The sequence below is a fragment of the Erythrobacter sp. MTPC3 genome, assembly GCF_042854385.1.
GTDB lineage: Bacteria > Pseudomonadota > Alphaproteobacteria > Sphingomonadales > Sphingomonadaceae > Erythrobacter.
Window position 1 is genome coordinate 168265 of the sequence record NZ_BTGP01000003.1, and the last position, 207615, is coordinate 375879.

Consider the following 207615-nt stretch of genomic DNA (forward strand, 5'->3'; position numbering starts at 1 on the left):
GTTTCGCTCCAGGCCGGTCGAGGTAATAGTCGGGATACCCTTCGAGCAGCGCGACTCTCAGCGCGCCGGCATCCTCCAGAAACGCCAGCGCCTCTGGCGCGGTGTCTACGAAAGCCTCCAGCGTTTCATCGACCAGATCGCCGTGATCGAGGCTGCGAAAATAGGCCAGCGCCTCTTCGCGGCTGTCCGCCATTCCTGCGGCGCGTTGGCGCGGATTGCCCGCTGCCCAGATCACTCCGCCCGATACAGCGCCGGTGCCGCCAACCCGGTCAAATCGTTCGACAAGCGCAACTTTCGCGCCTGATTCATGAGCGGCCAATGCCGCGCTCATACCCGCCGGGCCGCAGCCCAGAATGATCACATCTGTTTCGTTCATGGCCTGCATAGAGGCGCGCATCGCCGCCGCCCGCAATCCCTCATTTTGGCAAGGTGCGCGGCCAGCGGCGGGACGCTAGGCAGGGACACAAAGGAGAAATGCGATGAAACTCGAAGGCAAGGTAGCGGCGATAACCGGCGGAACAGCGGGGCTGGGGCGCGGAATTGCGGAGGCCTATCTGGCCGAGGGCGCAAAAGTTGCCCTGTTCGCGCGCAATCCGGAGAAAGGCGCGAAAGTGGTCGAAGAGATGGGCGGGAGCAATCACGCCGCCTTTTTCGCAGGGGACGTGATGAACCAGTCCGACGTCGAAGGCTTCATTGACAAAACGATCGAGACCTTCGGAAAGCTCGACATCCTCGTCAACAATGCGGGCGGTGCGGGAGATTTGCAGCCGATGGTGCAATTGTCTGATGAGGCGTTTGACGAGGCGATGAAGTGGAACGTCTATTCGACATTCTGGGCGACCCGGCGCGCGCTCAAACCGATGCTCGATCAGAAAGAGGGCCGGGTCATCAATATCTCTTCCATGGAAGGGAAACACGGGAAACCGATCTTCACCGCCTACACCGCAGCAAAGCACGCGGTGAACGGCTTGACCAAATCACTGGCACGCGAAGTCGGGGAGCAGGGAATTACCGTGAATGCGATCTGCCCAGGCCTCGTGGTTACCGACATCATCAAGAACAATGGACCCGCCACGGCAAAGGCAATGGGGATGGAGTTTGATGACATGATCACGATGTTCGCGCAGGAATCGGCAATCAAACGCCCCAACACCGTCGAGGAAATCGCCGCTGTCGCACTGCTGCTGGCCAGCAGGGAAGGTGCAGGGATTACCGGCGCAATGATCAGCGTCGATGGGGGGACAGCGCAGTTCTGATGGAAGGCAGGACACCAAGAGGCGGGCTGTGACCCGCCGTTTTCAGTTTTCCGCCTGCGCCGCCATTGCCGCGCCAACGGCTGCCTCGATATCCTTGGCCTGCGGGTTGCCGCGCAGAGTGACACCGCCATTGGGCTGGATGTGCTGTCCCGTCAGGAACGCCGCATCGCTGCACAGCCACGCGCAGGCCTCGGCCACGTCATCCGATGTATTGAGCCTGCCAAGCGGGTATTTGGGCAGAAACGCATCGACCAGTCCCGGCACCTGAAAACTGTCGGCGGTCATCGGGCTTTCGGTGAAGGCGGGCGATACGGTGTTCGCCTTGATACCGAGATGGCCGAAATCGTTCGCGACGCATTCAATCAGCGCCTCGGTCGCGCGCTTTGTGCCGATATAGGCGGCGTGATTGTTGATGAGCGCCCGGGTGGTTGCAGATGACAGTGTGATCAGCGATCCGCCGCTTGGGTCCTGATCGCCCATCACCTTTACAAACGCCTGCAAGAAATGGTGCACCCCTTTGAATTGCAGGTCAGTGATCTGGTCGAGCTGTTCTTCGGTGGTTTCGAGCAGGTTCGACAGCAGGCCCCAGCCAGTGCAATTGATCGCTGCATCGACGCGGCCCATATCCGCTGCCGCCTTGTCCGCCAGCGCGTGGACCTGTGCATGGCTGGTGATGTCGCACAGGGCATAGTGCCCGCCAATTTCCTTGGCGAGATCGGATAGAACGCTTTCATGGCGTCCTGACACCATCACCGCCGCGCCTTCTTTGGCAAAGAGCCGCGCGATCGTCTGGCCGATATTGTCCTTCGATGCCGCGCCAAGAACGACTGCGGTTTTGCCCTGCAACTGACCCATCGGAACCTCTCCTGATTGTGTTCGCAGGGACGATAGGCGTTCAGACGCGCGCGCACCCTTCCCAAAAGTGCCCATTGCCCCGCACGTCCGCTCGGCGGCAAAGCGGCATTCATACTCTTGGGGAGAAAGCCATGTTTAAAGGGCCGATGGAAGATCGCCTCGCGATCCGCGAACTGCACGAGGTTTACGGCGACGGCGTGGTCCGCTTCGATGCAGAAACGTGGGGGTCGGTCTGGGCCGATGATGCCAACTGGGACTTCATGGGGATGCAGTTGAAAGGGCGCGATGCTATCGTTGAGACTTGGCTGGGCGCGATGTCGAATTTCGATGCCGTCAGTTTCAGCTGCGTGCCAGCCTCGATCGTGGTCGATGGTGACACCGCCACATCTCGGGTGCAGACGCAGGAAGTGCTCAAAGGCAAAGACGGCTCCACCCGCATGATCGGGGGCCTCTACACCGACGATCTGGAGAAGCGCGGCGGCGAGTGGGTTTATACCAGGCGAGCCTTTGAAATTATCGCTGAATACAATCCCGCCGAGGAGAACGCCTGATGGCCAAGATCGTCATAGCCGCCCAGATCGACCTGCCAGCGGACAAGCGGGAAGAGGCGCTGAAGACCGCGCAACCTTTTATTGATGGCGCGCTGTCGCAGCCCGGCTGCCTGCACTATGACTGGAGCGCGGACCTCAACAATCCCAAACGCGTCAATGTGTTTGAGGAATGGACCAGTGAAGAGGCGCTCGCCAGCCATTTTGCCGACAAGCATTACGCCGGAATGCTGGGTCATCTCGGATCGTTCGGAATCGAAAACGCCGTTAGCAAGAAATACCGCGTCGATGCCGAGGGGCCGGTTTACAACGCCGAAGGGCAAGCGACAGAGGCGTTCGACTGACCGATAACGCGCCCCTTCTCGGAGCCATTCTGGCTGGCGGCAAGGCGCGCCGGTTCGGCAGTGACAAGGCGCATGTCCGCTACAATGGCTGGCGTCTCATTGATCTGGTTTCCGACCGGTTGGCGGTGCAATGCGATGCGCTGGTCGTATGCGGCCGCACGGAGCCTGATTTCGAATGCCTGCCGGATTTGCCCGAAGCAGGGCTGGGACCGCTCGGCGGGCTTAATGCCGCGCTCCAATATGCCAATGACAACAGGTTCAGCCATGTGCTGAGCGCCGGCGTGGATGCGCCCAACCTGCCTGCCAATCTGGCCGAGACGCTCTCCGGCGAAGGCGCCGCAATCGTGCGTAGCCAGCCAGTCGTCGGGTTATGGCCCGTCGCCCTCGCCGATGATCTCGCCGCATTCATCGCAGACGGAGGACGAGCGTTATACCGCTTTGCCGACCATGTTTCCGCGCGCCAGATCGCGTTCGACCCGCCGCTGCTGAATGTGAACCGGCCCGAAGACCTTCCGTCTAAAGCTTGAGCATCTGTTTGCCGCGGTTCTTGCCGACGAACAGCCGCTGGAGAGTTTCAGGCGCGTTTTCAAAACCTTCCTGAATGTCCTCCTGATACTTTAGCCTGCCATCGGTCACGAATCCTTCGAGCCGTTTGCGGATCGCGGGAAATTCCGCCGCCCAGTCGAGCACTATGAAGCCCGCCATGCTCGCTCGGCGGAAAATCAGATTGAAATAATTGCCCGGACCGGTCGGCATTCCGCCCGATTCGTAACGGCTGATGCCGCCGCAAATGACGACGCGCGCACTCGTCGCGATATTGGCAAGCATATCGTCGAGGATCGTGCCGCCGACATTGTCGTAAATGACATCGACCCCGCCGGGGCAGTGCTGTTTGATCTGCTGTTTGACGTCGCCCGCCTTGTAATCGATCGCCGCATCATAGCCTGCCTCTTTGACCAGCCATTCGCACTTGTCCGGCCCGCCAGCGATGCCAACCGCGCGGCATCCGGCGATCTTTGCCAACTGGCCGACAACACTGCCGGTCGCTCCGGCTGCGCCTGAGACAAGCACGGTGTCGCCAGCCACGGGCTTGCCCACCTTGAACAGGCCGCAATAGGCGGTGAGACCAGTCGTACCGAGCACAGACAGCACTGCGGTGGGCGACAGTTCGGTTTCGACCTTGGTCAACCCCTCGCCGTTATGGACGAGATATTCGGTCCAGCCGGTTGTGCCGAAAACAAAATCACCGACAGCAAATTTCCCGCCATTGCTTTCAATCACTTCGCAAATGCCGCTGCCGCGCATCACGTCGCCGATATTCATGGGCGCGACGTAATCCGCGATATTTTCCATCCAGCCTTTCTGCGCCGGATCAAAGCCCAGATACCGGGTCGCGAGAACCATCTCGCCCTCGGCAGGGGTGGGAAGCTGTGTTTCGACCAGTTTGAAATCACCATCCTCGATGCCGCGTCCGCGCGGATGTCCATTGAGCAGCCATTGCCGGGAAGTCGTGGTCATCGGGATCTCCTGAAAGTTGCCTGCCCCTAATGCGGGGCGCAGCCGCTGCGCTCTACGGACAAAAGTATCAGTCGAAGCTCTCAGCCCGTGTGGTAGTTTACCACGTAAGGAGACATGCGATGGGTGCCCAAACACACAAGACGTTCTGCCGTTTCTGCCATGCCAATTGCGCGATGCTGGTCGATGTCGAGGACGGCAAGGTTATCGAGGTCCGCGGCGATCCCGATGACCCCGCCTATGGCGGGTACACCTGCATGAAAGGCCGCGAGCTGCCGGATTCGCACAATGCCGCCCACCGTCTCCACCACAGTCTGGTGCGCGATCAGAACGGCGCTTTTCACGAAACGCCGATGGCTGATGCGCTGTCGCATGTGTCTGACGAGATCAAGCGCGTCATCGACGAACACGGGCCAAATTCGGTCGCCGTATTTATGGGTTCGGGCGGATATCAGAACAGCGCCGCTATGGCCGCATCGCTCAGCTTTGCGCAAGCGATTGGAACTCGCAATTTCTACACGTCCGTTACGCTGGACCAGCCGGCCAAGGTTTTCACCACCATGCGGTATGGCAAGTGGATGGGCGGTTCGAACACATTCAGCGAAAGCGATGTGGCGCTGTTTATCGGCAACAATCCGATCGTATCGCACTATTCACCGCCCGGCGGCGTTCCTCCGTTCAGCCCCTCACGCCGCATCCGTGACCGTCAGGCGGAAGGGATGAAGGTCATCGTCGCCGACCCGCGCGAAAGCGACGTGGCGCGGCTCGCCGATATCTACCTGCCGGTAAAGCCGGGCGAGGATCCCGCCCTGCTCGCCGGGATGCTCAACGTCATCATCGAAGAAAAACTGTATGACCGCAATTTCGTGTCGGTCCATGTCGATGGCTTCGATGAACTGGCGGCGGCGGTAAAGCCAATGACGCCCGATGTCGCAGCGGAGCGTGCCGGGGTCGAGAAAGATCAGCTCATCGCCGCCGCCCGCATGTTTGCAGGCGGATCGAAAGGCTGCGCTGTTACCGGCACTGGCCCGGAAATGGCCGGTAATGGCACCCTCACTGAATATCTCGTCGTCTGCCTCAACACGATCTGCGCCCGGTTCAAACAGGAGGGCGAGAAAGCCGCCATCCCCGGCGTCTTCACCACTCCGCAGGGGCCGCGCCGCGCGCAGGTAGCCCCGCCCGTGCCGCTGTTTGGCGCGGAAGGCATGGCGAAATCGCGGTTTCGCGGGCTTGGCCAGCTGGGTTTCGAAATGCCGTGCAACGTGCTCGCTGATGAAATTCTCACGCCGGGTGACGGGCAGGTGCGCGTGCTGATTTCGGTCGGCGGCAATCCGGTTGTCGGCTTTCCCGATCAGGTGAAGATGGCGCGCGCGCTCGATGATCTCGACCTCTTCGTGCAGATTGATCCTTGGATGAGCGCCAGTGCAAAACGCGCCGACGTTGTGCTTGCCCCATCGCAATGCCTTGAGCGCGAGGACATCACCAATCTGTCAGAATGGTGGCACGAGGAAGCGTATGCCCGCTATGTCGAGGCTGCCGCGACCCCGCCGGGCGATGTCATCGACGAATACGAAATGTTCTGGACGCTGGCCCGCAACCTGGGCGTGACGATGAACCTTGCCGGCGGGGCGCTGCCGATGGACCGCACGCCGAGCAAGGAAGAATTCCTCGACCTGATGACCGCAGGTTGCCTCGTCCCGCCGAGTCAGGTGCGCAAGGACGCGCAGGCCAATGGCGGCGCGGCGGTGGTTTATACGGATAAACATCCCGAAGTCGGACCGATCGAGGAAAGCGAATTTCACCGGTTCGACCTTGCCGAAGGGGGGATGCCCGGCGAAATTCTGCGCTATGCGGATAATCCGGCGCAGCGCGCAGGCTTTGATTTCAAACTGATCAGCCGCAGGTCGAAAACGCGGTTCAACTCCATCGGTCATCCGCTTAAAAAATTGCAGGAAAAGACCACAACCAACCCGGCCTACATCCACCCAGAGGACATCGCCGACCTTGGCCTGGAGGAAGGCGGCATTGTCGAAATCACCTCGCCGCATGCGACGATCCACGGCGTTGTGAAGGCCAGTGACAAGGTGCGCCGGGGCCTCGTTTCAATGGCCCATGCTTACGGCGATGTGGACGCTACAAAAGAGGACGTTCGAACGCGCGGTTCATCGACCAACAGGCTGACCAGCGAAGTCGTCGATTTCGACCCCATCACCGGCCAGAGCCTGCAAAGCGCGATCCCTGTCAAACTGGTCGCCGCCTGAACCTGCTCCTCGCACAAAAAAGGAACTACCATGCCCGATAACAGGCGCTTCCTCCTCCAGCGTCGCCCCGATGGCGAGCCGGTCCGCGACGACTTTGAACTCGTGACGGTTCAGACGCCCGATTTGGTCGAGGGAGAGTTTTTGATCCGCAATCATTACGCTTCGCTCGACCCGGCGATGCGCGGCTGGATGGATGCAGGCGGCAATTACATGCCGCCGATCCCGCTCGGCGATCCGGTTCGCGCCAGCACAATCGGCGTGGTCGAGGAAAGCCGCGCAGACGGATTTGAAAAAGGCCAGTGGGTCATGGGTTTGAACGCGCTGGAGGATTATTCCATCGGGGTTGCTGGCGGGTTCACCCAGCCGATTGATCCTGCACTTGTGCCAAGTGTGACGAACTACCTCTCGATTTTCGGGGCGGTTGGCATGACCGCATACTTCGGCTTTCTCGAAGTGTGCGAGCCTGAAGAGGGCGACACCGTGCTGGTTTCCGGCGCGGCGGGTGCGGTCGGATCGCTCGTTGGGCAGCTGGCGAAAATCCACGGCTGCCGCGCGGTCGGGATTGCCGGCGGACCGGAGAAATGCGCCAAGCTTATCGACAAATACGGTTTTGATGCGGCGATTGATTACAAGGGCAAGGACGAAGCTGCGCTCACCGCCGCCATTGCCGAGGCCGCGCCTGACGGGGTCGATGTCATCTTTGAAAATGTCGGCGGAGAAATCCTCGATGCGGGGCTCATGAACCTGAACCTATATGCCCGCGTCGGGCTGTGCGGGCTGATCAGCGAATACAACACCGATCCGCGCGGCGCGCGCAATCTGTGGCGTCTGATCGTCAATCGCGCCTCGATCCGCGGTCTGCTGGTGGCCGATTACGTCGAACGCTTTGGCGAGGGCGCGGCCAAGATGGGCGAATGGGCCGCTGCCGGAAAACTCTATTCCGAAGAGCACATCGATGAAGGGCTGGAGCACGCCTTTGACAGTTTCATGCGCCTGTTCGCCGGATCGAACCAGGGCAAGATGATCCTGAAAATCGCCTGACATGCACGGCCTGCCCGTTCTGTCCGGCGGTCATGCGTACGAACCAGAGTATTTGCCGGAATGCTCGCCCTGCTGGGCATATCGGGCGACCCGCGCGGCAGCAATTTGGCCGCGCGGCGTAAATGCGTTCACCATCACAGCCGGAGAAAATCCGTGACACCCATCGAAACAATCACTGCCTTCATCGCCGCCTGGGACGAATTCGATCTGGAGAAAATCTATTCCTTCATGGCGGACGACATCGAATGGACTGACCTGCCACTATCGACCGTGAACGGCATCGATCAGGTTCGCGCAAAGATGGCCGCGTTTCCCGGTGTCGAGGCCTGCGGATTTGAAACGCATCATATTGCCGCGAACGGCAATGTCGTTTTGACAGAGCGCACCGACTGGTTCGAGATGAAGGGCCGCCGCCGCACCATCCGCGTAATGGGCACGTTCGAACTGAACGATAATGGCAAAATCGCGAAATGGCGCGATTATTTCGACAGCGCGGAGTTTGCGCGCGAATTTGGCGACCTCGCCGGATAGCAATCGAAACTCGCAAATTCGCTAAGTCATGCAACCCATGCCCTAACACATTCGCGCAGTGCGTGACGGGCCTGCTTGTGGCTAGGCTTCGCTTTGAATTTCAGAGGGACCGGAGCCTCCACCATGAACAAGCCTGCGGGTAACCTATTTGCCCCCGAAACGCTGACCGACCCGTTCGATTATTACCGCGCCATTCACGATGCCGGGATCGACATCGAACACGTGCCCGAAATGAATGCATTCGTGGTCTACAGTTACGACCTCTGCAACGAGGCCAACACCAAGCCTGAAATATTCTCGAACGATTTCACTGTCCTAATGGGCGCCGAGGATGAGGAAATACAGGAGATCCTGAAAGACGGCTGGGACAATCCGCCGACATTGCTGACCGCCGATCACCCGGTCCACACCCGCAACCGCAAGCTGGTAAACCTCGCTTTTTCCGCGCCGCGCGTAAACGCTATCGAAGCGGACATGCGGACGAAATCGATCCAGCTGATAGAGGGCATGGCGGACAAGGGGGAATGCGAATTCGTCGAGGCGTTTGCCATACCGCTTCCCGTGGCGATGATCGCGCAGCAGATCGGGCTGGATAACGATCCCAAGCAGGTAAAGGACTGGTCCGATGCCGCCGTCGACCGGTTCAGCCAGATGGTCTGCCGCGAACGCCAGCTGGAATGTGCACGGGCCTTTGTCGAATATCAGAAATTCATGAAAGCCAAGATCGAGGACCGCCGCGCAAACGGCGGGGACGATCTGCTCACCGATCTCGTCGAGGCCCGCGTCGAAGGTGAAACGCCGCTGACCGACGAGGAGATCATGTCGATCATGCAGCAATTCATGGTTGCCGGTAACGAAACGACGACATCCACCATTGCGGGCGGATTGCTCCAGTTAATCCGCAATCCAGACCAGATGGAAAAGGCGAAAGCCGCCGCCGGTGGCCGCGATCCGAAGCTGATCGGCAATCTGGTCGAGGAAAGCCTGCGCTATGAAACGCCCACCGCCGGGATGTGGCGCATCGTGAAAGCCGATACCGAGCTGGGCGGCGTTGATATGCCCGCCGGCAGCGTGGTTCAGCTGCGCTATGCTGCGGCGAACCGCGACCCGCGTAAATTCGATAATCCCGATACCTTTGATATCGAGCGCAAGAATGCGCGCGCCCATCTCGCCTTTGGCAAGGGACCGCATATGTGCGTGGGCAATATGCTCAGCCGCAAGGAAATGCTGGTCGCTTTCGATGAATTGCTGGAGCGGCTGGATGATTTCGCGGTCGCCGATGAAGCGGGCATCGCGGTCCTTCCCAATGTGCTGCTGCGCGGTGTCACGCGCCTGCCCATCACCTATTCAAAGGCGGGCGGAGGTCAACAAGCGTGAATTTCGACCTTAGCGAAGAGCAGGAAATGTTCTGTTCCAGCGTAGAGCGGTTCGCGGCGCCGATCGACGTCGAGGCGCGGCGAAAACTGCGCAAATCAGAGGGCGGTTATGACCGCGCGCGCTGGGAAAGTCTGGCGGAGCTGGGCCTGATCGCATTGGCCGCGAGTGAGGATGCAGGCGGCATGGGCGGATCGCCGGTCGATCTTGCGCTTGTGGCCGAAGCCATTGGTAAGGCCAATGCGCCCGATCCGCTGCTTGAACACGGAATTTTGCCTGCATTGCTGCTTGATCGCGGCGGCGCGAACGGCGTGCTGGAAACGGTCATCGGCGGCCAGACTATTGCGAGCCTCGCATGGGCTGAACGCGCCCAGCGTTACAGCCTGGTCGCGAAAGGCACCAAAGCGCATGAAAGCGGCGACAGCTTCACGCTGAGCGGCGAGAAAACCTTCGTCATCGGCGCGGGGATTGCCGACCTGTTCATCGTCACCGCTGAGCTGGACGGCGCGACGGCCTGTTTCCTGGTTCCGGCGAATGCGGACGGTCTGGAAGTGCGCAAATACCGTCTCGCCGATGGCAGCATTGCTGGCGAGCTTAAACTGACCCGCGCGGCGGCGAGCGCAAAACTCGATCTCGATCCCGGTGCGCTGGCCGCGGTCGTCAGCGACACGCGGCTATACGCGGCAGCGGAGATGGTGGGCCTGGGCCAGCGGTTGCTTGATGACACCATCGCGTATGTAAAGGAACGCGAACAATTCGGTGTTGCGATCGGCAGCTTTCAGGCGCTGCAGCACCGGCTTGTCGAGGCCTATGCGAAGATCGAACAGAGCCGCTCAATGCTGTACCGCGCCGCGCTGACCAGCCGCGAAGACACGGCCGCATGGCAGCACGCCGCAGCAGGTGCAAAGGCGTTTATTGGCGAGAATATTGACGCCGTCGCCCGCGAGGCCGTGCAGATGCATGGCGGCATGGGCATCACGGATGAACTGGCCATCGGCCACGCAATGAAGCGGGTCATGGTGCTGGCACGGCTGTTCGGCGACACTGACACCGCGCTATCCGAATATGCGCAGGCTGCCTGAGGGGATTGAGTATGGGCGCGAAAATCGATCCAAACCTGTGGAGCGACGATCCCCAGCCGCACCTGATGGGCGGCAGGCTGACTTCGGGCGAAATCGTATTCCCGATGCCGCAAGGCGACGCTGCAACCGATGTCGAGCCATACAAGCTTTCACGCACAGGCAGGCTATGGTCATGGACCACGCAAGGATTCCTGCCCAAAGAACCATATGAGGGCCCCGGCTCCAGCGAAGGGCCTGATGGCACGCCCAGCCCGCCCGATTTCCAGCCGTTCCTGCTCGGCTATGTCGAATTGCCGGGCGAGGTCATTGTCGAAAGCCGGATTGTCGGCGCGCAGCTTGAAGATCTGGAGCTCAACATGCCGGTCGAATTTTGCGTGGTGCCGTTCAATGCCACCCACGACACTTACGCTTTCCGTCCGCTTGGGACGCAGCAGGAGCAGGCGGCATGAGCGAGAATGTCTATATCATCGGCGCAGGCATCCACCCGTTTGGCCGCACAGAGGGCCGTTCGGGGCGCGAACAGGGCGTTTTCGCCGTGCGCGAGGCGATGGCGGACGCAGGCCTCGAATGGACCGATATCGAATGCGCGTATGGCGGATCGGCGGCGGCGGGCAATGCCGACATCATGGTCAACGAACTGGGCCTTACCTCGCTGCCGTTCACCAATGTTGCCAATGGCTGCGCGACCGGCGGCAGCGCGCTGGTATCGGCGCAGATGGCTATCGCGAGCGGCATGTATGACCTTGCGCTGGCGGTCGGTTTTGACAAGCATCCGCGCGGCGCATTCAATGCCAAACCTTCGGAATATGGTCTGCCCGAATGGTACGGCCAGACCGGCATGATGCTGACCACGCAGTTTTTCGCGCTCAAAATCCAGCGGTACATGCAACTGCATGGCATCAGCCGCGAAACCCTGGGCCGGGTCGCGGAAAAAGCGTTCATCAACGGCACCGTCACTCCGCACGCATGGCGGCGGAGCGAGATCGACCTTGAAACGATTATGAACGCGCCGATGATCAACGATCCGCTGACGAAATTCATGTTCTGCGCTCCGGCAGAGGGCGGCGTTGCGCTGATCCTTGCCAGCGAGAAAAAGGCGAAAGAGCTCGGGGCGCTCGATAACAACGGATCGGTCAAGATAGCGAAGGTTGCGGTGAAGACGCGTCCGCCGGACAGCTTTGAGGTGTTTCAGGCCGGCGTGAGCGTCAAGGAAGGCGGGAAGCCGACCGTTCTTGCCTCGCAGGCCGCTTATGAAGGGGCAGGCATCGGCCCCGAAGACATCGACGTGGCCCAGCTTCAGGACACCGAAAGCGGAGCGGAAGTGATGCACATGGCCGAAAACGGGTTTTGCAAGGATGGCGAGCAGGAAGAATGGCTCGCCAATGGCTGGTCGCGCCGCGATGGAAAGCTGCCGATCAACACCGATGGCGGCTGCATCGCTTGCGGGGAGCCGGTGGGCGCATCGGGCCTGCGGCAGGTCTACGAAAACGTCCAGCAATTGCGCGGACGCGGAGGCGAACGGCAGGTGGTAAAAGCTGACGGTACACCGCCCAAGACCGGCTATAGCCATGTTTACGGCGCGCCGGGCCTTTCGGCTGTCGCGATTCTGGAGCGGTAGATGGCCAGCGAAAACGGACGAATGACCGGAAAGGTAGCGCTGGTTACCGGCGGCGCGGAAGGCATCGGGGCGGCTGTGGGCCGCCGTATCGTGGCAGAAGGCGGCAAAGTGCTGCTGTGCGATGTGCAGATCGACAAGGCGCAGGCGCTTGCCAAGGAGCTGAGTGAGAATGCAGCCGCTTTCAATCTGGACGTGCGCGATCTGGATCAGTGGCACGCGGCGGTAAAGGCGGCGCAAGACCATTTCGGCAAGCTGACTGTATTGTGCAACATTGCCGGTATTTCCGAACCGGGCAATGTCGTCGACGTCGATCTTGATAGCTGGCGGCGCACAATCGACATCAATCTGGAGGGACCGTTTTATGGCTGCCGCGCTGCGATCCCCGCAATGGAGGCATCGGGAGAGCCATGTGCCATCGTGAATATCGGATCGATGATTGCAATCCGCGCGGCCGCATTCGTCGCCGCCTACAGTGCATCCAAAGCAGGTCTGCTGGGCCTCACCCGCTCCATCGCGCTCGACTGCGCGGAACGCGGCGTGCCGATCCGGGCAAATATGGTGCATCCTGGCGCGATCCGCACGCCGATGTATGATCGCTACAAATATTCCGGCGCCGACACGCCCGAGAATATTGAGACGAATTTCGCTGCCACACACCCGATGAACCGCATTGGAGAGCCCGAAGAGGTCGCAAAAGCAGTCGTCTTTCTCGCCAGCGACGATGCCAGTTTCACCACCGGCTGTGATTTCACCGTCGATGGCGGCGGGGCGATAAGGAGCTAAGTATATGGGCGCACAGCCAGCCACCCGGATCGACGCGCATTTTATCGCAGCGGGCAAATATCACGATATCGACTACCCCCGGCTTGAGATACTCAAACTGCTCGCGGAGCATCCGCATATCCGCACCACCGTTGCGGCGGACTATTCGGGTCTGGAACGGCTTGATCAATGCCGTTTCCTGATCACCTACACTTGCGATCTGATGCCAACCGAGGAGCAAGCCGCGCAGGTGCGTGCATGGGTTGAAGGCGGCGGAAAATGGCTGGCGCTGCATGGCACCAATTCGATCCTCGTCTTTACCGAGGACGGTCTCGTCGATGCGCCCGACACCCGCCCCGACGTGATGGAAATGCTGGGCACCCAGTTCAAAGCGCATCCCCCCATCGGTCAGTTCGAAGTTGAGGTCGTGAACAAGGAACACGAGCTGACGCGCGGGATCGACGATTTCGAAGTGGTGGATGAGCTTTACCTGTCCAAGACCACGGCTGATATCGACACGCTGATGCAGACCACATTCGATGGCGAGGCGACCGGCTTCGTGGATGACAAATGGGACAATGAAACCGTCCCGATCCTTTACACCCGCGATCTGGGCAAGGGCCGCATCGTCTACAACACGCTGGGCCATTGCCGCGGGCATTACGATTTGCCCGGAATGCAGGATTTCTACCCGCACAAGGAAATGTGCGCGTGGAATTACGACGTTTACTACGACATGCTCCGCCGCTCAATTGGCTGGGCGATGCGAGCCGAAACCGCAGGCGAATAGAGGGACAATCGCCATGGATATGACATTTGACGCTGATGATCTGGCTTTCCGTGAGGAAGTGCGCACGTTTCTGGCCGAGAAACTGCCCGACCGTTTGAAAGACGGCGCGCGGCGCACACCGGGCGTGTTCGTCGAACCGGATATCGGCATGGAATGGCACCGCATCCTGTTCGAACAGGGCTGGATCGCACCGCACTGGCCGGTGGAGGATGGCGGGACCGGATGGACCCCGACACAGAAATTCATATTTGAAAAAGAGTGCGCCCTTGCCGGCGCGCCCAGCCTCGCGATCCTGGGTCTGCGGCTGGTCGGGCCGGTCATCTGCGCATTCGGCACAGATGAACAAAAGGCGCGGTTCCTGCCGAGAATCCTCTCGGGCGAGGATTACTGGTGTCAGGGATATTCCGAACCCGGCAGCGGATCGGATCTCGCCTCGCTAAAGACGTCAGCCCGGCTCGAAAACGGCGAGTATATCGTCAACGGGTCGAAAATCTGGACCACCCACGCACACCACGCAAACTGGATTTTCGCGTTGGTTCGAACCGATGCGACTGTGAAGAAACAGGCAGGGATCACGTTCCTCCTGCTGCCGATGGATCAGGACGGCGTGGAAGTTACCCCGATCCATTCGATGTCCGGCGATCACGAAGTCAACGCGGTGTTCTTCACCGATGCAAAAACCTCCGCTGAAAACCGCATCGGCGAAGAGGGCGCGGGCTGGTCAATCGCCAAATTCCTGCTCGAAAATGAGCGCGGCGGATCGTGCTATGCCCCGCGCCTCTTGCAGTCCATTGACCGGCTGGAGACACTTTCTAAAACGCAGCCATCGGGCGTGAACGGAGCGATTGCCCACGACCCGCGATTCCGTGACCGGCTCGCCCGCGCCCGGCTCGAGGCGGAGGCGCTGGAAGTTACCGAACTGCGCATCCTTGCCGAACTGGCAAAGGGGCGCGCGCCCGGACCGCAGACCTCGCTCGTCAAACTGCTCGGTTCGAATATCGGGCAGGAAATCGACACGCTGCGGATCGAACTGCTTGGCACCGATGCGCTGCAATTGCCGATGGAGCGCCCGCTTTACGGCAATGAAGCGCCCGAACCGGTCGGCAGCGAGCTGGCGCAAACGGCGATGGGCAAATACCTCAACAACCGCGCCGCGACGATTTTCGGCGGATCGGACGAGGTGCAAAAGAACATCATAGCCAAGACCGTTCTCGGTCTTTGAGCACCCTTTAGGAGAGACACCCAATGGACCTATCAAAGCTCATGTTCCGCGATGGCCTGATGGATGGCGAACGGATTCTCGTCACCGGAGGCGGCACCGGACTGGGCCGCGAAATGACCGAGGGTTTCCTCAAACTGGGCGCGACCGTCTATATCTGCGGACGGCGGCAGAACAAACTGGATGAAACCGCTGCCGAATTGATGGCACAGCATGGCGGAAAGGTGGTCGCCCATGCCTGCGATATCCGTGATCCCGACGCGATCCATGCAATGGTCGACGCGATCTGGGCCGATGGCGGCGCGCTGACCGGAGTGGTCAACAATGCTGCGGGCAATTTCATCAGCCGCACCGAAGACCTGACCGTCAACGGGTTCAATGCGATTGCCGACATCGTCTTTCGCGGGACATTTTACGTGACACTCGACATTGGCAAACGCCTGATAGCGGAGGGCAATAAAGCGAGCTTCCTCTCCATCCTGACGACATGGGTGTGGACCGGCAGCGCGTTCGTTGTGCCCAGCGCCATGTCGAAAACCGCGATCAATTCGATGACACAAAGCCTTTCAACCGAATGGGGCCGGTACGGCCTGCGTTTCAACGCGATTGCCCCGGGCCTTTTCCCGACCAAGGGGATGAGCGCGCGGCTATCGCCCGGCGGACAGGGCGGCAATTCGAAGAATGACCTCAATCCCATGGGCCGCGCCGGAGAGATGCACGAACTTGCAAACCTCGCCGTGTTTTTGATGGGACCGGGCGCAGAATATGTGAACGGACAGACAATCGCCATCGACGGCGCCGGGGCAAAGGCCAATGGCGGCACGTTCTATCCAGTCTTGCAGGGCCTGGGCGATGCCGAATGGGATCAGATGCGGGCCATGATCAAAGGCACCAATGACAAGGATAAGGCTGACCGCAAATAGACCGCGCTATCCGGCGGAAGCATCCGCCAGCCGCTGCGCGGTCTTGTAATCGGGCTTTCCATTGTTGAGCCGCAGGGAGCTGTTAGTCACCACATAGGACCTCGGAATTTTATACCCGGCAAGACCGGCGCGGGCGTGGCTGTCCAGCGCCTCGGCAATATCCACTGCGCCGTCTTGCGGTTTCACCACCGCGACCACTTTGCGGCCAAAGCGCGGATCGGGCAGGCTGACGACGCGCACATCGTCCACCGCCGGATGATCCTGCAGCACGGCCTCGACCTCTTCGGGGAAGACTTTTTCGCCGCCTGTGTTGATGCACATATTGTCGCGGCCGATAAAATCGAGACTGCCATCGGCGGCCCAGCGGGCGCGGTCCCCGGTCATGAGCCAGCGTTTCCCGCCGATTTCGGGGAAAGTCTGCGCGTTCTTCTCATCCTCTCCCAAATAGCCGAGCGGCAGCGGACCTGTGCGCGCGACGATGCCGATGCCGTCGCTCCCGCGCTCAATCTCGTTAAGGTTCTCGTCGAACAGTTTCGTCTCGCGTCCCGGCAGTGCCGCAAACTTGCCGCCGCCGCTGGACCCAGCCGCAGTGGTGATGACAATCGCCGTGCCAGAACTTTCCGAGGAGCCGAGCGCATCAATGATCACTAGCGAGGGATTGTGCGCGATCAGGCGCTGCTTCACCGCTTCGGAAAACACCGCGCCGGAACTGGTAATCGTGCGCAGGCTGGCAATCGCCGATATCTCGCCATTTGCAGCGCGCGCCTCCAACCGGTCAGCGAGCGGTAAGGCAAACGCATCGCCAACGATGAACACGCCGCGCGCACCAATCCGCACGATCTCGTCCAAAGCAATGTCAGCATCGAATTTTTCGTGCGGCAGCAGGGCGAGCGTCCCCCCTTTCAGCAGGTGGATCACCCCTGTAAACTGCCCTGCACCGTGCATCAGCGGGCTGAGCAACAAAATCGGCGATGCACTGGCGGGATGGTCGGGGCCGATGCGGACCGCCTCGGCAATATGCTCCTCCAGTGACGCGGGTACGAAAGGCGGTTCACCGGGACCGCGCTGCCACACGGAAATGCTGAACGCCTGCCACGCCTCGGCAAACGGCCACATCACCGCTTTGGGCATACCGGTCGTCCCGCCGGTTGCGGTGAGAAACAGCGCCTGCGGATCATCATGGATCGCAAAATCATCGGGCAGCGTGAAATCGCGCATCACTGCCCATTCACCTGCGCCAACATCAATGGTCAGCCTTCCGTCAGGCATGGCGGCGCGCGCACCATCGGCAAAATCGCTTTCGGTGAAGACCGCCTTCAGGTCGAACCGGCTGAAAATGTCGGCCAGTTCGCGCTCTTTATAATGATAATTCACGTTCACCGGCGTGATCCCGGCCTTGATGCAGCCGAAATAGGCAAGGATGTAATCGGGCGTATTGCGCAGCATCTGGCCGGCAACGTCTCTGGGCTTTAACCCCTTGCTGCGCAGGGCCGCGGCGATGCTGTCTGTCTGACGGTCCAGATCGCCCCATTGGACCACCCGGTCGCCGTGGACAACCGCTGGCCTGCCCGGCTCAATTGCCCCTGCCAAAGCTTTCAAAGCGGCGCCAAAATTCTCACCCTGCCATACCATTGCCGGAATCTCCTTTAAGTTCGGACTACCAGCGCCAGCCCTTATTTCCCCTGCGTAAAGTATGAGGCGAATCGATCAAGATAAGGTAGAGTGTCCTTGGAGAGTTGAGGAGGAGAAACGGTAATGGCCGAGAACGTAGTCGAACTGCGCACACCGCAAGGGCGTGAGCATCTGGATCAGCTGCTGGAACAGGTGACAATCACCTGCCCGGAAGACATTCACGATGCGGCGGAAAACATGGCCCGCATCGCGCAGGAACGCGGCATGCAGATCGCGATGTGCGACGATATCTCCTCGAAAGAGCCGATGGTCGATGCTGATGGCACCATCCTGAATGCGGACGTGTTTCGTTGGCTGGATGATGGCGCGCGCTGGTGGGAAGACCACCGCCTTGCGCTGCATTCACCGCTTCCGCGTGCCTGCCGGTACGAAAGCGAGCCGTTCTGGGTGAACAGCCACGGGTTCAATACGCGCTGGCGCAATTCGTATCTTGAGGAACTGGACCTCGCCGATTTCGAGAAACGGTCACTGTGCAAGGCGGCGATCGTAATCCCGGTTCACCTGCCGTTCGGCCAGATTTCCGCCAACAGCTTTATCAGCATGGACCGCGACAAAGAGGATTTGAGCGAGGAATTCGCCAAATATGCCTCGCTGTTTTCACAGATCACGCGCCGCTTTGTCGCCGGATATGTTCAGGCACACCGCACAAAACGTCGCATCCCGTCTGACTGCGTCCTGTCGAAACGCGAGGTTGAATGCCTGCGCTGGGCCGCTATTGGCAAAACCGACAAGGAAATCAGCATGATCCTTGAACGATCGCACGCTACAATCCGGTATCACATTCACCGGGCGGGCGAGAAGCTGGATAGCGTGAACCGCGCCCAGACCATCTTCAAGGCAGGCCAGCTCGGCTATCTCGGCGCAAGCAGCTAGTCACCCTGCAAAAATTGATCGGGGCGGCGGTCAGCCCAGCTTTCTAAGCGGTTCGCTGCCGTCCCAATCCTCACCCGCCTTCTTGATCATGGCGAACAGGCCGGGACCGCCCTCACCCTGCTGCAGGATTTCGACGAGGCTGCCCGGCCCTTTGCCCGGATCGACATAAATCACGCGGCTACCGCCTAGCGCACCCTCAATCACAACCTCGGCACCGCGGTCGGCGCAAACGCGGTAGGCTTCGTCCATATCATCGACGAGGATGCAGACATGGTGCAGACCTTCGCCAACATCGGCATATTCGCCGGTGTAAATCGAGGGATGATCATCGCGCGGGCGGATCAGCTCGATCTGGATATCGCCCCAATAGGCCAGAGCGAGATCGAACACCGCATCGGTCGGCGCGCCTTTGTATTTCATGCTTTCCAGATGAATGCCCTCCATCAGGAAAAACGGTCCGACGCCCATAACTTGTGTCCAATGCGCGACCGCCGCGCCGAAATCGCGCGGGACAAAGGCCAGCTGCATGACCTCTCCCAATTCCGAAATGCCTTTGCTGCGCGCCATCAATCCTCTCCAATCCGATAGTGTGCCGAAAGGGCGAACCTGTGTGATATTGCCCTCCGCGAACACTGCACAAAGTGCGAGGAATTAGGGATCTAAAGAGGCCTCTCATGAACGAGATCAAGAAAGTCAGCGCCGAAGACCGTTGCCCCGGCATCAGCTATACCGAGATGCTGGAGGGCGATACGCGCACTCCGCCGGACTATCTTTTCGAAGAAACGGTCGCGGACATGCCGACCGATCCGCTCTCGGTTGATCCCTATATCAGCGAAGAATTTGCCGCGCTCGAACGCAAAAAGGTCTGGCCCAATGTCTGGCTGTTCGCAGCGCGCGAAGACGAGCTTCCCGATACAGGCGACACTGTGGTGTTCGAGATCGCCGGCAAAAGTTTCGTGCTGGTCCGGCAAAAGGATGGCGGCGTCAAAGCGTTCTACAATGCTTGCCTGCACCGCGGCCGCAAACTGCGCACCGAAGGGGGCAATTCGATCCAGCTGCGCTGCCCGTTCCACGGATTTACATGGCGCAATGACGGCACGCTGAAAGAAATTCCGTCCGAATGGGATTTCAAGCACCTCAAAGACAAGAACATGTGCCTGCCGGAGGCGCGGGTCGAACTGTGGCAGGGTTTTGTCATGCTCACCGAAAACCACGACCTGCCCGATTTCAAAACATGGCTTGGCCCGGCGGCGTCGCATTACGAGCGGTATGATTTCGAAAACCGCTACACCGGGATGTGGGTGCAAAAACGCATTCCTGCCAACTGGAAAGCGACGGCAGAGGCATTCATGGAAGCCTGGCATTCGATCACGACGCACCCGCAATTGCTGCCGTTCCTTGGTGATGCGAACACGCGCTATGACCACATCGGTGACCACTTTAACCGTGCGATCACACCCTCCGGCGTGCTCAGCCCCCATATGAAGGGCAAGAATTCCGACTACGTGCTGGAGAAAATGAACGAATTTTCGGGCGGCGCGGATGCCGACACCAACCGCCGTTTCACCGCCAGCAATGATCCGGCGGAAGGGTACGATTCGTCCGATCCGCTGGGCGCTCGCAAAGTGTTGGCCGAGGCGGGACGTCAGGGTTTTGCCGAGCAATACGGATATGATTATTCCGATGCCTCTGACAGCGAGATCCTCGATAATTTCACATACAATATCTTCCCCAATTTCGCGCCGTGGATCGGGTTTCTGCCGACGCTGGTCTATCGCTGGTTGCCCGACGAGACGCCCGATAGCTGCATCATGGAAATCCGCCTGCTCTTCCCGACACCCAAAGGCGAAGAGCGTCCCCGCGCAGTCGAGATGACCTACATCCCCGATGACGAGCCGTTTTCGTGGGCGAATGACATTATGGGCCCGCAGCTTGCCAATGTGTTTGATCAGGACATGTCCAACCTGCCGCATGTCCAGACCGGCATGAAAGCGATGCGGGACGGCATGATGGAGCTGGGCCAGTATCAGGACAGCCGGGTCCGCCATTTCCAGACCACGCTGAAAAAATATATCGACGGCGAGCTGCCAAAGACCGCATAGGCTTCGCCTGTGGCTCTTTCTGTTGATCTTTCGGGGCGCAATGCGCTGATTACCGGCGCGTCGTCTGGCCTTGGTTCGCATTTCGGGCGCATTCTGGCGGCCAATGGTGCCAATGTGGCGCTGGGCGCGCGGCGCAAGGACCGGCTGGAGGCGCTCGCCTCCGAGATCGGCCATCGCGCCAGTGCGGTAGCGATGGATGTGGGGAGCGAGGCGGAGATTATCGCCGGCTTCGATGCCGCTGAACGCGCTTTCGGAACAGTCGACACAGTCATCGCCAATGCCGGGATCGAGGGAGCCGGCATGATGAACGACATTTCAGAAGAAGAGATCGAACGCACGCTCTCCATCAATCTGAAAGGCGCGATCCTGACCGCGCGCGAAGGGGCGCGGCGGATGATGGCAGGCGGCGTTACAAAAGGGCGGATCGTGATGATCGCCTCGATCACGGCATTCGAACCCTCCCCCGGCCTTGTCGCCTATTCCGCCAGCAAGGCGGGCGTGGTGCAGGCTGCGCGCAGCATGGCACGGGAATGGGCGCGCGCCGGAATTTGCGTCAACACGGTCTCGCCCGGTTATATTCGCACGGCCATCAACGATGAATGGTTCGATACAGAACCAGGTAAAAAGCAGATCGCCCGTTTTCCCAAGCGACGGCTGATGGAACAATCAGGGCTCGATGGGCCGATCCTGTTCCTGTGTTCGGACGCAGCGGAGTTCGTGACCGGCGCGGATTTTGTGCTGGATGACGGGCAGACTCTTTAGTTTTGCGCACCCCATCCGGGGTGCGATTTCCTCGCGCCTTTGGCGCTGCGGGCGGGCGGTCGCCCTTGCGGCTGCTTCGCGCCGTTTGGTTTTGCGCACCCCATCCGGGGTGCGATTTCCTCGCGCCTTTGGCGCTGCGGGCGGGCGGTCGCCCTTGCGGCTGCTTCGCGCCGTTTGGGTTGCTGCTTGCGGTGGCGGTGGATGTAGGACGTGCATGACAGATCGGCCTTCGTGTCATCCGCGTCCTACAGCGTAACATATTGAAATTGCGTGATTGCTGCTTGTAGGAGATGGGTGACACTTCTCCTACTTTTGCGGGCTTATCCTGTTTTCAAAGAGCTGTGCCCCTGTGACAAAGACGCCGCGTGTAGGAAAGTCAGATCATCCCCTCCAGCCCGTCCATCCAGTCTTTCGACCGCGCCCATTCAAGGTGCGAGGTCGGCTCCATGCCCAGCAAGTCATGTGCGTTCTGCGGATCGACGAGCAGCGGCGATGTCGGCTGCGCATTGTAGAACGCGTAGAATTTGGCCATCCCGTCATAAATGCTGAGCGGCTGTACTTCGCGCGATCCGGTGACCAGCTCGCTCATGCGGGCGGCAAATTCCTCCGGCGCTAGGCTTTGGAAACGCACCGGTTTGCCGATCGCTTCGGTCAGGTTCGCGGCGACCTCATCGCCGGTCAGCGCATCGGGTCCGCCAATGGGCACGTGCATCCCGTCGGCGGCATCGGTTTGCAGCGCGCGGCGCATCGCCTGACCCACATCCTCCAGGCAGACCCAGTTGATCTTGAGCGTCGGCCCTGCCGGATAGGCGAAAACCCCGTCGCGCATGATCAGCGGGCGAGTCCAGATGCGGTACTGGTTGTCCATGAACACGGTTGGTTCGATGAACACGCACGGAATGCCGGTATCCTCCAGCGCGCGCTCGATATCGCGCCTGCCATCATGCGCCGACAGATCAAGGTCGCGGTCCGCAACATAGCAAGCGGTGTTGAAAACGATCTTCTTTAGCCCGGCTCGCTTTGCCCCTTCGGCAATTTGCTGCCCGAATTGCGCCGCCTTTTCGCGGTCAAATTCAAACGGAAGGTGAAACGCCGCCGCATCCTGCCCGGCAAACGCATGTGCCATGGCATCGGCATCGGTGATATCGGCACGGACCGTCGGCAGGTCGGGGAATGGCGTGCCCTCCATCGCGTTTTCGCGGCGGACGCCTGCTGTCACGTCAAAGCCTGCGCCAAGCAGTTCGGCGACCAGCGGCTGCCCCTGATCCGCCGGTGCGCCCAGCACGCACACTTTTTCGATTGTCATTACTCTGCCGCCTTCCGCGCCACTTCGTCAGCGTCGAAATAATGGATGCGCAGGCTTTTCATCAGGCCGTCTTCAAATTCACCCATTTCGCACACCGTCTGGCTGAAGGTATCTCCGCCGCCTTTCGGCGTCATGGTCAGCGTGAGGACAGTGACTGCATGAGTTTCGCCGCCGGTGATATCGTGAATAATGACCTTAGCCTCAGCCCATGTGCCATACATCGCCGCAGCGCAGCGTTGCAGCGCATCCTTGCCGCGCCACTCACCGGCAAACGGCAGGCATTCCGCTTCGTACAGGACGAAATCGGGATGCAGCAGCGATTCGACTGTCTCCCAATCGCGCGCGCCGGCGGCGGAATAGACGGCGGCCTGAATCTCGCGCGGACTGGTCATACTGTCACCCAATCGTACCGATCACATCGCCGACCTTGTATTTGGCACCCTCTTCGCCGGTGGGATGGATTGTGCCCGCAGCCTGAGCCTCTATCTCCACCGTCGTCTTGTCCGTCTCGGCGGTGTAGATAATGTCACCCTTGGCCACGCTTTCCCCCTCGCCGAACATCCATTCGGCAAGGGTCACTTCGGTTGCGCTCATGCCCAGTTTCGGGATGCGAATTTCTTCAGCCATCAGTCCTTGCCCACGCTCGCTTTGATTTGGTCTGCAATGTCACTTTTCTGCGGGATCCAGGCCTGTTCAAGATGCGTCGCAAACGGCACGGCGGAGAATGTGCCGCCAATCCGCCGGACCGGGCCCTTCAGTTTGTCCCAGCATTTTTCCTGAATGTTCGCGGCGATTTCCGCGCCCACGCCGAATGGGCGAACCGCCTCGTGCAGGGTCAGCGCGCGGCCTGTCTTGTTGACGCTGGCAAGCACGGTTTCCTCGTCATAAGGCGCGATGGTGCGCAGATCGATCACCTCGACGCTGACGCCTTCTTTCTCCATCTCGCCTGCAACCTCCATCGCATCCAGAACGGTGCGGCCATAGGTGATGAGGCTGATGTCGGTGCCCTCCTTTGCCACGGCCGCCTTGCCCAAGGGCACGCGGTAACCGGGGCCGGGATCCTCGCTGGTTAAGCCGTAACACAGGATGTTTTCGATGAAGATCACAGGATCGTTCGCATCGATGGCGGAGCGCATCAGCCCGCGCGCATCGGCGGCGTTGCTGGGCGTGACCACATGCATCCCGGCGACGTGAGCGAACCATGCCTCCAGCATGTCGGAATGCTGTCCGCCGAATCCGACACCCACTCCGGTGGTGGTGCGGATCACGATCGGGCACGGCGTCTGCCCGCCTGACATGAATCGCAATTTGGCCGCGTGATTGACGATCTGGTCCATGCACACGCCGACGAAATTCATCAGCATGATCTCTGCAATCGGGCGCTGTCCCGCGAGCGCCGCGCCCACAGCGGCACCGATAATCGCGGTTTCGGAAATGGGCGTCGCGCGGATGCGGTTTTCGCCGTATTTCTCGGTCAGACCCTGTGTCACCTTGAACACGCCGCCGCCCTGTTTGGCGGATACATCCTCACCCAGGCAGAACACGCCATCATCGTCCGCCATCGCCTCGTCAATCGCGAGGTTGAGCGCCTGCGTCATGGTGATCATGTTAGAGGACTCTGGCATTATGCTGTCTCCTCGAGCACGTCTTTGTAGATTTCATCGGTGTCCGGCAGCGGCGCATCGAGTGCGTGCTGCACCGCGCTGTCGATCTCCGCGTCGATATCGGCGACGATCTTGTCCAGCTCGTCTTCGGTGAACTGGCGCTCCAGCATCACCTTGCGCAGTTTGGGAAGTGGGTCCTCGGCCTGCATTTCGGCGATGTGTTCTTCGGGCATGTAGGAGAAGTCCGAACCGAAGAAGTGGCCCATCATCCGGTAACACATCGCCTCGACCAGCACCGGCCCTTTACCGCTGCGGGCGTGTTCGACCGCTTCTTCCATCGCGGGATAGACGGCGTTCACATCGTTGCCATCAACCTTGATCCCCTTCATGCCGTATCCGGCTGCGCGGCTGGAGATATCGGGGCTGTCGGTGTGATCGGCATAGGCGGTGTGTTCGCCGTAACGATTGTTCTGACACAGGAATATGACCGGCAGTTTATACAGCTGCGCCATATTCATCGCTTCGTGAAAGCCGCCGATATTCGCCGCGCCATCGCCGAAACTGCACAGGGTCACGCGCCCGTCACCATTGTTCTGGCTCGCCATGGCAAGCCCATTGGCAATCGGGATGCCCGATCCCACCACGCCGGTGGTCACCATGATGCCGGTGTCGGGATCGGTGATGTGCATCGTGCCGCCCTTGCCCTTGCACGTGCCGGTCGCCTTGCCCAGGCATTCCCCCCACCACTTTTCAATCGGAATACCCTTGGCCGTCTGTTCGCCCTGCCCGCGGTAAGTGCAGACGACATAATCGTCCTTCTCCAGCGCAGCCATGGCCGCGGCAGAGACCAGCTCCTGCCCGCGCACACAGTAATACATGACGGCGACCTTGCCCTGCATCAGCAGTTCGCGGAATTTCTCGTCCGTGCGGTTCACCTTCATGGTGCGGGTGTAGATATCTAGCAGTTTGTCGCGTTCTATTTCAGCCATCGGGTTGGGCCTTCCTCTTGCAGAATTGGTGGGGCGAAATCGCCGGGATTAGAACTGGACCCGCTGGGTAAAGCCGCCATCGACGACCACGTTCGCGCCGGTCATGTACGGGCAGGCCGGACTGGCGACGAAGACGACCGTTTTGGCCACCTCTTCCGGTTCGCCAAAACGGCCCATCGGCATTTTTGCCAACGTCCCTTCGTAAAGGGGCGGCATCGCGTCCTTGATCATTTCCCAGTTGCCGCCGGGATATTCGATTGCGCCGGGCGATACGCAGTTCACCTTGATACCCATCGGGGCGAGCGCCTGGGCAAGCTGCGATCCGTGGGTGATCAGCGCGGCTTTCAGCGCGTTGAAGGCTTGCGGGGCGACAAAGGTTTCCAGCGCGGCGGTGGACGACATCAGCACGATGGAACCGCTGTCAGATGCTTCGAGATGCGGGGTCAGAACTTCGATCGCGTTGACCGCGCCCATGATGTCCATGTCGAGACCGGCCTGCCAGTCGCCCGTGCCGCCCGTGCCCGATGAGCTCGCCATGTGGACGAAGATATCGCATCCGCCCAGCGCGTCTGCGGCATCCGCGATCCACTTTTTATAGGCGTCAGGCCCATCGGCCATGTCGAAGACCTCGCCGTGCACCTTACCGGGACCGGCAGCATCGATTGCTTTCTTGGCCGCCTCAATCTTGTCTTCCTTGCGGCTGAAGAAGGCGACGTCTGCCCCTTCGGCGGCAAAGTGACGAAGCGATGCGAGGCCCAGTCCGTGTGCGCCGCCATTCATGATGACTTTCTTGCCCTTAAGTCCCAGATCCATCGCTCGTTCTCCCATCGGATTAAATGATGGGAAGGGGATAGCGGAGCGAGGCGCACAAGCGCACTCGTCAAAAGTGTTGGGATTGGGGTGGTTGTGCGGGGGCGGTAGAGTGTTTGCGGGAGTTTTCGTTTGCGCGGGAGTTTTTTTTTGAGTTCGCACCCCATCCGGGGCGCGGTGTCCTCGCGCCTCCGGCGCTGCGGGCGCGCGGTCGCGCTTGCGGCGCTTCGCGCCGTGCTCCGCCACTATCATCCTATTGTCGTGCTGAAACGACGCCGCAGGCGTCGCAAGGGCGACCGCCCGCCGCGCCTTATGGCGCGAAAGCCAAGCGGGCCGGATGGCCCGCGCCCGGCGCTTGAGGGCGCCAAAAAACAAAAATGGTGCCACGAGAGAGAATTGAACTCTCGGCCTCGTCATTACCAATGACGCGCTCTACCACTGAGCTACCGCGGCCCTCTTTCGAGACGCGCGCCTATCGTTGGGGCAGCGCCTCTTGTCAAGCCATGCTTGATGTTCAGGCGCCTTAAGCGCAATGGATTTCGCATGAGTGAAGACACAAGCAAGAATCTGTCGCGCGAAGAGCGTATGGCAGCCAAACTGCGCGAAAACCTGCGCCGCCGCAAAGCGCAAAGCCGCGAAATGACGAGCGAATCGCGCGAAAGCGGGGTTTCCAAGGCGGACGACGATAGCTAGTGGAGTGGCATCATACGATATGATGGCCTAGCGACCTGAACAGCCATCCGGTTCTGCGGAGAAATACCATTCCCAAGCTCATCCTTGTCCGCCACGGCCAGAGCCAGTGGAACCTCGAAAATCGTTTTACCGGCTGGTGGGATGTCGACCTGACCGAAAAAGGCGTGGCCGAGGCGAAAGCAGCAGGCCTTCTGATGAAGGACAAGGGCGTACTGCCCAACGCGTGCTTCACCTCGCTTCAAACGCGCGCGATCAAGACGCTCAACCTCGCACTGGAAGAGGCGGGCCGGTTGTGGTTGCCGGTGATCAAGGACTGGCGCCTCAACGAACGCCATTATGGCGGCCTGACCGGGCTCAACAAACAGGAAACCCGCGACAAGCACGGCGATGAACAGGTGCATATCTGGCGGCGCAGTTTCGATGTGCCTCCGCCGCCAATGGAGCCGGGCAGCGAATACGATCCCGGCGCAGACCCGCGCTATGACGGGATCGATGTGCCCTATACCGAAAGCCTGAAACTGACGATTGAGCGGGTGCTACCCTATTGGGAAAGCGATATTCTGCCGGTACTTGCCAGCGGCGAAACGGTCATCATTTCCGCGCATGGCAATTCGCTGCGGGCGCTGGTCAAACATCTCTCAAATATCTCCGATGATGACATCACCGGGCTGGAGATTCCCACCGGCCAGCCGATAGTCTATGACTTCGATGACAACATGGTGCCGGGTGAACGGTACTATCTAAAAGACAGCTGAGGGGCGCGGGGGATGCCAAGGGACGGCAACGCAAAAGTTGCAATCGTGATGGGCAGCCAGTCTGACTGGCCGACCATGAAACTGGCCTGCGAGGTTCTGACCGAACTTGAGGTGGGGCATGAGGCGCGGATCGTCTCCGCCCACCGCACGCCCGACCGGATGAGCGCATTTGCCAAAGGCGCAGAGGGCGAAGGGTTCGATGTCATCATCGCCGGTGCTGGCGGCGCGGCGCATCTGCCCGGCATGATCGCGGCCATGACGCACCTGCCCGTTTTGGGCGTGCCCGTTCAGTCAAAGGCGCTGTCGGGATGGGACAGCCTGCTTTCCATCGCCCAGATGCCCGGCGGAATTCCGGTCGGCACGCTCGCCATCGGAGAGGCCGGCGCCAAAAACGCAGGGTTGATGGCGGCAGCGATCCTCGCCCTTTCCGATGAAGACCTGTCTCAGCGGCTTCAGGATTGGCGCGCCGCGCGCACCGCCGACGTTGCAGAGGCTCCGTCAGACTGATGGCGGGCGCACCCCTTACTCCCGGATCGACCATCGGCATTCTGGGCGGCGGCCAATTGGGCCGGATGCTCGCGGTGGCGGCAATCCAGCTTGGCTACCGTGTCATCGGGTATGGCCCGGCAGGAGACAATGTTGCAGCGTCATCCTGCGATGAATTCATCGAAAAAGGCTGGGGCGAGAAAGACGCGCTCGCCGATTTTGCCTCGCGCTGCGATGTGGTTACGTGGGAGTTTGAGAACGTACCGCTGACCGCGGTTGAAGCGATCCCGGAAATCATGCTCGCCCCGCATCCGCGGGCGCTCGCCATTGCGCAGGACCGTTTATCGGAAAAACGCTTTGTCGAAGACCTCGGCGCGCGCTGCGCACCTTACAGCCGGGTAGAAAGCGATGACGACTTTACCCGCGCGGTCGAATCGGTTGGCGCGCCCGGCATCCTGAAAACCGCGCGCGATGGTTATGACGGGAAAGGCCAGTGGCGCATCCCCACCTTGCATGAGGCGCAAGGCATACGGTTTCCCGGACGGCCGTGTATTTACGAAGGCATGGTCGGGTTCGAAACCGAATTTTCCGTCATCCTCGTGCGCGGAAAAGATGGCGAGGTCCGGTTCTGGGATTCCTCGGCCAACACGCATGATGGAGGGATGCTGGTCCATTCGGTCCTTCCCGCAGGCGATCTGGTCGAGAGCCAGGTGGACGAAGCGCGCAAAATCGCCGCGCAAACGGCAGAAAAGCTCAAATATGTCGGCGTGTTAACGCTGGAATTCTTTGCCACCAAACAGGGGCCGATCTTCAACGAAATGGCACCGCGCGTGCACAATTCGGGGCACTGGACCATCGAAGGGGCCGCAACGAGCCAGTTTGAAAACCACATCCGCGCCATTGCCGGACTGCCGCTGGGCGGAACAGCGACGCGGTTTGCCAGCGTCGATATGCGCAATATCGTGGGTAACGATGCGCTGAGCGCACACCGCATCCTTGGCGAAGCGGGCGAACCGCACCTTCATCTTTACGGCAAGCGTGAGGCGCATGAGGGGCGCAAGATGGGCCATGTCACACGGGTCAGCCATGATGTGGGCCGTGATCTGCCGTGAGCGGCGAGATTGTCCTGATCTATGCCCGCGCCAGCAACGGGGCCATCGGCCATGAAGGCACGCTGCCCTGGCGGCTGTCTGCCGACCTTAAACGGTTCAAGGCGCTAACCATGGGCAAGCCGATGATCATGGGGCGCAAGACATTTGAAAGCCTGCCAGGCATCTTACCTGGGCGGCGGCACATCGTGCTAAGCCGAAAAGATCACTGGGACAGCGACGGCGCTGAAGTCGCGCACAGCGTGGACGAGGCGCTCGCCCTTGCACGCCGCGATGACGAGGCCGGTGAAATCGCCGTGGTCGGAGGTTCGGCAATCTACGATGTGTTCCGCCCGCTGGCAGACCGCATCGAAGTGACCGAGATACACGCCGAATATCCCGGCGACACGTTCATGAAACCGCTCGGCCCGGAATGGGAAGTTGCCGCGCGCGAAGACTACGGGGCTGCGGGCGACATGCCCGCATATTCATTTGTCACCTATTGCCGCCGGGCCGATGCCTGATGCGCTGGCTGGATCATAGGGACGACATCACGCAGGCGCTGCGCGGCGCGGTGATTGCGCTCGGCAATTTTGACGGGTTTCACAGTGGTCATCAGGCTGTCGCGGGCGAGGCGATCCGCTGGGCGCATGAAGGGGGCCGCCCCTCGATCATCGCCACGTTCGATCCGCACCCCGTGCGCCATTTCCGGCCCGATGTGCCACCGTTTCGCCTGACCACTCTGGAGCAGCGGCAGGAGCTTTACCTCGCCGCAGGTGCAACCGCGATGCTGGTTTTCCACTTCGATACGGAGCTTGCGACCACCAGCGCGCAGGACTTTATCACCGATATCCTGATCGAACGGTTCGGCGCATTCGGCGTGGTCACGGGCGGCGATTTCACCTTTGGCCAAGGCGCAAAAGGCAATGTCGATCTGCTGCGTGAATTTGGCACAGCACGCGGCCTGAAAAGCCGGGTGGTCGAACCGGTTGAGGCACCTGACGCGCTGGGCGGCGCGGTTGTTTCATCCAGCCGCATTCGCGAAGCCTTGCGAGAGGGCGACCCGCAGCTCGCCGCACAATTGCTCACCCGCCCGTTCGCCATTCGCGGCATCGTCGAACATGGCGACAAGAACGGGCGAAAACTGGGCTATCCAACCGCCAACATCGCGATCGACACCTATCTGCGCCCCAAGTACGGCGTTTATGCGGTGACAGGCAAAATTCTGGCGACGGGCGAAACGCTGAAAGGTGCGGCCAATATCGGCATTCGCCCGCAATTCGAACCGCCCAAGGAATTGCTTGAGCCGTATTTCTTCGATTTTTCCGGCGATCTTTACGGTCAGGAAATTGAAGTCGCGTTCCACCACTTCCTGCGCGGCGAGGCGAAGTTCGACAGCCTCGATGCGCTGATGGAACAGATGGAGCGCGATTGTAGCGAGGCAAAGCGATTGCTTTCATGAAGAAATTTGCGCTGTGGGCAGGTATGGCGTTTGCCGTACTGTTCCTCGTCCTGACAATTCTCAACGCAAGCTGGCTCGCGCCCAATCCGGCAGGCGCGCCCAAACAGATCGCGCACCGCGCGCTCGCACCGGAACTCAAGCCGGGTGTCCATGAAACCTGCCCGCTGGCGACGATTGAGGAACCGTATAACCGCTATCTGCCAAATACGCGCGATAGCGTGCTGCGAGCCGACCGGATGGGCGGCTGGCTGATCGAAATCGACGCGCAAGTCAGCGCAGACGGTGTCGCTGTGCTGCATTCGCAAAACGCGCTGGGCTGCCTGACCGATGGCGAAGGTTTGGTGAGCGAAACAGTGCTGGAAGACCTTCAGACGCTGGACGCTGGCCACAATTATACGGTGGCAGGCACGCAGGAGGCTCCCTTTCGCGGACAGGGGATAACCATCCCCAGCCTCGAAAGCGTGTTAAAGGCGCTGCCGGTGCGTGGGCGGGTGATGGTTCACCTTGCCTCGCCCGATCCGAGGCTGCCCGAGGCGGTTGCCGCCGCGTTCGAGGCGAGCAAACGCGATCCGCAGGCGAAAGGCGATGCGTTCTACGGCTCTGCGCAAGCCGTTGCGCGCATTCGCGTGATCTATCCTGAAGTCTGGGCCTTCGATCCCGACGCTGCTCGCCAGTGCACCGCCACCTACATCGCGCAGGGGTGGAGCGGTTTCCTGCCGGAAAGCTGCAAAGGCCGCACCATGCTCATCGCGCTCGATCAACAGACGGTTCTATGGGGTTGGCCCAATCGCCTGATCGCGCGAATGGAAGCCCACGGCGGCGAAATCGTGATCGAGGGACCGCGTGAGCCGGTCGCAGGTGAGGTGAGCGGCATCACCCTGCCCGAACAACTCACCGAAATTCCCAGCACTTTCAACGGCTACGTCTGGACCGACGATGCATTCAACACGCTGCCCGCGCTCATCCCGCGCTTCGATAATCGCAGCCAGGCCGAAATCGACGCCGCGCAGGCCGCGCTCGAAAGGCGCCGCGCTTCAAACTAGGCCGTGCCAACAATACGTGGCGGAACATCGGGGCAGCGGGCCGGTTGATTAGGTAAAGGCGCGAACAGGCGCCATCACCCAATCGGAGAAGACCATGAACCGAAGCGAAATCGAAGCCGACCAGACAGCCTATCGCGCCACAGAGCCATCATTTTTGGGGCGCGGCATCGAACGGCTGACGAACCCGCTGGGCAGTGCCTTGGCAGGCGTGCTGCCAAAATCTGTCGTCGAACGCATCGTTAAGGGCCTGGACAAAGCGGCCGGCATGCCCGCGCTTGTGTCCTTTAATCATAACGTCGCCGATATGGACGCGGCGCGAAAGACTGCCTTCACCATCGAACGCACTGCACGCGCGATCAATGCATCTTCAGGCGCAGCGGCAGGTTTTGGAGGCGCAATTACAGCCGGTGCCGATATTCCCGCGACCATTGCGGTTGCGCTGCGCAATATCAGGGACACGGGCCGCGCGTACGGCTTTGTAGTGGAAGGCGAGCGCGAACAACTGTTCCGTTTGCAGATCCTCGAAATCGCCGCGCTTGATAATCACGCAGAAAAGATCGAACGGCTTGATGCACTGGAAGCCGATATCAACGATGACGGCAGTCTCAATCCGGTAGCGACGAAAAACGTCGAGCCACTGGTCGATCAAATTGTTGAGCGCATTTCGCGCGCACTGGCTTTTGCCACGTTCCGGCGCCGCGCCGGGATGCTGGTGCCGGTGATCGGATCGGCTGTCGGGGGATTCGTCAACGCGCAGTTTCAGCGCGATGTCAGCCGCGCGGCACGTTTTGCGTTTCAGGCACGGCGATTGCGCCAGGATGCCTAACGTCTAAATCCCTTTATCGCGGGCGCGGAATGTCCTAACGGGCCTCCCCTATGTCTGATCAAAACCGCGACCTTAAAGATACGGTCTTCCTGCCGAAGACCACGTTCCCGATGAAAGCCGGCCTTCCGCAGAAGGAGCCGGGTATCGAGGCGCGCTGGCGCGAGATTGATCTTTACGCAAAAATGCGTGGAAGCCGCGCGGGGCGCGAGAAGTTCATCCTGCACGATGGACCTCCTTACGCTAATGGCGACATGCATATCGGCCATGCACTCAACCACATCCTCAAAGATATGGTGTGCCGCACGCAGAACCTGCTGGGCAAAGACGCGCCGTATGTGCCGGGCTGGGACTGCCACGGTCTCCCGATCGAATGGAAGGTCGAGGAGAAATACCGCAAGAAAAAGCTGAACAAGGATGAGGTGCCGGCGGCTGAATTCCGCGCCGAATGCCGCGCCTATGCGCAGCACTGGGTCGATACCCAGCGCGAGCAGCTGAAGCGGCTCGGCATCATGGGCGATTGGGACAATCCCTACCTCACGATGGACCCGCAGGCCGAGGGCACGATTGTCGCAGAACTGATGAAGTTTGCGGAAAGCGGCAACCTCTATCGCGGGTCAAAGCCGGTGATGTGGTCGCCGGTCGAAAAGACCGCGCTGGCCGAAGCCGAGGTTGAATATGAAGACCTGACGGATTCGCCTCAGATCGACGTGGCATTTGAGATTGTCGAAAGTCCTATTGAGGAACTGGTCGGCGCTCATGCGGTGATCTGGACGACGACGCCTTGGACGATACCGGTGAATCAGGCTTTGGCCTATGGGCCGGATGTTGATTACGTCCTCATCGGCGAACTTGACAAAACGGCCGAACCAACAGGCAAACGTTTCCTCGTTGCGCGAGATCTCTACGAAGCATTTCGAGAGCGGGTTCGCTCCCAAGGCGATCCGCAACAGAATTATGAGAGCCTAGACTTCTTCTTTGGGCCTGCACTGGAAGGCACCAAAGTCCGCCACCCGATGCACCGTCTCGGCGGATTCTACGCGACCCCGCGCCCGATGCTCGCAGGCGATTTCGTCACCACCGATAGCGGCACCGGTCTCGTCCATATGTCACCCGATCACGGCGAGGACGATTTCGACCTTTGCAAGGCGAACGGGATCAACCCCGTTTTCGCGGTGATGGATGATGGGCGTTACCGCGATGATTGGGAGTGGCTGGGCGCAGGCGATGTGGATGCGGATGGCAAGGAACGCCGCCGCGCTGTCATCAACAAACCCTTCAACGCGCCAGACGGACCCATCTGCTCCGACCTGCGCGATGCTGGCGCTCTGCTTTCTGCCTCTGCCGATTACCAGCACTCCTACCCCCATTCATGGCGCTCAAAAGCCAAGGTCATCTATCGCTGCACGCCGCAATGGTTCGTGCCGATGGACAAGCCTTTGGATGAATTCACGCAGCCCGCCGATGTGCCCGCCGTCAAGCTGGACGGCGTCGGCTATGCAAAAGGCATCGCAGGCACGCTGCGCGAACGCGCCACTGCCGAGATTGAGCGGGTCGAGTTCATCCCTGAAAAAGGACAGAACCGCATCGGCTCCATGGTCGAAGGGCGGCCCGACTGGGTGCTCTCCCGCCAGCGCGCATGGGGCGTGCCGATCACTCTATTTGTGCGGCCCGACGGCACCTATCTGCAAGACGCGGAAGTCAACGCGCGGATCATTGCGGCAGTCACAGTCGAGGGCGTCGATGCGTGGGATGAGGCGCGCAAGGCCGAATTCCTTGGTCTCGATCACAACCCCGACGACTACGAGATGGTCACCGACATCCTCGATGTGTGGTTCGACAGCGGCTGCACCCACGCATTCGTGCTGGAAAGCGGCCGCTGGCCCGACCTGCAATGGCCCGCCAATCTCTACCTCGAAGGCAGCGATCAGCATCGTGGCTGGTTCCAGTCCTCGCTATTGCAAAGCTGCGCGACGCGGGGCCGCGCGCCGTATGATCAGGTTCTCACCCACGGTTTCACAATGGATGCCAAGGGTAAAAAGATGTCGAAATCGCTCGGCAACACGATCAGCCCGCTGAAAGTCATGGAGCAATACGGCGCGGATATCATCCGGCTGTGGGCGCTTAGCGTCGATTTCACCGAAGACCACCGGATCGGCGATGAAATCCTGAAAGGCGTGGGCGATCAATACCGCCGCCTGCGCAACACGTTCCGTTACCTGCTCGGCGCGCTTGACGGATTTATCGGCGATATGTCCGATGCGGGCGAAATTCCCGAGCTGGAAATCTACGTCCTCTCGCTGCTGTCCGAACTGGACGGCAAACTGCTCAAGGCGGCAGAGGAATACGATTTCAATACCTACACCCGCCTGCTGGTCGATTTCTGCAACGAGGACCTCAGCGCATTCTTCTTCGATATCCGTAAGGACACGCTGTATTGCGACGGGCCGGACAGCACCGCGCGCAACGCCTATCGCACCGTGCTCGACCTGCTGTTCCACGCGCTGGTCCGATACGCCGCGCCGGTGCTGGTCTTCACCGCAGAGGAAGTGTGGCAGACCCGCTATCCTGAAGACGACGAGCAGGAAGGCAGCGTCCACCTGCTCGAATGGCCGAGCGTGCCAGCGGTCCCTGCGGACGGGGACAAATGGGCGCGGCTTCGTGCCCTGCGCGAACGCGTGACCGAGGCGATTGAGCCGCTGCGCCGTGACAAGGTGATCCGCTCCAGCAACGAAGCGGTCGTGACTGTTCCAGCCGATGCGGTTCCTGCCGGCGTTACCGATGCGCAGCTCGCCGAATTGTTCATCACCGGGACAGTGACGCGCGGGCAGACGGACACGGTGACTGTCGCCAAATCCACCGACAACAAATGTGGGCGCTGCTGGCGCCTGCTGCCTGACGTGCCCGAAGACGGCGCGCTGTGCGGGCGCTGCGATGATGTCGTCGCCGCGATGGATGATGCCGGGGCGGCTGCCTGATGGGCGCTCTGTTCACTCGCAACCGGATCATCGGACTGGTCTTTGCCGCCATCATCGCGGCGGTGGATCAGGTGATCAAATGGTATGTGACGACGGTGCTGGGCATCAACCGGATCGGCGACAACATGGAATTGCTGCCGTTCTTTGACCTCACCTACACCGAAAATCGCGGCATATCGCTTGGCATGTTGCAGGCCACCAACATGGAAATGCGCTGGCTGCTGGTGCTGATGACCGCGGCCATCGCGCTGATCGTGCTGGTGTGGATGATGCGCGAGAAATTGCTGGGCGATATCCTCGGCCTCGGCCTGATCCTGGGCGGCGCGATCGGCAATATCTATGATCGTTATGCGTTCGGCTATGTCATCGATTTTGCCGACTTTCACATCGGGGATTTCCGCCCCTTCCTCATTTTCAACCTTGCCGATGCGGCTATCACCATCGGCGTCGTGATCATCCTTGCACGAAGCCTGTTCGTGCGCGAAAAGGACGAAAGCGAAACGGATGCTGCCAAAGATAACGGCACCATCCCATCGGAGAGCTGAATATGCGTACCCTGAAGACCGCCATCCTCCTGACCTCCGGCTGTGCCATGCTGGCCGCGTGCGGAGGCAATGGTATTTTCAATCGCGACCGCCCGGATGAATTCGCTGTGCAGCGTCAGGCTCCGCTAGTGGTTCCGCCCGATTTTACCCTGACCCCGCCGGCACCGGGCTCACCGCGTCCGGCAGAAGGCACCGCGCAGGAACAAGCACTGGACGCGCTGTTTGGCGGCCCTGCGCCGCGCAGCCAGGTTGAAACCAGCGCGCTCGACCGCGCCGGTGCAGCCGCTCCGGGTATCCGCAGCCAAGTCGGTGATCCGGCGACGAACACCGTCGCCAAAGGCCGCGTTACGCGCGACATTATTGCGGCACCACAGGGCGACGGACAGGCCGCGCAGGCCGTAATTCCGGGCTAAGCGCGCGAAACTTTATCACCGCGCGGAGCGGCGGCGCGGCAGATCAATTGTTCGCCGTGTCTTTCGATACGAGCATCTGGTCGATCCGGCGGTTGTCCATATCGACCACTTCAAACGTCCAGCCCTGATCGGAAAACGTCTCTCCCGCAACGGGCAGGCGTTTCATGACCGACAGCGCATAGCCTGCCGCTGTGCCAAATTCGCGGTCCTCGCCGTAATCGAGGCCCAGCCGGTCGGCGAGCGCATCGGCTGACAGCGCGCCCGATACCAGCAGCGATCCATCCTTGCGCTCGACGATCTGCGGCATGTCGCCCTGATCCAGATCGCTCGCAAAATTGCCCGCAATCGCTGTCAGCAAATCGACCGGCGTTACGATCCCTTCGAAATGGCCATATTCATCGTGGACCACCGCCATCGCGATGTCAGCCGATTGCAGCACCCGCAGCGCGTCCAGCGCGTCGAGCTGATCGGGCACGACCTCGGCCCGGTGCATCATGTCGCGGATGACAACAGCCTCTCCAGCGACCAGCGCGGCGAGCACTTCGCGCACTTTCACAATGCCCAGGATCGCATCGGGCGCACCCTCTGCCACGGGCAGCAGCGAATGCGGGCTGTCTTCGATCGCCCGCTTTATCTGGGCGCTGTCGGCATCCGCTTCGATCCAGTCGATTTCGGTGCGGGGCGTCATCAATTCGCGTACTGGACGTTCTGCCAGGCGCACAACGCCGGTCAGGATCTGGTGCTGCTCCGCCTCGATCACGCCGGACCGGGTGGCATCGGCAAAAATCATCTGCAATTCCTCGGCGGTCAGCGAATCCTGCCTGCCGCCGCGGATCCCGAACAGCCGGATGATGCCTGCCGAACTCGTGTCCAGCAGCCATACGAGCGGCGCGGCAATTCTCGCCAGCATCGCCATCGGTCGCGCCATGACGAGCGAGATCGGCACCGCAGCGCGCAAAGCCAGCTGTTTGGGCACCAGTTCGCCCACGACGACGCTGAAATAGGTCGTCAGCGCGATAACCGAGATAAACGCAACCTGCCGCGAGACGTCTTCAGGCACGCCCAGCAGCGCCAGCCGTTCCCCCAGGGGAGCTTCGAGACTGGCCCCGGAAAGCGCGCCGGTGATGATCGCGATGAGCGTAATGCCGATCTGCACGGTCGAAAGGAATTTGCCCGGATCGGCCGCCAGCGACAGCGCGATTTTCGCGCTGGCTGAGCCATCCTCTCGCTTTGCCTCAAGCGAGGCGGTTTTGGCCGACACGATCGCCAGCTCGGACATGGCAAAAACGCCATTCAGGACGATCAGCCCAGCGATGATCAGCAGGTCAGGCCATGGAAACGGTGTCACGCCTTACCCGCTAGCACAATTGCGCCCGCTTGCCAGCCAATCGTGACGCGCCTTGCTATGAATGTCTTCAGGCGACCGGCTATAACCGCGCGGCTGGCGGCCCTATTGCAGCGGACTCGCACTTTTGTTGGAACATGTTGCGTTTCAAACAATTGAGAAAGCACAGATAACAAAAGATTCCTGGAGGAATACCAATGAAAATCAATCGCATCCTCATGTCCGGCACCGCCGCTCTTGCACTTTTGGGCACCAGCGCGTGTGTGACCGATCCAAACACTGGCGAACAGAAAATCTCGCGCACCGGTATCGGCGCTGCAGTAGGCGGCACGCTCGGCTATCTGCTTGGCGGCGTGGTCGGCGGTGACACCGCACGGATCATCGGCGCGGGCATCGGCGGCAGCGCAGGTGCTGTTGTCGGCAAGCAGTTCGATGACCAGATCAAGGAACTGGACGAACAGACCGCAGGCAGCGGCGTCGACATCGAAGAAGTGGGCGATCAGGACGCAATCCTTGTCCGCCTGCCCGATGGCGTTACCTTTGCCAGCGGATCGGCTCGCATCAATCCGGGCTTCTACAATACGCTCGATACCGTGGCGAACAGCCTGATCCAGTACCCTAACAGCCTGATCGACATTTACGGGTTTACCGACACGACGGGTTCGAATGCGCTGAATCAGAATCTTTCTGAAGAACGTGCGCAAACAGTTGCCGATTACCTCGCAGCCAAGGGTGTTTCCCGTGCGCGGATGGAAACTCAGGGCTACGGCGAGCAATACGATTATCTTCGGGTGAAGACGGGTGATAACGTCAGCGAGCCTCTGAACCGGCGCGTCGAGATCAAGATCGTTCCTGTCAGCCAGGAAGACGTTGCGGCCGCTCGCGCCAACTGATCAGATCTGCAAGCTTTGGAAAGGGGGCTGGCCGGAAACGGCTGGCCCCTTTTTCATGCGCGCCTTAACCGCCGCGCAGTTGCTCCGCCCGCACCGCCAGCCGCGCTACCGCCTCTGCATGGATGCCGGGCGAGCAGACCAGCACGCCAAAATCCTGCGGCACATGTTTGTTATAGGCGAGCGGTTTGCCAAACGCATCGGACACCTCTGCCCCGGCCTCGCGCGCGATCAGAGTTGCGGCGGCCACATCCCATTCGAATCCCCAGCGCAAGGTTGCGACCAGATCGGCGCGGTCATCCGCCACCATGGCAATGCGAAGGGCAATTGAATTGGGCTTTTCCACCGCGACCAGATCCGAATCGCCCGCCGGCACTTGATCGACCGGCACCCGAGACCCGCTGAACTGTGTCCGCGTGCTGGCCGAAATCGGTTCATTGTTAAGCGTCGCGCCCTGCCCTGCGACCGCGCACCATTCCTCGCCCCGTGCAGGCGCGACCAAAATTCCGATCAGCGGCTTTCCCGCGCTCACCAAAGCGACCGAGACTGCCCAGCCGGGGCGGCCGCGCACAAAATCGCGTGTACCGTCAATCGGATCGACCAGCCACAACAGGTCGCTATCGGTGCGCGCCTTGTCATCGGCGGTCTCTTCGGACAGCCAACTGGCAGACGGCAGCAACGCGCCCAGTTCGCGGCGCAGGAACCGATCAACCTCCAGATCCGATTCGCTGACCGGATCGCCCGGTGTCTTTTCCCAGCTGTGCAGATCATGCCCATCGCCCGGCCAGCGGGCATGGGCGATGCGGCCCGCTTCGCGGACAATCTGCAAGAGTCGCTCTTTATTGATCACCGGCCCCTATTAATCATGAGAGGGATCGCGGTCGAGGCACTCTGCCCACTTTTCAAGACGCACGAACACCCTTAGGGCATGTCGCAACACCTCTCTCCCCAAGTGAACAGATTAAGGGATCACGCTGACATGAACGTCCACGAATATCAGGCCAAGGAACTGCTCAAGGAACACGGGCTGGCCATCCCCGCAGGCCACGCTGCCATGACCGTAGAAGAAGCGGTCGAAGGCGCGAAAAAACTGCCCGGTCCGCTTTATGTCGTGAAAGCGCAGATCCACGCCGGTGGCCGAGGAAAGGGCAAGTTTAAAGAGCTGGGCGAAGATGCGAAGGGCGGCGTACGCCTCGCATTTTCGCTGGATGAAGTGGAAAGCCACGCAAAAGAAATGCTCGGCAACACGCTCGTCACGATCCAGACCGGCGATGAAGGCAAGCAGGTGAACCGCCTGTATGTGACCGACGGCGTCGATATCGAAAGTGAATACTATCTCGCCATGCTGGTCGACCGTGCCAGCGGCCGCGTCGCGATGGTCGCATCGACCGAAGGCGGCATGGACATCGAAGACGTCGCGCACGAAACGCCAGAAAAAATCACCACGATCACGATTGATCCCGCACAGGGTTTTATGCCGCACCACGCTCGCGCTGTTGCGTACGCTCTGGAATTGTCAGGCGATGTGAACAAACAGTGCCAGAAACTGGCCAAGCAGCTTTATAACGCCTTTATGGCGAGCGATTGCGAGATGCTGGAGATCAACCCGCTGGTCGAAACGAAGCCCGATGCCGATGGCAAAGTGCACCTGCTGGTGCTCGACACCAAGATGAGCTTCGACGGCAATGCGCTTTACCGCCACCCGGCGATCGAGGAAATGCGCGACGAGACCGAGGAAGACCCAGCCGAAGTCGAAGCATCTCAGTACGACCTTGCCTATATCAAACTCGACGGAAACATCGGCTGCATGGTCAACGGCGCAGGCCTTGCCATGGCGACGATGGATATCATCAAGCTGAACGGCGCGTTCCCGGCCAACTTCCTCGACGTGGGCGGCGGCGCCACCACAGAGAAAGTGACGGCGGCGTTCAAAATCATCCTGAAAGACCCGGCAGTCGAAGGTATCCTCGTCAACATCTTTGGCGGGATCATGAAATGCGATGTCATCGCAGACGGCATCGTTCAGGCAGCAAAAGACGTGAACCTCTCGGTTCCGCTCGTCGTGCGTCTGGAAGGCACGAATGTCGCGAAGGGTAAGGAAATCCTCGAAAATTCGGGCTTGCCCATCGTGTCAGCCGACGATCTGGGCGACGCCGCGAAGAAGATCGTGGCCGAGGTCAAGCAGGCGGCGTGATAGCCGGCTAACGCTATCGACCTGTTTCTTCGGAGGGGTCCGCGCTCGGCAAGGGTGCGGGCCCCTCTTCATTTTGCGGCGCCCGTTCACGTAAGGATTTAAACCGGAACACCAGTTCCTGCGGCTCAGCCGTGTCGCCCTTCATCCGCACTGCTGCGACCAATCCGGCACCCGGCGCCTGCGGATCATCGCAGCGCAGTGTCAGCGCGTGGAAATAGGCGGCGCACGGCTCAATCGCGACCAGACGGAACGACAGCATACCGTCCTTTTCCTCCCAGCCGGTCAGGTCCGCATTGAAGTGTTTCAGGCGCAGGACCAGGCTTCCCGCCTCCTCCATCAGATACATGTGTTCGGTGAACATGATCGACCCGTCGGGCGTTTCCTGCACAAATGTGCCGACCATCACGCCGCCCGCCGGGGGCAGCCAGCTTTCCATTGCAGGCGCGCCGTTGATGCCTTCGCCCGACCATTGGCCGGTGAGCCAATCCATCTGATCTAGTGTGGCGGGAGGCGATTCGCCCCCATCTTCGCCAATTCGCGTTTCATATCGCTCGCCCTGCGCGGCTGACGGCGATGCTGTAATCGTAACCAGCGCGGCCAGACCCACCACGATTGCACGCATTGCAAACACCTCTCATCGCCCCCTGCACAAATGCAAGTGTAGCGTAAAAACTGCCAAAATGGCAGGCTTGACCTTGTCTCTTGCGCCAGCGAGGAACCATGTAGCCGCTCTCGCATAGGATAAGCATGAGTGGAGTCGCGTTGCTTGACGTTTACGTAAACGCAAGCTAGGCCGCGACCAGCAGTTTTAACGGTCAATGCGTCAACAGCAGGGCCGTATTTGGGAAAGGAAGCCTCATGAAAATCCTCGTCCCCGTAAAACGGGTGATCGATTACAACGTGAAACCGCGGGTTAAAGCAGACGGTTCAGGCGTTGATCTAGCCAATGTCAAAATGAGCATGAACCCGTTTGACGAGATCGCTGTCGAAGAAGCGATCCGTATCAAGGAAGCGGGTAACGCTGAAGAAATCATCGCCGTATCCATCGGCCCGGCAAAGGCGCAGGAAACGCTGCGCACCGCGCTCGCCATGGGTGCGGACCGCGCGATCCTCGTCGAAACCGACGAAGACGTCGAACCGCTGGCAGTTGCTAAGATTCTCAAAGCTGTTGCCGAAGAAGAGCAGCCGGGCCTCGTCCTGCTGGGCAAGCAGTCAATCAGCGATGACAGCAACCAGACAGGCCAGATGCTGGCCGCGCTGATGGACCGTCCGCAGGGCACTTTCGCCAACACGGTCGAAGTCGATGGCGATGCCGTTGTGGTCAAGCGCGAGATCGACGGCGGTCTGGAAACGGTTAAGCTGACAATGCCAGCGATCGTCACCACCGACCTTCGCCTGAATGAACCGCGCTATGCCTCGCTGCCGAATATCATGAAGGCCAAGAAAAAGCCGCTCGACAGCAAGACGCCAGCCGATTTCGGCGTCGACATCGCGCCGCGCCTCACCACCACCAACGTTGCCGAACCGCCCGTCCGTCAGGCCGGTGAAAAGGTCGAAGACGTCGCCGCCCTGGTCGAAAAGATCAAGGCGCTTGGCATCGCGTAAGCGGTACCGCGAGCAGGAAAGGAAAATACGGACATGAACACTCTGGTTCTGGTCGAACACGACAATAACAGCGTCAATGACGCCACCCTCGCAGTGGTCACCGCTGCATCGCAAATCGGCGAAGTGCACGCGCTCGTCGCCGGTCACGATTGCGGATCGGTTGCCGAGGCGGCCGCGCAGATTGCAGGCGTTGCCAAGGTACTGAAAGCTGACGATGCGGCTTACGGCGAATTCCTCGCCGAAAACGTCGCTCCGCTCGCCGCCGGACTGATGGCAAATTACGACGCGTTCCTCGCCCCGGCGACGACATCGGGCAAGAATATCGCCCCGCGTGTTGCCGCCCATCTCGACGTCATGCAGATATCGGACATTCTCTCGGTCGATGGCGACAAGACCTTCACCCGCCCGATCTATGCCGGCAACGCGATTGCCACCGTGCAATCGTCCGACCCGAAACTGGTGATCACCGTTCGCGGCACCGCTTTCGACAAGGCGGAAACCACTGGCGGTTCAGCCGCAATCGAAGATGTCAGCGGGCCGGGCGATGCAGGCATTTCCAGCTTCGTCAGCCGCGAAGTTGCCGATGGCGGCGATCGTCCCGAACTGGCAAGCGCAAAGATCATCGTATCGGGCGGTCGCGCACTGAAAGACAGCGAAACCTTCGATCAGATCATCAACCCGCTAGCAGATAAGCTGGGCGCTGCCATCGGCGCATCGCGCGCGGCAGTGGATGCAGGTTATGTCCCGAACGATTATCAGGTCGGCCAGACCGGCAAGATCGTCGCCCCGGACGTCTACATCGCAATCGGCATTTCGGGCGCGATCCAGCACCTTGCCGGGATGAAAGATTCCAAGGTCATCATCGCGATCAACAAGGACGAAGACGCGCCGATTTTCCAGGTTGCCGATATCGGTCTGGTTGCGGACCTTTATAACGCGGTGCCTGAACTGACGGGGGCGCTGTAGAGGCGCACCTTCTGTAAAACTGAAGATTGTCAAAGACCTCCGCTGCGCTAATCTGCGCGGCGGAGGTTTTTGGTTATGGGTCGTTTTATTTGCTCGCTCGCACTGGGTGCATTGGCAATATCTGTGCCCGCTGCACTGTCCGCCAAGGAGACTGTTCTAAAACAATCGTCCCCTTGGAACGTGGATTTCGCGCCGGAGAAATGCCGCCTCGCTGCGTTTTATGGCGAGGAGGACAATCGGCATCTGCTGTTTTTCGAACAGCATTTCCCAGGAGAAAAAGCGGGAATGTCGGTCGCCGGTCCGGCATTCAAGCGCTTCCAAAGCCGCAAAAATACCGCACTCCAGTTCTTCGCCGCGCAGAAGCCGCTGACGACCAAACCGTTCACCGGCGACATGGGCGAGCTGGGGCCAGCCGTTATCTATTCGTCAGTCAACCTAAGCACGGGGACCGAAACAAGGGAGGACAAAACCCCGACTTCACTGCCGCAGCTCGATACCGAATTTGCCAAACAGGTTGAATACGTTTCGCTGACGCAGAGGGGCACCGAAATCCGGCTCGAAACCGGGCCACTGGCCGAAGCGTTCAAGGTGCTGAATACGTGCACACAGGATATGGTCACATCGTGGGGCCTTGATCTCGACCAGCATCTTAGCGCGCAGGAAATGCCAAAATGGACCAATGAGAAGCAGGTCGCGCGCCGAATCGCGCGGACCTATCCCAGTCAGGCGCTCAATCGCGGCGAGCAGGCCATTCTGAGGATGCGCGTAATCGTAGATGAAACCGGCAAGGTTGCCGATTGCGTGATCGATGATGCCACTACGACAGAGCGACTCGAATCTCCGGCATGTCGGGAAATGCGAAACGCAAGATTCAACCCTGCCATCGGAGCGGATGGAAAGCCGTTCAAGTCATTTTACGCGACGTCGATTACATACCAGATCGGCCGGTAAGCGCGGCATTTCAGATTTCAGGGGGGTCTGCCGAATATGAAGTATCTTTTCACGGGCGCGCTTGTCGCCGCAGCAACTGTGGCAGCCGCGCCCGCCAGCGCCGCCACGCTTGAACTGGAGCCAAGCTCGGAATGGAAGCTGCGCGCCTACGACGACAAATGCAGGATGATCGGCAGTTTCGGCGAAGGCGATAACGCGGTGATGCTGTGGCTCGAGAAAGGGTCGCCAGGCCCCTTCTTGAATGTCAGTTTGATTGGCCGCCCTTTCCGCAGTCCCTTCGGCTCATGGATAGAGCTCGCGTTTCTGCCGGGAAAGCCGATCAATCGCGGCTACATAGGAACCACATCGAGCAAGGGGCGCCCGGTCATAACAATGTTTGGTGTGGCACCGATTTCGTTCGATCCGGATGACGGCAGCCAAACCTCTATGGCGGATGATAAAGAAGTGATCGACCTCTCCACGGAAGTGGAAAAAAACTTCGCATCTCCCGATATTCTGGCCGAGCGATATGAAGCGGTACAGGCATTCGAGCTGTCAGGCCCTCTGGTCCAGAAAGTATCGCTGAAAACCGGCGGGCTGGGCGCAGTAATGCAGCAACTGGACCGGTGCATCGAAGCAATGGCTCAGAAACGATCTATCGCCATGGGCACCGACGCAACCACACTTAATGTCGCGAGCTGGGCTATGCAGATACAACGGGATTATCCTTCATATTTGCTCCGTGACAAGGCCATAGGATCAGTCGGCGTGAGAGTGGAAATCAGCCCGGAAGGGCGCGCGACATTCTGCGAGGTCACCAAATATGAAGGCTCCGCCGGCTTCACTGATCCGGCCTGTCTTGGCATGTTGCGGTATTCACGCTTTAACCCCGCAACGGACATGGACGGAAATCCGGTTGCAGGCAATTACTCCACCCGGATCAGCTATCGCGTGAACTAACACGAAGGCGAGGGCCGAGGAAAAGGCGTTAGCGGCTTCGCTACAGAAAGCTGACAATGAAATGCAGCGTCATCCCGACGAGGCCGCCTACCAGCGTGCCGTTGATGCGGATGAACTGGAGGTCGCGGCCAACCGCGCTTTCAATGCGGCCGGTGATCGTCGTGGCGTCCCAGCGCTTGACCGTCTCCGATACGAGCGTGACGATTTCCGAGCCATATCGCGTCGCCACGCCAACCGCGGTGCGGCGGGCAAAACGGTTGATCTGCATCTGCAGCCGCTGATCCTGTTTGAGCGCGCCGCCCAGATCTGCCAGCCCTTTGCGCATTTCCATGCCCAGCCCGCTATCGGCTGAACGCGCGCGGCGGATCATCGATTGGCGAATGCGTTCCCATACGCCCATCCACCATTCGGCTACTGCGGGATTTTCGATGAGATCGCGCTTCATTTCCTCCACGCGTTCGCGGGTATCGGGATCGTGCTGAAGGTCCTGAGCGAGTTTTTCCAAGCCTTCCTCAACCTTGCTGCGCAGCGGGTGCTCGGGATCGACCAGCACTTCGGCCAGCAATTTATAAAGCCCGTCGAGGACGCTGGTTGAGATGCGTTCGTCCAGCCCAGTCCAGCGCAGCACCGCATTGGCGCGGCGGTGGATGATGTCCTTGACCGTCTCCTCATTGTCCTCAAGCGTGAGGCCGGCCCAGCGGACGAACCCGTCAATCAGCGGCTGATGGCGGCGATCCGTCATCGCGCTTTCAAGCATCCGCCCCGCCAGCGGCGACACGTCGATTTTCGCCAATTGGGCAGCCATCCCGGAACGCACCTGATTGCCGAGCCTGTCCGGATCGAGCGATTCGAGCACTTCAGCCAGCAGCTCTGCCGCGCCGCCGGTGATGCGGGCGCGGGCATCGTCGCCCGACCCTTCGGGACTGGCGACCAGGAAATCGCCCGCTGCACGCGCGACATTCATGCCGGACATTCGCCGGGCAACCACCGCCGGGGTGAGGAAGTTTTCGCGCAGGAACTGCGCCATCGTGTCTGCGATCCGGTCCTTGTTCTGCGGAATGATCGCGGTGTGCGGGATCGGCAGGCCAAGAGGGTGGCGGAACAGGGCAGTCACGGCGAACCAGTCCGCCAGACCGCCGACCATCGCGGCCTCCGCAAATGCGTTGACATAACCCCACGCCGGATGATCGCCCAGCAGGCCGTGCGTGGTGAAAAACAGCACGGCCATCGCGACCAGCATTCCGGTCGCGGTCCAGCGCATCCGCCGCGCGCGGTCGGCTGTTATTGGCTCACCGCCAAATTTCAGGGGAACGGAACGCGCCTCGGTCATGTCCGCGTCTCCTGCCTGAAAACGCAGGATAAAAACAAGGCTGGAATCAACGTGACGCGATTACTCCGCCGGTTCCGCTCCGGGCGGAATCCGTGTTGCGGGCGTAGCGGGCGTGCCGGGCATCGGCGTATCGGGGCTGTGATCGCCCCCGCCTGAGGCTGCGCCTGAACCTGCACCTGTGCCATACGGCTTTGTATCGTCGCCCGGCTTGTAGGTGAGCAGCCGTTCGCGCAGCCATGGCCCGGCGCGGCGCTCAAACCCGTCGGCCAGGCTGAACCCGGCAGGCACGATTACCAGCGTCAGCAATGTGGAGAGGATCAGGCCGCCAATCACCACAATACCCATCGGCTGGCGCCACGCGCCGTCGCCGCTGAGCGACAGAGCAACCGGCACCATGCCCGCCGTCATCGCGACGGTCGTCATTACGATTGGCTGCGCGCGTTTGTGGCCCGCTTCCATGATCGCTTCGAGTTTTTCGGTGCCGCGGTCCATTTCCTCGATCGCGAAATCGATGAGCAGGATGGAGTTTTTGGACACGATACCCAGCAGCAGCAGGATGCCGATATAGACCGGCATGCTCTGCGGCAGGCCCAGCAGCCAGACCAGCAGAATACCGCCCAATGGTGCGAGCGCGAGCGAGGTCATGTTGACCAGCGGGCTCATCAGGCGTTTGTAAAGCAGCACGAGGCAGGCAAATACCAGCAGCACACCGGAAATGATTGCGACGATCAGGTTCTGGATCAGCTCTGCCTGCCATTCATCCTCGCCCACGACATCGCGGATCACGCCGGTTGGCAGTTCCTGCAGCACCGGCAGGGCATCGATCTGCGCCTGCGCTTCGCCTTTCAGCACTCCGCCGGCAAGATCGGCACCGACCAGCACACGGCGGTTCTGGTTGTAACGCTGGATTGCTGTCGGGCCTGAACCGAATTCGATATCGGCGACACGTCCCAGCGGGACCGAGCCGCCACTGATGGTCTGGACCGGCAGGTTTTCGATGGTGGTAAGATCGGTGCGCGATTCTTCCGACAGCTTCACCCGAATCGGAATTTGCCGGTCAGACAGGGAGAAGCGAGCCGCGTTTTGTTCAATCTCACCCAGTGTCGCGATGCGGATCGTCTGGCTCAGCGCGAGCGTTGTAACGCCAAGTTCGGCAGCGATTTCATCGCGCGGGGTGATGATAATTTCCGGACGGTTAAGATCGGCGCTGATGCGCGGGGCGACTATACTGTCCAGATCTTTCATCTGCTCGACAAGCTGCGTCGCGGTCTGATCGAGCAGTTCGGGGTCAGACCCTGCCAGCATCACGGTGAGGTCGCGGCCCGAGCCAAAACCGCCGCTTTGCGAACGAAACCGGACGCGCGCGTCGGCTGTGTTCGCCAGTTGCGGTGCGAGTTCGCGCTCAAATTCAATCGATGATTGCGAGCGGTCGTCGCGCAGTTTCACAAAAATGGTCGAATTGCCGATGTGAATACGCTGGAACGTGCGCTCGACATCGGGCTGCTGTTTAAGGAAAGCGTCGACCTGATCGGAAATACGCTTCGTCCCCTCCAGCGTGGTGCCGGGCACCATTTCGATCTCGACGCGCGAATTTTCGCTGTCGATGCTTGGCTGGAATTGCGGCGGGATCTGGCCGAACAGCAGGATGGTGACGATCAGCGAGAACCAGCCGACACCCAGCATCCAGACCCGGTGATCATAAAACCGCGCGGCCATATAGCGCGAGCTTTCCCCGAAACGCCCGCCAAAACGCGAGGTGGATTCGATTGCCTTGAACGCGAGCAACCCAGCGCCGAACGAGAAGATCGAGGCAAACACGACCAGCACAACGTCGAACAGCTTCGATATAACGAGATACAGCGTGCTGTTCGTATCCGACGATACGGCACCCGCTGCGCTGGCGGGTATGTCCAAACCGCTGAGACCGCCCCAAAGCGGGGCTGATCCCAAACGTTGCGCAATGGCAGCTGTGACAGAACCACTGAAGATTTCGAACATGGCGGCCGCAGTGACGAGCAAAAGCAGGATCACTGTCCCCAACAGCGCAGCAACGTAAACGATCCGAGAGCGCGGGCTCTCCAGACCCTTGCGCCGGTCCCGCATTTTGCCGCGATCCAGCGTCCAGCCGAGCATACTCATATACCGGTCCATCAACGGGCCTTCGCCGTGATCGCCTTGGCCCTTTGCCGACAGGAAATAAGCCGCCATCAGCGGCGTGATCATGCGCGCGACGGCCAGTGACATCAGCACGGCAACCACCACGGTCAGACCGAAATTCTGGAAAAATTGCCCAGAAACGCCTGGCATCAGGCCCACGGGCAGGAACACCGCGACGATACAGAAACTGGTCGCAACTACCGGCAGGCCGATCTCGTCCGCCGCGTCGATACTGGCCTGATAGGCGGTTTTGCCCATGCGCATGTGCCGCACGATATTCTCGATCTCCACAATCGCATCATCGACCAGCACCCCGGCGACCAGAGCGAGCGCGAGCAGCGAGAGGAAATTGAGGTTGAACCCGAGCAGGTCCATGAAAAAGAATGTCGGGATCGCGGACAGCGGGATCGCGACCGCGCTGATAAAGGTCGCGCGCCAATCGCGCAGGAACAGGAACACCACGACAATCGCGAGCACTGCCCCTTCGATCAGGGCCTGCATGGAGCTTTTATACTGCCCCTCGGTATAAGTGGTGCTGGTGGAAAGCGGGACGAAGCTGATGCCTTCGTTTTCGCTCTCGATTGTCTCGATAGTTTTCAGCGCCTCTTCGTAAACGGTAAGGTCGGATGAACCGCGCGCGCGGTTCATGAAAAAGTTCACGACCTCTTTATCGTTCACCTCGCTGATAGACGTCCGCTCGCTGGTGCCGTCTTTGACGGTCGCCACATCGGCGAGCCGCACCGTGCGTCCGCCGCCAAGCTGGATCTGGCTCTGTGATAATTCAAACGCGGTATCGTCATTGCCCAGCACACGCAGCGACTGGCGCGTACCGCCAACCTCGGCAAGGCCGCCTGCCGCATCGATGTTGGTGGAGCGCAGGACGCTGTTAATCTGCGACGCTGTCACGCCCAGCGCCTGCATTTTCGCCGGTTCAAGGATAACTTCGATCTCGCGGTCGACGCCGCCGAACCGGACGACCTCTGCCATCCCTTCGATCTTGAGCAATTGTTTGGCGACGGTGTCATCGACAAACCAGCTCAGCTGTTCGATCGTCATATCGTCCGCTTCGACTGCGAAGAACCCGATGGGTTCGCCGACGATGTTGACCTTCTGCACACGTGGTTCGAGGATGCCGTCGGGCAGCGATCCGCGCACGCCGTCAATCGCGGTTTCGACCTCGTTGACCGCCTCGATTATGTCGACGCCGATCTCGAATTCGACGACTGTTTGCGAACTGCCCTCGCTCGCGGTGGACTGGATCGAGTTGACGCCATTGATGGATCGCACCGCGCTTTCGACGCGCTGGGTGATCTGGTTCTCGATCTCGGTCGGCGCGGCGCCGGGCTGCGAAATACCGACAATCACCGCCGGAAAATCGACGTCGGGATTGTTGGTGACGTCCATGCGCATGAAACTGACGATCCCTGCAAACAGCAGCGCCGTGAACAGGACGAGCGGGATCACAGGGTTGCGGATCGACCAGGCTGAAAGATTTCTGAAATTCATGTCGGTCCTGTCAGTCTTGCAGTTTCGCTTGCCTGTCCTTGCACCTTACCAGTTACGCGCGGCGCGTGTTCGGGGATGAACGCAGCCAAAGCGGGTCAGGCACCCTCACGGCGAGGCTTGATCGTTTCACCGGGATTGAGGAACCCGCCTGCAAGCAGCACGATCTGTTCCGTGCCGGTCAGCCCTTCGGTGATGGTGATACCCTTTGCCGTGACTATTCCGGTCGTAACCGCGCGCCGCTCAGCGGTGTTATTCTCCCCCACGACATAGACGAAACTGCCTTCCTCATCGGCCAGAACGGCGCTTTCGGGCAATACGGTTGCAGTGGTGGATCCGGAATTAATGCGCGCGGTCGCGAAACCGCCAGGGCGCAGTTCAGGCGCGTATGCAAGCGCAATTCGCGCCGTGCCCTGCCGGGTTTGCGGATCGATTACCGGGGAAAGCTGCCAGACCTGCCCTTCGAATGATTTTTCGGTGCCGGCCGGGATCACTTCGGCAACGACTCCCGTTGAAAGGCTGGCCAATTGCGTTTCGCCGACCTGGGCAAGGACTTCCATCTCGCCGCCGCGCGCAATGCGAAACAGCGCCGGGGTGCCGGCGCCGACTGTCTGACCGGGTTCGACATTGCGTTCAAGCACATAGCCGGCAGCGGGCGCCACGACATTGAGGCGGGCATTGCGGGCGCGCAGTTCAGCGAGCTGCGCCTGTGCCACCCGGACGCGCGCATTCGCGGCATCGCGGGTTGATGTGAGGCGGTCGACATCGGCTTTCGACACAAAGCCGCGTTCGACCAGCTGGAGCGCACGGTCAAGATTGGCCTGCGCCAGCTGGGCATCGGCGCGGGCGACTTCGATCTGGGCTGCCTGCGCTGCCGCCTGCTGCATCTGCACAGAGCGATCAATCACGGCGAGAACCTGTCCCTGACGCACCCAATCGCCGGCATCGACCGGCACGGACACCACGCGGCCCCCTTCGCCAACGACGCCGACGGGCAATTCGCGGCGGGCGGCGATGGTGCCGGGCACCTCGACTGTTCCATCGACAGTTGTCTGGCCTGGGACAATCACGGTTACGACAGGCGCCTGATCATTGTCATCGCCGGCCCCGGCAGGTTCTCCGCCACCGAGCGCAAAGTATGCGGCAATCGCCAGCAGGAGAGCGAAAATGATGGCACCGGCGATCAGGATACCGCGCATTCGGCCCGACATACGTCCGTCACGCAGCGCCGCAGTCTCAGCCGGAACCCCGTCTGCGACTTCACCTGTGATTTTTGTTTCGTAATTCATTGCCTGGGGCCTTTTGCAGAGCCGAAAGGAGCCGGCTCTATCAAGCGAAGTGTATTACCGGCATAAGTCACCGAGCGCAAGCTCTCTTAGCCATGCGCGTTTCCAACCGCAATGCGGGGTTCGACTGACGACTTGGAGGCTAGACGAAGGGCGAGCCGATTTGTTCCTGTTCGAGCGCCATTTGCGCACGAAAAAGGCGGCGCAGAACCATGCTGCACCGCCTTTTCGGTGTGTGTTTACGCGTGCTCGCCGGTAGGGGCGAAGAGCCGCTGCTTAGCGGACCCGTCCGCGCTGGATCAGGTTCACGATAGCAAGCAGGACAACCGCGCCGATGACGGCAACGACCAGACCGATGATCGAAAATTCCTGAACGCTGCCACTGATACCCAGCAGCGGGCCTGCAATCATGTTGCCGATGACAGAACCGACAATGCCGACAACAATGTTCCAGAAAATGCCCATTGAGGCATCGCGGTTCATCACGAGGCTAGCCAGCCACCCGGCAACACCGCCCACGATCAGTGCAATAATCCAACCCATATCCCATTCCTCCTGTTTTATTTCAAACGTTTGTTCCCACCTCGAACGGACAGGATGCAAACCAGTTCCCGCCAATTGAGCGGCGGGCCGGAGGGTTCTACGATGAAAAGCGGGGAATCACCAATTCGCGCGCGCAGCCGGGATGCTGCGCGGCGCAAACCGGCGGGGATGCGGGCCGATCAGTATTTCAGCTGACGCTCGTACAGGTCGCGGTAATGCTGGATGCGGGTCACGCGCAGCCCTGCCATGCCAGAACGATCGACGGCGCGCTGCCAGGATGCAAATTCTTCAAGCGTGAGGCCATAGCGTTCCAGCACCTCGTCAATGGTCAGCAAACCGCCATTGACCGCAGCGACAACTTCGGCCTTGCGGCGCACGACCCACCGTTTCGTGCTGGGCGAAGGCAGATCGTCGAGTGTCAACGGCTCCCCGAGCGGGCCGATCACTTGTGCTGGACGGATGTCTTGGTTTTCAATCATCTTCGGTCTCTCGAACGCCTTCCTGCGCATTCTCTTCGGGGGATTTGTTTATGGCGTCGGAAGCTTTGCAGGCATCTAAAGCGTTATGGTTAACATTTCGTTCGTGTTCGCCAATCGCGCTGAAATAGGTCGCGGCCGCATCGCCAAAACTGGCGGCGCTGGTGCCGATGTGATGGCGGGTGTCACGCTGGAGAACGCGGCGAAGATCGCGGGCTGCTTCGAGCTTGGCGGTCAATTCGCTCCATTCGACCGCGCGCAGGGCATCGCCGCCGCGCGCCTGACCAGCTGCGAATCCGCCAAAGCGCATGTCGGTGCCGATTTCATCGGTTCCGGCGAAGTGCCGCAGAGGGAGGGTTTTTTCGAACATGCGCCATTCTCTAGAGCCCGTTCGTCAAGATGTGGTAAAACCGCTGTTTACCGGACTTTAGGGAAACCCCGGGATTTCTGCGAAAGCCCCAACCGCCACCGGGCGCACGATACAATACTGGCGCGCGGCGCGATGTTTTCCTATATGGCCGCGGCATAAAGCGCATTTCATGACCATAGCATCGCCCACTCTCGCCAGTCCGACCTTCGGGCTTGATACCGCCGCCCTGTTCGATCTGCCGCGTCCGGCAGCCGAATGCCGTATCGTCGTCGCGATGAGCGGCGGGGTGGATTCTTCCGTGGTCGCCGCTCTAGCCGCCGACACCGGGGCCGAAGTAATCGGGATCACGCTGCAATTGTATGATTACGGCGCAGCGACCGGGCGCAAGGGCGCTTGCTGTGCAGGCGACGACATCAGCGATGCCCGTGCCGTTTGCGACAGGCTGGGCATCGCGCATTACGTTTTCGATCATGAAAGCGCCTTTCGCGAAGACGTGGTCGAACAGTTTGCTGATGAATATCTTGCCGGGCGCACGCCAGTGCCCTGCATCCGCTGTAATATGGGGCCGAAATTTACCGACCTGTTCCGCATGGCGCGCGAACTGGGCGCGGATTGCCTTGCGACCGGGCATTATGTCCGGCGAGTCGAAACCGAAACCGGCCCGCACCTTTACCGCGCGATCGATCCAGCGCGCGACCAGTCCTATTTTCTCTATGCCACGACGCAGGAGCAGCTCGATTACATCCGCTTCCCGCTTGGCGGTCTGCCCAAGACGCAGGTTCGCGAACTGGCCGAGGCTGCCGGACTGCGCAACGCGATGAAGCCCGACAGCCAGGACATCTGTTTCGTGCCCGATGGCAATTATGCAGGCATCGTCACGAAACTGCGGCCAGAAGGTGGCATTCCTGGCGATATCGTCCATGCCGAAACCGGCGACGTGCTCGGTCAGCACAAGGGGATCGTGCACTACACTGTCGGCCAGCGCAAAGGGCTGGATATCGGCGGACAGCCGGAACCACTTTATGTCATCGGACTGGATGCGGCGGCGCGGCAGGTCCGGGTCGGGCCAAAGCGTTTGCTGGGCGTTGAGAGTGCAACCGTCATCGAAACAAACCGGATCGGCGATCTGGACGGACAGCCCCTTACCGCCAAGGTCCGCAGCCTTGCCAAGCCGGTGCCGGTTACGATTGATGGCGCGGTTGGCGACGGGGCGAGTGTCACCTTGCGCTTTGCCTCGCCCGAATTCGGAGTAGCGCCCGGCCAGGCGGCGGTTATCTATGCCGGAGAGCGCGTGATCGGCGGCGGCTGGATCGACTCCACCCGCTCGGTTGCGCAAAGTGAAGCTGCGATCTAGAGCGCCCCCACTCCTTATCAGCGCGGCAAAAACTTTATGTATGATATCAATGGTAAGCGCATCTATGTCGCCGGGCATCGCGGCATGGTTGGCGGGGCGATCGCACGCCTGCTGACAGAGCGCGGGGCACAGGTCCTTACTGCTCCGCGTGATGTCGATCTGCGTGAACAGGCCATGGTGCGCGAATGGTTTGCCGCGAACCGCCCGGATGCCGTTGTTGTGGCCGCTGCCAAGGTCGGCGGCATCCTCGCCAATGACAGCTATCCTGCGGAATTTCTCTACGATAACCTCATGATCGAGGCGAACGTGATCGAGGCGACGCATCGGAACGATGTGAACCGGCTGCTGTTCCTTGGCTCATCGTGCATCTACCCGAAACTTGCCCCGCAGCCGATCAGCGAAGATGCTTTGCTGACCGGCCCGCTTGAGCCGACCAATGAATGGTATGCCATCGCCAAGATCGCCGGGATCAAGCTGTGCCAATCCTATCGCAGGCAATATGGCCGCGATTACATCAGCGCGATGCCCACTAACCTTTACGGCCCCGGCGACAATTTCGACCTTGCCTCCAGCCATGTCCTGCCCGCCCTAATCCGCAAGGCGCACGAGGCAAAGCAGGCCGGCGATGACAGCATCACGATCTGGGGCACCGGCACACCGCGCCGGGAATTTCTGCATGTCGACGATCTGGCGGCAGGCTGCGTGTTCCTGCTGGAGAACTATTCCGGTGAAGAACACGTCAATCTTGGCTCGGGCACGGACCTGACGATCAACGAACTGGCTGAAACGGTTTGCAAGGTCGTCGGATTTGAGGGCGAGATCATCCGCGACACTTCAAAGCCGGACGGCACCCCTCGCAAATTGATGGACGGGTCGAAAATAGCGGGGATGGGCTGGGCGCCGACAATCCCTCTCGAGGATGGTATCGGCCGCGCCTACCGGTGGTTTCTGGAAAACGTCGCCGAAAAGCCGCGCGAGGGAGCTTAGCCCTCCCACTTCTCCAGCACGCAGCCGTATCCTTCGCGGTACGTCGCCGTGCTGGATGTGACGAGAGGGAAGCGTGCGGTAACACTTTTCGCCTGCGGATCATCGACCAGCGTCACCAGCTCCATACCCGAAAGCTTGTCCTTGTTGCAGTCTTTCAGGCTGCGATCCGAGACAAACCGGCACGAACAGCCCACTCGTGCGGCATAGGCTGTGCCGACATCGGCATACCCGCCAATGGGCGCGCGATAGACATACGCCGCAGCAGCGATGGCCGCGCCAATCAGCAGCAACAACCATAGGAGGATGCGGGATTTTCCGGTGCGTTTCGTATTTGCCATTGCAACGGCGTTATCCTTGGGGAATTGAGAGCGCAATGACTCATCGCATTGCCTTATCGCGTTACCTTGGCCCGGCACTGCTGGCGCTTGCTCTCGCCGCATGTGGAGGCGCGCAGCCTGACGTTCCGCCGCCGCTAAGTGAAGAAGCGCTTGGCGCAGTGACGGACGATGCCGGCGCCCCGCGTGACCAGCTCGCCCGGCAGGTGGACGACCTGTTTACAGCGGAAGGTATCGGGGAAACCCGCGCCGTCGTTGTGATGGCGGACGGCAATCTGGCGGCGGAGCGGTACGGGGAAGGCTACGATGCAGACACCCGATTTATCAGCTGGTCGATGGCGAAAACCGTCACCGCCGTTCTGATCGGAATGCTGGTCGCCGATGGCAAGCTGACGGTCGGCGACCCCGCACCTGTGCCGATGTGGCAGCGTCCCGGCGACCCGCGGTCGGAGATCACTTTGCGCCACTTGCTGCAAATGCGCAGCGGGCTGCGGCATACCGAGGCGGGTGACCCTCCTTACGAATCGTCCGAGGTGCGGATGCTGTTCCTTGACGGACGGGACGATATGGCGCGCTGGGCAAAGGAGCAGCCGCTGGAGGCGGAGCCGGGCGATCGGTTCGAATATTCATCGAACACGACAGTCATTCTGGCCGACATTGCAGCGCGCGCCCTCACCAATAGCGAGGATCCCGAAATCCGCCGTGCGGCGGTTGATGACTTCCTTAAAGACCGGCTGTTCGAACCACTCGGCATGGCTTCGATGGTTGCAGAATACGATGCGTCAGGCACTTTGATCGGCGGCAGTTTGATGCATGCCAGCGCACGCGATTGGGCGAAGTTCGGCGAATTCATGCGGCGCGGCGGGCGCTCTCCTGCGGGCGAGCAGCTTGTCCCGAGCCGCTGGATCGAGGCGATGACCGCATCCAGTCCTGCAGCGGCACAATACGGCTTTCAAACGTGGCTGAACCAGCCTTTGGGAGAGCAAGGCGGCGAATACGGGCACCCGCTGTTTCCTGACCGCGCGCCGCAATCCCTTTTCGCCTTGATCGGGCATATGGGCCAATACGTTCTGGTCTCACCCGAGCAGCGCGTGACCGTGGTGCGGTTGGGCCATTCGGACAGTCAGGAGCGCCCGCCCATGCTTCAGGAAGCGGCGGATATCCTCGCCCTTTATCCCGCCAGGTAACCTCTACCCTTCGAGATAGAATACACCCTCGACCACGGTAACGCACGGCCCGCCCAGCCATGCGCGGTCCCCGTCAAGGCGGAGGGTGAGATCACCGCCGCGCTGGCTCGCCTGATGCGCAGTGAAGCTGTCACGTCCCAGCTTCGCGGCCCAGTACGGTGTCAAAACCGCATGAGCTGAGCCGGTGACGCTGTCTTCATCCACTCCGCCGCCGGGCACGAAGACCCGGCTGACAACGTCATGGTTGTCGCCCGGTGCGGTGCAGATGAACTGGTCATCACCCAGCGCCTCCAGCCCCCTGATATCGGGATCAAGTGCGCGCACGGCGGCTTCGTCCTCGAACAGGAAAACGTTGTAACCATCGGCATTGCGATGAAGCGAGAGTGGCGGTGCTCCCAGCAAAGCGGCTGCTTCGGGAAACTCGGCGGGCTGCGACGGGATGGCGGGGAGGCCCAACGCATAGATATCGCCATCACGCCGCACTTCCAGAATGCCCGCCTTGCGCGTGCGAAACGTCATGCGCTCGCCGCCATCACGGCCCAGCAGCACATGCCCGCTGGCAAGGGTCGCGTGACCGCATAGGGCGATCTCGACCGTGGGCGTGAACCAGCGCAGCTCCCAGTCGGCGGCGCCGGTTTTATCGCGCACCACAAAGGCTGTTTCAGCGAAGTTGTTCTCCTCGCCAATGGCCTGCAAAATCTCGTCCGGCAGCCATTCATCCAAGACCATGACCGCCGCCTGATTGCCCGCAAACGGAGCATTGGCAAAGGCGTCGACATGCCAATATGGTATTTTTGTCATATCAGCGTGAACCTTTATGGATAAAGCAGGGTGTCAGACCAGCCGAGCGCATCGGCAGCGCCCTCCAGCGTGAACAGCCGCCGGTCATGCAGGCGGTTGTCGCGGTCCATCCAGAATTCGATCCGTTCCGGTTTTAGCGTGAAGCCAGTCCAGTGCGGCGGCCTTGGCACCTCGCCTGCCTGCTCATGCTCGGCCCACAGCGCCTCCACCCGGTCGAGATAGTCCTGCCGGTTTTCCAGCGGCCGCGATTGGTCACTGGCGGCGGAACCGACCTGGCTTTTATACGGGCGGGAGTGGAAATACGCATCGGCTCGTTCCTTGCTGACCTCGGTCAGCGGGCCTTCGATACGGATCTGGCGGCGCAGGCTCTTCCAGTGGAACAGCAGGCTGGCCTGCATGTTGGCGCGAATCTCTCCGCCCTTGCGGCTGCCTGAATTGGTGAAGAAGGTAAATCCGCCCTCATCCGCGCCGTGCCCTTTCAGCAGCACCATCCGCACAGATGGCGCACCGCCCGGCGTAGCGGTTGCCAGCGCCATGGCATTGGGGTCGTTTGGTTCGCTGTCCTGCGCCAAGGCGAACCACTCATCAAACAGCGCAAACGGATCGGCATTTGCCGGGATGGCGCTGTCGGCCAGCTGGGTATCGTCAAGGGCGGCGGGCGTGGTCATTCGGGGGGCTCCTGTGGAGAGACATGGACCGCATGTTACACGGTCCTGGCAAGAGAAATCTTGGCCGGCATACAAGTTCCTCATCGCGTTCCCGTCTGTTGCCCGAAAATACGTCATCGGGGGGCGTTACAATCGCCAGCCGGCGTAGGAAAGTTTGTCTCGCAGCGATGCATAGCGCACTGCAGTCTTGCACCAAGAGACTGTCTCACCTAGCTAACACGGCATGGGCGATCCGTACAAAACTCTGGGGGTAACGCGCACTGCGTCCGAAAAGGACATCAAGAGCGCATATCGAACGCTCGCAAAACAGCTTCACCCGGACAAGAACAAAGACAATCCAAAGGCGGCGGAAAGGTTTTCCGACGCGACCAAGGCGTATGACCTGCTGTCCGACAAGGATAAGCGCGCGCAATTCGATCGCGGAGAAATAGACGCAGAAGGCAACCCGCTTAACCCCTTTGCCGGAATGGGCGGGGGTATGGGCGCCGGTATGGGCGGGCGACCCGGCGGCTATCGTCCTGGTGGTTTCGGCGGCAGGCCGGGCGGACCCCCTCCGGGCGGCATGAGCCCCGAGGACATGGATCTGGGCGACCTGTTCGAAGGACTGTTTGGCGCCGGACGCGCACGGCAGACCAACGGAAGGCGCGGCTTCGGGCAGCGCCCCCCGCCCCCGCCATCCTCTCCACCCCGAAAACGCGGCGCAGACATTCAATACCGGCTCGCCGTGCCGTTTGTGGATGCGGCGGCAGGGCGCGATCAGCGCATCACTCTCGCCGATGGCAAGGCGATCAGCCTGAAACTGCCCGGCGGTGTCGAAGACGGCACGCAAATGCGCCTGAAGGATAAAGGCCACGCCGGGCCGGGCGGTAGCGGTGACGGTATCGTCATTATCGAGATCGGCAGCCACCCGTTTTTCAAGCGTGACGGCGACAATATCCGCATGGACGTGCCGATAACGCTGGATGAGGCCATTCGCGGCGCGAAGGTGAAATGCCCGACCGTCGATGGTCCGGTCATGCTCACGATCAAGCCGGGGACCAATGGCGGCACTGTCATGCGGCTTGCCGGAAAAGGTTGGACGAAGAAAGTGTCGCGGGGCAGCGGCGGCAAACAGGAACGCGGCGATCAGCTCGTAACACTCGAAATTCAGCTTCCCGAAGACCTCAAAAAACTCGAAGAAAAGCTGGATGGCTGGGTAGATACGGCGCGCCCGCGAGAGAAATTCGGTCTATAGACCGCTGAATGGTCTCGCAATCGGCCCCTCACGAGCATTCCGAGCGCGCCGTTCGCTCGCTCTCTCCCGAAGCCCGCCGGACGCGCCGGCGCGTAGCGAGCGCGCAGCAATCTGACGCTGTCGCGCCGCTTGGCCTCGCCACAAGCCCTGTTGATGATCGCAAACTGCCAAGCTGGCGCGCCATGCTCGTCTCGCTCGCCGGGCCTTTGGCGCCGGGATCGCGGCCTTTCGAAGTTTTAAAGCGCACGGCATTCGGCACGTATCAGGACGGCTTCATCCACGCCGGAAATCTCGCCTATCTGTCAATGCTGGCAATTTTCCCGTTCTTCATCATCAGCGGGGCGCTGTTCCAGCTGATCGGAGAGGTTGAGGAACGCCGGATGATGATCGACGCGGTGCTGTTGTCGATGCCTCCCACGGTGGCGCGTGTCATCGGCCCGGTTGCCTCCGATGTGGTCGATGCAAGGTCAGGCTGGCTGTTATGGGTTGGCGTCGCCATCGCGCTTTGGACGGTGTCCAGCCTGATCGAAACGATCCGCGATATTCTGCGCCGCGCCTATGGGACGAAACCTGCGCATTCCTTTCTGAAATACCGGCTGCTTTCCGCTGGCCTGATATTGGGCGCCGTCGTGCTGCTGATGGTGTCGTTTTTCGCCACAGTCATGATCGGCGCGGCGCAGCAGATCATCGATGGCCGGTTCCCGCAATTGAACGAGGCGGTTTCCACCTTGCAGGTATCGCGGATTGTCCCGGCATTGGGCCTCGCAGGGTCGCTTTACCTGCTCTTCTACACCCTCACGCCGAGCGAATATCGCCCCAGGCGGTATCCCAAGTGGCCCGGCGCGCTGTTGACCGCCGTCTGGTGGCTGACCGTGACCAGCGCACTGCCATTGGTGCTGGGCCGGTTCTTCACCTACGATTACACCTATGGCAGCCTGGCGGGTATCATTGTTGCCCTGCTGTTTTTCTGGCTGGTGGGGCTGGGCCTTGTTATCGGGGCGGAATTGAACGCGGCGCTGGCCGAACCGGATGATATCGGCGAAAACGGCGAAGAAACGGGCGGCGCGGCTGCTAAACAGGAGGAAGCGTGATGAGCGGTTTGATGAGCGGAAAACGGGGGCTGATCATGGGCCTCGCCAACGACAAATCGCTGGCATGGGGCATTGCGAAACAGCTGGCCGAACAGGGCGCGCAGCTGGCGTTTTCCTATCAGGGCGAAGCGTTGGCGAAGCGGGTGAAGCCGCTTGCAGAGCAGGTTGGCAGTGATTTCACGTTCGAATGCGACGTGTCGGATATGGCCTCGCTCGATAGCGCGTTCGAAACGCTCAAAAGCCGCTGGGACACGCTCGATTTTGTCATTCACGCAATCGGCTTTTCGGACAAGAACGAGCTGCGCGGCAAGTATGTCGACACCAGTCTCGACAATTTCCTGATGACGATGAACATTTCCGCCTATTCGCTGGTGGCCGTGTCGCAGCGCGCAGCGGCGATGATGCCGGAAAGCGGCGGCAGCATCGTGACGCTGACGTATTACGGGGCGGAAAAAGTCATACCGCATTACAACGTGATGGGCGTGGCCAAAGCGGCGCTGGAAACCAGCGTAAAATACCTCGCCAACGATCTGGGGCCGCGCAATATCCGCGTGAATGCGATCAGCGCAGGCCCGGTGAAAACACTCGCGGCGAGCGGTATCGGCGATTTCCGCTACATCCTCAAATGGAACGAGCTGAACGCCCCCCTCCGGCGCAATATCACCATTGACGATGTCGGCGGGGCGGGCGTGTATCTGTGCTCCGATCTGTCATCCGGCGTCACCGGAGAGACGCATCATGTCGATGGCGGCTATCACGTGGTCGGGATGAAGCAGGAAGATGCGCCCGATATCGGCCTCGCCTAAGCGGGGCTGGTTGGCGCGGCTGTTGACAGATGCGGCGCGCCCGGCGGCGTTTAACTGCCGGTTATCGTGATCTGGCCAAGCTCCGTACGGAGCGTCTGCTGCCCGGTGAAGGCACGGGCATAGATCCCCAGCAGCATCTGCTCACATGCCGGCGCGCTTTCGAATGAGAGCGTATTTGCACCATCGCCAAGAGCTTGCACGAAAAACGGCTCGCTATCGCCGGGGCACCGCAGCTCGATGCGCACCGCGTCGGCCCGCGATGCCGTCTCGGCGGTTTGTGTCAATTCGATCGCAAAGGGCGCGGCGGGCACTGGCAGAATCCGCTGGGCAATGATGCCGCCCTGACCGGGCCGCGCGAACAATTCCAGCCGCGCTCCATCGCGGCTTTCCTGCGCACGAAAATCGCTTTCATTGGTGAACTGCCAGTCAAATGGCGGGAATTCAGCGGACCAGCTTAGCGCGCCTGTGACCGGACCTGTTCCGTTTGAACCCCCAACCACGGCAAAAACCTCTGCCGCCGTCTCGACTTCGCCAATTTTGATAAGGCCCGCAATCAGTGTGCGATCAAACTCGGCGTCGACCAGATCGCGGCGCAGGCGCAGCTGGGCCAGATTGGGGAGCAGGGGCTGCTGTTTGACAGCATAGGCGGTGAAGAAAAATTCATGCCATGGCGAAGTGCCGTCCAGCAGCGCCGAAAAGGTCGGCACCGTCCGGTCATCCAGCAGAGCTTCGCCGAGTATGGGGAAAAATTCACTGTGGTATGTGGGATGAACACGCAAAATCTCGTCGAGAGACGAAATGGACCTGTCCACCTCGTTGGCTGCCAGATGCGATTCTAACACCAGCCCCTGCAATGTAAGGTCGCGGCGATTGAGGCGGGAGGCAAGCGTAAGGACGTCCTCCTGCGGGCCCGCATCGCCGTCTGCCAAAGCCAGCAGAGCATGTGATTTAACGCTCGCCGGATCGCGTTTAAGCGCACTGAGAGACAATTCGCGCGCGCCCTGTGCTGCCTGTTTCAGCGACTGGCCTCTGGATGCGGCATCGGTAAATGCCTTAAACGCGGCGACTTCATAGGCTTCGCCATTGAGCGGAAATAGCGCCGTGGCCGTTTCGGGAGCAGATTTGGTCGACAGGGCGCTGAGCGCGTGGACACCCACTGCGGCGCTTACCATCAGCCCGATGGCGCCGCTGATTGCGAGCCTTCCGATGTGTCCGCCTGCTGTCACCGCCGGTCTGCCTTCACCATTGGCTTAAGCCATTTCTTCGTCGGCTTTGCTGCCATAGCCATAGCCGTAGCCATAACCATAGCCGTAACCATAGGCGGCATTTTTCTCGTCCAGTTTGGTCACGAGCCCGCCATAAACCTGCGCGCCGGTCGTTTCGAGGCGGGTCAGTGCCCGCTCGATTGCGCGCAGTTTGATGCGGTCAAATTCGATCGCATAGACGACCCCGTCGACAGACCGTGCCAGCTCAACCGCATCGGCCAAGGCCAACATTGGCGCGCTGTCGATGATGATCTGGTCATAATCCTGCTTGGCAAGCTCGATGATCTCACGCATGCGGCCACTCGCTAGCAATTCCACCGGATTTGGCGGCGTTCTGCCGTGCGAGAGGAAGTCGAACCCGTGACCATCAATGGTGACGGTTTCGGCTGCGATATTCGACGAAGCGCCGGTCAGCAGCGCCGTTAGTCCGCCTTTGTCATCCGCCATGTTGTCGACGAGAGAGGACATGCGTGAATTGCGCAAATCGGCATCGATCAGGAGCGTGCGCTTACCCAGCTGGGCAAAGCTGCTTGCCAAAGCAAATGACGAAATCGATTTGCCCTCGCCAGGCACAGACGATGTCAGCATCAGCGCCCTTGGCGCGCCTGCTGGCGTCAGGAACGAAAGGTTCGTGCGCACCGACTTGTACGCCTCGCTGAGCTCCGAAGAACGTTCGGCCAGGCTTTCCGCAATCGGGCCCGACGATGTTTTCGGGATCGCGCCAAGCAGCGGGAGGTCAAGCCTGCGCGTCACATCCTGCGGATCCTTCAGCGTCTGGCTCAACGCCACCCTGAGGTAGACCAGGATGATCACCAGGACGAGCGCCAAAAACAGCGCCGCAATCAGGTTCTGAAACAGCGACGGGGCATAGGGCCGAGAAGGCGCGACTGCGCGGTCGATCAGGGTGATGTTGTTCTGGCCAGCGCCAGATGCCTCAAGCCCCTTATAACGCTGCAGCAGTGCATCATAGAGTTCACGATTGGTTTCGACCTCACGCTTCAGGATACCGTAATTGATGCTTTGCCCCTGCTGGCTCAGGAAACGGTTCTTTGCCGCTTCAAACCGGCCGCGAAGATTGGCTTCCCGCATTTCCGCAGAGCGCAGAACGGAGGATGTCTCATTCTCGATCGCGGCTCTCAAAGTGGCCACTTCGGCCTCTTTTTCGAGCAACGCCGGATAGCGCGGGCCGAAATTCGCCCGCAATTGCGCCAGTTCGGTCTGCGCCGCGATCAATTGCGTGCGCAGCTCGTTGCGCGGATCTGACGCTGGAAAATCGCCAGACAATGCAGCGGAGCCGGCCGCAATGCGTGCCGACACCGCATCAGCCAGTTCCGCATTCAATACGGCAAGGTCGCTTGCGATCAAAGTTTGGCTGGCGCTTTCCGAACCCGCTTCACCATTGGGCCGTTCTAGGATGAGGATTTCGTTGGCGTTCGCGTATTCGATCAGCTCGGTTTCGGATTCGGCAAGCCTTTCACGCAGTTCCGCAATCTGATCGTTAAGATATTCGCGAGCCTGAATGTTGTCGCCGAACCGCTTCTCGTAATTCGCGGCGATGAATTCATCTGCCCAGCGATTGGCAAGGTTCGCGGACACCGTCGGCGAAGGGCTGGAAAACTGAATGTCGACAAGGTTCGATTGGGTGATAGGCGAGATACTGACATTGCCCAGCAGCAGGTTTTGCAACCGGCGATCGGTCAGGTTTGCCGCATCCTGAAGGTTGAACGCCTCAAGGAATTCCTCATCACGGGCCAGATTGGCCGCTTCGATCACGCGCGAAGCCATGAACCGCGATTCGAGCAATTCGTATTGAGTGTTGAGGTAATTCAGCTCATTTGCGCGTGAAACCCGCTCAAGCGGATCGACATTGGTGACATTCGCGCTTTCCCGCTGGATTTCGAGACGGGTGTCCGCACGGTACAACTCCGTCGAAAGCAGCGTCAGAACGATCCCTATCAAAACGCAAAGCGCAACGATGCCCGCGATCCAGTATTTCAGATTACGCGCTTCTGAAAGATACCGTTCGATATCGATGCTGAAGCGGTCGCCCTCCTGTTCCGGATAGCCTTCTTTGCCGTTGGGCTCGGAAAACACCGCCGGAGCCGATGAGATTGTCGTTGTCTCGTTCATGATCGACCTTATCGAGCCACTTGAGAAATGATGACAGCGGCCGTCGAAAGAAACGGTGCACCGATTGAAACAAGGCGATCCAGTCGGCGCCGTTCGGGCGAATCGCCAACCATTACGATGTCATCAGGATACAGCTGTGGATCGGCGTAATTGCCGCGCTGGATCGCTTGAATATTGTAGATCCCGATAAATCGCCGGCCCTCGACCGTGCGCATGACGAGCACTTCATCATAACGCGCATAGTCGCCCAGGCCGCCGGCCAGGTTGACCGCGCGCAGCAAGGACATGCTGCCTGATGCAGGATAGGAGCCAGGATTTTCCACCTCGCCCCCGATCGAAATCGTGTTAACAGGCAATTCTTGCGGGATCAGACGCACTTGGGGATTGCGCAAGTAATCACCGCGCAGTCCGTCTTCGATCATCCGCGATGCCTCCGAAGGGGACATGCCCGCAACCGGCAAGGTACCCAACAGCGGGTATTGCAGATTGCCCATGCGATCGGTGAGGAAGGTCCCGCTCAAAGTTTCAGCGCCGACTACCGCGATATCGACGCGTTCCTGCGGGCCGATCAGGTATGTTTGTGCCGCGCTGGGAACAGGCAGCGTTGTCAGATCGGCAATCTCGACATCGGGCGCTGCGCCCAGAGTCCGATCAGACCCGGCGCAACCGGCCAGCAAAATGGATGCCGCCGCAAGACCAGCAAACATACTCGGAAATTTCATATTGACCCTCATCAAACCAAGTAGTCGCCATACCTCATTCTGTCGCTTAGCCAACCGTTTTGCGATTGAAATCACTTCATTTCTTTCGCCGCTTTGGCAGTATTGTCTCGAACATCGAAAGCCAGGACCAGCGCCAGCCATACGCCAATTGTCTGAATAATCGGGGTTCTAAGCGGATAATCGAAAAGCGACGCAACCGTAAGCATGGCCGCGATTGTTACCCAAAATACACAGCGCCCCAGCGCAGCAAAGTTCTGCGCGTAAAGCGAACGGACTGCAAGATATGTCCATACACCTAGTGCGATGACAATCAGGACCGCCGGAATTCCGCCTTCGATCACGATCTGCGCCCAGTCATTGTGCGCCTGGTTGAGATAGGCTGAATTCAGCAGCTCCGTTGGCTCTTCGATCATATAGACTGCATCGAATGACCCGAACCCTATCCCGAAAACCCAATAGGCTGCCATCATCTCCTGCAAAATCGGAAGTATTCTCCAACGCAGGTCCTCGAACGCGCTTTGATCCATCGCGTCGATCAGGCCGGGTACGCGTTCGAACTGGAACAACGCAAAAAGGAGCGCCAAAAACGCCCCCAATCCCGCCAGCATGACCGTACGCGGGCGTTGCATCATTAAAGCCATGGGCTTTGGCGCTGAAATGCCCGGCTTTGGCTTTGCCAGCCATAGATACGCCAACACCGCCGTCGCAATGACGCCCACCAGACCGATGCCCAGCCCGGCGCGCGACCCGCTGACCAACAGGCTGATCAGGACAAGTATGTAAGCCGCCGCCAAGGCGATGAAATAGACTGGATTGACTCGCCTCTTGCGCGGCGAAAACCCGAGCCGCGCGATCACCACGAGCACCATTGCCGAAAAAACAGCGGAGTGGTTCTCGTTTGCGAAAATGCCGACCGGCGCGCCGCCATTGGTGTGCGTGTAGGTATACAGCGGACTGCCGGCCCCTGCCGTAATCTGCAACAGGCCGAGCGCCGCATCGGCGCAGCCCATTGCAGCGATTATTAGAAGGACCGACTGACCGCTGGGCCTCAGTGCGATTACAAGCAGGGCAGCCGCAATAGGGATGACCAGCGCCATCAGCGCATTCCATCCGCGCATCGGCACCCATGCGATCGGGCGCCAGGTGCCCTCAAGGCCGTGCATGGCATCAAGTTCGGCGAGAAGGCCGCGCCCCGGCAGCGCATGCCAGAGCGCGGGCGGCAGAGGGATCAGCTGGATAGCGGTCCAGACGGTGATGGCCGCCAATAAAAGCAGCGGGACCTTGGCGTCCTTCGCGCTGTCACGGCTCAAATAATAAAACGCCGGGATCAGGAATAGCGCGGCGAGCGGACGCAGCGCCGCGATCTGCACCGCATCAAACCGCGCGCTGCCGCCCAGCAACGCGACCAGCGCCGCAAAGAGGGACAGCCAGATCAACGCCTGCACATTGCCTACTGGTTTCGACTGAACAGCCGCATCCATCGCTGCGATATCCCTCCCGTCGCCCCGGTCAGTTTTCTACACTGACCGGGATATCATAGCCATTCTTGGCAAGAAATGCGTGGCGCTGCGCCTCTATAAGGTCGGCGGCAACCATTTCGTTGCACATTTCGCGCGCGGTAATCTCCGGCTCCCAGCCGAGCTTTTCGCGCGCTTTGGTCGGATCGCCCAGCAGCGTCTCGACCTCTGCGGGGCGGAAATAGCGCGGATCGATGCGCACAACCACATCGCCCACTTTGAGCGCAGGCGCCTTGTCCCCTTCAATCGCGGTGACGGTCGCTGTTTCTTCAAGGTCGGTGCCTTTGAATTCCAACGCTACGCCCAGTTCTTCCGCGCTCCAGCGGATAAATTCGCGCACCGAATATTGCTTGCCCGTGGCGATGATGAAATCGTCAGCGACATCCTGTTGCAGCATCATCCACTGCATCCGCACGTAATCGTGGGCATGGCCCCAATCGCGCAGCGCATCGATATTGCCCATGTAAAGGCAGTCTTCGAGACCCTGGGCGATATTTGCGAGGCCGCGCGTAATCTTGCGCGTGACAAACGTCTCGCCCCGGCGCGGGCTTTCGTGATTGAACAGGATGCCATTGCAGGCATACATCCCGTACGCCTCGCGGTAATTGACGGTAATCCAGTACGAATACAGCTTTGCCACCGCATAGGGAGAGCGCGGATAGAACGGCGTTGTCTCTTTCTGCGGGGTTTCCTGCACCAGCCCGTATAATTCCGAAGTCGACGCCTGATAGAACCGGGTGGTTTTTTCCAGTCCTGAAAACCGGATCGCCTCCAACATGCGCAAAGTGCCCATCCCGTCGACATCGGCGGTGTATTCGGGCGCTTCGAAGCTGACGGCGACATGGCTTTGCGCGGCGAGATTATAGACCTCGTCCGGGCGCACTTCGTTCATGATCCGCGTCAGGTTCGATGTGTCGGTCAGGTCGCCGTAGTGCAGCTTTAACCGCCGGCCCTGTTCGTGCGGGTCTTGGTAGATGTGGTCGATGCGCTGCGTGTTGAAAGACGATGCGCGCCGCTTGATCCCGTGCACCTCATAGCCTTTGGCCAACAGGAATTCCGCCAGATAGGACCCGTCCTGTCCCGTAATTCCTGTGATCAATGCAGTCTTCGTCATCGCTTTGTTTCTTCTTTCAAACCGTTCTTCGCATGGTTTTTTACGCGGAACTGGCCCAGCTTACTTGTATTCTTACGGACGAGGGCGCCAAAACCGCCCACGCCATTTTTGCGCAGGGCGCGCAAATCCTCGCGACTTTTGCGCAATATCCGTTCAATCGAGCGATTGCTTTCGCCGCCTACGCGCATTTTTACAAGCACTTCGGGCAGATACGACAGGGTTATTCGCCCTTTCGCCAGATATCGCAGCATCGCGTCATAGTCAGCGGCAATGTCGAAGCTGGTGTCGTAAAGGCCATGCGCGTCAAAGACTTCGCGCCGCAGGTATAGCGTGGGATGGGGCGGCATCCAGCCTTTCGCAAGCAGGTCCGGGGAATATTCCCGGGACCGCCAGTGCCGGATGACCCGGTCCAGATTGTCTGCGGCAACATATTGCAGATCGCCGTAGACACCGTCGACCGCAGGGTCTTCGAAGTGTGCAGCAACCTGTTCCAGCACCCGGTCATGCGCAAATGCATCATCGGAATGCATCAAGCCGATCACATCGCCGCTTGCCCGCGAGATACCGCGATTGATTGCATCATAAATGCCTTCGTCGCGCTCCGAAACGAGCTGGGTTGAGGAGGTAGCGAGTGCGCGTACGGTGTCGAGCGTGCCGTCGGATGATCCGCCGTCCTGCACGACATGCTCGACATTATCATAGGTCTGCGACTGAACACTGGTGATCGCAGCGCCCACCGTTTCGACCCTGTTGTAAACGGCGGTGACGACCGAAATTTTCACTGCATGCGTATCCCGGAGCATGCATCGTCAGAGGCGAAGTGCCGCCTCAGGACCGTCCGATGCTGCTGTATTCAAAGCCCTTAGCGCGCACGTCGTCCGGCGTATAGATATTGCGCAGATCAACCAGCACCGAAGCGTTTGCCGTCGCTTTCACCTTGTCGAAATCGAGTGCGCGGAACGCATCCCATTCGGTGACGATCACCGTGGCATCGGCGCCTTCAATGGCTTCGTAAGGGTCGTTGCACATGGTAACGTTTGGCATCAGAGGTTTCGCAAGCTCCATGCCTTCGGGATCGAAAGCGGAGACATGCACACCGGCATCGGTAAGCGTCTGCGCCACCGCAATCGCGGGCGAATCGCGCATATCATCGGTGTTCGGCTTGAATGTAAGCCCCAGCAAAGCCGCCTTTTTGCCGCGTGCCTTTTCCTGTCCGCCCAGCGCATCCAGGACTTTGCGGCCCATTGCGCGCTTGCGGCTCTCGTTGACGTTCACGACCGCTTCGATGATGCGCGTCGGGCTGTCGTAATCCTCTGCGGTCTTGAGCAGGGCGAGCGTGTCTTTCGGGAAGCACGATCCGCCATAGCCCGGCCCTGCGTGCAGGAATTTCGAACCGATGCGGCCGTCCATGCCGATACCGCGGCTGACATCCTGCACGTTCGCGCCGACTTTCTCGCACAGATCGGCCATTTCGTTGATGAATGTGATCTTGGTCGCGAGGAAGGCGTTGGCGGCGTATTTGATCAGCTCGCTGGTGCGGCGTGAGGTGAACAGAATGGGCGATTCGTTGAGGAACAGCGGGCGATACACCTCGTGCATCACTTCGCGGCCAAATTCATCTTCCGCGCCGATGACGATACGGTCCGGGCGCTTGAAATCGCCGATGGCCGCGCCTTCGCGCAGGAATTCGGGGTTGGAAACGACCGAGACTTTATGCGCGGTACCGGTGTCTGCAATGATCCGCTCAACCTCGTCGCCCGTGCCGACCGGAACGGTCGATTTGGTCACGACAACCGCATCATTGGAAAGGCTTTCGCCCACCTCCTTGGCCACGGCATAGACGAAGCTGAGATCGGCATGGCCATCGCCGCGGCGGCTGGGCGTGCCCACTGCGATGAAAATGGCGCTCGCACCCTTGATCCCTTCGGCAAGCGAAGTGGTGAAGGACAGGCGGCCGGCTTTCACATTGGTTTCAACCAGTGCATCGAGGCCCGGTTCGTAAATCGGCATGATACCATCGTGCAGACGGTCGATCTTGCTCTGATCCTTGTCGATGCAGACGACCTCGTGGCCAAAGTCAGCAAAACATGCGCCTGATACCAGCCCAACATAGCCGGATCCTACCATCGCAATCTTCATTATATCGGTTCCTTTCGGGTAACGCGTCTAGCGTCCCATAATCTCCGGCAGGCGTCGTTCAAAATACGCAATGGTATTGGTCAGGCCCTCTTTAAGCTCAATAGTAGGCGTCCAATCGAGTAGCTCTTTCGCTTTCGAGATGTCCGGGCGCCGCTGTTTCGGATCGTCCGCTGGCAAGTCCATGAATGTCAGCTTGGATTTCGATCCGGTCAATTCGATCACGGTCTCAGCCAGTTCAAGCATCGTAAACTCGCCCGGATTGCCCAGATTGACCGGCCCGGTGACATCGGTACCGGTCGCCATCAGACGCAAGAAACCCTCGATCAGATCGGAGGCAAAGCAGAATGAGCGGGTCTGCGAGCCATCGCCGTAAATCGTGATGTCCTGACCCTGCAATGCCTGCACGATAAAGTTCGACACAACCCGCCCGTCGGCATGGTGCATGCGCGGGCCATAGGTGTTGAAAATTCGCGCGACCTTGATCTCCAGCGCGTGCTGACGGTGATAATCGAAAAATAGCGTCTCGGCGCAGCGTTTACCCTCATCATAGCAAGAGCGCGGACCGATCGGATTGACGTTGCCCCAGTATTCTTCGGGTTGGGGGTGCACATTCGGATCACCGTAAACCTCGCTGGTCGAAGCCTGGAAAATCTTGCATTTCAACCGCTTGGCAAGGCCCAGCATGTTGATCGCGCCATGCACGCTGGTCTTGGTCGTCTGGACCGGATCGTGCTGGTAATGGATCGGGGAGGCAGGGCAGGCGAGGTTGTAAATCTCGTCCACCTCGACAACCAATGGCTGCGTGACGTCGTGGCGCATGAATTCAAAGCGCGGCTCGTCATGCAGGTGATCCACGTTGCGCTTCGTACCGGTAAACAGGTTGTCCACGCACAGCACTTCGTGACCTTGGTCGATCAGGCGATCGATCAGGTGCGAGCCGAGAAAACCGGCTCCACCAGTGACCAGAATACGTTTTCTGCTTTCGTAAAGGCGAGCCAATATCTTTTCCGGTTGAGGTTTGTTGGGGGCCGCTGCCATTCGTATTTAAGCGGCAGCGCTGCCTTTATCGCATTCGGGGCTGATTGCCAGCAGGCATCTTTTCCATCCATTGCCATGCAGTCTCAATCACATTGCGAATTTCTGAATGCCGGGGCGCAAACCCCAAAGCTTCGCGAGCGCGCGCGGCGTTCGCCACCAGGATAGGAGGATCTCCGGGCCTTCTTTCGCCCACTTCAACCGCAATTTTCCGGCCAGTGACTTCTTCTGCAGCATTGATGATTTCGCGCACGCTTGCCCCCGTGCCCGTGCCCAGATTGAAGTGTTCGGCCTGGCCCGGTGCACACCGTTCCAGCGCGGATACATGCGCGTCGGCCAAGTCGGTTACGTGGATGTAATCCCGCACACATGTGCCGTCGGGTGTATCGTAGTCATCGCCCAGAACCGTGATGGTTTTGTCACCGTCGGCGGCGGCCTCCAGCACCAGCGGTATCAGATGCGTTTCGGGATCGTGAAACTCACCGATATCCCCCGCGGCATCGGCCCCGGCCGCGTTAAAGTACCGAAGCGCGATCGAACCGATCCCGTGGGCTGTGGCATGATCGATCAATACCTGCTCGCACATGAGCTTGGAATGTCCGTATGGGTTGATTGGCGCTCTCTCGCTGTCCTCGGTAATCGGCAAGCTTTCAGGGATGCCGTAGGTCGCGCACGTGCTGGAGAAGATGATTCGGTCGACATCGCAGGAGACCATAGCATCGAGAACCGAGACGAGACCGCCGACATTCGCCGCGTAATAAAGGCCGGGCTGGCGAACCGATTCGCCGACATAAGCGAGCGCGGCAAAGTGCATGACGGCGTCGATATCATGCTCTTTGATCGCTTTACGGACCGCGTTTGTATCGCAAATATCGCCGTGGACCATCGGACCCCACTGGACGGCCCAGCGATGCCCGGTGCGAAGATTATCGAACACAACAGGGACATGCCCCGCCGATGCCAACGCCTTGCAGGCGTGACTACCAATATAGCCTGCGCCGCCTGTAACCAGAACCTTCATCAAAATATCTCCCGATCGCTCCATCTGCTTTGCGCCTGAAAGGGCGATGCCGCAGCGGAAGGTTTAAGCGCCTTCGTTCGCTATGCCTTTTGCGATAATTGCTGTCATGCCTTCGTATACGGCCAGCATGAATGCGTAGATGAACCCTGCGTGTCCATCGCGAAATCCCTGCTTTATCAGATATATGTAGAAAAACCTCGCGATGGGACGAAGTGTGAGCGGAAGACCGGCGGCGCGCACTTTGGCCCTGCGCCGCGCCAACGCTGGGTCGCTGCTTTTCGCAGCCGTCGCAGACTTTTCAAGCAGGGCATTCTTTCGAATATCCATTATCAGCCGTGCTTCGTCCTCGGCATAGCGAACATGTTTCTCAAGCCATCGGCGCATTCCGTGCGAAAACGAAAAATGCAGGTAAGGCACCTCGATCTGGCCCATCGCTGATGGGGGAAGGTCTTCGCGTTGACCGTGTCCGACCTGAATGAACCTGAGCCGGTCGCGATGGCCAAGCCGGGCCTGATAGGTCGGATACATCCCCGCATGTTTGAGCCACTGGCCCATCAACATCGTCTTTGAGGGGATGTAATACGCATCTATACCGTCTTCCGGCTCCATTGCCTCCAGCGTCTGGCGCAGGTGCGGAGTGACCTCTTCGTCCGCGTCAAGATGAAGCACCCACTCGTTCTCAAACTCGCCATGCTCCAGGCCGAAATTGCGCTGATTGGCGAAATTATCAAACGGGCGGTTGAGAATACGGGCCCCGTGATCACGGGCGATTTTCAGTGTGTCATCGGTGCTGTCCGAATCTAGCACGACGATGTCGTCACACCATGAAAGCGCGCTCAGACACCGGCTGATATTGATTTCTTCGTTATAGGTCAGAATCAGGCAGGAAAGTTTCACGTAATCTTGTCCGTTACTGTGTTCTTGATGGGCCGCGCCGGGTTCCCGCTATAGATTGCGCGCGGCTCGATATCCTTCATCGTCACCCCGCGCGCGCCCAATATCGCGCCCTCGCCAATAGTCACACCGGGACCGACAAAGGCATCGGCGCAGACCCATGCGTCCTCACCAATGACGAGCGACGATTTGACCAGCGGCATGGCCGGGTCGCGCCAGTCGTGCGTGCCAGCGCACAGATGCGCATATTGAGAGACGGTCGCCCGCGCGCCGATCCTGATAGGGCCAAGCGCGTAAAGGATGGCGTGGTCGCCTATTGCAGCATCTTTGCCGATTTGCAGGTTCCAGGGAATCGAGATGCGCACGGTCGGATAGACATGCACATTTGCGCCGATTGTCGCTCCAAAGGCGCGCAGCAGCATCCGCCGCCAGCCCCACAATATTCGCGGGCTGAACCGGAACAGCGGGGTAACACACGCCCATAGAACGCGCCCGACCTGCTCGGAAGCGGTCCATTTCTTTGTTGCGCGGTTGGTTTTGATGTCGGTAGCCATTGCGAATGCGGCTTTAGGCGAGCGCGCCGGTAACGCAAGGCGGTCGCTCGCAGCCGCCTGCCAGCCATTCATATACCGCAAGGTGCTGCCTCGCGACATGACTCCAGCTGAACCGCTCCTCCACCAGCGCGCGGCCCGCCTCGCCCATCGGGTGCAAGTCTTCATCGAGCAAAGCGGTTTTGAGCTTTCGCGAAAGAAGTTCAGGATCGGTGGTAATTTCCACCGCTGCCCCTGCGGCAAACCCTTCGGGAAGGTTGCACCGCGCCGTCATCAGGACCGGGAGGCGGTACGCCCACGCCTCTAACACGGACATCGGCAGCCCTTCCGAAAAGGACGGCAGCACGAAAGCGTCCGCTTCGCGAAGCAGCCGGTCTTTATCGGCGCCAAATGCCGGGCCGTGGACCGATACGCTGGTGCCAATGCCCAGATCGGCGATCTGCCGGAGCAAAGAATCCAGATGACCCCCATCATCCCACCCCGCGATCGTGATGGACCATTGGTCTGCCAGCGCGGGATCATCCGCCGCTGCCCGTGCCCACGCGGCGAGCAATTGTGACAGCCCTTTTTTGGGGTGGATACGCCCGAGGAACAGCAGCGTTTTCTTGCCATCATGCGCACGGCGGGGCGCGATCTCCGGCAGATCGGCCGCATTCGGGATCACCGCAATCGGCGACGTCAAACCGTATGCGCGCATCGACGCCGCTTCGAATGCGTTCAAAGCGTGCAGGCAGTCAGCTTCGCGCAGATTGCGATTTTCGAACAGCGCGCCGGCCAGCTTTTTCTTCCATGCCGAATTGCGCAGCGCCCATGGATCCAGCATGCCTCGCGGCGAAATCATTATCGGCCGCCCGGTCGCCAGCTTCCACCGCAGCACATCGCGGGAGAGAAATTGCCAAATGCCGTGCAGATGCAGCACGTCGTGATCTGCTGCGAGCAGAGCGTCCAACACTCCCTGACTTAGGCCCAAGGCTGCTGGCCCTTTGGTTGCAAACAATCGCGGGGTCAGCGGTGCCCAATCGCCAATATCCTTATCGCTGAATTCGTCACGCAGCGCATATACGCCGACATCAATTCCGGCCTGCGCAAGATGAAGCGCCGATTTTCTGACCGAATTGAACAATCCCCCAGCCTGCCGCGATGCCGAGCCGGTGACTATTCCGATCGAGCGGCGAGCTTGCCCGGTATGGCGGTCTGCGCCGCTCATACCAGCCCGTCCACTACAGCGGGTATCATCGTCTTACACCAGCTTTGCAGAGATAATCATCGCGCAAACTGCCGACGGCGCTGGCGCGAACGGCGCGTTTGATTTTTAGCGCGGGCACCGTAGTCAATTCTCAGACAGAGGGCGACAAATCCGAGCGCGACGATGAACATCGTGAATGCGACAAAGAAATATGCCGAATGGTGCGTGATGCCGTGAAGCAGCGGGACGAGACCGACTGCATACCAGATTTTGTCCCAGTAATTCCCCGCAAGCGCTCTGCGCCATAGGAAGCCCATGAAATAGGCGGGAATGAAAAAGAACAGCAACCCCAGAAAGGCGAGCTCCATATAGGCTGTGCCTATCCCCGTTTGCGTCGATCCGGGGTGCCCTTCGTATCGGACGGCGCGGTAAACGACCTCATCCGGCCAGGCATCGGTCATCAATTGTTGTTTGACATCGAAGCCGACGAGCTGGCCGGGCACGTATTGGAAGACGAACCGGTTCCAGGTGTATTGGCCGTAGGTGTAATCGCCGGTGATCTGCATCGTGTGGATCAGGTGCGCGGCGTTTTCGACCTCGGGCGAGGCCTGAGGATCGTAAATCGGGCTCAGGGCAAGGAAATCGATCTCGGCGATCTTTTCAAAGTCGGGCAGCTCCTCATCGACGGTGGTGGAGCGCAGCTCTGCGGTGGCAAACACCCCGATTGATGCGATCGCAAAACCTGCTGCCACGACGGCGCGCGGAATTGCAAAGTTCTTGATCAGCAGCATGGCGTAGGCAGCAATCAGGACCACTTCGACAAGGTGGCGCCGTTTGAACATGAACAGCACAAACGGGATGAACATCAGGATGTTCACTGCGAACAAAGCGAGGCTGAAAGGCGTGCGTTTTTTCAACAAGAGGATCAGCGACAGCGCGAAAGAAGCGGTCTTGAGGTTCAAGATGAAATAAAGGATCGTGGATTGTCCTGTCCAGACAAAGCCCACTTGCTGTTCTTCCGGTGCGAAACGTAACCCGACAAACGCGACAAGCGCGATCCCCGTCAGGATTAATGCCGCTTTTTCAAGATGCGTATCGCTGATCCGGGGCAGCGGGCCGCCCAGCGGATCGCTTTTCGCCCTGGTGGCCATGAACCAGCCCAGATACGTAACCAGCGACGCCAAAATTGTCATAAGCAGCAGCGTGTTGAGCGAATTGCCCGGCGCGCTTTGACGAAACACCAACCCCCAGATCTGCGGCAACATCCATCCGGCCATGACGGCAGCAAACAAGGTCGGCACCTGCAAGTAGCCGCCCCGCTTTAGCAGACCGGCAACCAGCATGGTCAGCGTAATGGCGATCAAAATCGCAAACAAGGCGCCGCTCAGACTTATCGAATTTCTCCCGATTTCAGCGGCCGACCTACATCAGGCGCGGCGTTAAGTGCCAATAAAAATCGCTATATCACTGTGTTTGGATCAATTTTTGTCGAAAATCGCGCGCACGAGGCGATCCGAATACCCGCCCCACGATATGCCGGCAATGCTCTGCCGCGCATTAGCCGCCATTCGATCTCGCAGTTCGCGGTCCTTCACCAGAGTTTCGATGGCCTGCGCAAGCGCCTGAGGGTCCGCACCGGGAACAATCAGGCCGTTTTCGCCGTGCTTTATGAGAGAGCCGGATTCGCGTGTGGTAATGACAGGGATGCCCGATGCCATCGCTTCATAGGTGACGCCGGCCGATCCCTCGGCGAGCGTTGGTAGGACAACGATATCGGCGGCTTGGTATTCCTGCACCATTTCCGGGCGTGCAATACGTCCGCGAAAATCGATCATGGCCGCTTCGGGATTGCTCCTCGTCTCCGTCGCGACATCACCGACGGCGCGGAATTCATAATCCGAACCGCCGCCCAGCAATTGCGCAGTGCGCGCAAAATGGTGGATGCCTTTGCGCAGATTGGCAGAACCGGGAAACAGGATGCGGCCAATTTGGGGGCGGTTTTCCAGCTCTAGCCATGACGGATGCACCGAGTAAGGCTCAACGCGCACCTTAGCTGGGTCTGCGCCCCAGTTTTCAATGAGGTCATCGGCTACATATTGCGAGGCGCAGAGGAAACGTGAGCCGATTTCGAGCATTTTCGGGTAGGCCGGATTGGGCCGCCCCATCGCGCCGAGATACGTATCGGGAGCATCGCCCCACCCCGGATTGGTTGCATATTGTTCCGTGATGACATGCTCCGCCGAAAGGGCGATGGTTACATCGACGACAACTTCTAACCCCGCTTCGCGTGCCTTTTGGAGAAAGCGTTCCCCTTCCAGGATCTGACCGCTCATCATTGTGTAGATGTGCGTCGCCTCACCAAATCCGCGTGCCAGCATTGCCTCGGACCATGCCGCGTTAAAGGCCTGCCGCGCCTTGATCCGCCCACGCATATCGGGCGCTTGTCGCGTCGCGATTTCGTAGCGAGCCGCCACGGCATCGAAAGTGTGCGTGCGAGCAGCGACTGCGGGCGGAGGCAGTCTTCCGGCAAGCCTGCCCAGCGGCTTTTTCAAATTCGCGGGCAGAGGTAGCCATTTGAGCGATGCGGCCACTCGGCCAAGACCGTTGGTGCCTGCAAGATCGGTATACAACGCCTCCAGCCGCCCTGCCGCCTCCAGAGCGGCGGGCACGGCATAGTTGTGCCGCGCGCCCGTCTGGACGACGATTGCCCGTTCAGCGGGGTCAGAATTTTGTGTAGCCGGCATTGTCTCAGTCCAGAATTTTTCGGTCGGCATCGACCAGCATGCGCGCGACAGCGGCGCCTTTGATTTTCGCAGTCCAGCCGAGCGATTGTGTTGCACGTTCCGGGTCGCCCACCAGGCTCACGGGTTCATTGGGGCGGATAAAGCGCGGGTCAATTTCGACATGGTCGCGCCAGTTCAAACCGGCATGCTCGAATGCGGCGCTCAGGAATTCCTGCAGCGACATTGCCTGGCCGGTGCAGATGATGAAATCCTCGGCACTTTCGGTTTGCAGCATCAGCCACATCGCCTCGACATATTCTGGCGCATAGCCCCAGTCGCGCCAGACATCGAGATTGCCCAAGGCCAATTTCTCGGTTCGCCCGGCTTCGAATTCTGCAACCGCGCGGCTGATCTTGCGCGTGACAAAGCTGGGGCTGCGCCGTTCGGATTCGTGGTTGTAGCAAATGGCCGTGCACGCAAACATGCCAAACGAATCGCGGTAGACCCGCGTGATATTGACCGCGAAACTTTTGGCCACGCCATAGGGCGATACGGGCCGCATCGGGGTGTCGATCGTCTGCGGTGCGATATCGGGGGCGCCGAATATCTCGCTGCTGCCGGTGGTCAGGAACCGCGGCACCTTTTCAAGGTCGCGCAGCACCTCAAGGATGCGCAGGGTTGCCATCGCGGTAAATTCACAAGTGGATTCCGGAATTTCGAAACTCACTCCGACATGGCTTTGCCCGGCGAGGTGATAGAATTCATCCGGCTCGATGTCTCGCAACAGGCGGCGCAGCGTCGTCGTATCGTCCAGGTCGCAATAATGCAGAAACAGGCGTTTGCCGTAAATTTCGGGATCGCGCGTCAGGTGGTCCAGACGCGGACGGTCAATCATGCTTGAACGGCGCAACACGCCGTGAACCTGATACCCTTTATCAAGAAGCAGTTCGGTCAGGTATGAACCGTCCTGACCGGTGATCCCGGTGATAAACGCGGTTTTCACGATTTATGCCCCTGAATGGTGTCCGGTAATTCAGAAAGCAGGAACCGTTCCCATTGGTCAACGAGCCGGTCGTAACTGAAATTGGCGGAATAATGATCCTGTAGCTTTTTTGTGTCAATCTCGCTGCGGCTGATACTGCTGGCAAGCTCTTCATAAAGCGGCAGAAATTCGCTGATATCGCCTGATGTGATCCGGCAATACGGATTGGCGTAATCGGGGATACCGCCAACTCCGTTAGCCACGAAAGGAATGCCGCATGCCATCGATTCCAGCAAGACCAGCGGCGCACCCTCCTTCCCCCATGTCGGCAGCAAAGTGAGATCATATTGCTGCAACAGCTCCACATATTCTTGCCCGCCGGGATATCGGCCCTTCAGCGTAACGGACTGCTCCAGCCCTGCAGCGGTGATGGCGCGGGCAAATTCATCCTGCGCCGAGCCGGTGCCCCAGATATCGAGGGTGTCAGCGTACTGGGCGAGGCGATCCCAGTTTTCAATCAGGAAGCCAGCCCCCTTGTAGCCGACCAGCCGGCTGAAAAACCCAAGGCGCAGCTTACCATCCGGCGATTGTGGCAGCGCAGGCGCGTCGGGGATGGAGCAGACGACTTCCAGCGGTTCTGGCAGGGCTGGAATGACCGTGCTGGGCCCATGCCAGCCAAATTCGCGAATGAATTTGCGCTCTACACCGCTGCCTTGCCCAACTATCGCATCAAAGCCAAAGCGTGACAAAAGTCGCGGATCGAAAAAGCCGCCGCGCTCTCCGCTCATTACTTCAAAGAAGACGCGTCGCCGTGCCCCTTTGATTGCAAGGGCCAGCATCATCGCTTTCCAACCCGTCCCCGCCACGATCACTGCGTCAGGCCGAGGCCGCGCCTTTCTTCCCAGCGCCGCAATATCGCGCAATGTGCGGTATTCGGCCACGTCGTATGGAGGATTTTCGGGCAGGCCGGGTGCATCGCCGTGCAGGGGTGCCGGTGTCAGTATTTCGACGCTGTGGCCGCGCTCTGTCAGCCCCTTTGCAAGCCAGTGGCTGTGGGTCTGGATGCCTCCGAGGTTATGCAGGTATCCGATCAGTATTATATGCATTTTTATCGGCTCATCGAATTGGGCGTGAGGGCGCGCGATAAGGCGAAGCGATCATTGCGTCCACCTTTGCGCGCGTTGGCCAATCCAGTCACGCCCCACAGCCATGTCGCGCCGCCAGTTGGTGTTGAACAGCCCTGACAATAGCGTGACCGCGCCAAACACAATCGTGACCAGCACGGACCGGCCAAAAGTCTCGATAAACGGATTTTGCGAGAAAGCAGGCATCGTCGCTGCAAGACCGAGCGCAAGCAGAAAGCCTGCGAGCGGGGGGGTCAGGTCCGCGAGCAAACGAAGGCTGGAGATTTTGGCAGTTCGCGCCGTAACAATCACCGTCGGGATTGCCAGCGCCCAAGACACCGCGGCAAGCGCCCACGCCACCCCGATACCGCCCCACGGCAACCCGGCGATGAAACCGGCCAAATATGCCGGTCCTGCCACAATGCTATATTTGAGCATTACGTCGCTCCGCCCAAGCGAGAGGAAGGCGAACCGCGCCAATTCCCACGTGATGCCGGGCAAGATAGACAGCGCCAGCACCGCGAATATCTCGCCGCTGACCTCCCAACCCGATCCAAGCGCGAGCGCGACGAGAAACGTAGCATTTACGTATAGCACAGCGGCAAGCAGCGCACTTAACGCAGCGACGATGCGTGCAGTGCGGGTGAACAGATGCTCCCAGCGTGCGACATTGTCCTGCATTCGGCTTAATGCAGGGATGACCGCAGATCCGATGGGGCCGCTGATGATAGCAAGCGGCATCAAAAGGATCGAATAGGCGCGCGCGTAGTAGCCCAGTTCGACACTTCCCCAGCGCCAGCCGATCAGGGCGTTATCGGATTGTTTCCAGACCCAGCCCAAAATGTTCGACATCATGATCTTAATGCCGAAATTGAATGCGGAGCGCGCGCCATTGCCGCGGCGGGGCATGGTCGGGCGCCAGCGCGAGGCGATCCAGAAATACACCACGTCGATAAACCCGGTGGTGAGCTGCCCTACGACGAGAGACCAGTAACCCAGATCTGTCTGCCATGCGGTCATGCAAGCGGCTGTCACTCCGCCGATGTTCGAAACCAGCTGCCCCAGATTGAGCTTCAGAAATTCCATGCGCCGGCTGACCAAGGCGAGATGCTGTGCCCGCAGCGCCAGCATCGGCATCGTCAGCGACAGGAACACGATCACCAACGGGACCCGGTCATCGCTGAAAATCATGCCGGCGACAGGGGCCGCCAGCCAGCACAGCAGCATCAACCCAAGGCCAACGATCAGATTGAGGAAAAACAGCGCGCTGATGAGATCCTGGTTGATCGTTCGGCGCTGGATCGTCGCGCTCGTTAGCCCCATATCCTGAAACAGACGGATGAAGCCGGTGATTGCCATCGCCATGCCCACGATTCCAAAATCGTCAGGGGTGAGCAACCGGCTGAGGATTACCAGCTGCACAATCTGTAATGTGACAAAAATTCCGTGCGAAAGCAGCGCGATAGTGCTGCCCCGTGCCGCAAGAGACCCCAGATTGTTCGGCGTGTCCGATACCCCTAGAGCGCGTTCGTTAAGAGCGCGTCGCGCATCGCTGGGCGGCTGAACCTCTAACGGGATGTCATCATTCTTAGCCATCCGCCGCCCGGCGCGCTCAGACCGTTTTTCGCGTTAGGAAAATCACGTTTTGTGGTCCGCCCCGGCCTTCGCTGATGACCAGTTCGCGCATGCTTTCCTCGACGCTTGCCAATTGCGGGAAAAGCGCAGGATCATGGTCCATATAAGTCACCAGACGGCAATCATGCGTGTCCTTGAACCGTCCTCGCAACAATTGCTCCACACCCGGTGCCGGGCGTTCGTGCAGTTCGATCACCATGTCGCATTCGCGCAGGATCGGGCAAAGATCGAGATCGAAGAGAACGGCTTCATAGCCTTCGCAGTCGGAAAAGATCAGTGAGTTGGGCGTGACATTGCGGTTGATCCAGGCGGGATCGCACATCGATTCCACGTCAACATTGTGCGTCTCGTTCAAATCGACGAGATTCTGCGTGGCCTGACGGGCCCATCGGTCAGTGTCAAAACCAATCACTCTGGTGTCGGGCATCAATCGCGCAAAACCGACCGCATAGAACCCGTCCGCCGTGCCGATATCCAGCAGCATGCCATAATCTGATGCAGCGATCTCCTCGATCCAGGGGTGAAGCTCGCTTTCATAACTGCCAGTCAGCCTGTGGATCAGGTTCCGCTCCTGCGCAGTTGCTTCTGGATAGACCATGCCGGCAAAGGGGCCGGCCAGCACTGTGCGCCCATGTTCCGCAACGAATTTCTGCGAAGCCGCCAGACGGCCGGTGCTTCTCTCACGCTCAATGATAAATTTTTGCGAACGGGCCGACAGCAATTCCAAAGTCAGCTTCGGTGCCACACGCATTCCGGTGTCTTTGATTACATTTTTCAGCGACTTAAGCATGGGTATATTCCAATTGAGCGATTTGAGCCGCATCATGAAGAGGGCGGCGTCACGAGGCTATAGGCTGGCGCAATTTCCGTTATGGATTATGTCAGCAGCACCGCGTGCACGAAACTGGGGCGCGCCTATCACGCAATGATAAAATTTAAAGCCCAAATTGGTTCTCGGTCGATTTTCAACGTCTTGTTTAAGAGCAGTATAGCTCATTTGAACGTGCGGGCGATGACAAAGCACGACCGATTGAAAATTATAGTGTTTTTCGAAAAGTGGATTACGCCCTCGCCTTTCTTGGTTATAGCGCAGCGACTAAAGCTATAAACTAGTCTGCCTATTCAGATGCCGGGTAAGGGCCGCCGGATCGCGGCCTCTATGACAGGGAAGGGAATATCGCGCACCATATCGGGTGACAGCTGCAGCTGGGCGCGAAATTGAGAATAGACGATGTATATCAATACAGTGTCAAAACCGCATCACACGACGAGGGGCGCGTTATCTGCGCGGGCCTTGCAATTGGCGCTATATCTGTCAGCTGGCCTCATTCCTCCGGCTATCTATTGGCTGATTGCCGGAAATGATTTGGGATCGGTGTTTTTCGTCAACACCGCCATCGCGCTGGGCATTGCTGCGTTTTTCAGCTGGCAAGCCCTCACCCGTCTTCGCGAATACGCAAAAGCGCGCCAGCTTTCCTATGTCATGCCGGTCAATCTCGCATGCTTTGGCGGTGTGCTTGCCGGAATTGCGATTTTGCGGGTGAATTACTCAATCCCCCTGTTTGCGATCGGTGCGTTCTTTGCGGTCACGACCAGCTATCTACTCACCAATTACAACCGCCGTCTCCAACGTCCCCATTTTATTGTCTCGGGCGGGCGCGTGGGAGAGGTGAGGATGGGCGACCATTACGTTCCAGCGCCCAGCCTGCTGGACCTTGAAGCTCTTGTGCAGGCGGGGCATCTTGATTGCGCACTCGTCGCCGATCTTCACCACGACCACCCGGATGACTGGGAACGGTTGTTTGCCAAAGCGGCGCTGGCCGGGGTGCCGGTCTACCATTACCGGCAGGTCGCAGAAATGCAGAGCGGGCAAGTCCGGATCAGCCACCTTTCGGAAAACGATCTTGGGTCGCTGATCCCCAATGTGCCGTACATGACGACCAAGCGGCTGATCGATATTGTCGGATCGCTGGCGCTGCTGCCGGTGTTTGCCATTCCGTTCCTGATCATCGCGATCCTTATCAAGATGGATACGCCCGGCGGCGCTTTCTACGTGCAGGAGCGCGTTGGCCACCGCGGCAACACGTTCCGCATGATCAAGTTTCGCACAATGCGCCAGCGCGGCTCGGTGGATGACGAAGATGCCGAACGGCGCGATGCGATGACGCAGGCCGATGATGACCGCATTACAAAGCTGGGGCATTTCCTGCGCCGCACGCGGATTGATGAATTGCCGCAGGTAATCAACGTCCTGCGCGGCGAGATGAGCTGGATCGGCCCCCGCCCCGAAGCGCAATCCCTGTCAAAATGGTACGAACAGGAATTGCCGTTCTACTCCTACCGCCACATTGTGCGGCCCGGGATAACCGGCTGGGCGCAGGTCAATCAGGGCCATGTCACCGATGTTGCCGATGTGAATTCAAAGCTGCGCTATGACTTCTATTATGTGAAGAACATCTCGCTTTGGTTAGACCTTTTGATCGTGCTCAAGACCTTCAGGGTTATATTGACAGGAGACGGCGCAAAGTGAGAAACTCCTTGCATTAGCGGCCACATTGGGGCGGCCCTAGACTCGGCCGGGAAATCAATCTTGCGGACAGTATTAATCACCGGTTCGGCCGGTTTTATCGGCTATCACCTTGCGCAGATCCTGCTCGCAGAGGGCTTTCGGGTCGTCGGGTATGACGGGTTGACCGACTATTACGAAGTCAGCCTGAAAGAGCGGCGGCACGAATTGCTGGCCGAGCACCCAAACTTCACAGCCAATGTCGGAATGCTCGAGGATTTCGACAAACTGCGCGCGCTTTGCATGGCCGAAAAGCCGGATGTGATCGTCCACCTCGCCGGGCAGGCGGGTGTGCGGTACAGCCTTGAAAACCCCCGCGCCTATCTCGAATCCAACCTCGTCGGCACGTTTAACGTGATGGAGTGCGCCCGTGAATTAGGCGTCGATCACCTGCTGATGGCGTCAACCAGCTCGGTCTATGGCGCAAATGATGAAATGCCGTTCGACGAGCGGCAGAAATGCGATACCCCGCTGACATTTTATGCAGCGACGAAGAAGGCAAATGAGGCGATGGGCCATTCCTATGCCCATTTGTGGAACCTGCCGACGACGATGTTCCGGTTTTTCACCGTCTATGGCCCTTGGGGCCGTCCGGACATGGCGTTGTTCAAGTTTACCAAGGGTATCCTCGAGGGGACGCCGATTGATATCTATAACAATGGCGATATGTTCCGCGACTTCACCTATGTCGAAGATCTGGTGCGCGGCATCCGCCTGCTGATCGACACTCCGCCTGTGCGCCCTGATACAAAGGCGCAAATCGCGGAGCACGACAGCCTGTCACCCGCAGCGCCTTATCGCGTCGTCAATATCGGCAACAACGACAAGGTGCGGCTGATGGATTTCATTACCGCGATCGAGGATTCGTGCGGTTTGAAAGCCAAGCAGAACATGATGCCCATGCAAAAAGGCGATGTGCCTGCGACATGGGCGGATGCAACGCTGCTAGGCGAGCTAACAGGTTATGCCCCGCAGACCGACGTGCGCGAGGGTGTCGCCAAATTTGTGGCCTGGTACCGCGACTATTACGGCGTGTAAGCGCGCTGCGCTCTAGCCCTCTGGCTCTTCGTTGACGACGGGGCCGGTGACGGACTGCGGCGGTACGGCAAGCGGATTGTCGGTTTGGACGGTCACATCAGCCGCCGGCTCTTCTCCGGGGAGCGGCTGGTTACGCTCCCGTTCGAGCCGCTCCAGATACGCACGCTCGATCTGTTCGACACGGCCCTGCTCGGCAGCAGCATCCTGATCAATGGTGGACAGGCGTTCTTGACGCGCCTGTTCGATAAGCTGGCTGAAACGCACTGCCTCGCCCTGCTCACGCTCGGCATAAGCTTTGTCGATGAATTGCTGGGTGCAGCCGGTAAATCCGCCCGCGCCCGCAGGTGAGCAGCTCATTGCGCCGGATTCGGTAATATACCGGATCGAGACGACTTCACCGGTGCGCGCGGTATTCTCGGGCGAACCGCTTTGGCGCAGGTTTGACGGGATGCGATAGCGTTCCGCCTCGACCAGAATTTCACAGATGACGATTTCATCGCCGACCGCTTCGGGACATTCGCTTTCGTCATAGGCGATGACCATATTGACCTTGTCGCCTGCTTTATCCTGAGCCGCCGCCGGAGCGCACAGCGCCGCGAGCGTGCCGGCAAAGGCCGCTGGAATCAGGTTGGCTTTGAACACACTGGTCATCAATTGTCGTCCTGTTTTGTCGAATGCGGCGCGGCGGATATACCACATCGCACTGAATTGTGGCTGAACCCGCGCGGAACCGGTCTTTAAACCCGCTCGCTCACCTTGATCGCAATCTTGCAGCCAAGCCGGATTGCACCGGACAGGAATGGATAGGCCGGCGCGTTTTCAGCGCCATTGGCTAGCGCCGCATCGCGGTGTTCGCGTTCTTCCTCGCGAAATTCCTCAATCATCGCAGCGAGTTCGGGCTCATCGCCGGTTTCAGCCAGTCGGTCGAGCTGTTCCGAATAATGCTTGTCGATCTCTTCCTCGACAGCTGCGGTGCAGGCCATCGCGGCTTCTGGGCCGAGCAAGGCCGTGCCTGCACCCAGCGCATATCCCGCCGCCGACCAAATCGGATGCAGCGCAGTCGGGCGCACGCCGCGTTCGGCAAGCACCTTGTCAAAGCGGGCGCGGTGGCCCTCTTCCTGTTCGGCCATGTGCCGGATCTCGGCCGAGTGCGGCCCGCGATCGCCCATTACGGCAAGCTGGCCTTCGTAAATGCGCGTTGCGCCAAATTCTCCGGCCTGGTCGACCCGGATCATGCGGTGGAGTTCATCGCGTTTCATAGTCATTTCTCGTTTCCTGCACCCTTAACGCTCAAGGCAAGGATCGCGATCCCGCCCAGCGTTGAAAAGAGGAAGTTCCAGCCTGCCAGCGATATGCCAAACAGGCTCCACGGAGCGACATCGCACCGCACCAGAGGCGCAGCGGAAGGGTTCATCACATCCACCGCACTGCCGATAGTGGCGCAGCCGGTAATGCCTTCCCACCAGTCATATTCGACACCTGCGTGGAAACCGCCAATCAGCCCGGATGTGAGGATCGCAAGACCGGCCAGCGCCGTCCAGACGCGTGCGGGCGCCAGAAACGCGGAGAAAATCCCGGCGGCCAGACCGGCGAAATGCGGATAGCGTTGCCACCAGCACATTTCACACGGAAACAGCCCGAAACCGTATTCGGAGATATACGCTCCGCCCAGCAATCCCGCAGGGATTGCAATGGCGAGCAGCCGTGCCTGCTTCACACCTGTCATGGCGCGTTATCTAGGGTGCTTAACGCCGCAGCGCCACCGAACTTTTCGTCGTTCGGCGCAACGTTTCCAGCGCGTAATGCAACTGGAAGTCTTCAATGCCCTGCTCTTCAAGCTGCTCCGAGGTCAATTTGAAGCGCGGATCGTCGATCTTGTCGACCTCCAGCTCTTCATCCTTGATACCCAGTTCGTTGATCAGATGACCGCGCAGATCGCTTTCGCGGGTCTGGTATTTCTCGCGCAGGGCCAGATCGGGATCGGACAGCTGAGGCACGGCGATATCAGGCTTGATCCCGCCTTCCTGCACCGAATTGCCTTTCGGTGTGAAGTAGCGAGCCGTCGTCAGTTTGAGTGCGGCATCGCGCCCCAGCGGCAGCAGCGATTGCACGCTGCCTTTGCCAAAGCTGCGTTCGCCCATCACCAGCGCGCGGCGATGATCCTGCAGCGCGCCTGCGACGATTTCGGATGCGGAGGCGGAGCCGGCATCAATCAGTACGATGACCGGCACACCTTCGGCCATGTCGCCGCGAAATACGGTTTCCGCATCATACAGCAATGTTTCACCGCGGGCACGCCCGCGCTGCGAGACGATCCGCCCTTCGTCGAGGAACAGATCGGACAGCGCCACCGCTTCATCAAGGCTGCCGCCCGGATTGGAGCGAAGGTCCAGCACAAGGCCGCTGACCCGGCCTGTCGCCTCTTCCCGGATCTCGTTCCATGCGCGATATACATCCGCGCCAACATCGGCGGAAAATTCATTGACGGTGATGATGCCGACATTGCCGGATGCAAGCTCATGCGTCACCGGCTCAAGCTCAATCACGCCGCGGGTCACGGTGACATCGAACGGCTCATCGCGGCCGGGGCGGAAAATGGTCAGGTCAATCGAAGTGCCCGCCTTGCCGCGCATCTGCGCCACAGCGTCGTCCAGATCGCCGCCATAGATCAGTTCGCCGTTGAGGTGCGTGATGAAATCGCCCGACTTGATCCCCTGCTTGTCTGCCGGGCTGCCGTTGAACGGCGAAATGACCTTCACCGCGCCATCTTCCATCACCACGGAAAGCCCAAGGCCGGAATAATTGCCGTCGATCATCGTTTCGAGGCGCTGCAGATCGCTGCCGTCGAGATAACCCGAATGCGGATCGAGTGCAGTCAGCATCCCGTCGATCATGCCGCGCGTCAGCACTTCGTCATCCACCGGCTCCACATAGCTGGTCTTGATCCGCTGATAGACCGCAAACACCTTCGAAAACTCAGGATCGCCGCGCGCATCGCCTTGGGCAACGACAGTGGTTGTTGTGGCGAGGACCGCGCCGGTGGCGATAAGTGCGGTGTTGCGCAGCAATGCAGCGAGTTTCATGGGCGTGTGGGCTCCTTTTCAGATAAAGGTGTATATCAGCCCCGTGCTGAATGCCAGATAACAGTCGCGGCTTTCGCAAAGCGTCCCGGCACGGGGCAAACCAAGCGGGAAATGTCACGACAAGGGTGCAGTGAACGCGCCCCGCTTTCAAATTAGCCGAGGAATTGTAAGGGGTTTACCGGATCGCCGTCCCGCCGCAACTCCAGCGTGACGGGCGCATCACCCGCTCCCGCAGCGCCCATCGGACTGCCGCCGATAACACTGTCGCCCACTGCAACCGTGATCCGTTCCATCCCGGTGACAAGGCTCGTCCAACCGCCTGCATGTTCGATAATGACGATTCGGCCATAACCCCGATAGGGTCCGGCAAACGCAATGCGGCCCGATGCCGGGGCGACAATTTGCGCGCCGCGTTCGGGCGCCAGCGTTAGGCCGCTGCTGCGCAATCCGCTCTCGCGCTCTTCGCCAAATCCGGCAATCGTGCGCCCCTGAACCGGAAGCTGGAAATCACGCGGGGGCGCAGCGGCCGCTGTAGGCGACGCTGCTGGCACCGGAGCGGGCGCGGGCTGCGCGCTTTCACTGAAATCGGCAGGACGCAGCACCGGGCCAGGCAGAGCCGCTAGTTCCCGCCGCAAGGACGCCGCGCGGTCGATCCGCCCCATCAGACCGTTGAGATCGCGGGCTTCTTCGGCCAGTGCGAGCGAGCGTTCCGCCTCCCGCCCGGCCGTGCTCCGCGCATTGCGAGAGGCCAGCCGCTGGCGCGTTTCAAGGCTTGTGAGTTCCTGACGGCGCGATTGCAGGACCGTTTCGTTTTCGCGCAGCGCAGCAAGCGCAGCAGATGCCGCCTCCTCCAGCCTGCGCACCTCTTGCAGTTCGCCTCGAAGGGCCGAAGTGCGCTCACGTATCTGGGGGATCGTGCTGTCCAGAACGGCGCGCACATAGACCAAATCTTTGAGCGATCCGGGTTGCAGCGCAGACAGCGCGAGGGGACGGCGGGCCGTTGTCTGGAGCGCGCCCGTCAATCGCACGAGTGGCTCCTGCCGCTCGGCAAGGCGGGATGCAATCGCCGCGCGGTCCGACCGGGCGAGGGAATAGCGCGCCTTCGTCACCGCGATTTCAGCTTCGGCCTGCTGGATTTTTGCCGCGATCGCCGCTGCTTCGCGCGCGGTTTTCTCGGCTGCCTCGCCGGCTGCCTCTGCCTCGCGGGAGAGTCGCTGGGCGCGTGCTTCTGCCAGCCGCCCTTGCCGCGTCGCACGCTCCAATTGTGCCTGCGCCTCGGCAGGATCGAGCATTCCGGGATCGCGCTGCGCGATTGTGTGCGGCGCAAAGGCAGCGATTGCCGCAAACGCGGCGGCAGCAGAGCACAAGAGAACAGCGGAGCTTTTCACAATGTCACCCTGCCCGATGATAGGGATGGCCTGCAAGAATGCTGGCCGCACGGTAAAGCTGCTCCATCAGCATTGCGCGCGCCAGCAGGTGCGGCCACGTCGCGCGGCCAAAGGCCAACAACAGGTCGGCAGCATCGCGCTCCGCTGAAGAATGGCCATCGGCAGCGCCCAGCACAAACCGGGTTTCGCGAATGCCGTCATCGCGCCAGTTCCCGAGAGTGCGGGCAAATTTCTCGGACGACAGCGTCTTGCCCCGCTCATCGAGCAGCACTGTCTTGAAAGGGGTTTGCGGGTCGGGGATGCGCCCGCCGGTTTCTGGCAGCTCGGTCAGTTTCACCGGCCAGGTCAGCCGTTTTTCATAGCGCGCAACCAGCTCCGCCTCGGGAGAGCGGGCAATTTTACCGCGGGCGATGACATGCAGGAGCATTACCAGTTGAGCCTTTTCTTTGCGCGCACCAATAGGATGCGCAAAGAAACTACGCCCGGCCCTGCTGCGCCTCGCCGCCTTCGAACGACCACATGCGCTCAAGATTGTAGAAGCTGCGCACTTCGGGACGGAACAGGTGCACGACGACATCGCCGGCATCGATCAAAACCCAGTCAGCCTGCGGCAAACCTTCGAGGCGAACGGGGCCGTGACCGGCCTGCTTCACCTTTTCGGCAAGTTTCTGCGCCATCGAGGCAACCTGACGCGTCGACCGGCCGCTCGCAATCACCATGTGATCCGCGATCGAGCTTTTGCCCTCGAGCGGGATTGAAACGATGTCCTGCGCCTGATCATCGTCAAGCTGCTGCATCACCAGTTCGTGCAGTTCGTGTTTGCTCATGTCAGCTGCAGCCATGGACTGCGCTGCCGAAGCGATTTTCGATGCGCCGCCAGTTGCGGACGCGGATTGTGCCTGTGTCATAGGCCAGTTCAAGTCTCCAATTTATTGGAATAAAATGGGCATCGACATGCCATTTGGCAAGGAAAGTCATAACAGCGCCGTAGCAGCGCCTCATGAATCCCCGCTTGGATGGATTTGGCGGAACGTTAAACGGTCCCGCATCCCGGCGCCCTCAAATCGAGAGGCCCAGTTCGCATCGCCGCGGCGGATTGCCGTGGCAGAGCGTGGATCGGGATCGAAACGCATGAACACCAGTGCCGGTGCGCTCCATTGCCCCTTAGAACGAAAGCTGGCGGCAGACACGGTATGACGCCTGAGCCAGGCCGTGGCGGGGCTCGCCACGGCATCTGCGTTATAGCCCGGCCGCGCGATCACCGCAATCGGCATTGTCCGGGCAATTCGCCGCCAGTCTTTCCAGCGGTGGAATTCAACGAGATTGTCCGACCCCATCAGCCACACAAATTCACGCTTGGGATATCGCCGTTTCAGCGCGGCGAGCGTATCCACGGTGTAGCGCGTGCCCAGCTGCTGCTCTATCACTGTCGGCACGATCGGCGCGCGTTTCGCCTGCTCACGCGCAGAGGCGAGCCGCGCGGCGAGCGGGGCCATGCCGGCTTTCGGCTTCAGCGGATTGCCGGGCGAGACAAGCCACCACGCCTCGTCCAGCCCCAATGCATCAATGGCAAAGCGCGTGATGCGGCGATGGCCGCCATGTGCGGGATTGAAGCTGCCGCCGAGAAGGCCGGTTCTTTTCAGGAAATCTCTCCGTATCAGGGACGGGTCTGGCCGGTGCCCCGCACAAGCCATTTGTACGTCGTCAGCCCTTCGAGTGCGACCGGCCCGCGCGCATGAAGCCGTCCGGTAGCGATCCCGATTTCCGCGCCAAGGCCGAATTCGCCTCCATCGGCAAATTGCGATGACGCGTTGTGCATCACGATGGCGCTGTCGACCCGGCTCAGAAATGCCTCGGCAATGGCATCGTCATCGGTCACGATCACATCGGTGTGGGATGAAGAATGGCGGGCAATATGGGCGAGCGCATCGTCCAGCCCGCCAACGATCGCCGCCGACACAACCGCATCGAGATATTCGGTATCCCAGTCATTGGCGCTGGCTGGCGTCACTCTGTCATCTAGCCTGGCGACAGCCGCGTCTCCGCGCACCGCGCAGCCTGCATCGATCAGCGCGGCAATCACAGCTTCTGGCCGAGGGAAAGCGGCATCGATCAGCAGTGTCTCCATCGCACCGCAAATACCCGGACGGCGCAATTTGGCGTTGATCGCGATATCGCGCGCCATTGCGGGGTTGGCGGCGCGATGCACATAGGTGTGATTGATCCCGTCAAGATGGGCGAGTACCGGCACGCGCGCATCCGTCTGTACCCGCTCCACGAGGCTCTTGCCGCCGCGCGGAACGATCATGTCGATCAGACCTGCCGCCGTCAGCATTGCACCAACAGCCGCGCGATCCTGCGTAGGCACGATTTGCACCGCATCGCCGGGCAATCCTCCCTGTTCAAGCCCGGCGCGAAAAGCCGAGAGGATCGCGTGATTGGAATGCACTGCTTCGCTGCCGCCGCGCAGCAGCGCCGCATTGCCCGCACGCACGCACAATGCGGCGGCATCGGCGGTCACGTTGGGGCGGCTTTCGTAGATAATCCCGATCAGCCCGATCGGCACGCGGACCCGCGACAGGGCAAGGCCATTGGGCCGTTCATCGCTGGAGATAATTTCGCCAACGGGATCGGGCAGGTTTGCAACCGCCTCTATCCCTGCTGCAACCCCCTCTAGGCGCGCTTCGTCCAGCATCAGACGGTCGATCAGTGCGCCGGAAAGGCCGCGTTCCCGGCCCGCCCCGACATCCTTCGCATTTGCTGCAAGAATTGCGGAGCTATCCGCGCGGAGCCGTTTTGCCGCGAGTATCAGCGCCGCCGCGCGCGCTTCGCTGCTCGTTTCACGCAGGATGCGCTGTGCCGCGCGGCCCGCTTTCGCAAGATCGGCAATCAGTTGGACCGGATTTTCGGCGCTGGAGGCGGCAAGTGCAGTCATTACACCATCCATGCGCCAGAATTGATCACGCGATCAACTCACTTTGCGCGATCTGGACCACTGCACCGCTGGAATCTCACGAATTGGCGGCCGCAAACGCCATATGAATGCCTTGGTTCCAACAATTTAATGTCCTTTTTCGCCGTCTTGAACGGCTCGCCGCGATTTCGCATCGGTTCGCCGTTCACGTTAACACTCTGATTCGACCGATGCCGAATCGGTTGGTAGCCCCACGGACGGATCGCAAAACAAAACCTTTACGGGGTCGCATTGTCAGATAAAAAAACTTCCCGGCAAATGGGGGAACGGCTTCGTGAGTGGTTTCCGGATCGCGAGTTCTTCATGCGCTCGCAGGGCCACGTTCGTTTCATCAAAATCTCATCTAAACTGCAGGTTGCAGGCGTCAGCGGCGTCGCCGCATTCGCGCTCGTCTGGGGCAGTTCGCTGGGCGTCATGGCCTGGAACAAGTATCAGGCCGAAGCCGACCTCGCCTCGTTTCAGGATGAAAAAGTCCGCGTTGCCGATTCGCAGGAGCGGCTGAAAGCGTATGGCGGCGACCTGGACCGCGTGGTCGAAGACCTCGGCAGCCGGCAGGAATTCCTCGAAGAAATGGCGCGCATGCTGCCCGAGGATATTCGCGACACCGACACAAACGTGACCGATTCGACCACAGAAGCGGCAGAAACCATCGAGAAAGTCGGTGAATTCATTCCGCAGGCGATGGGCCTTGCCCAGATCGAGGCCCGCCAGCTGGCGCTGGTAGAGCGCCTCACCCGGTTCGCCGATGCGCGGGCACTGCGCGCAGAGGCAGCGATGCGCAAGCTCGACCTCGATCCCAAGGCAATGGCCCGCAATGTAGAGCGTCAGGGCGGCATCGGTGGTCCGTTGGAAATGCTGGCGACGTCAGCTGACGGTTCGATTGACCCGCGTTTTGAACGGCTTGGCCTCAGCCTTGCGCGGATGAATGCGCTGGAGCGCGCACTTGACGGAATCCCGCAGGTTGTTCCGGCCAGCATCGAAAAGATCACCTCCAGTTTCGGATATCGCCGCGACCCCTTCACCAGCCGGGGCGCGATGCATAATGGCATCGATTTTAAGGGCGCGCACGGCTCTCCGATCTTCGCAGCAGCCAAAGGCGTGGTCACTTTTTCCGGTCGCAAGGGCGGCTACGGAAAAACAGTAGAGGTTCGCCATGAAAATGGCATGATGACCCGTTATGCCCATATGTCCCGGCTAGATGTTCAGCCGGGCAAAGTTGTGGATGCGGGCGACACGCTAGGCGGTCTGGGTAGCACTGGCCGTTCGACAGGGCCGCACCTGCACTTTGAAGTTCGTATCGATAACCGCGCAATTAACCCGCGCCCATTCCTGGAGACCGCACCCGATGTTCTCAAAGAAGTCCGCGGAACCGGTTCCGTCCGCCCCAACCCAACGACCAGCGAGTAAACCTATGGCATCCGGCAACAGCTCAACTTTCTCCGTAATTGGTCCCGATATTACGATCAAAGGCGATATTGGCGCGTCCGCTGATCTGCATGTCGATGGATCGATTGAAGGCGACATCAAATGTGCCTCGCTCGTCCAAGGGGAAAGCAGTCATGTCAGTGGCGGGATCACCGCTGAAACCGCGCGGCTTGCCGGTCACGTCACCGGATCAATCACCGCAAAAGAGCTGGTAATCCTGAAAAGCGCCAAGATCGAAGGCGACGTGCATTACGATGCACTGACCATCGAACAGGGTGCACAGGTCGATGGCCGCTTTGCCCCGAATGCGCGGCGTCAGGCAAAGAACGTGACATCCACGCCAAATGCAAAGGACGCCTCTGGCGATCAGGCCCAGCTGCACATCGCCACATAAGGCGCTGACACAGAAACAAAAAAGCCGCGGCCTCAAATTGGGATCGCGGCTTTTTTGTGCCTGCCGAAATGGCCGCAATCAGCGGGCGTGACTAAAGCACCTCGGCCCGCAACGCCTTGCGATCCAGCTTTCCAATGATCGTTTTGGGAAGGTCTTCGCGGATCACCACCTTGTCCACCCGCTCATGTTTTCCGACCCGGTCATTCAGCCAGCCCCTCAAGGCATCGGCACCGATATCCGCGTCTTCTTCCAGCACAACAAAAGCGCGCGGAGCCTCTCCGCGGTAATTATCGGGGACACCGATCACCAGAACTTCTTTGACCTGGCTGTGTTCAAGAATGACGTCCTCGACCTGGCTGGGGAACACTTTGAACCCGCCCACCGCGATCATGTCTTTGATCCGGTCAACGATTTCCAGAAACCCGTCTTCGTCCATTGTCGCGACATCGCCAGTGCGCAGATATTGCTTTCCATTGCGCGATACGAAAACTTCGGCCTGCGTTTCGGGGCGGTTCCAATAACCGCGCATGATTTGCGGCCCGTGGATCGCCAGTTCGCCGGGCTCTCCTTCCGGGGCAAGTTTGGTCGGGTCTTCCTTGTCCAGCAGCACGATTTCGGTACGAGCGACCAGCTGGCCAATCGTGCCTTTCTTACGCGTGCCTTCGTAAGGATTGACCGACACCACGCCTGAGCTTTCGGTAAGGCCGTATCCCTCGACCACGCGCACGCCGGTTACCTCTTCAAACCTTGTATGGACCGGCGCAGGCATAGGCGCGCCGCCGGAAATACAGACTTTCAGCGTCGATAGATCGGTCTTGGCGAGATCCGGGTGATCGAGCAACGCCTGAAACATGGTTGGAACGCCGGGAAAACCGGTCGCGCCGTATTTCTCGATGGTTTTCAGCACCTGCTTCGCTTCGAACCGCGGGACCATCGCAATAGACCCCCCGCTGGCGACCGCATGATTGAGCAGCGCGGTGTTGGCAAAGACATGGAAGAACGGCAGCGCGCCCATGAACACTTCATCGCGCGGATTCTCAAACGGATTGATCGCGGCAACCTGCTGCGCGTTCATGACCAGCTGGCTGTGGCCAAGCATTGCGCCTTTTGGCCGGCCGGTCGTGCCGCCGGTATATTGCAGCAGCGCGAGGTCTTCACTTGCGTCGATTGTGATCGAAGGCGGCGCCTTGTCCGGCGTGCAGTCTTTCCATGCAAGAACGCTGGTTGAATAATCGACATATGCGATCTGGCTGCGTTTCAGCAGTTTGAGCGCGGTGCCCTTTACCCATGGCAACATGTCCGAAAGCCGGCCAACGACCAGCGTTTCAAGGTCCGAGCTACCCAGCACTTTTGACGCTGTTTCATAAAGCTCCGGCACGTCGAGCGTGACGAGCGTGCGTGTGCCGCTGTCGGCGACCTGCCATGCCAGTTCCTCGACCGAATAGAGCGGCGAGAAGTTTACCACCACCGCGCCCGCCATCATCGCGCCGTAATAGGCCGAAGCATAGATCGGGACATTGGGGAGGAACAGGCCAACGCGGTCGCCTTTGGCAATACCCATGTCCGCCAGCCCGGCGGCAAAACGCTGCGCCTCTGCATGCATTTCGCCATAGCTGTAGGTGCGGCCGAGGAAATGCAGGAACGGTGCGGAGGGATCGAATTCGGTGGTGTGCGCCAGCATTTCGGGCAGGCTCATCAGCTCGAAATCGGCGTCCCATTTGCCGGGATGGTGGTAAGAGGCTTTGTTTACATTCATGTCAGCAGTCTTGGGAGATCAACTGCGCAACCGCAAGCAATACTGCTCCTTAGCGGCCTAAAATCGCAGATGAATTGCCGGGGTGGCCCGCTCACGAAAAAGGGGCGGTTTGCGCCGCCCCTTTTCCATTCAGTTTTATGCCTGCTGTTTGCGTCAGCCAGCGTTTTCGTCTGTCTCATCGTCCGTGGCAGGCTCTTCGGCCACTGCGCCATCGTCAATTTCGCTGGGAGCCGGAGTCGAAGCGGCAAATGCTTCGTTCGGTTCGACCGCAACGCCGTTCTCTTCGGCTTCACGCTTGGCCGCGAGCCATGCTTCGGCTTCGGCTTCCTGTGCGGCCTGCGCTGCGGCTTTGACGTTAGCTTCGCGTTCGGCCTGAAGCTCTTCGATCAGCTTGTCCTTGTCGGAACGCTGGTCTGCGCCTTCGACCGGTACAGCCTCTTCCTCGGTGATGCCTGCACGCTTTGCCGCTTTCGCCACGACCGCATCCAGCTCGCGCTGCGAACAAAGGCCGAGCGTTACGGGGTCTTTCGGCTGGATATTCTGGATGTTCCAGTGCGAGCGTTCGCGAATCGCGCCGATTGTGTTGCGCGTCGTGCCGATCAGCTTTGAAATCTGCGCATCAGAAACTTCCGGATGGCTGCGCAGGACCCACGCAATACCGTCCGGCTTGTCCTGACGTTTGGACACCGGTGTGTAACGCGGGCCTTTTGTCCGGGTCACTTCGACCGGAGCCTTGTGCATTTTGAGCGAGTATTCCTCGTCCGCCTGACCCTTCTCAATTTCTTCGAGCGTCAGTTCACCGGCATGGACGGGATCGCGCCCGGTGTATTTGCTGCCCGCCAGGTCATCCGCCATCGCCTGCACTTCCAGCAGGTGAAGGCCGCAGAATTCTGCGATCTGTTCAAACGAGAGACCGGTGTGATCGACCAGCCATGTGGCAGTCGCATGCGGCATCAGCGGAGTGGGCTGCGTTTTGGCCTGAGCCATGGTTTTCTCCGTAAAAATATAAAGGGCCGCCCCTTGCGGAGCGGCCGTTGCCCCATCGCAGATAGGCGATAGGCGGCGGTTCGGCAAGCGAAAGCCTCAGCCGCTTATATCACACCTTCGCAGATCGGGCTTGTAAAAGGCGTTTCGCCTCTACCGATCAGAATGCGGGCTGCGCCATCAGCGACTGGCATTCATCTTCGCGCAGGGCGACCAGCGCGGTGAGAAACTGGTCCGTTGCCGTCTGCCAGCTGTATCGCGCGGCATGGTCCACACAGTCTGCGCTGCTGCAATAGCGCGCTGCATCAATGGCGCGCGGGAGGTCGTGTGACATTGCCCCCACATCGTCCGAGAGGATATCGACAGGACCGGGCACCGGAAACGCGGCGACCGGCGTTCCGCAGGCGAGCGCCTCTATCATGACAAGGCCGAACGTGTCGGTTTTGCTGGGAAAGACAAACACATCTGCGCCAGCATAGCACCCAGCAAGGTTCGCGCCCGTTCGCTTGCCCATGAAAAGGGCTTCGGGGAATCGGGTGGCCAGCTCTGCGCGCGCAGGTCCGTCACCCACCACAACCTTTGTGCCGGGGTACTCGCAGCGCAGGAATGCCTCGATATTCTTCTCCACCGCGACCCGGCCGACATACAGCAGGATCGGCCCCTCAATCCCGGCATATTCGGCGGGCGGCGGAGCGGCAGGCGAAAAGCTCGCAAGATCGACGCCGCGGCCCCAATGACTGAGGTTGGTCAGGCCTTCGCCGCGCAATTGGTCACGGATCGTATCGGTCGCCACCATGATGCGCTGGGCGGGACGGTGGAACCAGCGGATATAAGGCCAGAAAACGCGTGCCGGAAGACGGGTGCGGCGGGCGAGGTAATCGGGAAACTGCGTGTGATAAGCGGTGGTGAAGGGCACGCCGCGCTTCAGGCAATAACGCCGCGCGGCAAGGCCCAGCGGACCTTCCGTGGCGATATGGATGGCGTCAGGCGCGATGCTGGCCAGCTTTCGTCCGACCGTACCCGGGAGCGTCAGGGCGAGGCGGATTTCGGGATAGCTCGGCGCGGGGATGGAACGGTATTGGTCGGGCGATAAGACCGTGACGTCGTGGCCCCGCCCGCGCAATATCCCGCAGGTGGTCGACAGGGTGCGCACCACGCCATTGGTTTGCGGGAACCACGCATCGGTCACGATTGCGATCGAATGCGGAGAGGCGGAGCGTCCCATTTCAGGCAGGATCGAGCGGTGCTGGTTCATGCAGCCACCGGTTCCTCTACAGTATTCTGCGCAGCCTCTCGTTCTACCCGGGCGGCGATTACATCGGGCCAGTTGAGAATTTCCATGCGCCCGTCATGGTGTTCGACCAAAGCGTTGCAGCCCTCGACCCAGTCACCATCGTTCCAGTATTCGATGTTGCGGCCATTGTGCCGGAACACGCGCTGTTCTGCGGTGTGGATGTGGCCGCAAACAACCCCGTCGACCCCGCGCTCCCCAGCGGCTTTGGCAACGATCTCTTCATAGCGAGAGATGAACTGTGCGGCGTTTTTCACCTTGTGCTTGGCCGCTTTGGATAGCGACCAATATGGCAAGCCGAACGTCTTTCGCACCGCGTTGACGGCATAGTTCAGCTTCATCACGGCGTGATAGGCACCGTCCCCGACAAAGGCGAGCCAGCGGTGCGACAGCATGACAGCATCGAATTCATCGCCATGCAGCACCATCAATCGCCGTCCGTCGGCGGTGTCGTGGAAGGCGGCGCGGCGGATTTCGACCCCGCCGAAATTCATGCCGGTAAACTGGCGAAACATTTCGTCATGATTGCCTGGGATATAAACAATGCGCGTGCCGCGTTTCGCGCGCTTCATAATGCGCCAGACGATGTCGTTGTGCGCAGGCGGCCAGAAGAATTTTTTCTTTAACCGCCAACCGTCGATGATGTCGCCGACCAGATACATCGTTTCGCTGTCGGTATGATCGAGGAAGTCGATCAGCATTTCGGCATTGCAGCCTTTCGTGCCAAGATGGACGTCGCTGATCCAGATAGTGCGATATCGGCGGCGCGCCCCGTCTGTTTCACCGTATTCAGGCGTAGCCGGCTCGGTAAGCGGAAAGGTCGAAACGTTGCCGAATTCGGCCCAGAGTTCAGGCTCGTTTTCGGGCTGGTCGCTTGGCATAAAGTCAGTCACGGGCATTCCCCTGATGGCTGGTTTCCCGGCCAAGCCATGACAGCCCAATGTTACAGGGGATTCACAGCCGCGTGACGGTTTCGCGGCAAATCGCGCGTTTGTGACGGCAAGATTTCAGAGAACTGCAGCCGGTCCCGGCAGCGGCTCAAGCCATCGCAATGAAGCGTTCAAGGTTTTGCACCCGCTCGATCCAGTGCCGGATCGCCGGAAAACTCTCCAAATCAAAACCGCCCTCATCCGCCACGTGGGTATAGGCAAACAGCACGATATCGGCGATCGAGGCGCTCGGCGCATCTCCGCCTGCAAACCAGTCATGCCTGACCAGATGGTTCTCCATCGCTGTGAGTGCATCCTGCCCGGCAATCTGTTTGGGCATCATCTGGCCGCGCTGCTGATCGCTCAAATTTTCCATGCCGACGAATCGGCACCAGAACCGCAGCGTCGCGATATTCGGTTCGTGGCTGTATTGTTCAAAGAACATCCAGCGCAGCATCTGCGCCCGGTCAAACTTATCGGCGGGGACCAGATGCGACCCCTCGGCCAGATACCAGCACGCGGCATTGCTTTCGGGCAGATACCGGTCCCCGAGCTGGAGTACGGGTATGCGGCCCTGCGAGTTGACGTGCGCGCGAAAAGCATCGGTTCGCGTTTCGCCTTTCAAGATATCGTATTGCCGCGTCTTCAGATCGAGGCCGAGCAGCGCCGCCGTCAGCTTTATCTTGTAGCAATTGCCGCTGCGGGGGTCTTCGTGAAGGATCAGAGGCGCGGCCAATTCAGGCAACCTCAAGCACGATCTTGCCGATATGCTCCCCTGCCTCCATCCGTGCATGGGCGGCGGCAGCCTCGGCCAGCGGGAACGTTTCGTCCATAATCGGTGCGAGCTCTCCCGAGGTAAACAGCGGCCAGGCGTTTGCTGCAATCTCATCCGCCAGCGCCGCCTTGAATGCGTCGGATCGCGGTCGCAGCGTCGATCCGGTCAGCGTCAATCGGCGCATCATCACCATCGGCATGAACAGTTCCGCCTTGGCCCCGCCCAGCACCGCGATGGTCACATGGCGGCCATCTTCGGCAAGGCATTGGAGGTTGCGCGGCACATAATCGCCTGAAACCATGTCGAGCACGATATTCACGCCGTCCCCGCCGGTGTAATCCTTGACCGCTGCAACAAAGTCCTCCTCGCGGTAGTTGATGGCCAGATCAGCGCCCACTTTACGCGCCGCTTCGCACTTTGCCTCGTCACCGCAGGTCACAATGACCTCGATATCGAATGCCTTGGCCAGCATGATCGTCATGGTGCCAATGCCCGACGTGCCCCCATGCACCAGCAACCGCTCACCATCACGTGCGCAGCCGCGCTCAAACACATTGTGCCAGACGGTAAACAGCGTTTCGGGAAGGGCGGCTGCAGATTTAAGGTCCATATCGCCGGGCACGGGCAGGCAATGCTGCCACGGCGCGGTGCAATATTCGGCATATCCGCCGCCCGGCGTCAGCGCAGCCACGCGCTGACCGATCATTTCGGCAGGCACGTTTGCGCCCACCGCCGCAACTTCCCCCGCAACCTCCAGACCCAAAACAGGCGATGCCCCCGGCGGCGCGGGATAATGCCCGGCGCGCTGGATGCAATCGGGCCGGTTGACCCCGGCAAAGGCGACCCTGATCAGGACATCATCCGCCCCCGGCGAAGGCACGGCGGCTGTTTCCGGCACAAGCACCTCTGGCCCGCCTGGCTGGGCAAAACCGATTGTGTTCATCGTTTCCGGCATGACCTGGCGATGGTTCACTGCCTGCTGTTCTTCCATGGAAATTTTATGTTCCCCCAAACTGACGCAATTTGGTGTCGCAATTACAGGCCAGACGCATTGACAGCAAGCCGGTTGACTTGCGATGTTGATTGCAATGGATGAACCCGATCTTCCCCGCCAGAAAGGCGATGCGGCCAGCAGGCTCGCCGGTGAAGATCTCGGCCCGTATTCTCAGGCTGAACTGGATGACCGGATCGCTTTGCTGGAAGCGGAAATACACCGTGTGCGGTCACACCGGGACAAGGCATCCGCCCATCGCGCCGCCGCCGATGCGTTATTCGGCGGGAAATCCGAATGAGGCAGCGGCGCGTATCTTTATCAGATTCGCAATTAGAGCCTTCCGTCCCATATATGGTAAAACCCGCCTTTACCGTATCATTTAGCGCCCTTCCCCCACCACTCTGCTAGAGACCACGACATGCCAAGTTTTGCCCAGAACCTAGAACGGACCCTCCACAACGCGCTCGGCAATGCGTCTGAGCGCCGGCACGAATATGCCACGCTGGAGCACCTTTTGCTCGCGCTCATCGATGATGAGGATGCCGCGCAGGTGATGGCTGCATGCGGAGTGGATCTGGCCGAGCTTAGCGAGGTGGTGAAGCAATATCTCGATCAGGAATACCAGTCGCTCAAAACCGAAGATGACGCCGATCCGCAGCCAACCGCCGGTTTTCAGCGGGTTATCCAGCGCGCGATCCTGCATGTCCAATCCTCTGGCAAGGATACGGTCACGGGCGCAAATGTGCTGGTGGCGCTGTTCTCCGAACGCGACAGCTATGCCGTCTATTTCCTTCAGCAGCAGGATATGAGCCGCCTGGATGCGGTCAGCTATATCAGCCACGGCATCGGCAAGGGCGGCCGCCAGATCGAATCGAAACAGCCGACCGGCAGCGAAGACACCGCCGGAGAGCCTGCCGAAGCGACGAAAGAGGGCGGCTCTAAGAAAGAAACCGCGCTCGACCAGTTTACCGTAAACCTCAACAAACGGGCAGAGGACGGCAAGATCGACCCGCTGATCGGCCGCGGTCCCGAAGTGGATCGTACCGTCCAGATCCTGTGCCGCCGTAGCAAGAACAACCCGCTCTACGTGGGCGATCCCGGCGTTGGCAAAACCGCGATTGCCGAAGGTTTGGCGCGCAAGATCGTGGAAGGGGACGTGCCCGACGTTCTCGAAGAAGCGGTCATCTACTCGCTCGACATGGGCGCATTGCTGGCCGGAACCCGGTATCGCGGCGATTTTGAAGAGCGTCTGAAGCAGGTTGTCTCCGAACTGGAAGGGATGCCGCACGCGGTGCTCTTCATCGACGAGATTCACACTGTAATCGGTGCAGGCGCGACCAGCGGCGGGGCGATGGATGCCTCAAACCTGCTGAAACCAGCGCTGTCAGGCGGCACGATCCGCTGCATCGGTTCGACCACCTACAAGGAATTCCGCAACCACTTCGAAAAAGACCGCGCGCTGCTGCGCCGGTTCCAGAAAATCGACGTGAATGAACCCACCATCGAAGACACCGTGAAAATCCTCAAAGGGCTGCGCAGCGCCTTTGAAGAGCATCACAACGTCAAATACACCCCCGATGCGCTGAAAACCGCGGTCGAACTGTCCGCGCGTTATATCAATGACCGCAAATTGCCCGACAAGGCGATCGACGTGATCGACGAGGTTGGCGCGATGCAGATGCTGGTTCCGCCCAGCCGCCGCAAGAAAAAGATCACCGCCAAGGAAATCGAGCAGGTCATTGCGACCATGGCCCGCATCCCGCCGAAATCGGTGAGCAAGGATGACAAGAAAGCTCTCGAAAACCTCGACCGCGATCTGAAACACGTCGTCTTTGGCCAAGATGAAGCGATCACCCGCCTCGCGACCGCCATGAAGCTATCGCGCGCCGGCCTGCGCGACCCGGACAAGCCCATCGGTTCGTTCCTGTTCTCTGGTCCCACCGGCGTTGGTAAAACCGAAGTCGCGCGCCAGCTTTCCAGCATCATGGGTATCGAGCTTAAGCGGTTCGACATGTCCGAATATATGGAGCGCCACAGCGTTTCGCGCCTAATCGGTGCGCCTCCAGGCTATGTTGGTTACGATCAGGGCGGGCTTTTAACCGATGCGGTTGATCAGAATCCGCATTGTGTTCTGCTGCTCGACGAGATTGAGAAAGCCCACCCGGACCTGTTCAACATCCTGCTTCAGGTGATGGATAATGGCCGTCTCACCGATCACCACGGCAAAACGGTCGATTTCCGCAATGTCGTGCTGATCATGACGACCAATGCCGGTGCGTCCGACATGGCGCGCAGCGGCATCGGATTTGGCGATGTGTCGAAAGAGGATGCCGGGACCGAGGCCGTGAACAAGATGTTCACCCCCGAATTCCGCAACCGTCTCGATGCGATTGTGCCGTTTGCCTATCTTGGCAGGGACACTGTCGCCCGCGTGGTCGACAAGTTCATCCTTGAGCTCGAACTCCAGCTCGCCGACCAGAACGTCCACATCCAGTTCGACAGCGATGCCCGAGATTGGCTTGCCGAAAAAGGTTATGACAAGCTGTACGGCGCACGGCCGATGGGCCGCCTTATCCAGGACAAGATCAAGCAGCCGCTGGCCGAGGAATTGCTGTTCGGCAAACTGGCCGACGGCGGCGAGGTCCATGTCACGGTCAAGGACGGCAAACCCAGCTTTGAACTGGCCCCGGCCCCGCCTAAAACCAAACCAAAGCGGAAACCCCCGGCAAAGAAAAAGCCTGCTGCGAAAAAAGCTCCGCCTGAAAAAAGCAGCGATTCCAACCCCGAAGCGTCCGGTAGCTCTGCCGGTAGCGACAAGGAGAGCTGATTCGTCCGGTGTTCGCGCCGCGGCTGCTCTGGCCTTTTAAAACCCGATGTGATTGATTGGCCTCCAAAGCAATTTGGGGGCCAATCATGTCTATACGCACACTTCCTTTTTTCGCGGGAGCGATCGCCACAGGAGCGCTCGTCTTTGCCCTACCGGCACTCGCAGACGATCATGTAGCCGATGATGATGGCGCGCCGAGCCCGTATTTTACCGGAGCCGACCTGTTCGGGCTGAGCGTTGCGGCAGACCCGCAAATCAGCCCCGATGGATCGCAAATTGCCTATGTCAGGCGGACCAACGACATCATGACCGACCGCGCGGCCGGATCGATCTGGCTGATCGACGTATCGAGCGGAGAGGAAACCCCGCTCGTCACCGGAGAGGGGGCACATGCCAGCCCGCGCTGGTCGCCCGATGGCAAACGGCTCGCTTATATTTCAACCGAAAGCGGCGGCGGAGCGGAGCTTCACGTGCGCTGGATGGATAGCGGAGCCAGCGCCAACATCACCGCCCTGCCCGAAAGTCCCGGCGGCATTTCTTGGTCACCGGACGGATCGCAAATCGCCTTTACCGCCCGCATTCCAGGCAAACCACTTGTCCTAGGCAGCCCGCCGCCAAAGCCGGAGGGCGCAGAATGGGGCGCGCCAATCCAGGTCATCGACCGGGTCACCTACCGCAATGATGGCGGCGGATATGTGAAGCCGGGCACGGTACAGCTGTTCGTCGTCGACGCCCGCGGAGGCGCACCGCGCCAGCTGACTTACGGCGAATACGACAATGGCGGCGCGGTCGAATGGTCGCCCGATGGCGGCACGTTGTATTACGCGGCGAACCGGAATGAGGATTGGGAGCTGGAACCGCTCGCTGCGGACATCTACGCGCTTGATCTGGCGAGCGGCAGTGTCACGGCATTGACCACTCGCACAGGGCCGGATTTTGGCGCGCAGGTTTCGCCGGATGGCTCGCAAATCGCCTATCTAGGCTTTAACGATGTCGGTAACGCCTTCGACCAGACCAATCTGTATGTGATGAACGCCGATGGCACCGGCTCGCGTCAGCTTGCCACATCGCTTGATCGCGGATTTGACGGGCTTGAATGGACCGATGCGGGCCTGTTTGCCAGTTACGAAGATGATGGCGAGCACCGGGTCGCGCGCATTTCGATGAATGGCTCGGTCACTCCGCTCTCCCCGCGCTTGGGCTCCACCTATTACGCCCTGCCGTATACCGGCGGCGAATGGTCGGTGAGCGAAGGCGGCACGCTGGCCTTCACCACCGCCAGCAGCACCAGCCCACCAGATATCGGCGTCACCACGCGGCGGGGCACCCGCACCCTCACGGCGCTGAACGCGGTTAAGTTCAGCGGCAAACGGCTTGGCCAGACGCAGGAATTGTCCGCAACCGCCCCGGACGGCACAATTATCCCGGCGTGGATCATGCTCCCGCCCGATTACGTCCCCGGCACGCCGGTCCCCACAATTCTTGAAATGCATGGCGGCCCCTACGCTGCCTATGGCCCGGAATTCTCCGCCGATTACCAGCTTTACGGCGCGGCGGGTTATGCGGTCGTCTTCGCCAATCCCGGCGGTTCAACCGGATACGGAGAAGCCTTTGCCGACCGGATCGAGGACAATTATCCGATCAGCAATTTCGATGAGCTGATGGCGGTCGTCGATGCCGCTATCGCGCAGGGCTTTGCCGATCCCAATGATCTGTATGTTACGGGCGGCTCCGGCGGCGGTGTGCTTACCAGCTGGCTGGTCGGCAAGACGGACCGGTTCAAGGCAGCGGCCACGCACAAGCCTGTTATCAACTGGGTCAGCCAGTCGCTGATGGCTGATGGCCTGGCGTTTTTCGGACGGTACTGGATGGGCGGCCAGCCGTGGGAGCGTCCGGAGCATTACTGGGAACGCTCACCGCTTAGCCTGATCGGCAATGTCACCACACCGACGCTGGTGCTGGTCGGCGCGGATGATTACCGCACACCGCGCAGCGAGGCAGAGCAATATTACGGCGCCCTGAAACTTGCAGGCGTGGACACCGCTTTGGTCATCACCCCGGATTCCAGCCACAACAACCTGTCGCAAACGCCCAGCCAGCAGGCTGCGCGCACGGCCAGCGTAATCGCGTGGTTTGACAAGTATCGCAAAGGCGAAGACGCCGAGTGACCTGACACCGATACGGGAACAGGTGCGCGCGCGCGGCTTTGATAGCGTGTGAGCGCACCTTTTTCCTGGATCCGGCCCGAACCGTGGGGCGTGCATGTCGTCCCTGCAGATTGCTGGATCGATCCGGGCCGCGCTGTGGACCGCGCGCTTGTTACCCACGGCCATGCTGATCACGCACGCGGCGGCCACGGTGAAACCTTCGCCACGCCAGAGACGCTCGCCATCATGGCATTGCGATACCGGACAGGCATAGCCGATGACAGCGGGGAGATCCCGACCAAAGCGGTGCCGGTTGAATATGGCGAGACGATCCGTTTGGCCGGCGGCGTTGATGCGACATATATCCCGGCAGGACACGTTCTGGGCAGCGCGCAAATCCTGCTTGAGCACGCTGGCGAGCGCGTCGTCATTACCGGCGATTACAAGCGGCGGGCCGACCCCACGTGTGCCCCGTTCAAGGTAACGCCCTGCGATATCTTCATCACCGAGGCGACTTTCGGCCTGCCAGTGTTCAGCCATCCGCCGATCGCAGACGAGATGGACAAACTGCTGGGCGCGCTTTGCGATGCGCCCGATGGCAGCGTGCTGGTCGGCGCCTATGCTCTTGGCAAGGCGCAGCGGGTGATCGCGGAACTGCGCGCGGCGGGTCACACAGCGCCAATCTACCTTCACGGCGCGATGGAGAAAATGTGCCGCCTGTATGAAGATCACGGCGTCGATCTGGGTGAATTGCGGCTGGTGTCAGACCATGAGAAAGACACCATGCGCGGCAGCATAATTGTCGCCCCGCCCAGCGCGCTCAATGACAGGTGGAGCCGCCGCGTGCCCGATCCGATCACCGCGATGGCGAGCGGGTGGATGCGCGTTCGCGGACGCGCGCGCCAGCGCGGTGTCGAATTGCCGCTGATAATTTCCGACCATGCCGATTGGGGTGAGCTTACCCGGACGATTGACGAAGTTGACCCGCAAGAAGTCTGGGTCACCCACGGGCGAGAGGCTGCCTTGCTGCGCTGGTGCGAGCTTGGCCAACGAAAAGCGCGCGCGCTTGCATTGGTCGGGCGCGAGGAAGAGGACGAATAATGGAGGAGTTCGCCGCCCTACTCGACACGCTCGTCTACACCACCAGCCGCAATCGCAAGCTGGCGCTGATTGCCGACTACCTGCGCTCTACGCCCGATCCTGATCGCGGCTGGGCGCTGGCCGCGCTGACCGGTGAGCTTGATTTTCCAGCGGTCAAATCCTCGACCATTCGCAATTTGATGATAGACCGGGTTGATCCGGTGTTGTGGACCCTCAGCCGCGATTTTGTAGGCGATACAGCGGAAACGGCGAGCCTGCTGTGGCCCGAACCCGATACGCGCGATGGCGACATCCCCAGCGTGGCGCAGGTGGTAGAGATGCTCACCGCCCTCAACCGCAACACCGCGCCTAAAGAACTGCCCAAATTGCTCGACCGGCTGGATGCGAATGGCCGCTTTGCACTTATCAAGCTGGCCACCGGCGGTATGCGGATCGGCATCTCCGCGCGGCTTGCAAAAACGGCATTTGCGCAAGCGTTTGATGTTTCTATCGAAGAGGTCGAGGAATATTGGCACGCGCTGGATGCGCCCTATCCTGAACTGTTTGCGTGGGGCGCGGATGGCGGCAATCCGCCGGATGTGTCGAGCCGCCCCCGGTTTCGCCCGTTCATGCTGGCGCACCCGCTTGAGGAAAACACGGTCGATCTCGCTGACTATGCTGCCGAGTGGAAATGGGACGGCATTCGCGTGCAATTGGTCCGGGTCGGCGGCGAAACACGGCTCTATTCGCGCAGCGGAGACGATATTTCGGCCAGCTTTCCCGAGCTTCTGGACGTGCTGCCAATCGACGCCGTGCTTGACGGGGAATTACTGGTGCGAGGGTCATCGCAGGGCGGTGAAGAGGGCGGCGCGGCTAGTTTCAATGCGCTTCAGCAGAGGCTCGGGCGCAAGACGGTTTCCAAGAAAATGCTCGCCGAAGCGCCTGCATTTGTACGGCTCTACGATGCGCTGCTGATCGAAGATGACGATCTGCGGGAGCATCCGTGGACGCAGCGCCGCGAGGCACTGGAAACGTTGATGGAGCGCCTGCCCGCAAGCCATTTTGACATCTCCGCCGTGGTCGAGGCGCGCGACTTTGATCATCTGGCGGAAATTCGCGAGGGCGCGCGCGAGGATGCGATTGAAGGCTTGATGCTGAAACGCCGCGACAGTCCCTACATCGCCGGACGCAAGGTTGGGCTGTGGTACAAATGGAAACGCGATCCGCTGCTGATCGACGCGGTGATGATGTATGCGCAGCGCGGCAGCGGGAAACGGTCTAGCTTTTATTCCGATTACACTTTTGGCTGCTGGGACGGCGATCCCGACGCAGGCGCGGAATTGCTTCCAGTGGGCAAGGCCTATTCCGGCTTCACTGATGCCGAGCTTAAAAAGCTGGACAAGCTGGTGCGCCAGACAACGCTCAACCGTTTCGGCCCGGTGCGCGAAGTTGAACGCTCGCTGGTTTTTGAAGTCGCGTTTGACAGTGTCCACACGTCAAAACGGCATAAATCGGGGCTCGCCATGCGCTTTCCGCGTATCCACCGCATCCGCTGGGACAAACCGGTTCACGAAGCGGACCGGATCGAAAGCCTGCGCGCGCTGATCCGGGATTAATGGCGGCGCAGGGCGCGCGGCAGGATCACGCCAGCCCGCACTCAAACACCGCAATCGCGTGCTGTTTGGCATTTTCAGCATAGTGGGTCACGCCCATCCGCATTCCCGCAATGGCCGCGTCGGATAGCTCCTTCATCGGCTTGGCCGGGCGGCCTGCCCATAGCATCCGGTCCTCCATCACCTTGCCTTCTGTCAGCATCGCTCCGGCGGCCAGCATTGCGTCCGATCCGATCACCGATTTGTTCATCGCGATCGCGCCAAGTCCCACAAAACCGCGATCCAGGATGGTGCAGCCATGGACCATTGCCATGTGTCCGATCAGCACATCGTCGCCGATGATGAGCGGCGAGCCGTCCTCATCTCCCGGACGCGGCGGATCGCAATGGAGGACACTGCCATCTTGCACATTGGTGCGCTCTCCAATGCGGATTTTAAAAACGTCTGCGCGCAGCACGCAATTGTACCAGATGGAGCTGCCAGCCCCGATCTCGACATCGCCGATAATGGTCGAACCGGGCGCGACAAATGCGGTCTCGTGGATATGCGGCGTCTTGCCGTGGATCGGAATGATGTTCACGCCGGGGCGATACATTTGCGGCTCTCCCATTGATGTTTACCAAGCGAATACTGGATCGTCGGATTATCCGCATCCGAAAATGCGGGATCGCTGAAATCAAGGTCGCGTCGCCGCGTCAGGCCAAGCTTTTCCATCAGCTTCCAGCTGCCGGTGTTCGCCTCTGATGTCAGCGCAACGACGTGCGGCGCGGCTATGGCTGGCCCGAAAGCCCATTCTATCACGCTGCGCATCGCTTCGTAAGCGTACCCGCGGCGCCAGCGATCTTCGCTCACCAGCCAGCCAATTTCGTGATCGCCGATATTGGGCGCGTGGGTATTATCGACCCGCTTCAATCCGCAATGGCCGACAAGATCGCCCGTCGCCTTTTCGATCATCATCATAAAGCCGAAGCCTTCGCGGGCAAAGCTGGCCATGGTGCACGCATGTTTCGCTTCGATCTCGTGAAGCTCCTTCACGCCGCCCAGATGCTCCATCACGCGCGCAGTGTTCAGCAATTGGTCCTGCAATTGCGCATCACCCTCCGAAATACGGCGCAAAACAAGCCGCTCCGTCTCAAGCACCAGGTCACCCATTGATGATCGCCCAGTCATCCCGGTCAATTGAATAGACGATGATCGTCGCGGTTTCCGGGTCAAAATCGGCATTGGCAAAATCGAGGTCTTCGCGCCGGATCATGCCCAAGCGTTTCATCAGTCCCCAGCTTGGCGAATTGCGTTCAACGGTCAGGGCGATGACTTCCGCTGCGCCAAACTGTCCGAACGCCGCATCTAAAGACGCCGTCGCCGCTTCCTTGGCATAGCCGCAGCCCCACGCATCTTCGCGCAGCCGCCAGCCGACCTCCATCATGCCCATCGGTCCGCCCGCCTGATTGCTGCGTTTCAGCCCGCAAAATCCGAGGATTGCGCCATCTTCCTTGCGCTCTACCGCCCAGGATGTGTGGCCGTGCTGCTGACGGTAGCTTTCCAGCCGCCCGCGCGCAGATGACATGCCGTCCTCGTCCAGAACCCCGCCGAGCCATCGCATGACAGCCGGCGTATTCGTGCTCTGCCAAAACTCTGCCCAATCTTCCTGCCGCCAGTCTCGCAGGATCAGGCGCGGCGTCTCCAACCGGAATTCAGCCATTGAGGATGCGCGCGGCGACCGGCGCGTGATATGTCAGCACGCCGCTGCACCCGGCGCGTTTGAACGCGATCAGTTTTTCCATCAGCAAAGCATCACGATCACCGATACCGGCGGCCTGCGCAGCCTCGATCATCGCGTATTCGCCGCTTACCTGGTAAGCGAAGACTGGCACGCCAAATTGCTGTTTTACACGGTAGATAATGTCGAGATAGGCAAGGCCGGGTTTTACCATCACGCTGTCCGCACCCTCTGCAATGTCCATTTCAACCTCGCGCAGGGCCTCATCACTGTTGGCCGGGTCCATCTGGTAGGTTTTCTTGTCACCTTTCAGCAGACCGCCTGATCCCACTGCATCGCGAAATGGTCCGTAAAACGCGCTGGCGTATTTTGCTGCGTAACTCATGATCTGGACGTTCGGATGGCTGCCCATTTCCAGCGCCATACGGATCGCGTGGATGCGGCCATCCATCATATCCGAAGGGGCGATGATATCCGCGCCCGCCTCTGCCTGATTGATCGCCTGATCGACCAGCGCGGCGACTGTATCATCGTTGGTGACATACCCTGCGTCGTCGAGCAGACCGTCCTGACCGTGACTGGTATACGGATCGAGCGCAACGTCGGTAAGAACGCCGATGTCATCACCGCACGCATCTTTGATCGCGCGGATTGCGCGGCACATCAGATTGTCGGGATTATGCGCCTCTTCGCCCCTATCACTGCGCTTGTCAGCGGGCGTATTGGGAAACAGGGCGATCACCGGGATGCCAAGCGAGACCGCTTCTTTTGCACGGGCGGCGATGCCATCGACCGACCAACGCGAAACGCCCGGCAGCGTCGCAACCGGGTCTTCGACGCCGCTGCCCTCGGTAACGAATAACGGCCAGATGAGATCGGTCGGCGTCAGCAGGGTCTCGCGGTGGAGCGCGCGGCTCCATCTGCTTGCACGAGTGCGGCGCAGCCGCGTATTGGGATATTTTGCCGTCATGCGCGCATGTCTAGCCGCATTTGCAGCGGGCCTGCAATCACTTGGATGGCGCGCACCGGCGAGCGGTGAAGCAGAAAGCTAATCCGCCCGGCTAGCGAGGTTGATTTTCTCGATCTCGCGCAGCGGCTCCTCGGTTTCTTCAGGCCGCTTTTCCAGATCGGCAAGGGCAGCGCCCACCTCGACCTCTTTCAATTTTATCAGCTGACGTTTAAAATCAATCAGCTCTGTCCCTGACAACTGCGCGCGGGTCACGAACTTAACGCTGGCGGGATTGATCGACCTGCCGCCGCGATACATCTCGTAATGAAGATGCGGACCGGTCGAAAGCCCGGTGGAGCCGACATAGCCGATCACCTGACCTCGCCGCACCTGCTGGCCGCGGCGCACAGACATGCGGCTCATATGGCAATAGCGCGTCGACAAATTCCCGCCATGGTTCAGCCGAACCGCGATACCGCAGCCGCCCATCCGGCCCGCCCCGCTGACGGTGCCATCGGTAACAGCCACAATTGGAGTGCCGCTCCGCGCTCTGAAGTCGAGCCCTGCGTGCATTCGGCGATAGCCCAGGATCGGGTGACGGCGCATGCCATAGCGCGAGGAGATACGCCCCGGCACTGGGGCGAGCAGGCCGCCGCGCTGTTCGCCGACGCCGGATGCTTCGTAAAAGCGGCCCTCATCACCCCAACGCATCAGCTGTGTCTTGGGCTCTCCTGCGCGGTCAATCCCGGCAAAGAGCAATTGTCCGGCCTGCCGCTCGCCAGTCGCGGCCCGGCGGTAAGACAGGATGATGTCAAATTCATCGGAGGAACGGACCTCGCGGTCCATATTGATCTGGTTGTCGAGCGCCTTGATATATTCCTGCACGGCAGTGGCGGGAACACCGGCTGATCGCATGGAGCGATAAATGCTCTGCCCGACCTTGCCGCGAACGCGCAGCGGCGTGTCGTCGACGCGAATGAAATTGCGCTGCAGCGCCAGTGATCCGCCTTGGCCGGTTTCCGCGTCCGCGCCGTTTCGCCCGACCTCCAGTTCCAGGTCGAAACGCGCGCGGAATTTCAATTCATCAAGCGGACGCGGCGCCCCTTGTGCTGCCCTGCGCCCCAGCACGATATCGATCTGCGTTCCGGGGCGGATTTCAGACAAAGGCATCGCCTCGTTCACCAGCGTGCTGACCCGGTCGATATCGCTGCGCGAAACGCCCGCGCGGCGCAGCATCGTGGCAAAACTGTCGCCCGGCGCGAGGGTCGCCACCAAGTCGATTTGCGGACGTTCGGGCGCGCTAGCAAGCGGGATAACCTTGTCCGTTGGCCCCATCCGCCGCCCGCTATCGGCCCCGAAAGCCAGCGGTGTAATCATCTGGCTTCGCAATTCCTGTTGCACCTGATCATCTTGCGGCATGGCCGCGCGCGCCTCAAGCGGGGCAAAATCGGGCCAGAAAGCCAATGCCGCCGCACCAAGAGCCAGCATCGTGCCCAATCCCCTGAACCACCGGCGGCTCCCGATATTCTCCGCAAGGTCCGGTGTCAGGTCGAGTTCGCCCAGACGCTGTCCTGCGGCCAGCTTCCATTCGTCATAACGCTCCCCCACTCCGCTTACGCGGGTGATTACGCGCTTTTTTGCCCGCTGTGCGCCGGTGGGTCCGGCCATCTGTTTGGAATTGCGGAAATACGGCAGGATTGCGCGCGCAGTTTCATCGGCGGCCTGCCGTTCGTCGGCAGGCTCCGTGCCATCTTCGTTGTGCGGAAAGTCACCGCCGATGTCGCGTGCGTGGTCCAAAGCGTCTTTCTCCGCGAGGCGCTGTGCGCTCGCTGCGTTGCACATGGCGGAAAACCTTGGGCGAACAAAGTAAATGACGCCTTAACCAACGCCGAAGCGACTCATGCCTGCGACCAGCCGTTGCTGCAAGCGGGCGGCGCGCGCAAACACGGCCATTGCTCCGCCCGGCCAAGCCTGACAAAAGCCGCTGGTGAACGGAAATACGAGCGATTCCAAAGTCCGGGCGGTGCTCGGCCCCACTAACACCGGCAAAACGCACCTCGCGATTGAGCGGATGTGCGGCCATTCGAGCGGTATGATGGGGTTCCCGCTGCGTCTGCTGGCGCGCGAAGTTTATGACCGTGTGCGCGCTATAAAGGGCGATGATGCTGCCGCGCTCATCACCGGGGAACAGCGGATTGAACCGCCGAATGCGCGCTATTTCTGCTGCACGATGGAGGCGATGGACCGTTTGGGCGGCGGCCATGCTTTCGTCGCCATAGATGAAGCGCAAATCGGGGCCGATCCCGAGCGCGGGCATATTTTCACCGACCGATTGCTGAATGCGCGTGGGCGCGAGGAAACGATGATCCTCGGTTCAGCGACGCTCCAGCCGATTGTAAAAGCGTTGATCCCCGGCGCTGAAATGGTCGAGCGGCCGCGCTTTTCCACGCTGACACATGCCGGGACGGCCAAGTTGTCCAGACTGCCGCCGCGCAGCGCGGTTGTCGCCTTTTCGGTCGAGCAGGTCTACGCCATGGCAGAGGCGCTAAGGCGGTTTCGCGGCGGCGCTGCGGTGGTAATGGGCGCACTTTCACCGGAAACACGCAACAAACAGGTGGAATTGTTCCAAAACGGTGAGGTCGATTATATCGTCGCGACCGACGCGATTGGCATGGGTCTTAACCTTGATCTCAACCACGTCGCGTTTGCCGCGCTTACGAAATTCGATGGACAACGCAAACGGCGACTGATCCCGGCTGAAATGGCGCAGATCGCAGGCCGCGCCGGTCGGCACCAGCGCGACGGCAGCTTTGGCACGCTGACAGGCGGCGGCAGCCGGTCGGGCGCTCCGCTGGAGTTTACCGAAGAAGAGATCTTCGCAATCGAGGAGCACAAGTTTGCTCCGCTGACGAAACTTTACTGGCGTGAGGCGGAGCCGCGCTTTGACACGGTTCCGGTGCTGATCGGCGATCTTGAAAGCAGGCCGCGGCACGATGTTCTGCGCGGCGCGCCCCAGGCCATCGATCTTGCGGTGCTCAAACGCCTTGCAGAGGAACCGCTGGCAAAATCCGTTCGCGGCAGCGGATTGGTGCGCCGGTTCTGGGAGGCATGCTCACTCCCCGATTTCCGGCAGGTGGGCGTCGATCCGCATGCCCGGTTTGTCGCAAGGTTGTGGCAGGATCTTTGTGAAGGGTATCTTGGTGCGGATTTCGTGGCCGCCCGCATTGCCGAACTGGACCGGACAGGCGGCGATATTGACACTTTGCAGGGGAGGATAGCCGCGATCCGATCCTGGGCCTATATCTGCCAGCGACCCGACTGGGTGCTGGCGCGCGACGAAATGGCTGCGCGGGCGCGCGCAGTCGAAGCAAAGCTATCCGATGCGCTCCACGCGCGGCTAACCGAACGCTTTGTCAACCGAAGGACGACGATACTGATGAAATCGCTTGGGCAGGATGCCAGCGCACTACCCGTTACACTCGAAGCCGATGACCGCCTGACTGTCGAAGAGGAACCGATTGGCAAGCTCGACGGGTTCCGGTTTGTGGTTGACCCCGATGCGGGCGTTGCAGATCGCAAAATGCTGCTCGCCGCCGGGGAAAAGGCGCTTCCGGGAATACTCGCACAGCGGGCTGACTGGTTGCTTGCCGATGGTATGTCCGAACTGGCGATAGAGCGCGGTTCGATCACGTGGCAGGGCCGCCGGCTGGCAGACATCGCGATGCCGGACGATTTCAGCACGCCGCGCCTCTCGCTCACCCGCGACATCGCGTTGCTTGCGGAGCCTGCGCGCAGCCGCCTCGAATCTGGTTTGACCGATTGGCTCGACAAAAAGCTGGAGCCACTTTTGCCGCTGCGCAAACTTGCCGAGGCGGCGCGCAATCCAGAGGCCGGGTCGCAGGCACGCGCGCTGCTTATAACGCTGATCGACGCGCGCGGCGTGATCAGCCGCGAAAAAGCGGGGCTGGAGCATCTGCCTAAGGAAATGCGCCCCTTCCTGCGCAAACTGGGCGTGAACTTTGGCGCGCTCGACATTTTTGCCGGCGCTCTGCTCAAACCTGCGCCGCGCCAGCTGTTGAACGCGCTCGGCCTGGATAAACGGCCTTTGCAAGACGCGATGCTGCCCGTGATTGCGGAGGCAAAGCCGCTGCCAGCGGGATATCGCCCTGCCGGTTCGCAAGCGATCCGCGTCGATCTGGCAGAGAAGATTCTTCGCGCCGCTTTCGATGCGAGAGCCAAGGCTTCGGGTAAGGCGGCGAAAGAGCGCAACGTGCGCTTCAGGATCAATCTCGCTTTGCCAATCTCAATCGGGCTTCAGGAAGAAAACGCCCGCCGCCTGCTTGGCAGTGCAGGTTTCAAGGTTCAGCGGGTACGCACGCTCGCAGACGGCGCACACGGCCCTGCAGTGCCCGATAGCTGGACCTGGCGGCCGCGCCGACCCGGAGAGCGCATCGCCAAAAGCCGCAATGAAGAACGGCGCGACAGGAATGGCGGGCGCAAAGATGCAAAGAATGAGGGCCGAAAGCGCTCGGCAAAACAGGGATCGAAGCCGGGCGATGCACCCCGCAAAAAGCCGCAGGTTGATACCGGTCCGGCGCGCGCCAGCGGCGCTTTTGACGGGCTGGCCGATCTTTTGGGCAGATGACGCAAAGCGTGCAGGACATCGAAGGCGAACCAGCACTCCGACTGGACCGTCTGCTCGTTTACCTGCGCTTTGCCCGCACACGCTCCGCTGCCCATGCCATGATCGAAAAGGGCGCGCTGCGCCATAACCGGCACCACGTCCGCCGGGCGAGCGAAGCTGTAAAAGTCGGTGATGTGCTGACCTTGGCGCAGGGCGAAGATATTCGAATTGTCGAAATCCTGTCTTTGCCCAACCGGCGCGCATCACCTGCCGCAGCAAAGGCGCATTACCGCGAACACAGCCGCGCATGAAGATCAGGTGCGCACCTGCATACTTTAGATGACTTGACCCACGCGGCTAAATCGACATAGCAGACGCGCAAACACGGACAATTGTCGAAAGCTTTTTTAATGACCTACGTCGTCACCGATGACTGCATCAAATGCAAATACACCGATTGCGTCGAGGTGTGCCCAGTAGACTGTTTCTACGAGGGTGAGAACATGCTGGTCATCAATCCCAGCGAATGCATCGATTGCGGCGTTTGTGAACCGGAATGCCCGGCAGAAGCAATCCTGCCGGACACCGAAGATGGCCTCGAAAAATGGCTTGAGTTGAACACCAAGTTTTCAGCCGAATGGCCGAACATCACGAGCCAGAAAGAACCGCCCGCCGATGCTGATGAGCATAAGGGCGAAAAAGGCAAATTCGAAAAATACTTCAGCGAAGAGCCTGGCGAAGGCGACTAGGCCCGCTTCGTCCAAAGTCAGGAACAGGTGAGGCTGCACTCGGTTTGAAGTGCATGCTGTCATTATTCGAAACGTTGAAACGCGCTTTTGCACGCGCGACTGATAACAACACCGGGCTGCTTGCTGCCGGTATCGCCTATTATGGCTTCTTGTCCTTCATGCCGCTGCTCGCCGCGATTGTGCTGACCTACGGCTTGCTCGTCGACACGCAAACCGTTGCCACACACGTTGCCTCGGCTGCCGAAGCCCTTCCCCCCTCGGCAGGCGAGCTCGTCGGCGAACAGCTCGAAAGTGTTTCGGAAGCGCGCAGCGACACTGCCGGGCTCGCGCTGTTAGCTGCAATAACATTTTCGCTGTTTGGCGCACGGGTCGCCGCAGGTTCTGTCATCTCCGCGCTCAATGTCGCCTTCGAAGCTGAAGAAAGCCGCGGCATCATCCGCAGCAACCTGCTCGCCATCGCAATCACGCTGGGCGTCTTGATTGCGCTCTCGGTTGTCGGCGGCGCCACAGCGTTGGTCTCGTTCGTCTTGGGCGGACAGGGCGGCGCATTCACAAGCTATGCAGTTGTCGGAGCGGCTGGCATTGCCGGGGCAATTTTTGCCTACCGGGTTGTCCCGAACACCCCCGCCATTCCGATGCGAGCCGCGTTTCGAGGCGCAATTCTGTTTGGGCTGGGGTGGATGGCGGCGAGCGCAGGCTTTGGCTTTTATGCCTCCAATTTCGCGAGTTACAATGCCACTTACGGATCCCTGGGTGCGATAGTGGTCTTCCTGACATGGTTATACCTCAGCGCGTATCTGCTGCTGATCGGCGCTCATCTGGCCGCTGATGTCGGCAAGGATACGGGCGCTTGAACTCTGATTCGCAATTTTGTTACGAATATGTTATGTAATGGAACAACCGCATCGGCTGGTCCCGATGCTGGCTGATTAAAACCAGAAAGGCCGCATACCAGCAATCGCATATCAGGATGATTTGAACCCGGCGCTCACGTCCAAGGACAGGGACGGAACGCCGCTGGAACAGTTGTCCCTATGCGCCGCGCAGTACGGCTAAATGAAAGGAATTCGCATGGCAAGCAATGCGCCCGCATTTGTCGTCGGAGATTACGTCGTTTACCCAAAGCACGGCGTTGGCCGCGTGATCGAGCTTCAGAATGAAGAAATCGCCGGTATGCAGCTGGAACTGTATGTCCTGCGGTTTGAAAAAGAGCGCATGACCCTGCGCGTGCCCATCAACAAGGTTGAATCCATCGGCATGCGCAAGCTGTCTTCGGACAAGACCCTGAAAGAAGCGATGGAAACGCTCAAAGGCAAGCCCAAGGTAAAGCGCACGATGTGGTCGCGCCGCGCCCAGGAATACGAAGCGAAGATCAATTCGGGCGAGATCGTCCTGATTGCAGAGGTCACGCGCGACCTTTTCCGTCCCGATGACCAGCCGGAGCAAAGTTATTCCGAGCGTCAGATTTTCGAAGCGGCGTCCAGCCGTCTCGCCCGCGAACTGGGCGCGATGGAGGAAACCGACGAAGCGACCGCGCTTGAGAAAATCCTGGAAGTCCTGCGCGAACACGCTCCGCAATATTACAACAATGAAGAGGATGACAGCTAAAGGCTGCTTCCCTCATCGACCTTTTAAAGGGCCGCTCCTGACGGGGCGGCCCTTTCCGTTTCAGCTATCGGCTCGCACCCGGCCGTGCCGGGACCACCTTGACCTCCGATATTGGTGTATTATATCACCAATACGCCTCGCGGCGAATGTCGCGATCCGGTCAGGTAAATGTGGAGGTACAATTATGATCCAGCGGATTTTGAAAGGTCTTGCGCCGATTGCCGCGCTCGCAATGGGGGCCAGCCTCGCCGGCTGCGATGGCATGGATGTTACGATCAACGGTAAGGAGGGCGTGCCGCTTTCCGAACTCGACATGACCGGCGCCGCCCCTACCGCGCTTGTCGTCACGACCAATGCCACAGTTGTCGTAACCGAAGGGGATGCGCTTTCAATTTCGGTCGAAAACGATCCTGAGAACGCCTTGCGCTTTGTACTGGATGACGAAACCATCGGCGTGACCAGCGATCCCGATCTGGAGATCAAGGATGGCAAGGCTGTCGTCACGGTCACAATGCCTGCTCCGCACTCCATTGTCATAGGCGGATCAGGATCTGTCGAAACGCAAAGCGTCGGGACTAATCCGTCGCTGGCAATCGGCGGTTCCGGGTCGATCGTGATCGATCAAATCGCTGCAGAAACGCTTGAAATTGCGATTGGCGGATCAGGCTCCGTAATCGGCGCAGGCACGGCCGAACAATTGGAAATAAGCATTGGCGGCAGCGGCAGTGTCGACCTCTCCAATTTGAAAGCAGGCAACGCTGAAGTCGCCATCGGAGGATCGGGCGATGTAGCCTTCGCCTCTGACGGGACTGTTGAGGCGAGCATGGCCGGGTCCGGCGATGTCACTGTGACCGGCAATGCGACCTGCACCGAATCGTCCATTGGCAGCGGCACGCTGACTTGCGCACCCGGCGCGTAGCGCGAGCCAGCAGAGAATTCTGCTGCGGCTGAAGAGGCATAACTGCGCCCCGCCCCCGATCAGCTGATCGAAGCCAGCTTGCAATCCAGACAAGAGCGCGCAAGGTATCAGCCATGCGCGCTCTTCCTGTCTTCACCGTAAGCATTGCCGCTCTTTCCCTGTCGGGCTGTCTCGCCAGAACCGCTGTCGATGTGGTCACCGCTCCGGTGCGTGTCGGCGCGAAGGCTGTCGATCTCGCCACGACAAGCCAATCCGAAGCGGACGAGAAGCGCGGGCGCGATATTCGCAAGCGCGAAGAAGAGCTGGGCAAGCTTGAGCGCAAATATGACAAGCAGATCGCCGAATGCCGCGAAGGTGACGATGATGCGTGTGACGAGGCCCAGGAAAGCTATGCCGAGATGCAGGCGATACTTCGCACGATACCAGCTGAACCCGACACCAATTAATCAGCCGGTGCAGCCGCGCGCCGCAAACGATCATTGATTGCGCGCCCAATACCTGTGTCTGGGACAGGGGCCACAGCAATGCGCGGCTTATCAGATGCTGCGGCCAGGTGTAGGCATTCGTAAAGGTTGGCCGCCGCTTCCTCCAGCATCCCCGCAGATGACAGCGTGCAGTCGCCAGCCCATCTGCCAAACCCGATAGAAAACTCGTCTGGCGCGACTTTTTGCACGTCGAGCCTGACCGGCTTTCCCGGCGCATAATGGCTGGCGAGCTGGCCCGGCGCTTCGACCCGATCATCTGCGGGATCGCTGTGTATTTTTTGCGGAAGCCCCGTTTCAAAATAGTGCCGGTGCAGCGCATCAAGATCGACCGGGCCGGGCCGAAGCTCCTCCCACACACCGCCGTCACGGATCGCGAGAATGGTCGATTCAACTCCTTGCGCCGCCGGACCGCCGTCCAGAACAAGGTCGACCTTTCCATCCAGCGTCTCAAGCACGTGCTGCGCGGTTGTCGGGCTGATAAATCCGCTGCGATTGGCCGATGGCGCGGCCAGCGGGAAATCGACCTGCTCAAGCAGAGCGCGCATCACAGGATGGGCCGGACAGCGCAGCGCCACAGTATCAAGGCCCGCCGTAACCGCCTTGGCCAGAGCAGCATCAGGCAGCGCCGGGACAACCACAGTTAGCGGACCCGGCCAATGGATCATCACCGCCGCCTCTGCCGATGTATCCCACACAGCATAACGCCGGGCCTGATCTTCGTCGCGGATGTGGACGATCAACGGGTTGAAATCCGGCCTTCCCTTAGCAGCATAAATCCGCGCCACCGCGTCCGGGCTATCTGCCCGCGCGGCAAGGCCGTAAACCGTCTCTGTCGGCACAGCGACCAGCCCGCCGGATTCGAGGATTTTCGCCGCGCGCGCGATTCCCGCAGCATCGGCCAGCACCACTTCCGTAACGTCCTTGTCGCTCATGCGATGGTCGCTATATTCTGTAACAGGCGCTGCCAAGCAAAAGGCGCTCTCCCGCATTTTACCGCGACCCAATCAACAGGACGATACCCGCCCGTGACACCCTATACTCCCCCCACCCAGGATCAGCTGCTTGCCATTCGCGTCAATGCCGGGATCGAGGAAATCGCCAAAAGCGAAAAATTCGCCCATGCGGAGCCAGACCTTGTCGAAGCCATCGTCGAAGGCGTGGGCCAATTCGCTGCCGGAGAGTTCGCGCCGCTGAACCGCATCGGCGATATGGAAGGGGCGAAGCTGGAAAACGGGGTTGTGCGCCTGCCTGACGGGTTCAAGGAAGCGTATGATGAATACGTTGCCCAGGGCTGGAATTCGATTGCCAGTTCAGCGGATTTTGGCGGTCAGGGTCTGCCCTTCACGCTTTCATGCAATGTGTTGGAAAACCTTGGCGCGGCGAACATGGCGTTCAACCTGTTGCCGATGCTGTCGGTTGGCGCGATTGAGGCGCTGGAACATCACGGCAGCAAAGACCAGCAATCGAAATATCTTCCCGATCTGATTTCGGGCAGGTGGTCGGGCACGATGAACCTGACAGAGCCGGCGGCCGGCAGCGATGTCGGCGCATTGCGATCCACGGCCGAGCCGATTGAAGACGGCGAACATGCGGGCAAATACCGCATCACCGGACAGAAAATTTACATCACTTGGGGCGAGCATGAACTGGCGGACAATATCATCCATCTCGTCCTCGCGCGGCTGCCAGATGCGCCAGAGGGTTCGCGCGGAATTTCGCTCTTTCTCGTGCCGAAATATCACGTCAACGACGATGGCTCATTGGGCAATCGCAACGATCTGCGCTGCGTCAGCCTTGAACACAAACTCGGCATCAATGCGTCACCGACGTGCGTGATGAGCTACGGTGACAATGGCGAATGTATTGGTGAGCTGGTCGGGCATGAGAATCGCGGCCTGATGGCGATGTTCACGATGATGAACAATGCGCGCATCAATGTCGGCAATCAGGGCAATCAGATCGCTGAACGGGCAACACAGCAGGCGCTGTATTATGCGGCGGACCGGGTCCAGTCGGCACGCGCCGGATCGCCCGACAAGTCGCCCGTTTCGATTATTGAACATCCTGATGTTCGCCGCATGATTCTGCGGATGAAAGCCCTCACCGAAGGCTGCCGTGCCCTGCTGTATTACTGTGCCGGCCAGGTCGATCGCGGCACTATCGGCCATGAGCATGCGAAAAACCGGGCGGAAATCCTCGTCCCGCTGCTAAAAGCGTGGGGCACCGATATTGGCGTAGAGGTCGCTGGCATCGGAATTCAGGTCCACGGCGGCATGGGCTTCGTCGAGGAAACCGGAGCCGCCCAGCATTGGCGCGATTCGCGAATTGCTCCGATTTATGAGGGCACAAACGGTATTCAGGCAGCAGATCTGGTCACGCGCAAACTTGGCCTGGAAGGCGGAGAGGCGATGATCGGCCTGTTCGAAGAGATCGCCCGTGACGCTGTCAAAGAACCTGCGCTGGCGGGCCTCGCTGCGGATTGCGCCGAAATCGCGCGCTGGATGCGCGATGAGGCAAGCCTGGACGATAGGCTTGCGGGGAGTGTGCCGTTCTGCACGATGGCGGCGGTCGCTGTTGCAGCGTGGCAGCTCATGAAACAAAGCGAAGCCGTGGCAGCAGGCGCCGCGCCCTCTCTCGCCGAGACAAAGCCTGTCACCGCACGCTTTTTCATTGATCGCATAGTGCCGGAGGCCAATGGCCTGAAAGCGGGCGCCATTGCGGGTGCGGATTTGCTCTATACCTTGCCAAGCGACAAGCTCGCCGGATGATCCAGCGCAAATGAACAAGGGGCGTGATCCGCTGGAGCGTATTGCCAATGCGCTTGAACGGCTCGCGCCCTCTGCCCCGCCCGCGACCAATTGGCTCTCTGCGCCCGCCTATGTGTGGGAAGGGTCTGGCGCGCGCGAGGTGGGCGATCTGACAGCCTTGCCGCTGTCGCTATTGCGCGGAATCGACGATCAGAAAACGCGGGTGCATGACAATGTCGCGCGGCTTGCCACCGGCAGTGCGGCGCATGACATGCTGTTATGGGGCGCGCGGGGCATGGGCAAATCCGCATTGCTGCGCGCTGCGGTAAAGCAGGTTCAGGATGGTGCGCCCGGTGCGCTGGGACTGGTGCAGATCGCACCCGATGCGCTTGATACCCTGCCGCGCCTGTTTGAGAGCCTGTCGGCAGCAGAGCGCAAATTCGTGATCTTCATCGACGATCTGGGTTTCGCCGATAACGATGCGGTCGGTCCGCGCAGGCTAAGAAGCTGGCTCGAAGGCGGGGTCGAGGCGCGATCCTCCAATTGCCGTCTGGCAGTCACCGCGAACAGAAGAGCGATCCTCGCCCGGCAAGCGTCAGAGCAAGATCCCGATAGCGGCGATGCCGCGCTGAACCCCCGCGATGCGGTGGATGACAAGCTTGCGCTGGCGGATCGCTTCGGACTTTCAGTCGGATTTCACCCATGCGACCAAAGCGATTATCTCAAAATAGTGCGCGGCTATACTGATCCACTTGGCCTCGATTTCACAGACGCAGACGCGCTGGAATGGGCATCGCGTAGGGGACAGCGTTCGGGCCGGACTGCGTTGCAGTTCGTGGTGGAACTGGCAGGCCGCGCTGGGATCGCTCTGTAATTCGCTACCCAACGCGCCTTACTGTGCTTGCCCGCCCTGCCTGCGAAGGTAATCCTCTTCAAATGTCGCCCTGGGATCGCGCAATTCGCGCTGGGGCGGCAATGCTTCACCGCTGAGCCGTTCGGGTGCCGCGCCCGGCTCAGCATTCGGTGAAACAGCGCGCCAGATAATACCCGCCGTGTCATCAGAGACGAGCAAAGACCCGTCACCGGCCCACTCAACCCAAGTCGGACGCCCTTTGGTCGTGCCATCGTCGTTCAGGAACCCGCCCAGCAGCTCAACCGGTTTTCCGACCGGATTTCCGCGCTCATCAAAATCGACATAGACCACGTCGTATCCCGACGGCGGCTTGCGGTTCCACGATCCGTGGCGCGCGATGAATGCGCCGTTGCCAAATTCTTCGCCCATCATGTGCCCATCTTTTGTAAAGACAAGCCCGAGTGCCGCGACATGCGGGCCGACGGCGTAGACCGGGTTGCGGGTGTATTCCATCAGGAACGCGGGCATCGGTGCCTCGACCCGGCGGTCAATGTTGTTCTTATAATAAAGCCACGGCCAGCCATATTGCGCCCCGATGGGGACGTTGGTCAGGTAATCGGGCACCAGGTCAGAACCAAGCATGTCCCGCTCATTCACGGTGGTCCAAAGCTCTCCCGACCACGGGCTGAAATCCATACCGTTGGGGTTACGGAGGCCAACCGCAAACTGGCGCTGGCGATCAGTGAGCAGGTTGTATTCCCATATCATTGCGCGGCCGGTTTCGATTTCCATGCCGCTTTCGCCGATATTGCTTACGGAGCCTACGGCTATATAAAGTGCCTCACCGTTTGGGTCGATCTCCATGTTCCGCATCCAGTGCCCGCCGCCGGGCGGCAAATCCATCAGTTTGCGCCCTTCACCGTTCACCGCATCACCGCCCAGTTCGTAATCGAAAGCGAGAACGGCATTGTGGTTGGCAACGTAAAGAGTGCCGTCATTCCAGCTCATGCCAGAGGGGGAATCGAGACCCTCTTCGCGAATAACAGTCTGTATTTCCGCTGTTCCGTCACCATCTGCATCACGCAGCAGCACGATCTGGTTCGCCGAATCGCCAGCCGCGCCCGCTTCGGAAAACAGGTAGGATGCCACCCACCCGCGAATTGTGTCCATGAAGCCGTCTCCGGCGTCGTCCACTTTCGGCGCGCGGGTCAGCGTAACCAAAATATCCCCATTGGGAAGCGCGTAAAGGACCCGAGGATGGTCCAGTCCTTCGGCAAAGCGATTGACGGTTAGCCCATCTGGCGCAGTTGGCAGATCGCCGTCTTCCCATCCGACGGGCTCAGCAATCTGGACCGTCGGAAAACTCTCCGGATCAGGCTCCTCCAGCGTCGGTTCGGTCCCGGCAACTTCATCGACCGACAAGGTCGCGGTGTCTCCGCGCGACAGAACATAAAATGCGATGCCCAGAACGGCGATCAAAACGATGAGAGCGATTGCAAGTTTGCGAAGAATAGCCATGTCTTGCGAAATACAGGCGCGATGCGCTGGCGGCAACAGCGGAAGCGCAAATGGCCTGCGCTGCAAGGAGTGTTTATGTACGATTTCGCACCGGATGCGGCGCTTGAACCGGTTGAACGATACCGCCAGCTTTGCGAAGCCGCAGACGCTTTGACTGCGGATGAGCCTGATGCGGTGGCAAATATGGCGAATGTCGCAGCCTTGATGTGGGAGTTTATCCCGGATCTTAATTGGGCCGGATTTTACCGTATCGCGCCGTCGAAATTGGGTTCGGACGAGCTGGTGCTCGGGCCATTTGTTGGCCGCCCCGCCTGCATCCGAATTCCGCTAGGCACGGGTGTTTGCGGCGCCGCAGCTTCACATGGGCAAACCCAGCTCGTCGAGGATGTCCACGCCTTTCCCGGCCATATCGCTTGCGATGCTGCCAGTCGTTCCGAGCTTGTCGTGCCGGTCATGCGGCAGAGCAGCGTTGTGGCGGTCATCGATCTCGATAGCCCATCACCTGCACGTTTCACTCAGGCGGATGCCGATGGGATTGAGCGGCTCGCGGCAATCATTTCAGATCGCATCTAGGGATCGACAATCGAGCGGCGCGCAATCGCCCCGAAACGAGACATGGCGCCCGCCTGAATTTCTCAGTCCCCGGCCACGGTGGTAAAAGCGGTTTTAACAGGGCTTTCTGCGAATCTTGCGATTCACAAGGGCGCTCGCACGCTGTTGCCATCCGGGGGATTTTCTAATGGGTTTGTCTATATCGTTTCGTAAGTACGCCAGTTCGCTCGCGTTTCTCTGCGCACTTGGGTCACCGGCTATCGCTTTTGCGCAGACTGGCGAGGTGATGAGTGACACCGAGATTGCTCAGCTTCCGGCTGAATATCGATCCGCGCCCGTGCAGGACACGGTGACAGAGACAGTCACGAACGATGCGGGGGTCGAAACAATTGTGCGCACGCGCCGGATTGAGCGTTCATACCCCGTCCGGCGATATCGTTCACCCGGCGATGCCTCCAGTTACGGGCCAACAGGCTACGAAAACACCGCGTACGCACCAGCTACTGCCGTGTTCGAACGCGATCAGTGGGTCGAGGAATGCAACCGGCGCACCAACGGCCGATCCGAAGATGAAAAAGGCGGCATTATCGGCGGGCTGCTGGGCGCGTTTACGGGCGGTTTGATCGGCAACCGCATCGCTGACGGAGATCGGCTTGCGGGCACATTGATCGGAGGTGCGACAGGCGGACTAGGCGGGTTTCTGCTCGGTAATTTGATCGGTGGCGGTAAAAAAGATGATGCGTATGATTGCGAGGCGGCGCTTGACAGCTACCTCTCACAATACGGCCCCGGTCCGAAGCGCATTGGAAGTCGCACCATTCCCGCTCCTGCATATGGTAGTCCGTCATATGCGCCGCAGCCGACATATGGGTATGCGCCCGGCTATACTTACACTCCGCAGCAGCAAATGATTTATGTGCCTGTGCGATATGAACAACCGCAGCGCGTGATTGTCCGCGAAACCATTCGAGAGGAGACATACGAAGTGCCCGGTTCCTCCCGGACTATCGATGGCCCTCGCCGTGTAGAAATACCGCCTTATGATACAGCGCCGGAATAGAGTGTCCGATAAGGCGTTTTAGTTGCGCCGCCGGCAAAGTTGCGCCGCACGACTCTTTACTCGCTGTCGGAACACGTCACATATGGCGCGCTAGCTTTAATGCTAGCTCAAAAGTCTCCGCCGGTCAGGCGCTGGCATACCAGATCAAGCTGGTCGAGCGACGCATAGCGGATCGAAATCGAACCAGTGCGCGGATCGGCATCCGCTTTAATGCGTACCGGCAGTCCGAGAAATTCTTCGAGGTGATTTTGCACCGCAGCGATATCGGCATTGTTTGCCCCGCCGTCTCCTTCATCAGAGGTTGGCGTAGTTCCCTTCACACTTTTGGCAACTTTGCGGACCATCTTTTCGATCTCTCGGACCGAGAGATTGTCATTCACCGCCCGCTTGGCGATCGTGGCTGCGTCCTCGTGACCGATTAGTGCCCGCGCATGTCCCATGGACAGTTTCCCACCCTCCACGAGATCAAGCACTGCGCCGGGGAGACCAAGCAGTCGCTGGATATTTGCGACGTGGCTGCGCGATTTTTCAACCATGCGCGCTATTTCAGCCTGGGTCATGCCCTCTTGGTCGGCAAGCCTTTGATAAGCCCGCGCTTCCTCGACCGGATTGAGGTCTTCGCGCTGGAGGTTTTCAATTAGGGCAAGCGCCATAACCTCGCGGTCATCCAGTTCGCGCACCAAAGCTGGGATTTCATGCAGACGCGCTCTTTGTGCAGCGCGCCAACGGCGCTCACCAGCAACCAGCTCATACTTGCCGTTGGATTTGGGCCGGACGATGATTGGCTGGATTACGCCCCGTTTCGCTATTGAGGCTGCCAGTTCGTCGAGCGCACCCTCATCGAAATGCTTGCGAGGATTGCCTGGCAGCGGGCTGATCGACGCAACCGACAATGATTTCAAAGGTGACGGACTATTGTTTGCTGCATCAGCGGCAGCGTCAGAACTCCCAACGCGAACCAGCGGTTCTTCACGTTTACTCTCTCCGAGAAGCGCGCCCAAGCCCTTACCAAGGCCTTTCTTCTGCTTGTCGGCAGGATCACGTTGGGGCACGGAAAAACGGATTGGATCGGAATTCTTGTTCATGCTGCCTGCCTTTCGGGCGGAAATCGACCGATTAGCTCGCGCGCCAATGCAATATATGCGCGGCTACCGGTACAGGAGTGGTCATATACAAGAGCCGGAAGCCCGTGACTTGGCGCCTCGGAAAGGCGGACATTGCGCGGAATGACAGTGTCAAACACCAGATTTCCAAGACAATCGCGAACATCGTCGGAAACTTGATCGGTCAAGCGATTGCGGCGATCGTGCATCGTCAAGGCCACACCGATAATATCCAGCGAAGGATTGAAACGCTGCTGTATCCGTTCAACGGTCTGTAAAAGCTGGCTCAGCCCTTCCAGTGCAAAAAATTCGCATTGCAGAGGAACAAGCAGAGTATCCGCCGCACAAAGGGCATTCAGCGTCAAAAGGCCAAGTGACGGTGGGCAATCGATAAAACATATGTCATGGCCGAAATGCTCACCCAGCGCCTGCTGTAGACGCGCGGTGCGTTCCTCAACTGAGACAAGCTCAATCTCCGCACCGCTAAGATCCTGGGTCGCTGGCACAATGTCGAGCCCCGGAATCGTCGTTTCGACAATTGTCTCAGCCAGCGGCACCTCATTTACGAGCAAATCGTAGCTGGATAGCCCGCGAGAGGCCGCACTGACTCCCATACCGGTCGAGGCATTTCCTTGCGGGTCGAGGTCAACTAACAGGGTGCGCCAGCCCGTTGCTGCCATTGCGGTGGCCATGTTGATGGCGGTCGTGGTTTTGCCAACACCGCCCTTTTGGTTTGCGATTGCAATCGTCAGCATGGTTTTGGTCCTCATTAGCCGCTTTTCAGAGCGATTTGCGCTAATCGCGCGTATGTGCACTCACGATGATACCTGCATCGTCATCGGTCAATGATTGTTCCACGTGAAACATTCTTCGAATCGACGCTTTTTGCTCATTTAATTCGTGCGCCGCCGAGCGGCCCTTCGGCAAGAGGTAGGTCGTCCCTTTTGTGGAGAAGGGTGCGGATAACCGGACGAGTTTCTCCAACGGGGCAAAAGCGCGTGCCGAAATGACACTGGCTTCGAATGGTTCAACCCGCTCCAGACGCTCACCAAGCACTGTGCACTGCTTAAGGTCCAGCTCTTCGATGCAGTGGGCGAGAAATTCGACGCGCCGCGCCCGCGATTCGACCAGTTTTACCGGCAAATCGGGCCTCAGGATCGCGATAACGAGCCCCGGCAAGCCAGCGCCAGTGCCAAGATCAAGCCACGGCCCGCGCTTGGTCAATTCGGATGTTTCACATGAAACAAACCTTAGCAATTGGGCGCTATCTGCAATATGACGCTTCCACATATGCGCCACGGAAGGTTTGCTGACCAAATTTTGCCGTTTGTTTTCATCCAGAAGCAATCCGATGAATCGGTTGAGCCGGTCCATTGCGAGCTTATCACCCCAACCCTCGACATAGATCTGGGCTTCATCTTCTCCGTCTAACCGTCGAGCGTCCATTACGCAGCGAACTGTTCGGACTGCTGATACCGGCGTGCATGCACCAACAACGCTGACAGCGCGGCAGGTGTTACGCCTGCAACCCGCCCGGCTGCTGCCAAGGTCGATGGCGCAGACTTAGTCAGCCGCTCGACCATCTCGTTTGAAAGTCCCGGCACCTCTGAATACGGAAAATCGCAAGGCAGCATCAATTGCTCGCTGGCCCGCAAATCCCTCAATTCGGCCTCTTGCCGCGCCAGATAAGGGGCGTACGCCGCATCTTCGGCGACTTCTTCCGTAATCTGCGCATCCAGATTAAGGCCATCTGGTAGCCAAAGCTCCAGCGCCGCCAGATCGATCCCTTCGTGGCGCAGCCATTCGGATAGAGGTTTATCTCCTGCATCGCGCTTTACAATGTAACCCGCATCCGCAAGTTCACGTGCGTTAATTGTGATCTCCAACGCGGCAGCGAGATCGTGCCGTATCCCTTCGCGTTTGTTGAACCAGTCCAGCCGATCTTGACCAACGCAGCCTGCTGCGATCCCGAGTGCCGTCAACCTCGTCGAAGCATTGTTCGCGCGTAACCGCAGGCGATATTCCGCACGCGACGTCAGCATCCGATAAGGCTCCGTCACACCCTGCAACGTCAGATCGTCGAGCATGACTGCGATATAGGAATTGGCTCTATCAAGTTCAGGAGCCTGAGCCCCCTTAACGGCAGCAGCCGCCTCAAGTCCGGCGACCAGACCCTGTGCTGCGGCTTCTTCATAGCCAGTCGTTCCGTTGATCTGACCGGCGCAATAAAGACCGGGTATGGCGCGAACCTGCAAATCGCTGGTCAGAGCGCGCGGATCGATGTGGTCATACTCGACTGCATAGCCGGGAACGACCATCTTAACATCGGCAAGCCCAGGCATTGCCCGGAGCATTTTCTCCTGCACATCGACCGGCAAGGACGTGCTTATCCCGTTGGGATAAACCATGTGAGTGCCGAGACCTTCCGGCTCCAGGAATACCTGATGCCCATCCCTGTCACCAAACCGATGGATTTTATCCTCGATGGAAGGGCAATAACGCGGCCCTGCAGCGCCTATCGCACCAGAAAACAGCGGCGAACGATCCAGATTTGCGCGAATAACATCGTGCGACGCCTGTGTTGTGCGTGTGATGGCACAAAACACCTCAGGGTTCGGGCGCACTTTCGTGATGGGAGACATTGTCCATGCCTCTCCATCAGAAGCCTGTTCCGGTAAAACCGCCCAATCGATGGTCCTTCCATCCAGTCGTGGCGGTGTGCCGGTTTTTAACCGCGCCATCGGCAATTCGGCACCTCGGAGCTGTTCTGCCAATCTCGTGGCCGCATTTTCGCCAATACGCCCGCCTTCGAAACGCTCTTCGCCCCGGTACAGAACGCCGCCAAGGAAGGTTCCGGTACACAGAATTACCCGCCCAGCATGTAAAATTGTGCCATCGGATAGTTCCAGACCGCCAATCCGCTCTCCATCCATAACGAGCGCAGCTACTTCACCTTCGATCAGTTGAAGATTTGCCTGAGAACGAACGATTGACTGGACCGCCGCTTTAAAGAGCACGCGGTCGGCTTGGACCCTCGGACCCCAGACAGCACTTCCTTTCGAACGGTTGAGCATCCGGTAATGGATGGCGCCTGCATCCGCTGCGCGACCGATTACTCCGTCTAGCGCATCGACCTCGCGGACTAGATGCCCCTTCCCCAGACCGCCAATCGCAGGATTACAGCTCATCGCCCCGACCGCATCGAGATCAAAGCTGACCAGACCGGTCTGCACACCCATGCGTGCCGCGGCACAGGCGGCTTCCACACCGGCATGACCGCCGCCGATCACAAGGACATCGAATTTATGCATAGAAGGCCAGATAGTGATTTCGCGCGGAATCGTCAAAACCTGATTGGCGACAACAGAACACAATGTTTCACGTGAAACACTATCGCACAGCAAGACTATTTACCGATGCAAAACCGCCCAAACAGCGCGTCCAGCATGTCTTCTGTAGTGGTCCGCCCGATAAGCCGATCAAAGGCAACCCGCACATTCCGTAGCTCCTCACCGATAAGCAGTGGGTCGCGAAGGCTGGCAATTGCGCCAAGAGCCTCGCCGGCCTCAGCCAAACGGCGATGTTGACGCTCGTTAAGTACGGCTTGAGATGGCGGTGGCAGCATTGCTCGTGCAGCTTCGACAAGTTGGCCCTTTAAACGTTCTAGCCCATCGCCTGTATCGGCCGAAACATTGAACGCTCCGTCCGCAGCCTTAGGCGTGAAGCTATCAGAATCGCTTTTCGCCGCGATCTCCCATGAATCCGCCGGCCCCGCCCCCTCGTCACCCAGCCAGAGAACAGTTTGCGCCCCCTTTACAGCTGTTCTGGCCCGATCAATCCCGATGGCCTCAATCGGATCCCCATCTTCGACCGTCTCAAGATCACGAAGACCGGCAGTATCGATGAAGGTAAACGGCACCCCAGAAATATCGACAGAGCGTTCAATCACGTCACGCGTCGTCCCCGCAATCGGCGATGTGATTGCAGCTTCGCTCTCGACCAATGCATTGAATAGTGTCGATTTGCCCGCATTGGGCGGTCCGGCGAGCACCACACGTATCCCCTGCCCCAGCGCCTCGGCACGCGGCCGAGCCAGCCAGATAGCGATGTCATTCTCCAAAGCAGCCACTGCCTCACCGAATTCTGCAGGAAGCGCTTCGACATCGTCCTCGTCCGAAAAATCAAGCACAGCTTCAATCTGGGCAGAAAGACGCAGAGCTTCATCGCGCCAGCCCTCCACCTGCCGGGACAAGGCCCCACTCGCATTCGCCATCGCCGCAGCACGCTGAAGCTCGGTCTCGGCAGACAGCAAATCGGCCAAGCCTTCTGATTCGGCCAGATCAATCCGGCCATTGGCGAACGCTCGGCGGGTAAACTCTCCAGGCTCCGCCGGGCGCAGGCCATCGAAGCACGACAACGCGTCTTGCACCGCTGCAAGAACGGCTTTGCCCCCGTGACAATGCAGTTCTACCAGATCTTCGCCTGTTGCTGTGTGCGGACCGGGAAACCAGAGCAGCAGCGCGCTGTCGAGCACCCTACCCTCACGGTCTCGCAACTTGCCCAAGCTAGCGCGTCTTGGCTCAACCTCCCGCCGGGCAAGCCTGCGCAGGGCGCTCCCCGCTTCCGGCCCACTTACGCGGATAACACCGATGGCCGCAGGCGGAGAACCGCTCGACACCGCATAGATCGTCTGTTTTTTCACGTGGGACACTTTGGTAACTTCAAGGGTATTTCGATAAGGCTCCCCCTCAGTCCCCACTCTCTCCCGATCCCTTGCCAACCGATTGCCCCGCTTTCATGCCGCCTTCGACGAAGCTTTGAAACAACTTCAGCCCCATCTGGCCCATAGGTGCGAGCGCCTGGGCATATTGCTGGAGTTGATCTGGGTTGCTGACGCCCTGCATTGCCTTGGAGATATTCTCGACATAAATGCTGTTGGCCTCTGTTACGTCAGGCAATCCCATCAGGGTGCGCGCCTCTTCGGGAGTGCAATCGACTTCGACGTTGATCTTCATGGCGTATTCTCCTGTCCCGGCAACGCAATCCGCCCGGTATTGCGACCTATCTGTGTCATTTGCGATTGATAATGCCAAGGTGCAAAAGATAGAGCATTGTAAGGCCGGGATCGCGCGGCACAAACCATCCACTTACCGAGAGGATCAGATATGAGCGAAACAACCGCCATTCACACCCTAGACAACACCACCTCCTTCAATGCTTACGTCGCGCATCCGGCCAGCCCTGCAACCGCTGCGATCGTCGTCATTCAGGAGATATTCGGTGTGAACGAAGGCATTCGGCAAAAATGCGATAAGCTGGCGAAGGACGGCTACCTTGCCATTGCGCCTGACCTGTTTTGGAGGATTGAGCCAGGCGTCGAGCTGGACCCTGATGTGGAACCCGAATTTCAGCGGGCGCTCGACCTGATGGGAAAATTTGATCAGGACGCAGGAATCCGCGATATTCAGGCCACCATAAACTATCTGCGAAATGAAAAAAGTATCGCGAAGGTTGGGTGCGTGGGATATTGTCTGGGCGGTCGGCTCGCGTTCATGACGGCAGCGCGCACCGATATCGACGCGACTGTCGGTTATTACGGCGTGGGAATTGACGGTCTGCTCGCGGAAAAAGAAGAGATAGCGAACCCGTTGATGCTCCACATCCCCACGGAGGATGGCTTTGTCGATAAAGATACGCAAAAAGCCATGCACACAGGGTTGGATGACCACCCGAAGGTGTCTCTGCACGATTATGTCGGTCTGGATCACGGTTTTGCCACCGAAATTGGCAAGCGCCGGGATGAAGAAGCAGCGACAATCGCGGACGGACGCACCGCGGCCTTTTTCGCAGGGCATCTTGGGCAGACGCCAGCCTGATCTAAAGGCTGGATTTCGCCGTCTTTGGGTTTCGGGCCTAATTCAAAACTGCGAAGTTCATGATGATTGTGCGCAGCCCGGGATCCATTGTCTCCGGTAACTCCGCATCGAGCATTTCGCGGCGCTTTTCGACATCCTCCGAAATCACAACGCGTTTCATGTTCCAGTCCGGGCACGAACGCTGTTTGATCGTTCTTCTGTCCAGATAGGAAATGCCGGTGTGGCGCGGATCCTTGGCGATCCGCGCCATCAATGACACCAACGCCTTCTCCTCACCTTCAAGGATCTGGAGAAAGTTGCGCCCGTTATAGACCAATAATCCCGTAATGCCGTTTGCCGGATTATTCCGTGCAGAACTGGCGAGGATTGCCTCGACTTGATCGCGCGAAAGCTCGGGCGCGGTGCTTAAGTAACAATACTGATACAGCATAGGCGAACCGCTCTAGCTCCGGCAGCAAGAATTTTAAAAAGCCAATTATGGTAGGTTTCCAGCTTAAGTCTCAAGGACTGCCGTGCCCAAATCTATCATAGAAAAGCATAAGCTTACTGGTTCATCGTGTCGAAGAAATCTTCGTTGGTCTTGGAATCCTTCATCTTGTCGAGAAGGAACTCCATCGCATCGATCGTGCCCATCTGCATAAGGATACGGCGCAGGACCCACATCTTGGACAGCTTGTCCTTTTCGACCAGCAGCTCTTCCTTGCGCGTGCCGGATTTGCCGACATCGAGGGCCGGGAAGATGCGTTTGTCGGACACCTTGCGGTCCAGCACGATTTCAGAGTTACCCGTACCCTTGAACTCTTCGAAAATGACTTCGTCCATCCGGCTGCCAGTATCGATCAGCGCGGTGGCGATGATGGAAAGCGAACCGCCTTCCTCAATATTACGCGCCGCGCCAAAGAAACGCTTCGGACGCTGGAGGGCGTTGGCATCGACACCGCCGGTCAGCACCTTGCCCGAGCTGGGGACGACCGTGTTGTAGGCGCGGCCCAGACGGGTGATGGAATCGAGCAGAATGACCACGTCGTTCTTGTGCTCGACAAGGCGTTTCGCCTTCTCGATCACCATTTCGGCGACCTGGACGTGGCGATTTGCAGGCTCGTCAAAGGTTGAGGAGATCACCTCGCCCTTAACGCTGCGCTGCATGTCCGTGACTTCCTCGGGGCGTTCATCGACCAGCAGAACCAGCAGAAATACCTCGGGGTGGTTGTCGGTGATAGCCTTCGCAATGTTCTGCAACAGCACCGTCTTACCGGTGCGCGGCGGTGCGACGATAAGCGCACGCTGGCCTTTACCCTGGGGCGAGATGATGTCGATCACCCGCGCAGACTTGTCCTTTACCGTGGGATCAAGCGTGTCGAGAGACAGTTTTTCATCCGGGTAAAGCGGCGTCAGGTTATCGAAATTGGTCCGCATGCGAACCTGGTCGGGATCTTCGAAATTGACCGTGGTCAGGCCGGTCAGTGCGAAATAACGCTCGCCTTCTCTCGGCGCGCGGATTTCCCCTTCGACGGTATCACCGGTGCGCAGACCCCATTTGCGGATCTGGTTGGGCGAGACATAAATATCGTCGGGACCAGCGAGGTAATTGGCCTGCGGCGAGCGGAGAAAGCCAAAACCATCCTGCAGCACTTCAATCGTGCCGATGCCCATGATTTTTTCTTCGTACTCTTCGTCTTCGGCCAGTTCGCGCAAGATGCTGAACAGCAAATCCTGGCGGCGCATGGTCGAGGCGCCTTCGACGCCCAGTTCTTCGGCCATCTGAACGAGTTCGGCCGGAGTTTTGAGTTTTAACTCTTTAAGATGCATGAGAAAATATTCCAGAAATTACAGATTGGCCGGACCATCAGTACCTCTTTGGACGAGGTGCCTTTCGCGATTGAAAGACTGGGCTTGGAGAAAGCAGACGGGGCTGCGCGGGACGCGCGGCCCAAACCGGATTGGACAGTGAAATACGGACCACGCACGGCGCGGTCAATCACCAATCGTCAGAACGGCTTGAGATATACGAGCGCGACGATCAGCACGAGCAGCAGGCCGGGCACTTCACCGATCATGCGCAGGCGTTTTTCAGTCAGTGGCCGCTCGCCGCGCGCCATCTTTTTCGTCTGGGCAACCAGCCAGCCGTGATACCCGCTGAGGATCAGGACGAGCGTGAGTTTGGCGTGCAGCCATCCTTCGCTGAATGCACCGATCGCGATGGCAATGGCCAAGCCGAGCACCCAGACGATGATGAGACTAGGCGTCAGGATGATCTTGCGCAATTTGCCCATCCGCTCGGCCCATTTTGCCTCGCCATCCGATCCCGGCGCATGGTCGAGCATGTAGATGCACTGGCGCGGCAGCATGAACAGCCCCGCAAGCCAGAACACCATGAAAATGACGTGACCGATTTTCAGCCACAGATAGATCGAGAGAAGGAATTCCTGCATTGCGCACCCCTAACGCCGAATTGGACGGGTTTCACCCCCTGAGTGCAGCGAGAAGCTCCTCGACATGCGAAATCGGCGTAAACTGGCCGATACCATGCCCCAGATTGAAGACATGCGGACGATCTTCAAATGCTTCGATGATTGTGCGCACGCGCTTTGGCAGCTCCGGCCCGCCTGCCTCGAGCAGGAGCGGATCGAAATTGCCCTGCACCGGCATCCCGTCCGGCAAGCTGGCATGCGCCCAAGCCGGGTCGAGCGTTTCATCCAGTCCGACCGCATCAACGCCTGTTTCGCGGGCATAGGCCGGCAGTTTAGCCCCTGCCCCCTTCGGAAAGCCGATTACTGGCGTGTCAGGGTGCGATTGCTTGATCGCGGCAGTAATCTTGGCATTGGGAGCAACCACCCAGCGTTCAAATTCATCGGGGGCTAGGCTGCCGGCCCAACTATCAAACAATTGGACCGCCTCGGCCCCTGCATCAATTTGTCCGCGCAGATATTCAATCGACATATCGCTGATCGCATCACAAATCGCCTGCATACGCGCAGGATCGCGGTAGGCGAGCAAACGGGCAGGTTCCTGATTTTTCGATCCCTGACCTGCGATCATATAAGTCGCGACCGTCCAGGGTGAACCTGCAAAGCCCAGCATCGTTACATCGTCTGAAATGAGTGTGCGTGTCCGGCGCACCGTTTCATAAACCGCATCGAACCGCTCTTTCTTCTCCGAGAACGAGGAAAGCTCGGTTTCCAGCAAAGTCGGGCTGAGTTTCGGCCCTTCGCCTGCCAGAAATTCAAGTCCCTGCCCCATCGCATGCGGCACGATCAGGATATCGGAAAACAGGATTGCGCCATCAAACGCAAACCGGCGGATCGGCTGCACCGTAATCTCGGCTGCAGCCTCGCTGTCATAGACAAGCTCCAGAAATCCGCCCTTTTCGGCGCGCAGCTCACGATATTCGGGAAGATAACGGCCTGCCTGACGCATAAGCCAGACCGGGGCGATATCCTGTTTCTTACCGTTCAAAGTGTCGAGTAGCGGACCCGGCATACGTGTTCCTCTAAACTAAAAAAATTATATTTATATAAAGAGATGATGGAGTCTGTTGGCCCTGTGGAAAGCGGGAATTACCGGCACCTGCCGGTTTCGTCCAGTTTTGCAAAAGCTTTTGACATGAACCGACTCTGCCGCGTTTCGTGGTCAAGCGCAATCTATCCCCGTTCTCCCCAACCTGTTGATAGTGGCCGCCGCGTGTCGACAAACCCTGAGATCAAATAGCTGGTAGCGAGGATGAAATTTCCTCCCCTGCTTGTCGCCAGTTTCGTCCCGTGGTTTATGCCGGTATCTATCCACAGCCCGGCGTAAAGGCGCAATTTCCCGTCCATGACCCGATTGAACCTGCACCTCGTTTCCGATTCCACCGGTGAAACGCTGGAAATGATCGCGAAAGCCGCGCTCGCCCAGTTCGATGATCCCACGGTTGCCCGGCATTTCTGGCCGATGGTCCGCTCACGTCAACACCTCGATCGGATTGTCCCCGAGCTTGCGGACAATCCGGGCCTCGTGCTGTTTACACTGGTAAACCCGGAGACTCGGGCTCGGCTGGAGGAACATTGCCGTCATCTAGGACTGCCCGCCGTGCCTGTGCTCGATTCTGTGACCGCCGCGCTGGAATCGCAACTGGGGCAGGAGGCGCATGGCAGGCCGGGCCGCCAGCATCTAATGGATGACGATTATTTCCGGCGGGTGGATGCTATTCAGTACACCATCGCGCACGATGATGGCGTGGGGCATGAAAACTGGGAGCAGGCGGATATCGTCCTTGCCGGAGTGTCGCGCAGCTCGAAAACTCCAACAAGTATTTACCTCGCCAATCGCGGGTATAAGACAGCCAATATTCCGCTGGTGGTGGAAAGCCCCCCGCCTGACAATCTGTTCCGCCTGCGCCATCCGCTTGTTGTTGGCCTGACGACCGCACCGGAGCGGCTCGTGCAAATCCGCCGCAACCGCCTGCTATCGCTGAACGAAGGGACAGAGACGTCCTATGTCGATGACGAACGGGTGCGCGCCGAGATCCAGTTTGCCCGACGGATGTTTGCCGATAATGGCTGGCCAGTGATTGATGTGACGCGCCGCTCGATTGAGGAAAGCGCCGCCGCCATCATCCGGCTGGTGCAGGAACGCGAACGGAAAGACCGGCAGGTCGATGGAGTGGCAAAACCTATATGATGTCACCTGCCCCTACCCCTAATTCTGCCCCTCGTCTGATACTCGCGTCAAAATCGGCATCGCGCCGCGCAATGCTGGACGCGGCAGGCGTGCCGTATGAAGCGATCCCCGCCGATATCGACGAACGCGGTATCGAACGTGGGCTGTCCCAATCGTCACCGCCAGAAATAGCCGAGGCGCTAAGCGTCGCCAAAGCCGCCGCCTTGGCCGCGCAGCATTCCGATGCGCTGGTTTTGGGCAGCGATTCTCTAGTCGTCGCGGGCGGTAAAAGGTTCGATAAACCGGGATCGCGCGAAGAAGCATCGGACCATTTGCGCTTTTTCTCCGGCAAAACGCTCAAACTGCACAGCGCCGCCGCGCTCGTGCGGGGCGATACCTGTGTATGGGCCGCGCCAAGCCTCGCCCGGCTGGAAGTTCGCGAATTGTCCGAGGATTTTATCCAGCATTATCTGACCGAAGAATGGCCTGAGGTCGGGTCCACCGTCGGCGTCTTTCGGATAGAGGCGATGGGCGTGCAGCTTTTCAAAAGCATAGAAGGTGATCAGTTCACGGTTCTCGGCATGCCGCTACTGCCATTGCTGGATGCGCTGCGCGAAGAGGGAGTGTTGCTTGCATGACGCAGCCTTATGCCCACGTCATTGGCGATCCCATTGCACACTCGAAGTCGCCCCTGATCCACAGTTTCTGGCTGGAGAAACTGGGTATTGCCGGGCGATACAAGGCCCGGCATGTGGAGCCTGCCGGACTTGGGGAATATCTCGACAGGCAGCGAACCGATGGCAACTGGATCGGTTGCAACGTCACTATGCCGCATAAACAGGCAATCATGGCGCATCTTGATCATCTGGACCCTGACGCGGAGCGGCTGGGAGCGGTGAACACAGTGGTGCGGCAGGAAAACGGCGCGCTGAAAGGGTTCAACACCGATGCCCCGGGATTTCTGGAACCGCTGCTCTCGATACTCAAAACGCAGCACCTGTTTCGAATGGCGCGAATCATTGGCACGGGCGGAGCAGCGCGGGCCATTATCGCAGTGTTGGCCGATAACGGTTTCACGCTGGTTGTGACGGGGCGCAACCCGGATAAAGCGCGCGCCATGTTGGATGAGCTTGCGCCCGGCGGCGAGCACCATGCTGTTGCCCTGCCCCATTTTGCGCAGCCGACCGATTTTGCCTTTGACGACCGCGAAAATTGCCTCGACCTGGTAATCAACGCCTCACCGCTGGGTATGAACGGCGCTCCGCCGCTCAAATTTGATTGGAGCCACGCGCCGCCCGGCAGCATCGCCTATGACATCGTCACCGATCCTGCCGAAACTGAGTTTCTTACCGGTGCCAAAGCAGCCGGCCATCCTGTGATTGATGGGTATTCCATGCTTATCGGGCAGGCGGCGACCGCTTTTGAGAAGTTTTTCGGTGTTCACCCTCCGCGTGAATACGATGCCGAATTGCGCGAGCTGCTGTTGTCATGAACAGGCCAATGATCGTCGGGCTGACCGGATCTATCGGGATGGGCAAATCAACCGTCGCAGCGATGTTCGAGGCGGAGGGCATCCCCGTGTTCGACGCCGATGCAGCGGTGCGCGCGATGCAGGGACCGGACGGCGAACTGAACGCCCGGATCGAAGCGGAATTCCCCGGCTCGACAGGGCCGCAAGGTGTGGACCGCGACGCGCTGGGCAAAATCGTTTTCGGGGACAAGCAGGCGCTCGCCCGGCTGGAGGGAATCGTGCATCCTGCCGTGGGCGAGCGGCGCAGCGCATTTCTCGAAGAAAACGCTGCTGCACCGATCCTTGTCTTCGATATTCCGCTATTATTCGAAGGTAGCGGCCATGCAGCCGTCGATGCGGTAGTCGTGGTTTCCGCTCCGGCGGACGAACAACGCCGCCGCGTTCTTGCCCGGCCCGGCATGACCGAGGAAAAGTTCAAGCATATTCTTTCGTTGCAGGTTCCCGACGCAGAAAAACGCAAGCGCGCCGATTACGTCATCGATACGGGCACGGCTTTGACTCAAACGCGGGCGCAAGTGCGCGATTTGATCGGCGAGCTGCGCAAGAAAGCAGCAGATCTGTAAAATTCCCGATGACACAGCCCCTTGCGCTAAGGCTCGCATGGGTCAATAACTCTTGAAATGCGTGAGATTGTTTTTGACACCGAAACCACCGGCCTAGACCCCAAGACGGGGGACCGGATGGTGGAAATAGGCTGTGTCGAGATGGTGGGACGGGTTGAAACCGGCAACACGTTCCATGCCTATTACAATCCCCAACGCGATATGCCTGCGGCAGCCGAAGCTGTTCACGGCCTTTCCGCTTCTTTTCTCGCGACCAAACCCCTTTTTGCGGACACGGCTGGCGAATTGCTCGATTTTATCGGTGATGCTCCGCTAGTTGCGCACAATGCCGGGTTCGATTTCGGATTCTTGAATTGCGAGCTGGAACGCATTGGCCGGGAACCGGTATCGCTGGACCGGATGATTGATACGGTGGCGATTGCCCGCAAACGGCATCCGGGCGCAAAATTGTCGCTGGATGCGCTGTGCACCCGATACGGCATTGATCGCAGCCACCGGGTCAAACACGGCGCATTGCTGGACGCAGAGCTGCTCGCGCAGGTTTACGTCGAATTGAACGGCGGGCGGCAAATCGGGCTTGAGCTTGCCGGTCAAACGGCTGGCGATGTGGCCGAAACAAACAGCCAGCCACCCGGTGTTGTTGGCGCGGCGCCCACAACACTCAAACCGCGCCGCGAACCCCGGCCCCATGCGGCCAGCGCAGCCGAAATTGCGCGTCACAAGGATTTCGTCGCCGGAATCGACAAGGCGATTTGGGCCAGTTGAACGCTCACCCTCGACCGGACAGCCGTGAGGGTTTTAAACAACACCAAAGGAGACCGAGGCATCATGGATATTCGGATTTCGGGTCATCAGGTTGAAACCGGGACTGCCTTGCAGGAGCATGCGACCGACAGGCTGGGCGGCATCGTCGATAAATATTTCGAACGGGCGATTTCCTCTCACGTGACGTTCGGCAAAGCGCCCGCCGGTGCGTTTTCCTGCGATATCGTCTCCCACATCAATCATGGCACCATCCTGAAAGCGCAGGGCAGCGCCCACGATGCGCATCAGGCGCTTGATAATGCCGCCACCAAAATCGAAAAGCAGCTGCGCCGGTATAAACGGCGCCTTACCGACCGGCACGAACGCGCCAGCCATGCTCGCGCCGAAGAAGAAGCCGCTTATACCATCTTTGCCGTCGAGGAATCCGAAGAAGAGATCGCCGCAGACGCGCCGCCCGTTATCGCGGAAACCAGTGTCGATGTCCCAACGGCCACGGTGGCAGATGCGGTCATGATGCTCGATCTGCGCGACACGCCTGCCTTGTTTTTCAAAAATGCTGGCACAGAACGGCATAATATGGTTTACCGCCGCGCCGACGGCTCAATCGGTTGGGTTGAGCCTCAATAGGGCCACACAAATGTTGTTAACGCGTCCGCGTATATAAGCGGACACACAGCGTTTTTTGGCCTAGCCCAAGACCACCAGCTGCGCCGCCGCCCCATTGTCAGCGGTGAGCATCACGTATGTGCATTGGGTTTTGTCTCGCGCCCTTTCTGACGGGCGCATGTGAACCGGGATTTGATTTCGTAATGGACGTTAATATCACCATGCTTCCCGAGGCCGTTGTCATCGGCCGTTCGGGTAACAAACAGCAAATACTTGCGCAGGTTTCGCAGTGTTTTGCCGATGTTTACGGGCTTAGCCAGGAAGACGTGCTCGAAGGGTTGGAGCAGCGTGAGGCACTAGGCAGCACCGGTTTTGGCCGTGGCGTCGCAATTCCACATTGCCGCAGCACAGAGGTAAAGCGTCCGACGCTCGTTTTGCTGCGCGTTCAGGAACCTGTCGATTTCGGATCAGCAGATGCGATGCCGGTTTCCCTGTTCTTTGGTCTTGTCTCTCCGGCGAATGCGGGTGCAACGCATCTACACGCGCTTGCCGCGATTTCACGCTTCGCACGCGACGAAACGATGCTGCAATCTCTCGTCGATGCCCCGGATAGTGAGGCGATGTTTGCATTGCTGACCAATCAATTCCTGCGCGATGCCGCCTGAGGCAGATTCGGTGACCGGCGATACGAGCGGAGCAGCTGGCGCAGGCCTGCATCACCGCGCGCTTGAAAGACTGTATGGCTCTGCGCCTATAAACGAAAAATTCGCCTCATCGCTTTCAATCCCCGGCGAAGGGCTTGCCGAAATCCGCTTTACCATTGGAGAAGAAGTGTTCCACGCTGCTGGAGCGGCGCACGGGACGATCTATTTCAAGATGCTCGATGATGCGGCGTTTTATGCGGCAAACACGCTGGCCACCGACCGGTTTTTGCTCACCACCAGTTTCAACCTTCACTTCACAAAGCCTGTAGGGGCTGGTGAAATCGTTGCCGAAGGGCGCTGGGTAAGCGGTAAGCGCCGGGTTTTTGTGGCCGAATCGCGCCTCGTCGATGCCGAGGGGGACGAGATTGGCCGCGGCACCGGCACATTCATGCGGTCGCGCATCGCCCTTTCCAGCCTCCCCGGTTATTCCGCAGCCGAATGAGCGAACCGGTCCGCCTTCCCGCGCATCTCGAAATATCCAGCATTATCCGCCTTGTAGAATCGAAAGGCGGCATGGCGGCCGTGCTTTCCAAAGGGGAGCGCGACGCCGGCACGATCCTGCTGGTAACCATGCATCGTGGTGAAATGGCAACACTTTGGGAGCGGTTGCCGCAGCTAGATGGCTCGCGCTCATTCGTCCGTACAAAGTCTCAAGAGCCTGATAAAATTAGAGAATTTGATGAATACCTCGCCCGGCGGAGCGCGCAGGATCCCGATATCTGGGTACTTGAGGTGGATATCGCCGATACAGAACACTTGGTCGATCTTCTTCCCCGTTAACTTGACATAGTTTCAAGTGAGACTATTTGCCTCGCCACCTCTCCAGGTGCGCAGGCTCTTACCACGACAATTCGGTCGCGGTCTGGGCACGCAGCCGGGGGGCGGCCGGCAGGCACCACGAACCACCTTTTACTTTGCGCAATATCGCAACAGGTTCTCACCTGCGTCGGAGCTCGCTCACCGCACAAAAAGCGAATTTGATGAGTCGTAAGACTTACACCCTCTCTGCTGCTGCATTTATCGCGACAGCTGGCCTAAGTTTCTCCAGCGCCGACGGTGCCGGAGCTTTCGCCAAAGATGCAGCCGATTTGCCGGTTGCTGAGGAAACCGACCAGACCGGCCAGGAACTGGTCGAAATCATTCCCAAACCGACGGTGTTCATCTCGGAAGAGATTGTTCAACCAGTCGAGGAAGCCCAGCAGGACGCTCCGCAAGCAGAGACGCTGCGCGAGCTGGTTGGCATTGTCGATGCACCTGACGACCTTAGCGAGCAGATGCGCTGCCTTGCCGGGGCTGTGTATTTCGAATCGCGGGGCGAACCGCTCGCCGGTCAGCTCGCTGTGGCGCAGGTTGTTATCAATCGCGCCGAAGATCGCAGGTTCCCGGCCAGCTATTGCGGCGTCGTTTATCAGCGCGCGCAGTTTTCTTTCGTGAAGAACGGCCGGATGCCGCGGATCAAGGCATCCTCAGCCGCTTGGGAACGCGCAAAATCGATTGCGCACATCGCCCATGACGGCCTGTGGCAATCAGAAGCCGAAGATGCGGTTTATTTCCACGCGACCTATGTTCGCCCGAAGTGGAGCTATCGCAAGCAGCGCACCGCGCAGATCGACACGCACATCTTCTACCGGTGATTTCTGCTGTATAGACAATTCATTGAGCCCCGCCCTTATCGGCGGGGCTTTTTGCTGGTGCGTCAGATAAAATTGGCAATCAGCCGCTGAAATTTGCCCAGACCGGCGTGTGATCGCTCGCCTTTTCGCGTCCGCGATGTTCACGGTCCACGCCAACCGATGTTAGTCGGTCAGCCATTTCAGGGGACAGCAGGATATGGTCGATGCGAAAACCATGGTCGCGTTGCCATGCGCCTGCCTGATAATCCCAATAGGTCCACACGCCTCCGCGCGGGTTGAGGGTGCGCACCGCATCGGTCCATCCATCGGCCAGCAGCGCAAAATACGCCGCGCGGCTTTCAGGCTGCATAAGCGCGTCTGCCGCCATGGCTTTTACCGAATAAGTATCATCGTCGTGCGGGATCACATTGTAATCGCCCAGAACCAGCGCTGGCACCTCCTCGGTCCAGATTTCCGTCATGCGCGCGCGCAATTTCTCCATCCAGGCCAGTTTGTAACTGAATTTCGGGCCAGGATGCGGATTGCCATTGGGCAGGTAGATGCACACAGTGCGAACGGTCTGCCCATCCTTGTCGGTGATGTCCGCTTCCAGATAGCGCGATTGCTCGCCCTCGCCTTCCTTGGGCCCATCGACGCCAAGGCCGCGCTGGATTTCTTTCGGCGGTTCATAACCAGCCTCGCCATCGGTCAGGATCGCTACCCCGTTGAAGCTTTTCTGGCCGTGCCAGATCGCGTGATAGCCCAGCTCTTCAAACTCGGCAGCGGGAAAGCCTTCATCCTGACTTTTGATTTCCTGAAGGCAAGCGACGGATGGCCGCGTTTCCGCGAGCCATTCTTTAAGACGCGGCAGCCGCGCCTTGATCCCGTTGATGTTGTAGGTGGCGATCTTCATGCGGGCCTTAGTGCCCCAGAAACCAGCTGGGGTAAAACCTAAATCCCGAAGCTGGAGCCGCATCCGCAACCAGCGGCCGCATTGGGGTTTTCAACCTTGAACGCAGCGCCGCCCAGCGATTCGACAAAATCGACAACACTGCCGCCGACCAGATCGAGGCTGATGGGATCAACCACCAGTTTCACGCCATCAGTTTCGCTGACGCTGTCATCGCCCGCCGGACCTTCGGAAAGGTCGAATTTATACTGAAACCCTGAACAACCCCCGCCCTCGACCGAAAGGCGCAGGATTGCAGGCTTCGTCTGCTTTTGCGCAATCCATGCGACGCGCTTTGCAGCAGCAGGTGTCAGGGTAAGTGTTTGGGACATGCAATCTATCTAATGCGCGCGCCGCCAATCAACAAGGCTGCGCAAGGCAGCCTCAGGCGGATTGGATGTAGGTTCGGATCGCTTCGGCTTCCTGTTCGACCGCATCAATCTTGTCCTTCACCAGGTCGCCGATCGAGATAAAGGCGACGAGCGCCCCGTTTTCGACCACTGGAAAATGACGGAACCGGCGTTTTGTCATAAGGGCCATCGCTTCATCAATAGGGGTGGCCGGCTCTACGGTAACGGCTGGCGAAGTCATGATCGCCTCGACCGGTTTGTTCAGCACGGAACCGCCGCTTTCAGCGAGGCGATAGATCACGTCCCGTTCGGAAATGATGCCCACGACACTGCCGCCGCGCATCACAGGAAGCGCGCCAATGCGTTTTCCCGCGAGGATTTGAACAGCCTCCGACACGGGGGTGGTGACGTCGCATGAAACGATATCGGCGGATGAACGGTTGGCGATGATCTTCGCAATGGTCATGGCGCAAATTCCTCTCTCAAATACAAAATGCCAGTTTTTGCCGAAAAAAGCGAATCCGCTCGTGAGCGTCACCGTGAGTGCAATGCACCGCATATGCGAACCTTTGCAGGCGATTGGCAGCGCCAAGGGCATTGCAATGCGTCTTGGCCACGGTCATGTGGAGGTAATGGCGAAGAAATCACCTTTGGACGATCCGGAAACCGCTGCGTACGCTTGGGCGCGGTATCGTCAGATCATGCGCATTCTGATGATGGTCACGATCGCGACTGTGGTGATTGCTCTTGCTGTGTTGTTCTTCTTCAATGGCGCGATTTCGGTGCATTTTTATATCGCCGTCGCGCTCGGCATTTCATTCACCATGCTGCTTGGGGGAGGGCTGATGGGTCTCGTCTTCCTGTCCAACGGCACCGGCCACGACGATTCGGTCGATAACAATCTGCCAAGCGCCGATGAACTGTTTGGTGACAGGGATGACGATCAGGACCGGTGACCGTGCCTGAGGTCTGACGGCGCGATCCTATTCCGGGGCCGCCAGCCTGAATTCTTCTACCGGTGTGCCGCCGACAAGGTGTTCTTCGATGATTCGGTCGAGCACATCGGGAGAGCATGAGTGATACCACACGCCGTCCGGCCAGACGACGGCGATGGGGCCAGATTTGCAGATCTGGAGGCAGTCCGCCTTGCTCCGCTGAATCCCGCCGCCGGGTCCGCGTGGGTGATCCGCGTCCCGGGTGGGGCCGACCAGACCGCGTTCTTTCAGGCGATCTTTCAGGTATTGCCACGAAACCGCGCCCGCTTCACGCGCGCAGCATTTCTCCTTGTCGGAAAGCGCGCACAGAAAGATGTGACGTTCCACCGCGTTACCCTTGGCCGGGTCGCCGTAATGTTTGGCCAGCGCGGTTTCGGCGGCCAGTTTGTCCTGATTGTCCATCGCAGCTTTGCCTTTTGCCGCTCTCAGCGGGCGTAGAGGCGTATCAGCCTTTTTTACCGGCGATCCGCGCGATTTCGGCGCGCACCATTTTCTCGACCATACCGGGCAGGTTCTGGTCCAGCCATTCAGCGAGCATCGGGCGCAGCAATTCGCGGGTTAGCCCTTCGAGAGAGGTTTCACCCGAGCGGACGATCTGCGGTTTCGCGCCGGGTTCTGCCAGCATCGCCAGCGCAGCGAGATTTTCCTGCATCGCGCCGCGCACCTGCTCCCCGATCAGCGGTGTATCATCGATTTCGGTGCTGGCATCATCATCGTCATCATCCTCTTCCAGATGATCGTTCAGATCGATGAAGTCGGCCTCGCTTTGCGCGCTTGAACCTTCCGAGGCATCCTCTGCCATTTCCATTTCAGACAGGTCGAGCACTTCTTCTGCGCCGAAATCGGCCGATGCCTCGTCGATCCGGGCCGCCTCTTCTTCGCGCTGGCGGCGCATTTCAATCGCACCTTCGCGATTGTCTCGCGCGATCACTTTCTTGATCGACTCAAGAATTTCTTCGACTGATGCTTCGTTGTTGTGAGCCACGTTTAGCCTTGATTGTGTTAACCATCCCGAATCGGAATGCGGCGTTACTCGCCCGGTTCCAGTTGCGGCCCGATTGTTGCGTCAGCGGCGGGAATGTCAACGGTTCTGGTGGAATTCGGCGCGGGTTCGGGATCGCGGTCCCAGTCCCAGAACTTGCCGCGAACCCGGTCATAGTTAACCTGCGGATCGTAAAGCACGCCGCCGGTGTCGAGGTTGAGATCGCGTGCCTCTGCCCGTCCCGAAAGGGCCAGCAGATTGAAACCCGCGACATAGGCATTGCGCCGCGCCGTGACCAATTGCGCCCGTGTGGACAGCAATTCCTGCTCGGCATTCAGCACATCGAGGATCTGGCGATTGCCGATTGAATTTTCGGCCCGCACGCCTTCTAGGCTCAATTCAGCGGCGTCGACAGCGGTCTCAGAACTTTCGATGACCGCGAGGGCTGCCTGCCAGTTTGCGTAGGTCGCGCGCGTTTCTGCGATGATTTGCCGTTCAATCGCGATAACATCTTCCAGCGCAGAGGTTTCGCGCGCACCGGCCTGGCGCTGGCGTGCAGCGGTCAGACCACCCTGAAACAAAGGTATCGACACGCGAATGCCGACATTGGCAGTTGTCTCGCGTTGCTCAAAATCTTGCGCAACCGGGCCGCCCAGTGTGCCGAAGAAATCGCTGTAATCGCCATTTGCGAACACGCCCACAGTGGGCAGCCGCCCTGCTCCTGCAACTTCGGTGTCATAACCTGCCGCCTGCGCCAATTCTTTCGCTGCGATCAGATTGGGGTTGTTTTCAAGCGATGTGACTATCGCCTCGCCCACTGTATCCGGCAGTCCGGGAAGAGGCGGGGGTGCCTGCAAGTCATCCGGCGCGCTGCCCACCAGTTGCAGATAGGTTTCGCGCGCGGAGATCAAATTGGCCTGCGCCAGCCGAAGATCGCCCTGCGCGCTGGCCAACCGCGATTGTGATTGCGCCACGTCTGTCCGCGTAAGATCGCCGATTTCAAACCGGTCGCTGGTCGCTTCGAGATTGATCGTAAGAACCTGGACCTGATTCTCGGAAAGAGCGGACAGCGCCTCTGTGCGCAGCACGTCCATATAGGCGGCAACGACTTGCGCAAAAACGGCGCTTTCGGTGTTGCGCAGGCTGGCCTGTCCAGCGGCAACGCGCTCTTTCGCCGCCTTGATGTTGTTTTTAACCGCTCCGCCGGAATAGACCGGCACCAGCAAGGCCGCGTTGACGCCCAGATTGCGATCAGGCGCAGTGAATGAATTGGCCGACTGGCGGATAAATTCGATATGCGTCGCGGTCAAATCGGCCGATGGCAGGCCCGGTGCTCTCGCAATCGGGACGCCTTCATCGGTAGCGCGCTGGTCCGCGCGGGCGGCCTGCAGGGTGGGATTGGTGTTATAGGTCTGTGACAGCGCCTCACGCAGCGTGTCAGCCTGTACGGGCGATCCGATTGCCGCCGCACTGGCGCTCGCTGCAAGGCAAAGCGCAGCGCGCAGGCGGGCAGGGCGGTTCATCAGAATTTCCAGCTTTTCGGTTTGTTGAAATCGGCAAGGATCGGAATGCCGAGGTCTTCGACCGGTTGGAGCGCGACCTGTCTGGCCACCTTGCGCCCCGAAGCAAGCCGGGTGACCTGCCGCAGCACATAGCCAGTTACGATCCGTCCGTCTTCGGCAATGCTGCCTGCCAGCGCGCCGGGCAATTGCTCAATCGCGCCGTCCACCATGACCAAAGAGAATGTCCTGCCAGAGGATAGCTTGCCCGCAGCCGCATCGGCCGCGCTGACGGTTTCGATGGATTTGACCAGTGGGCGCACCAGCTGCGCCAGATACCCGGTTCCGCCCTCGACGATTAGCACGTCGTCGGTATCGCGCGGGTCGGCCTCGATCAAAAGCTTTCCGTAGAACAAAGGCGAAGCCAAATGCCCGCCGCCGTCCAGCAGCACGGCCCGATCAATATAAGCGAGCGCGAGCTTGTCTTCGGGAAGGAAATTTTCCCGCGGCACCGTAATCATGCGGGAAAGCACAAACTCTTCATTGATGCCGCTGGTTCGCAGCTGGCTATCGATCATCGCCTTACGGGCAGCAGCGGAATCTGGCTGTGCAGTCATGGTCGTCATATCAACTCCGTAAAGCTGTATTATTCAGGCAATACAGCACGTCAACCCTTCCTAGCCATAGCGGCCCGATTGGCCAAGGGGTTTGGCGCTAAATCGACCGGTGCATTCCCTTTGACGTGCGGGGTGGGCGATGCTTATGGAGCCGGGCCTAGGGTGCCCATGATCTATCGCGGCATCCTGATCGACCGAAATAGGGAACACTTCGATGAGCGACATTCAAAGCCAGCATAACGACGGATCAATCTTTGGCGCAGTGGGCGATGTTCGGATCGAAACCGACTCGCTGGGCGAAGTTGCCGTGCCGGTCGATGCACATTGGGGCGCGCAAACGCAGCGCAGTCTGGCCAATTTCGCCATCGGCACAGAAACGATGCCTGAGCCTCTGATCAAGGCGCTCGGTATCCAGAAACAGGCCGCCGCGCGGGCGAACATGGCCCTGGGCGTGATGGACGAGAAAATCGGCAACGCCATCATCACCGCTGCCAGCGAAGTGATCGAAGGTGCGCTCGCCAGCCAGTTCCCGCTTAGCGTGTGGCAGACCGGTTCGGGCACCCAGTCAAACATGAACGCGAACGAAGTGATCGCCAGCCGCGCGAATGAAATTCTGACCGGCACGCTTGGCGGAAAAGAGCCCGTCCACCCCAATGACCATTGTAATATGGGGCAAAGTTCAAACGACACGTTCCCCACCGCAATGCACATCGCCGCAGCGAGCGAGGCGATCGAGCAGCTGATCCCCGCGCTCAAACACCTTCACAGCGGGCTCGATACCAAGGCAAAGGCATTTGCCGATATCGTCAAGATCGGCCGGACCCATTTGCAGGACGCGACGCCGCTGACGCTGGGTCAGGAATTTTCAGGTTACGCCAAGCAGATCGAATACGGCATTGCGCGCGTTGAAAATGCGCTGCCGCGTGTATTGGAGCTGGCGCAGGGCGGAACAGCGGTTGGCACCGGCATCAATTCCAAGGCCGGCTTTGCAGAGAAATTTGGCGCCAATGTTGCCGACATGACCGGCCATGATTTCGTCACCGCGCCCAACAAATTCGAAGCGCTCGCCGCGCACGATGCCTTGGTCGAGCTTTCCGGCGCGCTCAATTCAGTCGCTGTTTCGGCAATGAAAATCGCCAATGATATCCGCCTGTTAGGGTCTGGTCCGCGCAGCGGCTTGGGCGAGATTGCGCTCCCTGCGAATGAGCCGGGATCATCGATTATGCCGGGCAAGGTCAACCCCACCCAGTGTGAGGCGCTGACCATGGTTTGCGCGCAAGTGATGGGCAATAACACAGCTGTCAGCGTGGCCGGTTCGCACGGGCACCTGGAGCTGAACGTCTTCAAACCGGTGATTATCTACAATGTCCTGCAATCGATCCGTTTGCTCAGCGATGCAGCGCGCAGCTTTACCGATAACTGCGTGACCGGGATTGAGGCCAACACAGACCGTATAGACAAGCTGATGAACGAAAGCCTGATGCTCGTCACCGCTCTCAACCCGCATATCGGGTATGACAATGCTGCAAAAATCGCGAAAAAGGCCCATGCTGATGGCACTACGCTGAAAGAAGCGGGCGTGGAGCTGGGGCTGCTGACAGAAGAGCAGTTTGCGCAGTGGATTGTGCCGTCAGAGATGATCAAGCCGCGCGATTAGACCCTGCGCGGCGGTGCGCCCTGTCCGCGACGGATCCTCCGCACGCTTTCGACCAAGGCATGACCGTGTCCGACAATCCGTCTGCACTTTGGTAGCGTTCGTGAGGCGCGCCCGCTACCAAGGTGGGCAATAATGGTAACAACTCGTCCTCTCGAGGCGTCATCGCGCCCATCGCAAGCCAGCGTCCCGTTCAGCAGGGTCCTGCTATCCATCGTCGGCCTTTGGGCGGTGTATTTCGTGCTGATTTCCGCGCGCGGATCGTTTCTGGGCGTCGATATCCAGTTCGAACTGTTCTGGCGCCGCAGCATTGTGTGCGCTTTTGCCGTGCTGATTACGCTGGTCTTGTGGCTGATCATCCGGCTGTTCGAGGCGCGCAAACGCTGGGTGATGTTCGTGGTTGCAATGATCGCGGCACTGCCCTGCGCGCTTGCCATAGCAAAAGTGAACCAGACGCTGTTTGCGCCGCTTAATGACCAGTTGCAGCAACGCTTTGCCGAAGAGCGCGGTTTTGCGGTGCGCCGGGATGAATCCGGCAATCTGCTCGCCGAAATCTCAGCTCCGCAGGAATGGCAGGTCAAGAACGAAGGCGATTTCGATCCTGACAACCCGCCGACAGTGACTTTGGTGCTGGAGGTGGCCAAGGATCAGGCCGCCACGTGGTATCCGATCATCGGAGAATGGCTTAGCCGCTATTATATCCTGCTGACATGGGCGGCGCTGTATATCGCGCTGCTGGCGATTGCGCAGGCGCGCGTGGCGGAACGCAGGGAACAGGAATTCCGATCAGCGGCGAAAGCGGCAGAGCTGCGATCGCTGCGGTATCAGGTGAACCCGCATTTCCTGTTCAACACGCTCAATTCACTGTCCGCCCTCGTTATGACGGGAAAGGCGGACCGGGCCGAGCGGATGATCCAGACCATCAGCCGGTTTTACAGGCACAGTCTGGCCGATGAACCGACCAGTGATGTGCCGCTGAAAGACGAATTCGATCTGCAAAAACTGTATCTCGATATCGAAGCGGTGCGTTTTCCCGAGCGTCTGCACTGCGATTTCGATCTGCCTGCCGACCTCGCCGATGCGCGGGTTCCGGGGATGATCCTGCAACCGCTGGTTGAAAACTCGGTAAAATACGCCGTGTCCGCGGTGTCTCGCAAAGTGACCATCAGCGTGACGGCGCGAGAAGAATTCGACCGCCTCGTCGTTTCCGTAGCCGATGACGGCCCCGGCGTTCCCGAAGGGGCACCGCATGGCTTTGGCATCGGCCTTGCCAATGTAAGAGACCGCCTTGAGGCTCGATTTGGACCCGATATCGGTTTCACCTCGATGCCGCTATCACAGGGTTACAAGACCGAAATACGGATACCGCTGACACGCCATGGCTGACAAAACCGACACCAAAAGCGCGCTGCGCACCCTGATCGTGGATGACGAACCGCTTGCGGTTGAACGGATACAGGTGATCTGCGCCGAATTGTCCGACATCAACGTGGTCGGCACGGCTAGCGACGGGGCGGCGGCCCTGCGACTGGCGGAAAAACTGGACCCCGATTTGATCCTGCTCGACATGACCATGCCGGAACTTGATGGGCTGGGCGTCGCGCGGAAACTGGCGGAGAGCGATGAACCCCCGGCGGTGATTTTCGTCACTGCGCACGATCATTTCGCGGTGGAGGCTTTCGACCTGGAGGCGATTGATTACGTATTGAAGCCTGTTTCAGGCGACCGACTTGCCCGCGCAATTGAGCGCGCCGTCGCCCGGCGCGGCGAACGCAAGGAAATCGGGAGCAAATGGCTGGAGGAGCTGTGGGTGCCGCATCGCTCCGAATTGCTGCGCATCGCGGTTAGCGAAGTGCACCAGATCGATGCGGAGCGCGATTATGTTCGCCTGCATGTCGGCACGTCCGAGGCGCCGCATTCGTATCTTTTGCTGCAAACGATTGCCGGGCTTGAGGCGCGTCTGGATCCCGATCAGTTCATCCGCATTCACCGCTCTACAATTCTGCGGCGCGACAATATTCGCGGCTTGAGGCACGACGGGCTTGGTGTCTGGTCAGCAGAACTCCAGAATGGAGAGGCGCTTCGCATTGGCCGGACATATCTGTCAAAGGTCAAGTCGATGGCGGGCCGCTGATCGCCCGCCCGCACCGCTTTGCGCACATAACCGTAATAAAAAGATGCGGCCCAAACCCCCGGGACTGATTGGGAGTTCGAGCCGCGCCTTCTACTCCGCAGGGTTTTGACAACCACATGCTGAGCAGGGGATCGTAAAGGTCAGCTGCCGCGCTGGGCGTCTGACGTCAGGCTGGCGACCTGCTGTTTCGCGCTGGCGCGGGCTTTCGTCAGACATTCGCGAGCGCGAATTGATTGGAGCCGTGTTCCGGTCCGGTGCTCGCTCATGCCGCAAACCTGACGCGCTACGCGTTCGATCCGCTGATCGAGCAGCTTTTGACCTTCGGGAGTGGCCAGGTCGATACCGGCGGTGCTGACAGTTTTGGTCTGATGCACGGTCTCACCGGCAAAGGCGGGGGCAGCTGTCACGGCGAGGCCCAGAACGGCGGCCGAAAGTGCGAGATTCTTCATTAAAATTCTCCTCCATCAGGCCGCTGGATGTTCGGGCGGGGGTCCGAACCGGGGGTAGCCAATCGGCCTGCTGGAGTGAGAAATACGGCAGGCTGGGCGGCAGATCACGTGTTGCTCGACCAAACCGCGTCTGTGCCTCGACCGAGGCAGACGGTCCCGGACCGGCGCCGCACGATGGCCGACAAACCGATATTTGGACCCGACGGGCGATTACGCCATACTGACACAATGCCTATCACTGTCCTTGCTCTGTTCGTCCTCGGCATCGGAAATTTCGCCCTGCACAAGGCTGTGCTGGAAAGCGATCATCCGATGATGAGCCAGTTTGCTCCGCTGACCCGCTTCATGGGGGGCAAGCTGACGCTGGTGGTAGAGTTTGGCATTCTGGTGGCGGCGATGATCATGGTCGCAAATGGCTGGCCGGGATTACTGTGGGGATACGTCATCTACACCGCGCTCAACGCGGTTTCTGCATGGCTGATGTTGTCGGGGCGGGTATGATCGCGGCGATTGGCGGTTGCATCGGCGTCGTCTTCACGCTTTGGAGTGCGGCATGACCACACGCCTGTTTCACATCAGTGACGTCCATTTCGGTGTCGAGGACCGCCATGCCCTTTCCATGGTAGAGCGCGCCATTGCGCAAGAACGTCCCGATGCGCTGGTGTGCACCGGTGATCTGACCCAGCGCGCCACCCGTCAGCAATATGCCGATGCCGCCGAGTGGTTTTCGCAGTTCGATGTCCCTGTTCTGCTGGATCCGGGCAATCACGATATGCCCTATTACAATCTGTGGGAGCGTTTCACCGACCCGTATCGGCGATACCGCCAGCTTAAACAGCAGGTGGGCGGGACGCTTTTCTCCGACGATATCGTGTTGGTGCCGCTAAAGACGACGGTGCGCGCGCAAAGACGGTTCCCGTGGTCCGACGGAGTCGTTCTGGACGACGCACTGGCCGAAACGATCGCGCATCTCTTAGCTTTTGAGGGCGATCCACGTACGATCATCGTCACCGCGCATCACCCGCTGCTTGGCCCGGACGATGGCAGCGCAAACCCCACCATCGGCGGCGCCGCCGCGTTTGAGGCCATCGCCAAAGCCGGCGCGCATGCTGTGTTGACCGGTCATGTCCATGTCCCGTTTGACGAGGTCCGCTCTGCGGGCGGGCGCAGTGTTCGGATGATCGGGACCGGAACACTTTCCACCCGCCTGCGCAAAGGTGCGCCGCCTTCGTATCGGGTTCTAACCTGCGAGGCGGGGGGCGTCATTGCGACCGAGCTGCGCCAGGCGGGCACGGTTCCGGCCTGATTGCTGCCGGTCACAGGTCTTCGCAAACCCCCAAACACGGCTTTAACCTTTGTTAGGGGAATGCCGTTAAGGATTGGTTCGGCATATCGACACGTCCTTGCTCGGCAGGTCCGGGCGAGGGGTTTAGCTCTGGTTCGAAGGGGGCGTTGGCAATGGATTTTTTGAAAGCAGTTGTTCTGGGCGCTGTCCTCACCGGAGTGGTCGCCGTGGTCATAGGATCACAAGGATCGAGCGGCGGCGCGCTCGCCATTCACGCGATGGCGGTGGGTGACCAGCGTGTATTCTGGTCGTGGCCCTTGTTCCTTTCGGGAACGGGGCTGTCGTGGGGCCTGCTCGCGCTGCAACGCTAAGGCGTTTCGAACGAGACAGCAGATAACATGCAAAAAGGGCGGCACCCGCTGGGGATGCCGCCCTTTTTATAATTGGACGTCCAGATAAGAGGCGAATTAACGCTTCGAGAACTGGAAGCTACGACGGGCTTTCGCGCGGCCGTATTTCTTACGTTCGACAACACGGCTGTCGCGGGTAAGGAACCCGGCCGATTTGACCGTAGCGCGCAGTTCCGGCTCATACTTGGTAAGAGCCTGGCTGATGCCGTGCTTTACCGCGCCGGCCTGTCCCGAAAGACCGCCGCCTTTTACAGTTGCGACGACATCATACTGGCCTTCACGCTCTGTGATCGCGAATGGCTGGTTGATGATGAGACGCAGGGTCGGGCGTGCGAAATACACTTCCTGATCCTTGCCGTTGACCGTGATCTTACCCGAACCCGGCTTTACCCAGACACGGGCGGTCGCATCTTTACGGCGGCCCGTGGCATAGGCGCGGCCCTGTGCGTCCAGTTCCTGCTCACGCAGCGGCGTGGGCGGGTTCTGCGATACGGTTTCGGCGATATCCGCTGCATCTGCAGCCGGAGCGTCACCAGCGATTTCTTTCAGATCCGACAGATCGGAGACGGTGTTGTTTTCGTCAGCCATTACGCGGAGACCTTGTTCTTACGGTTCATGGAAGCAACGTCGAGCACTGCCGGGCTTTGCCCGTCATGCGGATGCTCTGTGCCATTATAGAGGTGCAGCGCGCGCATCTGCTGACGGCCCAGTGGACCGCGCGGGATCATACGCTCGACAGCTTTTTCAAGCACACGCTCAGGGAAACGGCCTTCGAGAATTTTCGCAGGGGTCGTTTTCTTGATGCCGCCGGGGTGGCCGGTGTGCTTGTAATAGACCTTTTTGGTGGCCTTGTTGCTGGTGAACTTTACCTTGTCGGCATTGATGACGATCACGTGATCGCCGCAATCGACATGCGGGGTGTAGCTTGGCTTGTGCTTGCCGCGCAGGTGGTTCGCGATGATGGCAGCGAGACGCCCGACGACAAGGCCGTCCGCGTCGATGATGTGCCAGTTCTTTTCGACCTCGGCCGGTTTGATCGACCGGGTCTGCTTGCTGATAGCCTTCATGGCTCGTGTATCCTTAAAACCAAAATCGGTTGTGAAGTTTGCCAGGCGATGTCTGATGACCTGCCCGGCGAATCGCGGACAGGCTGTTTACCCATCCATTCAGATGGCGCGCATTTGTGCCGAAAACCCTGCCAAGTCAAGCAAAACGGCGGTGTTCGGGAGAGGTAAAATAATACCGTGACCTATCAAGGCAGGTTCAAATGGCGGCCATTTCCCATGTTTCTGTCGCTCTGCGCGATGAGCTTCCGATACGGGTAACAACGCTGCGCTGCGCGTTTTGCAGCCACCCGCCCGCGGCCTTGGTGGCCGTGTAAGACACCGCCAATTCGCCCGACAGCCCGCCGGGCAGATCGACATCTTCGCGGATCGTGCGCGGTGCCTCGTCATGCGGGAAGAACAAATCGGGCGGCAATTGGTCGATCAACCCGCCCGCCGCGCGCTGCATTTGCGCAAGGTTCTCGGCATGGCTCGCTGCCGACCCTGCGGTTTGGGTGCTGGCTGAAATCAGCGATTGTGCCGTTCTAACGGCCTCCCTCACATCGGCCTCTTGAGTGTACCGGCCGGCGCCCACGATGGTCCCGCTAGGCGAAAGCAGGATGGGCCACATATCTGCGGTTGATCGCTGCTCTTCTATGCTTGCAATTGGGGTGAGGTTTGCCGGGGCCGTAACCTTGGCAAAGGTCTGCTCGCCAGTCAGCACAATCCCCCGGCCCTGAAGGGCAAACCGGATCGTCCACCGGCGCTCAACCGAAAGCGAAGCCATTTCCCCCAGATCGCGCGTCAAAATGCGCGAAAGGCGCATGGGGGCAGCGGGTATCGCTGTTGGGGGCAAAGCGCGAAGCGATCCCCCCATCCCAAACGCGGCCATGCCCGCGCTGTATCCTGCAATTTTGAAAAGTGCATCCCTTCGGCCGATGCTTGCCATCCCGTTCCTCCGACCCCTGTATCCCGCATCGATGCGGTGTTTTCAACTTTCGCCGGTTGAAAGCTGGGTGCCCAGCCATTCAAGTGTGTCAGGATGCGTCCCGCCACACGGCCAACCGAAAATCGCAGGCGTATCATAGGGATGGAGCTTGCCAAGGACACTTACCAAATCCTCAAGCCTGTCCCCGGAGGTCTTGAAAAGGACGCCGATCTCCGTGTCGCTGGACCTTGCCCCCTCCCACTCGAAGATAGATTCGATCTCGCCGATCAGGTTGGCGCAGGCGATCAGCTTTTGATCGAGCAGCTTGCCCGAGATGGCGCGTGCGCTTTCGCGGTCGGGGAACGGGCACCAGACCAGCGCAGCACCCGGCCCTGTCATGCGGCAGCTGTTTCAGCCTGCCGCGCGGCGCCTTCGCTGTTCATGGCCCACGCGGTCGCCGCGACCAGCAGCGCACCGACGAGCTGGTGCATGGCCGCCATCCACAGCGATACCCCGCTAAGCACGGTCGCAATGCCCAGCACGACCATGATCCCAAAAGTGGCATTCAGCAGTATTGACGCAAGCCGATCTGTCCCGCGCGTGCGCCGCGCCTGCCATATCAGGGCCGCAACCGCGATCCATGCCCACCAGCGGTGCAGGAAATGCAGGAGAAACGGATCATGGGTCAGCGTCCACAGGAACCCGCTGGACCAATCGATCTCTGGCGCGACACGGCCATTCATGAGCGGCCAGTCATAGGCGGCGTGACCGGCATTTAGCCCGGCAACCCACGCGCCGAGCAGCAACTGGATGAACAACACCGCAGCGACAATCCCGGCAGCCTTTGTAAGGCGCGCACGCGCCGCTTCTGGTGACCTGACAATCCGGCGCATATCGCGCGCTGTCCAAACCAGTCCGGCCAGCAGTGCGAGAGCCGTGAGCAGGTGAAGCGACAGGTTGAAATGGCTCACATCGGTCATATCGCCAACCAGCCCGGACTGGACCATCAGCCAGCCGAACAGCCCCTGCAATCCGCCAAGCGCAAGCAGGCCCAGCAGCCGGCCCTTATACCCAGCGGGAATCGCGCCCTTCAACCAGAACCACGCCAGCGGCAGCGCGTAAACCATGCCAACAGCGCGGGCGAGGAGGCGATGAAACCATTCCCAGAAAAAAATGAATTTGAAATCGGCCAGCGTCATGCCGCCCACGCTCGCTTCCAACCGGTATTCCGGGGTCTGGCGGTATTTAGCGAATTCCTCCTGCCACGCCGCTTCGGTGAGGGGCGGGAGAATTCCGGTTGCTACTTCCCATTCGGTGATCGAAAGCCCGCTTTCGGTAAGGCGGGTTATGCCGCCGACCAGCACGATGACGATCACGAACGCTGCCGTAATCTCCAGCCACCGCGCAATCGCCAGTGGGCGAAGGCGTGATACGCTGCCAGCATTGAGTGCGGTTGAGGGAAGGGCGGTGCTAGCCATAGTGCACGCGTAAATGTGCGCACTGCGGCGCTGGTGCAAGTCTGTTTGCCGCAAATGAGGGTGCGCAGCGCGCAATAGCGGTCATTTTCGCGCTTTGCTCTTGCGAAATGTGATATTGTTACATATCTGCGGATTACTCATGGAAGACGCTTCAACCTCGATTCGCCGCCGGTTCGACCGTGCAGGCATTGCGATTGCAGGCTTGTGCGCGCTGCACTGCGTGGCGACCATTGTTGTTGTATCGGCGCTGGGGCTGGGCGGCCATTTCCTGCTTTCGCCGGAGATTCACCGTCTCGGGCTCGCATTGGCACTGATCGTTGCCGCAGTTGCGATCGGATGGGGCGCGCTTAGACATCGCCGCGCCGCTCCGTTTGTGACCGCCATGACCGGCCTATCGTTCATGGGCGGCGCGCTCGCCATGCCGCATGGCACGGGCGAGGCAGTTCTGACGCTGATCGGTGTTGCCTTGGTCAGCTTGGGCCACATCCTCAATCTGCGACCCTTCGCACGCCGCACTTAAATCGGCACGGCTTCCTGCCCACTGGCAAACTGACGGTTGCGCTTGGCGCGGCGCGGTCTATTTCCCTCTCCATGAGCGATACCAAGAACATCACCCTGAATGGCGAGACGCGCCGCACCGCCGCCGCAACAATCGCCGACCTCGTCCGCGAGCTTGATCTGGCCCCGCAAAAGGTCGCGGTTGAGCGCAACGGAGAGATTGTCCCGCGCTCAACACTGGAAGAGGCCGCTCTTGCCGCCGGCGATAGGCTGGAGATCGTGCATTTCGTGGGCGGGGGCGATCACCGCGCCGGCGCGGCCGATGACGACACATGGACGGTCGCCGGGCGGACATTCAAATCGCGGCTGATTGTCGGCACAGGCAAATACAAGGATTTCGAGCAGAACGCCGCCGCGCTTGAGGCGAGCGGTGCGGAAATCGTCACGGTTGCGGTTCGCCGGGTGAATGTCAGCGATCCAAACGCCCCGATGCTGACCGATTTTATCGACCCCAACAAGACGACTTACCTGCCCAACACTGCTGGATGCTTTACGGCAGATGATGCGATCCGCACCCTGAGGTTGGCGCGCGAGGCGGGGGGCTGGGATCTCGTCAAACTCGAAGTTCTGGGCGAAGCGCGGACGCTTTACCCCGATATGCGCGAGACGCTGAAAGCGACCGAGACCCTCGCCAAGGAAGGCTTTCTGCCGATGGTTTACTGCGTCGATGATCCCATCGCCGCCAAACAATTGGAAGAAGCTGGCGCGGTTGCGATCATGCCATTGGGCGCGCCGATCGGATCGGGCCTCGGCATCCAGAATCAGGTCACGATCCGCCTCATCGTTGAGGGGGCGAGCGTTCCGGTGCTCGTCGATGCGGGCGTGGGCACGGCCTCCGATGCGGCGGTCGGCATGGAGCTGGGGTGCGACGGTATTCTGATGAACACGGCCATCGCGGAGGCGAAAGACCCGATCCGCATGGCCCGCGCCATGAAATTGGCGGTCGAGGCCGGGCGCGATGCGTATCTGGCCGGGCGCATGGGGCGGCGCAGATACGCCGATCCGTCCAGTCCGCTCGCGGGCCTGATCTGAATTTCGGCAACACGGTTACCGTAAATTAACCACGCTGACGCACAACGTCTCCCGACCACAGGAGACGACAGTGACACTTGCCAGCACCACCAGCCTGTCCATCGGCGAAATGCGCGAATTTGCAGGTTTTGCCGCATGCGAGCAGCGTTATATCAAACGCAGCCTCGATATCGGGCTGGCGCGCTGCGATGCGTTTCGCCTGTGGGGGCGCACGGAGCATGAAAATACCGCCATCCGCCGCCAATATGTCGCCTACCAAGATTTAAAGGCGCTGCGCGACATGGTGCCGCAGGTCGGTGCAATGGGAGAAATCGAGGCGTTCCTTGGGAAGCTGGTGCGCATGGTCGCGTTTGATCTTGGCCAAGACCGGCTCACGTGTTTTTCGGCGTTTCGTTTTCTCTACGAACGCCTGCTTGGCCCCGAAGCGCGGCCCTATCTGCCCGCGGCATTCTGTGCCGCCGCCGCCCTGCCGCAAATCCGACCGGACCGTCGTAAAGTGCTGCTGCAATCGCTAAGCGAAGCCGCAGCAACCGCGCCCGCATGGTCGGACGCACAGCCAAGCTTCTACCCAGAATTTATCGAGGATGTTGAGGCGGCTTAAATCGGACAAAGTTTCGCGATCCGCTTCGCTGTTTAAGCCTCTAAGTTACCGATACATTCCGTCGATCCGGTCCTGATAGCGGTCGCGGATCTTGTGGCGGCGGATTTTCATGCTGGGGGTCATTTCCTCGTTCTCGATTGAGAATGCCTCGTCTGCAAATTCAAACTTGCGGACCTTTTCGGTCACGGAAAGATCTTTGTTGGTCCGGTCCACCGCCGCACGAACGGCCTGTTTGAATGCGGGCAGGTCCTGCAATGCTTTAAGATCGAATTTCTCGTCATTGGCGCGGCACCATTCAACCGCCCACTCCGCATCCGGCACAATCAGTCCGACGATGTAGGGCCGTTTGTCACCGCTCACCATCGCTTGCGCGATTTCGGGCTCGAGCGTCAGCATCCCCTCAATCTTTTGCGGAGCGACATTGTCGCCCTTGTCATTGACGATCATGTCTTTCTTGCGGTCGGTGATGACGATCCGGCCCTTTGGATCGAGATGACCGATATCGCCAGTGTGCAGCCAGCCATCCTTGATCGTGCGAGCGGTTTCAGCATCGTTCTGCCAATATCCATGCATGACGAGTTCGCCGCGGCAAAGGATCTCGCCGTCATCGGCAATCTTGATCTCGACACCGCGCATCGGCGGGCCAACCGTATCCATCTTCAGCCCGGCTTTGGGCCGGTTGCAGCTCATCACCGGGCCGGCCTCGGTCTGGCCGTATCCCTGCAACATGGTGAGGCCCATAGCCTCGAAAAAATTGCCGACATCGGGGTTGAGAGGTGCGCCGCCGGACACCATCGCCTTGATCCGTCCGCCGAATTTCTGGCGGATTTTGGGGCGGAGCGTGCGTTCAACCAGCGCGTCAAGAGGGCGATCGCGCAGGCGTTTTTTGCCCTCTTTGGAATTTTCGCTGATCTTCAGCGCGGCATCCATCATGAAATTGGCGAGTTTGCCCTGCTTTTCCACCTGCTTCATGATCCGGGTGCGCAGCACCTCGAACAGGCGCGGGACCACGACCATGATTGTCGGACGCGTCTCTTCGATATTGGAGGCGAGTTTCTCCAGCCCTTCGGAGTAAAAAATCTCCGCTCCGACCGAGATTGGCAGGTATTGTCCGCCGGTGTGTTCGTAAGCGTGGCTGAGCGGCAGGAACGATAGGAAACGTTCCTGGTCGATCCCGAAATCGGTGATCAGAATTTCCGCCGCGCCCGCAATATTGCACAGGATAGATCCGTGATGCTGGCGCACGCCGCGCGGCGCGCCGCCTGTGCCGCTGGTGTAGATGAGGCAGGCTGTGTCCTCGCGGGTAATCTTTGCAATGCGCGCGTCCACCGCCTCGCGCGCGGCGGCAGCGTCGCCTGCGATGAGATCATCCCAGTTGTGATAATCGAAACTGCCCGCCTGCTTGCGGTGCAAATCTTCGATCCCGATCACGTGGTCGGCAATTCCCGTCCGGCCAATCGCGCCGACCACCGGGCCAAGCAGCTTTTCGGTCGAGACAATAACGCCGCGCGCGCCGGAATTGTCCAGAATGTGTGAGTGATCTCGTTCGGTATTGGTGATGTAGGTCGGGACAGAGATACAGCCCGCCGCCATGATGGCGAGATCGGCAATGCACCATTCGGGCCGGTTTTCCGATACCAGCGCCACCCTGTCACCTTCACCGAGGCCGATATGGCGCAGGCTTTCAGCCAGCAGACAAACCTGGTCTGCAACTTCGCGCCAGCTCTGCGTCGTCCATTTGCCCGCCTCCTTGCGCCCAAGGAATGGGGCATCGCCTTTTTCATCGGCGCGTTTCAGGAAAAGCTCGACGAGGTTGTTGGCCGCGTCGATCTCTTGCAACGGCTGCGCATCGGTCGGGTCGATGACCGGACGTGCGCCGGATGCTGGATTTTCAGCTACGGGATTGGCAGCGTTCAAAAGGGTCTCTCCTGCGCCCCGGGAGGCAGTCTGAATCGCTGGCTTTTGCCATGCGATTGTGAATTGTTGATCGTCTGGAAAACCGAATTAGGCAATTGCTGGCGCAGCGGCAAGAACTGGTCGATGCCCGCCCAGCCGCTATTCGTAGCCGAGCATATCGGCAATGCGCGGGTCGCCGGCCGCTTCCCAGCCGCCCTCTGTCCTGAGCAGGGCATTGGCCTTGCCGCGCGGAGATACCGTGCGGACCTGTTGATGGCCCAGCGCCTGAAGCTGATCGGTCATTGCAGCAACGCGGCTGCCCTCCTCTGTGATGACCGTTTGGCCGAACGCCATGATCAGGGGGAGCGCTAGCGCATCCTGCGCGCTCATACCGAAATCGATCACGCCGACGATGGAGCGCGCGACCTGCACGGGGATGGTCGGTCCGCCTGCCGCGCCGATTACAAGCACGATCTCGCCATTGGGGTCAAAGACGATGGTCGGAGCCATCGATGATCGAGGGCGTTTACCCCCTTCGACGCGGTTGGCCACCGGCTTGCCATCCACTTCGGGTGTGGAGCTGAAATCCGTAAGTTCGTTATTGAGGTAATACCCGCCAAAATGCAGACCCGATCCAAACGCGCCTTCGACTGTGGAAGTGTAACTGACGGCGTTGCCATCCGCGTCCACCACCGCAAAATGCGTCGTTCCGTTTTCCGGCGGTTCGTCCCCGTCCGCGCGGGCAAGCGGCGCTCCGGGCGGAGTGCCGGGCTGTGCCTCGTCCATGGCGGTAGCCGGATTGATGAGGGCGCTGCGCTGCGCAATATAGGAAGGATCGACGAGGCCCGCGACTGGCACGTTTACGAAGTCGCTATCGCCAATATACAGCTCGCGGTCGGCATAGGCGAGCCGCTGCGACTCGACAAACAGATGCCAGAACGCCGGGTTATCGGGGCCAAGCGCGGCCAGATCGAAGGGCTCAAGCTGGCCAAGCATCTGCGCAACCGCGATCCCGCCCGATGATGGCGGCCCCATGCCGCACACTTTATAACCGCGGTAATCGCCGCACACCGCGGCGCGCTCTTTTGCCTGATAGCCGGTAATATCGGTCACCGACAGTGTGCCGTCCTGCGGCGTTTCGGCGGCCACATAGGCGGCAAGGGCGGCAGCGCTCTCTTCATACATGGCCTGCGGGCCGCGCTGCGCGATCGCCTCGAGCGTATCCGCAAGCGCCGGGATCGTCACAAGCGATCCGACCGGCAGCGCCTCTCCATCCGGGCCAAAGAAAATCGCCCGCGCCGCGTCGCTTTTGTCGGAGCGCCCTTTGCTGACGTTGAGCGAGTTGTTCAGCCGGCGGTTCATCACGAAGCCTTCGCGCGCCAACCGGATTGCGGGTGCAAACAGGTCTGCCCATTCAATTTTGCCGTGTTTCGAATGCGCCTCGGCTGCAAGCGCGATGTTGCCGGGCACGCCAACACTCAGGCCGGAAGTGACGCGGACCGCGCGGTCCAGCCTGTTGCCCTCTTCATCGAGAAACCGCGTGCCTGTCGCACTGGCCGGGGCGGTTTCGCGTCCATCGAACGTCACGATGCTGTCGCCGTCCGTCCGCACCATAAAGCCGCCGCCGCCAATGCCCGAGCTTTGCGGTTCCACCACAGTCAGCGCCAACATCACCGCGATTGCCGCATCAGTGGCGGATCCGCCTTTTGCGAGGATCGCTTCACCTGCCGCCTGGGCGCGCGGGTCAGCGGCACTGACTGCGCCGACCAGCTGCGGTTCGGGCGATATCGATGCGACCGGTGTGTTGTATGGAGTGCAGGCGGCGAGGCCGAGGCCGAAGATGGCGGCGATCAAAGAGGTGTTGCGCATACGCCTCTCGCTATTCGGTTCCGACCGCCTCTGCAATGCTGGTGAACCCGTCGCGCTTCATCATTCGCTCGACACCCTTGGCGATCCGCGCGCCTAGGCCTGGCCCTTCGTAAACCATCGCGGAATATACCTGCACCAGACTGGCGCCAGCGCGGATACGCTCCCACGCATCATCGGCGCTGGCGATCCCGCCCACCCCGATGAGCGGCACTGCGCCGCCTGTTGCGGCGCGGAAATCGCGCACCCGTTGGAGGGCTAGCTGCTTGAGCGGGGCACCCGATAAACCGCCGGTCTCCGCAGCGTGGCGCGATTTGAGTGCGGGGCGCGATATGGTTGTATTCGACACGATCAGCGCGCCTAGCCGTTTTTCAAGAGCGATGCGGGCAATCGCCTCTATATCGGCAGGCTCAAGATCGGGGGCGACCTTAAGGAAAATGGGCGGCGGATTTTCCGGCGAAACGGCATCGCGCGCCGCGATCACTCCATCAATCAGCGCCGTCAGCGCATCTTCGTCCTGAAGTGCGCGCAGGCCGGGTGTGTTCGGGCTTGAAACGTTGACCGCAAGGTAGCTTGCGAGCGGGGCCATGAGCCGCGCCATTGCGGCGTAATCGGCAATCCTGTCCTCCGAATCCTTGTTCGCGCCAATGTTCACACCGACCATGCCCGACATGCCGCGCGCGCGGCGTTGCTCCAACTGCTCCAGCGCCGCCTGTGCACCAGCATTGTTGAAACCCATCCGGTTGATGACCGCTCGATCTTCGGCGAGGCGGAACAGGCGCGGTTTAGGATTGCCCGCTTGCGGGCGGGGGGTGATCGATCCGACCTCTGTAAAGCCAAAGCCCAGCCGCAGCAGCGCATCGGGCACTTCGGCATCTTTATCGAAGCCCGCTGCAACCCCAACCGGGTTGGGAAACTGCAAACCCGCAACATCAATCGCAAGCGGCCCCGATCCCAATGCCGAATCGCCGGGGCGTGCAGGCAATTTGCTGAGCCCTGCGATTGCGAATCGGTGCGCAGTTTCCGAATCGAGTGCGAAGATGGCAGGCTTTAAAAGGCGAAACAGCATGCGCTGCGCCTATCGCAGGATGGCCCTGCGTGTCGAGCGCCCAAAAAAGCGCCGTCTATGCCCACGGTAAAGCGCGAAATATCGCCGTAAACATGCGGCTTGTCGTTTTGATACAATTCTTTCGCCCCGCCTTGTCCTAACACGCTCGTGCGACCCGAAGGGCTCGGAGCAGTTTGCAAAGAGTTCCTCAACTTAAATGGGCGGTCCCTACTATGGGGCCGCCCTTTTTTTGTGTCATTTCAGCACAGAAGCCATTACGCGTCCGGTTGAGGGCGAATTTGATGGATGCATTTCCAGGTCGGGATTTCGGGAGAACGGGGGCTACATCTGCGCTCGCAGATTTCGAGCTCACGTCTGACTCGCTGTTCGAAGTGGAGTATATCGCGCCGCCTGCTGCGGTCAGCGATTTCGTCACCACGCTTTATGCTTTTCGCTGCGATGAAAAAATTTTTCGCGACATCCAGCCCGCCTCGATCGGACAGCTCTGTATCTTCCCAAGGGGCAAGGGCAAAATGCATTTTCGCGGCGGCTACAGCGACCCCAACCCTGAAATCGCCCTTCTCACCCCGCTGTCCACCGCTGTGCCAATTGTGGTCGATGGTCCGTTCCATGCGATCGGTGCTGCGCTTTCTCCGCTGGGCTGGGCCGCGCTGACCGGACTGCATGCCGGTCAGCATAGTGACCGGCTGGTGGAGGCAAACACGCTTATCGGCGATTCGTTCGACAGCCTGGGCCGCAAGCTGGTCGACAGTTACCGTGATGGGACAATGTCAGGCCGCGAATGCGCTCTTGAAATTGGCGAATTTATTGGTCGCCATGCGAAGCCGATCAATCCGCGCCATGCCGCACTGGTGCGCACGGTCAATTCGTGGCTCGGCAGTTCGCTCAATCCGGAAATGGCGGCATTGCTCGAATCGGCGGCCTATTCAGAGCGTCAGGTGCAGCGCCTGACGGAGCGATATTTCGGCCTCCCGCCTCAGGCGCTTGCCCGCAAATACCGCGCGCTGCGCACGGCAGCCCTGATGTCATTCCCCCAGCTTACGCCCGAATACGAGGCCGAGGTGGGCGAGGTTTTCTTCGACCAGTCGCACATGATCCGCGAGATCACGCTGTTTGTCGGCCGCACACCTGCGCGACTTTCCGATGATGAAACCCCGTATCTGACTGAAATGATTGATCCCAAGAATTTCCGCGAACTGGACATCTGACAGCGGCCATGAAATGCCGCACCCCATTTTACACCCTGACGTTTTGAGCAAACCGGAGATACCCGATGCGCAGCCTATCCCTATCCCTTGCCTCATCTGCCGCGATGGCACTCGCAGCCTGCGCTCCGGCAGCGGACACACCGCTCGCCAGTGCATCGCAGCCGATTGCCGCGGAAGATGCGCAAACACCGATCAGTCTAGGCGCTTTCTTTACCGCCTACGATGCGGTCGGGCTGGAAATGTCGCCCCGCAGCAAAGCGTATCGCGGCATTCGCGATGAAGATTATGGCAAGTGGGATGATCCCTCTGACGAGGCGGCGGCCGAAGAGTTTCAGGTCACGCAAACTGCACTGGCCACGATGCGTGCAGATTATGACTTGGCGCAATTGTCCGAAGAAGGTGCACTGTCATATCGCCTGTTCGAGATGATGGCGATGCGCAGCGCTTCGCTTTACCCGTATCGCGAATACAACTTTCTGTTCGACCACCGCCGCGGCGCGCATACGAGCATCCCGGCGTTTCTCATCAATATCCACCGTGTTTCGACGCCGGAACACGCCAGCGCATATATTTCCCGCATCGAAGGGATTGGGCCGCATCTCGACACGCTTGTCGCGGAGGCGCGCGAACGGGCAGATGCAGGCATCATGCCGCCCGACTGGGTTTATCCTTATGTCATTTCGGACCTTGAGGCGCTGATCGCGGCAGGGAATGACAACGCAGTGCTGGAGGATTTCAACGCAAAACTCGCCGGGATCACTGCCGACCTGCCCGAAGACGCGCAGGCAGAGGCGAACATAGCCAGTGCAATGAAGGCTGCGGCCGAAGAAGCGTGGAACACATCGGCCTTGCCAGCTTACAAGCGGCTGCTTGCCGAGATGAAGCGCCAGCAAGCGATTGCCCCGACCGATGACGGCATCTGGCGCCTGCCGCAAGGCGAGGCGTATTATGCTGCCCGTCTCAAAAGCTACACCACGACCGACCTCACCGCCGATGAAATCCACAATATCGGCCTTGAACAGGTGGAGCGGATTCACGGCGAGATGCGCACCATCATGGCCGAGGTCGGCTTTGAACGCGATTTGCAGGACTTCTTTGAATTCACGCGGACCGATGACCGCTTTTTCTACACCAGCCGCGAAGAATACATCGCCGATGCACGGATGAAGATCGACACTCTGGGCGAAAAAATGCCCGAATTTTTCGGCACGCTTCCCGAAGCGCCAATGGTGATAAAAGCGGTCGAGGCGTTTCGCGAAAAGAGCGCAGGCAAGGCGTTTTATCAAGGCCCATCGCCCGACGGATCAAGGCCGGGCACCTATTACGTCAACCTTTACAACCTGCGCGACATGTCCAAGAACGAGCTGGAAGCGCTCGCCTATCATGAAGGATTGCCGGGCCATCACCTCCAGCGCACGATCCAAACCGAATTGGGCGATGTCCCGCCGTTCCGCCGGTTCGGCGGAGTGACCGCCTATACCGAGGGATGGGGCCTTTATTCCGAGGAATTGGGCAAGGATATGGGCTTTTACGAAGACCCGTATTCCGATTTCGGGCGGCTCGGCATGGAATTGTGGCGTGCATGCCGCCTGGTGGTTGACACTGGCCTCCATTCCAAACGCTGGACCCGCGAAGAGGCGATCCAGTATCTGAAAGACAACACGCCTAATCCTGAAGGCGACATTGTAAAAGCGATCGAACGCTACATCACGACGCCCGGCCAGGCGACGGCATACATGATTGGCAAGCTGAAAATCATGGAGCTGCGCAGCATGGCACAAGCGGAGCTGGGCGATGATTTCGATTGGCGCGGGTTCCATGACGCGGTGCTGCTGAGCGGGCCGGTGCCGCTGGAAATTCTCGAGGAGAATGTCGAGAAATGGGTGGCGGAAACCAAGGCGGGCTAACCGCGCGCGCCCGGCGCTGCGGCGATGTCGCTGAGATACAATGAGCAACCACACCCCCGTATTATTGCTGAACCCAAGCTGGCTGTTGAAGGTGTCCAAGTCCCTGCAACAGACGGCCTATGGGGCGGCATGATCGCGGGTCGCACTAGCAGTTTATGCCGTCCCTTTTCTCCCTCACCTATTACGATCCTCCGCCTGAATTGGCGCGCCACGTCCTCGCGCTGTTTCATTTTGAGTGGGATGAGCCAGCCATTGCTGACCGGCATCCCGGCGCGCTCGGTCAACTGGTGTTGTTCCCGTATGGATCAGGCCACCTTCACATGGGCGCGGAGCCTGCTGCGATCAGGGGCGATGCGCATATGCTCGCCGGGTTTGAGACGGCCGCCCCGTTCACCATGGACGGTCCGTGGCACGCGATTGGCGCGTCGCTGTCTCCGCTGGGCTGGGCGGCGCTGACGGGCGAGCCGGCCAACACCCATTTCAACAGGTTTATCCCGGCCGGGTCGCTGATCGGCCCCGAGATCAATGATTTTGCCGCCGATTTGAACGTCCGGTACCGCGCCGGCGATTTATCAGGGAAACAGGCCTGCGACCTACTTGCACAGTGGATTGCCCCGCGTTTGACGGAGCAACGCGCCCAGCATGAGCGGCTGATCGAATATACGTTCCGCTGGCTCGGCTCTTCGCTTAATCCCGATGTCGATCTGTTGTTTGCCGGGCTGGATTATTCGCGCAGACAGTCCGAACGTCTGGTGACACGGTATTTTGGCCTAGCACCTGTGGCCCTCGCCCGGAAATACAGGGCCGTTCGCGCGGCCAGCCTGTTGGCGCAGCCCGAACTCACCGATGAAGGGGAGGCCGAGATCGCAAGTGCGTTTTACGACCAGCCCCACATGATCCGCGAGATCCGGCGATATTGCGGGTATACGCCGACACGGCTCGGCGGGCCGGGAGAGCCGCTGTTTCAGGCAATGCTACGGATGAAAAATCTTGAACGGCTAAAGGATTTCCGCCGGATCGGCTAAGGGATGTACTGCGCTTGAGAGCAAGCCGCTAACGACTCGCAAAAGAGCGATTCCACTTGAAATTGGATCAAAATGCTCCGATTTAATGCACATGCGCCTGTCCAACCTTGCCGACTATGCCGTCATCACGATGAGCGCCGCTGCAAATCATTGCGGCGGAGAGCGTATCAGCGCGAGCGAACTGGCAGGTGAAACCGGCTTGCCGAAACCGACCGTGCAAAAACTTGTCAGCAAGCTTACCGGCGCAGGGCTGCTGCGTTCCGTGCGCGGCGCGAATGGCGGATTGCAGCTGGCCCGGCCGGCTGCTGCGATAACCGTGGCCGATATCGTCGAGGCGGTGGAAGGCCCAATCGCGCTGACCGCCTGCATCGATGCATCGGGCGAATGCGATCACGAGGCTGGCTGCACCATGAAACCGCACTGGCCCGTCATCAACAGCGCGCTGCGCGGTGCGCTTGCCCAGATTACCCTTACGCAGCTGCGCACCAAACCGGCGCAAACCATTCAACAAAAAGAAACAGCATGACCGATAATCTCGATCTCGAAGCTCCTGAAATGGATCAAGACGCCAAGGATGCGGCGGCCAAGGTTGCCGAATACGAACATGGCTGGTCCTCCGACATTGAAACCGAATTCGCCGAGAAAGGCCTGACGGAGGACACCGTCCGCTTTATCTCGGGGAAGAAGGGCGAGCCGGAATGGATGCTCGACTGGCGGCTCAAGGCGTTCCGCATGTGGCAGGATATGGAAGAGCCGGACTGGGCCAAGGTTGGCTATCCAAAAATCGATTATCAGGACGCGTATTATTACGCCGCGCCAACGAAAAAGATCGAACTGGACTCGCTCGATGATCTCGATCCCGAGATAAAGCGGGTTTACGACAAACTCGGCATTCCGCTTGGTGAACAGGAAGTTCTCGCCGGGGTGAAGGGCGCGAAGAAAGTCGCCGTGGATGCGGTGTTTGACAGCGTCAGCGTCGCGACTTCTTTTCGCGAGGAGTTGATGCGGGCAGGCGTGATCTTCCGCTCGATTTCCGAGGCGATCAAGGAATATCCCGAGCTGGTGAAAAAGTGGCTGGGCCGCGTTGTGCCGACGCGCGATAATTATTTCGCCTGCCTCAACGCGGCGGTCTTTTCCGACGGGACGTTCGTTTATGTACCCGAAGGTGTGCGCTGCCCGATGGAGCTTTCCACCTATTTCCGCATCAATGCGGAGAACACCGGACAGTTTGAACGCACACTGATCATCGCGGAAAAGGGCGCATACGTGTCCTACCTCGAAGGGTGCACCGCGCCGATGCGCGATGAAAACCAGCTCCACGCTGCTGTCGTTGAACTGGTCGCGATGGAAGATGCCGAGATCAAATATTCGACCGTGCAGAACTGGTATCCCGGCAACAGCGAAGGCGTGGGCGGGATCTACAATTTCGTGACCAAGCGCGGGCTGTGTCAGGGCGACCGGTCAAAGATCAGCTGGACGCAGGTTGAAACCGGCTCTGCCGTGACATGGAAATACCCCAGCTGCGTGCTCAACGGCGAAAACAGCGTTGGTGAATTTTACTCGGTCGCGGTGACCAACAATCACCAGCAGGCCGACACCGGCACCAAGATGATCCACAACGGCAAGGGATCGCGTTCGACGATCATTTCCAAAGGGATCAGCGCGGGCAAATCGAACAACACCTATCGCGGCCTCGTCCGCGTCGGCCCGAAAGCCGAAGGGGTGCGCAATTTCACCCAGTGCGACAGCTTGCTGCTCGGCGATGAATGCGGCGCGCACACCGTACCGTATATCGAGGTGAAGAACCCAGGCGCGCAGATCGAGCACGAGGCAACCACCTCAAAGATCAGCGACGAACAGCTGTTCTACGCCATGCAGCGCGGGCTGGACGAAGAAGAGGCCGTGGCGCTGATCGTCAACGGCTTTGCCAAGGACGTGCTGAAAGAGCTGCCGATGGAGTTTGCCGTCGAAGCGCAGAAGCTGCTGGCGATTTCATTGGAGGGGTCCGTTGGCTGAGCTCGATACGATGACGGTAAACGAACGCCTTTCCGAAGCTAAATTGCTCGCTGATTTTGAAGTTGCAGCGGCATCAAATGATCTGTCTGCAATCAATGCTGTCTTGCAACAAGTTGGTCTGCGCCAGGATGCCGAGGGTATGAACTGGACGATCGAAGAGACGCCAACCCGCGGCCGCGAGAAACTCGGCCTCAAGCCCGCCTCCGAGCAAGGCGACGTCACCGAAACGCTCAACAAAAAAGGGCGTGGGTGGAAGATTTCGGACAAGCGGCTTGACGAGCTGCATGACCGGGCGCGCGAGATGAAGCGGTTTGCTTCGCCTGCGCATAAGGCTCTCGCTGCACGGTTCGCCAAGGCGGATCTGGGACGCCACACGTTCAAACGCTTTGCCGTCGTCGGCAGCGCAATTGTCGATTTCAATTGCCACACGCTTGGCATGGCAATCGATATTTTCGAGGAAGGCGACAATGAAACGCTCGCCACCCGCCGCGACAAAAGCCTTGAGGCGGTGGGTATTAAGGTGATGCGTATCCGCGCCTCCGACATCCTCGATGACATGGACAAGGTGCTGGAGAAAATCACGCTCGGAATGCGCGCGCGCATCAATGACAGGCGTGACGCCGCCCGTGCCCATCGCGAGGCCAATCCGAAACAGGATTACTATCAACGCCGCGACGATAATCGCCGCACCGCCCGCCCAAATGACGACGCATCACGGGACTGAACACGATGACACTGCTCTCAATTGCTGCCGCCGGTCTGCTTGCTCCGATGTTTGCCCTGCAATCCGCAGGCAACACAATTATCGCGATCGAAAACGACAATCCCGAAACATGGCAGGTCGAATATCCGCGTTTGATCCAACCGCAGGTCACCGAGTATCGCAAGTGCCTGAATCTGAGTGATCGCTATATCAATGGCGAGGCCAATTTCGAGGATCAGCACCGCACCGATGTGCCGCGCTGTGCCGCCATTCGCCAGGAAAATGTCGCTGCGGCCAACGCGCTGCTGGCCGATGCGAAAACCACACTTTCGCCGACCGAGGTCGAGACCCTGTTTGACCGGATCGGCCTAATCCATATCGCCCGCGGGCACGATCTCGACATGCAGTTCACCCAGCGCCTCGCGCGGGCAGAGCAAGCGCAGGAAAATTTTGAAGAAAACAAGCCGGAGCCGGTCGTTGTTGAATTGACCGATCCAGCGGTGGTCAAAATCCGCCGCACAGCCCCCGAAAATACAGAACAAGCCGGAACACAATGATGTTGAAAATCGAAAACCTCCGCGCCGAAGTGGGCGGGCCAAGCGGCGCGAAAGCCATTCTGAAAGGCCTCAGTCTGGAAGTGCCCGCCGGAGAAGTTCATGCCATTATGGGCCCCAACGGCGCTGGTAAATCCACGCTCGCCAATGTGCTGGGCGGTAAACCCGGTTACGAAGTGACGCAGGGTGCGGTCGAGTTTATGGGCGAAGACCTGTTCGCACTCGACCCGCATGAACGCGCAGCCACAGGCCTGTTCCTTGGCTTTCAATATCCGGTCGAAATCCCCGGTGTATCCAACGTCCAGTTCCTGCGCGAGGCGCTTAATTCGCAGCGCAAATATCGCGGCGAGGAACCGCTTTCGGGCGGAGAGTTCCTGAAACTATCCAAAGAAAAAGCCGGCCTGCTGAAAATGGACATGGAAATGCTCAAACGGCAGGTGAATGTCGGATTTTCCGGCGGCGAGAAAAAGCGCGCCGAGATGGTCCAGATGGGTATTCTCGATCCGTCTTTTGCGGTCCTCGATGAAACCGATAGCGGCCTTGATATCGATGCGCTGCGCATCGTGGGTGAAGGCATCAATTCGATCATGCGCGCGCCCGATAAAGGCGTGCTGCTGATCACCCATTACCAACGCCTGCTCGACGTGGTGAAGCCTGACAAGGTCAGCGTGCTGGCCGACGGCCGGATCGTCCAGACCGGCGGACCGGAACTGGCGCTGCGCCTTGAGGCTGAAGGGTACGATGCGGTGATGGCAGAAGCAGCGGCGTGATCGGCGCGGCTCTTCTTTTGTCGATGCAGGCAGCGCCAGCTGCCGAACCGATCTCAGAGATCGTCGTGTTGGGCAATTTGCGCAGCGTGCAGGTTTCGGTCGGACAAGACCGGGAGGGCCGTTGGCATTGTTCGATGAATAAATCGACTGGCCGCCTCTCGCTCGACAAGAGTTTTTGCAAAGCGGTTACCAAATGCGTGCGCAAGGGCGCGGACGATCAGGAAAAGGTCGAGAGCTGCATCAGCGACACCCGGTCCGGCCTACTGCGTAAAGTTGAGCGCGAAATGAAGAAGAATTGAAAATGGCAGAGACAAACACCCTCCCGACCCGCCGCGATGAAGCTTGGCGTTATGCCGACATCGGTGCGCTGGCAAAAATTGGCGCAGCGGCGCTAAGCGATTGGACCGAAATCGCCGTCGCCGATGGCGAAACATGGCGTCACACGATGGTCGCTGGCAGCGATGCACCTGAATTGCACCGTTTTCGTATGACGGTGAGTGATGGCGGACGGGCAGAACTGTTCGTGACCAATATCGGCAACGACTACACCCGTGTCGAAGTTGAGGTTACGCTGGGCAAGGGTGCGCATTTCGAATTTGGCGGGATCACGATTGGCGGCGGCGATGCTGTGCGCGAATTTGTCACGACTACGGTTCACGCAGAGCCAGACGGCACAAGCAACCAGACCGTCCGCAGCGTCCATTGGGGCACCGGTACCGGCAATTTCCTTGGCGAGATCAAGGTTGCGCGTGATGCACAAAAAACAGACGCCGCGCAGGATTTCAAAGGGCTGCTGCTCGAGGCAGGGGCGAGCGCGAATGCGGTCCCGCAGCTCGAAATCTTCGCTGACGATGTGAAGTGCGCGCATGGCGCGACGGTCGGTCAGCTGGACGAATCGGCACGGTATTACATGGCTGCGCGCGGTCTTTCGCCGGAGCAATCGCAGCGTCTGCTGGTGCAGGCGTTCCTTGGCGATGCCTTTGTCGAGCTGGATGACGAGGAAGCTCGCGAAACTCTGCTCGATGCGGCTTTGACGGCGCTGGAGGGGGCAAAGCTTTGAACGCCCCAGCTGCCATTCAGTCGCTGCCCGATCTGCGCGGAGATTTCCCCGGCATGTTCACCCGTGACGGTGCCCAATGGCACTATCTCGATACCGGCGCGACCGCGCAGAAACCGGGCGCTGTGATTGACGCTATGGGCCGCGCGCTGGGTGAAGATTACGCCACCGTGCACCGCGGCGTCTATTCCCGTTCTGCTGAAATGACGCGGGCCTATGAAAATGCACGGCGCACGATTGCTGCGTTTCTGGGTGGGCAGGAAAGCGAGATCGTTTTCACACGCGGCGCGACCGAGGCGATCAATCTGGTCGCGAACACATGGGGCCGTGCCAACCTGAAAGCGGGCGACCGCATCATGCTTTCGCAGTTGGAGCATCATTCCAACATTGTGCCGTGGCAGATGATTGCCGAGGCGACCGGTGCCGAAATTGATGTTTGCCCGCTGACTGACGATCACCAGATCGATCTGGACGCAGCAGAGGCTATTCTGACCGAACGGCACAAGCTGGTTGCGCTGTGTCATGTTTCCAACGTGCTTGGCAGCGTGCTCGATGCGCCGCGCGCTGCGGCCATGGCGCATAAAGTCGGCGCGAAGCTGCTGCTTGATGGCTGCCAGTCTGCCCCGCACATGCCTGTCGATGTCACCCAGCTTGGCTGCGATTTCTACGTCTTCAGCGCGCATAAACTCTATGGTCCGACGGGCATCGGGGCATTGTGGGCGCACGGCGATATTTTGGACGCGATGCCGCCGTGGGAAGGTGGAGGCGCGATGATCGACCGCGTTACCTTCGAAAAAACGACTTATGCGCCTGCTCCGCAGCGATTCGAAGCAGGCACCCCCGCTATTGGAGAGGCAATCGCCTTTGCCGCGGCGGCCGGTTATGTAAGCGATATCGGACTGGATCGCATTCATTCGCACGAAGCCGACCTCGTCACCCGTCTGCGCCGCGAACTTGGTGCAATGAACGATGTGACGCTGTATGGACCGGCAGGCAGCGCGGGCATCGTCAGCTTCGCAATTGACGGGATCCACCCGCACGATCTGGGTACGATCCTCGATGAAGCGAACGTCGCGATCCGCGCGGGGCACCATTGCGCACAGCCGTTGATGGACTATCTCGAAGTCCCGGCGACGGCGCGGGCCAGCTTTGGCTTATACTCAACACACGAAGATATCGATGCGTTGCTCGAAGGGATTGCCCGCACACGCCGCATTTTTGGGAAAGCATGATGAACAAGATGTCGCCAGACCTCGAAGACGAAAAGAAGATCGTCGCCGCACCCGCTCCGAACGAGGATGTAACCGGTAAACCGCCGCGCGCCCGCGTTTCCGATGCGATTGATCCCGACATGGCGGTCGAGCCGCGCAAACGAGATTACCTTGACGGGTTCCTGCACCAGAAACCCGCAGAAGGTCCGGTGGGCGGCGCGGGCAGCGATTTGCAGACTGCGGTGATCGACGCGCTAAAGGAAATTTACGATCCCGAAATTCCGGTGAACATCTACGATCTTGGCCTGATTTACGGTGTCGAGGTGGATGACGAGGCGGACGCGACCGTTACCATGACGCTCACAACGCCGCATTGTCCGGTTGCCGAAACCATGCCGGGAGAGGTGGAACTGCGCGCTTCATCCGTGCCGGGCATTCGCGATGCCGAGGTTAATCTGGTCTGGGATCCGCCGTGGAGCCCGGAAAAAATGTCCGACGAAGCTCGGCTAGAACTAGGGATGCTGTGATGCACGATGCCAACGAAGCCACCAAAACCCGGCAGATGCCAGCCGCGGTCGTCCTGACGAAGGGCGCCGAGCAGCGTATCGCCGACCTTATGAGCCAAGCGCCCGGTGATGCAATCGGCGTGAAACTGTCGACGCCGCGTCGCGGTTGCTCGGGCCTCGCATATTCAGTCGATTACGTCACAGAAGAGGCCAAATTCGACGAGAAAATCGAAACGCCCGGCGGCATTTTCTACATTGACGGAGCGAGCGTGCTGTATCTCGTCGGATCAACAATGGACTGGCGCGAAGACGATTTCACCGCAGGTTTCGTTTTTGAAAACCCCAATGCAAAAGGCGCCTGCGGGTGCGGTGAAAGCTTTATGGTCTGATGGCACGGCCCACCGACCACGAGTAATCTGGCGCCAAGTGTGTTGCTGTGCTAATGCACCGACATGGATGAGCCGAAACCCGAATTTAATAAACGCTATGAAGACATAATGCGGAACGCGGAAAAGCGTCGCCGCCGGTCTTCGCTCATCCGTCCGCGGGGCGAGTTTACCGCGCCCGGTTTGGTCAATGCCGAGATCGACAAACTCGCAGTGAAGCTCGCGCGGGAAAAGAGCCAGTCGGAACGGATTTTCCTGAAAGCTGAAATTGCGTTTTTGCGGGATTTGTCAGACCGGCTCGCTCGCAGATCAAAGAAGAAACCGCCCGAGGCTGGCATCGCCGTGCCAGCGGTGCCTCCGAAAGGTCCGCTACCAAAGGAAGGCGGAGCCGAAGCCCCGCTCGATTTTGATGCCTGACGTTTAACCTTCGTCGATGATCCGGGCGATCAGGCGGCGTTCAAGCTCGTCTACTTCGCCGTCGGCATCGACCATCTTTTCAAGCCAGTCCTGCTCGAAATCGGTGATGACCTCTCCTGCCGCAGCCTTTTCAGTAAAGCCGGGCGCGTCGGTGCGTTTGCCGAATACCTTGCCCAAATGGTTAGCGACCTGAGGGGCTTCGCGAGCTGCGCGGGCCATGAAACCACCGACATTGACCGTATTATCGGCGACGAATTTCTCCAGTTCCACCGCGCGATCATGACTGATTTGCGCGCCCGTGTGCATGAACCCTTTGAGGAAATTGGCCACCCCGTCGAGGAATAGGTCATCCCATTCGGGCGCATTGTCTTCGGCCAGGGTCGCGTCTTTCAGGCGGAACAGCATCTCTGCGTCAAACCGGCTGACTGCCGCAGGGCCGTGGCCGCCGCTTGCAAAGATTACGCGGCGCAGAATTCGGACTTCGGCGGCCGAGATGTGGTTGGAAGACAGTTCACCGCCGCAGCGGGTCGGGCCAGTTCCGGTCAGGACCTCTTTTTCCACCTGCGCGAGGACATAATTCTTCAGCGTATCAGGCACATTTTGCGCTTTTTCGACGATGGCGACGAGCGTTTCGAGCTCTGCCTTGCTCTCGACGATGCCATCGTGATCGACCTGTTTGATTAGCCAATTGGCTTCCTCGGCATCGCACTGTCCGCGCGGCTGGGTGCCATTGAGCACATATTCGCCGACGGCCTCGACCATGAAATCGCACCAGTCATCACTGCGTTCGTTAAGCGCGTTGTTCACCGCGAAAATCGCTTCCGCCTCCTCACGCGTCATCAGTCCGTCGCCCCAGCCTTGCCGGCGCAGGCCCAGCAATTCCTCGGGCGAAATTACGCCATCCGCCGCGGCGCGCTGTGCGAGTTCAGTGAAATGTGTCGTCATAACCCAGTCAAACCCCTTAGGTGTTTCACGCAGGCTATTGCACGAATGTGCTTAAGACCGGGTTACCGCCGCCCTATTTCCGCCGCGCAGGAGCCGGGATCGACCGCGTTGCCGCTATCTTTAAGGCGGGCCGCGACGTGGGAAGAGACCGGCTGGACGCCGCGCTGGCCTGGGTAAAGGTAGATGTCGAGCACGCAGGACCGGCCTGCAAATTGCAGTTTGCGCGCATCCCCTTCGGCAAGGTCGATGCGGGCCTGCCCAAACCGCGATTTTAATGCCCCTGCTGTCAATCCGATAAGGTCCGCAGGGCCGACATTTTGACGAACAGCAGGGTTAGGGGCAGGAGCCGCCCTTGCGTTACCCGCGCCCTGAAATACCGGCGCATTCGAGGGAGCGGGTATGAAGCCTCCGCCAGCGCAGGCAGGCAGGACCAACAGGATCATTAGGGCGAATAGATTACGCATTTTCGCCCCCTTTGAAACGCATTGCATGGTGGGTCAAATGCGCACCCGCCGCCGCGCCCACGATTGCCGCAATCAGGTTGAGAAACGGAACCAGCATCATTGCCGCGATCACCGCTCCCAGCATGACGCGCTGCGGGGCGGAAACCGGGTTTGGGCGCCGCACACCGCCGCTATGACGCAGCCACGCCATGTCCGTCAGCTCGCGTCCCAATAGCACCGCGTTGACGGCCAGAAACACAATTGCGGGTCCGATTGCGGTGAACAACAGCACGGCGGCAAAGGGCAGGGCGATCAGGTTGAATGCGACTGCCCGGCCCAAACCGCGCAGCGAATTCGCGATGTCCTGTGGCAGCGGCAACGGGCGCGCTTTGTCGGCCTGATCGGGATAATGGCGCGCCTCCACTGCCGCAACGATACCGTCGGCAAAGAATTGCAGCACGGCAAGCGCAACGATGCGAAACAGGAACCAGAACGCAAGAATGGCGATGATCGCGGCCGCGGCGGCCTGCGCAAATCCGCCTGCATCCCATCCGGCATAGGCGAATGCGTATTCGAGTGCGAAATACAGCCCAACTCCGCTCAGCACAAAGAGCATTATAGTGATCCCGATGCTTTGCGCGGCGATCCGCAGTATCGCGGGATCGCCGAGCTGCCCGAAAGCCTTGGCCAGAGAGGAAAAAACGGCAGTCACTAGGTTCGAATGGTGCGCGGCGGCAGCGATGTCAAATGGCAAACAGGCGCCCATCTAACCCTTGGCCTTGCGCCCTCGGCCCGCTAGGCGGATCGGCGAAACCACGCTTTGAACTGAACAGGATGTCCCCAATTGACCCAGCCACGTTATGACGTGATCGCCATCGGCAATGCCGTGGTGGATGTAATTGCCTCTTGCGAAGAAGAACTGATCGAGGAGCTGCAGCTCAATCGCGGCGGCATGACCCTTATCGATGAAGCGCGTGCCGATGAATTGTATGGTGCAATGCCGCCTGCGCGCGAGCTTTCGGGCGGATCGGCAGCCAACACGCTGGCGGGCCTTTCCACGCTCGGCCTGCAATGCGCGTTCATCGGGCAGGTTGCGGACGATCAGCTGGGCAAGGTGTTTCGCCATGACATGCGCGCCACCGGCATCGATTTCGACACGCCCGCCCGTGAAGGGGAACCTGCGACGGGCCGCGTCCTGATCTTCGTCACTCCCGATGGCGAACGGACGATGAATACGTTTCTTGGTGCAGGCCAGTTCCTCCCCGCCAGCGCGCTGAATGAAGAGCTGATCGCAAGCGGGGCCATCCTTTATCTAGAAGGGTATCTGTGGGACCCCGAAGAACCGCGCCGCGCCATGCGCCGCGCCATCGAAGTGGCCCGGAAAGCGGGCCGCAAAATCGCTTTCACCGCCAGCGAAAGCTTTGTGATCGACCGCCACGGCGATGATTTCCGCGCCATGATCGAAGACGGCGTGATCGATATTCTTTTCGTCAATGAAAGCGAGCTGGCAACGCTGACTGGCGAAGATGATTTTGAAGCCGGGCTTGAGGCGGTGGCGGACAAAGTGCCAGTGTTGGTCGCAACCCGTAGCGAGAAAGGCGCAGTGGCGATTGCGCATGGAACGCGCGCCGAAGTGGCCGCCAAGCCGGTCGACAAGGTGGTCGACACGACCGGCGCAGGCGACCAGTTCGCCGCCGGTTTCCTGTCGGGCTTTGCCAAGGATGAACCGCTGGAAAATTGCCTCAAACGCGGCGCTTTGGCCGCTGCCGAAGTAATCTCCCATTACGGCCCGCGGCCAGAGATCGACATGAAAAAGCTGATGGCCGACAACCTGTAGGCACCGCAGTATTCGGATCGAATAGGGCTGGCCGGACATGGGAAGGAGCGGTGCGCAGTTTATGACGCGCCGCTTATCCGGGAATTAGGCGCAACCTTTGTCAGGCAGCTGCGGCGGCGGGACGTGCGCGCGGCGGCTTGCCCGCCTCCCAGCCAAGCCATGCTACTCCTGCGCCCAGTCCCAGGCCAAGCGCCCAGGTGAGCGGCACCGGAAGCGCAGCATAAGCGTTCATCAGGGTGGCGAACAGCGATATCCATGGGCCGAACCACATCAGCACCGCCTGAAGGGCGACAAAAAAGGCCGCCACAAGCCACGGCGCTCCGTGTTTGCGATCCATGAAATAGAGCGCCATGGCAAACACGAACATGATCCCATCCGAAATCGCGATTGTATCAAGGATGGCATGCGGCCCTTCGCTGCCAATCACATTCATCCAAGGGAGGTAATTGCCAATGACTCTGCTGAAAGGCGATTCGAACAGGATCACAGGGGTCGCCAGCATGTAGCCCGCATGCAGCTTGATATTCCGCCGGTGCTTTAAAGCCAGATAGAACAGCGTGAGATAGGCCGCAATTGCGATCACCATTCCGATTCCGAACGCCGGTCCCATCAGGGTTATGAACTCACCGCCCTCGCGCCAGGAGGCGATTGTCACATTGATGATCATCACGAAGCCGAGGATCAGAAAGGGGAACAGCACAAAGCTGGCTTTGCCCATCTGCCGGTGCAGCGCGTTCTTGCGTTTGTGAATGGAGAGGTGCTGAACGATCAGCAGCAGCAACCAGGCCATCGATGAAATCGAATGGACGTGAAATGCGACCGGCATCGCACCTCCGACCTTGGCAAAATAGCTTCCCCAGAAACCTGCCACGATGACCAGCAGCACAGCGCCGACAAAATAATGCGAATAACGATACGGCATTGAGAACCCCCTTCTCAACGCAACCCCTGATTAAAGTATGAGCAAACTGCGAGCGTTGCAACCTGCCTTGCAAGTAACGTGAAACGACAACGCAGCCAAACCGGCGCCGCAGTGCAAAAAAACAGATGCCCGATCTATTGCATCGGGCGGTAATCGTCCGTTCGCAGCGTCAGCAGATAGTCTGCCACGGTTTTGACCTGCTCATCTGTAAGGTCGAAATCCATGACTTCGGGGTAATTGTGCGCGTCTTTCAACCAGCTTTCCAGCGTCTCGTCGGTCACGCCCGGCGTGTTGGCAATTGCCTCGAACGTGGGCGAAGCAGGGTTCGGCGACAGGAATGGCGGTTCGACTGCATGGCACCCGCCGCAAGCCGCCTCGACAAAGGCCGGGGGATCGGGCGCAACCGATGCGCTGGCGACGGCGGCAATGGGCGCGCCGGTCTGACAGGCTGAAAGAAGCGCAGCGAGAAACACTGGCGGCGCGGCGAGTAGGGCGAATGTTGGCTTGATCATGGCCCAAGTTAAACCACCGCTGCGAGTTACGCGCCTTGACCCAAATCAAATGCGCCGCGTCTTTATGCGAAAAAGCCCCGCCCGAGGGGAACAAGCGGGCGAGGCTCTCACGATCAGGTGGACTTGTGTGCAAGCTCTGCACTGACCGTTTTCGCATCGGCCTGCGCGATCAGGCGGGCGCGCAAGGGGGCGATTTGCGCCATCGTCTCTCTCATGCATTCCCGTGCCTGCGTGGCCGCCCGTGCAGAGCGGGTCCAGCGCACATTGCATACTTTTCTAACAGCGCCCATGATCCGTCTATCCAGCGTCGCCCGCCCCTCGGCGTGGCCCAGATTGAGGTCGTGATAGGGGACTGCGACCGTGTTCGCGCCTGTATCGGCAGCGGCGGGAAAAGCGGTGAGGCCCAGCGCCATGCCCAGCGTCAAAGCGATGGCAAGAGTAAGTGTTTTCATATCGGTTTCCTTCATGAGTGACCGGCACAAAGTGAACCCGGGGCCGCTCGAAACCGAATGAAAAGCTAGCCAAAATCATAAGCTGACCTTATGATGACTTTATGCGTAACCTGCCGCCCCTTACCGCGATCCGCGCATTTGAGGCAGCGGCCCGGCACCGCAATTACACCCGCGCAGGGGAGGAGCTGGGCCTCACCCAGGCGGCTGTCAGCTATCAGATCAGGAACCTTGAACAGCGCGTTGGCACGGTGTTGTTCAAACGCGAAGGCCGCTTCATGGAGCTGACCCCGGCGGGTGAAGCCCTCGCGCCCAAGATCGCGCGGGCTTTTGCATCGATGGAAAGCGCATTTTCTTCGCTTGATGAAAGCGAGGATGCGGTGCTTTCGATCGCGTGCTTTCAAACTTTGGCGACCAATTTCCTCGCGCCGCGTCTGGGCGCTTTTCAACTCGCCAATCCGGGCATAGCGGTCCGTATCGAGGTGAGTGACCGCTATGCCGATCTGGATGCGGGTGAGGCCGATGTGGCTATCAGGCTGTCGCGCACGGTCGATCCCGGTCTTGAATCGCACTTCCTAATGCGGCTCGGCATTGCGCCATTTGCCAGCCCTGAATTTATCGCGCAGCACGCGGAACTGCGGGGTGCAGATCCGGAAACGCCCGAGGGCCTGCGCATTTCGCCGGGCACGGCGTGGTGGCAAGTGTGGGATACGGATCGCTGCCCGAATAGCGGGCCTGCGGACCGTGCAAACCTGCCGCGCGGACTCGAGTTTGATTCCCAGGTGCTGGACGCCGCCGCCGCGATGAGCGGGAACGGCATAGCGATCCTCGCACCGGCGCTGTTTGTCTCTCAGGTGGCTGACGGGCGGCTAAAACGGATCGGCGATGCTATTGTCTGGCCGGGAGGCATATTCCAGCTGGTCTATCCAGAAGTGCGGCGGCATTCAGCCAAAGTGCGTGCGTTCCGGCGATGGCTTACCGCGGAATTGGAGAGCCGCCTCGCAGGCGATCCCGATGGCGTGCTTGATCCCGCTTTTACAGAGCTTCGCGCCTAACCGCGTTCACGTTCCACTTCGCGCCAGCCGATATCGCGGCGGCAAAACCCGCTTTCGAAACTGATCGCATCGACCGCTTCGTAAGCGGCCTCCTGCGCCTCGGTTACGTTCGCGCCGGTCGCCGTGACGTTCAAAACGCGCCCTCCGTTTGCCACCAGACCAGAGGAGCTTGTGGATGTTCCTGCGTGAAAAACCTTTGCGCCGCCGGTTTCGGCAGAGCCAAGGTCGATTGCGCCGCCTTTGGCCGGAGTGCCGGGATACCCCTGCGCCGCCATGACCACAGTCAGTGCCGTTTTCGCCGAAAATTCGGGCTTCACCGCATCCAGTTCACCCGATGCGCAGGCAAACATAATTTGCGCCAGATCGCTCTCCAGCCGCATCATCAGCACCTGGCATTCGGGGTCGCCAAAACGGCAATTGTATTCGATCAGCTGCGGCCCGCTTTCGGTCAGCATGAGCCCTGCATACAGTACGCCGGAATAGGGCATCCCTTCGGCGCGCATCGTATCGACCGTGGGGCGGATAATCTCGTCGATAGCGCGTTGCTGCAGCGCCGGTGTGAGGACCGGAGCGGGCGAATACGCGCCCATCCCGCCGGTGTTGGGGCCGGTGTCGCCTTCACCGACGCGCTTGTGATCCTGCGCCGTGCCGAAGGGGACAATGGAGGTGCCGTCGGTGATGGCAAAGAAACTGGCTTCCTCGCCCTCAAGAAATTCCTCGATCACAACTTCCGTGCCCGCTTCGCCGAAACTGCCGCCAAACATGTCGGAAAGCGCCGCTTCAGCCTCTTCGCGGTCCGGGGCGATTGCCACGCCTTTACCCGCTGCAAGACCGTCGGCTTTCAGCACATAGGGCGCTGTGAAGTTGTCGAGCGCTGCCACCGCGCGATCGAGCGAAGTTGTGCGCACATATCCGCCGGTGGGGATACCCGCGCGCTCGCACAAATCCTTGGTAAAACCTTTCGATCCTTCCAATTGGGCGGCGGCTTTGGATGGGCCGAAAACGGCGATGCCCGCAGCGCGCAAACTGTCGGCCAGACCGTCCACCAGCGGCGCTTCGGGACCGATAACGACCAGCGCGATATCTTGCGCGCCGCAGAACCGGATGCACGCCTCGTGATCGCCTGCTTCCACATCTGCAATCTCGGCGCACTCAGCGATTCCCGGATTTCCCGGAGCTGCGTACAGGTGATCGCAGCTGGTGGATTGCGCCAGCTGCCATGCTAGAGCATGTTCGCGTCCCCCGGACCCCAGCAGAAGGATATTCATGGCTCGCGAGCCCTCCAATTCAGACAATGACAGGCTGGTAGCGCGCGTGGCGCAGGGCGACAACGCCCAGCCGCTCTCGATCACCGAGATTTCATCGCTGCTGAAACGCACGGTGGAGGACCGTTTTGGTCATGTGCGCCTGCGCGGCGAGCTGTCGGGAGTAAAGCGCGCGGCGTCGGGGCATCTGTATTGCGCCCTCAAAGACGACAAAGCGGTGCTGGACGGGGTAATGTGGCGCGGCAACACGAACCGGCTGGCATTCGTGCCGGAAGACGGGCTGGAGGTTATCGCAACCGGCAAGCTGACGACCTATGCCGGGCGTTCGAAATACCAGATTGTGATCGAGAGTCTGGAAATGGCAGGCGAGGGCGCGCTGCTCGCCCTGCTTGAAAAAACTCGCGCCCGGCTGGAGGCAGAGGGGCTGTTTGCGCGGGAGCGAAAGCGCGATCTGCCATTTCTGCCCAAGACTATCGGTGTCGTCACCTCGCCAACCGGATCGGTTATACGTGACATACTTCACCGCCTTGCCGACCGTTTCCCCAGCCACGTCATCGTCTGGCCTGTGCTGGTGCAGGGACAGGGCGCGGCTGATCAGGTCGCGGGCGCTGTTCGCGGGTTTTCTGAGCTTCCTGCAGCTGGCCCGGTGGCGCGCCCAGACGTGGTGATCGTCGCGCGCGGCGGCGGCTCGATCGAGGATTTGTGGAGCTTCAACGAAGAAGCAGTGGTTCGCGCCATCGCCGAGTGTACCATTCCGGTTATTTCGGCGGTCGGTCACGAGACCGATACGACGCTGGCCGATCATGCCGCAGACAGGCGCGCGCCAACCCCGACAGCGGCGGCGGAAATGGCGGTTCCTGTTCGCGCCGATCTGGATGCGGCACTGGCCGATTTTGCGGCTCGCCAGCGCCGCGCTGTCTATCGCCCGGTGGAACTGGGCCGGGAACGGCTGGAGGCGCGCGTGCGGCGCCTGCCACAGCCCGAACAGGTCGTGCAGGCGCAGACGCAGCGGCTCGATGATCTGGCGGAGCGGCTTAGGCGCGGCCTGATGGACCGCGCGGGGCAGGGGCGGGAGCGTTTGGCCGGCGTGCAAGCGCGTCTTTCGCCGCAAATGCTTGCCCGTTCATGGTCGGATGCAAAGCGGCGGCTGGACCAGGCACGGCTAACCCCTGCGTTGATTGAACGGCCGATTTCTGCCGGGCGCGACCAGCTGGCGGCGCTTTCCCGTCTCGCTGAGCAGCTTCACCCTGAAAAACCGCTGCAGCGCGGCTATGCCATCGTCACCGACGCAGCCGGGAAGGCGATGACGAGCAAAGTGCAGGCGCAAAAAGAGGCCGCGCTTAAGCTCCGATTCAAGGATGATGTGCTTGATGTGCATACCGGCGCTGCGGACAGCCCTGCTCAACCTGGCCAGCCTGCGACACCGCGCACAAAGTCGAAACCGCGCGCGAAGGCCGGAACGTCCGCGCGTCAGGACGATTTGTTTGACTGACCCTGTACTGTTAGAAGAGAAGCCATGTTGATGTCCTCCGGCGATAAAGCCGCAAAGCTGTATTACGCGCCCGGCAGTTTCCGCGTGCTGCGCCCTGGCCAGCACGTGTTTTGCGCCGTGTCGGGCGAGGTCATCCCGCTTGAAGATTTGCGGTATTGGAGCGCCGAGCACCAAGAGGCGTATGCATCGCCTGATATCGCGACCCGCCGCCTGCTCGATCAGGGATAGGTCAATGCTGCATCGTTTTGTGCCGCTGGGACTGGTCAGCGTGGCTTTTGCCGGATTGATGAGCTGTGCCAGCGCCGGACAGCCCAATCTGGCGGCCGCTCCTGCTGCCGATGGCTCTACCCCCGCCCCGGCCGCCCAATCTGCGCAAACCCAGCCTTCACAAACCCAGCCTCCGCCCATCGCGGTGGCCGTAATTGAAAAACTCGCCGCTCCGCCAGAATTTTCCTATGCCGGAGAGCTGACGCAGGGCGGCTGGATCCGCGGCACCGTCCCCGCAGGCACTCGCAGGGCAAAGCTGGGCGACCAGTCGCTCGCTTATGATAAAGACGACCGGTCATTCTTTGCGGCGTTTGACCGTGACAGCCCGGATGCGCTGACGTTATGGGCGGAACTGAGCGATGGCAGCACCTATTCCGAAGAAATCACCGTGGCACCGCGCAAGTGGCAGATTGAACGGGTCAATGTCGCGAAACGCGGCGGCGGGACGAGCGAGGCGTGGTGGAAAAAGCGCGAGCCGGAATGGAACGCGATCCAAGGCGCACGCGCAAAAACCACCGGTGCGCACGGCTGGAAGCAGGATTTCGCCTGGCCGGTAAAAGGGCGCATTTCGGGCCGTTTTGGCCGGCAGCGCATCTATCGCGGCGAACCGGGCAGCTATCATTCGGGCATCGATATCGCGCCGGGAAATGGTGTGCCGTTTGCCTCTCCCGCGCAGGGCGTCGTCGTGCTCGCTCGCACCGGGTTCAGTCTTGAAGGCGGGCTGATCATCATTGACCATGGTAACGGCCTAAACAGTGCATTCCTTCATGCATCTAAGATCGCTGTGAGCGAGGGGGATGAGGTCAAACAGGGGCAGTATATCGGCAATGTCGGTGCGTCCGGCCGCGCCACCGGCCCGCATCTGCACTGGAGCCTCAAATGGAACGATGCGCGGCTTGATCCGCTGCTGTTTACCGGTCCCATGAGCTAAAATGCGCAGCAAGCGCCGCCTGATCGCGGCGATCCTGATTGCGGTGATTTGCGCGCCCGGCACCTTTGTCCGAACCCCGGTCACATGGGCGCCGCCTGACCGCATCGAAGTCACGCAAATTCAGGGGTCGGGCGAAACCGGCACTCCGGGATGGAGCGTCGCGGGCGTGTGGCACTATCGCGGAGAGCGCAGCCTCCTGTTCGGCGGATATTCCGCTTTAATGCTGCCGACCGGCACGCGGTTTGTCAGCTTTTCCGATCGCGGCGGACGGTTCGGGTTTACTCGCCCCGATCTGCGCGGCGAAGAGTATGAAATCGCGCTTCAGCCGATAATCTCCGACCGGCAGGATGGACTGGTCGATATCGAGGCGGCGACCCGCGATCCGGCGAGCGGCACATACTGGCTGGCGTTTGAAAACGATCACGCCATCCATCGCTATTCCCCTGATCATGAGCCGACCGGCGCGGTGGACCTGGATGCCGAGGCGCTGGGCTGGAGCGACAATTCTGGGGCAGAGGGGATGGTCCGGCTGGATGACGGGCGGTTCATGATTTTGCCAGAAGGGGACCGGACTGGACTGATCTTTGCCTCAGATCCCGTCGCCGCGCCCGGCTACGAGACCTTTGCCTACCTTACCCCGGTAGAGGGGCACGGCGCCACCGATCTGGCGCAATTGCCCGATGGCAGAGTGCTGCTGCTGCTGCGCAACGTCGCTGTTGCGGGCGGCATGCCCCCGTTCGAGAGCAAGATTGCGATTGCACCCGCTCCGGCTGCCGGACAGGCGCAGGCCTGGGCTCCGCAAATTGCGCTGGATCTGACAGGCGTTATCCCGCGTGAAAATTATGAAGGGCTGGCTGTGCGCCCGGCGGCGAATGGTATGGTAGAGGTGTGGCTGATTGCGGATGACAATCTCGCCGCTATCCAGCGCACATTGGTGGTGAAACTGGTTTTCGATCCTGCTGCCGTGAAATAGCCGGCGCACACGCAAAAGGCGCGCAGAGCGGTTGCCCTGCGCGCCTTTTGGCAATTGAATTACAGTGTTAGCCTTAGGCGGCTTTGGCAGCCTTTTTCAGCTCACGCTTTACCTTGAGCGCGCGCGAGGACAATTTTTCGTCCTTGGTTTTAAGCAACCAGTTGTCCAGTCCGCCATTGTGCTCAACCGAACGCAGACCGTGGGTTGAAACACGGAACTTGAAACCGCGCTCAAGCTTTTCGCTAAGCAGCGTGACGTTCTGCAGGTTCGGCAGGAAGACGCGCTTTGTCTTGTTGTTGGCGTGGCTGACATTGTTGCCCACCTGGCGACCCTTGCCGGTCAGTTCGCAAATACGCGACATGATATCTCTCATCTGTTCACAGTTGGAGGCTGCCAGCGATTCGGCGGCCCAAAAATTCGGGTTATCCCGGAAAGCGGCGCGCATAGCCGGGCACTTGCGAATCGTCAAGCAAACTCGCCCAGCGCGGCGCGACCGGAATGTTTTATTCGACGCTCCAGTTGTGCTTGCCTATTGAAATGCTACAACTCTTTCAGTGCCCATCCAGCACCGGATCTAATTTAGGGGATGGATAATGAAAAAGATAACCACCGCCGCATTCGCCGCAGCAGCCACTTTTGCTCTCACGGCATGTGACGTGGACCAGACCGAAGAAATGGAACTGCCCGAAGTGGAAGTGTCCGAAGGCAACATGCCGGAATTCGACGTGGAGCCGGCTGATGTGGATGTTGACACCAACATCGAAGCGCCAACGCTCGACGTGGACGTCGATCAGGATGATGCCGAAGGCGAGCCAGTCACTGGCGACGAGTAAGCAGATAAAGTGGTGACGGGGCCGGTTACACGTTGGCCGGTCCCTGCACCGATGCTGCGCGCCCTTGATGCGGCGCGCGATGCGGCGGCGGCGGGCGAGGTGCCTGTCGGCGCCGCTGTCGTTTCGGGCGGCGAAGTGATCGCGGTGGCCGCCAATGCCACCCGCAATCCGCCCGATCCGACCGGCCATGCAGAGATACGCGCGCTGAGACTGGCGGCGGAAACGCTTGGCCAAGAACGCCTGACCGGCTGCGATCTGTATGTCACGCTGGAGCCGTGCGCCATGTGCGCAGGTGCGATCTCCCATGCGAGGATCGGACGGCTCTACTATGCCGCCAGCGATCCGAAAGGCGGCGCGGTGGAACACGGCGCGCGCGTGTTCGAGCAAGAACAATGCCTCCACCGTCCTGAGGTCTATTCGGGCATGGGAGAGGATGAGGCGGCAGAGTTGCTGCGCGAATTTTTCAAAGCGCGGCGATAAATGGAGGGGCATTCAGAATCGCGCATCAGATGGCTAAGCCGATTGATGACATGGGCCAGCTACAGTGCCGTCTTGCTCTTTGCAGTGCCGATCATTGTAAGCCTTGCAATTCCAGACACGGGCATTGTGCTTCTTTCGGTGCTTCTTCTGTTTATTGTCGGGCCAATCCTGGCTCTTCTCGCATTTGGCTTGGGTCTATATGCGGCAATCTCGGTGCGGTGCTTCGAGTGTGGCGACCGATTTTACTCGGCTATCACCCCTCTTTTTCCGATCAATTGGCCATTGAAGAACCACTGCGATTCATGCGGTGCAGAGGTTGATGTTTTTTAGCCGCCGAGCCAAGCAATCGCTTTATCCCGCTTGTCGAGATCGAACGCGCGGATTTCCGGTTTCAACAGCGCTCCCACCACACCTGCCATGCTGCCGATCCACTTCGGACCCCCGACAATCGCATATCGATCCAGCTTGCCGATCAAATCTAGCTTGCCGCTCGCCACGGCGCTGCTGAGCAGTGTGTCGGGATCGAAGCCATGCCAATGCTTGATGACGATCATCAGGCGCGAGCAATCGTCTTCCGCCATCCGTGCGCGCACCATTGCCACACCGCGTTCGGATTCTTCGCGATCGAGGCGGCCCGAAAGCTCGAATGCGGCAATTTCCGGTTTGCCGATATCAAGCTCGCGGAATGCGCCTGTGTGCGGACCCTCTGCTTCTTCCATGATCCATGCACGCGCCGCATCCGCCTCGTCATCGTCATAGACTTCGTAGGTTACACCCGGAAGCAAGGCGCTTTCCAGCCGCGAGGCGGTCCGTATCCAGTCATCATCGGATATGATTGCGATCCTCTCAAGGCCGTAGACCCACTTCATCAGGGTAGGGATATGCGCCAATTCGACCGAGACAGCGGACCATGTGAAACCCGCCATCGCGGTGAGGTCGGCAAGCAGATGGCCGCCGCCACCGGCCTCCTCGCGTGATTTTGCGAATTCGATAATTTTCTCGGCATCGGCCTGATGGAATTTCTCCATCACCACAATGAGGTGGGCATTCTCGGAGAGTTTTTCGATGTTGATCATGGTCCAAGGCTATCGGTGTCAAAGGCGGCGCGCATTGATATGTATCAAATTTCGCTCAAAGCCCCCGCCATATCTTCGCCCGCACACCATCGCGCGCGCCATAGCGGCGATCATCGCAGCGGGTGGGGCGAAAGCGCGCTCCGTAACATAGCCGGATCTCCTGCAGCCAGCCGCGCTCGTTCAGCTTCACGCCGACCTGCGCGGCGCTCCAGCCCGGATTGGCATCGGCAAAGGCCTTTCGGATGCGGCCTGCGGTCAGATCGTCTTCGCGGCTGATCCGATCGTAATCGGGGATGCGCAGGCTGTCCCACAAGATGCGCGTGACTTTGAAATAGGTTTCGGGGCGGCGGGTCATGCAGCCGCCGTGCTTTGCCCATTGGCGCGCTATCAGGCTGGCGGACGGCATCATGCACATATTGCGGCGCACCTCTCGCGGAGTAAGGACCTGGCGCGCCTGGCACCATTGCGGCCACCTGCCATTTGCGCCCTGCGGCCATAATCCGTGAACAACGAACCCGAACCGGCCATTGTCGCCCGAACACTGGACCTTGTGAGAGCGACTGTCCTGCCGCGGCTTGCAAAACTCCGGTGACCAGCTGAGCGCCATTGTATAGCCGGTCACCGGCATTTGGCGCGGGCGGCTGTTCGGGCTGACCTGCGGCACGCTGGAAACCTGCGGCGCGCGGCATTGATAAGCCTGCGCCTGCGCTAATGCAGGCACGGCAAGGGCGGCGAGCGCGATGAGAGCACTAAACGGTCTGAGCATGATTGCCCCTTGAGACGAACCATTGGCGGGAATCGGACGTAAACAGCAGCGCGATTGCGATAATCTGCAACACCGGTGCGGCAAGCTCCATCGGATCACTCTGCGCTGCATAAGGCAGGTAGGACGGGTTCGCGGCATAGGGCCACAGCCGCACCAGCCCAAAGAATACGACGATCCAGCGCGCGGCGGGACTTGCGATGAAGTAGATCCAGATGATTGGTATCAGCGCGATGGTGAAGAGGGAGAATTGCGCGACAATCGCCATATCGCGGCTGAGCATCACGCCTGCATAAAACCAGAACGTCGCTTGAACCGCCATTGGATCGAGCAAGCCTCTAACCAGCGCGATCACAGCTGCCAGCGCGCAAATCGCGGCAAACAGCTTTATGGAAAGAGGGCGCGGACCTTTTGCCGTCTTCAAAGCGGGGCTTTCATAGCGGTGTGAAATCCAGCCCGACATCGGCGGCGGGGGCGCTTTGCGTGAGCCTGCCGACCGAGCAGTAATCGACCCCGCTCGCAGCTTTTGCCTTGATCGTGTCGAGATTGATGCCGCCGCTGGCTTCGGTTGCGGTGCGCCCGGCCACCATTGCAACGGCCTGTTTCAGGACATCGGGCGGCATGTTGTCGAGCAACAGGTGGTGCGCGCCTGCCTCTATCGCCGGTTCGATCTGGTCGAGCCGGTCCACCTCGCAAATGATCGGCTTCACCCCGGCATCGCGTGCGCGGCGAACCGCTTCGCCAACGCTGCCTGCGACCGCGACGTGGTTATCCTTGATCATGGCGGCATCCCACAAGCCCATCCGGTGGTTCTGCGCCCCGCCCATCCGCACCGCGTATTTCTCCAGCACGCGCAGTCCGGGGAGTGTTTTGCGCGTGTCGAGCAGAGTGCAGTGCGCATTGTCCATCGCGTCCACATATTCGCGCGTCATCGCCGCGATACCGGACAGGTGCTGCACAATGTTGAGCGCACTGCGTTCTGCGGTGAGCAGCGCGCGGGCATTGCCTTTCAGCCGCATCAGGTCCGTGCCCGCCTTTACGGCGTCGCCGTCCTCGACCAGCGCCTCTATCTCGACCTCGGGATCAAGGTGGCGAAAAAATGCCTCGGCCAGCGGCAGGCCGGCGACCACCACGGGATCGCGGCTGTCCATCACGCCGGCAAAGCGCGCGTCTGCCGGAATGACGCTATCGGAGGTCACATCCTTGCCCCCGCCGTCCAGCCCGACACCCAGATCCTCATCCAGAGTGTCGCGGATGAAGCGGGCGAGGTCGAAGCCGGGGAGCGTGAATGTCATAGACGCCATGTGGCCGGTTTTGGCCCGCGTCTCAAGCGCCGCGGCCTGCCAATCAGATGAAGCGCGCAACCACGTCGCGGTAGCTGCGGCTGACTTTCACTTCTGCGCCGGAATCCAGCACCAGAAAGCATTCGCCGTTGGTGTGCGGTTTTACCTGACGGACCTGATCGAGATTGACGATGGTCGAGCGGTGGACGCGCTGGAATTTGCGCGGGTCCAACCTGCGCTCAAGGTCTTTCATCGTCTCGCGCAGGATCAGCGAATTGTCGCCGGTATAGATGCACATGTAATCGCCCGCGGCCTCAATATGCTCGATCGATTCGACCTCCACCCGGAAGATTTTGCCGCGATCTTTTACATTGATGAGCTTTTCAAACCGTTCGGCCCCCGTTTCGCCGGTATCGCCGAAATCGGCGGCACGATCCGGCGCCACTTCGGCGAGCACGTCGAGCAATTGGTCGGCATCTTCGGCGGATTTCTTCTCCGCGATGCGCATGCGCACCCGTTCTATCGTGTCAGCCAGCTTGTCCTCGTCCACCGGTTTCATCAGGTAATTGACGGCATTTGCCTCAAACGCGCGGATTGCGTGCTCCTCGAATGCGGTGACGAAGACAAACAGCGGCGGTTCGATCTCCATCACGCCTTTGACGACAGAAAACCCGTCGAAACCGGGCATCTGGATGTCGAGGAAAACGAGGTCGGGCTTTTCAGTCTTGATCTTGCGGATCGCTTCGCGGCCGTTTGAGCAGGTGTCGATAATCTCGACATCCTCGAACGGTTCGAGCCGGACCTGCAGGCCCTGAATGGCGAGTTTTTCATCATCGACCAGGATTGTGCGAATTGTCATTTGGATGATCCAATGGCGCGTTGGGGGTTAAGGGTGATGACATTGTGCGCAGCCGTTTCGGGGGCGGCTGCATCGGGGGTGTCATCGTCTGATTTTGAATCTGAACCGGAGGTGTCTTCGGGTTCGTCAGCCTGCACCGGGTCATAAGGTATTTCTATCAATACCTTAAACCCGCCGCCCGGCTCTGATCGGGTCTCAAACAGGTGTTTGTCACCGTAAGCCTGCGTCAAACGGTTGCGTATATTCGCCAGACCGACCCCGGTGGATACAGGCCGGCCATCAATCGGCAGGCCATTTGGATCGAACAGCGCGTTATCCATCGATGGATCGATGCCAAGGTCGAGGCCGGGGCCGCTATCCTCAACGCTCATGCGAAGGCGTCCGCCCACCACGCGGGCGACGACAGAAATCCGCGCGCCTTCTTCCTGCGGGCTGACCGCGTATTTGATTGCGTTTTCGACCAGCGGTTGCAGCAGCATCGAGGGAAGGCAGGCGTTCATCGCCCTATCCTCTATATCGAAATGAGTGCGCAGCCGTTCTTCAAACCGCATCCGTTCAATATCAAGGTAGAGGCCAAGTGTCTCGACCTCCTGATCCAGCGTAACCTGGCTCCCCGGCTGGGCAATCAGCGTGTGGCGTAAAAAGCTCGAAAGGCGCGTCAGCATCGCATTGGCAGGCTCTGTCTGTTTCAGCAGGACCAGCGTGCTGATTGAATTCAACGTGTTAAACAGGAAATGCGGGTTGAGCTGATACCGCAGCATCGCAAGCTGCGCAGCGGTTGTCTGCGCCTCCAGCCGCTCAAGCCGGTCCGCCTGCTGCTCTGCCGTCAGGAAAAAATTGATCGCGTAATACAGCGCGCTCCAACCGCCCAGCAATGTCAGCGGAATGTATGACAGGCCGATCAGGCGCTGCGCAAAACTGGTTTCGCTTGCAATGCCGTAATAAATGCCCTGCACCCACGCATCGATGGAGGCATAGACGATGACCGAGCCGATCAGCACGACGGCGGTCATGCCCCAGGTTACAATCGGCTGGCGGTCGATCAGCTGGCGGTAAATGACCGACAGGACGAGCGTTATCGAAAATCCGGTAATCGTGGTCACGAGGATCATGGCGAGCAGATCAAGCGGCTGCCCATTGGCGAGCGCCGACACCGCGCGCAGCAGAAATGCGCCGCCCCAACCGGCGAGCTGGAGGTTCCAGAACGCGCGGTTCTTGCTCGCGAAAAACGGCGTTGGCTGGATTGGAAGCACGGCCATGGGGAGCGTGTTAGCCGATTTTGCCGCGCACTGCAGGAAGTTTTCGAAACTATCGGCGCATAGGCGAACCGCTTTGGCGCAGAACCCCAGGAAATTTCCCGTTGTTACAATCCCTCGGACGGATCGATCTGGCGCTGGAAATGGACCGACCAGTCGGCTGCGTTTTCGCGCTCCATCAGCTGGCGTATCAGGGGAAGCTGCGCGCGCACGCTATCAGCGCGGTCCTGCCATTTGTCATGCGACCCGCCAAAGAACAGCACCGCGCCGCTGACGGGCCGGTATTGCTCCATGAACGTCGCGGCCGCTTCTGGGTCGTATCCGGCATTGGCAAGCAGCCACGGCATCAGCCGGTCGGCCTCGCGCTCCGTCGCGCGCACATTGCGGCGCTTGCGGCCGTTGCGATCAAGCCATTCGCGGTGGCGCAGAAGGTTGTGCGCCAATTCGTGCGCGACGCCGGCGGCAAAGGCATCCAGCGAATAATCAAATCCATCGAAGCCTGCGCCGATCACGACCCGCTGCCCATCGGCGACGGCCCTGCTATTTCGTGCGGCGAGTTCAAACCGGGTGGCGCAGGCCATGTCAGGGTCCAGAGTAACCATTTCACCGTTGGCGAAAGTCACCGATAGTTTGCGGGTCCGGGCGAGTTCGCTGTCCATCCAGTCATGCGCGCGTTTTAACCGCCGCCAGTCGCGCCGGTCCCGCGCTTCCCAAAGATTAAGGTCCACGCCGCTGATCTGCGTTATCTCGCGGTTGACGGGGAAAGCGCCTGAGGCGGCGGCTGGCGATCCGCTCGCCGCGGTTTGCACTGCGAAACTCCCGGTCATTCCCAACGCGGCGCGGGCGATATCGGGTTTTGCGTAGCTGGCGAGATCCTGCAATTGCAGCCCTGTCGCCGGTATCGCATTTTCGCAAAATGCGGCATTCCCCGTGGCAAGGCGCCAGCCTGCATCCTGCAATTTCTGGTCCATCGTCTGAAACTGCGCAATCGCCGCCCGTTCCTTGGCAAGATTGACCTCGTCATATGCATCGTTGGTTGATGCCGCAGCGGGCGCGCCGCAGCATATTGCGAGCGCGGCGACTTTCGCAAAGAAACGTCCTCGCAAACTGTCTTTGCGCATCAACCGCCGATTGCCGGACCGGCCCGATCCAGCGCCTCTTTCATCTGGTCAAAGCCGACATAGCCGTTGATCGGGATATCCCCGGCAAGCCAGCCGGGCGTTCCTGTAAAGCCGAGCGCCTGCGCCAGTGAAGCGTTGCGCTCAAGCTCTGCGGTGATTGCATTCGATACCGCGTCACGTTTGGCACGATCGACATCCATGCCGATGCTTTGCGCGACTTGTTCGGCTGTTTGTGCGTTGGCCGGGCCCATTCTGAACATTGCTGCGTGAAACTCGCTGTATTTGCCCTGCATCGCCGCGGCGAGCGCCATCCGCGAAGCTGCCTCGCTGCCATCGAATTGCGGCATTTCGCGCAGCACCACTTTAAGGTCGGGATCCTCTGCAATCAGCCGGGTGACATCGGGCAGGCTCGCTTCGCAATATCCGCAATTGTAATCGGTGAATTCAACCAGCACCTTCGACCCGTCGGGATTGCCCATCACGGCGCCGGGAAAAGGGGTGTAAGCCTCCGTGCCGACATCAGCCAGCCGTTCGCGCGCCTGCTTTGTTTGCAGGGCGGTGACCATCTCTTCGAGGATTTCGGGATTTTCCATCATGTAGGCGCGCGTCCGGTCGTCGGCGAGGCCGGATAACGACCACGCCGCTGCACCCGCAAAACCAAAGATCAGCGCAAGCAGCGAAACCAGCAGGGTGGTGCGGAAAGAAATAGCCATGCGTCGGGGTCCGTAGTTCAGGTGCGTTTGCGCCGGTATTAGCGCGCGTCGCGCAAACGTTCCAGTTCGCTGCGCGCTTGCAATGCGACGTCCTGCGCGCGGATCCAGTCTGGCGATCCAACGGGAAGCCCCGCCTCTGCCGCCTGCGCATTGCGCAGCGCCTCTGGGTACTGGCGGTTCATCACCTGCTGTTCCGCGCTGGCGAGCCGTGCGCGCGGCATATCACCGCGTGCGGCATAGACCACGCCCAGCTGATACCATGCGAACGGATTGTAACGGTCCTTTGCCACGGCTGCGCGCAGCACGCGTTCCGCCTCGGCATAGTTTGCCTTGTCCTCTGTCGCGATCAGCGCGTGCCCGAACATGCCTGCGATCAGCGGCTGGTTGCGCGTCATCTCGGTCGCGCGGCGCAGCGGCTCCAGCGCCTCTGCCGGTCTGCCCGATTCGAGCAAGATCTGGCCGTCGAGTTCGAGGAAATAAGGATTGTCCGGCTCCTGCGCGAGCAGGCTTTGCGTTTCGGCCAGAGCTTTTTCGACCTGCGCGTCCTTGTGATAGGCATAGGCGCGGGCATAGCGCGCGGGCACGCTGGCGTCGCTTTCCGGGTAGATGTTGAACGTGCGTTTCGGCTCGGCAAGGTAGCCATACAGCTTGGCCCGCACCCGCAGAAACCGGTCCTGAAGTTCGGCATCAACGGGCGCGTCCCATGCGGGGTCTTGCCGGTAAAGGTCGCGAAGAACCTGAATGCGGTCACCGGAAAGCGGGTGGGTGCGCGTGTAGGCTGCATCGTCGGCCTGGCTGTAACCGGCGCGAATTTCCAGGTTCCGCAGGCGTTCGAAAAACTTGATCGATCCGCGCCCGGAAATGCCCGCGCCCGAAAGATACCGCGCGCCTGCAAGGTCGGTGGATGCTTCCTGATTGCGATTAAAGGCAAGGAAGCTGCCCATAGCCGCCTGTTGCCCCGCCATCATTGCGCCTAGCGCCGCGTCGCCTGCTCCGGCCAGTGCAGCCCCGACACCGAGGATCAGCGAAAGGATCGAAATGCCCTGTGCAGTGCGCACCCGTTCTTCAAAACGGACGACATGTCCGGCGGTGATGTGCCCCAGTTCGTGCGCGATTACGCCTTGCACTTCATTGGCGTTTTCTGCGGCGTTGATCAGCCCGGCATGGACATAAACCACCTGTCCGCCCGCCACGAAGGCATTGATCGACGGATCGTTGATCAGCACGATCTCGACATTTCCCGGCTCCAGTTCGGATGCCTCAATCAGCGGCGCTGCCATATCCTGCAGCAATTGTTCCGTTTCCGCATCGCGCAGGATCGACTGCGCGGCGAGCGGGCCTGCCGCCATCATGAAACTGGCCATGAGGGCCAGTGCATAAGCGGCCAGGCGCAATGCCTGCGCTGTTCGGTCGGGGATGGGCAGAGCGGTCATGCCGCCAGTGCTAGCGGGTTTCGTCCTGAACGGGAACTGAAACTGCCGCGCGCGATGCGGCGGATTTTGCAAATTGCGCGATCCGGTCAGCAACATCGCGGCGCGAACGCCACGGCGCGGCGAGCGAGATCAGCGGGTCGTTATGCTCCATATTCGGGTAGAAATGCGCATCGGCGGGCGTGCCTGCCTGCGACAATTCCGTTTTCAGCAGCCGTGAATTGCGCGGATAAACCAGCGTGTCTTTCTCACCGTGCAATAACAGAGTCGGCGGCGCGTCGCTGCGGATATGGGCCAGCGGCTGCGTCGCTTCCGGGTTGGCCGCTTCTCCAAAAGCGTCGATGGTCGATTCGCTGTCGAACGGGTAGAAATCGTATGGTCCCGAAAGCCCAGCAACGCCTGCGATATCGTCTTTCGACAGTCCCTGTGATGAAAGCCAGCGATCTTCCAGCGATGCCATCACGACATTGTATGCCCCTGCCGAATGACCAGCGATTACGATTCGGTCGGGATCGCCGCCATATTGCGCGATTTCGCGGTGGGTCCATCCGATCGCGCGCGCCGTGTCTTCGAGCATGGCCGGATAGGCGCCGGCTTCACCAAGGCGGTAACCGCCGAGTACAACGACGAACCCCTCTGGTACAAATGCTCGCCCGACAAAGCCGTAATCCTCCGGGTCGCCGGACCGCCAGCTGCCGCCATGCACAAACAGCAGCACGGGCAGCGGCCCTGTCGCAGCTGCGCTATCGTCGCGGCCCCAGACCACAAGCTTTTGCTGGGGGTGATCCCCGGTCGAAACGACCGCTTTCTGCTCGGCCTCGCGCGCGCCGCCTGTAACGCGGTCAACGACGCTCAACACCGCAGGGCCATTGCGCTGGATCGCAAATTGCAGCGCGCCGCCCGCACCTGCCAGAACGATCAGGATTGTCGCGATTGTCCAGACCATTACGCGCCGCCTCTTTCCAGTTTTGACCGTGCTCATCGGGCGGCTTTTGCATCCTCGGCGACGGGCGGTTTGGTACCTTCGCTCGCGGTTTCTACCAGCGTTTTGAGCGGGGCGTCCAGTTCAAGGCCGGCACCGGACAGAAATTCATGCGCCGTGCTGTAATTTTCGCCCATCCAGAGCGGGACGCCGGCTTTCTCAATGCCCGTCTTTGCCGAGATTTCTTTCTCGCTCAAGGCTTCGCCTGCCGCCTGCCGGATGAAAATCGCCGCGATGCGGTCAGGCGATTTGGCCGCAACCGCTCCGAACGCGACGAGGTCTTTCTGTGTATCATCGCCGACCAAGACAAAGCGCAGGTGCGGATAGGTCGCAAGAATGCGCTCGATCGCGTCCTGTTTGTGCGATCCGTGCCCCTTTGATCCCAATGTCTTGCGGTTAAAGCCCCAGTCGCGCAGCATAACCGGACCAAGCGGCATTTCGCGGTCCAGTTTGTAGGCGACGAGATAGGCAAATAGGTTCCACGGACTGGACGACACATAGAATACAGGTCGGGGCCGGGCCTGCGGGACTGATGCAGCACGCGGTGAGCCGTCTCTGCCATACGCGATCGGTTGGCCGCCCAGTGCTTCGTAAAATCCGTGCGCGCCGGGCACCGCCGAACGTTGGCCCGGCATCTGGATCATCACTCGTTTCCAATTGCGCAGGATAGCCCGCGCAGATCCGGTGATACCCGTTTCAAGAATTGTGTCGTCAATATCCGAAATAACGCCGATGCCAGCCTCGCGCCCCGGTGCAAGCACGAAAGCCTCGGTCTCGCCTGCGGGAATGGTCGCGCCCTGTGCACTCCAGGAAAGGCGCGCCCGGTCCCAACCGGATTGCAGCGGAAGGTCCTGCTTATCATCAAAATAGATGTCGAAATGGGCGAAACCTTCGGCATTGGTGACCGCATTGCGGCGGATCACATCGCCGCTGCCAGTTTCAAACTCGAGATCGATTTCCAGCCCTTCAACCTCGTGCGAGGCGTATTGGCCCAGCATCGTTCTGAAGGATTTAAGCGCGCCGCTTTCGTTGAAAGCCGGCTCTTTACCGCGAAGCGCACGCACCGGTAGGAAAAGGGTTTCAGCATTGCGGTAGCCGTAAAACGGCTGGACCAGCAGCGGCCTGCGATACTTGAAGATGCCAAACATGCGCCAACTGCCGCACGTTTGCAGTCAATTGTTTAACCGACCAGTTTTTTGGCCGCGCGCTCAATCAACCGGATATCCTCGTCGATTTCACCCACCACTGACAGACCGCCATTGCCGTCACGGCGAACCATCACGAGTGAGAATTCGGGGCCGTCACGCGAGATAGCCTCAAGCGTGAGTTCTTGCAGTTCGCGCAGTTTTTCAGCCAATGCGCGGCGGATTTCATCCTCCGGCTCGACTGTTTTGCCGGTTTCCTCGCGCCGCATACGGCGTTCGGATGCGACCATGCCTTTCAGCCCACCTTCGGTTTTTTCAAGGAACGCAGCGAGCGTTCCTCGCGCGAGTTCAAGGCGGTGGGCGTGGGCCAAAACGGCCGCATATTCGGTCAGGCGGGTTTTGTCGTAATCGCTGCCGAATACCAGTTTGACCACCGGGGTCATCGGCGCGCGGTCCTGATAGGTCAGACCGTTTTCCTCGATGAGCTCGCGGTATTCCTGCGGTGCGCCCTTTGCCGCGAGCGAAAAGTCGTAGGCGCGGCCAACTGCTGCATAGAGCGCAGTGCGGCTGCGGTCTTCGCTGATCCGGGCTTCGTTCGCGAGTTCGCGGGCCGAGGCAAGGAAATCGTGCAGACCTGCATCTTCGCCAAGCTGGCTGTCGGAATGCTCGACCATGGCTGGCTGCGGAGCGGACGGTTCCGGCGGGGTCAGCTGAATGATCGGTGTTTCGGGGCTGCCCTCATCGATGTGATTTTCACCGGCGTCGCTATCCTCGGCGTCGCCTTCACAAACTCCATCGCCGGCTGCATCGGTTGCATCAGCCACGCTTTCGGTTTCATGAGAGGTTTCAGGAGCAATCTGCGCCCGAATCTCGTCCCAATCCGCTTCGGCACTTTCGTCACTGTCGGCTGGCTCAGCATCGCTGCGCCAGTCATGCTCGCTTACAGGCTGCGAATCGACTGGATCGAGAACGTCGTCGGGTTCTTCGATGACAGGGTCCTCGTCGGCGTTCTCGACCTGATAGTCAGCAGGATCGAATTCTTCCGCGTCCAGATCGATTGCCTTTTTCGTCGGCGTTTCGATGAAATCTGTCAGCGAGGCAAAGCTGTATCCAGCGCCGGTATCGTCCTCTTCCTCGTCTTCGGGATCGTCGAGGCCGTATTGGCCAAAATCAGGCATTGGCAGATCGCTGTCATCGGCCGATCCGCCGAAGATCCCGCCAAGCGACGCGACATTATCGTCATTTGAGTTCTCCTCAAACTCCGCCTCCACCTCAAGGTCGAGAATGGCGCCTTCGGTGTCAGCCGCTTCTTCGATGTGATCCGCATCTTCGATATCGGAGAGCAATTCCGCAGCGTCTTCGCCTGTTTCTGCCGCCGGAGCATCCGCCCAATCGGTGACGGGATCGCTGTGGTGTTTGTGCGGTTCGTCTTCGGCGATATCAGCATCGTCTTCGCCGTCGAGCGCTTGGTCGATTTCCAGCAAAAGCTCGTCTGCCGTAACCTGATCAGCGATCTCTTTCCAGTTGATGACGCCGTAAATGAAATCGATGGTTTCATCATCGCTGGAAAACGGCAGCAAGATGCCGCGATACATGATCGAAGCGCCGCGTTGGTTGACGAACTCTGCCTCAAATCCAATCGGTGCCTGATTGGCGAGGATCTGCATGTAGTGGTCAGTAATACGGCTCAGCAGCGATCGCGGCGGAACATCGGAAAGCTGCGCGATGTGGCCTTGTGCGCCGCATTCCTCGGCCAGCTCTCCGCCCAGATACTGCACGGCCGGGTCTTCGATGCCGCCCGAAAAATCGAGCAGCACGCTGTTGGGGCCGAAATCGGGGAGATTATGCGGTTCAAGGTCTTCGATTGACGGGAAGGAACGGTCGCCCAGCAGGCTGGCCCAGTGATTGTAGGCACGAACCTGCATCCGGCGTTCATCCTGACCGATAGCCTCGGGCGGGAGATCGCGTACGACTTCGTCTTCGTCTTCGTGGGCGTCCCAGCCCTGGCTATCGCTTGCCAGGTCGCCGGATTCAAAAGTGCCCCGCAGATTGTCCATTACCACATCCGTCCCTTGTTAAACGGTTACAGGCCCGGTTCTGGACATGCGTGGTAAACATTGCGTTAAGTCATCTGTGAAAACTGACCGCTTTTTCGAGGCTAGCGACTGGACCTACGCCGTCGCCTTACAGAAAATATCGCATTGTGATTGCGAGGTTTTGCGCTGTTCCATCGTGGTCGAACACTGCGTCTTCGAACTTGGGCGGGCCCATGCTCACCTTTGCATCGCGAGAAAAGCCGTACCCTTCTTTCGGCATCATGCCGAGCGCGCGGTCCGCCTTGCCGTTGTCGTTTTCATCATGCAGCAGCGCGATGGCATAGCTGCCCGGTTCAACACCTGTGAAACGGATGGTCACGTTTTCGCCTGCGGGCACCACCGTGCGGTGCGATGCGGGGTCTTTGATGCAGCGGGGAAAGATATCCTCTTTAGTCGTCATGCAAGCACGCACCACCCCATCGCTGGAGCGTAGATCGGTGACGGTGATCGTCACTTCGCCAGCGGCGGCCGGCGCTGCCATCGCGGTCAACGCCGCCGCGCCTAAAAGGATGACTGCGCGCATCAGGCCTGCACCTTTGCCTTTTTGCTGGAAGGGCTGGCACGCGCGCCCTCTTTCATACGCTGCGACAGCCCGCGATCGGTCCCGCAAACCCGATCCCAGAAACGAAAATAAAGGCCGAAATTGCATCGGTACTCCTCGTGGTGTTTCTCGTGATGACTTGCTGTTATCAGCCAGCTTCCCAACCGGGAATGAACGAGCGTGCGCGGAAACATCTCCCAGCCCATGTGATTGGTCACGCCCATAATGGTCGCCGCGCTCAGCACAATGCCAAGCATCGCGATATGGATCGGAACAACGAAAACCAGCAGCGGGATGAGCAGCGCGCCGGTAAGCGATTCAATCGGGTGAAAGCTCATCGCTGTCCATGCTGTGGGCGGGCGGCTTTTATGATGGACCGCGTGCATGATGCGAAACAGCAGTTTGTTGTGCATCGCGCGGTGGCTCCAGTAAAACCACGTGTCCTGCGCAAACAGATAGAGCAGCACCGACAGCGGCAGATACCACAGCGGATAATCATCAAATCCGGTGTAAAGCTGCGTCCAGCCCAGATGGTTCCACGCCCACAGCGCCATGCCAGCCGGTGTCCCGTAAATCAGCGCTGCGATCAGCGACCAGCGGATCTCCCGCCCGATCTGCGCGCCGCGCCCATCGTAAAGGCCTGGCCGCATCTTTTGTGTGAGGACAGCGAACAGTCCGCTCGCCGCGAAATAACGCGCAGCAACAAAGACAGAGGTCACCGCGCTTACAATCAGCAGTGCTAGCAGGACGGGCATGTCAGCGGGAAGCATGACAGCAACCTATGCCGCAAATGCGGTGCGCGATAGACCCAATCGGGATGCAGCGGTTTGTTTGTTATCCCGCGTTGCCGGGATCGCTGCAATGCGGGTCGATCAGCGCGGTGCTGCGCCGCATGGCTATGCGCGCCAGCCGCTCCACCTGAACTTTCCGGCGAGCAGCGGCCAGCGGATCAAGCGGTGCGTGGCGCAAAATCTCCGCATCGTAACCATCAGCGACAATCACACCGCAATCATCCGGATGATAGCCGTCACTTTCCAGCGGGCTACGGTCCAGTCCCGGGGGCACGCCCCAATAGAACCGGTCGCAAAAATCGAGGTAATCGGGCCACTTGGAATCGCCAAGTAAATCGCCGCGCGCCACCTTGATCTCGACAATTACGACCAGACCTTTTGCATCGATACCCATCAGATCGGCACGGCGACCATTTTTCAGCGGGACTTCGGAAAGGCACCAGATATCATTGCGCGCAAACAGGCGCATGATACCGCGCGCTACATCCTTCGCGGTGGCGGGCGAATCAATCGTATCGGGTGTTGAAAAATCCATGCCCCTTGCTGGAACATAGAGCGAACACAGTCAAGCCGCTGTGGCAGGTTCCCGCGCACCGACAGTCGCCCACACGGCTTCGCGCGCAAAATGAAATTCCCGCCACAATGCCAGCGCTGGTGCGGCTGCATCCTGCCCGCGCGCGACGATCGTTTTTAGCGCGGTAAGGCCCGGCTGCATCATGGCGTCGATATCCTCGATACCCTGCCATACTGCCTCACGCTGCCATTGATGAGCTTTGGCAAGTGCGTCCTCGAATGTGGCGGCATCCGTTACAGCGTTATCCGGCGCGAGCCCTGCATGATGCGCAAGTTCTGCCGCCGATGCGTGCAGCTCGTCCCATCTTTTCGCAAGCGCGGCAACCGGACGGGCGGCCTGCTGGACGGTATCGCGCATGGCGCGGATCTGCTGCGGAGGAAATGCTGACATGAGAATGTAAATACTCACCGAGGCCTTGCCGAAAGGTTAAACCGCGCCAAGGCACCGTGCGAGGCCAACACGATAATTTGGTGGCGCTCATCGCAGCCCCTTGCTAAGCGGCGCGCCCGATGCGATTGCGCATTGTTGCAAGCACCCGTAGCTCAGCTGGATAGAGCGCTGCCCTCCGAAGGCAGGTGTCAAGCCGGTTTTAGCGAATTGTTTTGAAGGAAAAGTTCAGAGTTTCAGTCGCTTAAGTGACTGCGCAGGATTGGGTTCACATTGCAATTCTTTCCGCGTAAGCATCGCGTAAGCACAAAGCACCCGTAGCTCAGCTGGATAGAGCGTCGCCCTCCGAAGGCGAAGGCCACTGGTTCGAATCCAGTCGGGTGCACCATTTTCCAAAATTATGTCTGAAACGGTCCGATGGCGGACGGACGGAAACTCGACGCATGCGTTGCGAAAGCGCGCATATCCGCCGCGTACGGTGTGCACGAAGTTGTTCCCCATATATACATGGTTTGATCCACCACCACCCCGACCGTTCAATGAAAGCAAAGGCACTGGTTTCACGCGGATTTCCTAGCCCAAACCGGGCTTGAAGGGAAGAGGTGCGAATGCAAGTTTGTTCTCACTGGAGGTCAGTTTGGTAACAAATAGCCATTTCGGAAAGCCAAACTGCTCATAACTTTCGTCGTCCAATCCTGCCCCGAACAGAGTACTGTCCTGCGGAACTCTACGGGCATTGATCGTATCTTTGCGAACAAGGAAAAGGGGGCAGGAACCGTTCCCGTTCCCTGCCCTGATCCCACAGTCAGAACTCGCCCGACTTTGCCCCATGGACCGTATGAACGACACGGGCTGCCAGGTGCGCCGGAAGTGCATTGTAGTCGCCCTCGTCCATCGCGACATATCCGAGCTCCCGGTCCTCAACGATGTGCTGATCGAAGAAGCTGTGCTGCGCCCGGCGCTCTGCCACAACCAGTGCGGTAAAGTAGCGATCCGAGTTCGAATTGTGCTGAGCAAGTAAAACCATTGTATCCTCCTGATGCCTACCGTTGACGGCAGGAGCAGGACGGATGGGCTTACGGCTGGCGGGTCAGGGATCGCCCGCATGGGCGACCGTGAAGCGGCGGTAGGGGTAACGATTTTGTCGGATCGCAGCGCTGCGAAGGGAAGGCAAAATGGTAGGACCCTACCGTCCTTGACGCGCTGGTTAGACGCCCATCAAAATGGGAATACCGTGAGCCAGCCCCCCGTCGAATAGTTTGGATAACACAAGAAGGGGCGCTGTCCGGTCTGGACAGCGCCCCTCTGATGGGGATCGGTGATGCTCGGCGTCAGTCGATCTCGGGAGCATCCTTGTTGTCGTCGTTCTCGTCGCTCGAGCCATTGCCGCGGGAGAGGAAGTCGACCTTGTCGGCGAGGATCTCGGTGCCGTAGCGGGTGACCCCGTCCTTGTCCTCCCACTGGGTGTAGTGGATGCGGCCCTGGACGGAAACCAGCTGGCCCTTGGTGCAGTACTGCCCGACGGTCTTGGCGAGGCCGTTGAAGCAGGTCACCCGGTGGAACTCGCTTTCCTTGGCAGTGTAGCCGTTCTCATCCTTGTAGGTCTTGCCGTCCTTGTCCCGCGCGGGGCGATCGGTGACGACGGTGATGCCGGTAACGTTGGTGCCGCCCTTGGTCTCGCGGGTTTCCGGATCGCGGGCGATGCGGCCGGTGAGAATTGCAATATTGGTCATGGTGATATTCCTTCAGTTCCTCAAACCGGAGACCATCTCCGGCTTGCGAACAGCTGAAAGAAGCAGGGCATGGGAGGACTGCACCGCAGGAGCGAAGCTCCAAGGGGAACCTGTTCATGACGGGTGGTGCGGGCAGGCGCGCGAAGCGCGACAACACGGCCGTCAAAGGAACGGGTTGCGGCTCCTCAGCTGACCTGGTTCAGGACTGTTCGCGACAAAACCCGGATGGGTATCGGGTGCGGGTCTGAAGGCTCGCGTGACCTTGCGTTAATCAGCATTCGGTAGACCGGTTTGCAGAGCACTTAGTTGCCAGTCCTATGCCCAATGCCTTAGTTCCCGCACCAGCTCATCAAGGCGCAATGGCTTGGCAAGGTGTGACTGCATTCCCGCTTGAAGATATGCCGTAACATCTTCTGAGAACGCGTTTGCAGTAAGCGCAACGATCGGCAGCGCCTGTTCTCCAAAGCCCTCTGCTCGCAGTTCTTGCGCGCACTCAACACCGTTCATAACCGGCATCTCAATATCCATGAGAACGAGCTTGAACGGTCGCCCGGTTCGATCAGCCTTGGTAACGGCACTCACTGCTGCCGCACCATCGCTAACCAGTTCGAATTCAACCCCGATCTTTCTAAGCATGGCCGACACCATCGCCTGATTTACCGGGTGATCCTCTGCGACAAGAACCTTGCCATCGAAATCAAATGAATGCGCATCCGTTTCATCTGACACGGGATCACCGGCGGGTGCATCTGCAATTTTGAGCGGAACGCGCAATGTAAAAGTCGATCCCTTCCCCCTTTCGCTTTCGACAGCAAGTGATCCCTTCATCATTTCGGCGAGCGATCTAGAGATCGCCAGCC

The 207615-nt window shown here is 59.8% G+C and carries 220 protein-coding genes and 2 tRNA genes (1 of these 222 only partly in view); 105 read left to right on the plus strand and 117 right to left on the minus strand.

Features of this window, described 5'->3' with window-relative positions; translation table 11 throughout:
- On the minus strand, window positions 1–376 hold the start of the coding sequence (locus ACGHU1_RS05465; RefSeq protein ID WP_390584306.1) for an FAD-dependent oxidoreductase. It extends 1244 nt beyond the left edge of the window; only the first 376 of its 1620 coding nucleotides appear in the window; its start codon is at window positions 374–376; its stop codon lies off the left edge, out of view.
- Between the two features lie 103 nt (window positions 377–479).
- On the opposite strand from ACGHU1_RS05465, the gene ACGHU1_RS05470 reads away from it, so the two are divergent.
- Window positions 480–1256, plus strand: coding sequence for an SDR family NAD(P)-dependent oxidoreductase (locus ACGHU1_RS05470; protein ID WP_390584308.1), 777 nt, complete (start codon window positions 480–482; stop codon window positions 1254–1256).
- A gap of 42 nt (window positions 1257–1298) precedes the next feature.
- Here ACGHU1_RS05470 and ACGHU1_RS05475 read toward each other — a convergent pair whose 3' ends face one another.
- Complete coding sequence (locus ACGHU1_RS05475) at window positions 1299–2111, minus strand: SDR family NAD(P)-dependent oxidoreductase (protein ID WP_390584311.1); 813 nt, start codon at window positions 2109–2111, stop codon at window positions 1299–1301.
- Window positions 2112–2242: 131 nt separating this feature from the next.
- On the opposite strand from ACGHU1_RS05475, the gene ACGHU1_RS05480 reads away from it, so the two are divergent.
- The 3 genes from ACGHU1_RS05480 to ACGHU1_RS05490 are packed head-to-tail and all read left to right on the plus strand — an operon-like array spanning window position 2243 to window position 3530.
- The gene (locus tag ACGHU1_RS05480) at window positions 2243–2662 is read left to right on the plus strand and encodes a nuclear transport factor 2 family protein (protein ID WP_390584314.1); all 420 of its coding nucleotides are present in this window, start codon (window positions 2243–2245) and stop codon (window positions 2660–2662) included.
- Window positions 2662–3003 carry a putative quinol monooxygenase gene (locus tag ACGHU1_RS05485; protein WP_390584317.1) on the plus strand — a complete coding sequence of 114 codons (342 nt, stop codon included), beginning with the start codon at window positions 2662–2664 and terminating at the stop codon, window positions 3001–3003. The genes ACGHU1_RS05480 and ACGHU1_RS05485 overlap by 1 nt, the downstream gene beginning before the upstream one ends.
- Window positions 3004–3032: 29 nt before the next feature.
- Entirely contained in the window at window positions 3033–3530 is a 498-nt protein-coding gene (locus ACGHU1_RS05490; RefSeq protein ID WP_390584818.1) for a molybdenum cofactor guanylyltransferase, read from the plus strand.
- On the opposite strand, the gene ACGHU1_RS05495 is transcribed toward ACGHU1_RS05490, so the two are convergent.
- Window positions 3520–4521, minus strand: a complete 1002-nt coding sequence (locus tag ACGHU1_RS05495; protein ID WP_390584319.1) for an NADP-dependent oxidoreductase — start codon at window positions 4519–4521, stop codon at window positions 3520–3522. The genes ACGHU1_RS05490 and ACGHU1_RS05495 overlap by 11 nt on opposite strands.
- Before the next feature lie 119 nt (window positions 4522–4640).
- Here ACGHU1_RS05495 and ACGHU1_RS05500 point away from each other — a divergent pair, with 119 nt between their 5' ends.
- The 11 genes from ACGHU1_RS05500 to ACGHU1_RS05550 all read left to right on the plus strand — a co-directional run bounded on the left by ACGHU1_RS05500 (window position 4641) and on the right by ACGHU1_RS05550 (window position 16119).
- Entirely contained in the window at window positions 4641–6779 is a 2139-nt protein-coding gene (locus ACGHU1_RS05500) for a molybdopterin-dependent oxidoreductase (RefSeq protein ID WP_390584321.1), read from the plus strand.
- A gap of 30 nt (window positions 6780–6809) precedes the next feature.
- Window positions 6810–7820 (plus strand): NADP-dependent oxidoreductase, encoded by a 1011-nt coding sequence (locus ACGHU1_RS05505; protein WP_390584324.1) that lies wholly within the window; start codon window positions 6810–6812, stop codon window positions 7818–7820.
- Between the two features lie 153 nt (window positions 7821–7973).
- Window positions 7974–8351, plus strand: a complete 378-nt coding sequence (locus tag ACGHU1_RS05510) for a limonene-1,2-epoxide hydrolase family protein (protein ID WP_390584326.1) — start codon at window positions 7974–7976, stop codon at window positions 8349–8351.
- A 123-nt stretch (window positions 8352–8474) separates the two neighbouring features.
- Complete coding sequence (locus ACGHU1_RS05515) at window positions 8475–9728, plus strand: cytochrome P450 (protein ID WP_390584329.1); 1254 nt, start codon at window positions 8475–8477, stop codon at window positions 9726–9728.
- Entirely contained in the window at window positions 9725–10807 is a 1083-nt protein-coding gene (locus tag ACGHU1_RS05520) for an acyl-CoA dehydrogenase family protein (protein ID WP_390584331.1), read from the plus strand. The genes ACGHU1_RS05515 and ACGHU1_RS05520 overlap by 4 nt, the downstream gene beginning before the upstream one ends.
- An 11-nt stretch (window positions 10808–10818) precedes the next feature.
- The gene (locus ACGHU1_RS05525) at window positions 10819–11256 is read left to right on the plus strand and encodes a Zn-ribbon domain-containing OB-fold protein (protein ID WP_390584333.1); all 438 of its coding nucleotides are present in this window, start codon (window positions 10819–10821) and stop codon (window positions 11254–11256) included.
- Window positions 11253–12425, plus strand: a complete 1173-nt coding sequence (locus ACGHU1_RS05530) for a thiolase family protein (protein WP_390584335.1) — start codon at window positions 11253–11255, stop codon at window positions 12423–12425. Before ACGHU1_RS05525 ends, ACGHU1_RS05530 begins: the two co-directional genes overlap by 4 nt.
- Before the next feature lie 21 nt (window positions 12426–12446).
- Window positions 12447–13208: an SDR family NAD(P)-dependent oxidoreductase gene (locus ACGHU1_RS05535; protein WP_390584337.1), complete on the plus strand. Its 762-nt coding sequence runs from the start codon at window positions 12447–12449 to the stop codon at window positions 13206–13208.
- 4 nt (window positions 13209–13212) lie between these two features.
- A complete protein-coding gene (locus ACGHU1_RS05540) occupies window positions 13213–13977 on the plus strand; it encodes a ThuA domain-containing protein (protein WP_390584340.1) in 765 nt (254 codons plus the stop codon).
- 13 nt (window positions 13978–13990) lie between these two features.
- The gene (locus ACGHU1_RS05545; protein ID WP_390584342.1) at window positions 13991–15199 is read left to right on the plus strand and encodes an acyl-CoA dehydrogenase family protein; all 1209 of its coding nucleotides are present in this window, start codon (window positions 13991–13993) and stop codon (window positions 15197–15199) included.
- A 23-nt stretch (window positions 15200–15222) separates the two neighbouring features.
- The gene (locus tag ACGHU1_RS05550; protein WP_390584344.1) at window positions 15223–16119 is read left to right on the plus strand and encodes an SDR family oxidoreductase; all 897 of its coding nucleotides are present in this window, start codon (window positions 15223–15225) and stop codon (window positions 16117–16119) included.
- 6 nt (window positions 16120–16125) lie between these two features.
- Here the strand turns inward: ACGHU1_RS05550 and ACGHU1_RS05555 are convergent, their stop codons facing one another.
- Window positions 16126–17751: an AMP-binding protein gene (locus ACGHU1_RS05555; RefSeq protein WP_390584346.1), complete on the minus strand. Its 1626-nt coding sequence runs from the start codon at window positions 17749–17751 to the stop codon at window positions 16126–16128.
- 123 nt (window positions 17752–17874) lie between these two features.
- Between ACGHU1_RS05555 and ACGHU1_RS05560 the strand changes: the two genes are divergently transcribed.
- On the plus strand, window positions 17875–18684 hold the full coding sequence (locus tag ACGHU1_RS05560; protein WP_390584348.1) for a LuxR C-terminal-related transcriptional regulator: 810 nt from the start codon (window positions 17875–17877) through the stop codon (window positions 18682–18684).
- Window positions 18685–18714: 30 nt separating this feature from the next.
- Here the strand turns inward: ACGHU1_RS05560 and ACGHU1_RS05565 are convergent, their stop codons facing one another.
- Window positions 18715–19251 (minus strand): VOC family protein, encoded by a 537-nt coding sequence (locus tag ACGHU1_RS05565; RefSeq protein ID WP_390584351.1) that lies wholly within the window; start codon window positions 19249–19251, stop codon window positions 18715–18717.
- 107 nt (window positions 19252–19358) lie between these two features.
- Here ACGHU1_RS05565 and ACGHU1_RS05570 point away from each other — a divergent pair, with 107 nt between their 5' ends.
- A complete protein-coding gene (locus ACGHU1_RS05570) occupies window positions 19359–20786 on the plus strand; it encodes an SRPBCC family protein (RefSeq protein ID WP_390584353.1) in 1428 nt (475 codons plus the stop codon).
- Window positions 20787–20795: 9 nt separating this feature from the next.
- Complete coding sequence (locus ACGHU1_RS05575) at window positions 20796–21548, plus strand: SDR family NAD(P)-dependent oxidoreductase (RefSeq protein ID WP_390584355.1); 753 nt, start codon at window positions 20796–20798, stop codon at window positions 21546–21548.
- Window positions 21549–21924: 376 nt separating this feature from the next.
- Here ACGHU1_RS05575 and ACGHU1_RS05580 read toward each other — a convergent pair whose 3' ends face one another.
- From ACGHU1_RS05580 to ACGHU1_RS05610, 7 genes are all read right to left on the minus strand, one after another.
- Window positions 21925–22854 carry an SDR family oxidoreductase gene (locus ACGHU1_RS05580; RefSeq protein WP_390584358.1) on the minus strand — a complete coding sequence of 310 codons (930 nt, stop codon included), beginning with the start codon at window positions 22852–22854 and terminating at the stop codon, window positions 21925–21927.
- Entirely contained in the window at window positions 22854–23246 is a 393-nt protein-coding gene (locus ACGHU1_RS05585; protein ID WP_390584361.1) for a nuclear transport factor 2 family protein, read from the minus strand. The genes ACGHU1_RS05580 and ACGHU1_RS05585 overlap by 1 nt, the downstream gene beginning before the upstream one ends.
- A gap of 4 nt (window positions 23247–23250) precedes the next feature.
- The gene (locus tag ACGHU1_RS05590) at window positions 23251–23481 is read right to left on the minus strand and encodes a biotin/lipoyl-containing protein (RefSeq protein WP_390584363.1); all 231 of its coding nucleotides are present in this window, start codon (window positions 23479–23481) and stop codon (window positions 23251–23253) included.
- A complete protein-coding gene (locus ACGHU1_RS05595) occupies window positions 23481–24479 on the minus strand; it encodes an alpha-ketoacid dehydrogenase subunit beta (RefSeq protein WP_390584365.1) in 999 nt (332 codons plus the stop codon). The genes ACGHU1_RS05590 and ACGHU1_RS05595 overlap by 1 nt, the downstream gene beginning before the upstream one ends.
- Window positions 24479–25447, minus strand: coding sequence for a thiamine pyrophosphate-dependent dehydrogenase E1 component subunit alpha (locus ACGHU1_RS05600; RefSeq protein ID WP_390584367.1), 969 nt, complete (start codon window positions 25445–25447; stop codon window positions 24479–24481). The genes ACGHU1_RS05595 and ACGHU1_RS05600 overlap by 1 nt, the downstream gene beginning before the upstream one ends.
- A gap of 48 nt (window positions 25448–25495) precedes the next feature.
- Window positions 25496–26260, minus strand: coding sequence for an SDR family NAD(P)-dependent oxidoreductase (locus ACGHU1_RS05605; protein ID WP_390584369.1), 765 nt, complete (start codon window positions 26258–26260; stop codon window positions 25496–25498).
- Window positions 26261–26635: 375 nt separating this feature from the next.
- Window positions 26636–26710, minus strand: a tRNA-Thr gene (locus ACGHU1_RS05610).
- 90 nt (window positions 26711–26800) lie between these two features.
- Between ACGHU1_RS05610 and ACGHU1_RS05615 the strand changes: the two genes are divergently transcribed.
- From ACGHU1_RS05615 to ACGHU1_RS05665, 11 genes are all read left to right on the plus strand, one after another.
- Window positions 26801–26950 carry a hypothetical protein gene (locus ACGHU1_RS05615; protein WP_390584371.1) on the plus strand — a complete coding sequence of 50 codons (150 nt, stop codon included), beginning with the start codon at window positions 26801–26803 and terminating at the stop codon, window positions 26948–26950.
- A 68-nt stretch (window positions 26951–27018) separates the two neighbouring features.
- Window positions 27019–27705 (plus strand): 2,3-diphosphoglycerate-dependent phosphoglycerate mutase, encoded by a 687-nt coding sequence (gene gpmA, locus ACGHU1_RS05620; protein WP_390584820.1) that lies wholly within the window; start codon window positions 27019–27021, stop codon window positions 27703–27705.
- A 12-nt stretch (window positions 27706–27717) separates the two neighbouring features.
- Window positions 27718–28212, plus strand: a complete 495-nt coding sequence (gene purE, locus ACGHU1_RS05625) for a 5-(carboxyamino)imidazole ribonucleotide mutase (RefSeq protein ID WP_390584373.1) — start codon at window positions 27718–27720, stop codon at window positions 28210–28212.
- Entirely contained in the window at window positions 28212–29303 is a 1092-nt protein-coding gene (locus ACGHU1_RS05630) for a 5-(carboxyamino)imidazole ribonucleotide synthase (protein WP_390584376.1), read from the plus strand. Before purE ends, ACGHU1_RS05630 begins: the two co-directional genes overlap by 1 nt.
- On the plus strand, window positions 29300–29803 hold the full coding sequence (locus ACGHU1_RS05635; RefSeq protein WP_390584378.1) for a dihydrofolate reductase: 504 nt from the start codon (window positions 29300–29302) through the stop codon (window positions 29801–29803). Before ACGHU1_RS05630 ends, ACGHU1_RS05635 begins: the two co-directional genes overlap by 4 nt.
- Window positions 29803–30741 (plus strand): bifunctional riboflavin kinase/FAD synthetase, encoded by a 939-nt coding sequence (locus ACGHU1_RS05640; RefSeq protein WP_390584380.1) that lies wholly within the window; start codon window positions 29803–29805, stop codon window positions 30739–30741. The genes ACGHU1_RS05635 and ACGHU1_RS05640 overlap by 1 nt, the downstream gene beginning before the upstream one ends.
- Complete coding sequence (locus ACGHU1_RS05645) at window positions 30738–31784, plus strand: glycerophosphodiester phosphodiesterase family protein (protein WP_390584382.1); 1047 nt, start codon at window positions 30738–30740, stop codon at window positions 31782–31784. The genes ACGHU1_RS05640 and ACGHU1_RS05645 overlap by 4 nt, the downstream gene beginning before the upstream one ends.
- A gap of 94 nt (window positions 31785–31878) precedes the next feature.
- The gene (locus ACGHU1_RS05650; protein ID WP_390584384.1) at window positions 31879–32610 is read left to right on the plus strand and encodes an EcsC family protein; all 732 of its coding nucleotides are present in this window, start codon (window positions 31879–31881) and stop codon (window positions 32608–32610) included.
- Window positions 32611–32660: 50 nt separating this feature from the next.
- Entirely contained in the window at window positions 32661–35585 is a 2925-nt protein-coding gene (ileS, locus tag ACGHU1_RS05655) for an isoleucine--tRNA ligase (protein ID WP_390584387.1), read from the plus strand.
- On the plus strand, window positions 35585–36130 hold the full coding sequence (lspA, locus tag ACGHU1_RS05660) for a signal peptidase II (RefSeq protein ID WP_390584389.1): 546 nt from the start codon (window positions 35585–35587) through the stop codon (window positions 36128–36130). The genes ileS and lspA overlap by 1 nt, the downstream gene beginning before the upstream one ends.
- Before the next feature lie 2 nt (window positions 36131–36132).
- A complete protein-coding gene (locus ACGHU1_RS05665) occupies window positions 36133–36543 on the plus strand; it encodes a DUF3035 domain-containing protein (RefSeq protein WP_390584392.1) in 411 nt (136 codons plus the stop codon).
- Between the two features lie 43 nt (window positions 36544–36586).
- Here ACGHU1_RS05665 and ACGHU1_RS05670 read toward each other — a convergent pair whose 3' ends face one another.
- A complete protein-coding gene (locus ACGHU1_RS05670) occupies window positions 36587–37891 on the minus strand; it encodes a hemolysin family protein (protein WP_390584395.1) in 1305 nt (434 codons plus the stop codon).
- Window positions 37892–38085: 194 nt separating this feature from the next.
- On the opposite strand from ACGHU1_RS05670, the gene ACGHU1_RS05675 reads away from it, so the two are divergent.
- The gene (locus ACGHU1_RS05675) at window positions 38086–38781 is read left to right on the plus strand and encodes an OmpA family protein (RefSeq protein WP_390584397.1); all 696 of its coding nucleotides are present in this window, start codon (window positions 38086–38088) and stop codon (window positions 38779–38781) included.
- A 64-nt stretch (window positions 38782–38845) separates the two neighbouring features.
- Here ACGHU1_RS05675 and ACGHU1_RS05680 read toward each other — a convergent pair whose 3' ends face one another.
- On the minus strand, window positions 38846–39628 hold the full coding sequence (locus ACGHU1_RS05680) for a 3'(2'),5'-bisphosphate nucleotidase CysQ (protein ID WP_390584400.1): 783 nt from the start codon (window positions 39626–39628) through the stop codon (window positions 38846–38848).
- Between the two features lie 129 nt (window positions 39629–39757).
- Between ACGHU1_RS05680 and sucC the strand changes: the two genes are divergently transcribed.
- Window positions 39758–40972, plus strand: a complete 1215-nt coding sequence (gene sucC / locus ACGHU1_RS05685; RefSeq protein WP_390584402.1) for an ADP-forming succinate--CoA ligase subunit beta — start codon at window positions 39758–39760, stop codon at window positions 40970–40972.
- A gap of 13 nt (window positions 40973–40985) precedes the next feature.
- Here sucC and ACGHU1_RS05690 read toward each other — a convergent pair whose 3' ends face one another.
- Window positions 40986–41594 (minus strand): DUF6265 family protein, encoded by a 609-nt coding sequence (locus tag ACGHU1_RS05690; RefSeq protein WP_390584404.1) that lies wholly within the window; start codon window positions 41592–41594, stop codon window positions 40986–40988.
- Window positions 41595–41830: 236 nt separating this feature from the next.
- On the opposite strand from ACGHU1_RS05690, the gene ACGHU1_RS05695 reads away from it, so the two are divergent.
- From ACGHU1_RS05695 to ACGHU1_RS05710, 4 genes are all read left to right on the plus strand, one after another.
- On the plus strand, window positions 41831–42577 hold the full coding sequence (locus ACGHU1_RS05695; protein ID WP_390584406.1) for an electron transfer flavoprotein subunit beta/FixA family protein: 747 nt from the start codon (window positions 41831–41833) through the stop codon (window positions 42575–42577).
- Window positions 42578–42610: 33 nt separating this feature from the next.
- Complete coding sequence (locus ACGHU1_RS05700; RefSeq protein WP_390584409.1) at window positions 42611–43543, plus strand: electron transfer flavoprotein subunit alpha/FixB family protein; 933 nt, start codon at window positions 42611–42613, stop codon at window positions 43541–43543.
- Window positions 43544–43618: 75 nt separating this feature from the next.
- Window positions 43619–44494 carry an energy transducer TonB gene (locus tag ACGHU1_RS05705; protein WP_390584412.1) on the plus strand — a complete coding sequence of 292 codons (876 nt, stop codon included), beginning with the start codon at window positions 43619–43621 and terminating at the stop codon, window positions 44492–44494.
- Window positions 44495–44530: 36 nt separating this feature from the next.
- Entirely contained in the window at window positions 44531–45433 is a 903-nt protein-coding gene (locus ACGHU1_RS05710) for an energy transducer TonB (RefSeq protein WP_390584415.1), read from the plus strand.
- A gap of 40 nt (window positions 45434–45473) precedes the next feature.
- On the opposite strand, the gene ACGHU1_RS05715 is transcribed toward ACGHU1_RS05710, so the two are convergent.
- The 6 genes from ACGHU1_RS05715 to ACGHU1_RS05740 all read right to left on the minus strand — a co-directional run bounded on the left by ACGHU1_RS05715 (window position 45474) and on the right by ACGHU1_RS05740 (window position 53098).
- Window positions 45474–46763, minus strand: a complete 1290-nt coding sequence (locus ACGHU1_RS05715; protein ID WP_390584417.1) for a DUF445 domain-containing protein — start codon at window positions 46761–46763, stop codon at window positions 45474–45476.
- Window positions 46764–46823: 60 nt separating this feature from the next.
- Complete coding sequence (locus tag ACGHU1_RS05720; protein WP_390584419.1) at window positions 46824–50426, minus strand: efflux RND transporter permease subunit; 3603 nt, start codon at window positions 50424–50426, stop codon at window positions 46824–46826.
- Between the two features lie 95 nt (window positions 50427–50521).
- Window positions 50522–51712: an efflux RND transporter periplasmic adaptor subunit gene (locus ACGHU1_RS05725; protein WP_390584422.1), complete on the minus strand. Its 1191-nt coding sequence runs from the start codon at window positions 51710–51712 to the stop codon at window positions 50522–50524.
- 273 nt (window positions 51713–51985) lie between these two features.
- Window positions 51986–52252, minus strand: coding sequence for a GlsB/YeaQ/YmgE family stress response membrane protein (locus ACGHU1_RS05730; protein WP_390584424.1), 267 nt, complete (start codon window positions 52250–52252; stop codon window positions 51986–51988).
- A gap of 179 nt (window positions 52253–52431) precedes the next feature.
- The gene (locus ACGHU1_RS05735) at window positions 52432–52731 is read right to left on the minus strand and encodes a DUF1153 domain-containing protein (protein WP_390584427.1); all 300 of its coding nucleotides are present in this window, start codon (window positions 52729–52731) and stop codon (window positions 52432–52434) included.
- Window positions 52724–53098: a hypothetical protein gene (locus ACGHU1_RS05740; RefSeq protein WP_390584430.1), complete on the minus strand. Its 375-nt coding sequence runs from the start codon at window positions 53096–53098 to the stop codon at window positions 52724–52726. Before ACGHU1_RS05740 ends, ACGHU1_RS05735 begins: the two co-directional genes overlap by 8 nt.
- A gap of 169 nt (window positions 53099–53267) precedes the next feature.
- On the opposite strand from ACGHU1_RS05740, the gene mnmA reads away from it, so the two are divergent.
- On the plus strand, window positions 53268–54452 hold the full coding sequence (gene mnmA / locus ACGHU1_RS05745) for a tRNA 2-thiouridine(34) synthase MnmA (RefSeq protein ID WP_390584433.1): 1185 nt from the start codon (window positions 53268–53270) through the stop codon (window positions 54450–54452).
- A 36-nt stretch (window positions 54453–54488) separates the two neighbouring features.
- Window positions 54489–55439: a GDP-L-fucose synthase family protein gene (locus ACGHU1_RS05750; RefSeq protein ID WP_390584435.1), complete on the plus strand. Its 951-nt coding sequence runs from the start codon at window positions 54489–54491 to the stop codon at window positions 55437–55439.
- Here ACGHU1_RS05750 and ACGHU1_RS05755 read toward each other — a convergent pair.
- The gene (locus ACGHU1_RS05755) at window positions 55436–55777 is read right to left on the minus strand and encodes a hypothetical protein (RefSeq protein WP_390584438.1); all 342 of its coding nucleotides are present in this window, start codon (window positions 55775–55777) and stop codon (window positions 55436–55438) included. The two genes, ACGHU1_RS05750 and ACGHU1_RS05755, sit on opposite strands and share 4 nt — an antisense overlap.
- A gap of 35 nt (window positions 55778–55812) precedes the next feature.
- Between ACGHU1_RS05755 and ACGHU1_RS05760 the strand changes: the two genes are divergently transcribed.
- Window positions 55813–56961 carry a serine hydrolase domain-containing protein gene (locus ACGHU1_RS05760; RefSeq protein WP_390584441.1) on the plus strand — a complete coding sequence of 383 codons (1149 nt, stop codon included), beginning with the start codon at window positions 55813–55815 and terminating at the stop codon, window positions 56959–56961.
- Window positions 56962–56964: 3 nt separating this feature from the next.
- Here the strand turns inward: ACGHU1_RS05760 and ACGHU1_RS05765 are convergent, their stop codons facing one another.
- Both ACGHU1_RS05765 and pdxH read right to left on the minus strand, forming a co-directional pair.
- Entirely contained in the window at window positions 56965–57762 is a 798-nt protein-coding gene (locus ACGHU1_RS05765) for a PhzF family phenazine biosynthesis protein (RefSeq protein WP_390584444.1), read from the minus strand.
- Between the two features lie 14 nt (window positions 57763–57776).
- The gene (pdxH, locus tag ACGHU1_RS05770) at window positions 57777–58430 is read right to left on the minus strand and encodes a pyridoxamine 5'-phosphate oxidase (protein ID WP_390584447.1); all 654 of its coding nucleotides are present in this window, start codon (window positions 58428–58430) and stop codon (window positions 57777–57779) included.
- A gap of 223 nt (window positions 58431–58653) precedes the next feature.
- On the opposite strand from pdxH, the gene ACGHU1_RS05775 reads away from it, so the two are divergent.
- Genes ACGHU1_RS05775 through fabI form a run of 3 tightly spaced genes read left to right on the plus strand, consistent with a single transcriptional unit; the run spans window position 58654 to window position 61561 of the window.
- Window positions 58654–59664 (plus strand): DnaJ C-terminal domain-containing protein, encoded by a 1011-nt coding sequence (locus ACGHU1_RS05775; protein WP_390584449.1) that lies wholly within the window; start codon window positions 58654–58656, stop codon window positions 59662–59664.
- 8 nt (window positions 59665–59672) lie between these two features.
- Window positions 59673–60755 carry a YihY/virulence factor BrkB family protein gene (locus ACGHU1_RS05780; protein ID WP_390584451.1) on the plus strand — a complete coding sequence of 361 codons (1083 nt, stop codon included), beginning with the start codon at window positions 59673–59675 and terminating at the stop codon, window positions 60753–60755.
- Window positions 60755–61561: an enoyl-ACP reductase FabI gene (fabI, locus tag ACGHU1_RS05785; RefSeq protein ID WP_390584454.1), complete on the plus strand. Its 807-nt coding sequence runs from the start codon at window positions 60755–60757 to the stop codon at window positions 61559–61561. The genes ACGHU1_RS05780 and fabI overlap by 1 nt, the downstream gene beginning before the upstream one ends.
- A 50-nt stretch (window positions 61562–61611) precedes the next feature.
- Here fabI and ACGHU1_RS05790 read toward each other — a convergent pair whose 3' ends face one another.
- From ACGHU1_RS05790 to ACGHU1_RS05875, 18 genes are all read right to left on the minus strand, one after another.
- Window positions 61612–62787, minus strand: a complete 1176-nt coding sequence (locus ACGHU1_RS05790) for a hypothetical protein (protein WP_390584457.1) — start codon at window positions 62785–62787, stop codon at window positions 61612–61614.
- A gap of 24 nt (window positions 62788–62811) precedes the next feature.
- The gene (locus tag ACGHU1_RS05795) at window positions 62812–64956 is read right to left on the minus strand and encodes a GumC family protein (RefSeq protein WP_390584460.1); all 2145 of its coding nucleotides are present in this window, start codon (window positions 64954–64956) and stop codon (window positions 62812–62814) included.
- A gap of 8 nt (window positions 64957–64964) precedes the next feature.
- Window positions 64965–65678, minus strand: coding sequence for a polysaccharide biosynthesis/export family protein (locus ACGHU1_RS05800; protein ID WP_390584462.1), 714 nt, complete (start codon window positions 65676–65678; stop codon window positions 64965–64967).
- Window positions 65679–65749: 71 nt separating this feature from the next.
- Window positions 65750–67159, minus strand: coding sequence for an O-antigen ligase family protein (locus ACGHU1_RS05805; protein ID WP_390584465.1), 1410 nt, complete (start codon window positions 67157–67159; stop codon window positions 65750–65752).
- Between the two features lie 28 nt (window positions 67160–67187).
- A complete protein-coding gene (gene gmd, locus ACGHU1_RS05810) occupies window positions 67188–68309 on the minus strand; it encodes a GDP-mannose 4,6-dehydratase (RefSeq protein WP_390584467.1) in 1122 nt (373 codons plus the stop codon).
- On the minus strand, window positions 68306–69091 hold the full coding sequence (locus ACGHU1_RS05815) for a glycosyltransferase family 2 protein (RefSeq protein ID WP_390584470.1): 786 nt from the start codon (window positions 69089–69091) through the stop codon (window positions 68306–68308). The genes gmd and ACGHU1_RS05815 overlap by 4 nt, the downstream gene beginning before the upstream one ends.
- A gap of 46 nt (window positions 69092–69137) precedes the next feature.
- Complete coding sequence (locus ACGHU1_RS05820; protein WP_390584473.1) at window positions 69138–70448, minus strand: UDP-glucose dehydrogenase family protein; 1311 nt, start codon at window positions 70446–70448, stop codon at window positions 69138–69140.
- 27 nt (window positions 70449–70475) lie between these two features.
- Window positions 70476–71447, minus strand: coding sequence for a UDP-glucuronic acid decarboxylase family protein (locus ACGHU1_RS05825; RefSeq protein ID WP_390584476.1), 972 nt, complete (start codon window positions 71445–71447; stop codon window positions 70476–70478).
- 64 nt (window positions 71448–71511) lie between these two features.
- Window positions 71512–72504, minus strand: a complete 993-nt coding sequence (galE, locus tag ACGHU1_RS05830) for a UDP-glucose 4-epimerase GalE (protein WP_390584479.1) — start codon at window positions 72502–72504, stop codon at window positions 71512–71514.
- Between the two features lie 63 nt (window positions 72505–72567).
- Window positions 72568–73401, minus strand: coding sequence for a glycosyltransferase family 2 protein (locus ACGHU1_RS05835; protein ID WP_390584481.1), 834 nt, complete (start codon window positions 73399–73401; stop codon window positions 72568–72570).
- Window positions 73398–73952, minus strand: coding sequence for a putative colanic acid biosynthesis acetyltransferase (locus ACGHU1_RS05840; RefSeq protein WP_390584483.1), 555 nt, complete (start codon window positions 73950–73952; stop codon window positions 73398–73400). The genes ACGHU1_RS05835 and ACGHU1_RS05840 overlap by 4 nt, the downstream gene beginning before the upstream one ends.
- A 13-nt stretch (window positions 73953–73965) precedes the next feature.
- Entirely contained in the window at window positions 73966–75156 is a 1191-nt protein-coding gene (locus ACGHU1_RS05845) for a glycosyltransferase (protein WP_390584486.1), read from the minus strand.
- A 56-nt stretch (window positions 75157–75212) separates the two neighbouring features.
- A complete protein-coding gene (locus tag ACGHU1_RS05850) occupies window positions 75213–76511 on the minus strand; it encodes a hypothetical protein (protein WP_390584488.1) in 1299 nt (432 codons plus the stop codon).
- A gap of 102 nt (window positions 76512–76613) precedes the next feature.
- A complete protein-coding gene (locus ACGHU1_RS05855) occupies window positions 76614–77879 on the minus strand; it encodes a glycosyltransferase family 4 protein (protein WP_390584491.1) in 1266 nt (421 codons plus the stop codon).
- Window positions 77880–77883: 4 nt separating this feature from the next.
- Window positions 77884–78861 carry a GDP-mannose 4,6-dehydratase gene (locus ACGHU1_RS05860; protein WP_390584494.1) on the minus strand — a complete coding sequence of 326 codons (978 nt, stop codon included), beginning with the start codon at window positions 78859–78861 and terminating at the stop codon, window positions 77884–77886.
- Entirely contained in the window at window positions 78858–79946 is a 1089-nt protein-coding gene (locus ACGHU1_RS05865) for a glycosyltransferase family 4 protein (protein WP_390584497.1), read from the minus strand. Before ACGHU1_RS05865 ends, ACGHU1_RS05860 begins: the two co-directional genes overlap by 4 nt.
- A gap of 51 nt (window positions 79947–79997) precedes the next feature.
- The gene (locus ACGHU1_RS05870; protein ID WP_390584500.1) at window positions 79998–81560 is read right to left on the minus strand and encodes a lipopolysaccharide biosynthesis protein; all 1563 of its coding nucleotides are present in this window, start codon (window positions 81558–81560) and stop codon (window positions 79998–80000) included.
- A gap of 16 nt (window positions 81561–81576) precedes the next feature.
- The gene (locus ACGHU1_RS05875) at window positions 81577–82350 is read right to left on the minus strand and encodes a hypothetical protein (RefSeq protein ID WP_390584501.1); all 774 of its coding nucleotides are present in this window, start codon (window positions 82348–82350) and stop codon (window positions 81577–81579) included.
- A gap of 480 nt (window positions 82351–82830) precedes the next feature.
- Here ACGHU1_RS05875 and ACGHU1_RS05880 point away from each other — a divergent pair, with 480 nt between their 5' ends.
- Window positions 82831–84129 (plus strand): exopolysaccharide biosynthesis polyprenyl glycosylphosphotransferase, encoded by a 1299-nt coding sequence (locus tag ACGHU1_RS05880; protein ID WP_390584502.1) that lies wholly within the window; start codon window positions 82831–82833, stop codon window positions 84127–84129.
- 60 nt (window positions 84130–84189) lie between these two features.
- Window positions 84190–85203 (plus strand): NAD-dependent epimerase/dehydratase family protein, encoded by a 1014-nt coding sequence (locus ACGHU1_RS05885; RefSeq protein WP_390584505.1) that lies wholly within the window; start codon window positions 84190–84192, stop codon window positions 85201–85203.
- Window positions 85204–85215: 12 nt separating this feature from the next.
- Here the strand turns inward: ACGHU1_RS05885 and ACGHU1_RS05890 are convergent, their stop codons facing one another.
- From ACGHU1_RS05890 to ACGHU1_RS05930, 9 genes are all read right to left on the minus strand, one after another.
- Entirely contained in the window at window positions 85216–85854 is a 639-nt protein-coding gene (locus ACGHU1_RS05890; protein WP_390584507.1) for a hypothetical protein, read from the minus strand.
- An 86-nt stretch (window positions 85855–85940) separates the two neighbouring features.
- Window positions 85941–86462, minus strand: a complete 522-nt coding sequence (locus ACGHU1_RS05895; RefSeq protein ID WP_390584823.1) for a demethoxyubiquinone hydroxylase family protein — start codon at window positions 86460–86462, stop codon at window positions 85941–85943.
- 2 nt (window positions 86463–86464) lie between these two features.
- Window positions 86465–86929 (minus strand): disulfide bond formation protein B, encoded by a 465-nt coding sequence (locus ACGHU1_RS05900; protein ID WP_390584509.1) that lies wholly within the window; start codon window positions 86927–86929, stop codon window positions 86465–86467.
- Between the two features lie 19 nt (window positions 86930–86948).
- The gene (locus ACGHU1_RS05905) at window positions 86949–88286 is read right to left on the minus strand and encodes a S41 family peptidase (protein ID WP_390584511.1); all 1338 of its coding nucleotides are present in this window, start codon (window positions 88284–88286) and stop codon (window positions 86949–86951) included.
- A 152-nt stretch (window positions 88287–88438) separates the two neighbouring features.
- Window positions 88439–89725 carry a murein hydrolase activator EnvC family protein gene (locus ACGHU1_RS05910; RefSeq protein WP_390584513.1) on the minus strand — a complete coding sequence of 429 codons (1287 nt, stop codon included), beginning with the start codon at window positions 89723–89725 and terminating at the stop codon, window positions 88439–88441.
- On the minus strand, window positions 89679–90101 hold the full coding sequence (locus tag ACGHU1_RS05915; protein ID WP_390584514.1) for a 23S rRNA (pseudouridine(1915)-N(3))-methyltransferase RlmH: 423 nt from the start codon (window positions 90099–90101) through the stop codon (window positions 89679–89681). Before ACGHU1_RS05915 ends, ACGHU1_RS05910 begins: the two co-directional genes overlap by 47 nt.
- Before the next feature lie 49 nt (window positions 90102–90150).
- A complete protein-coding gene (rsfS, locus tag ACGHU1_RS05920) occupies window positions 90151–90516 on the minus strand; it encodes a ribosome silencing factor (RefSeq protein ID WP_390584516.1) in 366 nt (121 codons plus the stop codon).
- 156 nt (window positions 90517–90672) lie between these two features.
- Complete coding sequence (locus ACGHU1_RS05925; RefSeq protein ID WP_390584519.1) at window positions 90673–91368, minus strand: nicotinate-nucleotide adenylyltransferase; 696 nt, start codon at window positions 91366–91368, stop codon at window positions 90673–90675.
- A complete protein-coding gene (locus ACGHU1_RS05930) occupies window positions 91332–92609 on the minus strand; it encodes a glutamate-5-semialdehyde dehydrogenase (protein ID WP_390584522.1) in 1278 nt (425 codons plus the stop codon). The genes ACGHU1_RS05925 and ACGHU1_RS05930 overlap by 37 nt, the downstream gene beginning before the upstream one ends.
- Window positions 92610–92879: 270 nt before the next feature.
- On the opposite strand from ACGHU1_RS05930, the gene ACGHU1_RS05935 reads away from it, so the two are divergent.
- A complete protein-coding gene (locus tag ACGHU1_RS05935; RefSeq protein ID WP_390584524.1) occupies window positions 92880–94055 on the plus strand; it encodes a peptidoglycan DD-metalloendopeptidase family protein in 1176 nt (391 codons plus the stop codon).
- Window positions 94056–94059: 4 nt separating this feature from the next.
- A complete protein-coding gene (locus ACGHU1_RS05940) occupies window positions 94060–94467 on the plus strand; it encodes a polymer-forming cytoskeletal protein (protein ID WP_390584527.1) in 408 nt (135 codons plus the stop codon).
- 91 nt (window positions 94468–94558) lie between these two features.
- Here the strand turns inward: ACGHU1_RS05940 and ACGHU1_RS05945 are convergent, their stop codons facing one another.
- The 6 genes from ACGHU1_RS05945 to ACGHU1_RS05970 all read right to left on the minus strand — a co-directional run bounded on the left by ACGHU1_RS05945 (window position 94559) and on the right by ACGHU1_RS05970 (window position 101193).
- Window positions 94559–96223, minus strand: coding sequence for a long-chain fatty acid--CoA ligase (locus ACGHU1_RS05945; RefSeq protein ID WP_390584530.1), 1665 nt, complete (start codon window positions 96221–96223; stop codon window positions 94559–94561).
- A gap of 153 nt (window positions 96224–96376) precedes the next feature.
- Window positions 96377–97210 (minus strand): cell cycle transcriptional regulator TrcR, encoded by an 834-nt coding sequence (locus ACGHU1_RS05950; protein WP_390584533.1) that lies wholly within the window; start codon window positions 97208–97210, stop codon window positions 96377–96379.
- Window positions 97211–97367: 157 nt separating this feature from the next.
- On the minus strand, window positions 97368–98462 hold the full coding sequence (locus ACGHU1_RS05955; RefSeq protein WP_390584536.1) for a glycosyltransferase family 4 protein: 1095 nt from the start codon (window positions 98460–98462) through the stop codon (window positions 97368–97370).
- Window positions 98459–99379 carry a UDP-2,3-diacylglucosamine diphosphatase gene (locus ACGHU1_RS05960; protein ID WP_390584825.1) on the minus strand — a complete coding sequence of 307 codons (921 nt, stop codon included), beginning with the start codon at window positions 99377–99379 and terminating at the stop codon, window positions 98459–98461. Before ACGHU1_RS05960 ends, ACGHU1_RS05955 begins: the two co-directional genes overlap by 4 nt.
- 157 nt (window positions 99380–99536) lie before the next feature.
- Window positions 99537–100163 (minus strand): glutathione S-transferase family protein, encoded by a 627-nt coding sequence (locus ACGHU1_RS05965; RefSeq protein ID WP_390584539.1) that lies wholly within the window; start codon window positions 100161–100163, stop codon window positions 99537–99539.
- Between the two features lies 1 nt (window position 100164).
- Window positions 100165–101193, minus strand: a complete 1029-nt coding sequence (locus tag ACGHU1_RS05970; protein ID WP_390584542.1) for an NAD(P)H-quinone oxidoreductase — start codon at window positions 101191–101193, stop codon at window positions 100165–100167.
- Window positions 101194–101290: 97 nt separating this feature from the next.
- Here ACGHU1_RS05970 and ACGHU1_RS05975 point away from each other — a divergent pair, with 97 nt between their 5' ends.
- From ACGHU1_RS05975 to ACGHU1_RS05995, 5 genes are all read left to right on the plus strand, one after another.
- The gene (locus ACGHU1_RS05975) at window positions 101291–101494 is read left to right on the plus strand and encodes a DUF1192 family protein (RefSeq protein ID WP_390584544.1); all 204 of its coding nucleotides are present in this window, start codon (window positions 101291–101293) and stop codon (window positions 101492–101494) included.
- 120 nt (window positions 101495–101614) lie between these two features.
- Complete coding sequence (gene clpA / locus ACGHU1_RS05980; protein WP_390584547.1) at window positions 101615–104023, plus strand: ATP-dependent Clp protease ATP-binding subunit ClpA; 2409 nt, start codon at window positions 101615–101617, stop codon at window positions 104021–104023.
- 86 nt (window positions 104024–104109) lie between these two features.
- Window positions 104110–106191, plus strand: coding sequence for a S9 family peptidase (locus tag ACGHU1_RS05985; protein ID WP_390584550.1), 2082 nt, complete (start codon window positions 104110–104112; stop codon window positions 106189–106191).
- Between the two features lie 48 nt (window positions 106192–106239).
- Complete coding sequence (locus ACGHU1_RS05990) at window positions 106240–107271, plus strand: ligase-associated DNA damage response exonuclease (RefSeq protein WP_390584553.1); 1032 nt, start codon at window positions 106240–106242, stop codon at window positions 107269–107271.
- The gene (locus ACGHU1_RS05995) at window positions 107271–108866 is read left to right on the plus strand and encodes a cisplatin damage response ATP-dependent DNA ligase (RefSeq protein WP_390584555.1); all 1596 of its coding nucleotides are present in this window, start codon (window positions 107271–107273) and stop codon (window positions 108864–108866) included. Before ACGHU1_RS05990 ends, ACGHU1_RS05995 begins: the two co-directional genes overlap by 1 nt.
- 25 nt (window positions 108867–108891) lie before the next feature.
- Here the strand turns inward: ACGHU1_RS05995 and ACGHU1_RS06000 are convergent, their stop codons facing one another.
- The 5 genes from ACGHU1_RS06000 to ACGHU1_RS06020 form a co-directional block, all read right to left on the minus strand.
- Window positions 108892–109458: a gamma carbonic anhydrase family protein gene (locus tag ACGHU1_RS06000; protein WP_390584558.1), complete on the minus strand. Its 567-nt coding sequence runs from the start codon at window positions 109456–109458 to the stop codon at window positions 108892–108894.
- Complete coding sequence (locus ACGHU1_RS06005) at window positions 109440–110015, minus strand: GNAT family N-acetyltransferase (RefSeq protein ID WP_390584561.1); 576 nt, start codon at window positions 110013–110015, stop codon at window positions 109440–109442. Before ACGHU1_RS06005 ends, ACGHU1_RS06000 begins: the two co-directional genes overlap by 19 nt.
- A complete protein-coding gene (locus tag ACGHU1_RS06010; RefSeq protein WP_390584563.1) occupies window positions 110008–110565 on the minus strand; it encodes a GNAT family N-acetyltransferase in 558 nt (185 codons plus the stop codon). Before ACGHU1_RS06010 ends, ACGHU1_RS06005 begins: the two co-directional genes overlap by 8 nt.
- Window positions 110558–111553 (minus strand): porphobilinogen synthase, encoded by a 996-nt coding sequence (hemB, locus tag ACGHU1_RS06015; RefSeq protein ID WP_390584566.1) that lies wholly within the window; start codon window positions 111551–111553, stop codon window positions 110558–110560. The genes ACGHU1_RS06010 and hemB overlap by 8 nt, the downstream gene beginning before the upstream one ends.
- Before the next feature lie 78 nt (window positions 111554–111631).
- The gene (locus ACGHU1_RS06020) at window positions 111632–113374 is read right to left on the minus strand and encodes a peptidoglycan DD-metalloendopeptidase family protein (RefSeq protein ID WP_390584568.1); all 1743 of its coding nucleotides are present in this window, start codon (window positions 113372–113374) and stop codon (window positions 111632–111634) included.
- 229 nt (window positions 113375–113603) lie between these two features.
- Between ACGHU1_RS06020 and ACGHU1_RS06025 the strand changes: the two genes are divergently transcribed.
- From ACGHU1_RS06025 to ACGHU1_RS06055, 7 genes are all read left to right on the plus strand, one after another.
- A complete protein-coding gene (locus tag ACGHU1_RS06025; RefSeq protein WP_390584827.1) occupies window positions 113604–116177 on the plus strand; it encodes a helicase-related protein in 2574 nt (857 codons plus the stop codon).
- Window positions 116174–116467, plus strand: coding sequence for a S4 domain-containing protein (locus ACGHU1_RS06030; RefSeq protein ID WP_390584569.1), 294 nt, complete (start codon window positions 116174–116176; stop codon window positions 116465–116467). Before ACGHU1_RS06025 ends, ACGHU1_RS06030 begins: the two co-directional genes overlap by 4 nt.
- A 99-nt stretch (window positions 116468–116566) precedes the next feature.
- A complete protein-coding gene (gene fdxA, locus ACGHU1_RS06035) occupies window positions 116567–116905 on the plus strand; it encodes a ferredoxin FdxA (protein WP_390584572.1) in 339 nt (112 codons plus the stop codon).
- A gap of 53 nt (window positions 116906–116958) precedes the next feature.
- Entirely contained in the window at window positions 116959–117759 is an 801-nt protein-coding gene (locus ACGHU1_RS06040; protein WP_390584575.1) for a YihY/virulence factor BrkB family protein, read from the plus strand.
- A 217-nt stretch (window positions 117760–117976) separates the two neighbouring features.
- Entirely contained in the window at window positions 117977–118513 is a 537-nt protein-coding gene (locus ACGHU1_RS06045; protein ID WP_390584578.1) for a CarD family transcriptional regulator, read from the plus strand.
- Window positions 118514–118697: 184 nt separating this feature from the next.
- On the plus strand, window positions 118698–119432 hold the full coding sequence (locus tag ACGHU1_RS06050) for a GIN domain-containing protein (RefSeq protein WP_390584581.1): 735 nt from the start codon (window positions 118698–118700) through the stop codon (window positions 119430–119432).
- 113 nt (window positions 119433–119545) lie between these two features.
- Window positions 119546–119878 carry a hypothetical protein gene (locus tag ACGHU1_RS06055; RefSeq protein ID WP_390584582.1) on the plus strand — a complete coding sequence of 111 codons (333 nt, stop codon included), beginning with the start codon at window positions 119546–119548 and terminating at the stop codon, window positions 119876–119878.
- Here the strand turns inward: ACGHU1_RS06055 and ACGHU1_RS06060 are convergent.
- Window positions 119875–120849: an L-threonylcarbamoyladenylate synthase gene (locus ACGHU1_RS06060; RefSeq protein ID WP_390584585.1), complete on the minus strand. Its 975-nt coding sequence runs from the start codon at window positions 120847–120849 to the stop codon at window positions 119875–119877. The genes ACGHU1_RS06055 and ACGHU1_RS06060 overlap by 4 nt on opposite strands.
- Window positions 120850–120942: 93 nt before the next feature.
- Between ACGHU1_RS06060 and ACGHU1_RS06065 the strand changes: the two genes are divergently transcribed.
- Window positions 120943–122685, plus strand: a complete 1743-nt coding sequence (locus tag ACGHU1_RS06065) for an acyl-CoA dehydrogenase (RefSeq protein WP_390584587.1) — start codon at window positions 120943–120945, stop codon at window positions 122683–122685.
- A 10-nt stretch (window positions 122686–122695) separates the two neighbouring features.
- Window positions 122696–123538 carry a DUF815 domain-containing protein gene (locus ACGHU1_RS06070; RefSeq protein ID WP_390584590.1) on the plus strand — a complete coding sequence of 281 codons (843 nt, stop codon included), beginning with the start codon at window positions 122696–122698 and terminating at the stop codon, window positions 123536–123538.
- Window positions 123539–123556: 18 nt separating this feature from the next.
- Here ACGHU1_RS06070 and ACGHU1_RS06075 read toward each other — a convergent pair whose 3' ends face one another.
- Window positions 123557–125035 (minus strand): PQQ-dependent sugar dehydrogenase, encoded by a 1479-nt coding sequence (locus tag ACGHU1_RS06075; RefSeq protein ID WP_390584593.1) that lies wholly within the window; start codon window positions 125033–125035, stop codon window positions 123557–123559.
- Window positions 125036–125110: 75 nt separating this feature from the next.
- Here ACGHU1_RS06075 and ACGHU1_RS06080 point away from each other — a divergent pair, with 75 nt between their 5' ends.
- Together ACGHU1_RS06080 and ACGHU1_RS06085 are read left to right on the plus strand one after the other, a co-directional pair.
- A complete protein-coding gene (locus tag ACGHU1_RS06080; RefSeq protein ID WP_390584596.1) occupies window positions 125111–125608 on the plus strand; it encodes a GAF domain-containing protein in 498 nt (165 codons plus the stop codon).
- A gap of 166 nt (window positions 125609–125774) precedes the next feature.
- On the plus strand, window positions 125775–126647 hold the full coding sequence (locus ACGHU1_RS06085) for a glycine zipper 2TM domain-containing protein (protein ID WP_390584599.1): 873 nt from the start codon (window positions 125775–125777) through the stop codon (window positions 126645–126647).
- 107 nt (window positions 126648–126754) lie between these two features.
- Here ACGHU1_RS06085 and ACGHU1_RS06090 read toward each other — a convergent pair whose 3' ends face one another.
- The 6 genes from ACGHU1_RS06090 to ACGHU1_RS06115 all read right to left on the minus strand — a co-directional run bounded on the left by ACGHU1_RS06090 (window position 126755) and on the right by ACGHU1_RS06115 (window position 132765).
- Complete coding sequence (locus ACGHU1_RS06090; protein ID WP_390584601.1) at window positions 126755–127732, minus strand: ParB/RepB/Spo0J family partition protein; 978 nt, start codon at window positions 127730–127732, stop codon at window positions 126755–126757.
- The gene (locus tag ACGHU1_RS06095) at window positions 127729–128505 is read right to left on the minus strand and encodes a ParA family protein (RefSeq protein ID WP_390584829.1); all 777 of its coding nucleotides are present in this window, start codon (window positions 128503–128505) and stop codon (window positions 127729–127731) included. Before ACGHU1_RS06095 ends, ACGHU1_RS06090 begins: the two co-directional genes overlap by 4 nt.
- Before the next feature lie 40 nt (window positions 128506–128545).
- Complete coding sequence (rsmG, locus tag ACGHU1_RS06100; protein ID WP_390584603.1) at window positions 128546–129196, minus strand: 16S rRNA (guanine(527)-N(7))-methyltransferase RsmG; 651 nt, start codon at window positions 129194–129196, stop codon at window positions 128546–128548.
- Window positions 129196–131061 carry a tRNA uridine-5-carboxymethylaminomethyl(34) synthesis enzyme MnmG gene (gene mnmG / locus ACGHU1_RS06105; RefSeq protein WP_390584606.1) on the minus strand — a complete coding sequence of 622 codons (1866 nt, stop codon included), beginning with the start codon at window positions 131059–131061 and terminating at the stop codon, window positions 129196–129198. Before mnmG ends, rsmG begins: the two co-directional genes overlap by 1 nt.
- Window positions 131062–131156: 95 nt before the next feature.
- On the minus strand, window positions 131157–132452 hold the full coding sequence (mnmE, locus tag ACGHU1_RS06110; protein ID WP_390584608.1) for a tRNA uridine-5-carboxymethylaminomethyl(34) synthesis GTPase MnmE: 1296 nt from the start codon (window positions 132450–132452) through the stop codon (window positions 131157–131159).
- 46 nt (window positions 132453–132498) lie between these two features.
- Window positions 132499–132765, minus strand: a complete 267-nt coding sequence (locus ACGHU1_RS06115; protein WP_390584610.1) for a DUF6489 family protein — start codon at window positions 132763–132765, stop codon at window positions 132499–132501.
- A gap of 150 nt (window positions 132766–132915) precedes the next feature.
- Here ACGHU1_RS06115 and ACGHU1_RS06120 point away from each other — a divergent pair, with 150 nt between their 5' ends.
- Window positions 132916–133626, plus strand: coding sequence for a dienelactone hydrolase family protein (locus tag ACGHU1_RS06120; RefSeq protein ID WP_390584613.1), 711 nt, complete (start codon window positions 132916–132918; stop codon window positions 133624–133626).
- Between the two features lie 37 nt (window positions 133627–133663).
- On the opposite strand, the gene ACGHU1_RS06125 is transcribed toward ACGHU1_RS06120, so the two are convergent.
- The 4 genes from ACGHU1_RS06125 to hemE all read right to left on the minus strand — a co-directional run bounded on the left by ACGHU1_RS06125 (window position 133664) and on the right by hemE (window position 137106).
- Window positions 133664–134056: a BLUF domain-containing protein gene (locus ACGHU1_RS06125; protein WP_390584616.1), complete on the minus strand. Its 393-nt coding sequence runs from the start codon at window positions 134054–134056 to the stop codon at window positions 133664–133666.
- Between the two features lie 113 nt (window positions 134057–134169).
- Entirely contained in the window at window positions 134170–135435 is a 1266-nt protein-coding gene (gene rho, locus ACGHU1_RS06130; protein WP_390584619.1) for a transcription termination factor Rho, read from the minus strand.
- Between the two features lie 179 nt (window positions 135436–135614).
- Window positions 135615–136058 carry a CopD family protein gene (locus ACGHU1_RS06135; RefSeq protein ID WP_390584621.1) on the minus strand — a complete coding sequence of 148 codons (444 nt, stop codon included), beginning with the start codon at window positions 136056–136058 and terminating at the stop codon, window positions 135615–135617.
- A gap of 31 nt (window positions 136059–136089) precedes the next feature.
- Window positions 136090–137106, minus strand: a complete 1017-nt coding sequence (hemE, locus tag ACGHU1_RS06140; protein ID WP_390584622.1) for a uroporphyrinogen decarboxylase — start codon at window positions 137104–137106, stop codon at window positions 136090–136092.
- Between the two features lie 333 nt (window positions 137107–137439).
- Here hemE and ACGHU1_RS06145 point away from each other — a divergent pair, with 333 nt between their 5' ends.
- From ACGHU1_RS06145 to ACGHU1_RS06190, 10 genes are all read left to right on the plus strand, one after another.
- Window positions 137440–138285 (plus strand): pyruvate, water dikinase regulatory protein, encoded by an 846-nt coding sequence (locus tag ACGHU1_RS06145; RefSeq protein ID WP_390584624.1) that lies wholly within the window; start codon window positions 137440–137442, stop codon window positions 138283–138285.
- Window positions 138282–138902: a Maf family protein gene (locus ACGHU1_RS06150; protein WP_390584626.1), complete on the plus strand. Its 621-nt coding sequence runs from the start codon at window positions 138282–138284 to the stop codon at window positions 138900–138902. Before ACGHU1_RS06145 ends, ACGHU1_RS06150 begins: the two co-directional genes overlap by 4 nt.
- Window positions 138899–139756 (plus strand): shikimate dehydrogenase, encoded by an 858-nt coding sequence (aroE, locus tag ACGHU1_RS06155; RefSeq protein ID WP_390584629.1) that lies wholly within the window; start codon window positions 138899–138901, stop codon window positions 139754–139756. Before ACGHU1_RS06150 ends, aroE begins: the two co-directional genes overlap by 4 nt.
- Complete coding sequence (gene coaE / locus ACGHU1_RS06160; protein WP_390584632.1) at window positions 139753–140358, plus strand: dephospho-CoA kinase; 606 nt, start codon at window positions 139753–139755, stop codon at window positions 140356–140358. Before aroE ends, coaE begins: the two co-directional genes overlap by 4 nt.
- Before the next feature lie 57 nt (window positions 140359–140415).
- On the plus strand, window positions 140416–141123 hold the full coding sequence (gene dnaQ, locus ACGHU1_RS06165) for a DNA polymerase III subunit epsilon (protein ID WP_390584635.1): 708 nt from the start codon (window positions 140416–140418) through the stop codon (window positions 141121–141123).
- A 63-nt stretch (window positions 141124–141186) separates the two neighbouring features.
- Window positions 141187–141750: a ribosome hibernation-promoting factor, HPF/YfiA family gene (gene hpf / locus ACGHU1_RS06170; RefSeq protein ID WP_390584637.1), complete on the plus strand. Its 564-nt coding sequence runs from the start codon at window positions 141187–141189 to the stop codon at window positions 141748–141750.
- A gap of 182 nt (window positions 141751–141932) precedes the next feature.
- The gene (locus ACGHU1_RS06175) at window positions 141933–142394 is read left to right on the plus strand and encodes a PTS sugar transporter subunit IIA (protein ID WP_390584639.1); all 462 of its coding nucleotides are present in this window, start codon (window positions 141933–141935) and stop codon (window positions 142392–142394) included.
- Complete coding sequence (locus tag ACGHU1_RS06180; protein WP_390584641.1) at window positions 142384–142875, plus strand: PaaI family thioesterase; 492 nt, start codon at window positions 142384–142386, stop codon at window positions 142873–142875. Before ACGHU1_RS06175 ends, ACGHU1_RS06180 begins: the two co-directional genes overlap by 11 nt.
- A complete protein-coding gene (locus ACGHU1_RS06185) occupies window positions 142872–143213 on the plus strand; it encodes a DUF1491 family protein (protein WP_390584643.1) in 342 nt (113 codons plus the stop codon). Before ACGHU1_RS06180 ends, ACGHU1_RS06185 begins: the two co-directional genes overlap by 4 nt.
- A gap of 200 nt (window positions 143214–143413) precedes the next feature.
- A complete protein-coding gene (locus ACGHU1_RS06190) occupies window positions 143414–144067 on the plus strand; it encodes a cell wall hydrolase (protein WP_390584645.1) in 654 nt (217 codons plus the stop codon).
- A gap of 79 nt (window positions 144068–144146) precedes the next feature.
- On the opposite strand, the gene xth is transcribed toward ACGHU1_RS06190, so the two are convergent.
- The 3 genes from xth to ACGHU1_RS06205 are packed head-to-tail and all read right to left on the minus strand — an operon-like array spanning window position 144147 to window position 145811.
- Window positions 144147–144959 (minus strand): exodeoxyribonuclease III, encoded by an 813-nt coding sequence (gene xth / locus ACGHU1_RS06195; protein ID WP_390584647.1) that lies wholly within the window; start codon window positions 144957–144959, stop codon window positions 144147–144149.
- A gap of 38 nt (window positions 144960–144997) precedes the next feature.
- Entirely contained in the window at window positions 144998–145327 is a 330-nt protein-coding gene (locus tag ACGHU1_RS06200; protein WP_390584649.1) for a HesB/IscA family protein, read from the minus strand.
- A gap of 52 nt (window positions 145328–145379) precedes the next feature.
- Window positions 145380–145811, minus strand: coding sequence for a CBS domain-containing protein (locus tag ACGHU1_RS06205; RefSeq protein WP_390584652.1), 432 nt, complete (start codon window positions 145809–145811; stop codon window positions 145380–145382).
- Window positions 145812–145872: 61 nt separating this feature from the next.
- Between ACGHU1_RS06205 and ACGHU1_RS06210 the strand changes: the two genes are divergently transcribed.
- Window positions 145873–146301, plus strand: a complete 429-nt coding sequence (locus ACGHU1_RS06210) for a hypothetical protein (RefSeq protein ID WP_390584653.1) — start codon at window positions 145873–145875, stop codon at window positions 146299–146301.
- A 27-nt stretch (window positions 146302–146328) separates the two neighbouring features.
- Here the strand turns inward: ACGHU1_RS06210 and ACGHU1_RS06215 are convergent, their stop codons facing one another.
- The 4 genes from ACGHU1_RS06215 to ACGHU1_RS06230 are packed head-to-tail and all read right to left on the minus strand — an operon-like array spanning window position 146329 to window position 149447.
- Window positions 146329–146742: a ferredoxin gene (locus tag ACGHU1_RS06215; RefSeq protein ID WP_390584656.1), complete on the minus strand. Its 414-nt coding sequence runs from the start codon at window positions 146740–146742 to the stop codon at window positions 146329–146331.
- 43 nt (window positions 146743–146785) lie between these two features.
- Complete coding sequence (locus tag ACGHU1_RS06220; protein ID WP_390584657.1) at window positions 146786–147325, minus strand: DUF2497 domain-containing protein; 540 nt, start codon at window positions 147323–147325, stop codon at window positions 146786–146788.
- A 44-nt stretch (window positions 147326–147369) separates the two neighbouring features.
- Window positions 147370–148845 (minus strand): TolC family outer membrane protein, encoded by a 1476-nt coding sequence (locus ACGHU1_RS06225; protein WP_390584658.1) that lies wholly within the window; start codon window positions 148843–148845, stop codon window positions 147370–147372.
- A complete protein-coding gene (locus ACGHU1_RS06230; protein ID WP_390584660.1) occupies window positions 148845–149447 on the minus strand; it encodes a protein-L-isoaspartate O-methyltransferase in 603 nt (200 codons plus the stop codon). The genes ACGHU1_RS06225 and ACGHU1_RS06230 overlap by 1 nt, the downstream gene beginning before the upstream one ends.
- 205 nt (window positions 149448–149652) lie before the next feature.
- Here ACGHU1_RS06230 and fumC point away from each other — a divergent pair, with 205 nt between their 5' ends.
- The 3 genes from fumC (at window position 149653) to ACGHU1_RS06245 (ending at window position 153226) form a co-directional block, all read left to right on the plus strand.
- Window positions 149653–151095 (plus strand): class II fumarate hydratase, encoded by a 1443-nt coding sequence (gene fumC, locus ACGHU1_RS06235; protein ID WP_390584661.1) that lies wholly within the window; start codon window positions 149653–149655, stop codon window positions 151093–151095.
- A 132-nt stretch (window positions 151096–151227) separates the two neighbouring features.
- Complete coding sequence (locus ACGHU1_RS06240) at window positions 151228–152478, plus strand: histidine kinase (protein WP_390584664.1); 1251 nt, start codon at window positions 151228–151230, stop codon at window positions 152476–152478.
- Window positions 152471–153226 (plus strand): LytR/AlgR family response regulator transcription factor, encoded by a 756-nt coding sequence (locus ACGHU1_RS06245; protein ID WP_390584666.1) that lies wholly within the window; start codon window positions 152471–152473, stop codon window positions 153224–153226. Before ACGHU1_RS06240 ends, ACGHU1_RS06245 begins: the two co-directional genes overlap by 8 nt.
- A gap of 140 nt (window positions 153227–153366) precedes the next feature.
- Here ACGHU1_RS06245 and ACGHU1_RS06250 read toward each other — a convergent pair whose 3' ends face one another.
- Window positions 153367–153675 (minus strand): UrcA family protein, encoded by a 309-nt coding sequence (locus tag ACGHU1_RS06250; RefSeq protein ID WP_390584669.1) that lies wholly within the window; start codon window positions 153673–153675, stop codon window positions 153367–153369.
- A gap of 228 nt (window positions 153676–153903) precedes the next feature.
- On the opposite strand from ACGHU1_RS06250, the gene ACGHU1_RS06255 reads away from it, so the two are divergent.
- The 3 genes from ACGHU1_RS06255 (at window position 153904) to ACGHU1_RS06265 (ending at window position 155331) form a co-directional block, all read left to right on the plus strand.
- Complete coding sequence (locus ACGHU1_RS06255; RefSeq protein ID WP_390584671.1) at window positions 153904–154176, plus strand: hypothetical protein; 273 nt, start codon at window positions 153904–153906, stop codon at window positions 154174–154176.
- 52 nt (window positions 154177–154228) lie between these two features.
- Window positions 154229–154981 (plus strand): metallophosphoesterase family protein, encoded by a 753-nt coding sequence (locus ACGHU1_RS06260; RefSeq protein WP_390584674.1) that lies wholly within the window; start codon window positions 154229–154231, stop codon window positions 154979–154981.
- A 152-nt stretch (window positions 154982–155133) separates the two neighbouring features.
- On the plus strand, window positions 155134–155331 hold the full coding sequence (locus tag ACGHU1_RS06265) for a hypothetical protein (RefSeq protein WP_390584677.1): 198 nt from the start codon (window positions 155134–155136) through the stop codon (window positions 155329–155331).
- A 96-nt stretch (window positions 155332–155427) separates the two neighbouring features.
- Here the strand turns inward: ACGHU1_RS06265 and rpsI are convergent, their stop codons facing one another.
- The 5 genes from rpsI to ACGHU1_RS06290 all read right to left on the minus strand — a co-directional run bounded on the left by rpsI (window position 155428) and on the right by ACGHU1_RS06290 (window position 158819).
- Entirely contained in the window at window positions 155428–155958 is a 531-nt protein-coding gene (rpsI, locus tag ACGHU1_RS06270) for a 30S ribosomal protein S9 (RefSeq protein ID WP_390584679.1), read from the minus strand.
- The gene (gene rplM, locus ACGHU1_RS06275) at window positions 155958–156437 is read right to left on the minus strand and encodes a 50S ribosomal protein L13 (protein WP_390584681.1); all 480 of its coding nucleotides are present in this window, start codon (window positions 156435–156437) and stop codon (window positions 155958–155960) included. Before rplM ends, rpsI begins: the two co-directional genes overlap by 1 nt.
- Window positions 156438–156633: 196 nt before the next feature.
- Window positions 156634–157362, minus strand: a complete 729-nt coding sequence (locus tag ACGHU1_RS06280) for a hypothetical protein (RefSeq protein ID WP_390584684.1) — start codon at window positions 157360–157362, stop codon at window positions 156634–156636.
- Window positions 157363–157404: 42 nt separating this feature from the next.
- Entirely contained in the window at window positions 157405–157740 is a 336-nt protein-coding gene (gene cutA / locus ACGHU1_RS06285) for a divalent-cation tolerance protein CutA (protein ID WP_390584687.1), read from the minus strand.
- Window positions 157737–158819 (minus strand): COX15/CtaA family protein, encoded by a 1083-nt coding sequence (locus ACGHU1_RS06290; protein WP_390584690.1) that lies wholly within the window; start codon window positions 158817–158819, stop codon window positions 157737–157739. The genes cutA and ACGHU1_RS06290 overlap by 4 nt, the downstream gene beginning before the upstream one ends.
- Window positions 158820–158958: 139 nt before the next feature.
- On the opposite strand from ACGHU1_RS06290, the gene ACGHU1_RS06295 reads away from it, so the two are divergent.
- From ACGHU1_RS06295 to ACGHU1_RS06305, 3 genes are all read left to right on the plus strand, one after another.
- Window positions 158959–159339, plus strand: a complete 381-nt coding sequence (locus tag ACGHU1_RS06295; protein WP_390584692.1) for a MerC domain-containing protein — start codon at window positions 158959–158961, stop codon at window positions 159337–159339.
- 71 nt (window positions 159340–159410) lie between these two features.
- Entirely contained in the window at window positions 159411–160409 is a 999-nt protein-coding gene (thiS, locus tag ACGHU1_RS06300; protein ID WP_390584694.1) for a sulfur carrier protein ThiS, read from the plus strand.
- Window positions 160410–160518: 109 nt separating this feature from the next.
- Complete coding sequence (locus ACGHU1_RS06305) at window positions 160519–161010, plus strand: hypothetical protein (RefSeq protein ID WP_390584832.1); 492 nt, start codon at window positions 160519–160521, stop codon at window positions 161008–161010.
- A 45-nt stretch (window positions 161011–161055) separates the two neighbouring features.
- Here ACGHU1_RS06305 and ACGHU1_RS06310 read toward each other — a convergent pair whose 3' ends face one another.
- From ACGHU1_RS06310 to ACGHU1_RS06320, 3 genes are all read right to left on the minus strand, one after another.
- On the minus strand, window positions 161056–162849 hold the full coding sequence (locus tag ACGHU1_RS06310) for an AMP-dependent synthetase/ligase (protein WP_390584834.1): 1794 nt from the start codon (window positions 162847–162849) through the stop codon (window positions 161056–161058).
- Between the two features lie 216 nt (window positions 162850–163065).
- Window positions 163066–164775, minus strand: a complete 1710-nt coding sequence (gene ggt / locus ACGHU1_RS06315) for a gamma-glutamyltransferase (protein ID WP_390584697.1) — start codon at window positions 164773–164775, stop codon at window positions 163066–163068.
- Window positions 164776–164785: 10 nt separating this feature from the next.
- Window positions 164786–165841, minus strand: coding sequence for a quinone-dependent dihydroorotate dehydrogenase (locus ACGHU1_RS06320; RefSeq protein WP_390584700.1), 1056 nt, complete (start codon window positions 165839–165841; stop codon window positions 164786–164788).
- A gap of 281 nt (window positions 165842–166122) precedes the next feature.
- Here ACGHU1_RS06320 and ACGHU1_RS06325 point away from each other — a divergent pair, with 281 nt between their 5' ends.
- The 14 genes from ACGHU1_RS06325 (at window position 166123) to ACGHU1_RS06390 (ending at window position 177601) form a co-directional block, all read left to right on the plus strand.
- Window positions 166123–167049, plus strand: coding sequence for a helix-turn-helix domain-containing protein (locus ACGHU1_RS06325; protein ID WP_390584703.1), 927 nt, complete (start codon window positions 166123–166125; stop codon window positions 167047–167049).
- Window positions 167050–167114: 65 nt separating this feature from the next.
- Window positions 167115–168956, plus strand: coding sequence for a DUF885 domain-containing protein (locus tag ACGHU1_RS06330; protein ID WP_390584706.1), 1842 nt, complete (start codon window positions 167115–167117; stop codon window positions 168954–168956).
- A 155-nt stretch (window positions 168957–169111) separates the two neighbouring features.
- Window positions 169112–169981, plus strand: coding sequence for a helix-turn-helix domain-containing protein (locus tag ACGHU1_RS06335; protein ID WP_390584708.1), 870 nt, complete (start codon window positions 169112–169114; stop codon window positions 169979–169981).
- A gap of 91 nt (window positions 169982–170072) precedes the next feature.
- The gene (locus ACGHU1_RS06340; RefSeq protein WP_390584711.1) at window positions 170073–170507 is read left to right on the plus strand and encodes an SUF system Fe-S cluster assembly regulator; all 435 of its coding nucleotides are present in this window, start codon (window positions 170073–170075) and stop codon (window positions 170505–170507) included.
- Window positions 170504–171997 (plus strand): Fe-S cluster assembly protein SufB, encoded by a 1494-nt coding sequence (gene sufB, locus ACGHU1_RS06345; RefSeq protein WP_390584714.1) that lies wholly within the window; start codon window positions 170504–170506, stop codon window positions 171995–171997. The genes ACGHU1_RS06340 and sufB overlap by 4 nt, the downstream gene beginning before the upstream one ends.
- Window positions 171990–172721 (plus strand): DUF559 domain-containing protein, encoded by a 732-nt coding sequence (locus ACGHU1_RS06350; RefSeq protein WP_390584717.1) that lies wholly within the window; start codon window positions 171990–171992, stop codon window positions 172719–172721. Before sufB ends, ACGHU1_RS06350 begins: the two co-directional genes overlap by 8 nt.
- Before the next feature lie 5 nt (window positions 172722–172726).
- Window positions 172727–173257 (plus strand): hypothetical protein, encoded by a 531-nt coding sequence (locus tag ACGHU1_RS06355; protein ID WP_390584719.1) that lies wholly within the window; start codon window positions 172727–172729, stop codon window positions 173255–173257.
- Window positions 173257–174024: a Fe-S cluster assembly ATPase SufC gene (gene sufC / locus ACGHU1_RS06360; RefSeq protein ID WP_390584837.1), complete on the plus strand. Its 768-nt coding sequence runs from the start codon at window positions 173257–173259 to the stop codon at window positions 174022–174024. The genes ACGHU1_RS06355 and sufC overlap by 1 nt, the downstream gene beginning before the upstream one ends.
- A complete protein-coding gene (locus ACGHU1_RS06365; RefSeq protein WP_390584722.1) occupies window positions 174021–174323 on the plus strand; it encodes a hypothetical protein in 303 nt (100 codons plus the stop codon). The genes sufC and ACGHU1_RS06365 overlap by 4 nt, the downstream gene beginning before the upstream one ends.
- Before the next feature lie 2 nt (window positions 174324–174325).
- Window positions 174326–175084, plus strand: a complete 759-nt coding sequence (locus ACGHU1_RS06370) for a SufD family Fe-S cluster assembly protein (protein ID WP_390584725.1) — start codon at window positions 174326–174328, stop codon at window positions 175082–175084.
- 53 nt (window positions 175085–175137) lie between these two features.
- Window positions 175138–176313 carry a cysteine desulfurase gene (locus ACGHU1_RS06375; protein ID WP_390584840.1) on the plus strand — a complete coding sequence of 392 codons (1176 nt, stop codon included), beginning with the start codon at window positions 175138–175140 and terminating at the stop codon, window positions 176311–176313.
- Window positions 176313–176819, plus strand: coding sequence for an SUF system Fe-S cluster assembly protein (locus ACGHU1_RS06380; RefSeq protein WP_390584842.1), 507 nt, complete (start codon window positions 176313–176315; stop codon window positions 176817–176819). The genes ACGHU1_RS06375 and ACGHU1_RS06380 overlap by 1 nt, the downstream gene beginning before the upstream one ends.
- Complete coding sequence (locus ACGHU1_RS06385) at window positions 176819–177187, plus strand: HesB/IscA family protein (RefSeq protein WP_390584728.1); 369 nt, start codon at window positions 176819–176821, stop codon at window positions 177185–177187. The genes ACGHU1_RS06380 and ACGHU1_RS06385 overlap by 1 nt, the downstream gene beginning before the upstream one ends.
- A gap of 63 nt (window positions 177188–177250) precedes the next feature.
- Window positions 177251–177601: a hypothetical protein gene (locus ACGHU1_RS06390; RefSeq protein ID WP_390584731.1), complete on the plus strand. Its 351-nt coding sequence runs from the start codon at window positions 177251–177253 to the stop codon at window positions 177599–177601.
- A 3-nt stretch (window positions 177602–177604) separates the two neighbouring features.
- On the opposite strand, the gene ACGHU1_RS06395 is transcribed toward ACGHU1_RS06390, so the two are convergent.
- From ACGHU1_RS06395 to ACGHU1_RS06405, 3 genes are all read right to left on the minus strand, one after another.
- Entirely contained in the window at window positions 177605–178546 is a 942-nt protein-coding gene (locus tag ACGHU1_RS06395; protein WP_390584733.1) for a hypothetical protein, read from the minus strand.
- Between the two features lie 62 nt (window positions 178547–178608).
- The gene (locus ACGHU1_RS06400) at window positions 178609–179010 is read right to left on the minus strand and encodes a hypothetical protein (RefSeq protein ID WP_390584735.1); all 402 of its coding nucleotides are present in this window, start codon (window positions 179008–179010) and stop codon (window positions 178609–178611) included.
- Window positions 179003–179743 (minus strand): EI24 domain-containing protein, encoded by a 741-nt coding sequence (locus ACGHU1_RS06405; protein WP_390584737.1) that lies wholly within the window; start codon window positions 179741–179743, stop codon window positions 179003–179005. The genes ACGHU1_RS06400 and ACGHU1_RS06405 overlap by 8 nt, the downstream gene beginning before the upstream one ends.
- Before the next feature lie 90 nt (window positions 179744–179833).
- On the opposite strand from ACGHU1_RS06405, the gene ACGHU1_RS06410 reads away from it, so the two are divergent.
- Window positions 179834–180826 (plus strand): adenosine kinase, encoded by a 993-nt coding sequence (locus ACGHU1_RS06410; protein ID WP_390584738.1) that lies wholly within the window; start codon window positions 179834–179836, stop codon window positions 180824–180826.
- 100 nt (window positions 180827–180926) lie between these two features.
- On the opposite strand, the gene ACGHU1_RS06415 is transcribed toward ACGHU1_RS06410, so the two are convergent.
- The 3 genes from ACGHU1_RS06415 to ACGHU1_RS06425 form a co-directional block, all read right to left on the minus strand.
- Window positions 180927–181748 carry a hypothetical protein gene (locus ACGHU1_RS06415; RefSeq protein WP_390584741.1) on the minus strand — a complete coding sequence of 274 codons (822 nt, stop codon included), beginning with the start codon at window positions 181746–181748 and terminating at the stop codon, window positions 180927–180929.
- A 134-nt stretch (window positions 181749–181882) separates the two neighbouring features.
- The gene (locus ACGHU1_RS06420) at window positions 181883–182260 is read right to left on the minus strand and encodes a hypothetical protein (RefSeq protein WP_390584744.1); all 378 of its coding nucleotides are present in this window, start codon (window positions 182258–182260) and stop codon (window positions 181883–181885) included.
- Between the two features lie 113 nt (window positions 182261–182373).
- Window positions 182374–182712: a UrcA family protein gene (locus ACGHU1_RS06425; protein ID WP_390584747.1), complete on the minus strand. Its 339-nt coding sequence runs from the start codon at window positions 182710–182712 to the stop codon at window positions 182374–182376.
- 101 nt (window positions 182713–182813) lie between these two features.
- Here ACGHU1_RS06425 and ACGHU1_RS06430 point away from each other — a divergent pair, with 101 nt between their 5' ends.
- Window positions 182814–183764, plus strand: coding sequence for a LysR substrate-binding domain-containing protein (locus tag ACGHU1_RS06430; protein WP_390584750.1), 951 nt, complete (start codon window positions 182814–182816; stop codon window positions 183762–183764).
- On the opposite strand, the gene purD is transcribed toward ACGHU1_RS06430, so the two are convergent.
- The gene (gene purD / locus ACGHU1_RS06435; RefSeq protein ID WP_390584752.1) at window positions 183761–185032 is read right to left on the minus strand and encodes a phosphoribosylamine--glycine ligase; all 1272 of its coding nucleotides are present in this window, start codon (window positions 185030–185032) and stop codon (window positions 183761–183763) included. The two genes, ACGHU1_RS06430 and purD, sit on opposite strands and share 4 nt — an antisense overlap.
- Here purD and xseA point away from each other — a divergent pair.
- Genes xseA through ACGHU1_RS06455 form a run of 4 tightly spaced genes read left to right on the plus strand, consistent with a single transcriptional unit; the run spans window position 185031 to window position 188692 of the window.
- Window positions 185031–186521 (plus strand): exodeoxyribonuclease VII large subunit, encoded by a 1491-nt coding sequence (xseA, locus tag ACGHU1_RS06440; RefSeq protein WP_390584753.1) that lies wholly within the window; start codon window positions 185031–185033, stop codon window positions 186519–186521. The genes purD and xseA overlap by 2 nt on opposite strands.
- A gap of 24 nt (window positions 186522–186545) precedes the next feature.
- The gene (locus ACGHU1_RS06445) at window positions 186546–186749 is read left to right on the plus strand and encodes a DUF2093 domain-containing protein (protein WP_390584754.1); all 204 of its coding nucleotides are present in this window, start codon (window positions 186546–186548) and stop codon (window positions 186747–186749) included.
- Between the two features lie 4 nt (window positions 186750–186753).
- Window positions 186754–187719 carry a peptidoglycan DD-metalloendopeptidase family protein gene (locus ACGHU1_RS06450; RefSeq protein WP_390584757.1) on the plus strand — a complete coding sequence of 322 codons (966 nt, stop codon included), beginning with the start codon at window positions 186754–186756 and terminating at the stop codon, window positions 187717–187719.
- Window position 187720: 1 nt separating this feature from the next.
- Window positions 187721–188692 carry an esterase-like activity of phytase family protein gene (locus ACGHU1_RS06455; protein WP_390584759.1) on the plus strand — a complete coding sequence of 324 codons (972 nt, stop codon included), beginning with the start codon at window positions 187721–187723 and terminating at the stop codon, window positions 188690–188692.
- A 73-nt stretch (window positions 188693–188765) separates the two neighbouring features.
- Here ACGHU1_RS06455 and rpmB read toward each other — a convergent pair whose 3' ends face one another.
- Window positions 188766–189053, minus strand: a complete 288-nt coding sequence (rpmB, locus tag ACGHU1_RS06460; protein ID WP_390584762.1) for a 50S ribosomal protein L28 — start codon at window positions 189051–189053, stop codon at window positions 188766–188768.
- A 232-nt stretch (window positions 189054–189285) separates the two neighbouring features.
- On the opposite strand from rpmB, the gene ACGHU1_RS06465 reads away from it, so the two are divergent.
- Window positions 189286–189525: a hypothetical protein gene (locus tag ACGHU1_RS06465; RefSeq protein ID WP_390584764.1), complete on the plus strand. Its 240-nt coding sequence runs from the start codon at window positions 189286–189288 to the stop codon at window positions 189523–189525.
- A 51-nt stretch (window positions 189526–189576) separates the two neighbouring features.
- Complete coding sequence (locus tag ACGHU1_RS06470) at window positions 189577–190005, plus strand: nucleoside deaminase (RefSeq protein ID WP_390584844.1); 429 nt, start codon at window positions 189577–189579, stop codon at window positions 190003–190005.
- A gap of 326 nt (window positions 190006–190331) precedes the next feature.
- Here the strand turns inward: ACGHU1_RS06470 and ACGHU1_RS06475 are convergent, their stop codons facing one another.
- The 16 genes from ACGHU1_RS06475 to ACGHU1_RS06550 form a co-directional block, all read right to left on the minus strand.
- Window positions 190332–191081, minus strand: a complete 750-nt coding sequence (locus ACGHU1_RS06475; protein WP_390584767.1) for an STAS/SEC14 domain-containing protein — start codon at window positions 191079–191081, stop codon at window positions 190332–190334.
- A 55-nt stretch (window positions 191082–191136) separates the two neighbouring features.
- Window positions 191137–191847, minus strand: coding sequence for a ribonuclease T (locus ACGHU1_RS06480; protein WP_390584770.1), 711 nt, complete (start codon window positions 191845–191847; stop codon window positions 191137–191139).
- Entirely contained in the window at window positions 191831–192307 is a 477-nt protein-coding gene (locus ACGHU1_RS06485; RefSeq protein WP_390584848.1) for a hypothetical protein, read from the minus strand. The genes ACGHU1_RS06480 and ACGHU1_RS06485 overlap by 17 nt, the downstream gene beginning before the upstream one ends.
- Window positions 192279–193139, minus strand: coding sequence for a carboxylating nicotinate-nucleotide diphosphorylase (gene nadC, locus ACGHU1_RS06490; protein WP_390584847.1), 861 nt, complete (start codon window positions 193137–193139; stop codon window positions 192279–192281). Before nadC ends, ACGHU1_RS06485 begins: the two co-directional genes overlap by 29 nt.
- A 52-nt stretch (window positions 193140–193191) precedes the next feature.
- Window positions 193192–193986 carry a LytR/AlgR family response regulator transcription factor gene (locus tag ACGHU1_RS06495; RefSeq protein WP_390584772.1) on the minus strand — a complete coding sequence of 265 codons (795 nt, stop codon included), beginning with the start codon at window positions 193984–193986 and terminating at the stop codon, window positions 193192–193194.
- Window positions 193983–195245, minus strand: a complete 1263-nt coding sequence (locus ACGHU1_RS06500) for a sensor histidine kinase (RefSeq protein WP_390584776.1) — start codon at window positions 195243–195245, stop codon at window positions 193983–193985. The genes ACGHU1_RS06495 and ACGHU1_RS06500 overlap by 4 nt, the downstream gene beginning before the upstream one ends.
- A gap of 104 nt (window positions 195246–195349) precedes the next feature.
- Window positions 195350–196363 (minus strand): hypothetical protein, encoded by a 1014-nt coding sequence (locus ACGHU1_RS06505; protein WP_390584778.1) that lies wholly within the window; start codon window positions 196361–196363, stop codon window positions 195350–195352.
- Window positions 196363–197076, minus strand: coding sequence for a DsbA family protein (locus ACGHU1_RS06510; RefSeq protein ID WP_390584780.1), 714 nt, complete (start codon window positions 197074–197076; stop codon window positions 196363–196365). Before ACGHU1_RS06510 ends, ACGHU1_RS06505 begins: the two co-directional genes overlap by 1 nt.
- 38 nt (window positions 197077–197114) lie before the next feature.
- Complete coding sequence (locus tag ACGHU1_RS06515) at window positions 197115–198509, minus strand: M48 family metalloprotease (protein ID WP_390584783.1); 1395 nt, start codon at window positions 198507–198509, stop codon at window positions 197115–197117.
- 10 nt (window positions 198510–198519) lie between these two features.
- Window positions 198520–199452: an alpha/beta hydrolase gene (locus ACGHU1_RS06520; RefSeq protein ID WP_390584785.1), complete on the minus strand. Its 933-nt coding sequence runs from the start codon at window positions 199450–199452 to the stop codon at window positions 198520–198522.
- A 32-nt stretch (window positions 199453–199484) separates the two neighbouring features.
- On the minus strand, window positions 199485–200636 hold the full coding sequence (locus ACGHU1_RS06525; protein ID WP_390584788.1) for a phosphatase domain-containing protein: 1152 nt from the start codon (window positions 200634–200636) through the stop codon (window positions 199485–199487).
- A gap of 32 nt (window positions 200637–200668) precedes the next feature.
- Window positions 200669–202690 carry a hypothetical protein gene (locus ACGHU1_RS06530; protein ID WP_390584790.1) on the minus strand — a complete coding sequence of 674 codons (2022 nt, stop codon included), beginning with the start codon at window positions 202688–202690 and terminating at the stop codon, window positions 200669–200671.
- Between the two features lie 127 nt (window positions 202691–202817).
- Entirely contained in the window at window positions 202818–203252 is a 435-nt protein-coding gene (locus ACGHU1_RS06535; RefSeq protein WP_390584792.1) for a DUF2141 domain-containing protein, read from the minus strand.
- A complete protein-coding gene (locus ACGHU1_RS06540; protein WP_390584794.1) occupies window positions 203252–204040 on the minus strand; it encodes a sterol desaturase family protein in 789 nt (262 codons plus the stop codon). The genes ACGHU1_RS06535 and ACGHU1_RS06540 overlap by 1 nt, the downstream gene beginning before the upstream one ends.
- A 64-nt stretch (window positions 204041–204104) precedes the next feature.
- Entirely contained in the window at window positions 204105–204596 is a 492-nt protein-coding gene (locus tag ACGHU1_RS06545; protein ID WP_390584797.1) for an MmcB family DNA repair protein, read from the minus strand.
- A gap of 30 nt (window positions 204597–204626) precedes the next feature.
- Window positions 204627–205025: a hypothetical protein gene (locus ACGHU1_RS06550; protein ID WP_390584799.1), complete on the minus strand. Its 399-nt coding sequence runs from the start codon at window positions 205023–205025 to the stop codon at window positions 204627–204629.
- A 308-nt stretch (window positions 205026–205333) separates the two neighbouring features.
- Between ACGHU1_RS06550 and ACGHU1_RS06555 the strand changes: the two genes are divergently transcribed.
- Window positions 205334–205410 (plus strand) — tRNA-Arg (locus ACGHU1_RS06555).
- 417 nt (window positions 205411–205827) lie between these two features.
- Here ACGHU1_RS06555 and ACGHU1_RS06560 read toward each other — a convergent pair.
- The 3 genes from ACGHU1_RS06560 to ACGHU1_RS06570 all read right to left on the minus strand — a co-directional run.
- Complete coding sequence (locus ACGHU1_RS06560; protein WP_390584802.1) at window positions 205828–206049, minus strand: hypothetical protein; 222 nt, start codon at window positions 206047–206049, stop codon at window positions 205828–205830.
- Window positions 206050–206353: 304 nt separating this feature from the next.
- Window positions 206354–206755: a single-stranded DNA-binding protein gene (locus ACGHU1_RS06565; RefSeq protein WP_390584805.1), complete on the minus strand. Its 402-nt coding sequence runs from the start codon at window positions 206753–206755 to the stop codon at window positions 206354–206356.
- Window positions 206756–207070: 315 nt separating this feature from the next.
- Window positions 207071–207615: response regulator (locus ACGHU1_RS06570; RefSeq protein WP_390584807.1), on the minus strand; the 545-nt coding region annotated here is incomplete at its 5' end.

Excerpts from the sequence above, each read along its gene's own strand:
- clpA (WP_390584547.1), top strand. The coding sequence starts at position 101,615 with ATGCCAAGTTTTGCCCAGAACCTAGAACGGACCCTCCACAACGCGCTC.
- ACGHU1_RS05580 (WP_390584358.1), bottom strand. The coding sequence starts at position 22,854 with ATGACAATCGAAAAAGTGTGCGTGCTGGGCGCACCGGCGGATCAGGGG.
- ACGHU1_RS05480 (WP_390584314.1), top strand. The coding sequence starts at position 2,243 with ATGTTTAAAGGGCCGATGGAAGATCGCCTCGCGATCCGCGAACTGCAC.
- ACGHU1_RS05940 (WP_390584527.1), top strand. The coding sequence starts at position 94,060 with ATGGCATCCGGCAACAGCTCAACTTTCTCCGTAATTGGTCCCGATATT.
- ACGHU1_RS06125 (WP_390584616.1), bottom strand. The coding sequence starts at position 134,056 with ATGCTGTATCAGTATTGTTACTTAAGCACCGCGCCCGAGCTTTCGCGC.
- ACGHU1_RS05760 (WP_390584441.1), top strand. The coding sequence starts at position 55,813 with ATGACTCATCGCATTGCCTTATCGCGTTACCTTGGCCCGGCACTGCTG.
- hemB (WP_390584566.1), bottom strand. The coding sequence starts at position 111,553 with ATGACGGCAAAATATCCCAATACGCGGCTGCGCCGCACTCGTGCAAGC.
- ACGHU1_RS06465 (WP_390584764.1), top strand. The coding sequence starts at position 189,286 with ATGAAAAAGATAACCACCGCCGCATTCGCCGCAGCAGCCACTTTTGCT.
- mnmA (WP_390584433.1), top strand. The coding sequence starts at position 53,268 with ATGACCATAGCATCGCCCACTCTCGCCAGTCCGACCTTCGGGCTTGAT.
- ACGHU1_RS06095 (WP_390584829.1), bottom strand. The coding sequence starts at position 128,505 with ATGCTGACGATTGCAATCGCAAACCAAAAGGGCGGTGTTGGCAAAACC.
- ACGHU1_RS06475 (WP_390584767.1), bottom strand. The coding sequence starts at position 191,081 with ATGATCAACATCGAAAAACTCTCCGAGAATGCCCACCTCATTGTGGTG.
- ACGHU1_RS05695 (WP_390584406.1), top strand. The coding sequence starts at position 41,831 with ATGAAAATCCTCGTCCCCGTAAAACGGGTGATCGATTACAACGTGAAA.
- ACGHU1_RS06250 (WP_390584669.1), bottom strand. The coding sequence starts at position 153,675 with ATGAAGAATCTCGCACTTTCGGCCGCCGTTCTGGGCCTCGCCGTGACA.
- ACGHU1_RS06530 (WP_390584790.1), bottom strand. The coding sequence starts at position 202,690 with ATGGACAATCTGCGGGGCACTTTTGAATCCGGCGACCTGGCAAGCGAT.
- ACGHU1_RS06240 (WP_390584664.1), top strand. The coding sequence starts at position 151,228 with ATGGTAACAACTCGTCCTCTCGAGGCGTCATCGCGCCCATCGCAAGCC.
- ACGHU1_RS05645 (WP_390584382.1), top strand. The coding sequence starts at position 30,738 with ATGAAGAAATTTGCGCTGTGGGCAGGTATGGCGTTTGCCGTACTGTTC.
- ACGHU1_RS05560 (WP_390584348.1), top strand. The coding sequence starts at position 17,875 with ATGGCCGAGAACGTAGTCGAACTGCGCACACCGCAAGGGCGTGAGCAT.
- ACGHU1_RS06480 (WP_390584770.1), bottom strand. The coding sequence starts at position 191,847 with ATGCTCAGACCGTTTAGTGCTCTCATCGCGCTCGCCGCCCTTGCCGTG.
- xth (WP_390584647.1), bottom strand. The coding sequence starts at position 144,959 with ATGAAGATCGCCACCTACAACATCAACGGGATCAAGGCGCGGCTGCCG.
- ACGHU1_RS06190 (WP_390584645.1), top strand. The coding sequence starts at position 143,414 with ATGAGTCGTAAGACTTACACCCTCTCTGCTGCTGCATTTATCGCGACA.
- ACGHU1_RS06375 (WP_390584840.1), top strand. The coding sequence starts at position 175,138 with ATGTTCACCCGTGACGGTGCCCAATGGCACTATCTCGATACCGGCGCG.
- ACGHU1_RS05740 (WP_390584430.1), bottom strand. The coding sequence starts at position 53,098 with ATGTTCGAAAAAACCCTCCCTCTGCGGCACTTCGCCGGAACCGATGAA.
- ACGHU1_RS05700 (WP_390584409.1), top strand. The coding sequence starts at position 42,611 with ATGAACACTCTGGTTCTGGTCGAACACGACAATAACAGCGTCAATGAC.
- ACGHU1_RS06280 (WP_390584684.1), bottom strand. The coding sequence starts at position 157,362 with ATGGCAAGCATCGGCCGAAGGGATGCACTTTTCAAAATTGCAGGATAC.
- ACGHU1_RS05470 (WP_390584308.1), top strand. The coding sequence starts at position 480 with ATGAAACTCGAAGGCAAGGTAGCGGCGATAACCGGCGGAACAGCGGGG.
- ACGHU1_RS05750 (WP_390584435.1), top strand. The coding sequence starts at position 54,489 with ATGTATGATATCAATGGTAAGCGCATCTATGTCGCCGGGCATCGCGGC.
- ACGHU1_RS05805 (WP_390584465.1), bottom strand. The coding sequence starts at position 67,159 with ATGGATGCGGCTGTTCAGTCGAAACCAGTAGGCAATGTGCAGGCGTTG.
- lspA (WP_390584389.1), top strand. The coding sequence starts at position 35,585 with ATGGGCGCTCTGTTCACTCGCAACCGGATCATCGGACTGGTCTTTGCC.
- ACGHU1_RS05895 (WP_390584823.1), bottom strand. The coding sequence starts at position 86,462 with ATGAAACGCGATGAACTCCACCGCATGATCCGGGTCGACCAGGCCGGA.
- rsfS (WP_390584516.1), bottom strand. The coding sequence starts at position 90,516 with ATGGCTGCAGCTGACATGAGCAAACACGAACTGCACGAACTGGTGATG.
- ACGHU1_RS05930 (WP_390584522.1), bottom strand. The coding sequence starts at position 92,609 with ATGACTGCACTTGCCGCCTCCAGCGCCGAAAATCCGGTCCAACTGATT.
- ACGHU1_RS05640 (WP_390584380.1), top strand. The coding sequence starts at position 29,803 with ATGCGCTGGCTGGATCATAGGGACGACATCACGCAGGCGCTGCGCGGC.
- ACGHU1_RS06050 (WP_390584581.1), top strand. The coding sequence starts at position 118,698 with ATGATCCAGCGGATTTTGAAAGGTCTTGCGCCGATTGCCGCGCTCGCA.
- ACGHU1_RS06485 (WP_390584848.1), bottom strand. The coding sequence starts at position 192,307 with ATGTCGGGCTGGATTTCACACCGCTATGAAAGCCCCGCTTTGAAGACG.
- ACGHU1_RS05955 (WP_390584536.1), bottom strand. The coding sequence starts at position 98,462 with ATGAACCAGCACCGCTCGATCCTGCCTGAAATGGGACGCTCCGCCTCT.
- ACGHU1_RS05590 (WP_390584363.1), bottom strand. The coding sequence starts at position 23,481 with ATGGCTGAAGAAATTCGCATCCCGAAACTGGGCATGAGCGCAACCGAA.
- ACGHU1_RS05730 (WP_390584424.1), bottom strand. The coding sequence starts at position 52,252 with ATGGGTTGGATTATTGCACTGATCGTGGGCGGTGTTGCCGGGTGGCTG.
- ACGHU1_RS05870 (WP_390584500.1), bottom strand. The coding sequence starts at position 81,560 with ATGGCTAAGAATGATGACATCCCGTTAGAGGTTCAGCCGCCCAGCGAT.
- ACGHU1_RS06230 (WP_390584660.1), bottom strand. The coding sequence starts at position 149,447 with ATGACGACCATGACTGCACAGCCAGATTCCGCTGCTGCCCGTAAGGCG.
- ACGHU1_RS05875 (WP_390584501.1), bottom strand. The coding sequence starts at position 82,350 with ATGCGTGTGGCACCGAAGCTGACTTTGGAATTGCTGTCGGCCCGTTCG.
- ACGHU1_RS05630 (WP_390584376.1), top strand. The coding sequence starts at position 28,212 with ATGGCGGGCGCACCCCTTACTCCCGGATCGACCATCGGCATTCTGGGC.
- fdxA (WP_390584572.1), top strand. The coding sequence starts at position 116,567 with ATGACCTACGTCGTCACCGATGACTGCATCAAATGCAAATACACCGAT.
- ACGHU1_RS05915 (WP_390584514.1), bottom strand. The coding sequence starts at position 90,101 with ATGCTCCTGCATGTCATCGCCCGCGGTAAAATTGCCCGCTCTCCCGAG.
- galE (WP_390584479.1), bottom strand. The coding sequence starts at position 72,504 with ATGAAGGTTCTGGTTACAGGCGGCGCAGGCTATATTGGTAGTCACGCC.
- ACGHU1_RS05585 (WP_390584361.1), bottom strand. The coding sequence starts at position 23,246 with ATGACCAGTCCGCGCGAGATTCAGGCCGCCGTCTATTCCGCCGCCGGC.
- ACGHU1_RS05970 (WP_390584542.1), bottom strand. The coding sequence starts at position 101,193 with ATGGAAGAACAGCAGGCAGTGAACCATCGCCAGGTCATGCCGGAAACG.
- ACGHU1_RS06355 (WP_390584719.1), top strand. The coding sequence starts at position 172,727 with ATGACACTGCTCTCAATTGCTGCCGCCGGTCTGCTTGCTCCGATGTTT.
- ACGHU1_RS05715 (WP_390584417.1), bottom strand. The coding sequence starts at position 46,763 with ATGACCGAGGCGCGTTCCGTTCCCCTGAAATTTGGCGGTGAGCCAATA.
- ACGHU1_RS06025 (WP_390584827.1), top strand. The coding sequence starts at position 113,604 with ATGTGCGGCCATTCGAGCGGTATGATGGGGTTCCCGCTGCGTCTGCTG.
- ACGHU1_RS06445 (WP_390584754.1), top strand. The coding sequence starts at position 186,546 with ATGTTGATGTCCTCCGGCGATAAAGCCGCAAAGCTGTATTACGCGCCC.
- ACGHU1_RS06540 (WP_390584794.1), bottom strand. The coding sequence starts at position 204,040 with ATGCTTCCCGCTGACATGCCCGTCCTGCTAGCACTGCTGATTGTAAGC.
- purE (WP_390584373.1), top strand. The coding sequence starts at position 27,718 with ATGCCAAGGGACGGCAACGCAAAAGTTGCAATCGTGATGGGCAGCCAG.
- fumC (WP_390584661.1), top strand. The coding sequence starts at position 149,653 with ATGAGCGACATTCAAAGCCAGCATAACGACGGATCAATCTTTGGCGCA.
- purD (WP_390584752.1), bottom strand. The coding sequence starts at position 185,032 with ATGAATATCCTTCTGCTGGGGTCCGGGGGACGCGAACATGCTCTAGCA.
- rho (WP_390584619.1), bottom strand. The coding sequence starts at position 135,435 with ATGCATCTTAAAGAGTTAAAACTCAAAACTCCGGCCGAACTCGTTCAG.
- ACGHU1_RS05485 (WP_390584317.1), top strand. The coding sequence starts at position 2,662 with ATGGCCAAGATCGTCATAGCCGCCCAGATCGACCTGCCAGCGGACAAG.
- ACGHU1_RS06335 (WP_390584708.1), top strand. The coding sequence starts at position 169,112 with ATGCCGTCCCTTTTCTCCCTCACCTATTACGATCCTCCGCCTGAATTG.
- ACGHU1_RS05925 (WP_390584519.1), bottom strand. The coding sequence starts at position 91,368 with ATGGCTTGTGCGGGGCACCGGCCAGACCCGTCCCTGATACGGAGAGAT.
- ACGHU1_RS05765 (WP_390584444.1), bottom strand. The coding sequence starts at position 57,762 with ATGACAAAAATACCATATTGGCATGTCGACGCCTTTGCCAATGCTCCG.
- ACGHU1_RS06010 (WP_390584563.1), bottom strand. The coding sequence starts at position 110,565 with ATGGCTGAATTCCGGTTGGAGACGCCGCGCCTGATCCTGCGAGACTGG.
- ACGHU1_RS05845 (WP_390584486.1), bottom strand. The coding sequence starts at position 75,156 with ATGAGCGGCGCAGACCGCCATACCGGGCAAGCTCGCCGCTCGATCGGA.
- ACGHU1_RS05960 (WP_390584825.1), bottom strand. The coding sequence starts at position 99,379 with ATGCCAAGCGACCAGCCCGAAAACGAGCCTGAACTCTGGGCCGAATTC.
- rsmG (WP_390584603.1), bottom strand. The coding sequence starts at position 129,196 with ATGGACGCTCGACGGTTAGACGGAGAAGATGAAGCCCAGATCTATGTC.
- ACGHU1_RS05475 (WP_390584311.1), bottom strand. The coding sequence starts at position 2,111 with ATGGGTCAGTTGCAGGGCAAAACCGCAGTCGTTCTTGGCGCGGCATCG.
- ACGHU1_RS06550 (WP_390584799.1), bottom strand. The coding sequence starts at position 205,025 with ATGTCAGCATTTCCTCCGCAGCAGATCCGCGCCATGCGCGATACCGTC.
- ACGHU1_RS05995 (WP_390584555.1), top strand. The coding sequence starts at position 107,271 with ATGGAGGAGTTCGCCGCCCTACTCGACACGCTCGTCTACACCACCAGC.
- ACGHU1_RS06070 (WP_390584590.1), top strand. The coding sequence starts at position 122,696 with ATGAACAAGGGGCGTGATCCGCTGGAGCGTATTGCCAATGCGCTTGAA.
- ACGHU1_RS06455 (WP_390584759.1), top strand. The coding sequence starts at position 187,721 with ATGCGCAGCAAGCGCCGCCTGATCGCGGCGATCCTGATTGCGGTGATT.
- xseA (WP_390584753.1), top strand. The coding sequence starts at position 185,031 with ATGGCTCGCGAGCCCTCCAATTCAGACAATGACAGGCTGGTAGCGCGC.
- ACGHU1_RS06205 (WP_390584652.1), bottom strand. The coding sequence starts at position 145,811 with ATGACCATTGCGAAGATCATCGCCAACCGTTCATCCGCCGATATCGTT.
- ACGHU1_RS06290 (WP_390584690.1), bottom strand. The coding sequence starts at position 158,819 with ATGGCTAGCACCGCCCTTCCCTCAACCGCACTCAATGCTGGCAGCGTA.
- ACGHU1_RS06395 (WP_390584733.1), bottom strand. The coding sequence starts at position 178,546 with ATGACGACACATTTCACTGAACTCGCACAGCGCGCCGCGGCGGATGGC.
- thiS (WP_390584694.1), top strand. The coding sequence starts at position 159,411 with ATGAGCGATACCAAGAACATCACCCTGAATGGCGAGACGCGCCGCACC.
- ACGHU1_RS05890 (WP_390584507.1), bottom strand. The coding sequence starts at position 85,854 with ATGACCAGTGTGTTCAAAGCCAACCTGATTCCAGCGGCCTTTGCCGGC.
- ACGHU1_RS05710 (WP_390584415.1), top strand. The coding sequence starts at position 44,531 with ATGAAGTATCTTTTCACGGGCGCGCTTGTCGCCGCAGCAACTGTGGCA.
- ACGHU1_RS05565 (WP_390584351.1), bottom strand. The coding sequence starts at position 19,251 with ATGGCGCGCAGCAAAGGCATTTCGGAATTGGGAGAGGTCATGCAGCTG.
- ACGHU1_RS06520 (WP_390584785.1), bottom strand. The coding sequence starts at position 199,452 with ATGGTCTGGACAATCGCGACAATCCTGATCGTTCTGGCAGGTGCGGGC.
- ACGHU1_RS06180 (WP_390584641.1), top strand. The coding sequence starts at position 142,384 with ATGCCGCCTGAGGCAGATTCGGTGACCGGCGATACGAGCGGAGCAGCT.
- gmd (WP_390584467.1), bottom strand. The coding sequence starts at position 68,309 with ATGACGAAGACTGCATTGATCACAGGAATTACGGGACAGGACGGGTCC.
- ACGHU1_RS05595 (WP_390584365.1), bottom strand. The coding sequence starts at position 24,479 with ATGCCAGAGTCCTCTAACATGATCACCATGACGCAGGCGCTCAACCTC.
- ACGHU1_RS06215 (WP_390584656.1), bottom strand. The coding sequence starts at position 146,742 with ATGGACAATCAGGACAAACTGGCCGCCGAAACCGCGCTGGCCAAACAT.
- ACGHU1_RS06055 (WP_390584582.1), top strand. The coding sequence starts at position 119,546 with ATGCGCGCTCTTCCTGTCTTCACCGTAAGCATTGCCGCTCTTTCCCTG.
- ACGHU1_RS06045 (WP_390584578.1), top strand. The coding sequence starts at position 117,977 with ATGGCAAGCAATGCGCCCGCATTTGTCGTCGGAGATTACGTCGTTTAC.
- aroE (WP_390584629.1), top strand. The coding sequence starts at position 138,899 with ATGACGCAGCCTTATGCCCACGTCATTGGCGATCCCATTGCACACTCG.
- sucC (WP_390584402.1), top strand. The coding sequence starts at position 39,758 with ATGAACGTCCACGAATATCAGGCCAAGGAACTGCTCAAGGAACACGGG.
- ACGHU1_RS05725 (WP_390584422.1), bottom strand. The coding sequence starts at position 51,712 with ATGAATTACGAAACAAAAATCACAGGTGAAGTCGCAGACGGGGTTCCG.
- rplM (WP_390584681.1), bottom strand. The coding sequence starts at position 156,437 with ATGAAGGCTATCAGCAAGCAGACCCGGTCGATCAAACCGGCCGAGGTC.
- ACGHU1_RS06090 (WP_390584601.1), bottom strand. The coding sequence starts at position 127,732 with ATGAACAAGAATTCCGATCCAATCCGTTTTTCCGTGCCCCAACGTGAT.
- cutA (WP_390584687.1), bottom strand. The coding sequence starts at position 157,740 with ATGACAGGGCCGGGTGCTGCGCTGGTCTGGTGCCCGTTCCCCGACCGC.
- ACGHU1_RS06400 (WP_390584735.1), bottom strand. The coding sequence starts at position 179,010 with ATGCGTAATCTATTCGCCCTAATGATCCTGTTGGTCCTGCCTGCCTGC.
- ACGHU1_RS05775 (WP_390584449.1), top strand. The coding sequence starts at position 58,654 with ATGGGCGATCCGTACAAAACTCTGGGGGTAACGCGCACTGCGTCCGAA.
- ACGHU1_RS05550 (WP_390584344.1), top strand. The coding sequence starts at position 15,223 with ATGGACCTATCAAAGCTCATGTTCCGCGATGGCCTGATGGATGGCGAA.
- ACGHU1_RS06060 (WP_390584585.1), bottom strand. The coding sequence starts at position 120,849 with ATGAGCGACAAGGACGTTACGGAAGTGGTGCTGGCCGATGCTGCGGGA.
- ACGHU1_RS06565 (WP_390584805.1), bottom strand. The coding sequence starts at position 206,755 with ATGACCAATATTGCAATTCTCACCGGCCGCATCGCCCGCGATCCGGAA.
- ACGHU1_RS06135 (WP_390584621.1), bottom strand. The coding sequence starts at position 136,058 with ATGCAGGAATTCCTTCTCTCGATCTATCTGTGGCTGAAAATCGGTCAC.
- ACGHU1_RS06500 (WP_390584776.1), bottom strand. The coding sequence starts at position 195,245 with ATGGCCGTGCTTCCAATCCAGCCAACGCCGTTTTTCGCGAGCAAGAAC.
- ACGHU1_RS06450 (WP_390584757.1), top strand. The coding sequence starts at position 186,754 with ATGCTGCATCGTTTTGTGCCGCTGGGACTGGTCAGCGTGGCTTTTGCC.
- ACGHU1_RS05840 (WP_390584483.1), bottom strand. The coding sequence starts at position 73,952 with ATGGCTACCGACATCAAAACCAACCGCGCAACAAAGAAATGGACCGCT.
- ACGHU1_RS05735 (WP_390584427.1), bottom strand. The coding sequence starts at position 52,731 with ATGATTGAAAACCAAGACATCCGTCCAGCACAAGTGATCGGCCCGCTC.
- ACGHU1_RS05570 (WP_390584353.1), top strand. The coding sequence starts at position 19,359 with ATGAACGAGATCAAGAAAGTCAGCGCCGAAGACCGTTGCCCCGGCATC.
- ACGHU1_RS05945 (WP_390584530.1), bottom strand. The coding sequence starts at position 96,223 with ATGAATGTAAACAAAGCCTCTTACCACCATCCCGGCAAATGGGACGCC.
- mnmG (WP_390584606.1), bottom strand. The coding sequence starts at position 131,061 with ATGCATAAATTCGATGTCCTTGTGATCGGCGGCGGTCATGCCGGTGTG.
- ACGHU1_RS06560 (WP_390584802.1), bottom strand. The coding sequence starts at position 206,049 with ATGGTTTTACTTGCTCAGCACAATTCGAACTCGGATCGCTACTTTACC.
- rpsI (WP_390584679.1), bottom strand. The coding sequence starts at position 155,958 with ATGGCTGACGAAAACAACACCGTCTCCGATCTGTCGGATCTGAAAGAA.
- ACGHU1_RS05865 (WP_390584497.1), bottom strand. The coding sequence starts at position 79,946 with ATGCATATAATACTGATCGGATACCTGCATAACCTCGGAGGCATCCAG.
- ACGHU1_RS06525 (WP_390584788.1), bottom strand. The coding sequence starts at position 200,636 with ATGTTTGGCATCTTCAAGTATCGCAGGCCGCTGCTGGTCCAGCCGTTT.
- ACGHU1_RS06325 (WP_390584703.1), top strand. The coding sequence starts at position 166,123 with ATGGATGCATTTCCAGGTCGGGATTTCGGGAGAACGGGGGCTACATCT.
- ACGHU1_RS05495 (WP_390584319.1), bottom strand. The coding sequence starts at position 4,521 with ATGACCACGACTTCCCGGCAATGGCTGCTCAATGGACATCCGCGCGGA.
- ACGHU1_RS06495 (WP_390584772.1), bottom strand. The coding sequence starts at position 193,986 with ATGACAATTCGCACAATCCTGGTCGATGATGAAAAACTCGCCATTCAG.
- ACGHU1_RS05525 (WP_390584333.1), top strand. The coding sequence starts at position 10,819 with ATGGGCGCGAAAATCGATCCAAACCTGTGGAGCGACGATCCCCAGCCG.
- ACGHU1_RS06040 (WP_390584575.1), top strand. The coding sequence starts at position 116,959 with ATGCTGTCATTATTCGAAACGTTGAAACGCGCTTTTGCACGCGCGACT.
- coaE (WP_390584632.1), top strand. The coding sequence starts at position 139,753 with ATGAACAGGCCAATGATCGTCGGGCTGACCGGATCTATCGGGATGGGC.
- ACGHU1_RS05545 (WP_390584342.1), top strand. The coding sequence starts at position 13,991 with ATGGATATGACATTTGACGCTGATGATCTGGCTTTCCGTGAGGAAGTG.
- ACGHU1_RS06320 (WP_390584700.1), bottom strand. The coding sequence starts at position 165,841 with ATGCTGTTTCGCCTTTTAAAGCCTGCCATCTTCGCACTCGATTCGGAA.
- ACGHU1_RS06000 (WP_390584558.1), bottom strand. The coding sequence starts at position 109,458 with ATGTATCGCCCCGGCGTGAACATCATTCCGATCCACGGCAAGACGCCG.
- ACGHU1_RS06380 (WP_390584842.1), top strand. The coding sequence starts at position 176,313 with ATGAACAAGATGTCGCCAGACCTCGAAGACGAAAAGAAGATCGTCGCC.
- ACGHU1_RS06085 (WP_390584599.1), top strand. The coding sequence starts at position 125,775 with ATGGGTTTGTCTATATCGTTTCGTAAGTACGCCAGTTCGCTCGCGTTT.
- hpf (WP_390584637.1), top strand. The coding sequence starts at position 141,187 with ATGGATATTCGGATTTCGGGTCATCAGGTTGAAACCGGGACTGCCTTG.
- ACGHU1_RS06330 (WP_390584706.1), top strand. The coding sequence starts at position 167,115 with ATGCGCAGCCTATCCCTATCCCTTGCCTCATCTGCCGCGATGGCACTC.
- ACGHU1_RS06385 (WP_390584728.1), top strand. The coding sequence starts at position 176,819 with ATGCACGATGCCAACGAAGCCACCAAAACCCGGCAGATGCCAGCCGCG.
- ACGHU1_RS05820 (WP_390584473.1), bottom strand. The coding sequence starts at position 70,448 with ATGAAGATTGCGATGGTAGGATCCGGCTATGTTGGGCTGGTATCAGGC.
- ACGHU1_RS05555 (WP_390584346.1), bottom strand. The coding sequence starts at position 17,751 with ATGGTATGGCAGGGTGAGAATTTTGGCGCCGCTTTGAAAGCTTTGGCA.
- ACGHU1_RS06005 (WP_390584561.1), bottom strand. The coding sequence starts at position 110,015 with ATGGGTGACCTGGTGCTTGAGACGGAGCGGCTTGTTTTGCGCCGTATT.
- ACGHU1_RS06430 (WP_390584750.1), top strand. The coding sequence starts at position 182,814 with ATGCGTAACCTGCCGCCCCTTACCGCGATCCGCGCATTTGAGGCAGCG.
- ACGHU1_RS06515 (WP_390584783.1), bottom strand. The coding sequence starts at position 198,509 with ATGACCGCTCTGCCCATCCCCGACCGAACAGCGCAGGCATTGCGCCTG.
- ACGHU1_RS05900 (WP_390584509.1), bottom strand. The coding sequence starts at position 86,929 with ATGACAGGTGTGAAGCAGGCACGGCTGCTCGCCATTGCAATCCCTGCG.
- nadC (WP_390584847.1), bottom strand. The coding sequence starts at position 193,139 with ATGACATTCACGCTCCCCGGCTTCGACCTCGCCCGCTTCATCCGCGAC.
- ACGHU1_RS05675 (WP_390584397.1), top strand. The coding sequence starts at position 38,086 with ATGAAAATCAATCGCATCCTCATGTCCGGCACCGCCGCTCTTGCACTT.
- ACGHU1_RS06120 (WP_390584613.1), top strand. The coding sequence starts at position 132,916 with ATGAGCGAAACAACCGCCATTCACACCCTAGACAACACCACCTCCTTC.
- ACGHU1_RS06420 (WP_390584744.1), bottom strand. The coding sequence starts at position 182,260 with ATGATCAAGCCAACATTCGCCCTACTCGCCGCGCCGCCAGTGTTTCTC.
- ACGHU1_RS05755 (WP_390584438.1), bottom strand. The coding sequence starts at position 55,777 with ATGGCAAATACGAAACGCACCGGAAAATCCCGCATCCTCCTATGGTTG.
- fabI (WP_390584454.1), top strand. The coding sequence starts at position 60,755 with ATGAGCGGTTTGATGAGCGGAAAACGGGGGCTGATCATGGGCCTCGCC.
- ACGHU1_RS06225 (WP_390584658.1), bottom strand. The coding sequence starts at position 148,845 with ATGAACCGCCCTGCCCGCCTGCGCGCTGCGCTTTGCCTTGCAGCGAGC.
- ACGHU1_RS06305 (WP_390584832.1), top strand. The coding sequence starts at position 160,519 with ATGCGCGAATTTGCAGGTTTTGCCGCATGCGAGCAGCGTTATATCAAA.
- rpmB (WP_390584762.1), bottom strand. The coding sequence starts at position 189,053 with ATGTCGCGTATTTGCGAACTGACCGGCAAGGGTCGCCAGGTGGGCAAC.
- ACGHU1_RS05515 (WP_390584329.1), top strand. The coding sequence starts at position 8,475 with ATGAACAAGCCTGCGGGTAACCTATTTGCCCCCGAAACGCTGACCGAC.
- ACGHU1_RS05505 (WP_390584324.1), top strand. The coding sequence starts at position 6,810 with ATGCCCGATAACAGGCGCTTCCTCCTCCAGCGTCGCCCCGATGGCGAG.
- ileS (WP_390584387.1), top strand. The coding sequence starts at position 32,661 with ATGTCTGATCAAAACCGCGACCTTAAAGATACGGTCTTCCTGCCGAAG.
- ACGHU1_RS05600 (WP_390584367.1), bottom strand. The coding sequence starts at position 25,447 with ATGGCTGAAATAGAACGCGACAAACTGCTAGATATCTACACCCGCACC.
- ACGHU1_RS06470 (WP_390584844.1), top strand. The coding sequence starts at position 189,577 with ATGCTGCGCGCCCTTGATGCGGCGCGCGATGCGGCGGCGGCGGGCGAG.
- ACGHU1_RS05650 (WP_390584384.1), top strand. The coding sequence starts at position 31,879 with ATGAACCGAAGCGAAATCGAAGCCGACCAGACAGCCTATCGCGCCACA.
- ACGHU1_RS06080 (WP_390584596.1), top strand. The coding sequence starts at position 125,111 with ATGTACGATTTCGCACCGGATGCGGCGCTTGAACCGGTTGAACGATAC.
- pdxH (WP_390584447.1), bottom strand. The coding sequence starts at position 58,430 with ATGACCACGCCCGCCGCCCTTGACGATACCCAGCTGGCCGACAGCGCC.
- ACGHU1_RS05615 (WP_390584371.1), top strand. The coding sequence starts at position 26,801 with ATGAGTGAAGACACAAGCAAGAATCTGTCGCGCGAAGAGCGTATGGCA.
- ACGHU1_RS05605 (WP_390584369.1), bottom strand. The coding sequence starts at position 26,260 with ATGGATCTGGGACTTAAGGGCAAGAAAGTCATCATGAATGGCGGCGCA.
- ACGHU1_RS06340 (WP_390584711.1), top strand. The coding sequence starts at position 170,073 with ATGCGCCTGTCCAACCTTGCCGACTATGCCGTCATCACGATGAGCGCC.
- ACGHU1_RS05530 (WP_390584335.1), top strand. The coding sequence starts at position 11,253 with ATGAGCGAGAATGTCTATATCATCGGCGCAGGCATCCACCCGTTTGGC.
- ACGHU1_RS06255 (WP_390584671.1), top strand. The coding sequence starts at position 153,904 with ATGCCTATCACTGTCCTTGCTCTGTTCGTCCTCGGCATCGGAAATTTC.
- sufC (WP_390584837.1), top strand. The coding sequence starts at position 173,257 with ATGTTGAAAATCGAAAACCTCCGCGCCGAAGTGGGCGGGCCAAGCGGC.
- ACGHU1_RS06020 (WP_390584568.1), bottom strand. The coding sequence starts at position 113,374 with ATGTGCAACGCAGCGAGCGCACAGCGCCTCGCGGAGAAAGACGCTTTG.
- ACGHU1_RS05985 (WP_390584550.1), top strand. The coding sequence starts at position 104,110 with ATGTCTATACGCACACTTCCTTTTTTCGCGGGAGCGATCGCCACAGGA.
- ACGHU1_RS06245 (WP_390584666.1), top strand. The coding sequence starts at position 152,471 with ATGGCTGACAAAACCGACACCAAAAGCGCGCTGCGCACCCTGATCGTG.
- ACGHU1_RS06505 (WP_390584778.1), bottom strand. The coding sequence starts at position 196,363 with ATGCGCAAAGACAGTTTGCGAGGACGTTTCTTTGCGAAAGTCGCCGCG.
- ACGHU1_RS06075 (WP_390584593.1), bottom strand. The coding sequence starts at position 125,035 with ATGGCTATTCTTCGCAAACTTGCAATCGCTCTCATCGTTTTGATCGCC.
- ACGHU1_RS06260 (WP_390584674.1), top strand. The coding sequence starts at position 154,229 with ATGACCACACGCCTGTTTCACATCAGTGACGTCCATTTCGGTGTCGAG.
- ggt (WP_390584697.1), bottom strand. The coding sequence starts at position 164,775 with ATGCGCAACACCTCTTTGATCGCCGCCATCTTCGGCCTCGGCCTCGCC.
- hemE (WP_390584622.1), bottom strand. The coding sequence starts at position 137,106 with ATGCCGGGTCCGCTACTCGACACTTTGAACGGTAAGAAACAGGATATC.
- dnaQ (WP_390584635.1), top strand. The coding sequence starts at position 140,416 with ATGCGTGAGATTGTTTTTGACACCGAAACCACCGGCCTAGACCCCAAG.
- ACGHU1_RS05795 (WP_390584460.1), bottom strand. The coding sequence starts at position 64,956 with ATGAACGAGACAACGACAATCTCATCGGCTCCGGCGGTGTTTTCCGAG.
- ACGHU1_RS06265 (WP_390584677.1), top strand. The coding sequence starts at position 155,134 with ATGGATTTTTTGAAAGCAGTTGTTCTGGGCGCTGTCCTCACCGGAGTG.
- ACGHU1_RS05690 (WP_390584404.1), bottom strand. The coding sequence starts at position 41,594 with ATGCGTGCAATCGTGGTGGGTCTGGCCGCGCTGGTTACGATTACAGCA.
- ACGHU1_RS06145 (WP_390584624.1), top strand. The coding sequence starts at position 137,440 with ATGACCCGATTGAACCTGCACCTCGTTTCCGATTCCACCGGTGAAACG.
- ACGHU1_RS05705 (WP_390584412.1), top strand. The coding sequence starts at position 43,619 with ATGGGTCGTTTTATTTGCTCGCTCGCACTGGGTGCATTGGCAATATCT.
- ACGHU1_RS05780 (WP_390584451.1), top strand. The coding sequence starts at position 59,673 with ATGGTCTCGCAATCGGCCCCTCACGAGCATTCCGAGCGCGCCGTTCGC.
- ACGHU1_RS06150 (WP_390584626.1), top strand. The coding sequence starts at position 138,282 with ATGATGTCACCTGCCCCTACCCCTAATTCTGCCCCTCGTCTGATACTC.
- ACGHU1_RS05535 (WP_390584337.1), top strand. The coding sequence starts at position 12,447 with ATGACCGGAAAGGTAGCGCTGGTTACCGGCGGCGCGGAAGGCATCGGG.
- ACGHU1_RS06390 (WP_390584731.1), top strand. The coding sequence starts at position 177,251 with ATGGATGAGCCGAAACCCGAATTTAATAAACGCTATGAAGACATAATG.
- ACGHU1_RS05800 (WP_390584462.1), bottom strand. The coding sequence starts at position 65,678 with ATGAAATTTCCGAGTATGTTTGCTGGTCTTGCGGCGGCATCCATTTTG.
- ACGHU1_RS06115 (WP_390584610.1), bottom strand. The coding sequence starts at position 132,765 with ATGAAGATCAACGTCGAAGTCGATTGCACTCCCGAAGAGGCGCGCACC.
- ACGHU1_RS05540 (WP_390584340.1), top strand. The coding sequence starts at position 13,213 with ATGGGCGCACAGCCAGCCACCCGGATCGACGCGCATTTTATCGCAGCG.
- ACGHU1_RS06425 (WP_390584747.1), bottom strand. The coding sequence starts at position 182,712 with ATGAAAACACTTACTCTTGCCATCGCTTTGACGCTGGGCATGGCGCTG.
- ACGHU1_RS06370 (WP_390584725.1), top strand. The coding sequence starts at position 174,326 with ATGGCAGAGACAAACACCCTCCCGACCCGCCGCGATGAAGCTTGGCGT.
- ACGHU1_RS06200 (WP_390584649.1), bottom strand. The coding sequence starts at position 145,327 with ATGTCCCAAACACTTACCCTGACACCTGCTGCTGCAAAGCGCGTCGCA.
- ACGHU1_RS06295 (WP_390584692.1), top strand. The coding sequence starts at position 158,959 with ATGGAAGACGCTTCAACCTCGATTCGCCGCCGGTTCGACCGTGCAGGC.
- ACGHU1_RS05975 (WP_390584544.1), top strand. The coding sequence starts at position 101,291 with ATGGATGAACCCGATCTTCCCCGCCAGAAAGGCGATGCGGCCAGCAGG.
- ACGHU1_RS06510 (WP_390584780.1), bottom strand. The coding sequence starts at position 197,076 with ATGGCTATTTCTTTCCGCACCACCCTGCTGGTTTCGCTGCTTGCGCTG.
- sufB (WP_390584714.1), top strand. The coding sequence starts at position 170,504 with ATGACCGATAATCTCGATCTCGAAGCTCCTGAAATGGATCAAGACGCC.
- ACGHU1_RS06535 (WP_390584792.1), bottom strand. The coding sequence starts at position 203,252 with ATGCGCGCAGTCATCCTTTTAGGCGCGGCGGCGTTGACCGCGATGGCA.
- ACGHU1_RS05905 (WP_390584511.1), bottom strand. The coding sequence starts at position 88,286 with ATGAAACTCGCTGCATTGCTGCGCAACACCGCACTTATCGCCACCGGC.
- ACGHU1_RS05855 (WP_390584491.1), bottom strand. The coding sequence starts at position 77,879 with ATGCCGGCTACACAAAATTCTGACCCCGCTGAACGGGCAATCGTCGTC.
- ACGHU1_RS05950 (WP_390584533.1), bottom strand. The coding sequence starts at position 97,210 with ATGGCTCAGGCCAAAACGCAGCCCACTCCGCTGATGCCGCATGCGACT.
- ACGHU1_RS06175 (WP_390584639.1), top strand. The coding sequence starts at position 141,933 with ATGGACGTTAATATCACCATGCTTCCCGAGGCCGTTGTCATCGGCCGT.
- ACGHU1_RS06030 (WP_390584569.1), top strand. The coding sequence starts at position 116,174 with ATGACGCAAAGCGTGCAGGACATCGAAGGCGAACCAGCACTCCGACTG.
- ACGHU1_RS05880 (WP_390584502.1), top strand. The coding sequence starts at position 82,831 with ATGTATATCAATACAGTGTCAAAACCGCATCACACGACGAGGGGCGCG.
- ACGHU1_RS05720 (WP_390584419.1), bottom strand. The coding sequence starts at position 50,426 with ATGAATTTCAGAAATCTTTCAGCCTGGTCGATCCGCAACCCTGTGATC.
- ACGHU1_RS05665 (WP_390584392.1), top strand. The coding sequence starts at position 36,133 with ATGCGTACCCTGAAGACCGCCATCCTCCTGACCTCCGGCTGTGCCATG.
- ACGHU1_RS06415 (WP_390584741.1), bottom strand. The coding sequence starts at position 181,748 with ATGCCGTATCGTTATTCGCATTATTTTGTCGGCGCTGTGCTGCTGGTC.
- ACGHU1_RS05500 (WP_390584321.1), top strand. The coding sequence starts at position 4,641 with ATGGGTGCCCAAACACACAAGACGTTCTGCCGTTTCTGCCATGCCAAT.
- ACGHU1_RS06545 (WP_390584797.1), bottom strand. The coding sequence starts at position 204,596 with ATGGATTTTTCAACACCCGATACGATTGATTCGCCCGCCACCGCGAAG.
- ACGHU1_RS06185 (WP_390584643.1), top strand. The coding sequence starts at position 142,872 with ATGAGCGAACCGGTCCGCCTTCCCGCGCATCTCGAAATATCCAGCATT.